206 protein-coding genes and 3 riboswitches are annotated in these 230686 nt (G+C 35.6%); of the genes, 167 read left to right on the top strand and 39 right to left on the bottom strand.

All coding sequences use genetic code 11. The annotated features are described in order from the left end of the window. The first annotated feature begins 179 nt into the window (after positions 1–179). From CRO45_RS08305 to CRO45_RS08290, 4 genes are all read left to right on the top strand, one after another. Positions 180–1259 (top strand): BMP family lipoprotein, encoded by a 1080-nt coding sequence (locus CRO45_RS08305; protein ID WP_097149200.1) that lies wholly within the window; start codon positions 180–182, stop codon positions 1257–1259. 547 nt (positions 1260–1806) lie between these two features. Then, positions 1807–3345, top strand: a complete 1539-nt coding sequence (locus CRO45_RS08300; RefSeq protein ID WP_097149199.1) for an ABC transporter ATP-binding protein — start codon at positions 1807–1809, stop codon at positions 3343–3345. Further along, positions 3345–4394 carry an ABC transporter permease gene (locus CRO45_RS08295; RefSeq protein ID WP_097149198.1) on the top strand — a complete coding sequence of 350 codons (1050 nt, stop codon included), beginning with the start codon at positions 3345–3347 and terminating at the stop codon, positions 4392–4394. The genes CRO45_RS08300 and CRO45_RS08295 overlap by 1 nt, the downstream gene beginning before the upstream one ends. A 1-nt stretch (position 4395) precedes the next feature. Further along, positions 4396–5355, top strand: coding sequence for an ABC transporter permease (locus tag CRO45_RS08290; protein ID WP_097149197.1), 960 nt, complete (start codon positions 4396–4398; stop codon positions 5353–5355). Positions 5356–6140: 785 nt separating this feature from the next. Here CRO45_RS08290 and CRO45_RS08280 read toward each other — a convergent pair. Then, positions 6141–6725: an NADPH-dependent FMN reductase gene (locus CRO45_RS08280; RefSeq protein ID WP_097149195.1), complete on the bottom strand. Its 585-nt coding sequence runs from the start codon at positions 6723–6725 to the stop codon at positions 6141–6143. A gap of 164 nt (positions 6726–6889) precedes the next feature. On the opposite strand from CRO45_RS08280, the gene CRO45_RS08275 reads away from it, so the two are divergent. After that, positions 6890–7444 (top strand): TetR/AcrR family transcriptional regulator, encoded by a 555-nt coding sequence (locus CRO45_RS08275; RefSeq protein WP_097149194.1) that lies wholly within the window; start codon positions 6890–6892, stop codon positions 7442–7444. 25 nt (positions 7445–7469) lie between these two features. Next, positions 7470–8114 (top strand): SDR family oxidoreductase, encoded by a 645-nt coding sequence (locus CRO45_RS08270; protein ID WP_097149193.1) that lies wholly within the window; start codon positions 7470–7472, stop codon positions 8112–8114. A 257-nt stretch (positions 8115–8371) separates the two neighbouring features. Here the strand turns inward: CRO45_RS08270 and CRO45_RS08265 are convergent, their stop codons facing one another. Then, a complete protein-coding gene (locus CRO45_RS08265; RefSeq protein ID WP_097149192.1) occupies positions 8372–8791 on the bottom strand; it encodes a PepSY domain-containing protein in 420 nt (139 codons plus the stop codon). 398 nt (positions 8792–9189) lie between these two features. Here CRO45_RS08265 and yfmF point away from each other — a divergent pair, with 398 nt between their 5' ends. The 8 genes from yfmF (at position 9190) to CRO45_RS08225 (ending at position 18175) form a co-directional block, all read left to right on the top strand. Next, entirely contained in the window at positions 9190–10467 is a 1278-nt protein-coding gene (gene yfmF / locus CRO45_RS08260) for an EF-P 5-aminopentanol modification-associated protein YfmF (RefSeq protein ID WP_097149191.1), read from the top strand. After that, a complete protein-coding gene (gene yfmH / locus CRO45_RS08255) occupies positions 10454–11752 on the top strand; it encodes an EF-P 5-aminopentanol modification-associated protein YfmH (RefSeq protein ID WP_097149190.1) in 1299 nt (432 codons plus the stop codon). Before yfmF ends, yfmH begins: the two co-directional genes overlap by 14 nt. A gap of 78 nt (positions 11753–11830) precedes the next feature. Beyond that, positions 11831–12559: an elongation factor P 5-aminopentanone reductase gene (ymfI, locus tag CRO45_RS08250; protein ID WP_097149189.1), complete on the top strand. Its 729-nt coding sequence runs from the start codon at positions 11831–11833 to the stop codon at positions 12557–12559. Positions 12560–12683: 124 nt separating this feature from the next. Then, positions 12684–12941, top strand: coding sequence for a DUF3243 domain-containing protein (locus CRO45_RS08245; protein WP_097149188.1), 258 nt, complete (start codon positions 12684–12686; stop codon positions 12939–12941). Between the two features lie 343 nt (positions 12942–13284). Then, the gene (locus CRO45_RS08240) at positions 13285–14073 is read left to right on the top strand and encodes a DUF3388 domain-containing protein (RefSeq protein ID WP_097149187.1); all 789 of its coding nucleotides are present in this window, start codon (positions 13285–13287) and stop codon (positions 14071–14073) included. A 125-nt stretch (positions 14074–14198) separates the two neighbouring features. Continuing rightward, positions 14199–15128 carry a helix-turn-helix domain-containing protein gene (locus tag CRO45_RS08235; protein WP_097149186.1) on the top strand — a complete coding sequence of 310 codons (930 nt, stop codon included), beginning with the start codon at positions 14199–14201 and terminating at the stop codon, positions 15126–15128. Between the two features lie 1088 nt (positions 15129–16216). After that, complete coding sequence (pgsA, locus tag CRO45_RS08230; protein WP_097149185.1) at positions 16217–16798, top strand: CDP-diacylglycerol--glycerol-3-phosphate 3-phosphatidyltransferase; 582 nt, start codon at positions 16217–16219, stop codon at positions 16796–16798. 120 nt (positions 16799–16918) lie between these two features. Next, positions 16919–18175 carry a competence/damage-inducible protein A gene (locus tag CRO45_RS08225; protein ID WP_097149184.1) on the top strand — a complete coding sequence of 419 codons (1257 nt, stop codon included), beginning with the start codon at positions 16919–16921 and terminating at the stop codon, positions 18173–18175. A 116-nt stretch (positions 18176–18291) separates the two neighbouring features. On the opposite strand, the gene CRO45_RS08220 is transcribed toward CRO45_RS08225, so the two are convergent. Both CRO45_RS08220 and CRO45_RS08215 read right to left on the bottom strand, forming a co-directional pair. After that, positions 18292–19605: a hypothetical protein gene (locus tag CRO45_RS08220; RefSeq protein WP_097149183.1), complete on the bottom strand. Its 1314-nt coding sequence runs from the start codon at positions 19603–19605 to the stop codon at positions 18292–18294. Between the two features lie 245 nt (positions 19606–19850). Further along, a complete protein-coding gene (locus CRO45_RS08215; RefSeq protein ID WP_097149182.1) occupies positions 19851–20198 on the bottom strand; it encodes a hypothetical protein in 348 nt (115 codons plus the stop codon). A 203-nt stretch (positions 20199–20401) separates the two neighbouring features. Here CRO45_RS08215 and recA point away from each other — a divergent pair, with 203 nt between their 5' ends. The 4 genes from recA (at position 20402) to CRO45_RS08195 (ending at position 27624) form a co-directional block, all read left to right on the top strand. Further along, positions 20402–21472: a recombinase RecA gene (gene recA, locus CRO45_RS08210; RefSeq protein WP_097149181.1), complete on the top strand. Its 1071-nt coding sequence runs from the start codon at positions 20402–20404 to the stop codon at positions 21470–21472. Positions 21473–21638: 166 nt separating this feature from the next. Then, positions 21639–22463, top strand: coding sequence for a TIM barrel protein (locus CRO45_RS08205; protein WP_170949440.1), 825 nt, complete (start codon positions 21639–21641; stop codon positions 22461–22463). Positions 22464–24146: 1683 nt separating this feature from the next. After that, positions 24147–25703, top strand: a complete 1557-nt coding sequence (gene rny, locus CRO45_RS08200; protein WP_097149179.1) for a ribonuclease Y — start codon at positions 24147–24149, stop codon at positions 25701–25703. A gap of 217 nt (positions 25704–25920) precedes the next feature. Beyond that, positions 25921–27624 (top strand): asparagine synthase-related protein, encoded by a 1704-nt coding sequence (locus CRO45_RS08195; protein ID WP_097149178.1) that lies wholly within the window; start codon positions 25921–25923, stop codon positions 27622–27624. A 206-nt stretch (positions 27625–27830) separates the two neighbouring features. Here CRO45_RS08195 and CRO45_RS08190 read toward each other — a convergent pair whose 3' ends face one another. Further along, positions 27831–28292 (bottom strand): MarR family winged helix-turn-helix transcriptional regulator, encoded by a 462-nt coding sequence (locus CRO45_RS08190; protein ID WP_097149177.1) that lies wholly within the window; start codon positions 28290–28292, stop codon positions 27831–27833. Positions 28293–28474: 182 nt separating this feature from the next. On the opposite strand from CRO45_RS08190, the gene CRO45_RS08185 reads away from it, so the two are divergent. From CRO45_RS08185 to CRO45_RS08175, 3 genes are all read left to right on the top strand, one after another. Continuing rightward, on the top strand, positions 28475–29686 hold the full coding sequence (locus tag CRO45_RS08185) for a MalY/PatB family protein (RefSeq protein ID WP_097149176.1): 1212 nt from the start codon (positions 28475–28477) through the stop codon (positions 29684–29686). 47 nt (positions 29687–29733) lie between these two features. Beyond that, positions 29734–31113, top strand: a complete 1380-nt coding sequence (locus CRO45_RS08180; RefSeq protein ID WP_097149175.1) for an APC family permease — start codon at positions 29734–29736, stop codon at positions 31111–31113. Positions 31114–31186: 73 nt separating this feature from the next. Next, the gene (locus tag CRO45_RS08175; RefSeq protein ID WP_097149174.1) at positions 31187–31843 is read left to right on the top strand and encodes a carboxymuconolactone decarboxylase family protein; all 657 of its coding nucleotides are present in this window, start codon (positions 31187–31189) and stop codon (positions 31841–31843) included. Positions 31844–31886: 43 nt separating this feature from the next. On the opposite strand, the gene CRO45_RS08170 is transcribed toward CRO45_RS08175, so the two are convergent. Further along, positions 31887–32426: a VUT family protein gene (locus CRO45_RS08170; protein ID WP_097149173.1), complete on the bottom strand. Its 540-nt coding sequence runs from the start codon at positions 32424–32426 to the stop codon at positions 31887–31889. A gap of 45 nt (positions 32427–32471) precedes the next feature. Next, positions 32472–32972, bottom strand: a complete 501-nt coding sequence (queF, locus tag CRO45_RS08165) for a preQ(1) synthase (protein ID WP_097149172.1) — start codon at positions 32970–32972, stop codon at positions 32472–32474. Between the two features lie 125 nt (positions 32973–33097). Next, a riboswitch (PreQ1 riboswitch) is annotated at positions 33098–33144 on the bottom strand. Positions 33145–34248: 1104 nt separating this feature from the next. On the opposite strand from queF, the gene CRO45_RS08160 reads away from it, so the two are divergent. The 10 genes from CRO45_RS08160 to CRO45_RS08115 all read left to right on the top strand — a co-directional run bounded on the left by CRO45_RS08160 (position 34249) and on the right by CRO45_RS08115 (position 49287). After that, on the top strand, positions 34249–35454 hold the full coding sequence (locus tag CRO45_RS08160) for an amidohydrolase (RefSeq protein ID WP_097149171.1): 1206 nt from the start codon (positions 34249–34251) through the stop codon (positions 35452–35454). Then, on the top strand, positions 35444–36973 hold the full coding sequence (locus CRO45_RS08155; protein ID WP_097149170.1) for an AbgT family transporter: 1530 nt from the start codon (positions 35444–35446) through the stop codon (positions 36971–36973). Before CRO45_RS08160 ends, CRO45_RS08155 begins: the two co-directional genes overlap by 11 nt. 380 nt (positions 36974–37353) lie before the next feature. Further along, the gene (locus CRO45_RS08150) at positions 37354–37632 is read left to right on the top strand and encodes a hypothetical protein (RefSeq protein ID WP_097149169.1); all 279 of its coding nucleotides are present in this window, start codon (positions 37354–37356) and stop codon (positions 37630–37632) included. 945 nt (positions 37633–38577) lie between these two features. Further along, complete coding sequence (locus CRO45_RS08145) at positions 38578–39624, top strand: hypothetical protein (protein WP_097149168.1); 1047 nt, start codon at positions 38578–38580, stop codon at positions 39622–39624. Positions 39625–39715: 91 nt separating this feature from the next. Continuing rightward, positions 39716–41251: a glycerol kinase GlpK gene (gene glpK, locus CRO45_RS08140; protein ID WP_097149167.1), complete on the top strand. Its 1536-nt coding sequence runs from the start codon at positions 39716–39718 to the stop codon at positions 41249–41251. A gap of 25 nt (positions 41252–41276) precedes the next feature. After that, positions 41277–41867 carry a glycerol-3-phosphate responsive antiterminator gene (locus CRO45_RS08135; protein WP_097149166.1) on the top strand — a complete coding sequence of 197 codons (591 nt, stop codon included), beginning with the start codon at positions 41277–41279 and terminating at the stop codon, positions 41865–41867. Between the two features lie 135 nt (positions 41868–42002). After that, positions 42003–43694: a glycerol-3-phosphate dehydrogenase/oxidase gene (locus CRO45_RS08130; protein WP_097149165.1), complete on the top strand. Its 1692-nt coding sequence runs from the start codon at positions 42003–42005 to the stop codon at positions 43692–43694. 177 nt (positions 43695–43871) lie between these two features. After that, the gene (locus CRO45_RS08125; protein ID WP_170949439.1) at positions 43872–45656 is read left to right on the top strand and encodes a thiamine pyrophosphate-binding protein; all 1785 of its coding nucleotides are present in this window, start codon (positions 43872–43874) and stop codon (positions 45654–45656) included. A gap of 280 nt (positions 45657–45936) precedes the next feature. Further along, the gene (locus CRO45_RS08120) at positions 45937–47574 is read left to right on the top strand and encodes an AMP-binding protein (protein ID WP_097149163.1); all 1638 of its coding nucleotides are present in this window, start codon (positions 45937–45939) and stop codon (positions 47572–47574) included. A gap of 327 nt (positions 47575–47901) precedes the next feature. Next, on the top strand, positions 47902–49287 hold the full coding sequence (locus tag CRO45_RS08115; protein WP_097149162.1) for an amino acid permease: 1386 nt from the start codon (positions 47902–47904) through the stop codon (positions 49285–49287). Between the two features lie 573 nt (positions 49288–49860). Here CRO45_RS08115 and CRO45_RS08110 read toward each other — a convergent pair. Continuing rightward, complete coding sequence (locus CRO45_RS08110; protein ID WP_097149161.1) at positions 49861–50580, bottom strand: LuxR C-terminal-related transcriptional regulator; 720 nt, start codon at positions 50578–50580, stop codon at positions 49861–49863. A gap of 142 nt (positions 50581–50722) precedes the next feature. On the opposite strand from CRO45_RS08110, the gene CRO45_RS20380 reads away from it, so the two are divergent. The 3 genes from CRO45_RS20380 to CRO45_RS08100 all read left to right on the top strand — a co-directional run bounded on the left by CRO45_RS20380 (position 50723) and on the right by CRO45_RS08100 (position 55463). Continuing rightward, entirely contained in the window at positions 50723–50929 is a 207-nt protein-coding gene (locus tag CRO45_RS20380; protein WP_328588614.1) for a hypothetical protein, read from the top strand. 4 nt (positions 50930–50933) lie between these two features. Further along, positions 50934–51845 (top strand): class II histone deacetylase, encoded by a 912-nt coding sequence (locus CRO45_RS08105; RefSeq protein ID WP_328588616.1) that lies wholly within the window; start codon positions 50934–50936, stop codon positions 51843–51845. Positions 51846–52544: 699 nt separating this feature from the next. After that, entirely contained in the window at positions 52545–55463 is a 2919-nt protein-coding gene (locus CRO45_RS08100; protein ID WP_097149160.1) for an EAL domain-containing protein, read from the top strand. 85 nt (positions 55464–55548) lie between these two features. On the opposite strand, the gene CRO45_RS08095 is transcribed toward CRO45_RS08100, so the two are convergent. The 5 genes from CRO45_RS08095 to CRO45_RS08075 form a co-directional block, all read right to left on the bottom strand. Beyond that, complete coding sequence (locus CRO45_RS08095; RefSeq protein ID WP_097149159.1) at positions 55549–56256, bottom strand: hypothetical protein; 708 nt, start codon at positions 56254–56256, stop codon at positions 55549–55551. 471 nt (positions 56257–56727) lie between these two features. After that, positions 56728–58182 carry a Na+/H+ antiporter NhaC family protein gene (locus CRO45_RS08090; RefSeq protein ID WP_097149158.1) on the bottom strand — a complete coding sequence of 485 codons (1455 nt, stop codon included), beginning with the start codon at positions 58180–58182 and terminating at the stop codon, positions 56728–56730. A 25-nt stretch (positions 58183–58207) separates the two neighbouring features. Further along, positions 58208–59377, bottom strand: coding sequence for an MFS transporter (locus CRO45_RS08085; protein WP_097149157.1), 1170 nt, complete (start codon positions 59375–59377; stop codon positions 58208–58210). A 72-nt stretch (positions 59378–59449) separates the two neighbouring features. Next, positions 59450–60724 (bottom strand): amidohydrolase, encoded by a 1275-nt coding sequence (locus CRO45_RS08080; RefSeq protein WP_097149156.1) that lies wholly within the window; start codon positions 60722–60724, stop codon positions 59450–59452. A gap of 17 nt (positions 60725–60741) precedes the next feature. Beyond that, positions 60742–61917 (bottom strand): MalY/PatB family protein, encoded by a 1176-nt coding sequence (locus CRO45_RS08075; RefSeq protein WP_328588613.1) that lies wholly within the window; start codon positions 61915–61917, stop codon positions 60742–60744. A gap of 127 nt (positions 61918–62044) precedes the next feature. Between CRO45_RS08075 and CRO45_RS08070 the strand changes: the two genes are divergently transcribed. From CRO45_RS08070 to CRO45_RS20275, 4 genes are all read left to right on the top strand, one after another. After that, positions 62045–62512: a MarR family winged helix-turn-helix transcriptional regulator gene (locus CRO45_RS08070; protein WP_097149154.1), complete on the top strand. Its 468-nt coding sequence runs from the start codon at positions 62045–62047 to the stop codon at positions 62510–62512. A gap of 693 nt (positions 62513–63205) precedes the next feature. Then, positions 63206–63871, top strand: coding sequence for a hypothetical protein (locus tag CRO45_RS08065; protein ID WP_097149153.1), 666 nt, complete (start codon positions 63206–63208; stop codon positions 63869–63871). Between the two features lie 397 nt (positions 63872–64268). Further along, complete coding sequence (locus CRO45_RS20280) at positions 64269–64448, top strand: serine hydrolase (protein WP_408057119.1); 180 nt, start codon at positions 64269–64271, stop codon at positions 64446–64448. A gap of 170 nt (positions 64449–64618) precedes the next feature. Beyond that, on the top strand, positions 64619–64780 hold the full coding sequence (locus tag CRO45_RS20275; RefSeq protein WP_235864550.1) for a hypothetical protein: 162 nt from the start codon (positions 64619–64621) through the stop codon (positions 64778–64780). Positions 64781–64936: 156 nt separating this feature from the next. On the opposite strand, the gene CRO45_RS08055 is transcribed toward CRO45_RS20275, so the two are convergent. Then, on the bottom strand, positions 64937–65755 hold the full coding sequence (locus CRO45_RS08055) for a M55 family metallopeptidase (RefSeq protein WP_097149152.1): 819 nt from the start codon (positions 65753–65755) through the stop codon (positions 64937–64939). Between the two features lie 169 nt (positions 65756–65924). Between CRO45_RS08055 and CRO45_RS08050 the strand changes: the two genes are divergently transcribed. The 8 genes from CRO45_RS08050 (at position 65925) to CRO45_RS08015 (ending at position 75797) form a co-directional block, all read left to right on the top strand. Continuing rightward, complete coding sequence (locus CRO45_RS08050) at positions 65925–66956, top strand: asparaginase (RefSeq protein WP_097149151.1); 1032 nt, start codon at positions 65925–65927, stop codon at positions 66954–66956. 15 nt (positions 66957–66971) lie between these two features. After that, positions 66972–68585 carry a glutathione ABC transporter substrate-binding protein gene (locus CRO45_RS08045; protein WP_097149150.1) on the top strand — a complete coding sequence of 538 codons (1614 nt, stop codon included), beginning with the start codon at positions 66972–66974 and terminating at the stop codon, positions 68583–68585. Positions 68586–68662: 77 nt separating this feature from the next. After that, positions 68663–69580, top strand: a complete 918-nt coding sequence (gene gsiC / locus CRO45_RS08040; protein ID WP_097149149.1) for a glutathione ABC transporter permease GsiC — start codon at positions 68663–68665, stop codon at positions 69578–69580. Positions 69581–69603: 23 nt separating this feature from the next. Beyond that, positions 69604–70506 carry a nickel transporter permease gene (gene nikC, locus CRO45_RS08035; protein WP_097149148.1) on the top strand — a complete coding sequence of 301 codons (903 nt, stop codon included), beginning with the start codon at positions 69604–69606 and terminating at the stop codon, positions 70504–70506. Between the two features lie 18 nt (positions 70507–70524). Next, a complete protein-coding gene (locus CRO45_RS08030; protein ID WP_097149147.1) occupies positions 70525–71517 on the top strand; it encodes an ABC transporter ATP-binding protein in 993 nt (330 codons plus the stop codon). Positions 71518–71519: 2 nt separating this feature from the next. Further along, positions 71520–72488, top strand: coding sequence for an ABC transporter ATP-binding protein (locus CRO45_RS08025; RefSeq protein ID WP_097149146.1), 969 nt, complete (start codon positions 71520–71522; stop codon positions 72486–72488). A gap of 43 nt (positions 72489–72531) precedes the next feature. Next, a complete protein-coding gene (locus tag CRO45_RS08020) occupies positions 72532–74268 on the top strand; it encodes a sigma 54-interacting transcriptional regulator (protein ID WP_097149145.1) in 1737 nt (578 codons plus the stop codon). 611 nt (positions 74269–74879) lie between these two features. Next, entirely contained in the window at positions 74880–75797 is a 918-nt protein-coding gene (locus CRO45_RS08015) for an LCP family glycopolymer transferase (RefSeq protein WP_097149144.1), read from the top strand. Here CRO45_RS08015 and CRO45_RS19910 read toward each other — a convergent pair. Next, a complete protein-coding gene (locus CRO45_RS19910) occupies positions 75786–76541 on the bottom strand; it encodes a hypothetical protein (RefSeq protein ID WP_141400322.1) in 756 nt (251 codons plus the stop codon). The genes CRO45_RS08015 and CRO45_RS19910 overlap by 12 nt on opposite strands. Positions 76542–76756: 215 nt before the next feature. On the opposite strand from CRO45_RS19910, the gene CRO45_RS08005 reads away from it, so the two are divergent. From CRO45_RS08005 to CRO45_RS07820, 39 genes are all read left to right on the top strand, one after another. Further along, a complete protein-coding gene (locus tag CRO45_RS08005; protein WP_235864548.1) occupies positions 76757–77203 on the top strand; it encodes a VanZ family protein in 447 nt (148 codons plus the stop codon). Between the two features lie 965 nt (positions 77204–78168). After that, on the top strand, positions 78169–78888 hold the full coding sequence (locus CRO45_RS08000) for a CpsD/CapB family tyrosine-protein kinase (RefSeq protein WP_097149141.1): 720 nt from the start codon (positions 78169–78171) through the stop codon (positions 78886–78888). A gap of 121 nt (positions 78889–79009) precedes the next feature. Next, positions 79010–79162 carry a hypothetical protein gene (locus CRO45_RS20025; protein ID WP_170949438.1) on the top strand — a complete coding sequence of 51 codons (153 nt, stop codon included), beginning with the start codon at positions 79010–79012 and terminating at the stop codon, positions 79160–79162. Between the two features lie 699 nt (positions 79163–79861). Then, positions 79862–80602, top strand: coding sequence for a YveK family protein (locus tag CRO45_RS07995; protein WP_097149140.1), 741 nt, complete (start codon positions 79862–79864; stop codon positions 80600–80602). Further along, a complete protein-coding gene (locus tag CRO45_RS07990; RefSeq protein ID WP_097149139.1) occupies positions 80571–81197 on the top strand; it encodes a CpsD/CapB family tyrosine-protein kinase in 627 nt (208 codons plus the stop codon). The genes CRO45_RS07995 and CRO45_RS07990 overlap by 32 nt, the downstream gene beginning before the upstream one ends. 45 nt (positions 81198–81242) lie before the next feature. Beyond that, the gene (locus CRO45_RS07985; protein WP_408057118.1) at positions 81243–81845 is read left to right on the top strand and encodes a sugar transferase; all 603 of its coding nucleotides are present in this window, start codon (positions 81243–81245) and stop codon (positions 81843–81845) included. A gap of 15 nt (positions 81846–81860) precedes the next feature. Continuing rightward, positions 81861–82802 (top strand): NAD-dependent epimerase/dehydratase family protein, encoded by a 942-nt coding sequence (locus tag CRO45_RS07980; protein ID WP_097149137.1) that lies wholly within the window; start codon positions 81861–81863, stop codon positions 82800–82802. Positions 82803–82851: 49 nt separating this feature from the next. Beyond that, on the top strand, positions 82852–84312 hold the full coding sequence (locus tag CRO45_RS07975; RefSeq protein WP_097149136.1) for an oligosaccharide flippase family protein: 1461 nt from the start codon (positions 82852–82854) through the stop codon (positions 84310–84312). Beyond that, the gene (locus tag CRO45_RS07970; protein WP_141400324.1) at positions 84302–85498 is read left to right on the top strand and encodes an O-antigen ligase family protein; all 1197 of its coding nucleotides are present in this window, start codon (positions 84302–84304) and stop codon (positions 85496–85498) included. Before CRO45_RS07975 ends, CRO45_RS07970 begins: the two co-directional genes overlap by 11 nt. A 45-nt stretch (positions 85499–85543) precedes the next feature. Further along, positions 85544–86557, top strand: a complete 1014-nt coding sequence (locus tag CRO45_RS07965; protein WP_141400323.1) for a glycosyltransferase family 4 protein — start codon at positions 85544–85546, stop codon at positions 86555–86557. Positions 86558–86592: 35 nt separating this feature from the next. Further along, positions 86593–87774 (top strand): glycosyltransferase, encoded by a 1182-nt coding sequence (locus CRO45_RS07960; RefSeq protein WP_097149133.1) that lies wholly within the window; start codon positions 86593–86595, stop codon positions 87772–87774. Positions 87775–87799: 25 nt separating this feature from the next. Continuing rightward, a complete protein-coding gene (locus tag CRO45_RS07955) occupies positions 87800–89194 on the top strand; it encodes a sugar phosphate nucleotidyltransferase (RefSeq protein ID WP_097149132.1) in 1395 nt (464 codons plus the stop codon). Between the two features lie 619 nt (positions 89195–89813). Then, positions 89814–90956, top strand: a complete 1143-nt coding sequence (locus CRO45_RS07950; protein WP_097149131.1) for a polysaccharide deacetylase family protein — start codon at positions 89814–89816, stop codon at positions 90954–90956. A 425-nt stretch (positions 90957–91381) separates the two neighbouring features. After that, positions 91382–91999, top strand: a complete 618-nt coding sequence (locus CRO45_RS07945; protein WP_097149130.1) for a sugar transferase — start codon at positions 91382–91384, stop codon at positions 91997–91999. A 4-nt stretch (positions 92000–92003) separates the two neighbouring features. Next, positions 92004–93224: a type III PLP-dependent enzyme domain-containing protein gene (locus CRO45_RS07940; RefSeq protein WP_097149129.1), complete on the top strand. Its 1221-nt coding sequence runs from the start codon at positions 92004–92006 to the stop codon at positions 93222–93224. 42 nt (positions 93225–93266) lie between these two features. Continuing rightward, on the top strand, positions 93267–94328 hold the full coding sequence (locus tag CRO45_RS07935) for an ATP-grasp domain-containing protein (protein ID WP_097149128.1): 1062 nt from the start codon (positions 93267–93269) through the stop codon (positions 94326–94328). Between the two features lie 134 nt (positions 94329–94462). Beyond that, a complete protein-coding gene (locus CRO45_RS07930) occupies positions 94463–95332 on the top strand; it encodes an NAD-dependent epimerase/dehydratase family protein (RefSeq protein WP_097149127.1) in 870 nt (289 codons plus the stop codon). Positions 95333–95419: 87 nt separating this feature from the next. Next, positions 95420–96679 carry a glycosyltransferase family 4 protein gene (locus CRO45_RS07925; RefSeq protein WP_097149126.1) on the top strand — a complete coding sequence of 420 codons (1260 nt, stop codon included), beginning with the start codon at positions 95420–95422 and terminating at the stop codon, positions 96677–96679. A 72-nt stretch (positions 96680–96751) separates the two neighbouring features. Next, positions 96752–97822, top strand: coding sequence for a non-hydrolyzing UDP-N-acetylglucosamine 2-epimerase (gene wecB, locus CRO45_RS07920; protein ID WP_097149125.1), 1071 nt, complete (start codon positions 96752–96754; stop codon positions 97820–97822). 401 nt (positions 97823–98223) lie between these two features. Further along, positions 98224–98904, top strand: a complete 681-nt coding sequence (locus CRO45_RS07915) for a PIG-L deacetylase family protein (protein WP_097149124.1) — start codon at positions 98224–98226, stop codon at positions 98902–98904. An 81-nt stretch (positions 98905–98985) separates the two neighbouring features. Continuing rightward, positions 98986–100104, top strand: a complete 1119-nt coding sequence (locus tag CRO45_RS07910) for a glycosyltransferase family 4 protein (RefSeq protein ID WP_170949437.1) — start codon at positions 98986–98988, stop codon at positions 100102–100104. Positions 100105–100511: 407 nt separating this feature from the next. Next, complete coding sequence (locus CRO45_RS07905) at positions 100512–101243, top strand: polysaccharide deacetylase family protein (protein WP_097149122.1); 732 nt, start codon at positions 100512–100514, stop codon at positions 101241–101243. A 123-nt stretch (positions 101244–101366) separates the two neighbouring features. Next, complete coding sequence (locus tag CRO45_RS07900; RefSeq protein ID WP_097149121.1) at positions 101367–102446, top strand: Gfo/Idh/MocA family protein; 1080 nt, start codon at positions 101367–101369, stop codon at positions 102444–102446. 34 nt (positions 102447–102480) lie between these two features. Then, complete coding sequence (locus CRO45_RS07895) at positions 102481–103392, top strand: GNAT family N-acetyltransferase (RefSeq protein WP_097149120.1); 912 nt, start codon at positions 102481–102483, stop codon at positions 103390–103392. An 85-nt stretch (positions 103393–103477) separates the two neighbouring features. After that, positions 103478–104179, top strand: coding sequence for a WbqC family protein (locus tag CRO45_RS07890; RefSeq protein WP_170949436.1), 702 nt, complete (start codon positions 103478–103480; stop codon positions 104177–104179). 48 nt (positions 104180–104227) lie between these two features. Next, positions 104228–105361, top strand: a complete 1134-nt coding sequence (locus CRO45_RS07885) for a DegT/DnrJ/EryC1/StrS family aminotransferase (protein WP_235864553.1) — start codon at positions 104228–104230, stop codon at positions 105359–105361. A gap of 86 nt (positions 105362–105447) precedes the next feature. Further along, on the top strand, positions 105448–106680 hold the full coding sequence (locus tag CRO45_RS07880; protein ID WP_097149117.1) for an O-antigen ligase family protein: 1233 nt from the start codon (positions 105448–105450) through the stop codon (positions 106678–106680). 87 nt (positions 106681–106767) lie between these two features. Continuing rightward, a complete protein-coding gene (locus CRO45_RS07875) occupies positions 106768–107961 on the top strand; it encodes a lipopolysaccharide biosynthesis protein (RefSeq protein WP_097149116.1) in 1194 nt (397 codons plus the stop codon). 147 nt (positions 107962–108108) lie between these two features. Beyond that, positions 108109–108813, top strand: coding sequence for a YveK family protein (locus CRO45_RS07870; RefSeq protein WP_097149115.1), 705 nt, complete (start codon positions 108109–108111; stop codon positions 108811–108813). Continuing rightward, the gene (locus tag CRO45_RS07865; protein WP_097149114.1) at positions 108810–109526 is read left to right on the top strand and encodes a CpsD/CapB family tyrosine-protein kinase; all 717 of its coding nucleotides are present in this window, start codon (positions 108810–108812) and stop codon (positions 109524–109526) included. Before CRO45_RS07870 ends, CRO45_RS07865 begins: the two co-directional genes overlap by 4 nt. Positions 109527–109641: 115 nt before the next feature. Next, positions 109642–110403 carry a tyrosine-protein phosphatase gene (locus CRO45_RS07860; RefSeq protein WP_097149113.1) on the top strand — a complete coding sequence of 254 codons (762 nt, stop codon included), beginning with the start codon at positions 109642–109644 and terminating at the stop codon, positions 110401–110403. A 393-nt stretch (positions 110404–110796) separates the two neighbouring features. Beyond that, positions 110797–112602 carry a polysaccharide biosynthesis protein gene (locus tag CRO45_RS07855; protein WP_097149112.1) on the top strand — a complete coding sequence of 602 codons (1806 nt, stop codon included), beginning with the start codon at positions 110797–110799 and terminating at the stop codon, positions 112600–112602. A gap of 143 nt (positions 112603–112745) precedes the next feature. Then, on the top strand, positions 112746–114053 hold the full coding sequence (locus CRO45_RS07850) for a nucleotide sugar dehydrogenase (RefSeq protein ID WP_097149111.1): 1308 nt from the start codon (positions 112746–112748) through the stop codon (positions 114051–114053). 281 nt (positions 114054–114334) lie between these two features. After that, complete coding sequence (locus CRO45_RS07845; RefSeq protein ID WP_097149110.1) at positions 114335–115090, top strand: YveK family protein; 756 nt, start codon at positions 114335–114337, stop codon at positions 115088–115090. Further along, complete coding sequence (locus CRO45_RS07840; protein WP_097149109.1) at positions 115071–115775, top strand: CpsD/CapB family tyrosine-protein kinase; 705 nt, start codon at positions 115071–115073, stop codon at positions 115773–115775. Before CRO45_RS07845 ends, CRO45_RS07840 begins: the two co-directional genes overlap by 20 nt. Positions 115776–115971: 196 nt before the next feature. Next, on the top strand, positions 115972–116235 hold the full coding sequence (locus CRO45_RS07835; protein ID WP_097149108.1) for a hypothetical protein: 264 nt from the start codon (positions 115972–115974) through the stop codon (positions 116233–116235). Between the two features lie 163 nt (positions 116236–116398). After that, on the top strand, positions 116399–117196 hold the full coding sequence (locus tag CRO45_RS07830; protein WP_097149107.1) for a TIGR00282 family metallophosphoesterase: 798 nt from the start codon (positions 116399–116401) through the stop codon (positions 117194–117196). Between the two features lie 250 nt (positions 117197–117446). Next, entirely contained in the window at positions 117447–117713 is a 267-nt protein-coding gene (locus tag CRO45_RS07825) for a stage V sporulation protein S (protein ID WP_036174445.1), read from the top strand. A 198-nt stretch (positions 117714–117911) separates the two neighbouring features. Beyond that, complete coding sequence (locus tag CRO45_RS07820) at positions 117912–118583, top strand: LptM family lipoprotein (RefSeq protein WP_097149106.1); 672 nt, start codon at positions 117912–117914, stop codon at positions 118581–118583. A gap of 886 nt (positions 118584–119469) precedes the next feature. Here the strand turns inward: CRO45_RS07820 and CRO45_RS07815 are convergent. From CRO45_RS07815 to CRO45_RS19830, 3 genes are all read right to left on the bottom strand, one after another. Then, positions 119470–120594, bottom strand: a complete 1125-nt coding sequence (locus CRO45_RS07815; protein WP_097149210.1) for an NADH-dependent flavin oxidoreductase — start codon at positions 120592–120594, stop codon at positions 119470–119472. 323 nt (positions 120595–120917) lie between these two features. Then, entirely contained in the window at positions 120918–122702 is a 1785-nt protein-coding gene (locus CRO45_RS07810) for a TcaA NTF2-like domain-containing protein (protein ID WP_097149105.1), read from the bottom strand. 57 nt (positions 122703–122759) lie between these two features. Continuing rightward, a complete protein-coding gene (locus CRO45_RS19830; RefSeq protein WP_101956402.1) occupies positions 122760–123794 on the bottom strand; it encodes a Yip1 family protein in 1035 nt (344 codons plus the stop codon). A 385-nt stretch (positions 123795–124179) separates the two neighbouring features. On the opposite strand from CRO45_RS19830, the gene CRO45_RS07800 reads away from it, so the two are divergent. Further along, entirely contained in the window at positions 124180–125919 is a 1740-nt protein-coding gene (locus tag CRO45_RS07800; protein ID WP_097149104.1) for a 2-oxoacid:acceptor oxidoreductase subunit alpha, read from the top strand. Beyond that, positions 125919–126785 (top strand): 2-oxoacid:ferredoxin oxidoreductase subunit beta, encoded by an 867-nt coding sequence (locus tag CRO45_RS07795; RefSeq protein WP_097149103.1) that lies wholly within the window; start codon positions 125919–125921, stop codon positions 126783–126785. Before CRO45_RS07800 ends, CRO45_RS07795 begins: the two co-directional genes overlap by 1 nt. Before the next feature lie 770 nt (positions 126786–127555). Here the strand turns inward: CRO45_RS07795 and CRO45_RS20375 are convergent. After that, positions 127556–127972: a nuclease-related domain-containing protein gene (locus CRO45_RS20375; RefSeq protein WP_328588615.1), complete on the bottom strand. Its 417-nt coding sequence runs from the start codon at positions 127970–127972 to the stop codon at positions 127556–127558. Between the two features lie 247 nt (positions 127973–128219). On the opposite strand from CRO45_RS20375, the gene CRO45_RS07785 reads away from it, so the two are divergent. The 15 genes from CRO45_RS07785 to CRO45_RS07715 all read left to right on the top strand — a co-directional run bounded on the left by CRO45_RS07785 (position 128220) and on the right by CRO45_RS07715 (position 144441). Beyond that, entirely contained in the window at positions 128220–129776 is a 1557-nt protein-coding gene (locus tag CRO45_RS07785; protein ID WP_097149102.1) for a methyl-accepting chemotaxis protein, read from the top strand. 93 nt (positions 129777–129869) lie between these two features. After that, a complete protein-coding gene (locus CRO45_RS07780; RefSeq protein ID WP_097149101.1) occupies positions 129870–130487 on the top strand; it encodes a pyroglutamyl-peptidase I in 618 nt (205 codons plus the stop codon). Between the two features lie 155 nt (positions 130488–130642). Next, positions 130643–131005 (top strand): hypothetical protein, encoded by a 363-nt coding sequence (locus CRO45_RS07775; RefSeq protein WP_097149100.1) that lies wholly within the window; start codon positions 130643–130645, stop codon positions 131003–131005. Positions 131006–131212: 207 nt separating this feature from the next. Continuing rightward, the gene (miaB, locus tag CRO45_RS07770) at positions 131213–132760 is read left to right on the top strand and encodes a tRNA (N6-isopentenyl adenosine(37)-C2)-methylthiotransferase MiaB (protein ID WP_097149099.1); all 1548 of its coding nucleotides are present in this window, start codon (positions 131213–131215) and stop codon (positions 132758–132760) included. After that, positions 132760–133197: a RicAFT regulatory complex protein RicA family protein gene (locus tag CRO45_RS07765; RefSeq protein WP_097149098.1), complete on the top strand. Its 438-nt coding sequence runs from the start codon at positions 132760–132762 to the stop codon at positions 133195–133197. The genes miaB and CRO45_RS07765 overlap by 1 nt, the downstream gene beginning before the upstream one ends. A 127-nt stretch (positions 133198–133324) precedes the next feature. Continuing rightward, positions 133325–133444, top strand: coding sequence for a YjcZ family sporulation protein (locus tag CRO45_RS07760; protein ID WP_097149097.1), 120 nt, complete (start codon positions 133325–133327; stop codon positions 133442–133444). Between the two features lie 196 nt (positions 133445–133640). Continuing rightward, positions 133641–133847: a hypothetical protein gene (locus CRO45_RS07755; RefSeq protein WP_097149096.1), complete on the top strand. Its 207-nt coding sequence runs from the start codon at positions 133641–133643 to the stop codon at positions 133845–133847. A 357-nt stretch (positions 133848–134204) separates the two neighbouring features. Further along, on the top strand, positions 134205–134789 hold the full coding sequence (gene cotE / locus CRO45_RS07750; RefSeq protein WP_097149095.1) for an outer spore coat protein CotE: 585 nt from the start codon (positions 134205–134207) through the stop codon (positions 134787–134789). A gap of 207 nt (positions 134790–134996) precedes the next feature. Continuing rightward, positions 134997–137597, top strand: a complete 2601-nt coding sequence (gene mutS / locus CRO45_RS07745; RefSeq protein WP_097149094.1) for a DNA mismatch repair protein MutS — start codon at positions 134997–134999, stop codon at positions 137595–137597. A gap of 367 nt (positions 137598–137964) precedes the next feature. Continuing rightward, positions 137965–139866, top strand: coding sequence for a DNA mismatch repair endonuclease MutL (gene mutL / locus CRO45_RS07740; RefSeq protein ID WP_097149093.1), 1902 nt, complete (start codon positions 137965–137967; stop codon positions 139864–139866). 140 nt (positions 139867–140006) lie between these two features. Next, positions 140007–141638: a glycerol-3-phosphate dehydrogenase/oxidase gene (locus CRO45_RS07735; RefSeq protein WP_097149092.1), complete on the top strand. Its 1632-nt coding sequence runs from the start codon at positions 140007–140009 to the stop codon at positions 141636–141638. A 132-nt stretch (positions 141639–141770) separates the two neighbouring features. After that, positions 141771–142706 carry an alpha/beta fold hydrolase gene (locus tag CRO45_RS07730; protein WP_235864546.1) on the top strand — a complete coding sequence of 312 codons (936 nt, stop codon included), beginning with the start codon at positions 141771–141773 and terminating at the stop codon, positions 142704–142706. Beyond that, the gene (gene miaA / locus CRO45_RS07725; protein ID WP_097149091.1) at positions 142684–143604 is read left to right on the top strand and encodes a tRNA (adenosine(37)-N6)-dimethylallyltransferase MiaA; all 921 of its coding nucleotides are present in this window, start codon (positions 142684–142686) and stop codon (positions 143602–143604) included. The genes CRO45_RS07730 and miaA overlap by 23 nt, the downstream gene beginning before the upstream one ends. Before the next feature lie 83 nt (positions 143605–143687). Continuing rightward, positions 143688–143924 (top strand): RNA chaperone Hfq, encoded by a 237-nt coding sequence (gene hfq / locus CRO45_RS07720; RefSeq protein WP_097149090.1) that lies wholly within the window; start codon positions 143688–143690, stop codon positions 143922–143924. 214 nt (positions 143925–144138) lie between these two features. Beyond that, positions 144139–144441: a rhodanese-like domain-containing protein gene (locus tag CRO45_RS07715; RefSeq protein ID WP_097149089.1), complete on the top strand. Its 303-nt coding sequence runs from the start codon at positions 144139–144141 to the stop codon at positions 144439–144441. A 127-nt stretch (positions 144442–144568) separates the two neighbouring features. Here the strand turns inward: CRO45_RS07715 and CRO45_RS07710 are convergent, their stop codons facing one another. Beyond that, entirely contained in the window at positions 144569–145417 is an 849-nt protein-coding gene (locus CRO45_RS07710; protein WP_097149088.1) for a dimethylarginine dimethylaminohydrolase family protein, read from the bottom strand. Between the two features lie 412 nt (positions 145418–145829). Between CRO45_RS07710 and CRO45_RS07705 the strand changes: the two genes are divergently transcribed. The 4 genes from CRO45_RS07705 (at position 145830) to glnA (CRO45_RS07690) (ending at position 149877) form a co-directional block, all read left to right on the top strand. Further along, positions 145830–147077, top strand: coding sequence for a methionine gamma-lyase family protein (locus CRO45_RS07705; protein WP_097149087.1), 1248 nt, complete (start codon positions 145830–145832; stop codon positions 147075–147077). A gap of 214 nt (positions 147078–147291) precedes the next feature. Continuing rightward, complete coding sequence (locus tag CRO45_RS07700; protein WP_097149086.1) at positions 147292–147909, top strand: Bax inhibitor-1 family protein; 618 nt, start codon at positions 147292–147294, stop codon at positions 147907–147909. A gap of 226 nt (positions 147910–148135) precedes the next feature. Next, on the top strand, positions 148136–148498 hold the full coding sequence (locus tag CRO45_RS07695) for a MerR family transcriptional regulator (RefSeq protein ID WP_097149208.1): 363 nt from the start codon (positions 148136–148138) through the stop codon (positions 148496–148498). A 44-nt stretch (positions 148499–148542) separates the two neighbouring features. Then, the gene (gene glnA, locus CRO45_RS07690) at positions 148543–149877 is read left to right on the top strand and encodes a type I glutamate--ammonia ligase (protein ID WP_097149085.1); all 1335 of its coding nucleotides are present in this window, start codon (positions 148543–148545) and stop codon (positions 149875–149877) included. Between the two features lie 85 nt (positions 149878–149962). Here the strand turns inward: glnA (CRO45_RS07690) and CRO45_RS07685 are convergent, their stop codons facing one another. From CRO45_RS07685 to CRO45_RS07670, 4 genes are all read right to left on the bottom strand, one after another. Then, complete coding sequence (locus CRO45_RS07685) at positions 149963–150415, bottom strand: hypothetical protein (protein WP_097149084.1); 453 nt, start codon at positions 150413–150415, stop codon at positions 149963–149965. 279 nt (positions 150416–150694) lie between these two features. Continuing rightward, complete coding sequence (locus CRO45_RS07680; RefSeq protein ID WP_097149083.1) at positions 150695–151813, bottom strand: hypothetical protein; 1119 nt, start codon at positions 151811–151813, stop codon at positions 150695–150697. A 4-nt stretch (positions 151814–151817) separates the two neighbouring features. Beyond that, positions 151818–152243, bottom strand: a complete 426-nt coding sequence (locus tag CRO45_RS07675; RefSeq protein ID WP_097149082.1) for a hypothetical protein — start codon at positions 152241–152243, stop codon at positions 151818–151820. A 12-nt stretch (positions 152244–152255) separates the two neighbouring features. Then, positions 152256–152777, bottom strand: coding sequence for a hypothetical protein (locus tag CRO45_RS07670; protein ID WP_097149081.1), 522 nt, complete (start codon positions 152775–152777; stop codon positions 152256–152258). 523 nt (positions 152778–153300) lie between these two features. On the opposite strand from CRO45_RS07670, the gene CRO45_RS07665 reads away from it, so the two are divergent. The 10 genes from CRO45_RS07665 to CRO45_RS07620 all read left to right on the top strand — a co-directional run bounded on the left by CRO45_RS07665 (position 153301) and on the right by CRO45_RS07620 (position 163365). Then, positions 153301–154629: a VanW family protein gene (locus tag CRO45_RS07665; RefSeq protein WP_170949435.1), complete on the top strand. Its 1329-nt coding sequence runs from the start codon at positions 153301–153303 to the stop codon at positions 154627–154629. A 226-nt stretch (positions 154630–154855) separates the two neighbouring features. Then, entirely contained in the window at positions 154856–156520 is a 1665-nt protein-coding gene (locus tag CRO45_RS07660) for a GspE/PulE family protein (RefSeq protein WP_097149079.1), read from the top strand. Positions 156521–156531: 11 nt separating this feature from the next. After that, complete coding sequence (locus CRO45_RS07655; RefSeq protein ID WP_097149078.1) at positions 156532–157578, top strand: type IV pilus twitching motility protein PilT; 1047 nt, start codon at positions 156532–156534, stop codon at positions 157576–157578. Beyond that, a complete protein-coding gene (locus tag CRO45_RS07650; protein WP_097149077.1) occupies positions 157575–158783 on the top strand; it encodes a type II secretion system F family protein in 1209 nt (402 codons plus the stop codon). Before CRO45_RS07655 ends, CRO45_RS07650 begins: the two co-directional genes overlap by 4 nt. A gap of 38 nt (positions 158784–158821) precedes the next feature. Next, positions 158822–159334, top strand: a complete 513-nt coding sequence (locus CRO45_RS07645; RefSeq protein WP_328588607.1) for a type II secretion system protein — start codon at positions 158822–158824, stop codon at positions 159332–159334. Between the two features lie 130 nt (positions 159335–159464). Then, positions 159465–160439 (top strand): type IV pilus biogenesis protein PilM, encoded by a 975-nt coding sequence (pilM, locus tag CRO45_RS07640; RefSeq protein WP_097149076.1) that lies wholly within the window; start codon positions 159465–159467, stop codon positions 160437–160439. Between the two features lie 3 nt (positions 160440–160442). Then, positions 160443–161036 carry a PilN domain-containing protein gene (locus CRO45_RS07635; protein ID WP_097149075.1) on the top strand — a complete coding sequence of 198 codons (594 nt, stop codon included), beginning with the start codon at positions 160443–160445 and terminating at the stop codon, positions 161034–161036. Beyond that, a complete protein-coding gene (locus tag CRO45_RS07630) occupies positions 161036–161725 on the top strand; it encodes a potassium transporter (protein WP_097149074.1) in 690 nt (229 codons plus the stop codon). The genes CRO45_RS07635 and CRO45_RS07630 overlap by 1 nt, the downstream gene beginning before the upstream one ends. Before the next feature lie 34 nt (positions 161726–161759). Then, positions 161760–162512 (top strand): prepilin peptidase, encoded by a 753-nt coding sequence (locus CRO45_RS07625; RefSeq protein WP_097149073.1) that lies wholly within the window; start codon positions 161760–161762, stop codon positions 162510–162512. Positions 162513–162648: 136 nt separating this feature from the next. After that, positions 162649–163365 carry a gamma-glutamyl-gamma-aminobutyrate hydrolase family protein gene (locus CRO45_RS07620; protein ID WP_097149072.1) on the top strand — a complete coding sequence of 239 codons (717 nt, stop codon included), beginning with the start codon at positions 162649–162651 and terminating at the stop codon, positions 163363–163365. A gap of 791 nt (positions 163366–164156) precedes the next feature. Here the strand turns inward: CRO45_RS07620 and lexA are convergent. Further along, positions 164157–164780, bottom strand: coding sequence for a transcriptional repressor LexA (gene lexA / locus CRO45_RS07615; RefSeq protein ID WP_097149071.1), 624 nt, complete (start codon positions 164778–164780; stop codon positions 164157–164159). 168 nt (positions 164781–164948) lie between these two features. On the opposite strand from lexA, the gene yneA reads away from it, so the two are divergent. The 7 genes from yneA (at position 164949) to CRO45_RS07580 (ending at position 172692) form a co-directional block, all read left to right on the top strand. Continuing rightward, the gene (gene yneA, locus CRO45_RS07610; protein ID WP_170949434.1) at positions 164949–165284 is read left to right on the top strand and encodes a cell division suppressor protein YneA; all 336 of its coding nucleotides are present in this window, start codon (positions 164949–164951) and stop codon (positions 165282–165284) included. Further along, the gene (locus CRO45_RS07605) at positions 165284–165943 is read left to right on the top strand and encodes a YneB family resolvase-like protein (RefSeq protein WP_097149206.1); all 660 of its coding nucleotides are present in this window, start codon (positions 165284–165286) and stop codon (positions 165941–165943) included. Before yneA ends, CRO45_RS07605 begins: the two co-directional genes overlap by 1 nt. Positions 165944–166121: 178 nt before the next feature. Beyond that, positions 166122–166442 (top strand): GNAT family N-acetyltransferase, encoded by a 321-nt coding sequence (locus tag CRO45_RS07600; RefSeq protein WP_141400320.1) that lies wholly within the window; start codon positions 166122–166124, stop codon positions 166440–166442. A gap of 186 nt (positions 166443–166628) precedes the next feature. Continuing rightward, positions 166629–166862, top strand: coding sequence for a DUF896 domain-containing protein (locus CRO45_RS07595; RefSeq protein WP_097149069.1), 234 nt, complete (start codon positions 166629–166631; stop codon positions 166860–166862). Positions 166863–166992: 130 nt separating this feature from the next. Further along, complete coding sequence (gene tkt, locus CRO45_RS07590) at positions 166993–168987, top strand: transketolase (protein ID WP_097149068.1); 1995 nt, start codon at positions 166993–166995, stop codon at positions 168985–168987. Positions 168988–169202: 215 nt separating this feature from the next. After that, positions 169203–170885 carry a methyl-accepting chemotaxis protein gene (locus CRO45_RS07585; RefSeq protein WP_097149067.1) on the top strand — a complete coding sequence of 561 codons (1683 nt, stop codon included), beginning with the start codon at positions 169203–169205 and terminating at the stop codon, positions 170883–170885. A 124-nt stretch (positions 170886–171009) separates the two neighbouring features. Next, positions 171010–172692 carry a methyl-accepting chemotaxis protein gene (locus CRO45_RS07580; RefSeq protein ID WP_170949433.1) on the top strand — a complete coding sequence of 561 codons (1683 nt, stop codon included), beginning with the start codon at positions 171010–171012 and terminating at the stop codon, positions 172690–172692. Between the two features lie 51 nt (positions 172693–172743). Here CRO45_RS07580 and CRO45_RS07575 read toward each other — a convergent pair whose 3' ends face one another. The 5 genes from CRO45_RS07575 to CRO45_RS07555 all read right to left on the bottom strand — a co-directional run bounded on the left by CRO45_RS07575 (position 172744) and on the right by CRO45_RS07555 (position 176315). Next, positions 172744–173382: a response regulator transcription factor gene (locus CRO45_RS07575; RefSeq protein ID WP_097149065.1), complete on the bottom strand. Its 639-nt coding sequence runs from the start codon at positions 173380–173382 to the stop codon at positions 172744–172746. A 29-nt stretch (positions 173383–173411) separates the two neighbouring features. Beyond that, complete coding sequence (locus tag CRO45_RS07570; RefSeq protein WP_097149064.1) at positions 173412–174485, bottom strand: sensor histidine kinase; 1074 nt, start codon at positions 174483–174485, stop codon at positions 173412–173414. After that, the gene (liaF, locus tag CRO45_RS07565; RefSeq protein ID WP_235864545.1) at positions 174482–175168 is read right to left on the bottom strand and encodes a cell wall-active antibiotics response protein LiaF; all 687 of its coding nucleotides are present in this window, start codon (positions 175166–175168) and stop codon (positions 174482–174484) included. The genes CRO45_RS07570 and liaF overlap by 4 nt, the downstream gene beginning before the upstream one ends. 89 nt (positions 175169–175257) lie before the next feature. Continuing rightward, positions 175258–175899, bottom strand: a complete 642-nt coding sequence (locus tag CRO45_RS07560) for a PspA/IM30 family protein (RefSeq protein ID WP_097149062.1) — start codon at positions 175897–175899, stop codon at positions 175258–175260. A 59-nt stretch (positions 175900–175958) separates the two neighbouring features. Then, a complete protein-coding gene (locus CRO45_RS07555; protein ID WP_097149061.1) occupies positions 175959–176315 on the bottom strand; it encodes a lmo0954 family membrane protein in 357 nt (118 codons plus the stop codon). A 303-nt stretch (positions 176316–176618) separates the two neighbouring features. Here CRO45_RS07555 and sirA point away from each other — a divergent pair, with 303 nt between their 5' ends. After that, on the top strand, positions 176619–177047 hold the full coding sequence (gene sirA, locus CRO45_RS07550; RefSeq protein WP_170949432.1) for a sporulation inhibitor of replication protein SirA: 429 nt from the start codon (positions 176619–176621) through the stop codon (positions 177045–177047). 137 nt (positions 177048–177184) lie between these two features. Further along, on the top strand, positions 177185–177406 hold the full coding sequence (locus tag CRO45_RS07545) for a YneF family protein (protein WP_097149059.1): 222 nt from the start codon (positions 177185–177187) through the stop codon (positions 177404–177406). A 239-nt stretch (positions 177407–177645) separates the two neighbouring features. Here the strand turns inward: CRO45_RS07545 and CRO45_RS07540 are convergent, their stop codons facing one another. Beyond that, the gene (locus tag CRO45_RS07540) at positions 177646–178599 is read right to left on the bottom strand and encodes an alpha/beta hydrolase (RefSeq protein WP_097149058.1); all 954 of its coding nucleotides are present in this window, start codon (positions 178597–178599) and stop codon (positions 177646–177648) included. 255 nt (positions 178600–178854) lie between these two features. Here CRO45_RS07540 and CRO45_RS07535 point away from each other — a divergent pair, with 255 nt between their 5' ends. Beyond that, positions 178855–179115 (top strand): YqkE family protein, encoded by a 261-nt coding sequence (locus CRO45_RS07535; protein ID WP_097149057.1) that lies wholly within the window; start codon positions 178855–178857, stop codon positions 179113–179115. 434 nt (positions 179116–179549) lie between these two features. Here CRO45_RS07535 and CRO45_RS07530 read toward each other — a convergent pair whose 3' ends face one another. The 3 genes from CRO45_RS07530 to CRO45_RS07520 form a co-directional block, all read right to left on the bottom strand. After that, on the bottom strand, positions 179550–180893 hold the full coding sequence (locus CRO45_RS07530) for an amino acid permease (RefSeq protein ID WP_097149056.1): 1344 nt from the start codon (positions 180891–180893) through the stop codon (positions 179550–179552). Positions 180894–181068: 175 nt separating this feature from the next. Continuing rightward, a riboswitch (glycine riboswitch) is annotated at positions 181069–181144 on the bottom strand. 266 nt (positions 181145–181410) lie between these two features. Continuing rightward, positions 181411–181911 carry a VanZ family protein gene (locus CRO45_RS07525; RefSeq protein WP_097149055.1) on the bottom strand — a complete coding sequence of 167 codons (501 nt, stop codon included), beginning with the start codon at positions 181909–181911 and terminating at the stop codon, positions 181411–181413. Then, positions 181908–182807, bottom strand: a complete 900-nt coding sequence (locus CRO45_RS07520) for an aldo/keto reductase (protein WP_097149054.1) — start codon at positions 182805–182807, stop codon at positions 181908–181910. The genes CRO45_RS07525 and CRO45_RS07520 overlap by 4 nt, the downstream gene beginning before the upstream one ends. An 87-nt stretch (positions 182808–182894) precedes the next feature. Between CRO45_RS07520 and CRO45_RS07515 the strand changes: the two genes are divergently transcribed. The 3 genes from CRO45_RS07515 (at position 182895) to fur (ending at position 184735) form a co-directional block, all read left to right on the top strand. After that, a complete protein-coding gene (locus CRO45_RS07515; protein WP_097149053.1) occupies positions 182895–183440 on the top strand; it encodes an NUDIX domain-containing protein in 546 nt (181 codons plus the stop codon). A gap of 240 nt (positions 183441–183680) precedes the next feature. Continuing rightward, on the top strand, positions 183681–184190 hold the full coding sequence (locus tag CRO45_RS07510) for a hypothetical protein (RefSeq protein WP_097149052.1): 510 nt from the start codon (positions 183681–183683) through the stop codon (positions 184188–184190). Between the two features lie 95 nt (positions 184191–184285). After that, complete coding sequence (gene fur, locus CRO45_RS07505; RefSeq protein ID WP_097149051.1) at positions 184286–184735, top strand: ferric iron uptake transcriptional regulator; 450 nt, start codon at positions 184286–184288, stop codon at positions 184733–184735. 119 nt (positions 184736–184854) lie between these two features. On the opposite strand, the gene CRO45_RS07500 is transcribed toward fur, so the two are convergent. After that, on the bottom strand, positions 184855–186507 hold the full coding sequence (locus CRO45_RS07500; RefSeq protein ID WP_097149050.1) for a zinc ribbon domain-containing protein: 1653 nt from the start codon (positions 186505–186507) through the stop codon (positions 184855–184857). A 141-nt stretch (positions 186508–186648) separates the two neighbouring features. Here CRO45_RS07500 and CRO45_RS07495 point away from each other — a divergent pair, with 141 nt between their 5' ends. From CRO45_RS07495 to CRO45_RS07440, 12 genes are all read left to right on the top strand, one after another. Next, positions 186649–187071: a zinc ribbon domain-containing protein gene (locus CRO45_RS07495; protein WP_097149049.1), complete on the top strand. Its 423-nt coding sequence runs from the start codon at positions 186649–186651 to the stop codon at positions 187069–187071. Beyond that, positions 187071–188633, top strand: a complete 1563-nt coding sequence (locus tag CRO45_RS07490) for a zinc ribbon domain-containing protein (RefSeq protein ID WP_097149048.1) — start codon at positions 187071–187073, stop codon at positions 188631–188633. The genes CRO45_RS07495 and CRO45_RS07490 overlap by 1 nt, the downstream gene beginning before the upstream one ends. Before the next feature lie 143 nt (positions 188634–188776). Next, positions 188777–189679, top strand: a complete 903-nt coding sequence (xerD, locus tag CRO45_RS07485) for a site-specific tyrosine recombinase XerD (RefSeq protein ID WP_097149047.1) — start codon at positions 188777–188779, stop codon at positions 189677–189679. A 116-nt stretch (positions 189680–189795) separates the two neighbouring features. Next, a complete protein-coding gene (deoB, locus tag CRO45_RS07480; protein WP_097149046.1) occupies positions 189796–190974 on the top strand; it encodes a phosphopentomutase in 1179 nt (392 codons plus the stop codon). Positions 190975–191031: 57 nt separating this feature from the next. Continuing rightward, positions 191032–192336 carry a pyrimidine-nucleoside phosphorylase gene (locus tag CRO45_RS07475; protein ID WP_097149045.1) on the top strand — a complete coding sequence of 435 codons (1305 nt, stop codon included), beginning with the start codon at positions 191032–191034 and terminating at the stop codon, positions 192334–192336. Positions 192337–192793: 457 nt separating this feature from the next. Next, entirely contained in the window at positions 192794–194518 is a 1725-nt protein-coding gene (locus CRO45_RS07470; protein ID WP_097149044.1) for a SulP family inorganic anion transporter, read from the top strand. A gap of 326 nt (positions 194519–194844) precedes the next feature. Further along, complete coding sequence (locus CRO45_RS07465; RefSeq protein WP_097149043.1) at positions 194845–195198, top strand: STAS domain-containing protein; 354 nt, start codon at positions 194845–194847, stop codon at positions 195196–195198. Further along, positions 195191–195634 (top strand): anti-sigma F factor, encoded by a 444-nt coding sequence (gene spoIIAB, locus CRO45_RS07460; RefSeq protein WP_097149042.1) that lies wholly within the window; start codon positions 195191–195193, stop codon positions 195632–195634. Before CRO45_RS07465 ends, spoIIAB begins: the two co-directional genes overlap by 8 nt. A gap of 45 nt (positions 195635–195679) precedes the next feature. After that, entirely contained in the window at positions 195680–196474 is a 795-nt protein-coding gene (locus tag CRO45_RS07455; protein ID WP_097149041.1) for a SigF/SigG family RNA polymerase sporulation sigma factor, read from the top strand. After that, positions 196471–197937, top strand: a complete 1467-nt coding sequence (locus tag CRO45_RS07450; protein ID WP_097149040.1) for a spore germination protein — start codon at positions 196471–196473, stop codon at positions 197935–197937. The genes CRO45_RS07455 and CRO45_RS07450 overlap by 4 nt, the downstream gene beginning before the upstream one ends. A 99-nt stretch (positions 197938–198036) precedes the next feature. Continuing rightward, the gene (lysA, locus tag CRO45_RS07445; RefSeq protein ID WP_097149039.1) at positions 198037–199362 is read left to right on the top strand and encodes a diaminopimelate decarboxylase; all 1326 of its coding nucleotides are present in this window, start codon (positions 198037–198039) and stop codon (positions 199360–199362) included. A gap of 222 nt (positions 199363–199584) precedes the next feature. Beyond that, complete coding sequence (locus CRO45_RS07440; RefSeq protein WP_097149038.1) at positions 199585–199947, top strand: GNAT family N-acetyltransferase; 363 nt, start codon at positions 199585–199587, stop codon at positions 199945–199947. Positions 199948–199987: 40 nt separating this feature from the next. Here the strand turns inward: CRO45_RS07440 and CRO45_RS07435 are convergent, their stop codons facing one another. Next, positions 199988–200494, bottom strand: coding sequence for a DUF309 domain-containing protein (locus CRO45_RS07435; protein ID WP_097149037.1), 507 nt, complete (start codon positions 200492–200494; stop codon positions 199988–199990). A gap of 143 nt (positions 200495–200637) precedes the next feature. Here CRO45_RS07435 and CRO45_RS07430 point away from each other — a divergent pair, with 143 nt between their 5' ends. The 12 genes from CRO45_RS07430 (at position 200638) to CRO45_RS07375 (ending at position 213586) form a co-directional block, all read left to right on the top strand. Further along, the gene (locus CRO45_RS07430; protein ID WP_097149036.1) at positions 200638–201414 is read left to right on the top strand and encodes a segregation/condensation protein A; all 777 of its coding nucleotides are present in this window, start codon (positions 200638–200640) and stop codon (positions 201412–201414) included. Then, the gene (gene scpB, locus CRO45_RS07425) at positions 201389–201982 is read left to right on the top strand and encodes an SMC-Scp complex subunit ScpB (RefSeq protein WP_097149035.1); all 594 of its coding nucleotides are present in this window, start codon (positions 201389–201391) and stop codon (positions 201980–201982) included. Before CRO45_RS07430 ends, scpB begins: the two co-directional genes overlap by 26 nt. Before the next feature lie 115 nt (positions 201983–202097). Next, positions 202098–203105: a D-alanyl-D-alanine carboxypeptidase family protein gene (locus CRO45_RS07420; protein WP_235864543.1), complete on the top strand. Its 1008-nt coding sequence runs from the start codon at positions 202098–202100 to the stop codon at positions 203103–203105. Positions 203106–203447: 342 nt separating this feature from the next. Further along, positions 203448–204179: a pseudouridine synthase gene (locus CRO45_RS07415; protein WP_097149033.1), complete on the top strand. Its 732-nt coding sequence runs from the start codon at positions 203448–203450 to the stop codon at positions 204177–204179. Between the two features lie 110 nt (positions 204180–204289). Then, positions 204290–204823: a thiol-disulfide oxidoreductase ResA gene (gene resA, locus CRO45_RS07410; RefSeq protein WP_097149032.1), complete on the top strand. Its 534-nt coding sequence runs from the start codon at positions 204290–204292 to the stop codon at positions 204821–204823. A gap of 12 nt (positions 204824–204835) precedes the next feature. After that, positions 204836–206497, top strand: a complete 1662-nt coding sequence (gene resB, locus CRO45_RS07405; protein WP_097149031.1) for a cytochrome c biogenesis protein ResB — start codon at positions 204836–204838, stop codon at positions 206495–206497. A 36-nt stretch (positions 206498–206533) separates the two neighbouring features. After that, positions 206534–207721, top strand: coding sequence for a c-type cytochrome biogenesis protein CcsB (gene ccsB / locus CRO45_RS07400; RefSeq protein WP_097149030.1), 1188 nt, complete (start codon positions 206534–206536; stop codon positions 207719–207721). Positions 207722–207933: 212 nt separating this feature from the next. Then, complete coding sequence (locus CRO45_RS07395; protein ID WP_097149029.1) at positions 207934–208650, top strand: response regulator transcription factor; 717 nt, start codon at positions 207934–207936, stop codon at positions 208648–208650. Further along, the gene (locus CRO45_RS07390) at positions 208643–210418 is read left to right on the top strand and encodes an ATP-binding protein (protein ID WP_097149028.1); all 1776 of its coding nucleotides are present in this window, start codon (positions 208643–208645) and stop codon (positions 210416–210418) included. The genes CRO45_RS07395 and CRO45_RS07390 overlap by 8 nt, the downstream gene beginning before the upstream one ends. A gap of 111 nt (positions 210419–210529) precedes the next feature. Continuing rightward, positions 210530–211072, top strand: coding sequence for an RNA polymerase sigma factor SigX (gene sigX, locus CRO45_RS07385; RefSeq protein WP_097149027.1), 543 nt, complete (start codon positions 210530–210532; stop codon positions 211070–211072). Further along, complete coding sequence (locus tag CRO45_RS07380) at positions 211059–212288, top strand: hypothetical protein (RefSeq protein WP_097149026.1); 1230 nt, start codon at positions 211059–211061, stop codon at positions 212286–212288. The genes sigX and CRO45_RS07380 overlap by 14 nt, the downstream gene beginning before the upstream one ends. 282 nt (positions 212289–212570) lie before the next feature. Beyond that, positions 212571–212743, top strand: a riboswitch (FMN riboswitch). 267 nt (positions 212744–213010) lie between these two features. Beyond that, positions 213011–213586, top strand: a complete 576-nt coding sequence (locus CRO45_RS07375; RefSeq protein ID WP_097149025.1) for an ECF transporter S component — start codon at positions 213011–213013, stop codon at positions 213584–213586. A 62-nt stretch (positions 213587–213648) separates the two neighbouring features. Here the strand turns inward: CRO45_RS07375 and CRO45_RS07370 are convergent, their stop codons facing one another. Beyond that, positions 213649–214260 (bottom strand): TetR/AcrR family transcriptional regulator, encoded by a 612-nt coding sequence (locus tag CRO45_RS07370; protein ID WP_097149024.1) that lies wholly within the window; start codon positions 214258–214260, stop codon positions 213649–213651. 272 nt (positions 214261–214532) lie between these two features. On the opposite strand from CRO45_RS07370, the gene kynU reads away from it, so the two are divergent. The 7 genes from kynU to CRO45_RS07335 all read left to right on the top strand — a co-directional run bounded on the left by kynU (position 214533) and on the right by CRO45_RS07335 (position 221691). After that, a complete protein-coding gene (kynU, locus tag CRO45_RS07365) occupies positions 214533–215813 on the top strand; it encodes a kynureninase (protein WP_097149023.1) in 1281 nt (426 codons plus the stop codon). Positions 215814–215858: 45 nt separating this feature from the next. Beyond that, positions 215859–216695 (top strand): tryptophan 2,3-dioxygenase, encoded by an 837-nt coding sequence (kynA, locus tag CRO45_RS07360; protein WP_235864552.1) that lies wholly within the window; start codon positions 215859–215861, stop codon positions 216693–216695. A 118-nt stretch (positions 216696–216813) separates the two neighbouring features. Next, positions 216814–218154: a sodium-dependent transporter gene (locus tag CRO45_RS07355; protein ID WP_408057115.1), complete on the top strand. Its 1341-nt coding sequence runs from the start codon at positions 216814–216816 to the stop codon at positions 218152–218154. 12 nt (positions 218155–218166) lie between these two features. After that, the gene (gene kynB / locus CRO45_RS07350) at positions 218167–218799 is read left to right on the top strand and encodes an arylformamidase (protein WP_097149020.1); all 633 of its coding nucleotides are present in this window, start codon (positions 218167–218169) and stop codon (positions 218797–218799) included. A gap of 243 nt (positions 218800–219042) precedes the next feature. Next, positions 219043–219414: a MerR family transcriptional regulator gene (locus CRO45_RS07345; RefSeq protein WP_097149019.1), complete on the top strand. Its 372-nt coding sequence runs from the start codon at positions 219043–219045 to the stop codon at positions 219412–219414. Positions 219415–219474: 60 nt separating this feature from the next. Beyond that, on the top strand, positions 219475–220809 hold the full coding sequence (gene glnA / locus CRO45_RS07340; protein ID WP_097149018.1) for a type I glutamate--ammonia ligase: 1335 nt from the start codon (positions 219475–219477) through the stop codon (positions 220807–220809). Positions 220810–220962: 153 nt separating this feature from the next. Next, the gene (locus CRO45_RS07335) at positions 220963–221691 is read left to right on the top strand and encodes a peroxiredoxin family protein (RefSeq protein ID WP_097149017.1); all 729 of its coding nucleotides are present in this window, start codon (positions 220963–220965) and stop codon (positions 221689–221691) included. Positions 221692–221748: 57 nt separating this feature from the next. Here CRO45_RS07335 and CRO45_RS07330 read toward each other — a convergent pair whose 3' ends face one another. Then, the gene (locus tag CRO45_RS07330) at positions 221749–222525 is read right to left on the bottom strand and encodes an enoyl-ACP reductase FabI (RefSeq protein ID WP_097149016.1); all 777 of its coding nucleotides are present in this window, start codon (positions 222523–222525) and stop codon (positions 221749–221751) included. Positions 222526–222648: 123 nt separating this feature from the next. On the opposite strand from CRO45_RS07330, the gene CRO45_RS07325 reads away from it, so the two are divergent. Beyond that, on the top strand, positions 222649–223323 hold the full coding sequence (locus tag CRO45_RS07325) for a DUF1129 family protein (RefSeq protein WP_097149015.1): 675 nt from the start codon (positions 222649–222651) through the stop codon (positions 223321–223323). A gap of 111 nt (positions 223324–223434) precedes the next feature. Here CRO45_RS07325 and CRO45_RS07320 read toward each other — a convergent pair whose 3' ends face one another. Beyond that, positions 223435–223683 carry a ferredoxin gene (locus tag CRO45_RS07320; RefSeq protein ID WP_036176992.1) on the bottom strand — a complete coding sequence of 83 codons (249 nt, stop codon included), beginning with the start codon at positions 223681–223683 and terminating at the stop codon, positions 223435–223437. A 105-nt stretch (positions 223684–223788) separates the two neighbouring features. On the opposite strand from CRO45_RS07320, the gene CRO45_RS07315 reads away from it, so the two are divergent. The 6 genes from CRO45_RS07315 (at position 223789) to CRO45_RS07290 (ending at position 230560) form a co-directional block, all read left to right on the top strand. Further along, positions 223789–224835, top strand: a complete 1047-nt coding sequence (locus tag CRO45_RS07315; protein ID WP_097149014.1) for a helix-turn-helix domain-containing protein — start codon at positions 223789–223791, stop codon at positions 224833–224835. Then, positions 224826–226268, top strand: coding sequence for a RecQ family ATP-dependent DNA helicase (locus tag CRO45_RS07310; protein WP_097149013.1), 1443 nt, complete (start codon positions 224826–224828; stop codon positions 226266–226268). The genes CRO45_RS07315 and CRO45_RS07310 overlap by 10 nt, the downstream gene beginning before the upstream one ends. A 634-nt stretch (positions 226269–226902) precedes the next feature. Then, a complete protein-coding gene (locus tag CRO45_RS07305) occupies positions 226903–227760 on the top strand; it encodes an alpha/beta fold hydrolase (protein ID WP_097149012.1) in 858 nt (285 codons plus the stop codon). Between the two features lie 35 nt (positions 227761–227795). Continuing rightward, positions 227796–228995, top strand: coding sequence for an acyl-CoA dehydrogenase family protein (locus CRO45_RS07300; RefSeq protein WP_097149011.1), 1200 nt, complete (start codon positions 227796–227798; stop codon positions 228993–228995). 53 nt (positions 228996–229048) lie between these two features. Continuing rightward, positions 229049–230041 (top strand): VOC family protein, encoded by a 993-nt coding sequence (locus CRO45_RS07295; protein ID WP_097149010.1) that lies wholly within the window; start codon positions 229049–229051, stop codon positions 230039–230041. Positions 230042–230080: 39 nt separating this feature from the next. After that, complete coding sequence (locus tag CRO45_RS07290; RefSeq protein WP_097149009.1) at positions 230081–230560, top strand: flavin reductase family protein; 480 nt, start codon at positions 230081–230083, stop codon at positions 230558–230560. Positions 230561–230686: the final 126 nt, after the last annotated feature.

The following is a 230686-nucleotide window of genomic DNA, read 5'->3' as shown; positions in this document are numbered from 1 at the left end:
TAATTTAACAGATTTAAGTAAAAACTATTTTAATAGTTTGTAAAAAATGATATATTAATGAACGATTAGGAGGAAAGTTCATCACAATAGGTTAATTGAGCTTAACGAATCAACAAGAGTGTAGAACTTAATCACTGCTAATTTAATATCATTAAAATCCTTTGGGGGGACCAAAAATCATGAAAAAACGTAAGTTTGGTTTTGCAATGGCTTCTTTACTAGCTGTTGGGACACTTCTTGGTGCTTGTGGTGCTAAAGAAGAAGGCGGAGAAAGTACAACAACGACAGGCGATACTACTAGCAATGAAAGCGCATTCTCAGTTGCAATGGTAACTGACGTTGGTGGAGTAGATGACCGTTCTTTCAACCAATCTACTTGGGAAGGTCTAGAGCAATTTGGTAAAGATAACGGCTTATCAAAAGGTAACGGTGGTTACGACTACTTACAATCTGAATCAGAAGCTGACTATGTACAAAACTTAAATAACCTTATTCAACGTGATTTCGATTTAGTATTCGCAGTAGGATATAAATTACATGACGCTGTAGTAGAAGTTGCTGAACAACGTGAAGATGCGCAAATCGCAATCATCGACGAAGTTGTTCCAGATCTTCCAAACGTAGCATCAATTATGTTTAAAGCAAACGAAGCATCATTCTTAGCTGGTGTAGCTGCTGCTCTTGAAACTGAAACTGGTAAAGTTGGTTTCATCGGTGGTATGGAAGGTGCGATTATCGGTGGATTCCAAGCTGGATTCGAAGCAGGTGTTAAAGCTGCTAACCCAGATGTAGAAGTATTAGTACAATATGCAGATAGCTTTGACGATGCTGAAAAAGGTCGTTCAATCGCAGCATTAATGTATGACCAAGGTGCTGACATCATCTTCCACGCTGCTGGTGGTGTAGGTAACGGTTTATTCACAGAAGCAAAAGAACGTAAACAAAAAGATGCAGATGCAAACGTATGGGTAATCGGTGTTGACCGTGACCAATACGATGAAGGTCAAGTAAATGCAGATACAAACGTAACATTAACTTCAGTTTTAAAACGTGTTGACGTTGCTGCTCAAGAAGTATCTAAATTAGCTCAAGAAGGTAACTTCCCTGGTGGAGAGTTAATTACTTACGGTTTAGCTGATAACGGTGTTGGTTTAGCTGACGATCGTGGAGCAATTTCTGAAGAAACAAAAGCTGCTATTGAAGATTTCAAAAATCAAATTATCGACGGTTCTCTAGTTGTACCTAACGAGCCTAAATAATAATTTGTAATAATACAGATTCATGAAGACTGGCAAGCGCTAGTCTTCATGTTTTTATGTAAGGCGGTAATTTTCGAAAAAGAATAACATTAGGAAATTTTCTGATGAATGAGTTAGTAATATAAGCTAGAAAATGCCAATAATTATCAGATGAAAAGTTTCAAAATTAGCAATATACTAATTTAGAAGCTTTGAAACTTTACATGTGTTAATTAATCTTTGTTTAGTAAAGCACACTAATTTAAAAAGTTTTAGGATATAATCTTAATTATATTGAAAACGCTTAATATATCGCTTAATATTAAAAGGCTGTTGTATAACAAAGATTGAAGGATTTTATGAAAAGAGGCTCATGTATCTTTTATAAGAGGATGTTAACTCTAGTTTGTTGAATGTAAATATTACCAAATTGAGCAAAAGAGTAAACACTAAGCGTGATACCCTCATTATTAACACAAACCAAAAAATATCTAACAAAATTATGCAAAATGTGTAATTAGATTGTAATTAAATCTCTTCAAAACATAATGAGTAAGGAGTGAACAGGTTGGAATACGTAATAGAGATGCTTGGTATTCGAAAGCAATTTGGAGATTTTGTAGCTAATAACAACATTACGTTACAGCTCAAAAAAGGTGAAATCCACGCATTACTAGGTGAAAACGGTGCAGGAAAATCTACTTTAATGAACGTTCTTTTCGGCTTATATCAACCTGAAGCTGGAATTATTAAAGTAAATGGAAAAGAAGTTAAAATTACCGACCCGAACGTAGCAAACAGACTAGGGATTGGTATGGTGCATCAACACTTTATGCTTGTTGAAAACTTTACAGTGACAGAAAACATTATATTAGGAAATGAACCAACTAAAGGTGGCACGATCAACATCAAAGATGCTGCTAAAAAAGTTCAAGAACTATCAGAACGTTATGGATTAAACGTAGATCCATATGCGAAAATCGAAGATATTTCTGTCGGTATGCAACAACGTGTTGAAATTATTAAAACATTATATCGCGGTGCGGAAATTTTAATTTTTGACGAACCAACAGCATCTCTGACACCTCAAGAAATAACAGAGCTAATTCAAATTATGAAACTTCTTATTAAAGAAGGAAAATCAATTATTTTAATTACACACAAATTACAAGAAATTATGGATGTATCAGATCGTGTAACAATTATTCGTAAAGGTGAAGGTATTGGAACAGTTGATACATCTGAAACAAACCCGATCCAATTAGCAGAAATGATGGTTGGAAGACAAGTTACATTTAAGACGGAGAAAATTGATCCAAATCCAACGAATGTCGTTTTAAAAGTGGAAAACTTATTCGTAACTGACAATCGTGGCGTTGAAAAGGTTAAAGGATTGAACTTAGAAGTTCGCGCTGGGGAGATTGTTGGTATTGCAGGGATTGACGGAAATGGTCAAGCAGAGTTAATCGAAGCGATTACGGGTTTAAGAAAAGTTAAAAGTGGTAAGATCACACTTAATGACAAGGATATAACTGGTAATAAACCACGTAAAATTACAGAAGCAGGACTAGGTCATATTCCTCAAGATAGACATAAACATGGACTTGTTTTAGACTTCCCAATTAGTCATAATATCGCATTACAAACGTACTACAAAGAGCCAATTTCAAAAGGCGGTATTATTGACTATAAAAAAGTTAGAACGATCGCTGGCACTATAATTGATGAATTTGACGTTCGTACAGCAAGTGATATGACGCCTGCACGTGCCTTATCTGGTGGTAACCAACAAAAGGCGATTATTGGACGTGAAATTACACGTAATCCAGATTTATTAATCGCAGCACTACCAACTCGTGGACTTGACGTTGGTGCGATTGAGTATATTCATAAACGTTTAATTGAACAACGTGATAATGGAAAAGCGGTTTTATTAATTTCATTTGAATTAGATGAAGTAATGAACGTATCGGATCGAATTGCGGTTATTTATGACGGGATCATCATCGATACAGTATTACCGAAAGAAACGAATGAACAAGAATTAGGCTTATTGATGGCTGGACAAGAGTTATCATCTAAGCAATCAAAGGGTGGTGACGCATAATGAGTAGCCGCACTCAGAATTTTTTAGTTCCAATTATTTCAATTATTCTAGGACTAATCTTCGGGGCTATCGTAATGGCAGTATCAGGTTACAGTCCTGTTGATGGATATATCGCATTATGGAATGGTATTTTTGGTAGTAGTTATAACTTTGGTGAAACTGTGCGTACAATTATTCCTTATGTATTCGCAGGTTTAGCGGTTGCCTTTGCATTCCGTACTGGACTATTCAACATCGGGGTTGAAGGTCAGTTAATTATGGGTTGGTTCGCAGCTGCTTATGTAGGTTTTGCATTTGAATTACCAATGATTATCCACTTACCGCTTGCGATTTTAGCAGCAGCATTAGTGGGTGCTTTATGGGCATTTATTCCTGGTATTTTAAAAGCGCGTCTTGGTGTGCATGAAGTTATCGTAACAATTATGATGAACTATATTGCATTACGTTCTATCAATCCATTGATCGCAGCAGTAACGGATGGAGCAGAACGTACACCTAAAGTTCATGAATCAGCTTCATTACGTTCAGACTTTTTACAATCAATCACGGATTACTCACGTATGCACTGGGGATTCATCATTGCAATTATCGGTGTAATTGTTATGTGGTTCATTTTAGAGAAAACAACTCGTGGTTATGAGTTAAAAGCAGTAGGATTTAACAAAAATGCCTCAGAATACGCAGGTATGAATGTTAAGAAAAATATTGTGTTATCTATGGTTATTTCAGGTGCGTTTGCAGGGTTAGCTGGGGCTATGGAAGCTTTAGGAACATTCAATAATATTGCAGCAATGTCATCATTACCGGGTATCGGTTTTGACGGGATCGCCGTTGCCTTATTAGGAGCAAACCAACCAGTTGGTGTATTCTTTGCCGCAATTTTATTTGGTTCATTGAAAAACGGTGGTATTAACATGCCAAACGAAGCTGGTGTGCCAAATGAAATCGTGTCAATCGTAATCGCCCTAATTATTCTTTTCGCTGCATCAGGCTATGTCATCCGACTAGTGCTTGATCGTATGGGCAAATCGAAAAAGGAGGTAAAATAAGATGAGCTTTTTAGACGTACTTTATTTTATCATTCCTTCAGCTATATTTTATGCAGCTCCAATCATCATGACGGCAATTGGTGGCGTATTTACAGAACGTTCAGGTGTAGTAAATATTGGTCTGGAAGGAATTATGATTGTCGGAGCAGCAAGTAGTATTATCTTTAACTTAACGTTTGTCGATATGTTTGGAACATTAACGCCTTGGGTCGGCTTAATTGTCGCTATGGCTTTTGGTATGTTAATGGCTTCGATTTTAGCGGTAGCTGCTGTATCATTCCGTGCAGACCAAACTGTATCCGGGGTAGCCATCAACATGTTAGGTCTAGCGGCTGCAGTATTTATCGTTAAATTAATTTATGATAAAGGTCAAACAGATTCAATTTCACAACGTTTCTCACGTTTTGACGTTCCGTTCTTATCGGATATTCCGTTTATCGGGCCGTTATTCTTTGAAGATGCTTACGCAACAACATTCGTTGCCTTTGCAGTAGTATTTATCGCATGGTTCGTTTTATATAAAACGCCATTCGGTTTACGTATTCGTGCAGTAGGGGAACACCCAATGGCTGCTGATACGATGGGTATTAATGTAGCGAAAACTCGTTACATCGCTGTATTAATTTCAGGTGCTCTAGGTGGTATTGGTGGAGCAATCTTCGCTCAAGCAATCGCAGGGAACTTCTCAGCTTCTACAATTAGTGGTCAAGGGTTCATGGCACTTGCAGCGATGATCTTCGGTAAATGGCATCCACTAGGTGCATTCGGTGCCGCGTTATTCTTCGGTTTAGCGCAGTCATTGAGTGTAGTAGGGAACGCGATTCCATATGTAAGAGATATCCCTCCGGTAATTTTAGCGATTCTACCGTACGCATTAACAATCATCGCGTTAGCTGGATTTATCGGAAAAGCAAACGCGCCAAAAGCGAGTGGTGTGCCTTATATTAAGGGGAAACGATGATTTAAAGATTTAGTATGGTGATTAAAATAGGCCGCAACCCAATGGTGAATTGGGTTGTGGCTTTTTTTGTGTTTGTGGGACTCGGGTTTCGTGACAGGATTTTGTGGAATTTGGAGAAAGTGTCACTCAAAGTGGATTTGCGTGACAAAATTTTGTGGAACTCGGGTGAAGTGTCACGCAAAGTGGATTTGCGTGACAAAATTTTGTGGAACTCGGGTGAAGTGTCACGCAAAGTGGATTTGCGTGACAAAATTTTGTAGAATTTGGGTAAAGTGTCACGGAAAATGGATTTGCGTGACAAGATTTTGTGAAACTCGGGTGAAGTGTCACGCAAAGTGGATTTACGTGACAAAATTTCGTAGAACTTGGGTAAAGTGTCACGCAAAGTGGATTTACGTGACAAAATTTCGTAGAACTTGGGTAAAGTGTCACGCAAAGTGAATTAGCGTGACAAAATTTGGTGGAATTCGGGTAAAGTGTCACGCAAATAGGATTTACGAGACAAAATTTTGAAGAACACGGGAAAAGTGTAGAGTAATATGGATTTACGGGACAAATTATGGAGGAACTCAGAAAAAGCGTCTCGTAAAATGGATTTACGGGACAAAATTCCAAGGAATTCAGAAAAAGTGTCTCGTAAAATGGATTTACGTGACAGAATTCTAAGGAATTCAGGAAAAGTGTATCGTAAAATGATGTTGCGATATAAAATCTGGAGGAACTTGGGAAAAGTGTCTCATAGAAGCACTAAAAAACTCCCTTCAAATGAAGGGAGTTCATCACGATTAACCAATCTGTACTAATTTTTCATTTTCTCTAACTGTCTTCAACGCTGTTGACCAAGCAACAACATCATCCAACACTTTATTTAAAGTTTCTTCATGGAATGGTGCTGGAGCGAACTCTCGCATATCTTTGAAATCTGTGAATAAGCTCATTGCCACACTAGGTCCTACTACTGCTACTTTTGGAACACTTAAGATTAAACGTAAGTCATTTGTAGCTGTTACCCCTAATGTAGAACCGTAACTTACAACACCCGCTGCTTTATTGTTCCATTCAACATATAAATAATCGATTGCATCTTTCAGTCCGGATGTAACGCCTTTGTTGTATTCTGGTGTTACGAAGATGAATCCATCAAGTTCGTTAATTTTCTTCGACCAAACATGAGCTTCTGGTGCAGTGTAATCTTGAGACATGATTGCTGGAATTGGCTCATTAAATTTTGGTAAGTTGTAATCTTTAATATCGATTAATTCATATTCTGCATCGCTACGTTTGTCAGCGATAGACTTTACCCACTCTGCAACCTGAATATTTACTCGAGAATCACGAGTACTTCCTGTAAGAATACCGATTTTAACCATTATAAATTCCTCCCAATTGTTTACTATTTTGTAAAAAAGCATCTTTAATTTGCTTTATACTTGAAGTTTAATAGATAATAAAACATAGCAAAACCAATAGAATGATGGAAATGTTGGATATCCAACACTTCCATAAAATTGTTGAAGAAGTAGGAGGATCGATGATGGATCAAGTAAAAACGGACCCCCGCATTATTCGTACAAGAAAATTAATTATGGACACATTTATTGACCTATCGAGCAAAAAGGAATTTAAAGATATTACGGTCAAAGACATTACAACAGAAGCGATGATTAATCGGGCTACATTTTATTATCATTTTGAAGATATTTACGATTTACTCGATAAGGCACTTTCTGAAGTGTTATTGGTCAACCTGAAAAGTGAAGAATACGAGCAAGAGGAACTAAATGAAGGATCTCTAATAAGCATTTTTAAAGCAATTACGAATTTCCAAATGTCATTATCAAACCGATGCCATCGAGGATATGAAGATACAATTGCAAGAATTATCCGCGATCAGCTGGAGGTTTTATTCTATAAAATGCTGTCAAAAGAACATGATGCAAAGGAAAATGAAACATTAAAGATTGCAGCGGTCATGTTAAGTTGGGGGCTGTATGGCGCCTCCGTTGAATGGAGAAGAAACAGTCAAAATGTAACGCCTGAAGAATATATTAAATCAGTCATTCCTTTTATAACAAAAGGGATTCAGTGATAGATTTTCGAAAGGGGTTTAGGAAATGAAAGTTTTAATTGTTGGTGCAAATGGGCAAATCGGAAAAGAAGTGGTCAAGTTACTACATGAAAGTAGTGAGTATTCTGTACGTGCATTTGTGCGCAGTGAAGATCAGCTGAAGGCTTATGAAAATCAAGGTGTTGAAGCTATTTTAGGAAACCTAGAGGGCACGGTGGAGCAAATTGCTGAAGCGGTAAAGGGGTGCGATGCGGTTGTTTTCACAGCCGGTTCAGGTGGCCATACAGGTTACGATAAAACTTTGCTAATTGACCTAGATGGTGCGGTAAAGGTAATGGAAGCTGCTGAAAAGGTTGGGGCGAATCGTTTTATCATGGTAAGTGCCCTTCAAGCCCACAATCGTGAAAATTGGAATCAAAAAATTATCCCGTATTATGTTGCGAAACATTATGCAGACCGCATGCTCGTTCAAAGTAATTTAAATTACACAATTATCCGCCCAGGTGGATTGCTCAACGAACCTGGTACTGGAAAGGTACAAATTGCCGAAAACCTTGAAAGAAGTACAGTTCCGCGAGAAGACGTAGCGAAAACAATCGTTGAAGTAATAAAGGCGGAGAATACGTTCAGAAAGTCGTTTGATTTAGTGTCTGGTGATACGGTGATTGAGAAAGCGGTAAAGAATATATAGTAAATTTCACAAGTGAAGAATGGATATCTAGACAAATTCCAGATAAGTGGGATAGATTGTCAAGAAAGAGCCGTTATCAAGACAAAATTTCAGAAAAGTGAGTTAAGTTGTCAAGATAGAGACTGTTTCTAGACAATATTCCAAAAAAGTAATGAAAGTTGTATTGAATTGACGCAGTTCCACAATAAAAAATAAACCGAACTATAACAATCAACTGTTATAGTTCGGTTTTCTAATGGAGTATCTTGTTTTATCAATTAATCATCATAACGATCATCATAAAGCTCTTCGTAGTAATCATCTTCGTCGTCGTGGAAATCAATTTCTTTTTCTAATAGTTCACCTGTGAAAGCATCTAGTTTCAACTCGTATTCAGCTTCTTTTGTTAAAACTTCTACTTCAAAATAGCTCCATTTTCCTTCTCTTTCAAATTCTAGTTCCTTAATAATGCCGTCTTTTACAATTTCTAAAGCTTTCTTTTCAATTGCTTCAGCAGAAAGTCGCTCTTGTTTTGATGTTTGCTCCGTTGTTTTTACCACCTGATTATCGTCATCCATAACATATGATTTATTCACAGACTCAGCTTCCGCATTAATAGTATTGTTCCCTGTAACTGCAATTAGACCTCCGATTCCCATAACTCCGATTAACGCTGGTACTAAAATAATTTTTTTCATTTGTAATTCCTCCAATTTCTTTTGTTTGGCTTACTAACTACATACTATCCAACCAAAATGAGGAAAGAGGGAGAGAAACATTAGAAAATGGTTAGAATTAATTAGAAAAGAATTAAGACTCCATCGTGAAGTTTAACTTTGCTCAAATTGAATAAAATAAACAGAATGAAGTGCGAATACATATTAATTTTTGCATAAACCATAATAAGACATGTATAGTAGTGATATGAATTGTTATTTTTTAGTGATGTTGGAAAATTATTTACCAGCAGAAGAAAACATCTACAATTTATTCATATTTCGCAATTTCGATGTTAGGCCAGGAAGCCATTGGCGACTGAGTGCGAAAGTCATTCAAATTTAATTATTCCAATATATAAGTAGAAAGGGGTATTTTTTTGTTTTCAACTATTGAGATTGCAAAGGGCGTTTCCCTACATATCCGACAATCTACACAATTCAAAACAGTGAATTTATCAATAAAGTGGAGAAAACCTTTAACTGTTAAGGATGCTGCGGAACGTTCAGTATTATCGAACGTGATGCAACATAGTAATGGAAAGTTTAAAAAATCTGCTGAATTTCGTAGTTATTTAGATGATTTGTATGGAACGGTGATGTATTTTGATGCATCCAAACGTGCCAACGATCACACGGTTGTTTTAAACGTTGAAACGGTGAACGACCAATATTTAGCGGAAAATAAAGTGCTGGATGATGTGATTGATTTAATTCAAACAGCGATTTTCAACCCGAATTTTGAAAATGATCAATTCATTTCAACGATTGTGGAACGTGAAAAAGAAATGGTCATTCAACGTATCCAATCGATTTTTGATGATAAAACACGCTATGCGCACCAACGCTTAACGCAATTGATTCGACCAAATCATCCAGCGTCAATTTCGGCAAACGGTACGATTGAAGAAGTGAAAAATATCACGCCTGAAAGCTTAACAAAAGCGTATCATTCGATGATTAATGACGACAAAATCGACATTTATGTCCTAGGTGATGTGGATGTGGACGCTATTCAACAAAAACTTGTAAACGCTTTAACATTCAAGGATCGTGAATCAATTCCATATCCTGAATATGAAGAATCAAAACCAGAAAAAGATTATTTCAATGAAAAGCAAGATATGAACCAAGGGAAATTGCATATCGGTTATAGTACGCCAATTAAATTTGGTGATGAAGACTATCCAAAAATGCAAATTTTCAATGGGGTGTTTGGTGGTTATGCCCACTCAAAACTGTTCATGAATGTGCGCGAACGTGAGAGCTTAGCTTATTACGCTTCAAGTTCTTATTCATCTCATTACGGTCTTGTGTACGTTGTTTCAGGTATCGAGCCTTCAAATGAAAAGAAAGCAATCGATGTTATCAATGAACAACTTGAAGAAATGAAAAATGGCAATATCTCAGACTTAGAGCTAAATCAAACAAAGGCGATGCTAGGAAGTCAGTTAAGAGAAGCTTTAGATTCAGCGCGAGGTCAAATTGATATTTATGATCAATACAAAGACCTTGGCGAAGAATTTTCTATCGATAAATGGAGAGAGCGTTGGAAGAAAGTGACGAAAGAAGACCTTCAAGAAATGGCGTCACAGTTAAAACTTGAAGCAGTGTACTTCTTAAGTGGGAAGGAGGGCGCTCAAGATGCAAACAATTGAGTTTAAGCAGCTTGATGAAACATTATATTACGTAAAACTTTCGAACGGTTTAGAAGTGTACATCTTACCGAAAAAAGGTTTTTCAAAAACATATGTAACGTTTACGACGAAATACGGTTCAGTGGATCGCACATTTAAGCCGCTTGATGAAGATGAAGTAATCACTGTTCCAGACGGGATTGCGCACTTCTTAGAGCACAAAATGTTTGAAAAAGAACACGGTGATGTATTCCAAGAGTTTAGTGAATATGGTGCATCTGCTAACGCGTTCACTACTTTTGCGCGTACGGCGTATTTATTCTCTTCAACTGAAAATGTGTTAAAAAACACTGAAACGTTGTTGAATTTCGTGCAAGAGCCGTACTTTACTGAAAAAACGGTTAATAAAGAAAAAGGGATTATTGGTCAGGAAATAAATATGTACAATGACCAACCTGATTACCGTGTGTATTTTGGAACGATTGAAAACATGTACCACAACCATCCAGTGAAAATCGATATTGCTGGTACTGAGGAATCAATTGACAAAATTACAGCTGAGCATTTATACACTTGCTACAATACGTTCTACCATCCATCAAATATGGTGTTATTTGTGGTCGGTGCAGTAAATCCTGACGAGATGATTGGGTTCATTAAAGAAAATCAAGATAAAAAAGAATTCAAAGATGCGCAAGAAATTGAACGTCATTTTGAAGATGAGCCAACAGAAGTTGCACATAAATCTCGCGAAATGAAAATGGATGTTCAAAAACCAAAAGTGTATATTGGGTTAAAAGCAAAAGAAACAAATTTAAGTGGAGAAGAAATGCTAAAGCATGAAATGTGCGTTCAAATTGGATTAGAATGTTTATTCGGCCGTGCATCAGACTTCTACACAAATGTTTATGAGAATGGCTTAATCGATGAATCTTACGTTTACGACTTTTCACTTGAACAAGGATTTGGATTTGCGTTAATCGGAACAGATACTGCTGATCCGGATAAGTTTGCGGAATTAGTGTTTGAACAAATTAATAAAGTCGAGAAAGAAGAAGTGTTTGCTGCTGAGGCAATCGAGCGAATCAAACGTAAAAAAATCGGTTTCTTCTTAAGAGCGTTAAACTCAATCGAATTTATTGCCAACCAATTCACTCGTTATAAATTCAATGACATGAACTTGTTTGATGCAGTGCCTGTAATTGAACAGTTAACGGTGGATGATATTAAAGAAGCGTTCAAAACAATTTTAGGTGAGTCACAACAAACAATGTTTAAAGTGTTACCTCTAAATGAGCGAAAATAGTTTTTAACTGCGAAAGCGATGGTGGAAGTGGATCTCGTCGCTTTCGCAAATTTATTTCATTAAGTGAGCGATTTAGAAATGAAAAAATATGCACTTGTTCTCGGAGCATCAGGTGCAATTGGAAGTGCCATCTGTCATCGGCTAGCAAAAGACGGATGGTCCCTCTATTTGCATTACAATAAAGGAAAAGAAAAAATTCAACATTTAATGAAGGAACTGACTCTTGATTATGTGGATCAAGAGTTTATTCCTGTTCAGTCGGATTTTACGGATGTGAACGGGGCAGAGAGTTTAGCGCCCCAAATTTATAGTTTGAACGCGATTGTATTTGCAAGTGGTCATGCATATTATGGACTAATAGAAGATACACCTGTAGAAGAAATGAACAGATTATGGCATGTTCATGTGCAAAATCCAATTAGGTTGCTGGCGCTGCTTTCCGGAAAGTTGCGGAGTAATGACGTGAGCTACTGCTTATTTATAGGTTCAATTTGGGGCGAAGCCGGTTCTGCTGGTGAAGCGGTGTATTCGGCAGTAAAAGGTGCCCAACATGCATTCGTTAAGTCCTACGCAAAGGAAGTCGCATTTAATCGCATACGTGTGAACGCGATTGCGCCAGGGTTTATTGAAACGGAAATGAATAACCATTTATCGGATGAGGAACGTTCTCTGTTGTTCGAAGAAATTCCACTAGCGCGAGCAGGCGAAGCGCGGGACGTAGCCAACATGGTCGCATTTTATTTGAGTGGTCAGGCGGATTATGTGACAGGGCAGATCATTCGGGTGAATGGTGGATGGTATATTTAAGTGCAGGTTCAATGCCTGAAAGGAACCATATTCATTCACCTTTCAAAATTCTTTTTCAAAATGAAGTTAGTACATATAAACCTCCAAATTTGTTCATACTAATTGTGCAAAGGAGGAGAGAAAAATGGGTTTATTAGAAAACTGGGATCGTTGGACATCGTTTTTAGGCCAACAAGTAGATAATGCAGAAAACACAGGTATGTCTAAAAAAGTGATTGAAGCAACAGCTGTTCAAATTGGTGACTACCTGCAAAAAAACGTTGATCCTAAAAACGAACAAGAACGCGTACTTTCTGATTTATGGGGAGTCGCTAACAACGATGAAAAGCATGCCATGGCAAGCTGTATCATTAAACTCGTAAATAACCGTCGAGTTCAATAAAATCAAACATTTTCTTCAATTTATATTGATAAAAATTAGTATAAGTTGTAGACATCTGTTTGCAGCATAGCCACAATTTATTATTCAAACCTTACTCACAATCATGTGAGGCCTCATATGTTTCAATATTAAAAAGGAGGCTCGTCCTCCTTTTCTTTTTCCATAAGATGTGGTATTTCTATACCTTTAACATTATGAATCTTTCATTTTCCATGAAAAATAACTTATTTCATAAATTTACAGAAATTATGTCGGTTTGTAACTTTTCAATACATAGAAAATCCGCTATGATGAAACTATTAATATAATTATTCGTTTCAATAGTAAGGGGACGATTGCGTATATGAGTGAGTGGTATTTTGAATATGAGATTCAAGTGAATCGTCCAGGATTATTAGGTGATATTGCATCACTTCTTGGAATGCTTAGAGTCAATATTGTATCCATTAATGGTGTCGATGAAGGTCGTCGTGGAATGCTTTTAAATTCTGAAAATGAAGATTCCATTGAACGATTTATTTCTATTGTTTCAACAATGGAGCATATCAATGTTACGAAATTCCGCGAACCTAAAATTCGAGATAGGCTAGCTGTAAGGCATGGGCGTTATATTCCAAGGGATGTCGATGAAAAAAGTACTTTCAGATTTATTCGTACCGAGCTTGGACTTTTAGTGGATTTTATGGCTGAACTATTCAAAAAGAAAGGTAATACACTGATTGGAATCCGGGGTATGCCTAGGGTTGGGAAAACAGAATCCGTTGTTGCAGCAAGTGTCTGTGCGAACAAAAAGTGGATTTTCTTATCTTCAACAATGATTAAGCAAACTGTTAGGAATAAATTAATCGGCGACGAATTTAGTGACAACAATATTTTTATTCTAGACGGCGCAGTTACAAGACGTAGTAATGACGAAGGTCACATGAGACTTGTTCGAGAAATTATGAGTATGCCAACAGTTAAAGTCGTCGAACATCCAGATTTATTTGTCCAATTATCAGAATATAGTATTGAGGATTTTGACTATATCATTGAGTTACGACATGACCCGAACGAAGAAATTACGTATGACATTCTTGAAAAAAATCAAATGATGTCGCAATCGGACCATTTTGGTGGATTTAATTTTTAACTTTGTACGACAAAAGAATCGCACTTCCTGCCTGTATAAAGTTAAGTCTCCAGCGGATGCCACAGGTTTCGAAAAAGTTGGATGGCAAATACGCAAAGTGAATTTTAAAAAAGTAGGTGTTTAAAGTGACTGAGCTTGGTACTCGGCTAAAAGAAGCGAGGTTATCTAAAGGATACAGTTTAGATGATTTGCAAGAAATAACAAAAATTCAAAAAAGATATTTAGTAGGAATCGAAGAAGGCAATTATTCCATTATGCCCGGTACTTTTTACGTGCGCGCATTTATTAAACAATATGCAGAAGCAGTAGGTTTAAAGTCAGAAGAACTTCTAGAACAATATAAAACGGAAGTCCCGAAAACAAATCCGGATGAGGTAACGCAAGCTGTACCTTATACTCCATCTCGTAGAACTTCAAGAAATTCAGGAAAAGTAATGGAAACAGCTCCAAAATTTATAGTGGCATTATTTATTATTGTGATTATCGCAGTGATTTGGTTCCTTTACTCTCAAAAAGTTCAAAATACTCCTGAACAAGAAAAAATTGAACAATCGCAATTTGAATACGATCAAAAACCAACTCCGCCAGTTAATCAAGATGACGAAGAAGGCGAAGGCGGTTCTGCAGGCGGCGCTAACGGAGAAACTACTGATGAAGAGGGAACGGGAACGGACGAACAAGTGGATGAAGAAGAAGAGCCTGAAGTGAAGCAAACAATCTCTGCTGGTGAAGTTCAAGCAGATGGTGTGACAACGAATTACACACTGACAGGTTCAGAAACGATGAATCTTCGAATTGTTATTTCCGGTGACACTTGGGTAGGTATCAGAAATGCAACTGGTGCGGAGCAAATTCCAGATCGCGTTTACAAATCTGGTGAAGAAGTAATATTCGATGCAACGACAAATGCTTATGCACGTATCCGCCTTGGTGACGCGAGAAATGCAAAAGTATTTGTGAACGACGAAGAACTTGTTTACGTACAAAATCCTCAAGACCGAGGAAAAAGCACGCAGAACATTGTGATTCAGTTTGGTGAGGAAGCAGCACAGTAGTAGGATTGTGTGATTAATGGACAGTTTGGTCAGGAAAACTGGCTGAACTGTCCATTAACTGGGTTATAATGGACAATAGGTGCTAGAAAAGCGGGTGATTTGTCCATTATGTGAGTGATAATGGACAAAATGGGTTGGAAAACGGTCTGTAATGTCCATAAAGAGGGTTATAATGGACAAAACGGGTTGGAAAAGCGGTTGATTTGTCCATTATGTGAGTGATAATGGACAAAATGGATTGAAAAGTAGACTGAACTGTCCATTAAGAGGGTTATAATGGACAAAACGGGTTGGAAAACGGTCTGAACTGTCCATTAAGAGGGTTATAATGGACAAAACGAGTTCGAAAACGGTCTGAACTGTCCATTAAGACGGTTATAATGGACAAAACGGATTGGAAAACAGTCTGAAATGTCCATAAAGCGGGTTATAACGGACAAAACAGGTGGAAAAACAGTCTAAACTGTCCAATAGCAGGGCTCTATGGGACAAAACAGGTGGAAAACCGGTTTTAAATGTCTTATAGAAGGGCTCTACGGGACAAAACGAGAGAAAATCTCGTACGGAATGTCTCATAGAAGGGCTCTATGGGACAAAACGAGTGAAAATCGTGTACGAAATGTCTTATAGAAGGGCTCTATGGGACAAAACGAGTGAAAATCGTGTACGAAGTGTCTTATAGAAGGGCTCTATGGGACAAAACCGGTGAAAATTGTGTGCGAAATGTCTCATAGACGGGCTCTACGGGACAAAACGAGTGGAAATTGCGTACGAAGTGTCTCATAGAAGGGCTCTACGGGACAAAACGAGTGAAAATCGTGTACGAAGTGTCTCATAGAAAGGCTCTATGGGACAAAACGAATGAAAATCTCGTACGGAATGTCTCATAGAAGTGCTATACTTGTCTATAGAGTAAAATATATCCATTCACAATCGCTGTTCATTACCACTTGCCGATACTAAAAAATACTCACGTGTCAGCATTGCTTATTCATCAACAACTACTTAAAGTAAGGAAGTTAGAAAAGGCTGTGCAGAAAATTTTCTGGACAGCCGCTTTTCTTTCAATTGGAAAGGTGTTTTTATGTATGAATTTACCAAATAAAATAACAATTTCACGGATTATCTTAATCCCAATCTTTGTCATTGTTATGATTAATGACTTTGGCTGGGGCACGATGACACTATTTGGTGCTGAAATGCCCGTGGAACATTTTGTAGGGGCGTTAATTTTTATTATTGCGTCTTGTACAGATTGGATCGACGGCCACTTCGCGAGAAAATACAACCTCGTAACCAACTTAGGGAAATTCCTTGATCCTCTAGCTGATAAATTATTAGTGTCCGCTGCATTCATTGTATTAGTTGAACTTGGATACGCTCCGAGCTGGATTATCATTGTTATTCTAAGCCGTGAATTTGCGGTTACAGGTTTACGTGCAATTCTTGCTGCTGAAGGTGGAGAAGTTGTTGCTGCAAGTAACCTAGGGAAAATTAAAACTTGGGCACAAATTGTAGCCATCTCTTTACTGCTTTTACACAACACAATCTTCGTGCAATTCGGCATTCCATTAGACATGATTATGTTATATATCGCACTTATCTTCACAATCTGGTCAGGTTGGAATTACTTCTGGGTGAACCGAAAAATATTTGTGAATTCGAAATAACAGTAGCGGGATTTCCTAGGAAATCCCGTATTTTTTTTAAGAATGAAACCTTCCATACCTCAGTAATATATACAATCAGTTATAATGAAAATAAATTCCAATAAAAGCGAGGTTACATAGATGAATGCGGAAATCATTGCAGTGGGGTCTGAATTGTTGCTTGGGCAAATTGCCAATACAAATGCGAAATTTATTTCTAGCCAACTTTCTGAGTTAGGCATTAATGTTTATTTCCATACAGTAGTTGGGGATAACGGAAGTCGTTTGCAAGATGCAATCAAAATTGCTGAAGAGCGAGCGGATTTAATTATATTCTCTGGTGGTCTGGGCCCTACAAAAGACGACCTGACAAAAGAAACGATTGCCAATCATTTAGGTTTGCCACTCGTTTTTGACCACGAAGCGCTTACATATATCGAGGAGTTTTTCGCGAAGTACGGGCGCACGATGACTGAGAATAATAAAAAACAAGCCCTTGTCCTAGAAGGTTGCAAAGTCCTTGCGAATCATAACGGTATGGCACCAGGAATGTTTTTGGAGCATAATGATCGCATTTATATGTTGCTACCTGGACCGCCAAAAGAAATCGAGCCAATGTTCCAGTTTGAAGCAAAACCTCTGCTTGCGAAAAAAGTTAGCGACGACGGCATGATCGTGTCGCATGTACTAAGATTCTACGGCATTGGGGAAGCTGAACTTGAAGTGCAAGTTCAAGATATATTGGACAATCAAACAAACCCAACTGTAGCGCCTCTTGCTTCCGACGGGGAAGTGACGCTAAGAATCACCGCCAAAGCGCAAACAGAAGAAGAAGCATGGAAATTAATCCACGCGAAAAAAACAGAAATTCAAGCTATCGTAGGAAAATATCAATACGGTGTGGATGATGATTCATTAACCTCAAAAACGGTAGAAATGCTGTTGCACAATGGACTGACGATATCTGCTGCGGAAAGCTTAACTGCAGGCCTTTTCCAATCGGAGTTGGCGGAAATCTCAGGTGTTAGCGGAACGTTAGTTGGTGGCGTTGTTACTTATACAGAGGAAGCAAAGGTTAACCAACTTGGTATTGATCAAGTGCTATTGGATCAATTCGGGGTAGTGAGTAGCGAATGCGCGGGAGCGATGGCAGCGAACGTGCGCAAGAAGTTCTGCACTGATATCGGCATCGGCCTAACAGGTGCTGCGGGTCCTGATCCGCACGATGAACAACCAGCTGGAACAATTTGGATTGGCTTTGCCATTGGTGACGACGAGCCAGTTACACGTAAACTCGAGCTTTCTGGTATGCGTAACACGAATCGATTACGCGCGGTGAAGTATGCGTGTAGTTATTTAATGAGGCTTTTGGAAGAGAAGGGTTATAAGAGAGTTTAGATATTCTAGAAAGACATTACATCAAATCTTTGTAATGTCTTTTCTTTTGCATCAAATTGAATAATTAAAAACCACTCTGAAAGTTTTTTCAGAGTAGTTTATATCGTTAATAAATGTTAGATTCCGTCAGACGAAACATCGCTAGGTACGAAGTAGTCAATTCCTTTTCGAATCTTTACAAATTGAAGGGATGATTTACCTTGGTAACGTATTTTATTCCAAATGGTAAACTCTGTATCGTTAGAAGTGAACCAAAATTCAGGTCTTATACTTCCAGTACGTATATCGAAGGGAATATCAATTTCTTCCCCTTTTATCGCTAGATTAGTATCGTGAATGGTAATCGTATCTGTCTTTTCATTTACGAATAAAAAGCGGTCTTCTGTGATAAAATCAATAAGGTTTTTTCGAACATTAAAGTCATACTCATATTCTTGACCAAACGAATCCCATACTGGTTGTCCATTGTTAGTATCTAATATGTATAGACTTGAATCACCTGTATACATTAATCCACTATCTTCAACATAATAAACATTGTCCACTGTATTTGTAGAAAGTGCTAAACGACTTGAAAAATCATGTGTTGGCGTAAAGGTCTTAATTGGTGTTGTTAGATCTTCCACATAAAAAATGCCAACTTCCTCACCATGACCTTTAAGCAATGCTAGTTTCCCTTTGTTCGTTATTAAGAATGTAGGATCATATGCCACTCCCTGCGTTATACCGTTTTCTACAACTCCAGATTCACTCATCACAAAGTCTATAAGTATATTATTTTTATCCATATAGGCTTTGTCACGTACTAATGTATAAATATGATTATTATGGTAAACTACTTTCACTTTGAAAAAATCATAGGATTCAGGGTTTAATCCTGCATTTCTAATAGCATTTGGAAGGATATCGTTAGCAAATAATGGAACATCCCTTTCTTCCCAATACCCATCTTTCGCAACTGAATAGAATAAACTTCTAAAATCGTTGAATCCATGAATAACATATACATTCTCGTTATCTTCTATTACATGTTTAATATGGTGTTCATCATCTTCTGCAAAGTAGTCATCTCCGTATTGTTGTCCCCAACTAACCATTTTCATTTCTTTAAACTCATAATCTATAATACTTGCAAAAGTATCAGGGAAATGAAAGTCTAGATCCGGACCACTTTCGTATCTTTCATCTAATTTTTCAATAATCTCTTCAACAGGGTAACCCCCATAACCAATTGTCTCTAATTCTTCTTCAACGATTTTAATCTTTTCTTCGTCAGACAAACCTAACCAATCCAAGCGTTCTTCTTGTACTTCTTCCACTTCCTCTTCGATTGTCGGAGAAACATTAGTAATACTCTCTTCAGGTTGTTCACTTGAACAGGCAGCTAAAAAGAGAATAATAATAGTTGGAAAAATAAATGCCTTTTTCATTTTACTTGCTCCTTATCTTTTCAATATAGAATATTATTCCTAGAATAATAATACTTTATATTCAACCCAGTTATATTACAATACTAATTTACTATATGGTGTGATAAAATTGTCCTACTAACTATGAAATGTCGGGTTTATATACGCTTTTCGGACATAGCATCGATTTATGTAGTTATTATTCACTTAATAATAAAAAAGACATTCAACGTTCTTATCCCGTTGAATGTCTTGATTTTTTAATTTTATTCACCAAGTAAATAACCTACCACTTGACCAGTGTCAGGGGCGATAAGAATTACGGGTGTACTAACCAACGCATCAGCCCGATCGATAAAAGTTACTTTTAAAACTGTTCTTCCGTTGTATGAAAGATCCAAGATTTCGAAATGATCTTTCATTATTATTTCTTGTACTTCCGCACTTTGCCATTCTCCATCAGAAGTAGTGCCCCATCCTTGTTCTTTAACAAAATCCCAAGCGATTTTTCTAATTTCATCAAAAGAATCTTCAGTTTCAATGTTTTCATTCATTGAACAGCCAGTTAAAATAGACAACGTGGCAACTACAAGTAATAAAAATAAATTCCGCATAAAGCATCCCCCAATAGCATTAATCTAGGAAACTTCCAAACATCCCCTGAAAAGTTAAATTTAATGGCCAGTTCAGCATTCAAAAAATTAACTTGGCTCAAAATCGAAAATATGTTCGGTTTTTTCTTGAAAGTTTCTCAAAAAAGAAGTATAGTAGAGACATAAGAAAAACAGAGTGATTTTCATTTAGAGGAGGAAATTTTTTGAGCGATCGTAAAGCGGCCTTAGATATGGCGTTAAAACAAATTGAAAAACAATTCGGTAAAGGTTCCATCATGAAACTTGGCGAAAGAGCGGATCTTCAAGTTGAAACAATTTCAAGTGGATCTTTAGCCCTTGATGCTGCACTTGGTGTTGGTGGATATCCAAAAGGAAGAATTATTGAAATTTACGGACCTGAATCTTCTGGTAAAACGACTGTTGCGTTACATGCAATTGCTGAAGCACAGAAAAAAGGTGGACAAGCAGCTTTCATCGATGCAGAGCATGCTCTTGACCCTGTATACGCACAAAAACTTGGTGTAAATATTGATGAACTTATTTTATCTCAACCAGACACTGGAGAACAAGCACTTGAAATCGCAGAAGCATTAGTACGTAGTGGTGCAATCGACGTAATCGTAGTTGACTCAGTTGCTGCTTTAGTTCCGAAAGCTGAAATTGAAGGCGAAATGGGTGACTCTCACATGGGTCTACAAGCTCGTTTAATGTCTCAAGCATTACGTAAACTTGGCGGTGTTATTAACAAGTCTAATACATTAGCAATCTTCATCAACCAAGTTCGTGAAAAAATCGGAGTTATGTTCGGTAACCCTGAAACAACACCTGGTGGACGCGCACTAAAATTCTACTCTTCTGTTCGTTTAGAAGTTCGTCGTGCTGAAACAATTAAGCAAGGCAGCGACATGGTTGGTAACAAAACAAAAATTAAAGTTGTTAAAAACAAAGTGGCTCCTCCATTCCGTACAGCTGAAGTTGATATTATGTACGGTGAAGGGATTTCAAAAGTTGGGGAAATCGTTGATATTGGTGCAGAATATGACATCATTCAAAAGAGCGGTTCTTGGTATTCATACGGTGAAGAACGTATCGGTCAAGGCCGTGAGAACGTAAAACAATTCTTAAAAGAAAACCCTGCAATTCAACATGAAATCGAAGGCAAAATCCGTGAATCTCTAGGTATGGTAGCTGGTTCGTATACAATCGCTGGCCATGATGAGGAAGAAGAGGAAATGCCAGAAGAATTAGCATTATTATTAGAGGACGAAAAATAATATCGAAGTGCAACCCATTCTCGTTTAGAGGATGGGTTTTCTTTTATTTACATGAATTTTACATATGAATACGGAGTTCCTCACGTACAATGACTATGGTAAGAAAACATTTGCGGCTGTCATTCAAAAGATAGAGAGAATCAAGAAAACTCGGAGGAGTGGGAAATTGAGGTCGCTCAAATTAGGTTTGAAAGGTTCTACCGATCCGAAGCAAATTGAAAATCGCTTATCTCAAAAGGGAATTGGTATATATGAGTTTCATTTAGTGGAAGATGATTTGTTTGGTGAGGGCTTGAAAAACTTGGAATCCGCCATTTTGAAATTACGTGAGCGTGAGATTCGGGTATATTTACATCACCCAATGGCTATTCAAGGAAAACTTTTGCATATCAATGATAGCCTTTCTGTTGCTGGGGATTTTTTAAAGTTGTCCACCCGTATCCTCGTCGATATTTGCGAGCGCTATGATTGTTACGCGGTTGTACATTGGAATTATGGTAGATTGGAAAATCAAATGATTGTTGAACATGAAGTGGCCGATAAGAAAAGTCTAATCCATACGATTTCTAGGACGATTGACTTCGATGAGAAATACGGGAAAGGTCGCATCCTTTGGGAAAATGGCATAAGAGGTGTCGGGGCTTTCCGAAATGATTTTACTTTAGCAAATTTAATAGTAGATACTCCTCTAAAATTATGCTTCGACGTCAGCCATGCGTTTATTAGTTTGGGTGGAGACAATGATGCCCTTTACAAAACTGTGGAGCTATTACAAAATCACGTGCGATATTACCATGTTGTCGATAGCCTGGGTGAAAGACATGATTCGTTAACGGTCGGCCATGGCCGAATCGATTTCCCTCGTATTTTACCTTTTATATTAGAAAAAGATTATATTTACGAAATTATGTTGGCAGATCAAGAGGACTGCAGGGAGATGGTGGAAAGCCATCGGGTGGTGGAGGAAATGGCGAGGGAAAGATTTGAGTAAGAATTACTTCGGAAATATCATTAAATAAATGATTGGAAGTCCGTTAAGTTAATGGCCGAAAAGGATTGAAAAGTAGATTGAGTCGACCATTATAGATAGGTTAATGGACAAAAAGAACTGAAAAATCGAATGAACTGTCCATTAATAAAGGTTTAATGGACAAAAGGAGCTAATAAATCGAATGAACTGTCCATTAATGAAGGATAATGGACAAAAGGGGCTGAGAAAACGGATGTATTGTCCATTAATGATAGGATAATGGACAAAAGGGGCTGAAAAATCGGATGAATTGTCCATTAATGATAGGATAATGGACAAAAGGGGCTGAAAAATCGGATGAATTGTCCATTAATGATAGGATAATGGACAAAAGGATCCTAAAAATCGGGTGAACTGTCCATTAATGATAGGATAATGGACAAAAGGGGCTGAAAAATTGAGTGAACTGTCTATTAATGATAGGATAATGGACAAAAGAGAATGAAAAATCGGGTGAACTGTCCATTAATGATAGGATAATGGACAAAAGGGGCTGAGAAAGCGGATGAATTGTCCATTAATGATAGGATAATGGACAAAAGGATCCTAAAAATTGGGTGAACTGTCCATTAATGATAGGATAATGGACAAAAGGGGCTGAAAAATTGAGTGAACTGTCTATTAATGATTGGATAATGGACAAAAGAGAATGAAAAATCGGGTGAACTGTCCATTAATGATAGGATAATGGACAAAAGGGGCTGAGAAAGCGGATGGACTGTCCATTAATGATAGGATAATGGACAAAAGAGAATGAAAAAGTAGATGAACTGTCCAAAAAGGTGATCTTATATGCCCCGAAGACTCCAACCTAACCCAAAAAAGTAACATAGAACGCCTCTATGTGCCCGAAAGCATTCAATGAAACTGAAAAAAGTAACATAGAGAACACCTATGTGCCCAAATCCACTCAAACGAATCCTCAAAGGTAACACAGAGAGTACCCATATGCATAAATCCCCCCAAAACTAACAATAATACTACTGAATAGGAATATTTTAGTGGTTCCTCGTCCATAATTTTTTGCAAGGATGCTATTTTACACCTGAAATTACTGAAGCTAGTAATAAACGCTAGCTGTCCCGAAAATAACAAAATTTACGGGAACTGCTAGCCGTAATTCCGTAGTTTTCTGCAAGGATGCTATTTTTCACCCGAAATCACGAAAGTTAGTAGGAAATGCTGGTTCCAGGTCACCCAAATTATTGTAAGGACCTAATTCACTTCCGAAATCATAAAATTTACCAGCCCCATCACCATATTTTTTCCAACGGTGCTACAATTCTCGAAAAATTAACGAAATTAGTAGGAACCGCTAGCTGTAGCAATCCTTGACAGACGAAAAGTGGAACTATACAATTAAAGTTGTATAATTTCTTAATTTTTGAAATGAAATAGGCAGTATGTTGATTTGCAGTAGGATTGTTTACTCCGATTAGACATTGCATCGCACACAAGCGTTGCTCGCGTCACCGCGTCTATCGCACAGCACATGCGACGCGCCCTAATCTACCCGGAGATTGATATCTATCAAATTCGATCCAACCGTTTCAATCCGGACTATTCCGATTCGATTCGAACGTAGAAGTACATCAATATATAGCCGACTGAAAATGAAATGAAATAAGCAATGGAGGTGTTCAAATGTTTGAACTAATTATCTCCGCTTTGCTTGGATTCGCTGTCGGTGCCGCTGTTATCTATTTCTATATGAAAAAAGTGAATGAATCAAACGTGAATGGTGCTAAACACACGGCTAGTCTCATCATTGATGAAGCTAAACGAGATGCGGAAACGCTGAAAAAAGAAGCACTACTAGAAGCAAAAGATGAAACTCACAGACTTCGTACTGAAGCAGAAAAGGACATCCGTGAACGCCGGAATGAGCTTCAGAAACAAGAAAACCGGTTATTGCAAAGAGAAGAAAATCTTGATCGCAAGGATGATGCTCTTAACAAGAGGGAATCGAGCTTAGAGCGGAAAGAAGAAACTCTAGCCGAAAGACAACAGCATATTGAACAGATGGAGAGTAAAGTGGAGGAGCTCGTGAACGCGCAAAAATCAGAGCTTGAGCGTATTGCAGCTTTAACACGTGAAGAAGCGAAAAACATCATTATCAAAGAAGTTGAAAAAGAAATTTCAACGGACATTGCCTTAATGACAAAAGAAGCAGAAACACGTGCCAAAGAAGAATCTGACAAGAAAGCACGAGAAATTTTATCACTTGCCCTACAACGATTTGCAGCTGATCACGTTGCTGAAACAACTGTATCCGTTGTAAACCTACCGAATGACGAAATGAAAGGCCGTATCATCGGTCGTGAAGGTCGTAACATTCGTACACTTGAAACCCTTACTGGTATCGATCTAATCATCGATGATACGCCAGAAGCGGTGATCTTATCTGGATTTGACCCAATCCGTCGTGAAACAGCCCGTCTTGCACTTGAAAAACTAGTATCAGATGGCCGTATCCACCCAGCTCGTATCGAGGAAATGGTGGAAAAATCACGTCGCGAAATGGACGAGCAGATCCGTGAAACAGGTGAACAAACGACATTCGAAGTGGGCATTCACAACTTACATCCTGATTTAATGAAGATCTTAGGACGTATGAAATATCGTACAAGCTATGGCCAAAACGTGTTAAAACACTCCATTGAAGTGGCGCACTTAGCAGGTTTACTTGCTGCAGAGCTAGGTGAAGATGTAACGTTAGCAAAACGTGCGGGATTACTACACGATATTGGGAAAGCCATTGACCACGAAGTAGAAGGAAGTCACGTAGAAATTGGTGTCGAACTTGCTACGAAGTACAAAGAGCACCCAGTCGTTATTAACTCGATCGCATCTCACCACGGTGATTCAGAACCAACTTCGGTTATCTCTGTCATCGTTGCTGCAGCCGATGCACTTTCAGCTGCAAGACCTGGTGCACGTAGTGAAACGCTAGAAAACTACATTCGCCGTCTTCAAAAACTTGAAGAGATTTCAGAGTCCTATGAAGGTGTAGAAAAATCCTACGCTATCCAAGCAGGACGCGAAATCCGAATTATCGTTCAACCTGAAAAAATCGACGACTTAGCATCACATCGCTTAGCACGTGACATCAGAAAACGAATTGAAGAAGAACTGGATTATCCAGGTCACATTAAAGTGACAGTCATTCGTGAAACGCGTGCAGTGGAATATGCAAAATAATAAATAAATCTTTCTAACCCCTTTCGATGGAAAATCGAGAGGGGTTTTTTGTCGGAAAAATTCCTTGTCCCAAAATCAATTAACAAAATATTACATAAAAGTAACGAACATGACATATATTGGGTTTTAATGAAAAATATCATATATTCACTTCTTTTCTCGGGGTTGCAACTTTTACATTCATGGTAAAGGAAAATCTTAAAAAGGAGATCAATTTATGCTTATTTCTTACGAAGAAGGAATTATTAATATTAATAATTTTGAATGTATTGAGATCAATGGATATAAATATTATTACTCAGGTATTATTTGGATGCGTGGAAAAAAGGCTGGGAAGGAAACTGTAGAACATCTTTCAAAAATATATGAAGTCCAAAATAAAATACCATTCATTGAGATTTTTGGTTCCTTCTGTCTCGTCATCTTACATCCAAATGGAAGAATTGTTTTATTTACTGATAATAGTAATATGCGTACCTTTTATATAGGAAAAAAGTTGATAGGAACAAATTACCTTGAAGTGATTAAAGAAAAAACGAAAGTAGACTTTAATTTAGATGCTTTATGTGAATTTTTCACATTAGGTGATACATATTTTGGGAAAACACTACTAAATGATATTAGACTTACAGAGTCCACAAAATATTATATATGTGACGACGGGGGATTACTTATTAAAGATAAAGGCATCGGTGATATTGACGAAGATACTTCCATTAAGGATGTCAATGAATTTTTTAAAGAAATGGCATACTCTTTATCGGATTTAAAAGTAACAATGTCCTTAACAGGTGGATATGATAGTAGGCTTATATTTGCGTGCATAAATGACTATCTAACAGTAAAACCGTTTATAAGTGGAGATAATGAAAAGCATAAAGATATTATCTATTCACAAAAGGTTGCTGAAGCAGTTGGACGCAAGATTGAAATTTTAAGAATAAAAAAACCTGAAATTAGTGATGATTTTATTCTATCTTTATTTTACTTCTCACAAGGTATTGTTCCTTTTTTAAAAGATGGATTTGTTCGAATGAATTCATTTATCATTGACCGTAGTAATAAGGGGTATGAATGTTATATCACAGGTGATGGAGGAGATGTGCATAAAGATTGGGATTGGACGCTGGACTTACCATTCTATAATAGGAAATCGACCAATATCCCTAGATACTATGATCATCGAATACAAAATACGAGTAACGTTATTCCCTTCGGTGACTCATTAGAATCTTTGCATAAACAATTGAGAGAAAAAATGATTAACGAGTTTAGTAAGTTTTCGAAAGCAATAAATACACAATCCTATGACTCTTTTGGATTTAATATTTATGGAGATGAAAATAAAATAGATTATGGTACGTTATCGGATATTATTCCCTCGTACGCCCCTCTTTGGGAACTTGAACTAGTAAGATATTCATATCATCTTCCACGCAGGAAAAGATTCTTTAATTTTTCAATGCGTGAAATTACAACAAAGGCATCTAAAAAAATTGCTCGTGTGCCAACTTTTTATGGGACAACAGCGTCTTCAGAAACACCTTATTTAATAAGAGATACCTTTATGCAAATAGTTGAGTATTTTAAAAGAGCATGTAGAATGTTAGGTAGAAAATTTTTAAATAAAAATCTTTTTGTAGAGAACAAAGAAACATGGTCAATAGAAAATGACTTACGAAAGTTATCCATTACGACTGAAGCGATAGAATATTGTATCGAAAAGGGATTTATTAAAAAAGGGACCTTACAAGAGGATCTTTCATTTGAATTATTAGGAAGAATTATTCACGTTTATTTATTGGCTATATATATTGAGGATAATTTACTATTCAAGGGACCGAAGAGAAAATACAAATTAAGTAGAATGAACAAACTGAATGAAAACTCCAAACCTTATGAAATATCATACAAAAAATGAATCCAACCTCTTTCAACTATTGAAAGGGGTTTTTAGTTTGCCGAAACTTTAAATCTATGACAAATCTACTAACCAACTAGGATATTTTAATTATTCTAATAGTTTTTTTGGAGTGAATATGTTAACATAAAACTACTTAGGGAATATTTAACAGTTGCGTTAGTAGGAGGAATTGGAAAAGTATGAAGAAGCAAACGAAGAAGAATTTATTCAACTAACGATTTCTTAGTACTATTACTAATTATGGAAGAAATCTTTATAAATTTACTTAAATCCTCTGTTGTAAATTCGTCTAGTTGATTTAATATTTTTGTATATTCTATTTTATCTAGCTCTTTATGATATTCAAAAACTTGTTTGCCTTTTTCGGATAATTCTATAATGATTTCACGACTATCAGTAGGGTTTTTATATTTTATTACTAAATCTTTCTTTTTAAGTTTATTGACCATTTGGGAAATAGCGCCTTTTGTTTTTTTAGTAAGTTCGGCAAGCTCTGAGGTATTTGTTTTTACCCTTTCTCCAATTAAATTAATGGTATGCGCCTCAACCATGTACAGTTCATCATCCGTACCATACTTCCTTGGTACACTTTCATATAAACTAGTAACACGAGAAACTTCGTAAATAGAGTCCATCAGCTGAAAAATAATTTCATCTCTTTTCAATAATTTTCACCTTCAATCATCTTTTACTATTTGGTTACTAATATTATAACATAACTAATTACAAGATTTGCCATCAGTATCTTACGTCTTTTTTAAATTTTCTGAATTTTCTGTTGACCGATAATAGTTAAGGTGCTAAACTATTTTTCATAAAGATTATTACCTAAAGGGGGAGGAAGAAAGTGAAATATAATTTTGATGAAATTGTCAATCGCCGTAATACCTATTCGTTGAAGTGGGATGGTGGGGAATTAATTAAAGCGATCGGCTTTACAGAAAGATATGATAGTGAGACCATTCCTTTATTTACTGCTGATATGGATTTGCCTGTACCTCAGCCTATTATCGATGCATTGCATAAAACAGTGGACCATCGGATCTTTGGATATTCTGTTTTCCCAGATGAATACTATGAATCTATTCAACATTGGTTTAAAAAAAGACATGATTGGAAAATCAGTAGGGAAGAAATTGTCTACAGTCCTGGCACAGTCCATGCCTTAAATGTAGCGGTAAAGGCTTTGACAAAACCTGGTGATGGAGTTATTATTCAACGCCCGGTCTATCCACCGTTCACAGCGGCCGTAGAAGGAAATGGAAGAGTTGTTCAAAATAATGCACTAAAATGTGATTCAGAAGGAAATTACACGATTGACTTTGAAGATTTTGAGTCAAAAGCTAAAGAAGAAACGACTACAATGTTCATACTATGTAATCCACATAATCCAGCAGGAAGAATTTTCACTCAAGAAGAATTGAAAAGGCTTTCAGATATTTGTGAAGAACATAATGTCCTTATTGTTGCAGACGAAATTCATGGAGATTTGATTCGCAAAAACCAAACTTTTTATCCAATTGCAAAAGTGGCAAACAATACAGACCATATTCTCACTTGCACCGCAATCAACAAAACTTTTAATGTTGCTGGTCTACATTGTACAAATGTAGTTATTTCCAACCCGGATATAAGGAAAATCTTCAGTGAAGCAATGGGAATGCATTTACCATCACCGTTTACAGTTTCTGCATTAATAGCTGCTTACAATGAAGGAGCAGATTGGTTAGAACAGTTAAAAGAATATCTAGATGAAACAATGGAATATGTAAAAAACTTCTTTGCCAAAAATCTGCCGACAGTTAAAGTATCTATTCCTGAAGGAACCTACGTAATGTGGTTGGACTTTAGAGGATATGGACTTTCATCTAAAGAGGTACATGATCGGATTTATAATAAAGCAAATGTTGTACTTGAAGATGGCGAATTGTTTGGAGAAGAAGGAGAAGGTTTTCAAAGAATTTGTATTCCGTCACCTAGACCTATCATAAAAGAAGCACTTGAAAGGATTTCCTTACAATTCCAAGATGTTGAATCTGAAATTCTATTAAAATCTTAAAAGTTGTATATCCAATAAATAAAAGGGTCATTCGAGGGGGAATGTGTATGGTAGAAAAAATTAAGACAGTAACTACTCCAGTGATAGAACAAAAAAATACTTCAACTAAAGATTTAAAAAGAGTACTTGGCAGAGGAGACTTAATGTCCATTGCCGTTGGACAAATTATCGGGGCTGGGATCTTTGCATTAACTGGGGCTGCAATTGCCATGACTGGTAAGTCTGTAAACATTGCGTTTATGGTTGCAGCTCTATTGGTAGTTTTGATGTCTATAACTCAGATTATTGTTAGTGGAACGATTCGGATGAGGGGTGGATTTTATACAGCAGGAGCATTACTAGTTGGAAAGCGTTTTGCTGGGTTCTATACAATTATATTTATAATCACTAACATTGCCATAGCGATGTATGCATTATCTTTTGCTGATTATTTCTTAGCACTTGTTCCTGGACTAAATTCAACCTTAGTTTCTGTAGCAGTTCTAACCATATTTTATTTAGCCAATTTATTTGGGGTAAAAGAAGCAGCCAAAATACAAAATTTCATGGTAATAACAATGGCGATTGCATTAACCGTATTCATTGTATATGGTATGCCTCAAATTCAGCCTGGCTATTTTTCCGGCGCAGATTTTATGCCTTCAGGAATGATGGGAATATTTACAGCTGCTGCTTTGTTAACATTTGCGACAGGTGGAGCCAATGTTATCGTGAATTTGGGAGCTGAAGCGAAAAATCCAACAAAAGATATACCATTTGTACTAATAGTATCTACTGTCTCAGTGGCACTAATCTATGCCTTTATGGCGACTGTTGCTGCGGGTGTATTACCTATTAGTCAAGTTGCCAATCAACCTTTAACTCATGTCGCCCTTGAAGTTTTACCTTATCCATTATTTGTATTCTTTATCGTTGGTGGGGCAATGTTTGCCTTAGCAACTACATTAAATGCAACATTAGGTTGGGTAACGAAGCCAGTACTACAAGCTAGTATTGATGGATGGCTTCCTAAACAACTTGGAGCTATTAATGACAGGTTTAAAACTCCACATGTATTGTTAACAATCTTTTACTTCGTTGGCCTAATACCCATTATTACAGGTTGGAATATAAGTGGAATTGCTAGTTTTGCATTAATCCTTAATAACGTATTATGGCTAATCATAGCAATAGCAACGGTAAGATTGCCAAAGGTCGTTCCAGACTTATGGAATAAGTCAAAATTTAAAACTTCAAAAACAAACCTCTGGATTCTAAGTATTGTGGCAACTGGATCAAATGCTCTTCAGGTTTACTTATTATTTAGGGAACTAAACACAACGTTGATTATTGGAAACATTGTCATTTTCATTTTAGCTACCTTATATGCGATTTGGAGAGATAAATCAGGCAAAGTTAATATGGAAATAAGCTATGAAGAAGTTTAAGAAAATTACGATTTTAAAATACAATTATAATCGTTTTCATTACTATTAAAAATAATAATTTGGAGGAAATGTAATGACACAAGATAGTTTATACCAAAAATCCAATATAAGTAGATTATCAGAACTAAGCAAGCTTGCACCCGACACATTTAAAGCATTCGCAGAATTTGATAAGTTGGCTCTTTCTGAGGGGCTTATTTCTAAAAAAGTTAAAGAGTTAATTGCTGTGGCAGTTGCTCATGTTACTGGTTGTCCGTATTGTATAGAGGCACACGTGAATGCTTACAAAAGATTAGAAGCTTCAAAGGAAGAAATGGCAGAAGCAATTATGGTTGCTACTGCATTAAAGGCGGGGTCTGCAATGGCTCACGGCCTGAATGCATTACAAGCATTTGATGGAGAAAATAATGAGGAACTTTACAAAAAGTCCAATATGACAAGATTTAAAGAATTTGCTGAAATTAGTCCAGACGGATTCCGTTCCTTTAATCAATTTGATAGGGAAGCAATGAAGCCTGGACTGATCAGTGGAAAAGATAAAGAGTTAATTGCAATTGCTGTTGCCCATGTAACAGGCTGTCCGTATTGTATTGAAATCCATACGAAAAATGCAAAGAAATTAGGGATTTCACGGGAAGAATTAGTAGAAGCCATTTTTGTGTCCACCGCATTGAAGGCAGGTTCAGCTCTTGCACATAGTGTTAATGCGTTAAATGCTTATGACTTTTAATAATGAAGAGGGGACGAGGAGACAGGCACCGTCCCCTCTTCTTTTATGCAAACGTAGAACGCTTTTCTTCATTACTAAATACTTGTTTCAACACTAAAGCACCAAGCAGCTGGATAATTGTTTTTACAATTACTTGCCCAGTAATAGCCGCTGGGATTGCTTCCCAAGGTAGAATATTTGCACCTAGAGGGCTTAAACCAATCACAACAAATATTACAGAATCCAAGAGTCCTCCAACGATACCACTGTAGAAAACTCTCCAAGCCATCGGAAGTTTTAAGCGTGAGTAAATTTCTGTATCGGCTGTTTCTGAAACTACAAATGAAATTGCAGATGCAGCTACCACCAATAATGTATCTCCTAACATAAACGAAACTAATGCGGATAATATTAACGCTGAAAAAATAAATAAATATGTCTTTTTACGCCCGTATTTATTTTGTACAAGATCCCTTAAGATGAAGGTTGCTCCGATTAACAACGTTCCCATTGGGACAATGAATATGCCAAGGTTTAACGGGGCAAATTTAGCCGTTACGACATTTGCAATGACGATGGATAGTAAGTAAAACAAAATTCTCATATGAAGACTCCTTTAATTGGGAGGACTAGCGAATCCCCTAAATTATTAACGATTATCGATTTTTTCTGGGTTTAAATCATGATTCATTAAACGGTAATTCGCCATTTCCTCATATTTCGTTCCAGGTTTTCCGTAGTTGCACCAAGGGTCGATTGAAATTCCTCCGCGTGGCGTAAATTTCCCCCAAACTTCAATGTATCTTGGGTCTAATAATTGAATTAGATCGTTCATGATGATGTTTACACAGTCTTCATGGAAATCCCCGTGATTTCTAAAACTAAATAAGTAGAGCTTTAGCGATTTACTTTCCACAATTTTTTTATCCGGGATGTAGGAAATATACATCGTTGCGAAATCCGGTTGGTTCGTTAATGGACATAAACTCGTAAATTCTGGACAATTGAATTTGACGAAATAATCACGATTCGAATGAAGATTATCTACGGATTCTAATACCTCAGGTGCATAGTTAAATGCATATTTTGTACCTTGATTTCCTAGTAATGTTAAATCTTTTAAACCTTCTTCATGGCTTCTGCCAGACATAAAAAAACCTCCTAAAAATGTGTTTCCCAACACTTTTCAAGAAGAGGTTCTGTTCATTGATCTATAAAATAATGATAAAAACATAAAATGCCACGTCCAATTATGGACATGGCATGGATCGTCATGTTTCCATAGTTTTTTATAGAGGGTATCCGCTATGAACCTCTTCCATTCTCGATGGGTATATGCGTTTCTGTATAATCTTATAGATTCGTAGGGGGAAAGTCAAGGGTGATTGGAAGATGAGGGAGGGCATGGGAGACAAGGTAGATACTTCGTGGCCACAAGTTACAAAAGGAGGACGAGGGATAGGCACTGAATATGAGGAAAATTGAGACTGTCGATTAACTCATTACCACTTTAGAGAACGAACATAAAATACACTATATTGCTTATACTGAGTGGTATTTCGGTCTACCTTTAGCCGCAGAATCTCACTCATCGAATAAATAAGAGGAGAATTTCCCTCTATTTAGTGAAAAGTCCGAAAAATTGCTTGAATAGAAGGAGAAATTACCCTTATTTGCTTAAAAGAAGCGAAAATGAGGTGGTTTTCTTAAAATAAGAGGAAAACTTACTCTTATTTTCCTTAAAAATGTCCTAATTCCATAGATAACGGTAAATTCTCCCGTTATTTTACTAATACACATTTCTCAAATTCGATCCGCTACCAGTTTCAAACATTGTGCATTGATACTCCATTCAATAGACTAAGTTATACCGGGCTACAAAGACTCTTATCCGGTACTAGTTAATCGACAGCCTCAAATCTCCTCTTATATTACCTAGAATAGTACTAATTCTTTAGATAACGGAAAATTTTCCGTCTATTTTACTATTGCAATCCAAGTATGGGACGAGGGGACCGGTATCTCGCCCCATCATAATGGACATGGATAATCGTTTCCTTCGAACATTTTCACCCTAGGATCGAGTAGCTACCTAAGGATATTTTAAAGATGGAGTAAAATTTAATGATTTTATCCATATGTTTTACTATTAAATTCGACAGGAATCGACGCAAAATCTTAAAAAAGTATTCCTTATATCTCACCTTGTTACATTTCTTAGTATTGCGTTGTATTTATCCATATAATGTTGTAATGAATAAGGTGACAAGACTGTTTCTGTTATAAGATGTGTTTTAGTGATACAGTATAGTGTTTTACTGTCCCGTCTGTTAAAAAAATTATAATTGAATAATTTGTCGAATTTTCATATTATAAATTAATAGATTACTTTAGTTTACTAAATCGTTAAAGGGTGTGGTTAGGAAATGGAATTCAATCATGTTTTGCAAAAAATCGACGAGGTTAATCAGAACGTCATAGAATGGAGACGTTATTTACATCAGCATCCAGAGCTTTCGTTTGAAGAAGTGAATACAGCTCAATATGTGTACGATCTTTTAACTAGTTTTGGAGGTTTTGAATTATCAAAACCTACTAAAACGAGTGTAATGGCACGTTTAAAAGGGACGAAGCCAGGGAAGGTCATTGCGCTTCGTGCGGATATGGATGCCCTTCCTATTCATGAAGAAACAGCGCTTCCGTTTGCATCAGCAAATGACGGTATTATGCATGCTTGTGGTCATGATGGTCATACGTCCATGCTATTAGGTGCAGCAAAGATTTTAAGTGAATTCAAAGATTCTTTAAGTGGTGAAATCGTTTTTCTATTCCAACATGCGGAAGAATTACCGCCAGGGGGAGCAAGAGAAATGGTTGCAGCAGGTGTTCTTGATGGGGTGGATTATGTATTAGGTGTACATCTATTCTCTACCATTCCATACGGAACAATCGGTGTTCGCCATGGCTCTTTAACGGCTGCTAGTGATGTATTTGAAATTACGGTTCAAGGTAAGGGAGGCCATGCGTCCACACCTGAACTTACGGTGGATCCTTTAGCTACGGGTGCTCAAATTGTAACAGGTCTAAATCACATTGTTTCAAGAACAGTCGCTCCATTACAGTCTGCGGTTGTATCCGTTACGAATTTCCATGGGGGAAATGCGATCAATGTTATTCCGGACACTGTAAAAATTGCTGGATCGGTTCGAACACTAGATGCGCAGGTGCGTGAAACCGTACGTACGCGTATTACTGAACTAGCAGAAGGTATTGCGAAATCGAACGGTGCACAAGCGAAAGTGGATTACCTATATGGCTATAATTCAGTGGTCAATGACGTAGCTTTAACAGACAAAGTAGCGGCCATTATTGAAGAGAATTTCACGGACAAAACGTTAGATTGGGTAGATCCCATGCTAGGTGGAGAAGATTTCTCTGCATTTAGCGACGAAAAACCAGGCTGTTTTGTGTTAATTGGTGCTGGTTTTACTGATGGAAAAGGAGCGGTTTATCCCCACCACCATCCGAAATTTGATATTGATGAATTAGCGTTAAAAGACGGTGTGAAGTTCCATGTTCTGATGGCACTTACACTAACTAAGGACAAGGTGGAAAGTGAAAATGACAATTGATAACGGAAAAAAGAAAAAGTCATTTTTTAACCGAATGCTTGATTCGATTGAGTATGCTGGGAATAAATTGCCAGATCCAATTGTACTATTTTTTATTTTGTGTGGAATAGTTCTAGTCGTCTCTGCAATTACAAGCTTCTTTAATGTTTCTGCAGTTCACCCTGTAACTGGTGAAAAAATAGAAGCGCAAAACCTATTAACTGGTACAAGCTTTGCAGATTTTTTAACGACGATGGTGAAAAACTTTACTGATTTCCCGCCACTTGGCATGGTGTTAGTAATGATGCTTGGGGTAGGACTTGCTGAGCAAAGTGGGTTTTTCTCTACCTTAATGAAGAAAGCTGTTACTTCAACACCGAAGAAAGTGCTGATTCCGAGTATTATTTTAATTGCGATTATTGGTAATGCTGCAGGTGACGCAGGTCCGATTGTGTTACCTCCGTTAGCAGCAACCGTTTTAATGGCGTTTGGTTATCACCCGATGGTTGGATTAGTGGTGGCTTATGCATCGACACTTGGTGCCTTTGCTGCGAACCTTATTATCGGTATGTCAGATACGCTTGCAACCGGTTTTACAGAAATCGCTGCACAAACTGTCAACCCTGACTATACAGCCAATCCAGCTATGAATTATTATTTCTTAGCAGTTTCAGCAATCTTTTTATTATTTGTTTCCGTTTGGGTAACACACAAATTTACGATTCCACGTTTCGGTGTGTATACTGGAGAAATTCAACAATTAGATGAAATTACAGCTGACGAGAAACGAGGTTTAAGATGGGCTGGTATTTCAACTGTTGTGTTCCTTGGTATCATTTTAGCATTGGTTATTCCTGAGAATGGTATTCTACGCAATCCTGAAACAGGTTCTATTCTTGAAGGTTCTCCTTTAATTACTGGAATTGTACCTTTATTAACTATCTTTTTCTTTATTCCAGGGTTATTTTATGGATTAGGTGCAAAAACGATTAAAACGTCAAAAGACTTCGGCGACATGCTTGGAAAAGCAATGAGTACGATGGGTTCTTATATTGTATTAGTATTTGCCGCTGCACAAATGCTTGCTTTCTTTGCAGCGAGTAATCTAGGTCCAATTATTGCGATCAAAGGCGCGGATTTCCTAAATAGTGTTGGCTTTACGGGAATTCCTTTATTTATCGCCTTTATTCTTTTCGTAGCTCTTGTGAACCTTTTAATTGGAAGTGCCTCTGCCAAATGGGCAATTCTTGCGCCGATTTTCGTACCGATGTTCATGTTCCTTGACTATCACCCAGCGTTCACACAAATTCTTTACCGCATCGGGGATTCCATTACGAACCCAATTACACCGATGCTTCCATACTTAGTATTATTGTTATCGTTTGCGAAAAAGTACGACAAAAATGTCGGTTTGGGTACATTAATCTCGGCCTTGTTCCCATATACGTTGTTCTTCGGAATCTTCTGGATTATAATCGTCGTTATTTGGTTCTTACTTGGAATACCAGTTGGACCAGCAGGACCGATTTATTTAAATTAATTGTTTGGTGGATGCGGGGAGATGTTCCTCGCACATACCAAATTTTCACAAATGCTAAATTGAGAGAATAAGATTTTTTTACTGTCTCAGGCAGACATCCTGTCAAATTTCCTATCACGAAATTTTAGCTCTAGTAAAAATAGCCAATTGATTGTGATTCAAAAATTTTTATCGCAGTTATATTAATTGGAAGAATTTTGCTACGACATATTTAAAGTTAAGTGCAAATTGCACATAACTTTAGATATGTCGTATTTGTATTTCGTCAGCTGTGATGACGGTTTTTCAGCAAGGTGAGTCCAATATCCATTTTTTTGAAAATATTAGGGAAAAGTGTATCTGTTATTTTTGGCTTGATATTTTAGATGAGGTGATATCAAATGAATCCATTATGTGAACACGCTAAACAAGAATTATTTAATGCTCTAAATGGGAAACAATCTGGAGTTTTTGTTGTGGATGGTAAGCTAGTCTCCATTGAAATTGAAAATAATGATGTAAATTCACAAAATGATTCCGCAGAAGAGGATCTATCACTAGAAATTGAGGAATACACCGAGCTAAAAGAATCTTTATCCAGATATTTAAATAACCCAAGTATGAAACGATACTCTGCTACAGAGTTGAAAGATAAACGTCATGCAAAAAGGAAAAAATAATCAATTTAAAATTCACTTTACCGAGGAATTTGAATTATGCCTAGATAAAATTCAGCATTTTTTCTCAGACTAGTAATCCTTTTATAAGTAAACCAGTGGAACGTGGAAGCTTTAAAGGTTTTAGAAGGATTACCTATGGGAAAAGCAGCCATGTAATGCTGAATTCCATTATTTATTATTCAGTTCATGAAAGAGATGGTTATATTGATGTTATTAACATACTACCTTCTAGAACAAAGCGAAAGTGTGTTACAAGATGAGCGTTCTGTGGGGCGGGATGACAAGTCCCTCGTCCCAGATTTCATGGGATAGACCTGTCCCCATGACCCACTTTCTCCGTAAATTCATCTGAGGTCATAACGTGGGCAGTAGAACCTCCAAGAATCGTCAAGCAAACACGGTGAACTTCCTCTGCTGGAACACCTCCAAAGCCGATATCAGCATAGTCGTACGTTCCAGGGGAAAAAAATATTCCGTTTTAGATCATAATCGTTTTATATTGGATTGTAATTGTTCAAAAGATTTGTGCATTGACTGTAGTAAGCAGTTAACCTTAACACAATACTAGAAAATTCATGGGGGACACAGGGATGTTTCTGTACACTTTAAATTTTTTGAATTTTTAGAAAAAATATATTTACAACTATTTTGGAAACTGATATTATGGATATAACAAGAAAAGAATTTAAAAGGGTTAGAGATTAAGAGAAACCCGTCCAACATTAATTACATGCAGATCATAAGAAAGATCTGTCATGGAGTGGTGTTTGGGCGGGTTTTTTGTTTTAAAAAGGGGAGATAAACTTTTTGTTTGTTTTTTCTATTAGTTGCCATTTATGTAAAACTAGAAGTGACACTTAAGATCAACCATTACCTGTTCACTAAAAATGTAAGCGCTTTAAGGAGTAGAGAAAAAAATAACTAGTTCATAGGGGGAGAAATGTAATGGATGTACTGTTGATGCTTTTTTTAACATTCTGCGGTGGAGCATTTGGAGCCATGATAGGTGGTTTAGCTTCATTTGTCTTATGTGGCGTCACTTTGCTGCTTGGGATGATGTTGGCAATGGCAGGAGGACAGTTCGATTTTATTGGTTCTGTTGCGTTTGGCGTCGTATTTGGACCCAATATTTCATTTGTAGGTGGTGTTGCTGCTGCAGCATTTGCAAAAAAGATGGGTTACTTAGAATCGGGCAAAGATATTTCCACAGGCTTACTTAGTCTAAAAAATCTAAATATCATTACTGTTGGGGGACTATTCGGGACTCTTGGATACCTTGTTAACTTAGGTATATCGAGTTTTGCAGGAAATGCACTTGATACAGTAGCTTTAACAGTTTTCATCATGGCTTTATTAACTAAATTTTTATTTGATGCAGATTTAAATTTAAAAGGATTAATAGGGACTGTGTCGAAAGAAATAGAAAATGTAGGCGGTCGATTTAGCCATCATTCTGAGGAAGTATGGTTACCTTATATGAAAACGCCAGCCGAAAAAGTATTTGTAGCGATTGTAGCAGGTGGCTTATCGGCATATGTTACGCAACTATTACTCCAAAATCCAGCTACAGAATCAGTAGCAGTGTTATTTGGATTTGGGATATCTGCAACCTCATTACTATTTTTACAATTTGGAATTAATATCCCTGTCACTCATCATATTACACTTGTTTCAGCCTATGCAGTTGCTGCTAGTGGCGGAAATATATATTGGGGGATTGTAGGGGCAATTATTGCAGCTTTCTTATCTGATGTATTAGCTAAAGTCTTCCACGTATATGGAGATAGTCACGTAGATCCTCCAGCGATGGGAATTATGATAGGTTCATTTCTTTTTATAACCGTCTTCCCATTAACAGGGGTATCAGGAGAAACAAATCTTATACCAATCTTGATTATTGTAATTGCAATTACTTATAGTGTTGCTCAAAGTTTAAGAAATAAAGTTAAATATCTCATGAAGGTACCTGAAAAACATAAATCTTTAAATTAGACGTGAGGATATTTATATCATTAGGTTCAGTAGATGTCTGTTAAGTAGAATTATTCTATAAAATTCAACATTTTATAAAGGAGGAATATTAATGGGTAAAGGGTTTGTTATGGCGTTAGATGCAGGTACTACAGGAGTTCGCACAATTATATTTAACAAAAATAGTGAAATTGTTGGAGTAAGTTCAAAGGAGTTTAAACAGATTTATCCTAATCCAGGTTGGATTGAACATAATCCAATGGAAATTTTGAAATGTCAACTTGAAACTATTCAAGATGCAATTAATAATAGCGGAGTTTCAATAAACGAAATTGTTTCAATCGGGATTACAAACCAGAGGGAAACAACAGTAATTTGGGATAAACATACTGGAAAGCCTGTTTACAATGCTATTGTTTGGTCGTCTCGTCAAACAGCCTCCTATATAGAAAAATGGACGGAAATGGGACTAAATGATGTCATCCGTCAAAAAACGGGTCTAATCAATGATCCCTATTTTTCCGCATCGAAAATAGCATGGATCTTAGACAATGTTCCTAATGCTAGAGATCAAGCAAATAAAGGTGATCTTTTGTTTGGTACAATTGATACATGGTTGATTTGGAATTTAACGAAGGGAAAATCCCATACTACCGATTATTCGAATGCTGCCAGAACCATGATTTTTAATATTTTAACTTTAGAATGGGATGTTGAGTTATGTAATGAATTTACTGTTCCAATGAGTCTACTGCCGGAAGTGAAACCTTCAAATGGTGATTTTGGAGTTACTGATAGTTCAATATTAGGTGCAAGTATACCAATTCGTGGGAATGCAGGCGATCAACAAGCCGCGTTATTCGGTCAGGCTTGTTTTAAACCAGGGATGGCCAAAAAGACATTTGGAACAGCTGGAGTATTTGTCATGAATACTGGGCAAACACCATATTATCTAGATGGATTAACTACAACCATTGCCTGGGGATTGGATAACAAAATAACATATGCTTTGGAAGGCGTTGTGTTTTCATGCGGTTCTACTATACAGTGGCTACGTGATGGAGCGAAAATGATCCATGGTTCAAGTGATAGTGAATGGTATGCAGATCAGATTGAAGATACAGGGGGAGTTTATCTAGTACCAGCATTTTCAGGACTCTCTGCCCCTGATTGGGATATGTACGCTAGAGGAATTATTGTAGGAATTACAGGGGGAACCACTTATCAGCACATAATTCGAGCAGGTGTTGAAGCAATGGCCTTCCAAACAAAGGATATATTGAATTGTGTCTTAGAGAATAAGGAAATAGCTATAACGGAGCTTAGAATTGATGGAGGAGCTGTGAAGAATAATTTATTGTGTCAATTCCAGACTGATATACTAGGAATCCCTGTTGTGCGTCCTACAGTTACAGAAATGACGGCATTAGGAGCAGCGTATTTGGCTGGACTTGGAGTTGGCTATTGGAGCGATACTAATGAAATTGAGAAAAATTGGAGTATAGAAAAGGTTTTCCATCCTTTAATGTCGAAAGAAAAGCAAAGAAAACATTATCAAGGCTGGAAGGCAGCTGTTAATTTAACCAGAGGATGGACGAAAAAGCTAGAGATTGAAGAAGAGGAGACAGAAGTAAACATAGTTGGATAATGAGTTCAATCTAGGAGGTTAAAAGTTGAAGGAAAAAATATTACGTACATTAAGTGAATGTTGTATTGTAAAATCAATAAGAGATCTAGATGATTTGCCACTTGCCTTGAATACTTCAAACGAATTTATTTTTTTACAAACAGGAAGTTTGTCAACCGTTGTAGAAGTAACGAATGCTGCTAAAAAACATGGAAAGTATGTAATCCTTCATTTTGACTTAATAGATGGGATAAGCAAAGATGTCCATGGATTACAATGGTTGGTTGAAAATGCCAAGATGGATGCAATTTCAACGACTAGGACCTCCTTAATCCGTAACATTAAATCTTATGGAATATTAGCGGCACAACAAATGTTTCTTCTTGATAATCACTCGATTACAACCGGATTAAATCTTGTAGAAAAGTGTAAGCCTGATTTTATGGTGGTTATGCCAGGACTTATGCCAACAGTGATTGAAAAGATTACATCAAGTCTCAAATGTCCTTTAATAGTAGGGGGACTAATAAATGAATACTCACAGGCAATAAGTGCCCTTGATGCCGGGGCTACAGCAGTTGCAACAAGTGAGAAAAAGTTATGGGAATATGATTTTAAACAGCAATATGCATATTAACCACAACTTTTAAAAATAAAAAATAATAGATGTAAATTGCGTGTCAGAGATGAAGAGAGACCGCAACAAATCGTGGATTAAGCTATTTAATCTCTATTTGTTGCGGTCTTTTCTATATTACAAGGAGTGAAAGAATTGAGTCATCCATTTTCAGCATTTTTCAGAGAAGAAATTTTACAAGAGATTAGTAATGAGAGATTTGACCTTATTGTAATAGGAGGTGGGATTACTGGATGTGGGATCTCACTTGACGCGGCAACACGTGGTCTTAAAACAGTTGTATTTGAAATGCAGGACTTTGCTTCAGGCACTTCCAGTAGGTCTTCGAAACTGATTCACGGAGGATTACGATATTTAAAACAGTTTGAAGTGAAAATGGTATCTGAAGTAGGCAAAGAACGTAAAATTGTCTATGAGAATGGTCCACATGTTACGATTCCCGAAAGAATGATTCTGCCAATTTATAAGGGTGCTACTTATGGGAAATTTATGACTTCACTAGGGTTGCGATTATATGATTTTCTAGCAGGAGTCGTTGGAAGTGAAAAGAAGAAAATGCTGGACAGAAAAGAGACTTTAGAAAGAGAACCACTTCTAAAGGATAAAGGGTTAGTTGGGGCTGGTGACTATGTTGAGTATAGAACGGACGATGCTAGGTTAACGATGGAAGTTATCAAACAAGCAAATTATTATGGGGCAAAGGCCATAAATTATACCAAAGTGGATAGTTATATATATGAGAATAATAATATAGCGGGTGTTCATGTCACCGACCAAATTACCGGAAAGAAATATCAAGTTTTTGGAAGTGTGGTTGTGAATGCGAGCGGACCTTGGGTTGACCTTTTGCGGGAAAAAGATCAATCGAAAAAAGGGAAAAAAATACAACATACAAAAGGTGTTCATCTTGTTATTGACCAGAAACATTTCCCATTAAAGCAATCTATTTATTTTGACACTCCTGATGGAAGGATGTTATTAGCAATTCCAAGGGAGGGTAAAACCTATATTGGTACGACAGATACAAAATATGAAGCAGCTTTAGAGAACCCTAAAATGACCAAAGCCGATATAGATTATATTATAAATGCAATGAACGAAATGTTTCCAAGTATTAATCTATCAAACGAACATATTGAGTCGAGTTGGGTAGGAATTCGTCCATTAATCTATGAAGATGAAAAAGGGATGTCTGAAATTTCTAGGAAGGATGAGATTTGGCATTCTGATTCTGGTTTAATTACCATTGCGGGAGGGAAGTTAACCGGATATCGTAAAATGGCAGAAATGGCTGTAAATGATGTAATCAGTAGATTAAAAGAAATTAATAAGGACGTTACTTATCAATCTTGTCAAACAAAGAAACTTCCTATTTCTGGTGGTGATGTAGGCGGGTCAAAAGGGTTTTTTGAATATAAAATCGAAATGATAAAGAAAGGGATAGAACTAGGACTTACTGAAAAACAGGCAGCTATGCTTGTAAATCGGTATGGCTCCAATGTTAATAAGCTATTTAGCAAAGTGAAAGATATTGATAATCGTTCAAGTGAGTATAATTTACCAATCGTTTTGTTTGCAATGCTTCAATATAGCATAGAAGAGGAAATGGTTGTTAAACCGACAGACTTTTTTATTAGGCGAACGGGTTATTTGTTGTTTGATATTGAGTTTGTCAGGAAATATAAGGATGCCGTGATCGCTTACATGGGGGATGAATTTAATTGGAATTATCAAACTAAAAAAGATTACGAAAGTGAGTTAAATGAGTTGATTAATGATTCCGTTTATCCAATTGTTGAGAATAATAAAAATTCATTGACAATTTGATTGTTGAGGTATACTATTAAGTTATACAATAATACAGAAATTTCTGAATACTATTAAGAGTCGGTTAGAGACTAAGAGAGACCAATCTTAATGCAATTAAACTCATAATTAGTTATGTGTTTAATTTGTATTAAGGTTGGTCTTTTCGTATTCAGAAAAGGAAAGGAGATTTTTTGTATGAGACACACAGGTCATGCAGTTGCAAAAATGTTGAAGGATTTTGGAGTAGAATATATTTTCGGAATGCCAGGTTTACAAAATTACTCATTATATGATGGAATTCAAGCCTTTGGACAAGAACTTCGTCATATTCTTGTAAGAGATGAACGAAGTGCTGGTTTTGCAGCAGATGCTTATGCAAGACTTACTGGTAAAGTAGGAGTTTGTGATGCATTTGCAGGGCCAGGATCGACCAAGTTTCTAGACGCATTAGGCGAAGCTTTGAATAATAGTATTCCTCTTGTGGCCATTGTTGGGGATGCGCCAAGGGACTTAGAATCATTAAAAGAATTAGGAGTAGTCTCTCAAGGGATTGACCAAGCAGGTTATTTAAAACCTGTCACAAAAGCAGTTTACACCGTTCCTACACAAGTGGCCTTACCACATTTACTAAGATCTGCTTTCCGTACAGCTACATCCAATCGGCCTGGACCGGTTGCCATTATTATTCCACAAGATATTATAGATTCTCCTTGGGAAGGTAGGGACGAAGCTTTGGCGGTTGACTCTAACTATCAGTCCGTGCCACCTCATCGAATACGACCTGCTAGCCAAGATTTGCAGGAGGCCGTTGAGTTAATTACAGAGAGCGAGAGACCAGTTATTATTGCGGGAGGAGGAGTTATGTTATCAAAGGCCGAAGTTGCCCTCGCTGAGTTTGCTCATAAAATAAATGCCTCAGTCGTAACTAGTTTAACTGGAAAAGGAGCTTTTTCAGACGAAGATCCATTAAGTGGAGGTGTTCTTTGTCCATTAGGTCCTGCTTCAGCGGAAGATATTACTAGGAGTGCAGACTGTGTAATTTTGGTTGGAACAAAATGTTCTCAAAATACAACATTAAATTGGTCCATTCCAAGTAAAGAGCAAGTTACGATTCATATCGATATTGATTCATGTCAGCTAGGAAGGACATTCCGTCCTTCAAAAAGTCTTCAAGGAGATGCATCTGCAACACTTGAAGCATTAACTGAATTTCTTCCAACTCAACCCAATCGAAATCCGTGGCTAACACAAATTAAGGAAAAGAAAGAAAAGGAAAAAGAAACGAAACAGAATGTGTTGACTAATGAAGATAGTGCGATTAAACCGCAAGCTGTTATGACAGAATTAGCTAAATTAATTCAGCCTAATGATATAGTCATATCTGATGCTTCTTTTTCAGCAGGATGGATTTCTACGTATCTTCCATGTAAAGAACCAGGTAGGAAATTTTTATTTGCCCGTGGACTTGGTAGTATGGGATACGCACTTCCAGCATCAATTGGAGCATCAAGCATTATGGAACCTGGTTCACGGGTAATAACAGTAAATGGTGATGCAAGTTTTTGTTTTGGTATTAGTGAATTAGCAACTTTAAGTCAATATAACCTAAAGGCGACACATATTATCTTAAATAATGGTTCCTTAGGTTGGGTAAAGTATATTCAAAAAATGCATTACGGAAGCCGTTTTATGTCATCTGATGTTCCGAATATTGACTTTGCGACTGTTGCGAAGGGATTTGGTTGTCTTGGAATAACAGTAGAGAACATAGAAGAATTGCCTGAAGCACTTGAGAGAGCGTTGGACTCTGAGGTTCCAGCTGTAATAGATATTCGTTGCGCTCTTTGGGAGACTCCTATTCGTAGTTATGAAAATAAGGTTAAGAAAGAAGACTTTAAGGATGAACCACCCGGTGCGAAATATACAATGAAACCTTGGTTTGAAAGTCCGAATAAATATCTTAAATATACGAATAATTAAAGTTCATGTATTATTAAAAAGAAAGTAATTAGAATAATCCTTTAATCAACAGGAATAATTCAAAGCCCTCGGTGTATGTAAACGAGGGCTTTTGGTGATTGGCAACACATTTCTATATAGGCTGTAAGTCCAAGTCCCTAACAAGGGACACATCATTCCCGTGTCCTTACGACATTAGCAACTTATGGCACAATGTAAATAGTTTCTTAGTTTCATATAATTGCGATATACTATATTTATATTTCTGAATATTTTGAAATACGAAGGGGTGGGTGTTTTTATGAGCAATAATGTAATTAATCAAGTAGATGTTAGTCAATTGATTCAGCAGTATGATGAGCCGATTTCTTCGGTGACAGATTTACTTTGTGACCGCCATGATGGGGAGCGGGTTGCGTTTCATTATGAGAATGCGAATGGGGTAAAGAAGAGTTTCACATATGGGGAGCTGAAACATGATTCATTACTATTTGCGAATGCTTTAAAATCTTTAGGGGTGAAAAAGGGGAGCCGTGTGGCGGTTTTATTGCCTAAAGGGCCTGAATTAATTATTTCGGTATTGGCGATTTGGCGCTTAGGTGGGGTTCATGTGCCACTTTTCACTGCCTTTGGACCACAAGCCATCTATTATCGTGTCGAAAATAGTGGAGCTGATGTGATTATCACGGATGCAGCGAATCGATCAAAGTTAAATGGAACTACTGCTGGAACGGATGCGATTGATCCATCAAAGGTGAAAATTATTACAGTCGATGCGAGTGAAGCAGATGGCGATTTGGATTATTGGACTTCATTCAAAAATGTGCAACCATTAGAACGAAATGAAGTTGTGACGAAGGATGATTTGTTCGTGATCCTTTATACTTCCGGAACGACTGGGCATCCAAAAGGTGTACAAGTACCGGTTTATGCACTTGCGGCTTTTGAGGGATATATGCGATTTGGGTTGGATGTTCGTGAAGGAGATGTCTTTTGGAACATGGCTGATCCGGGTTGGGCGTATGGATTGTATTATGCATTGATAGGACCACTACTACTAGGTGAAACGTTTATCGTCTACAATGCACCTTTCAGTGTAGCGAATACGATTCGGGTGTTCCAGGATTACAAAGTAACGAATTTTGCTGCGGCTCCGACAGCTTATCGATCAATGCGCGCGGAGTGGGACGAAGTGGCAGGTTCTGTGACTGAGCCTTTGAGTTTACGAGTTTTATCGAGTGCGGGAGAACCTTTAAATCATGATGTCATTCGATGGGCTGAGAAGAATTTAGAATTGCCGATTTATGATCATTATGGGCAAACGGAACAAGGCATGGTGATTAATAACCACCATCATCCTAGCTTACAACATACTTGTAAACCTGGTTCCATGGGCCAAGCATTACCAGGATTTAAGGCAACCATTTTAAATGAACAGGGTGAAGAAGTAGGTCCAAATGTGGAAGGTCAGATTGCGATTGATACGGAGCAATCTCCACTGTTTTGGTTTAGAGGATACTATCAAAATGAAGAGAAGACTGCGGAACGCTTTTTATATGGAAACCGCTATTATCTGACTGGCGATGATTCAAGCTATGACGAGGATGGTTTTTTCTATTTCTCAGGTCGTAACGACGATATTATCTCCAGTGCCGGCTATCGAATTGGGCCGTTCGAAGTGGAGAGTGCCATCATGGAGCATGTGGCTGTGTCTGAAACAGCCGTTGTCGGGGTTCCTGACGAACGCCGGGGCGAAGTCGTAAAAGCTTACATTGTTCTAAAGTCGAAATATTCTCCAAGTGATGAACTAGCTAAGGAAATTCAGCTGCATGTAAAAGGGAACTTATCTGCACACGAGTATCCTAGAATCATAGAGTTTGTTGACGCTCTCCCTAAGACGCCGAGTGGTAAGATTCAGAGGTTTCTATTGAGGGGATAGGGGAGTGAGTGGACGAGGGTTAGGCACCTCGTCCGCTTTTTTTTATATTATGGAAGCCGCAACACCTAAACGAAATTCCAATATTGTGCAAAAAGTGACAAATTTTTTGATTTAATTTCACTATATGAAATTATTACGATTGTAGTATTCCGAATATTTAGTAATATGATGTTGCTTTGCTTAGTACCTTATTTGTAAGTTTAATAACTTTAAAGAAAGGATGATATTTGGAAATGTAAACGGATACATTTCTGCAAACAAACAAACCATTGTAGTTGCTTAATTTCCAAATCAAGGTATCGATAAAAAATTTAAAGGAGATTGCGGATGAAACAAAACGGTAGTTTTCAACAAATTGTAGACCGTGAAAAAGGACTCACTAAAGGATTAACGACTGGGCAAATGTCGATGATTGCAATTGGTGGAGCCATTGGAACAGGGCTTTTTCTAGGGAGTGGCTTTGCAATTGGCCAAGCTGGCCCGAGTGTCATTATTAGTTATGGAATTGGTGCACTCATCGCTTTATTACTAATGGGCTGTCTTGCTGAAATGACGGTAGCCCATCCGACATCGGGATCTTTCGGGGCATATGCCGAACATTATATCAATCCATGGGCAGGCTATCTTGTACGTTATTCTTATTGGGCTTGTATTGTTGCTGCAGTCGGTGTTGAAGTTACTGCTGTTGCGGTTTACATGTCCTACTGGTTCCCAGCTGTTCCTGGAACTGTATGGATTCTCATTTTTTCTGGTATTTTAATTTATGTTAATGCAACGAGTGTAAATTTATTTGGTTCTGTTGAATATTGGTTCTCTATGATTAAAATTGTAGCCATTGTTGCATTTATCTTATTGGGGAGTTATGTCGTTTTTGGAGGGAATAATCCAGAAATCGGCTTCCAGAACTACGTGAATGATGGCGGATTTCTTCCAAATGGATGGTCCGGTATGTGGGTTGCGGTCGTTATTGCCCTGTTTAGTTATCTAAGTATAGAAATGATTGCTGTCACAGCGGGTGAGGCAAAAGATCCACAAGTGGCGGTACCTAGAGCATTAAAAGCAACTGTCTTCCGTTTAGTGTTATTCTATCTACTTACTTTAACGCTGATGCTTGCGATTGTACCATGGGCTTTAGCAGGAGTTGAAACAAGCCCGTTTGTTAAAGTAATGGAAATGGTGCACGTTCCAGGCGCTGCAGGTATTATGAACTTTGTCGTATTAGTGGCTGCCCTTTCAGCGATGAATAGCCAATTATATATTACAACGCGCATGATGTTTTCATTATCAAGGGCAGGCTACGCACCAGCACGGTTTGGTAAATTAAATAAGAAAAATGTCCCAGTCTACTCATTAGTGTTATCAACAATAGGAATTGGGATAGCGGCAGTAATCCACGCGATTGCGCCTGATCAAGCGTATCTAGTGATGATGGGTATCTCTATGTTTGGTGCTATGTTTACATGGTTCATGATTTTCGTCACTCATTATTTCTTCCGTAAAAAATACAGTGGCGAGAAGCTTCCGGTAAGAATGTGGGGCTATCCTTATTTAACCTTATTAGGAGCACTCCTCATGGTAAGCTTACTATTCACTACATGGTTCGTCTCCTTCTTTAAGGGAACGTTAATGGTGGGAATCCCGTGGTTAATAATTTTATCTGTTGCTTATTATTTGCATCAGAAGAAGAATAGAAATACGGGAGGTCAGCTTTAATTGGAAGAAGGAAGCAGTGCGGCTGAAGAAACTAGGAGTAAAGTTGAATCTAAATGAAGAAGGGGGGCGGGGGGACATTGAGTCTGTGTCCCTCATTCCCTAGAGTTTTGATAGAAATTAGACTGTCGAGTAACTCATTACCGATATATTTATACTGAGTGGTATTTTGTCTAGCTTTGGTACCAGAATTCCACTCATCAAATTAATAAGGGGAGAATTTCCCCCTAATTAGTAAAAAGTCCGAAAAATCGCCTAAATAGAGGGAGAAATTACCCTTATTTGCTTAAAAGAAGCGAAAATAAGGTGGTTTTCTTAAAATAAGAGGAAAATTTACTCTTATTTTCCTTAAAAATGTCCTAATTCTATAGATAACGGTAAATTCTCCCCTTATTTTATTATCATACGTTTCTCAAATTCGAATCCGCTCAAAGTTTTAACCATTTGTGCATTGATTCCCCAATCATTAAAATAAAAGTTCCCTCTCAAACTACTAATTTATAAAAAGGAAACGAAAAAAAGTGAATTCGCAATGCCGATTTCACTTTTTATTCTTTATCTAAGGTTTTTTCTTGTTTACAGTTTTTGCACTAATTGCGTTCGGTTTTTTACGCTATATTTATCATAGATATTTTGTAAATGTTTCTTTACGGTGTTTACTGATATGTGCAACTTATCTGCTATTACTTGGTTGGTCCATCCTCTTTTCACCAGCTCCACGACCTCTTGTTCTCTTTCAGTTAATAGACTACATTCATTTTTTCCTTTTAATTGATGTAACAGTACGGATGCGATCACGTCTGATAATAGATGTAATGTATTCCGATCGTTTGTTGTAAATTTATTTTGTTCTTCTTTTTGAGCCATTCCAATTGCTCCTACGAATTCTCCTTGGTGAACTAGTGTAACTACCATTTCATCGTGGTATCCATATTCCTTCCAAAAGGATTGAAAAAATGGAGAATTATCATACTGATCCGTTAAAGAAAGGTCGGCTAATCGAATTGCCTTCTTTTCACGAAATAACTCTACGTTTTTCGTTGGATATAGTAGGTCATAAGGGCGATATTCCGTTAAATAATCCGTTAGTGCCCTATCACATAATCCATAGTTAATAGGGTCACTTAAATTGCCGTGATGATCCGAATACCAGAAAATGGTTTGATTAAATCCGAAGTATTCCTCTAATTTGTGTTGTATGTGACAACGAATATTATCCACTGGATAACTAATTTGAGCTGAAAAATGAATAATCCTTTCATATTCTATAGGTGTCAAACTATAACGATTCATCATAGATTTCCTCCTTCAATTCGCTACGAACTATTCAATATTAAGAATATTCTATCAAAATCACCCGGTTGGGTAATAGAAAAACACTCAAAATTATTATTTAATAGATTTAGCAATAGTGAAAACAATACTTGGAGGGATCACTTTGAAGAAAACGGCTTTTATTTGTGATGAAAAGTATTTCTGGCATGATACAGGAAATGGTGCTTTATTTATGCCCCCTGGTGGTTATATCGAATCTGATGTGCATGGTGAAAATCCCGCAACAAAAAGACGTTTTAAAAATCTACTCGAAGTCAGTGGGTTAATGGACAACTTAACACAACTTAAAACCTCGACCAGCAACGCTTGAAGAAATTCGTTACTATCATACTGAGTCTTATATCGATAAAGTAAAAGAATTGAGTGAAGCTGGTTTTGGTGATGCAGGTGAACTCGCTCTTGTAGGGAAAGGTTCTTACGAAATCGCATTACTGTCAGCTGGTGGAGCGATTAAGGCAGTTGAATCTGTTGTTAATGGTGAGGTTGATAATGCTTATGCTTTAACACGTCCTCCAGGTCACCACGCTGAAGCTGATAAAGGAATGGGATTCTGTTTATTCAATAACGTTGCCATCGCAGCAAAATATGCTCGCAATGTCCTTGGATTAGAGCGTGTTATGATTCTCGATTGGGATGTGCATCATGGAAACGGAACAGAATCTGCTTTCTATGACGATCCAAATGTGTTATTCATTTCGCTACATCAAGAACGTTTATATCCTGCTGGACGAGGAAAGGTAGAGGATGTAGGGAAGGGAGATGGCATTGGGCGAAATGTCAATATTCCACTTCCTGCAGGTACAGGAAACGCTGGTTACTTGCACGCGTTAAAAGAAATTGTACAGCCAATTGCTGATCAATTTAAACCTGAACTAATCATTATCTCCGCTGGACAAGATGCAAGTCTGTTTGATCCACTTGCACGTATGATGGTCAATGCGGAAGGTTACAGACAAATGACTAAGTTCGCGGTGGAATTAGCTGAGAAACACTGTAACGGTAAATTAGTAGCTTGCCACGAAGGTGGATATAGTGCAGCATACGTACCATTCTGCTCTTTAGCGATTGTCGAGGAATTGAGTGGAATTCGTACGGATGTAGAAGATCCTTTCGTAGAAGGATTCAAAGAACTTCCATATGATGAATTGTACGATATTCAAAAAGATTATGTAGCAAAGGTTAAAGAGGTACAATCGGCGTATTGGGATTTAGCTGTGAAGGCATAAGATTTAGAAGAAACCCTTGGGAGAGGGTTTCTTCTTTTTTAAATATGGCCTTTTAAGCAATTTACCATTAATTAAACTCACGAAAGTAGAATTTTTCACCTTTGTTATTTCCACTTTTCCCTATTTTCTATTTTGTTTAACTAATCAAGCTTATTAAACCGTTCATAAGGGACCACTTTTTAAATAGATAAAAAATTTTTAAAATATCCCCAAAAAACTTAACCCCTAGCATGGAACCTAATTAAAATTATTTTAAAATAAAATTAAATTTCATACTAAATTTAAAACATCCAAATCCTTCTATTAAACCTTCTAATAATTGTACATATTCTACTAATTAAAAACGCTTTAATCAAATCTATCTAAATTTTATAATTATACAGAAAAGTCAGATAGTAAAAACTACTTATACTTATATAACTATTTTTAGAACATTTTACCTAACGAGAATACTTCGAAATATTGTAAACATCAAAAAAATGACATTTAGGGCAAAAAAGTACAATTGAATTATATTGTGTTGTTGATATGATGATAATATTATCTTGAATGAAAATTATATTTCACATATCTCTTTGGTACCGAAATTGACATCTTAGACAAACAAGAGGGGAAGGACTTTACAGTAAGTAACTACATCCCGGTAAAGACATCCTTTAAACCATACAATTCAATTATAGAATAAGGGAGTTATAGTATATGAGAGGGCTGTTTAAAAAGACAAAGGAACTAAAGTCGTTTGAACTATTAACTGAATGGGATTTAAAACCAGAAGTTTATGAACATCTAAACGCTGTGATTAAATTAGACATTAATGGAAAAATCATTTCTTATAACCAAGCATTTATGAAACAATTTGGATACGATAAACAAGATTTTATTGAATCGTTCTTTGATGTTTTCATTAAGTATAATTCACTTGATATAGTTCAATATTTTGAAAAAGCTTTACTTGGAAATGCTCAAAAATTTAATACAATAGGTGTCACAAAAGATGGCAAGAACGTAGAAATCAACATCACAATGGTACCAATTAAAAACAAAGCTGTAAAAGAAGTCTTTGTTATTATAGATGATACAACTAAATTCCAAAATCAAAAAAAAGAGTTAGATCAATTCAAAATAATGCAGAATGCTTTTGACCAATTAGATTACATTTGTAGTTTCTATTATGACGCTATTAATGACTTTCTTTATTTCTCTAATCAAATAAACAATATGCTTCAAATTGAATCTGAAAAGCAATTTACCCCATCGATGAAACATTTTTTACGTTTTATACACCCTGAAGATAGAGAACGAGTTAAAAGTGCCTTCGAAACTGCATTAAAAGAAAGAAGAGCGTTTCAACTCCAATATCGACTTGTTCGAAAAGACCAAACGACCATTCTTGTTCAAGAACAATTCGGAATTTTACTTGATGGTAAAGGGAATCTTGATGGTGTAGTTGGATTTGTCCAAGATATTATAAATCACAAACTTCTAGACAATATATTGGAAAAAGAAAAACAAATCAAAGAAATATACGATAACCTTGATGTAGGAATATGGTCTTTAGATCTGAAAAGTGGTCGTACGGTTAGTTATTCTAAAGGGATTGAATATATATCTGGCTATACGAAGGACGAATTTAATATGGGACTAGACTGGGGTTCCGTTGTACATAAAGCAGATCATCAGCAGTATTTGGGTGTCCAGTTTAAATTAGGAGAAGGCAAAATTATTCACCATCAATACCGGATTATAACTAAAAATGGTGATATTAGATGGATATTGGACTATACAATTCCTACTTTAGATGAAAAAGGAAATCTTATAAGGCTTGATGGAGTGATTACTGATATTACCGAAAAAATATTATTAGAAGATAAAATTAAATACTTAGCTAATTATGATTCACTAACAAACTTACCTAATAGAAATAAGTTTATAGAGGAATTAGAACAATTAATATATGAGTATTCGAATACTAATCATCACTTTGCAGTTGTGAAATTGAACATTAATGGTTTTAAATATATTAACAATACACTTGGAAATGAAGTTGGAGATGAACTGTTAAAACGATTTCCAAATCGGATAAAAAGTTATTTATCGCCAACCGATATTGTTGCTCGCCGTGGTGGCGATGAATTTATGCTATTAATTAAAAAAGTTGAGTCGATTGACAGTTTGAAGGAAAAAATTAAGCAGATCACAGAATGTCTTAAAGAGCCATTTAGTATAGATAAATATAAATTATACGTCACAGCAAGTATTGGAGTGTGTACTTATCCTGAGGATGGTTCAACTAGCTTGGAGTTAATGAGAAATGCTAGTCTTGCATTGCAAAATGCAGAAAAGGAAGGGTATGGAACTTACCATATACTCTCTCATTCAAGTAGTATACAGTCCTTTAAAAATTATAGTATTGGTCGCGACTTGATGAATGCAATAGAAAATAAGGAACTCGTCTTATATTTTCAACCCCGAGTGGATTCCAATTCAAATAGAATCATCGGTGCAGAAGCTCTCATTCGATGGAATCATCCCGAGTGGGGACTTATTTCTCCAGATGAATTCTTAACAATTGCCGAAGAAAATGGCTTAATCACTGAAATTGATGATTGGGTTTTAGATAAAGTCTGCTATCAAATAAAAAAATGGAAAGATGCTGGCGTAAATATCGTACCAATTTCAGTCAACATATCAGCAGTTCACTTTATGCAACCAGATTTGCCTAGTAAGGTTGAATCGACTATTCGAGATGCAGGCATTCAGCCGAATAATATTGAATTTGAAATTACGGAAAGTATGATTTTAAATAACTCTGAAATGGTGAAAAAATCAATATCAAAGTTAAAAGAATTAGGCATTAAAATTGTACTAGATGACTTTGGAAAAGGGTACTCGTCCCTTTCTTACCTAACCCAATATCCATTTGATGTAGTAAAAATTGATAAGTCGTTTATAAGAAACATGCACGACGGTGAACGAAATATGCATCTGGTAAAATCAATTATTTATATGTCTAAAGGGTTAAATTTAAGAGTTGTCGCAGAAGGTGTAGAAACAATTCAGCAACTAAAGACGCTACAACAAGAACAATGTACCGAAGTACAAGGATATTTATTTAGTCATCCTGTTTCAGTTAATGAGTTTGAAGCACTTTTACAGAAGGAAATACTGTCACCTGTGGATCCTAATGAAAAATTAAAACATGACAGAAGAAAACATTACCGCCTCAACTTCCCAGTACCACTTGAGGCTGATATGAGGCTAACTTCAATTGCAGGGCGAATTGTCAAACTAGGTGTGTCAAATGTATTAGTCATGGACATCAGTGCTGGTGGTCTACGATTTGTATCTAACCTTAAGTTGCCTATAAGGGGTGATGTCATTTACCAGTTTAAAACAGAACTTCTTGGGGAATCCATTAATTTGAAGGGTAGCATCGTCTGGAAAGAAGAAATGAATGAAGATATAACGGAATATGGTATTAAGTTTAGTCTGGGAAGTGAGGAGCAAACTTCTGTTTCTGCTCTTCTGAATTCATTTATTATTTTATCGAAAAGTAGTGACAGTTTACCATCCTATAGGAAAGCAAGTGTTTTTGGTATAAATGAATATTTTAAGTAGGTTTTTGATTTTCATTCGGTAAGTAAAGGGGCAGTATTTAGCCATAAACTTCAATAGTTGACGGCTAATCTGCCCCTATATTATTTTAACGGTTTCTAAAATTCAGCTGTATATGCTTTTTTATTGCCGTTAGTAACCCCTTTAACCACGAGTAGAAATCCTCTAGTTTGTCTACTAAACAGTTTAGAATCTCGATTTCTTGTTTTTCTTTATACTGCTGGATCGCTTTATGTAAGGTATCGAAGTTCTCTTTCATTTGTTGTTGTGTTTGTACCGAGATGGCGTAATTTATGACGGAGTCTTCGGTCATTTTTTGTTCAATGAGTTCATAGAGTTTTTGAATTGAGAGTGTGTTGCTTGCTAGGTAGTGTAATTGTTTTTTTGGGATGTTTTTGTTTTCGAAGATGGCGTCGTCTAGTTCAGCGATGTGTTGGGTACGTGTTGCGGGGTCCATCCAAAGTTCTAGGCGTGGTGTGTGTACATCATCCATTAGTTCATCTAATTGCGCGGTTATGTTGTATGAATCTTTTGTTGCGAGCTCTAAACGTAATGCATTGTAATCATGTTGAAGGGATAGCTGCTCGTAAACAGGTTTCCAGTCCCGTATAAATTGTTGTAGGAATTCCGGGTTGGTTTCATTTTTATTGATTTCAAAATAGTACAGTTCGTGAACTCTACCATGATGTATTTGTTCATCCCACTGATTTTTCATTGTTAGTCCTAGGCTATCACGAAGACTGTTGGATAAAAGTTCTGATAAGCTGACATTTGATAATTGAGCTAAGATTTCCAAAGTGATTTCCTCCATTCTTATAAAAATTGGTATTAAATATAATGTAATAGATTTGGAAGGGGAATTGTAGATTAATTTTGGAAAATTTATTACACATTTAAATGCAAATGGCACCATGCTTAATAGGAGTGGCGAGACTTCGGTCTCGTCACTCCTTATTTAATTACTCTGCGTTCGCTAAGGGGTGTAATTAGCTTTAGAAGTTTAATTTTTCGGTAAAAAAGATTGCGCACAAAACTAGCTTAGAGAAAAGAGTAAAATTATTAAGCGGAAATTTTCGGGTTAAGGGTGAAAAGATGCTCGCTTTCGGGGCAAAGAAGGGAGAAATTCCGCCAATTTAATTCCTCCGACTAGAAATTGCCCTGAAGGATCATATAATCAACCAAACCAGAAAGCCGATAGCATCCTTGTAAGATGCTACCGGCTTTATCAATTCAGAGGAAGTTTGTGTCCTAGCCTCCTCATCTTATATTAATACCCAACCCATCCAATTGATGAAATATAATAGAGAATGATTGAACCGACAACCATCCATATAATGAATAAAGGTATCATAAATTTAATCCAGGAACCGAAGTTTGCTCTTGCAATGGCGATCGCTCCCATTGTAGCACCTAGCGTAGGAATGATTAAATTTCCTAAACCTCCTCCAAATTGAATTGAAGTTACTAATACCTGATCAGTCATTCCAAGCATCTCTGCAACGGGTTGTAATATAGGCATCATTACGCCACTCATTCCAGATCCAGATGGTACTAAGAAGTTAAATATAAGTGCAACAAGGAAGATGAAAATAGATGTAATACCAAGTGAGAAATCCCCTAATGAACTTGTCATGAAGTTAATAACTGTACTTAAAATATTACCTTTTTCTAAAACAACACTTACAGTTCTAGCTAAACCAATGACAACAGCAACTACAACCATATCATTTAATCCTTTAGTAAAAGCTCCTACCATATCATCTAATGATTTTCTTTTCACAACATAAGCAACTATAAATGCCAACATGAATACTGTAATTATTGGACCATTACCATAAAGTGCCGCCCAGCCCAGAACAAGATTTCCATAAGCTAATATAATTGGAGAAATAATAACAATTCCGATAACCACTATGTCTTGCCAAGTAACTTTCTGTGCTTTATCAACTTTAATTTCATTTTCTTCTTGAGCATTCATTGTAATCCATTCCGTATTGCCCATTGCACTTTTTGTAGGGTCCTTTAAAACCTTACGAGCATATAGGACGACATACAATGCAGTAATTGGCATGAAAATTAAAAACATAATTGTTCGTCCAATGTATCCTGAATATAGTGGGATACCAGCAAATAGTTGCCCAATATATGCTTCACCACTTGGAGCAATTGAAAACGCTAGAAAAAGAGGTAAAAATGTAACTGCTAACGCTGTTATCGGATCTAACTTTAACTTACGGGTTAGTATGACTCCTAATGTGACAAATACAATCATCATGTCGCCGCCAAGGAAAAATCCTATGAAGGACATTAATAAAAACATACCTAATACAAGAATGTTAGGCCCAGCATTTTCGAATCTCATAATTAAAGCACTGATAATTTTATTTATTGAATCTAACTGGAATATCCCACCTAGTAAACCACCCATGAAAAGAATGGTAATGATTACGCTACTAGCTGCAACTCCACCTTGTACTATTAGTGTTAATGCATAGATTGGATTGACAGGAGTACCTTCAACACTATGATAAGTACCAGGAATCAATTTACCATCTTCAGAATACTCAAAATTTCCTGCTGGAATAATATAAGTTAATATACAAGCTACTAAGATCATTAGAAACATCATAATAATGACATTCGGTAATCTTAATTTGAATTTTTTCTTTTGAGTTTTCACTACATTTTTTGATTCTGTTTTAGATTTTATTTGTGTAACCATAAATTTCCCCCTTGTGTATAAATCATTACAATTCTTTTTGTATCCCCTTAGCTAAAACAATCGATAGAATGAGTAGTAAAACGATAAAAATCCATAAAACATTAAAATGAGGTATTGTTTCTAATAATCCACCCCCAATGATAGGGCCGAGTATGCTACCAAAACTGAACACAATTCCTGATAAAACTGTCCCCATTGGAATGAGTTGTTTTGGTATTAAATCGATCATGTAAGCAATTCCTAAAGAGTATATAGATCCAACAAACATACCTGCAATACATAACATAGAGATTAATAGAATGATATTGTGAAAGAAAATTACACCAACACCAAATGAGAAAGTCCCAATCGCGGTTGAAATCGCGAGAATTTTTCTTCTTCCATAACGGTCACTCATGATCCCTAAAGGTATTTGAAATATAATACTTCCTAATGCAAATACTGAAACGAGCACCGCAATTAAATTCAAATCCAGATTAGATCGTAATACTTGAGTAGGTAAATTCACATTAATGACAGATTCTAATACGCCATAGGTAAAAGGGAATAATAAGGCAACCCAAGCGTAATTTAATACGAGTTTAAACCGATTAAAAAAATCTAATAAACGAAAATTAACTTGCTCTTCATACGAAATGGAATGTCTATTTTCTAAAAACAAGACAATAGTAAAAATTGTCATACTTAAACAAGCTAATAGGAGAAATGGTAGATTTTCGTTGTATTCTATTAAACTTGTCGCATAAGGGCCAATAGCAAAACCTAACCCGAAACATAATCCGTAAATGGAGATAATTACACCTCTTGATTTTTGCCCAACGGTGGAAGTGATCCATGTTTGAGATGCTAGTGCGCACATATTCGCTCCAATACCGATTAGTAGTCTTAACAAGAACCAAATAAAGATAGACTCAAAGACTAGAAATAGAAGGTTAGAGACAATTGTTATAGTTAAACCTATTAAGATGACGTTTTTAAACCCAAATTTACGAATAAACATTTCCATAAAAGGTGAGGCTATTAATATCCCAATATAAAAGGCTGCTGAGTGTAACCCAGAAATAGTTGGTGAAATACCTTGTTGTTCAAAAATTATTGAGATTACTGGCATGAGCAACCCTTGAGAAATACCGGAAACTAAAACGGTTATTAATAGAACAAACAGGACAGATTTTTTTAGTGTTTGATTCTCCACTGTTGGTTCTCCTTACCCAATAAAATGATTTAAGATAAAGATTATGAAAAGAATAGAGTGTCTCTTAACGCCTTAAATTTGAAAACCATTATCTATAAATAATTCTTTTACAGTTCTCTTATCAGGTGTAAACTTAATATCTTCATGAACATTTAAGAAATCAATGGCATATTGAACGGTTGAAGCAACACCTATCTTTAAAGCGCTTTCATCCACATCGAATTTTTCATTGTGATGTTCTGCACCTGAACCTAGTTCTTCATTGGCAATACCTAGGAATGCAAAAACCCCGGGGAAATATTTTTGATACATAGAAAAGGACTCAGATGCCATCCAAGCTGGATATTTAAAATTTACTTCGCTACCTAAAGCATTTGAGACGGATTCAGTTGCAATTTGAGAACATTGTTCGTTGTTGTAAACGATAAGGTCCATAGCTTTTGGTTCTGATAAATATTTGAATTGACAATTATGAAGATCGCAAATTTTACTTAATAGCTCTTTAAACTTGATTTCAGCTTGTTTCCCTTGAGAATAGTGTAAAAATCTACAGGTTCCCGAAAACGTTAATGTTTGTGGAATAATATTTGCAGCATTTCCATATTCAATTGTTCCAATGGATAGAGCAATTGGATCGAAAGGGTTAAGTCCAGTCAATCGCAATGACTTTATATTTTGATAGAAGTCTGTGAAACAATCGAGTGGAGCGATTGATAAATCTGGTCTTGATCCGTGACCGCTTTTTCCTTCGATCATCACTTTAAATGAAAATGCACTAGCCATTCGAGGTCCTGCTTCAACTGAAATTTTTCCTGCAGGCATATCCGATTTTAAATGGATACCCCAAATTCCATCTGCACCTATTTCTTTTAAACGTGTTAATAGATTATAGATTCCACCACCCATTTCTTCACCTTGTTCGAATGCTAGAATAATCGTTCCATTTATCAAATCTTTGTGTGCTGTTAAAATTTTTGCAGCACCTAGAAGCATTGCAGTATGAGCATCATGACCACAAGTGTGTGCAGCAGCATCGTTTTTGGAAACAACTTCTTTCTTTTGTTTTAAGTTGAATTCAGATTCCTTCATTGGCAATGCATCTAAATCCGCACGTAAAATCAGTTTTTTACCTGGTTTTTTGCCTTGGATATAACCTATAATGCCTCCGTTGTCGATGATCTCGAAAGGAATAGACATTTTAGTTAGTTCGTTTGTGACATGTTGAATGGTGTTTGTTTCTTGAAGTCCAATTTCCGGGTTTTCATGTAAATAACGGCGAGTACTAATTACATAATCTTCTATATCCAGCGCCTCTTTTAAAACATTCAAGGAAATATTATTTACCATAGTAAAGACCTCCTCATTTAATTGAACTCTTTTGCAATTCTTTCAAAAGCTTCTTTAACGATGCTTCTTGGTGAAGGGAGACAAATTCTTTGGAAATCATCATACTCTTTTCCAAACATTTTACCATCCTCTAAAACTACATTTGCCTTGTTATAAATTCTGTCATGTACTTCATGCGGCGTGAGGTTATAGCCGCTAAAATCCATCCATAAGACATAGGTACCTTCAGAAATGCTGTATTTTACTTGAGGCATCTTCTCACTTAAAAATCGATCCACCCATTCAAATGTTCCATCTAAATACTCTTTTAGTTGGTCAAGCCATTCATCACATTCGTTGTAAGCTGCAATGAGTGCAGCAATTGCAAAAGGAGTAGGGGATTGCATGCCTTGGACACTTTCATATTTTTTTCTTAATTCTTCATTTTGAATAATCGTGTTTGAGCAATGTAAACCTGCTACATTAAATGTTTTGTTAATGGCTGTAAGGGTAATTAAATTTTCATAATTTGTGACTGTTGCTAACGGATGAAAGACTGCATTTTGTCTTATTAAATCTCCATGAATTTCGTCGCTAATAATAATTAGATTATTTCTATCACTAATTTCTGCTATTCTACGAAGTTCTTCTGTTGTAAAGATGCGGCCAGTAGGATTATGTGGGTTACAAAGGATGAGTAATTTATTTTTAGGGTCTTGCGCTTTTATTTCTAAATCTTCAAAATCGAAATGATATTGATAGTTTTCATCACGTACTAAATGATTATCGACTATTGTACGTCCATTATTTTCAATAGCAGTCGCAAAAGGTGGGTAAGAAGGGCGTTGAATGATAATTCCATCTCCAGGATCAGTAAATGCTTTTACACAAGTATTAATCGCATTAACGGTACCCGGGCTATAGACGATATGATCTTTTTCGATATGCAAATTATATTTTCTGCTAAACCAGTTTTTAATCGCTTGATAGTATTCAGTTGGAATGATTGAATAGCCAAATATTTTATTATCAATTACTTTTTGCATAGCTTGGACTATTGGTTCTGCCACTGGAAAATCCATATCTGCGATAAATAACGGTAATGTATCGTCGTCAAATCGTTCTGTAAAACCAAATGATTTGATCAGTTCGCCACCATCCCACTTTACAGAGTTGCTATTTCGTCTGTTTAATACAGTGTCAAAATGTTGCATAATTTCTCCCTCCCTAGTAAATTAAAATTAGTTTAGCACCTGAACCAATCGAAATCAATACTGAATTTTCAGAAAATTAAATTATTTCAAAATAAGAATATTAAAATAACGAAGGGTTGGATTAAAAATGATGGATAAAAATAAATTGGTTTATTCAATCATGGATACGCTTTACGAACTATCCAGAGAAATTAGTGAATATGAGTCGATTCCAAGGCAATATGGGACGGATGATGAGATTTTTATGGTAGAGGCCCACACGATTAATTTAATTGGCGAAAATTCCAATATTACAATCTCTGAAATTGCTAAAATAACAAATAGAACAAAAGGCGCAATTTCTCAGATGGTTGAGAAATTAATTAATAAGGATATTGTATGTAAGGAAAAAGATTTAAAAGATCAACGAAGAGTTTTCTTACATTTAACGGATAAAGGGAAACAGATATATGACTACCATAAAAAACTCGATGAAAAGGAATACTCAAAGATTATTAAAAAACTTGATCACTATAGTTACGATGAATTTGAAAAGTTCTATCAAATTGCCCGAGATATGTTGGGAATTGTAAGGGGAGGTAATAAAGGGGAGTAGAAATTATAAATGAGTGTCTAAGGACGAGAAGACAATCTCGTCTTTCTTTATTTGAAGGAAGTGATCAAGATGATTTCCAGTATGCCAGATTGTGAGAGAATTCATTTATCAGTTGTATTTGTCGTGAAGTAGCCACCGAGTTCTATAAGTTTTATCCAGGATTAGTAGTGCTACTCCTATTGTATTGAAATGAGGTTAATTTCTAGTCTGAATAGATAGTCGGAAAAATTCCGCTTAATTGGAAAATAAAATAAAAAATAGCCAAAATAGGCGGAGAGATTCCGGTTAATACCTAAAAAAGAGCAATAATGGGGTGTTTTATTTTACATAGCCGGAAAAATTCCCCTTATTTGCACTTAAATCGACTATCGTTTCACTTATAACCGGAAAAATTCCGCTTATTTTATTAACAATTCAGTTTCCTCCTGCTCAAAATAATAAGTATTGACAAATTTAGGGATTCTAATAAACTAAAAATAGGTTCTATCCTCAGATTTTCTCTCTATTCTTAGCCTCTTCACTGTTTTAATTTCCTATTAATTTTCCGTTTAGTACTAGACTAAAGCTCTTTTTTATTCATGAATTTAATAGCATTTTTTTGTAATACCAATGAATAATTGGTGTGAAACAATATTTAATAATAGTTTCAAGAATCCCGTAAATACATGACCATTGAATAGGAGGGAATACTCTATGGGATTTGAAAAAGAATACCAGGCATTTATGAATGCACATTTACAGGCAAGAACCGGCGAACGACTTAGACGATTACAAGAAGGTCATAATCATGCAGAGATTTTGTTTTTAAGACAGGTCTGGTGGCCATTATTTAATCATTTTCGTTATTTACATCCAGAATATGAAGTTGATGATTTCAAAGATGGAATAAGATATTTGGATTTTGCCTATATTCGTCCAGCTATCAGAATTTGCTTTGAGATTGATGGTTACGGCCCTCACTTAAGGAACATAAGCAGATGGCAATTTTCTGACAGCTTGGAGCGCCAAAATCAGTTAGTTATTGATGGATGGACGGTGATTCGCTTTTCTTACGACCAGGTAAAAGAGCACCCTCGTCGATGTCAACAAATTGTTCAGCAAGTGATTGGCAGATGGTTGGGGAATGAACTGGATCAGACAGCACTAACCATATTGGAGAAGGAAGTGCTTCGGCTAGCGATTCAAAAAGGAGAAAGCATAACACCTATAGAAGTAGAAAAGTATTTGAAGTTAAGTGACAAAACAGTAAAGAAAATACTCTCTCATCTTGTAGATAAAAAGATGCTTATCCCTGCGTCTGGGACTGTGCGAATTCGGTCTTATCGCCTGGGGGAGCAAATTAAGCGTCCAATCTATTAAATAACCGGAAGATTTCCGCCTAATTAATAAATGGAGATAAAAATAAGGGAAGATAGACGGATTAATTCCGGCTATAAACTTGAAAAGCGTTAAAATGGGGCGATTTATTTCACATAGTCGGAAATTTTCCCTTATTTGCCCCAATAGCGAGCATCATTTCAGCTTTAACCGGAAAATATCCGCTTAATTAGAATTTAATATAAAAATAGAGGAAAATAGCCGGAGAAATTCCGGATACTAACTTGAAAAGCGTTAAAATAGAACGATTTATTTCATATAGTCGGAATTCTTACTCTTATTAGTCCTAAAAACAACAACAATTAACCTTTAACCGGAAAAACTCCGTTTATTTTAATATCTAATTATTCATTTCAATTTGTTAATTTATCTATGCTAAATTGGTGGTGCGCCTGGTGTAGTGGCGATGGTTAAGGATCGTGTTGGGAATATTTATGAAGGATTTGCAGCTGTTAGAGATCTAAATACAAAGACACAAATGACCACAGAAAGTGTATTTTCGTTATTCTCTACAACAAAGGCTATTACTGGTGCGGCATTAATGAAACTTCATGACTGAAAAACTTATAGCCAAAACCAGCCCGGTGAATTAAAAAGTGGAGGGTGGATCAAATCGGATACAACGTTATCAAATGATGGTGAATTCTTCCCAGGTGTTACAAAATCATGGTCTTATACATTCCAAGTCAATGAAGAAGACTTCCAACAGGCCGTCCTGCAGGTCAACTAATGTGGGCAGGCTTAGCAAATCTTTACTACTGGATTGACCGCGAAAATGGAATTGGCGGTTTCTGGGCTACACAAATGTTCCCATATCAAGACCCTGCATCCTACCTCGGATATCTTGAATTTGAATCAGCTGTTTATCAATCGCTGAAAAGACAAAGATAATGTGATGAGCCCACCTGAAAGTGAAAAATAGGTGGGCTTTACTGATGGGACGAATGATACATACTTCTTCCCGGCGTTTATTTGAAATTGTTATAATGATTAAAAGCGTAATCTACATTACCAAATGTTTCTAATTTACTACCTGAATCTCGTTTTCTAAACTAATGCACCAGCAATTGCTATTAAACTGCGAATATAACGAAATGCTTTGATAAAATCGTCAGTTTCAAAACGGTGGGTCATTGGATTTACTTTCTCCACAATTGGTAAGATGGATGCTGCATCTGCTAACCCTGGATGTAAATAAGTAATTTCTACTACAAAGGGTCCTTCAAATGATACTGGTTTTATTGTATCTATTTTAGATAGGGCTGTAATAGTTTTGTCCTTTATAAGATTTCTTGCACTTTGCGGACTTAAATTCCTTGCAGCTTGTCGATTAATCGTCTGTTTGACAATTGCAGTTTCAATCCCCGGAACAATTTCTTGAGCTTCGATAGCTGTATACTGACAGCCAGTAACTAAAGCAACTGGAACACCAAAATATCCGGCAATTGCAGCATTTATAGCGAATTCTCCCATTTCAATATTGTTAATTTTAATCTTTTGAACAACTCCACCGTGGAACGTATGATTCAAAACTCCATTGTTTCCCATTCTTGAGTGATATCCTAAAAAAATTGATGCATCAAATTCAGAATTTATCCCTTCCATCATTGCAAGTACTTTTGGTGATCCGGTTATATATTCTGCTTTTGGATGAATCAATTCTGGAATTAGATTTCGCATTGTTCCATGCGAGTCATTGACGACTATTTCATTAGCACCACTAAGTAACGCTCCTTCAATACACGCATTTACCTCTTCAGTCATTAACATTCTTGCACGATCATGTTCTCTTCCATTTCTAGCAGTGTGTTCTTGGTGAACGATACCAGCAACCCCTTCAATATCAGCTGATATAAAAATTTTCATATTTCATCCTCCTATTTCAACCTATTTCCATCAGATACGTTATCTAACTTAATTCTATATTGTTAAATTAAAATCCTTTTTTGAAAAAAATAGGTTGTATTAGGTTTTTTTGTATAATATAATATGACAAAAGATTCTGAATAATTGAAATACGGAAGGGGTGTGGTTCATGGTTTTAACTAAAGTAGTAGATGTATATCGTGGGGGAAGGGTTGAAAGTTCGCATTGTGGCCATGTAGCTGTCGTTAATTCAAAAGGAGAATTATTATACTCAATTGGGGATCCTAATAGAATCACTTATGCGCGCTCTGCCATTAAACCTATTCAAACGATACCAGTTTTAGAGACTGGAGCAGCAGATTCTTTCGGGTTAACTAATCCGGATATTTCATTACTTTGTGCATCACATAGTGGTGAAGCACAACATACAGACAGAGTTCTAGCAATCTTAAAAAGAGCAGGGATTGAGGAAGGGGCATTACAGTGTGGAACACATATTCCTCACGCACAAGATACTTATAAAGCATTACTTGCAGCTGGCAAAGACTTAACCCCTCTATATAATAATTGTTCTGGAAAACATACAGGAATGTTAATAACAGCTAAGTATATGAATGAGAAACTTGAAGATTACTATAAACCCCTTCATCCGGTACAGCAAAGAATTCTGAAAACTTTATCTGAAGTAACAGACTATCCAATCGAACAAATTGAAATTGGAACAGATGGTTGTGGAGTACCAGTGCATGCATTACCGCTTGAAAGATTAGCGTATGGATTTGCTAGAATGGCAGATTATAGCACATTAGGAGAAAAAAGAGCTAAGGTTGTTGATCGAATTACAACCGCCATGATGGCACATCCAGAAATGGTTGGAGGTACAGGAAGATTTTGTACAGACTTTATGGGTTCTTGTGATGGACGACTTTTCGGGAAAGCGGGAGCAGAAGGCGTCTATTTAATTGGTGATAGACAGACAGGATTAGGTATTGCTATCAAGATAGAAGATGGGAATGGACGAGCAGTATATCCAGCAGCATTGGAAACGCTAAAGCAACTTGGAATAATTGATGAACAACAGATTAATCGTCTAATGCATCATTACCGTCCAGTTTTAAAAAATGCCCGTCAAGAAAATATTGGAGAATTAGTTCCATCATTTACGTTACAAAAGTGCGAAAGCGCTACTGTAAATAAATAATAAGGGGGAAATAAAATGTTGAAAAGAAAGTATTTAATACCTTTGTTAACTAGTTTGTTTGCTGTAATACTTGTACTTTCCGCATGTTCTGGTCAGTCAAACCAAGATTCGAAACAAAGTGAAGAAACAACTGACGCTAAGGATCAACCTATTGCAGAAAAAGATGGTAACTCTATAACTATTGCAGTCAGTAGCAACCTCGTAAGTATGGATCCACACGATACAAATGACACTTTATCAGGCGCTGTTCAGTCAACAATGTTAGAGGGCTTATTTGGTTTTGATAAAGATATGAATATGATTCCTGTTTTAGCTGAAAGCTACGAAGCTAGTGAAGATGCGAAAGAATTTATCTTCAAATTAAGAGAAGGGATTAAGTTCCACGACGGTACACCGTTCAATGCTGAGGCAGTAAAAGTGAATATTGACCGTGTTAGTAATCCAGAAAATAGATTAAAACGTTATAGTATGTTTGAAAACGTCGAAACAACTGAAGTAGTAGATGAATATACAGTTAAAGTTACGTTAAAAGAACCATTTGGAGCTATGTTAAATAACTTTGCACACCCTGCAGCAAGAATGGTAAGTCCAAAAGCAATTGAAGAATATGGAAAGGATATTGCGATGCATCCAGTTGGTACAGGTGCATTTAAATTTGTTGAGTGGGAACACAGTGATCACCTAATAGTAGAAAAAAATACTGATTACTGGCAAGAAGGTTTACCAAAGGTAGATCGTATTACGATTAAGCCAGTACCTGAAAATGGCTCTCGTATCGCTATGTTACAAACTGGTGAAGCTGATTTCATCTACCCAGTCCCAACAGATCAAGCTGAACTAATTAATGGGAAAGACGGAATTGTTGTAGAAAACAGACCTTCTATCGTAGCACGTTATATCACGATGAATACAACAAAAAAACCATTTGATGATGTTAAAGTTCGTCAAGCCATTAACTATGCTATTAATAACGAAGCATTTTTAAAAGTTGTTTATAGTGGATACGGTAGTGACTTGGATTCAATTATCCCTGAAGGACTTCAATTTTATTCGAAACAAACACCATATTCTTATGATCCAGAAAAAGCAAAACAGTTATTAGCAGAAGCTGGATATGAAAATGGTTTTGAAACAACAATTTGGGGAGCAAATAATTCTGATGCGATTAAAGCAATGGAATTTATACAGCAACAATTATCTTTAGTTGGCATTAAAGTTAATGTTGTTCCAATGGAGTCAGGTACACTTTCGGATAGAATTTGGTCAGTTCAAACTGCAGAAGATGCAGATGTAGAACTTTACTTTGGAGGTTGGTCTTCATCAACTGGAGATGCGGATTGGGGAATTCGTCCATTATTAGCTGGAGATTCCATTCCACCTAAGTCTTATAATGTTGCCTATTATCAAAATGAAGCCGCAGATGAATTAATCTACGCTGCTTTACAAACTGCTGATCCAGAGAAGCGTGCAGATGCATATGCAGAAGTACAAAAAATCATTTGGGAAGATGCCCCTTGGGTATTTTTAGGTGTGGAAGATACTATGGCTGGAATGAAAAATTATCTAAAAGGTGTGTATTTGCTTCCTGATGGCGCTATGAATGCTACTCAAGCTGAAATTGTTCAATAAAGAATTATGATAAGCGCTAATCTTTCTAATTAGCGCTTATTACTTCTCAAATCAAAAAATAGAGAAGGAGGCGGGTTATGTTTCGATTTATTGTAAAACGGTTATTTGGAATTATTCCTACTTTATTAATCGTTTCTATACTAGTATTTTTGTTTGTTCATATGATCCCAGGAGATCCAGCGAGGCTCGTAGCGGGGCCAGATGCGAGTTATGAAGATGTAGAGTTAGTGCGACAAGATCTAGGCTTGGATAAACCTCTTGTCACACAATACTTTACATATATGAGCGGTTTGTTTCAGGGGGATCTTGGTACCTCTATGAAAACTAAGCGACCTGTTTTTGACGAAATTGCCGATCGATTTATGCCTACGTTTTGGTTAACAATTTGGAGTATGGTTTGGGCAATAATATTTGGATTATTAATAGGGGTTATATCAGCTACAAAACGGAACAAGTGGCAAGATTATACGGGTATGTTTACTGCTGTATCTGGTATTTCATTGCCATCGTTTTGGCTTGGTTTAATGCTTATTCAACTGTTTTCAGTCCAGCTAGGGTGGTTTCCAACTGGAGGGAATGATTCATGGACAAGCTATATTTTACCATCTATTACTCTAGGAGCTGGGGTAGCTGCTGTTATTGCTAGATTTACACGTTCCTCACTTATGGATATTTTAAGAGAAGATTATATTCGTACTGGACGTGCAAAAGGTTTAAAGGAAAATATTGTCGTATGGAAGCACGCTTTAAAAAATGCGATGATTCCGGTTGTTACGATGACTGGACTACAATTTGGATTTTTACTAGGTGGATCCATCGTTGTAGAAACTGTTTTTAGTTGGCCAGGATTAGGAAGACTATTAATTGATTCTGTTTCATACCGTGATTACCCAGTAATACAAGCAGAATTATTGCTGTTTGCTTTTGAATTTATATTAATCAATTTAATTGTTGATGTCTTATATGGAATCATGAATCCGCAGATTCGATATTAGTAATGAAAAAGGGGGGAACGAATATGGAGAACGGTACTGTTATTACCCAATCAGATGAACTGATTCAGTCTAAGCCAGAGAAGGTAAAGACACCACTTTCCGAGTTTTGGAGGAAGTTTAAAAAACAAAAAATGGCCATGGTAGCGGCAACCTTTGTTTTATTACTTATTATAGTAGCTCTTATTGGACCATTTATTGCCCCTTATTCTGCAACTGAGCCTGATTATGATAATATACTAAGCCCTCCATCGTTAGAACATTTAGCGGGTACAGATGCTTTTGGTAGAGATATTTTTAGTCGAATAATCGAAGGTACAAGCATCTCCTTATATGTTGGATTAACTTCTGTATTTATAGGTGCTGTCATCGGGACGGTTTTAGGCTTATTAAGCGGTTATTATGGTGGCAGGTTGGATAGTATAATTATGCGTATTTGTGATGTTCTATTTGCTTTCCCTGGTATTTTACTAGCGATAGGTATTATTGCGATTTTAGGACCAGGCTTAGAAAACGTTATTATCGCTGTTGCAGTTTTTGGTATTCCAACATTTGCGAGAATTGTTCGAAGTAGCACTCTTTCTATTAAAGAGTCAGTTTATGTTGAGTCAGCAATATCCATTGGGGCACCTGCCAGAAGAATTATTTGGAAACATATTTTTCCTGGGACTCTTTCTAGTATCATTGTATATTTTACAATGCGAATCGGAACTTCCATTTTAACCGCGGCTAGTCTTAGCTTCTTAGGTTTAGGTGCACAACCTCCGTCACCTGAGTGGGGTGCTATGCTTAGCTCCGGAAGAGATTTTTTAAATTCAGCACCACATGTAACGTTTTTCCCGGGACTAGCAATTTTCTTAACAGTGCTTGCGTTTAATCTATTGGGTGATGGATTACGAGATGCTCTTGATCCTAAGATGAAAGATTAGTAGACAAGGAGCGATAAAATGAAGGAAAAACTATTGGAGATTACAAATTTAAAAACTTACTTCTTTACGGATACAGGTCAGGTACCCGCAGTTAATGGAGTAGATTTTTATATTCATGAGGGTGAAACGCTTGGAGTTGTAGGGGAATCTGGATGCGGAAAAAGTGTGACATCTCTTTCTGTTATGCGTTTATTGACAGATACACCAGGAAAAGTAGTGGATGGTTCAATACGCTTCAAGGGCAAGGACTTGTTGTCACTGTCTGAGAAGGAAATGAGGAAAATTCGTGGAAATGAAATTGCGATGATTTTCCAAGAGCCAATGACGTCATTAAACCCCGTATATACAATAGGTGAGCAAATTGGCGAGGCAGTGAAGCTTCATTTGAAATATAACAAAAAAGAAGCGAAAAATCATGTGATCAATATGTTAAAGCTAGTAGGTATTCCACGTGCTGAGGAAATCATCAATGAATATCCACATCAGTTATCTGGTGGTATGAGACAAAGAATTATGATTGCCATGGCGATGGCATGTAATCCAACGCTTTTAATAGCGGACGAGCCAACAACCGCTTTGGATGTAACGATTCAAGCGCAAATTTTAGAATTAATGAAGAAACTAAAAAAAGAAAAAGCAACTTCTATTATGCTAATCACTCACGATCTTGGTGTTGTAGCGGAAATGTGTGATCGAGTAATAGTAATGTATGCTGGGAAAGTAGTAGAAGAGGCAGAGGTTACCGAAATTTTTGACAATCCAAAACACCCTTATACTAAAGGTCTGCTCAATTCAATTCCTAAGTTAGGTCAAAAAATGGATAGGCTTGATTCCATTCCTGGTAATGTACCAACACCTGCAAATATGCCTAAAGGCTGTAAGTTTGCCCCTCGCTGTTCACAAGTAATGGATATTTGTAAAGAAAATGAACCAGATTTGATACAAGTTGAAGATGGTCATAAATGTCGCTGTTTCCTTTATCAAAATGAAATGGCAAGGGTGGTGAACTGAAAATGGGAGAATTGTTGATAGAAGCGAAAGGTTTAAAGAAATACTTTCCAGTTCAAAAAGGATTATTTAGTAAAAATAATTCATTCGTCCGGGCTGTAGATGGAATCTCATTAGCGATTAAAAAGGGTGAGACGTTAGGATTAGTAGGAGAAAGTGGCTGTGGAAAATCGACAACGGGACGTATGATCATGCGTTTACTTGCTCCTACAGACGGTGAAATTTGGTTTAATGGTAAAGATATTAGCAAGTTAAATAATAAGCAATTACGTGAAACAAGAAAAGAATTCCAAATGATTTTTCAAGATCCATACGCATCTTTAAATCCAAGGATGACAATTAGAGAACTAATCTCTGAGCCGTTAATCGTTCATAAAATGTTAACTAAAAAAGAAAGAGAGAAAAGAGTGCATGAATTACTTGAGTATGTTGGTTTGACTTCCTATCATGCTAATCGCTATGCGCATGAATTTAGTGGAGGACAAAGGCAACGTATAGGTATTGCGCGGGCTCTTGCGGTTAATCCAAAGCTTATTGTAGCTGATGAACCTGTTTCTGCTTTAGATGTATCTATTCAATCTCAAGTATTGAATTTAATGCAAGATCTACAAAAGGAATTTGGTTTGACCTACCTCTTTATTTCACATGATTTGAGTGTAGTAGAACACATAAGTGATCGTGTAGGTGTAATGTACCTAGGGAAAATTGTAGAGATTACTGATAAGGAGTCTTTATATGGTAATCCATTGCATCCTTATACTAAGGCGCTAATGTCTGCAGTTCCTGTGGCAGATCCTAGGATGAAAAGGGAAAGAATTATTTTGCAAGGGGATATTCCGAGCCCTTCCAATCCCCCATCAGGTTGTACTTTCCATCCACGTTGTCAATCTTGTATGGAAATTTGTAAAACAGTAGTTCCCGAACTAAAAGAAGTAGAACCTGGTCACTTTACAGCTTGCCACTTATATGATTAGTAGTTATGCTTTTTATTAGGTATAAAGTGGGAGTGAAAAGACTTTGGGAGAAAAGATTGTAACGATTATTTCAATACAGGATGACTACTTGTCACAAGTAACAAAACAAATGAAAATTATAATTGGCGATATGGTGCGTATTCGCCCTATTACCATAAAAGATCTTGCACGTGAAAAGATTGCAAAAGATGAAATTATCGTACTAGGTGGAAATATTATTTATCCGCTAGTACAACCCTTTGTACCTGAAGGCGCAAAATGTATCTCAGGCAAGAGAAGCCTTAATTATGTAAATATGTCCAAACTACTCTCTTCACCTAAAGGAAAAAGGATTTTAGTGGTTAATGATAGTGAACTAACTACCGAAGAGACTATTCAAGCTCTAAAGGAAGTAGTTTCGGAACATAAATATTATGCTTATCATCCAGGTGAGACAATTCCAGAACAAATTGATTTCGTTATTACACCTGGAGAAATGAAACTTGTCCCAGATGGTATAGCTGAGGTCATTAATATTGGATTTCGTCTCTTATCTATAGAAACTGTGTTTGAGATTTGCGATGTATTTGAATTGCAATATTCACGAACTTTATTAATTGAGCGTTATATGAAATCCTTAGTAGTTTTGTCCAGTCTAACTGGAAATTATAAACTTGATTCTATAAGTAATCAAAGGGCTGAAACTATATCAGATAGTAAGGCAAAATACTGTTTTGATGATGTTGTTGCGTTTAGTCAAGCTATGAAAGATACATTATATATGTTAAAAATTTTTGCAGGATTAAATAATCCTGTACATATTTATGGTGAAACTGGTACTGGAAAGCGAATGTTAGCACAATCAATTCATAATGAATCTCTTGTTAAAGAAGGACCTTATATTAATATTAATTGTGCCGCAAGACCTTTAGATATTTTAGAAAGAGATTTATTTGGTTCTGAAATAGATGGGAAAATTACACCTGGTCTATTTGAATTGGCAAATGGGGGAACCTTGTGTATTGAAGAGATAGATGAAATGCCTTTATCAGTTCAAGGTAGAATCTTACATGTGCTTGAAGAAGGCAAAATCATTCGGATTGGCGGTCATTTACCTATACCTATTCAAGTTAGAATAATTACTACAAGTAAATCGGATCTTTCATTATTAGTAGAAGACAATAAATTTCGAAAAGATCTATTCTATCATTTAACTATTTTCACTTGTAAAGTTCCTTCTTTATCAGAAAGAAAAGAAGATTTTGAAGCACTAATCGATATGTATTTAAAATCTTATTTACAAAGAAACGATTTGGAAATACCTCAAGAAATAATACATGTTTTAATGCAATATACTTGGCCGGGGAATGTTAAAGAATTATTTAACGCCATTTCCTATATTGCTTGTTTAAAAGGAAAGAAGTTATCTTTTGATTTATTACCATATTATATTAAAGGTCGACTAGAAAAAAATATGGAAAAAACATTACTTCCCCAAATGATGTTAGAGTCTGAATGGAATAGCCTTGTCTTACGTATCGAGGAACATGGGTTTCTAGAAGAAAGCATAGCGATTTTGGAAGTGTTCGAACAGGGGAAGAAACTACATGAATCTTACGGACGCAATGTAGTTAAAGAAAGACTTCAAAGTAAAGGGATTGAACTAAGCGTACAGCAAATCCGTTTACGTCTTGAGGTTCTTAATGATTTAGAGTTATTAAATGTTAGACAAGGTCGGTCTGGAACAACAATTTCTAGAAAAGGTGAATTGTTTTTAGAAAAGTATCGAGAGACATTGTGAGAAGTGAAAATAACAATGGGAACGGGTTATATTGAAAATACCTTCTAGGTTGTTTATTGTGCAAACAATATTCAAATTTGGAAGGTTTTTTTATGTTTATTTAACGTGGAAATTTAGAAAGTTATTACCATTTAGGTTACGAAGCAAATACCGAGAAAGTTCGTTTATTATTTCGAATTTTGCCAATCCTTAAAATAAGGAGTGGTAACATTGGAAGATAATCGATTTTTTTTCGGATTATTCAATGGTTTCATTTTAAGTGCGATTCTTTGGGTTTCCATTTTTGGGTGGATAAAGATTATTATGAGTATATTTTGAAATTACGGGCAGGGCGAACCTGTCTTTTTTTTGTTGTATGTACTACTTCGTGTAAAACGGGTTGCATATTTTATTATGATAGAAGTATGTTGGTCATTTTTCCATACAATAACCATTGTTTAGTTTTGTTATGTGAATTAAAATAAACTTTGTTTGTAATTAGAATTTATTATTTTGAATAGTTATGTTGTGAAAGTTTTTAGAATACTTTATTTAGTTTATTACAGCAATATAAAATAAAAGCTATGTTTATATAATAATTGACTGTACGAATAATTGAAGAGGAGTACGTTATGAAAAAAGTTTGGAAATGGGTCGGGATAGTTGCACTCGTTGTGGTAGCGATTGCTGTGATTGTTGCTGTAAAAGTGTATAACGATGTAAAACAGACTGTTGATGAGATTTATACACCAATTTCTGAAGAGAAGGAAGATTGGGTAAGTGACAAGCGGAATGAAGCGATTGATGTCGCTGATAAACATCCGTTTTCTGCATTGATATTAGGAGTGGATGAGCGAACTGGTGATGTTGGGCGTTCGGATACGATGATACTTTTGACGGTGAATCCGGAAGAAGGAACGACGAAAATGTTAAGTATTCCGCGGGATACTTATACTGAAATAATTGGCATGGGGACGAAGGATAAAATCAACCATGCGTATGCTTTTGGTGGAATGGAGATGTCTGTTCTGACGGTGGAAGCATTGCTTGATATTCCGATTGACTATGTGGCGAAGGTGAATATGGAAGGGTTTATGGAGATTGTGGACTTTGTTGGCGGCATAACGGTTCAAAATTCATTCGCCTTTACAGCGGGAAGTGCGACATTTGAAGAAGGACCGATTTCGTTGGATGGCGAGCAGGCGTTAGCTTACGTTCGTATGCGTTATGATGATCCATCTGGAGATTTTGGACGCCAAGATCGACAAAAACAAGTGATCCAAGAAGTGTTGAAGAAGGGTGTTTCATTAAACAGCGTTTTCAATTATCAATCTGCTCTGGACATTTTGAAAAACAATGTGGCTATGAACATTACCTTTGAAGAAATCCAAAACATTCAAAAGAACTATGGTGGAAGTTTCAGCAACATCGATCAACTTTACTTCAAAAACGGCGAAGGCACGAGAATCGACGGGATCTATTATTACATCCCGAACGAAAGTGAATTAGCCGAGATACAGGCAACATTGCAGCATCATTTAGGAATATAAAAATGAGGGAAAATCTTTTGACAGTACTTGCGTTGTGTGGGAAGCACGATGCAGGGCTGTTGGGAGGTTTTTTTGTTTATTAAATTGGAATAAGTTGTTGGGAGGATCAAGTAAGGTAAATATCGCAAATAAGTTGCAGCTAAAAATCTCAAGTAAAGTGACTGAATTCGCAAGTAAATTAAATATCGCAAATAGGATACCGAAACTCGCAAATAAACTCATAAAAACCGCAAGTAAGCAGCTGAAATTCGCAAGTAAAGTGACGGGATACGCAAGTAAATTAAATATCGCAAATAGGTTGCGGGAACTCGCAAATAAACTCATAAAAACCGCAAGTAAGCAGTTGAAAATCGCAAGTAAAGTGACGGGATACGCAAGTAATTTAAATATCGCAAATAGGTTGCGGGAACTCGCAAATAAACACATAGAGACCGCAAGTAAGCAGCTGAAATTCGCAAGTAAAGTAGTGGGATTCGCAAGTAAATCCGATATCGCAAGTAAGTCACCGTAAATCGCAAATAAACATGTGAAACCCGCAAGTAAGTAACTGATAATCGCAAATAAAATGACGGAATTCGCAAGTAAAGTGAATATCGCAAATAGGATTTCGAAACTCGCAAATAAACTCATAGAAACCGCAAGTAAGCATCCCAAAATCGCAAGTAAAGTGGTGGGATTCGCAAGTAAATCAAATATCGCAAATAAGTCACCGAAAATCGCAAGTAAAACTAATATAAACTGCAACTAACTAGCAAGATTCGCAAATAAGCAAAACTCTCAGTGTTACAAAATTTCAATTCGAACTATGAATATCTAAATATTTGATTGATTTCCGTGAAACTTGGTTAGTTTGATATTGGGTAATTTGTTAATTACTTGCAGAATCAATTTCCGATGGTATTATGTAAAAATATAGTAAATCGTATTAAAAGTACCTTAGTAAGGGGTTATTTTAGATCATGAAAAAAGTCGCATGGATCGCAGTTGTTTTATGGATGGCATTTATTTTTTATATGTCTCATCAACCGGCTCATGTATCCAATGAGTTAAGTAAAGAAGTTGCGAAAGTGATTGCTGTAAATTTCGATATGGTAGCGAATGAAGAATTCCAACTAGGCAGTTTTAACGGCATGATCCGAAAATATGCCCATTTTTTCCTTTATTTAGTACTAGGGTTGGTTGTCATTTTTAGCTTAAATAAGACCGGGATGCGCGGAACGAAAGCAGTTTTGTTATCCATTGCTATTTGCGTTGTCTTTGCAATCACCGACGAATGGCATCAGCTTTTTGTACCTGGTAGAGGTGCGCAAATTAGTGATGTTTTGATTGATAGTTGTGGGGCTATTGTTGGGGTTATGAGTTATGTAGGGATAAAATTAATGGTGAGAAAGGCTATCTGGGCCTGATTATAGTCACGGTAACCTATAAAGTGGTCTTCATGATGTTGATGAGGACCTTTTTAATTTGGAAAGTTCACCAAAGTGGTCATGAAAAGGGTGTTGAGGACCTTTTTAATTTGAAAAGTTCACCAAAATGGTCCTGATACGGTAGATAATGCGCCAGTTAGATAGACTTATTCGCCAAATTGAATGAGTTATTCGCCAGGAAAACTTCTCGGAACTGCAAATGGAGGAATATTCGCCAAAATCGCGATAGTATTCGCCAGTTAGATAGACTTATTCGCCAAATTGAAGGAGTTATTCGCCAGGATGACTTTTTGGATCTGCAAATGGAGGGATATTCGCCAAAATCGCGATAGTATTCGCCAGTTAGATAGACATATTCGCCAAATTGAAGGAGTTATTCGCCAGGATGACTTTTTGGACCTGCTAATGGAGGGATATTCGCCAAAATCGCGATAGTATTCGCCAGTTTGGTAGACTTATTTGCCAAATTGAAGGAGTTATTCTCCAGATAAAGACCATTTTCATCCGAAAAGTTCCTCATAGTGATCCTGATAAGGTAGATGAAGACCATTTTATACAGAAAACCTAACTAAAGTGGTCTTCAAAATGACTATTAAGACCATTTAAGCCGCAACAACCTCCAGAACCGTGTTCATAAACTCCATTCAAGACGAAACTTCATACTAACTAACCTCCACCTAAGAGTGACAGAATATATATCTGTTACTCTTTTATTCTTACCCTAAAACCCTTAATAGCTAAGACTTAATATCTAACGCGGGACACGAATATCGAAAAAATTTAACAATAACAATTACTAAAGTTAGAGATTGTCGAACAATGAAGGTATTTGTATTAGGAAAATAGTTTTATTTACTTACAATATTTACTAAAATAGTAAATATAATATTGTGTAAATATTTCGACTATATACATCGGTTATGAGTTTGGGTAGGAGGGGAATTATGAAAAGTAAAAGCAAGAATTACAGTTCAAATAGTGGAAGAAAGTTGATCACGGCAAAGAGACCGCAACATATTATTTCAGAGCAATTCCGAACAATCCGTACCAATCTACAATTTTCCATGCCAGATAAGGATTTGAAAACGTTGTTAATTACCTCTTCTATTCCGGGGGAAGGGAAGTCTACGAACGCAGCGAATATAGCTATCGTGTTTGCGCAGGAAGGGAAGCGTGTTTTACTTGTTGACGCAGATATGCGCAAACCAACACTTCATTATACATTTCCCATGTCCAATTCTCAGGGACTCTCGACAATTCTTACAAGACAACATGAGTTCATTGAGGCGATTGAAGTTACGGATGTCAATGGATTATTTTTAATTCCAAGTGGACCGATTCCACCAAATCCTAGTGAATTATTATCATCAAAAAATATGGAACTTTTTCTTGAAACGGTCGTTCAAGAGTTTGATATCGTCATTTTTGATGCACCGCCTGTGTTATCTGTTTCGGATGCGCTTATCTTATCGAACAAATGCGATGGTACTTTACTCATAGTGAATTCAGGAGCAGTAGATAAGTCGGATGTTGTGAAAGCAAAAGCTTCTTTGCAAGCTTCACAAGCAACAATTTTAGGTGCCGTCTTGAATAACTTTAAACTTCCAAATAGCAAATATTACTATGACATGTATGGGTATGGCGATAAAAAGGGTAAAAGATAAAAGTATCACAATTATGTTAGGTTTATTAAAAAGGGATTACATTTTGTAAAATATAACCATTTTACAAATCCTATGGTAAAATATTATAAGAGAAAATTAACATTTTAGGGGTAAGTGAACAATGTCTGAGATTCAGGATGAGTTTAAGAAAATATTAGAATACGGGATCCGTCGTGGCAATGAGGATTCTGTGACTGTACATGAATTTGTCAATGACTTGGCTGAACAACTCCGGGAATTGATGGAGAAGATGCAAGGCATTGATCATGTTTGATTGAATAAGAAAAAATTTAATAAATATAATTTTATTCCCCCTTTGTGCAACCGTTGCACGAAGGGGGTTTTTTATCTCTTAAGTTACGATATTACACATTTACGTTAAAAATATATTACAAAGCGTGTCATAAAAGTAGGACCACGTTGCTATTATAAAACTAGGGATATTGGTTACTCGTTGATATTATATGGATGTTTAGTCTAAGAGATTGGTAACAAATTAGTGTAAATACTTCCATTTTTTACAATTTTATTATACTGAACGTAACAAAAAAACTTTCGAGCAAAAGAATATAGTCAACTTTGCCTACATAAAATACTGAGTACTAAATACAGTAAATACTACAAAATTCGGGACTTTTAACAATGTAATGGAATTGTTATTTAAGGTGTCATCACTAGATCTAAAATGGTCAATTAAAATCCCAACTTTTGTAAGGACAAGTGTAATAGTTTACAAATTAAGTTAAGTAGGGCTAGACATATCACATTTCGAGAATTTATAAGTTTAAGAGATTAGGATTTATCATCGAAATGGATAAAAATTTATATCTTTAGTGTTCAAAGTAGTTTTTGAACAATATAAGATCTTGAAAGAGAGTATAGTCCATAGAAAGGAAACTACCAAAATTTGGGGGAATAATAGGTTGTAAAAATTATTTAATAAAAAAAGAAGTGGTGAAGAGATGGAAGAAAAATGGGTATAATCGAGCTTATTTGTGTTTTTAAAAGACGGTTTTGGTTTATGTTCTTTATTTCTATTTGTTTTTCAGGATTAATCATATTTATAGCCATGTATCTTGTAAAACCGACATATGAGTATACTGTACAGGTGATGGTTGGAATATCGAATAATGTAGAAAAGGGTGAAATCAGCAGTAAAGTGGATGAAAATAGGCAATTGGCCACTTCAATTACGGATATTATCCAAAGTCCCCATATAGCAGAAGAAGTTAGCGAACAACTGAATTTGAATCAGTCGGGATACGAATTGCTTAAATTGCTATCTGTTAAGAATAGGGAAAATTCGCAAGTCATTTCAATCACTGTCAAAAATTCTGATGCCCACTTAACTAAAGCTATTGCATTTGCGATTGCTAAACAGTCGATTAATAACTTTAGAGAATATGCAAATGATCAATTAATCTATATTCTTAATGATTCGAATTCAAATCGAGAGGCAAATCTTATTTTTCCAAAACCGGTATTTGTGATCATTATCTCACTGATATTAGGGATATTTGCAGGCATTGGAATGACATTATTCCGAGAATCTATTGATGACAGAATTTACAACATCGATGAAATTGAACAGCTTGGAATTCCTATATTGGGTAGAGTGAGATTAAAGATGAAAAATAATAAAAAATGGAAATACTATAAGCTTTTATCTTTGGAGGAAATAGATGAAGAAATTGGGATTGTCAAAAAAAAATGAGTTTAACCAAGATGACATCTACATTAAAGAACAATTCTATACCGCATATCAAGAAATTGAAATGAGATTGCAGGGTCGCAGTGCAATCTTGATGGTTACCTCCTTTAAACAACTACCAAGCATAGTTCTCTCCACTGCCAATCTTGCTCTCGTAATAGCCGAACAGCAGAAACGAGTACTGCTAATTGATGCAAATTTGCATCAACCTTCTTTGCATCGAGTCTTTCATAAAAAGAATTCATCAGGCTTTGGCACATTGCTATTAGGGGGAGAGAATAAACATAATGTTAAACCCATAAAGGTAGCGAATAATCTATATTGTTTACCTGCTGAGACAACAAGCTATTATCCTGCTTCATTGTTAAGATTTAGAAGTCTTCAAGAAATGATACAAGCATGGAAGGAACAGTATGATGTAATTTTATTTCACACATCTAACTATCTGAATGAGCAGGATGCAAGAATCATCGCAAGACATTGTTCCGCAATAATCTTAATACTGAAAGAGGGTCATGATAAATTGTCTAAGTTACTAGAGGTAAAAAAAGATTTAAAAACTGGCAACGAAATAATTGGTTCTATCGTTATTTCCTAAAGGATTATGACAATGGATAATAATTTGTATATTCAACCTGTGGAAATGGAGTGTCAACCTAAGCTATCCAAAATGTATTCTTTTTATAAGATTTCTACTGACTTTCTTTTTTCATTAATATTTCTTTTCCTGTTATCACCAATATTATTGTTTTTTTGCATACTTATTCCGATTGAATCTGCTGGATCTCCTTTTTATACGCAACATCGCCTTGGAAAAGGTGGAAAAAGCTTTAAATTACTTAAATTGCGCTCTATGTATACAGATGCAGAAATGGATGGACCTCAATGGGCTGGAGTAAATGACACGAGAATCACAAGGGTAGGAAAATTCATCCGATATACAAGGATTGATGAGATTCCTCAATTATTCAATGTTTTAAAAGGGGATATGTCACTCATAGGACCGAGACCTGAAAGATATTATTTTTATCAGAAATTTAATCAGACCGTCCCTGAATTTCAACAACGATTGCTTGTAAAACCAGGTATAACTGGATGGGCACAAGTAAACGGAGGTTATGATTTGACTCCAAAAGAAAAGTTGGCATTTGATCTATATTATATCAAACATCGTTCGATTTCATTTGAGATTAAAATATTTTTTCGGACAGTGTTAATAATATTAACGGGAAACGGTGCTAGATAAATTGGGGGGAGAGAAGTGAAGAAAGTCTTAGTTACAGGTGGATTGGGATTTATAGGGTCATCAGTTGTTGATGTATTGATTCGAAATAATTATGATGTGGCTATCTATGATGATTTATCCACTGGTTCAATAATTGATGCCTATCCAGGTTGTATAGTATTTACTAATCGGGTGGAGGATGCCAATTCACTAGATTTGGCAATGTCCATATTTAAGCCTGAATTTATTATTCATTTAGCTGCACAAATCAGTGTGGAGAAGTCAGTTAATAATATTGTGGATGATGCTTTAACAAATATTATAGGAACAGTTAATATTATTAAACTCGCGAGGATACATGGGGTTAAGAAAATTGTATTTGCATCATCTGCAGCCGTATACGGTAAATCGGATATCCTCCCAATTCCAGTCTCATATGAAGGTCAGCCATTATCACCTTATGGAGCTTCTAAAAAAACAGCTGAGAACTATTTAAAGGTTGCAAAAGAATTGTATGGCATTGATTATGTCATTCTTCGTTATAGCAATGTATATGGACCAAGGCAAACATCGAATGGCGAAGGTGGAGTGGTTTCAATTTTTATGGATCGGTTGATAAGAAATAAACAGGTTACGATTTATGGAGATGGATTCCAAACGAGGGATTTTATCTATGTGGAAGATGTGGCGAAGGCTAATTTAAAAGCTTTACAGTATGGGAAAAGCGGTGTTTTTAATATATCCTCCACAACGAGCACAAGTATTTTAGAATTAATGGGTCTCATTCAGGAGATTTGTATGGACACTCTACCACCTGTGTTCGGACACGAAAGAAACGGTGATATAAAGAATAGTGTACTATGTAATCAATCAAGTATCGATAGTTTAAGTTGGACACCTGAACATTCATTAAAACAAGGTTTGCTGAAGACATATCATTTTTATTTAAGCGAAAAAATGGCGTCTGTAAATGTTTAAAGGATTTAGAAATGTATTCTAGTATTCTAGTTAGAATTGAGTGGAAGACTTGAAAGCAAATTCTATTCAGAAAAATATCATTCATTTATTTTACAGTACAATCTTTGCGAATCTGTTGAATGCAGGAACACTTATTTTATTGGCAAATTATTTTAATGCAAAGAACTATGGGATATTTAGTATATCTCTGGCAATCAGCATGATCATGCACTATTTTACAGATATGGGAGTCAGTAACACGTATCTAAGGGAAGGATCTAAACAGGCGCATGTTGAAGACAAATTTCAATCTTATTTAAAGATAAGGTTAATATGTTTGTTTTTTACACTTGTAATTGTGGGAGTAGGTATACAGATACTTTATGAGGAGCAGCAACTTATTTCTATGATTTATAGTTTAACCTTACCGATGGTCATTGGCTTAACCTTACAAAGTATTGGAATTACTTACTTTCAGCTGACAAAAACAATGCAGTTTATTGCATTCATCAGAATTTTTTCATCAATTGTGCTCATTGTATTCATTTTTTTTAGTATGTATTTCAATTTGGATGTATATTTCTCCGCAACAGCATACGGGTTAGCATATTTATGTGGGGGAATCTTCAGTTTGTATTTATTGAGTAGGAAAGTTTCGGTCAGATGGAAGATACCATTCCAAAGTGAGTTACTGAAAAATTTAGGACCATTCTTCATTAGCGGTTTATTTATTATGCTCATTCCCCAATTAGGTCCATTAATATTAGGGAATACACTATCCCTATCACTTGTCGGTTTGTTTGCCGTGGCATACCGAATTCCTTCTGCCATATATCAGATACCCGGAGTAATAGCAGGTGCATTTTATCCGTTATTATTTCAATATTATAACCAGGGAGAAAAGGAAGAACATACAAGACTGCACATTCTCCAACTTAAATTGATGGGCTTTACAGGAATGTGTTTATCAATTTCATTGTTTTATATGGCGGGATACTTGGTGGATATGTTATTCGGGGAAGCTTGGCTAGATGCTATTCAGCCTTTACAAATATTATCTTTCATTATTGTATTACAGGGATTTAATATTGCTGCAGCTGATAATCTTACTACGAGTGGGCTTCAAGGTTCTCGTGTGTTTGTCCAGTTCATGACCGCCCTAGTTGGAATCTTTTCTATATATTACTTGAGTATCCTATATGGAGTCATTGGTGCGACTGCCGCAATTCTCATTATTGAAATGACGTCATTCATCGGATTTACGCTGGCAAATCCGGAAAGAAAAAAAGTAATATTGCAAGTTATAATTCCATACGGAACTAATTTTTTGGTAAGCAGTATTTCAGTATACTATTTTCTCCAGTCATACCCATTTATTGCGGTAATCGTTACCAATATTGTTGTAATTGTATTAATCTTGCTGTTTGATTGGTCAGTGAGAGATAAGATTATAGAATATATCTGGAAAAATAAATTAATGAGCCGTGATATAAATGGGGGACAAAGGAAAAATGGAAAGATTGCAAAATAATTTACGTATTCCTAATTTTACTGTCTTTTTATTACTATTTGTCATTACACTTAGTCGCTATCATTTATATCTTGGCTTTTCATTAAAAATATATATGATTTTTCTAGTTGTCTTGTTTTGTATCTATTTAAAGTATTTTTTCTTTCGTCCCCTATTTGGTTACGAAGTGGTATTGCTAATATTCTATTTTTTCTATTGCCTTAGTGGAGTTTTTTCTGAGTACCCCAGTTCAAGTATACGTATTTTGCTAGGAGTCGTCATCGTCCTTGGATCGTATTTCATTATGAAGTTTCTATTTGAACGAATCTCAATCACTTCACTGGAAATAACTATTGCAAATGCAGGATTAATTTTCAATGGAATGAGTCTAGTTTGGTATATAGCTGGAATTTTAATAACAGATGGATCAGTTGATACTATTTCCTTTGGATTATTAATAGATAGAGATTATCCAAGATTAATTGGTTTATTGGATGACCCGAACATTTACGTTTTTTTTAATACTTTATTTTTCTGTTTTTATGTGACGAATCTAAAGGGAGTGAAACATTACTCTGGTTTCTTGTTATGTTTGATTACTAGTCTACTCACATTTTCTAGAGGCGGCTTAGTTTCACTACTCTTAGTTTCTGTTTTATATCTGGTACTGTCTAGTTCAGCAAAAAGGATAAAGTGGATTGGGCTATTTCTACCAGTAATCGGTGTCATCTATGCTGTGAGTTATTTCACACCAATCAACATCAATCGAATTATTATAAATCGTATAAACGATTTTACCAATGATCAAGGAAGCGGTAGGTTTGAACTGTGGGAACAGGCATTAGATTATTTTATGAGTAAACCTTTATTGGGAATAGGTGCTTTTAATTTCTCAGATTACTATGCCTTCCACCATCATAAAACACTGTACGTACACAATACCTACCTCGAAATCTTAGCAGAATCAGGAATTCTAGGGTTTACACTATTCCTCTTATTTTTAATCGTATTAATGAAAAAGTTTTATGAGATAAAATTGCACAAAACAAAACCTTATATCGTCCTTACTTTTTTTGGTTTTTTATTTCAGATGATTTCTCTGTCTCTCATCATTAATGAGGCATTTTTTCTATTTCTTGCAATTTCCGCAAGATATTTCGAAGTATATGAAGAAAAGATTTGGCGGAACAAAGAGCAAAGGTGGTGAATCGATAAAGTGAAGAATGTCCTACTATTGACAGATAAGCTCACAATGGGTGGAGCCGAAAGGTATTTCTGTATACTTGAAAACCATCTAAGAGATCTTGATATAGAAATCTATGCAGCAGCTGGGCCAGGTGAGCTGTATAGTCAAATACAAGACAAGCAATATTTCATTCCATTATCTATGAAAAATCATGCTAAGAATATATTGAGATTGCAACGTTACGTCCAGCGATTAAAAATTGATGTTATTCATGCTAATAGTTTAAGAATGTTCCTCTATACGGTGATGATGAAGAAGTTAATGAGAATGCAATTTAGGGTTATTTATACAAAGCATAATGTGACTATCCTGGAGAAAAAGGTGCCATCGGAATTTACAAAAATATTGAATAAGTATGCAGATCAAATTATTACTGTATGCGAATTTGAAAAAGATAAACTACTTCGTTTAGGTATACGTGAAGACCTTATTAGCACCGTGTATAACGGTGTAGATCTTAAGCATTTTTCTTTTAAACCAAAGAAGGAACGAGAAAAATTTCATATCGGAATTTTAGCCCGCCTATCAGAAGAAAAAAACCATGTTCTTTTTTTACGTGTTGCAAATGAATTTGAGAATGATGAAAAAGTTATGTTTCACATTGCGGGAGATGGCCCCGAGAGAGCCTCTATTGTAAAGATGATTCACGATTTTAAGCTTCAAGATAAGGTATTAATGCATGGAAACCTGAAGAATCCGTATGAGTTTATACTTTCTTTAGATGCATTAATCCTAACCTCTTATCGCGAAGTTTTTCCAATGGTAATTATTGAAGCAATGGCTGTAGGTACTCCTGTATTATCAGTCGATGTAGGCGGCATTAAAGAGGCGATAAGTCATCGTGAAACAGGGCTTTTGGTAAAGGAATATTCGGAAAAAGAAATCTCGGAGCAAATTCGTCTACTTATTGAAAATAAAACGCTTAGGAAGGAATTATCAATAAGGGGCAGAAGTAAAGCTGAAAAACAATTCTCACTAAGCCAAATGATTCAAAATACTGCTGAACAATATATTGAATGACAAATTGTAATGCCGTAAATGTAAGGAGAAACAAAATGAAAGTAGTTTATCTGACAGCTAGACCGCCTTACCCTCCACATAAGGGGGATCAATTAATCGCCTGGGAACAATTAAAACAACTAAAAAAAAGTGATATTAGTATCTATTTAATTAGCATTATCTCCAGTACAGAAGAGGAAGAATTAATTCGTGAAAAACTTGCCCCCTATTGTAAACAAATCTATTTATTCAAATTAGGAAAAGTTACGAAGTTATTAAATTTAACCAAGTCGGTTATCAATTTAAAGCCATTACAAGTGAATTTATTTACTAATCGAAAATTGAAACGGAATGTCTCTGAAATATTGGAAGATATTCAACCTGATCTAATTCATACACAAACGGTTCGGGTTGCAGAATACGCTTTGGAAAAAGATATACCGAAGACGTTAGATATGATTGATGCGTTATCCCTCAATATGAGACGTCGTGCTAAAAAGGAAAAATTCTATAAAAAAATAATTCTATCTTTTGAAAATATACTATTAAAACGATATGAATCTAAAGTTTTAAATGTTTTTGAACAAACTTTTATTGTTTCAGAAAACGACAAAAAATATTTAGATAATAACACCATTGTTGTTAATCCAAATGGTACGTATATGACCCCACAGTATCTATCAAATTATCCTACCTTAAAAAGAGAGAAAATTATTTTGTTTCACGGAAATATGCAATATTACCCAAATGTTGAAGCAGCCTATACATTTGCAACTCAAATATGGCCAATTTTTCATAAAGTATACCGTGAATACCAATTTTATATTGTCGGTAAGGATCCTGTTAAAAAAATTAAACAGTTACATGGTATGAATAACGTATTTGTCACTGGTTTTGTAGAAGATATATGTGAGTTACTATGTAGAGCTGAAATTGCAGTTTACCCATTGAAGTCAGGTACTGGGTTACAGAATAAAGTAGTTGAAGCTTTATCCTGTGGACTTCCAGTTATTGCTTCTCCCCTTGCTTTACAAGGGATTGCAAATATTAGTAATCAGGAGGTAGTGACATATACAACAGTCACAGAATTAATATCTTCTCTTCATAATTTGATAAATAACCAAGAATTAAGAAATAGACTTTCGATCAATGGAAAAATCTTTGCGAATAATAACTTTTCTTGGGAAGTGAATTGCTCTAGGTTAGTCTCGGCATGGAAACGTATTGTAAAAGTCTGACAAAATATAAGGAAGGGGTGTTTTCATGCATTTGGTACTTTTATCTGGAGGTTCAGGACAACGACTTTGGCCATTATCAAGTGAGGTGCGACCGAAACAATTCTTGAAATTACTAAAGGATGAAAATGGTCGACCAATGTCTATGGTTCAGCGCGTATGGGCGCAATTATCCAATACTAATTTAAAAGATCAATCCATCATTGCCACAAATCATTCACAAATAGAACTAATGTCAAATCAATTGGGGAAGAATATCCCGATTATTATTGAGCCAGAAAAGAGAGGTACATTTCCTGCTATTGTTTTAGCAACGGTTTATCTACATTCTGTTCAAGAATGCAGTGAGCAAGAGGTAGTAGGAGTACTACCTGTAGATCCATTTGTGGAATACCAATTTTTCCAATATGTGAAAGACTTAGAATCGACACTTATTAATTCCAGTTCTGAATTAGCGTTAATAGGTGTGAAACCAACTTCTCCATCTACTAAATACGGTTACATTGTACCAAAGACAAAAAATGTTGACCAGGAATGGTTAAATGTGGATTATTTTAGGGAGAAGCCGGATGAAATAGAAGCGAAAAAATTGATTGATAAAGGAGCTCTATGGAATTGTGGAGTTTTTGCCTTTCAAGTGAAATATATTTTGGATATGTTGAAAGCAAAAGGGTTACCGACAGAATATGAAAAATTAATATGTTGCTACGATGAACTACCTAATAATAGCTTTGATTATGAAGTTGTAGAGAAAGGAAAAAAAATAGTAGTTCTACCTTACGAAAGATATTGGAAGGATCTTGGAACTTGGAATACATTAACTGAAGAGATGGATGGAAATGTTTTTGGTAAAGGAAAGATTAGTGAAGATTCAATAAATTGTCACATTATTAATGAGTTGGACATCCCTATTACATTGCTGGGTGGAAATAACATAATTGTAGCAGCTAGTTCTGAAGGGATTCTAGTAACTGACAGGGATGCAAGCACCCGTTTGAAAAATTATATTGATGGAAATTTTGATAGACCTATGTATGAAGAACGCCGGTGGGGTTGGTATCGTGTATTAGATCATACAAAATACAAGGAAGGAAATGAGGTTTTAACAAAACGGATTGGTATTAAAGCAGGAAAAAACCTAAGCTATCAACTCCATTATCAACGAAGCGAGTTTTGGACCATTATAAAGGGAGAAGGAATCTTTGTTTTAAACGATAATATGATTCATGTAAGGGCGGGAAATGTCCTGCAGATTCCTCTAGCCTCAAAGCATGCTATAAAAGCTATCACTGACATGGAAATCATCGAAGTCCAATCAGGAGGTAGTTTAATTGAAGAAGACATTGTACGAATTACGTTGGATTGGGAAGAAACGGTGGAATTTTGTAGGAGTCCCCAATTACAACTAAATGATGTTCGGTAAGTGAATGATGTCCTTTGATTTTTTGTTAATATTGACATTGAAAATATTACATTAGAGATAATATAGTCACAGTTATCTCATGACTATGGGTAATTTTAATATGGCTTAATTAAGTATTCTAAATTTTATCTATTTATCTAGAACTAATATGTCTTTTATATGTTGTAATAATAAAATATCGCTTTGAGGTAGGAAGCTTATATAGCTAACTACCTTTTTTATTTATTCATCGGTCATGAATAATGGATAACTTTCCAGATATTAATGTGCATAATTTTTCCATCATAACCCATGTACTACCCACATAGTACTTTCACCCATTGAAATTACTTAAAACATCATAAACTACTAATTAATAACGATATTACTTTCTGCATAACTCCCATAGCAAACAATGCGCACATTTTCAACTCGATAGTTACAAAGACATAACCCTTCAAGTGGATTCTAATTTACGGTTTGCAAAATATTTCCCCTTATGCAGCGCGCGGATGTAAGTGGGCTATTTCGATGGTTTGTTGGATTATGTGTTGTCGTGATATTTTCTATGATTTATGATTTTTATTTGTTTATTAAGTTTAAAAAGAATTATTAAAATAGTAGAAATTGAGGGATGGTATTGTCTTTTCGAAAATCTTTAATTAATAAGATTCCTTTACAGTTAAAGAAAAGTAAATTCTTCAAACGCTATAGGTTAAAGAGAATTATTAAGCATATGAGGGAAAGAAGTGCTCAATATAATGTTCAACCCAATCCGACGATCCCCTATATCAACAAACCTGGAATTGTTTTATCCTTTGATGACAGTTACAGAGTAGATCATTGGACAAAATACGGAAAAGAACTTTTTGGATATTATGATGTCCGAGCAACATTTAATATAAATGGAGTTCATCTTTTTGAAGATAATAGGAATCACACGCAGGAAGAAATTGACGCACTATTAGACTTGCAAAGAAATGGACATGAAATCGTACACCAGGGTTTTCTTCATATAAATTCTGTTGAGCATTCAGAAAAACACGGTATTGATAATTGGGTTAATACAGAAATCATTCCTCTTATCGAATGGATGGAAAAACAATGTCATTCTAAGACAGGTGAGAAATTTAAAATCCCTGTTTCGTTTGCATTTCCTTATAGTTATTATAATGACGATCTTATTTCAGCAATAGTGCCAAAGTATTTTAAAAATGCACGGGGCAACATACAAGGTAATAATCTAACTCCGTTCAACCATACCGGGTTTATTCCTTCTATAGGTATTGACCGTAATTCTGGTATTGCTATGGAACACATTAAAGAAGTGATTAGTATTGCTAAACAAAATGGACTAAATATCGTGTTTATGTGTCATTCTATTTTACCTGATGAGTTGGAATGGAGTGATGTTGGTTGGGGGAAAGAGTCAGAGCAAGCAGGTGAATACAGAATTTCGCCGGATATGCTAAAAGAAATAATTCATGAAGCAAGAAAAATGGATATGGAGTTTTATACTCTTGCAGAACTTTCAGGAGTTGCAACTTTTATAGATAGAGAGTTTGAAAAATACATTAGAGAGTTACTTTCTTGTGATGACAGATGGATCATGATAAAAGATTTAATCTCCATAAAGGAATTAGATTTGAGAAATAAAAATATAAAAAACCTTGATGGAATTCAATATTTTTTAAATTTAGAGAAGATTGATTTAAAAAATACTAAAATTAAAGATTTTCGGTTGCTTAAAAAGCTCCCTCATTTAAAAAATATTGAAATATGAAATTAAAGTATGGCAGAGAAATTTTTCCCTTAAGCCTTCTAAATCAGAATCAAGCAGAAAACAACACTAAACTTCGTTACAGTGTTGTTTTTTGTGACCCGGCATGGCATATAACTTTGTGGTAGTGGTTCACTACTAATGGCTTAAAGTGTGTCCACCAAGATGGAATTTGTAGGAGTCCAGACTGAAATAAAATTGAATTCTCTGGAACAGTTTCTTATGAAGAAATGTAGGAAGGAATTTTTAACACCAGAGGAAATTTGAGCATATTATAGATGAGATTAGACTTATATCGTACGTAATCGTTTTAGCACGTCAGGATCATGATGCTCTAGAAGCAGGAGCTAAATATAGGACATTAAGTAAGTGCTTCAGTCCTACAACAGAAGAGCTTTTTTTGATTGTTTTAAGGGGGGCATAAATCAATGTATAAAAAATTTATAAAGAGGATACTTGATTTCATGTTATCGCTTGTAGCAGTGATTATTTTATCTCCTGTATTTCTGATTATATCAATTTTAGTGCGTGTTAAAATGGGTAGTCCTATTTTGTATTCACAAGAAAGAATTGGTAAACATAAAAAAATCTTTAAAATGAGAAAATTTCGTTCAATGACTAATGAATGTGATGAAAATGGAAACTTACTTCCGAATGAAAAAAGGTTAACAAAATTCGGTAAATTTATTCGATCTACTTCAATAGACGAATTACCGGAATTATTTTCAATTATTAAAGGAGATATGTCTATTATTGGACCGCGTCCGTTGAGAGCGTGTGATCTCCCCTACTTTAGAGAAGAAGAGGCGGTTATTCATAGTGTTAGAGGTGGCCTTATACCTCCTGATGTTTTATCTGGTCAGCCTATTATTACATATGAAGAACAATTCAAATATGAAATGGACTATGCAAATAATGTCTCTTTTCGATTAGATGTGAAAATATTGATTGTTTCAATTAGTATTCTATTTAAAAGAGCAAACGAAGATTATGGTGCTGCTGAAAGACCACATTTAAAAGATTATAGAAGCAATAAAGGAGGTTAAATTCATGAAACTAGATCAACATATCTTAACTCAATTATTAAATAAATATGGGTCTCCTTTATATATTTTTCATAAAAGTGAGTTTGTAAAAAATTATATAGAATTACTAGATTCAGTAAGGAAGATCTATCCAAAATATAATATTGCATATTCATATAAAACAAACTATACCCCTGAAATTTGTAAGATAGTAAAGGATTTAGGCGGTTTTGCTGAGGTTGTATCCGAAATGGAATATGAACTTGCTAAAAAGATAGGTTACATGAATGATGCTATTATTTACAACGGTCCAGTTAAAGGTAGTGGTCTGTTTGAACACTTAGAAAATGGTGGGGTTATTAATGTTGATAACACTGAAGAATTAGCAATAATTGTAGCCCACGCTAATGAAAATAAAGAGAAAACTTATAAAATAGCTTTCAGAGTTAATATAAACGTAGGTCAGAACTATATATCTAGATTTGGAATCGACGCAGATGGAAGTGTATTGGATGAAGCTGTAAGTCAGGTTAAATCAATAAATAATATTCAATTAGTTGGATTACACTGTCACATTGGGCGTTCCCGTGAAATACAATCTTGGGAGAAACGAGTAAAAATAATGCTCTCTTTGGTAGAGAAATATTTTGACAGTCCCCCTGAATTTATCAATTTAGGTAGTGGTATGTATTCAAAAATGGAGCCTACATTGGCAGAGCAGTTTGGAGATTACATCCCAGATTATAGTGAATATAGTAATGTTATTGGAAAAGAAATGATAGAGAAATTTGGGCATTTGTCCTATGAGCAACAACCACTTTTAATTACTGAACCTGGAACTACGGTTGTTTCTAGTTATATAACTTTTATAAGTAAGGTATTAAGTATAAAGAATATTAAAAATAAAAATTTTGCTGTTTTGGATAGTTCGTATGGAAACATCGGTGATATTTGCCGTTTAAAGCAATTGCCAATTACAGTATTTTCAGAAGGTGCCTATCATAAAAATGTAGATTTTGTAGGATATACCTGTCTAGAACATGATGTTATGTATAGAGATTTTTGCGGAAAATTGGCTGCGGGGGATATGATCGAGTTTAGAAATGTAGGTAGTTATTCCAATGTATTTAAACCGCCATTCATTGCTCCTAATTGCGCAATGATTGAAATAGATGAACAACAAAACACTAAATTAATAAAACGTAAAGAAACGTTTGATGACATATTCCAAACGTACCAATTTTAAATTCCTTTTTTATTTATTTCTGTAACTGATGGAGGAAAATCATTGAGAGATATAACTGTATTGATAACTGCATGCGGTGTTCAGTTTTTCCCAGGACTTGTAAGTTGCTTTAGAAATAATGGAGAACGAAATATTAGAATTATCGGTGTGGATATGAATGAGGACTTTTGTATAAATCAAATTGTAGATAAGTTTTATATAGTCCCGTCAGTTTCAGATGAATTGTATGTAGATGAAATAATTAATATATGTAAAAAAGAAAAAGTGGACGTAGTTATTCCTTTTATGTCACAAGAATTGCCTCGATTGTTGGAAAGAAAGTTTGAATTCGAACAAATAGGTACAAAGTTATCTATCTCTGATAATTCTATTTTGATAGCAAACAACAAACTTAAACTGTACCAATTCATGAAAGATCATCATTTACCAGTACCCAAATTCTATCCGGTAAAACATGTTTCAGAACTTGAAAGAGTATGTGAAATGCTCGGTTATCCAGATAAAGCAGTATGTTTAAAGGCAACTGAGGGTAGTGGTAGCAGAGGTATTAGGATTATAGATCCAAAGAAATCTAGATTTGACATCCTTTTCAATGAGAAACCTAATTCATTCTACATTTCACTACAAGAAATGATTCAAATTCTTAGCGAAAAGGAAGAAATGCCAGAAATGTTAGCAATGGAATATCTTCCGGGAGATGAGTATTCGGTAGATCTTTTGGCAGATAAGGGTAATGTCCTATATATTGCTGGAAGAGAGAGTAACTCAATAACGGCAAGTATTCCACAAGAAGCTACTTTAAGAGAAGACCCACGGGCATATTCAATTTCTTGCGATATTGTTAAAAAACTTAAGCTTGATGGTAACGTAGATTTAGATTTCAAATATGATGAAAACGGCAACCCCATATTGATGGAAATCAACCCACGTATTGCAGCAACACTTGCTGTTTTTGCTGCAGGTGGAATGAACTTGCCTTATTTAAGAGTAAAACAACTTTTAGGGGAAAAACTTCCAAAAGTTAATATAAATTATGGAATCAAGATGAAAAGAAAATATTTAGAGATATTTGTAGATGAAGAGGGTAACGAAGTTGTGTTTTAGAGATAGTATTAATGATTACTAAGTTTGTGCATATTTATCACTTAATAATCTAGTTTGTAGAAAAATCAGTATAAGGTAATTAAATTTACAATATGTATTGGGAAGTAGTAAGTGCAAAAGAGGAGTAATTTTACGTGAAAAAAATACTTATTACCGGTTCTAATGGTTATATAGGAACTTCATTTAAGAAATGGCTTTCCCAGTATACAGATAAGTATTCTGTAGACACTATTAGTTTAAGAGCTGAGGATTGGAGAGAGGAGTCGTTCGAAGGTTACGATGTAGTCTTGCATACGGTTGGAATTGCACACGTAGACTCTAATCCCAGCCCTAAATTTGAATCAATTTATTATAAAGTAAATCGGGATTTAACGATAGAAACAGCGGATAAGGCAAAACAAGAAGGTGTTAAACAGTTCATTTTTATGAGTAGCATGATTGTTTATGGAGATAGTAGTCGTATTAATGAGTTTAAAGTGATTGACGAAAATACAGAACCGATACCTGCTAACTTTTATGGAAACAGTAAGCTACAAGCAGAGGAAGGGATAATCCCCTTAGAAAGTAATGATTTTAAGGTTGCCATTATTAGATCACCTATGGTTTATGGAAGAGAATGTAAAGGAAATTATACGAAGCTTGCAAGGGCTGCACGGAAATTACCTTTTTTCCCCGATATTAACAATATGCGTAGCATGATTCATATCGATAATCTATGTGAATTTATTCGATTAATAATAGAAAATAAAGAAAGTGGAATATTCTTCCCGCAAAATGAGGAATATGTTAAAACTAGTGAAATGGTTAGATTAATCGCTGAAGTACATGGAAATAAAATTAGATTAACAAAGATATTTAATCCAATATTATTTGCCCTTGGTAGAAAATTTGGGCTTGTGAATAAGGTATTCGGTAATTCTATATATGATCAGAGCCTGAGCTATTATAAAGAAGATTATAGAGTTAGAAACTTTATAGATTCAATTAGAATAACAGAAAAATAGACTAGTTTATTAAGAGTGTGAAAATTCCATGATGTTGGTGTAGGTTCATTATGTTAGAAAAGGTAGTAATCTGGAGAGGATTTTTAAATGAAAACTTTGTGGATATTAGATGCTCACACATCGGAACCGAAATATGGAGGTATTTCAAGACAATATGATTTTGCAACAGAATTATCGAAAAGGGGATACAATGTCATAGTTATCGCCTCATCTTATTCACATTTTACAAAAAATTATTTTACCGATGACGAGTTTAAAATTAGTGAAATAAACAGTAGGGTTCATTTTGTTTATTTACGAACGAAACCTGAGTATAAAGGAAATGGGTTCGACCGTTTATTAAATATGTTATCGTTTGTCAGTTTAGTTAAAAAACATAGAGCTAAAATAGTTAAGAAATTTGGAAAGCCAGATGTCGTAACTGGATGTTCAATTCATCCATTTGCATGGGTTGCAGCATTCCAAACAGCAAAAAAATATAAAGCAAGGTTTTGTATTGAAGTAAGGGATCTATGGCCACAGATTTTGGTACAAAATAATGAGTTATCTCGGTTTCATCCTTTTGTTATATTTTTAGGATCTTTAGAAAAATGGGCTTATAAAAGAGCTGAAAAAATAATCTACTCCATGACATATGGAGATAAGTATATATGTGACAAATTGGGCTTTAGTAAAGAAAAAACATATTGGATTGGCCAGCCAATGGACTGTGAACGGTATGATAATTACGCGGAAAGTAAAAAGGAATTAATCCCAATTGAAATCAGAAATTTTATGAAAGATTCATTTGTATGCGTTTTTGCAGGTTATTATATAAAGTATGAAGGTGTATATATCATGCTAGAAGCTGCAAAAAAACTTCAAGATAACGGCATTCCCATTAAAATGTTGTTTGTTGGTAGTGGCTTTGAATATGAAGGAATGCTAGATTATGTGAAAGAAAACAAACTTGATAATGTATTTGTTGGTCCACGTATTAATAGAGAATGTATTCCAAGTCTTTTAAAAGCGAGTCAAATCTGTATGGCCCATCTTGCTCATGAGGGAAATCAGGTTTTTGAGTATGGATTATCAAAGAATAAAATAAATGATTATTTATATTCTGGTACATGTACAATTTTTGGCTACGGACAAAAAAATGATCCCGTGGCAACTTCAAATGCTGGGTATGTTATTGAACCAAATAATGTAGAAGCACTATTTAATAAAATAGTAGAAGTTTATAATATGCCAGAAATAGAGAGGGAAAAACTTGGCGAAAATGGTAGAACCTATATTCAAAATAATCATAAGGTACAAATTTTAGGTGACAAACTTGAAAAGATTTTATTTGAATCTATTAATTAATGTTGATCTGTGTTAATAGGGAACAAGAAGGTAGGAAACTAGTGCAACTATATAAAATGAGGAGTTGTTCAATTGAAAAAAATCGTCACCATCGCGGGAACGAGACCACAACTTGTTAAAATTGCAGCTGTTTCACATATACTCCGTCAATCATTCCATGAAGTGTTAGTAAATACTGGGCAACATTATGATTATAATTTGGCTGGCGTGTTTTTTGACGAGTTAAACATACCAAAACCTGATTATGATTTGGGGATTGGTTCTGATACACATGGGCGTCAAACTGGCAAAATGTTAATAGCTGCGGAGGAAGTCGTTGAAAAGGAACAACCAGATGCCATCTTAGTATATGGTGATACAAATTCTACATTAGCAGGTGCACTTGTTGCTAGTAAGTTACACATTCCATTAATTCATATTGAAGCTGGTTTAAGAAGTTATAATAAGTTGATGCCCGAAGAGATTAATCGTATTATGACCGATCATGTTTCCGATTTGTTATTTACGCCAACGGAAGTTGCTGTCCGTAATTTACAAAATGAGGGTATAACAAAAGGTGTATTTACAGTTGGTGATGTGATGTATGATGCTGTGCTAAATAATATGGAACGGGCTGAACAAAAATACAATTTAGCGGATTTAGGTTTAACTCCTAAAGAATACTATCTTGGTACAATTCATAGACCTGACAACACAGATTCTAAGGAAGTCTTGACTGCAATTTTGACATCTTTTTCAAAATTAAAAGAAGCCATTTATTTGCCATTACATCCACGTACTAAAAAGAAAGTGGAACAATTTGGATTAGGACACATTTTAGAACAAGCTAAAAATATAAAAATTGTTGAACCTGTATCATATTTGGAGATGTTACTCTTAGAAAAGAATGCAAAGGGTATTATTACAGATTCTGGTGGAATACAAAAAGAAGCGTATTTTATGAAAGTTCCTTGCATAACGCTTAGAACTCAAACTGAATGGGTTGAAACAGTTGAAACGGGCTGGAATCAGTTAGTTGACCCACTTGTGACAGATTTGGCAAATATTCTTCAGAAAACTCAAAATGGGCAACCGATTGATAATATATATGGTGATGGTAACGCAGCTACTAGAATTACTAAAATACTTGAACAAGAAATTTAGAGAGCCGGTCCTATTTATTAAACAATATGAATAGGACAGTGTTCTAAACTTTACCCCAAAAGTTAGAGTGAAATCTGACCTTTGGGGTGTTTAATTTAGGTATCTATTTTCAGGTGTGACCTTAGCCATAAATTTAGCGTCGACAACTATTGCGAAAATCCCCACAAATAATTGAAAAATCCCGTCATTTACCTAATAATATGCAAATTCTGACAAATTTTATAACATATGTGCAACACCCTTAACATATATTAAACCATTGGATGTAAAGGAATCAAAGGGGAAAGATGTAGATACCTTTCCTACCTTTAAAATCATCCAATTTTTTCATTACAAACTAGATATTCAAACTACTCCGTTAAGATAGGTATAAATTATCAAACTGAAAGGTGGTTATAAGAATGTCGTATTTAGTCGTTGTTGCACATCCAGATGACGAGGTGTTAGGAGCAGGAGCTACAATGCATAAGCTTTCCCAAGCAGGTCATTCTGTAAATGTCTGTATTTTATCAGGAGAAGTAAATGTTCGAAACTTCCGTCCTACTCTCGATGAGCTTTATGAAGATGTAAACAACTCAATGAATATTTTAGGTGTTGATCAAGTTATTACAGGCAACTTTCCAAATATCAAGTTTAATAATGTTGCCCATTTAAAACTTGTTCAGTTTATAGAAGCAGCCATTAAAAAAACTAATGCAACTGTTGTGTTTACTCATCATCCTGCAGACTTAAATAACGACCATTTCCACACTTCTATCGCTTGCCAGGCAGCAGCTAGGCTGTTCCAAAGAAGAAGCGATGTACCTTCACTTAAAGAACTATTATTTATGGAAGTGCCATCTTCGACTGACTGGGCATTAAATAAAGGAATGAACCCATTTTCACCGAACACATTTATAGAAGTTGGAGAAAATAGTCTTGATAAAAAAATAGAGGCTCTTGCACAATACCGTGGAGTTATGAGAGATTTTCCTCACCCAAGAAGTAAGGAAGCCATAAAGGGTCTTGCTGCGTATCGTGGTGGACAATCAGGAATGATCTATGCTGAGGCCTTTGAGAGTGTATTTAAACGTATTAAATAGTTAGGATAGTGAAAATTTGTTATCGGAACTGACAAAATGTTGATTCCTATAAACCTCATTAATAAGGTGGTTTTGAAGAAGATGAAGATATTACATATCAATTCATATTATAGCAATGGCATTTTTTACAAAAATCTATATGAGAAACAAAAGAAATATGGTTTAGATATCGATGTATATGTTCCTATTTCAAATGCTGAAAAAATTACAGATTTAAATTTCGGTGAGTACACTACTGTAAGTGTAAACCATCAAAAGTATGATAGATTACTATTTTATGTGAAGCATAAAAAAATACTTAGAGATGCTATTGCAAAATATAACATTAGTAATTATTCAATTATTCATGCACATTCACTATTTTCAAATGGTTATATTAGTATGAAGTTAAATGAAAAATATGGAATTCCGTATATTGTAGCAGTTAGAAATACAGATGTGAATGTTTTTTTTAAGAAAATGGTTCATTTAAGAAAACTTGGAGTAGATATTCTAAAACATGCTAATAGAATTATTTTTTTATCTGAATCCTATCGTGACCAAGTCATACAAAACTATGTCCCTAATTATTTAAAAGATGAATTCACTAAAAAAATTGTCATTATTCCTAACGGTATTGATGATTTTTGGATAAATAATCGAAGCAACCCTAAAACACTTTCTTCAAAAAAGAAAATTAACTTATTATATGTTGGAGAAATAAGCAAAAATAAAAATATTATTACTACACTAAAAGCAATCAAGTTACTGAATCAGAAACATTTTAATATACAATTTACAGCTGTTGGGAAAATATTAGACAAGAACGTATATTACCAAATTAAAAGCTCACCCTTTGCCAATTATTTAGATCCAGTTGGAAAAGAAGAGCTAATTCATATTTTTCGGGATAATGATATATTTGTTATGCCCTCGATACTGGAAACTTTCGGGTTAGTGTATGCTGAAGCCATGAGTCAAGGATTACCTGTCATCTATTCAAGAGGACAGGGGTTTGATCGGCAATTTAGTGAGGGCGAAGTTGGGTATTCAGTTGAAGCTAAATCAGTAGGAGAAATTGCAGATAAGATACAAAAAGTTATCGAAAGATACGATGACCTATCAAAGAATTGTATTATACAAGTTGACAAATTTAATTGGAATCGTATTAATAATGAATATTTAGATTTATACGAGGAAATTGTCAAAAGAAATGTATAGTTTTTAATAATTAATAATTAACACCTAATCTAATTCAATATTAAACAAACAATTGTTAGAAATGTTTTTGAAATTACATTAAAAACAAAAGGTCATGAAGGTCATTGATAGCATATTATATATGTGATGCCAATAATGAAAACTTAAGTGAACTTGTGTCTTTCGGAATATAAAAACAGCAACAACCGATTTACACAGAAAGCGTATGCAGACTATGTTAGAAGCACCCCTCCACCGCGTATCCCCACCAGCAGTTGCAGAAAAAGTAACACTTATCAATTATCAAAATGTTATCTTGGAATCGTCAATGAGGTTCAAAGCCATACAAAAGAGGTGCTTGATATAAGGATGCCATTGCAAATGTAAAAGACCGAGGAAAAATTCATTTATTGTAAAGGAGCCCCAAATTGCAATTTACAATTGACGCCTATGTAAAATTAATCGAATTGCTTAAATCATCTGATTATAAGTTTTGTTTATATGACAATTGGGACGAAGTTGAAAAATCCGTTATTCTGCGCCATGATATCGATTTATCTCTCGATAAAGCAGTTGAAATCGCGAAAGTAGAAAAAGAGCTGGGTGTGAAGTCAACGTATTTTATCCTTTTAACAACGAATTTTTATAATATTTTTTCAAAAGAATCTTATAACAAAATTATGCAGATCAAAAATCTTGGGCATGTCATTGGTCTACATTTCGATGAAAAAAGATATGCAATAACAACGATTGACGAAATGGAGAATTATATTTTAGAGGAATTAAAAATTCTACGACAATTACTGAATGAAGAAGTCAATGTCATATCGATGCATAGACCTTCAAAATTAATATTAGAAAATGACATCCAAATTAAAGATGTGATTAACTCTTACAGTAAAAAATATTTCAAAGAGATGAAATACGTCTCTGATTCAAGGATGAATTGGAGAGAAAATGTTATAGAAATTATTCAATCGAATCAGTATAAAAAACTCCATATATTAACTCATCCATTCTGGTATTCAACGAATGATGAACCAATCGAAGAGAAGTTAAAAAGGTTTTTACAAAATGCAATTGTTGAACGATACCATCATTTAAATGATAATCTTACTGATTTACATCAACTGATAGAAAAGAAAGAAATCCTTCACTAAAATAATTATTCCCTCCTAAAAATCTACAAAAACTTTGGTTCTCGCCGTGAAGATATTTCGAATTGAAGATCCTCGTTGTTGCTTGTGTACTGCGAAATCTATTAGGAAACTCGAGGTAGTGTCATGACTAATTTGAAATATGCCTTAATAGGTTGTGGTAGAATTTCACCGAATCATATTTCTGCTGCACTCAGTAATAACTTAAAAATTGTCGCCCTTTGTGATATTGACCAAGAAAAGATGGACCAAATTGTAATGGATTTTCATTTACCTCAAGACGTAAAAAAGTATGTAAATTATGGGGAAATGTTAACAATCGAAAAACCAGATTTAGTTGCAATTTGTACGGAAAGTGGGAACCATGGTCAAATTGCACTTGATTCCATAGATGCGGGATGTCACTTAATAATAGAAAAGCCGATTTCACTCTCGTTAGAAGAGGCAGACCAAATTATTAAAAAGTCGAAAGAGAAAAATGTAAAGGTCAGTGCTTGTCATCAAAACCGCTTTAATAAATCTGTACAGAAATTAAGAGAAGCTGTTGAAGGTGGACGATTTGGTCGACTTCTTCATGGAACGGCTCACATTCGTTGGAATCGTGGACGTGATTATTACAACCAAGCGCCTTGGCGCGGTACATGGTCACAAGATGGTGGCGCTCTTATGAATCAATGCATTCATAATATAGACCTGCTCAGATGGATGATGGGAGAAGAAATTGAAGAGGTTGTCGGGTTAACTGATAATTTAATGCACGGTTATATTGAGGCAGAAGATTTTGGTGTTGCTCTCGTAAAATTTAAAAATGGAAGCTATGGGCTAATTGAAGGAACGACGAATATTTACCCAAGAAATTTAGAAGAGACTTTATATATTTTTGGAGAAAAAGGGACTGCCAAACTTGGTGGGAAATCAGTCAACCTTATAGAAGAATGGATGTTTGCTGATAAGTTAGATGATCCACAACAGATTAAGTCTACCTATTACGAAAACCCACCAAATGTCTACGGTTTTGGTCATACGCCACTTTACGAAGATGTAATTGATGCCATTGTAAGTGATCGGGAGCCATATGTAACTGCATTGGATGGTAGAAGGGCATTAGAACTAGTCCTTGCAATCTATCATTCTTCTTTTAAAAAGGAAATCGTCAAATTACCACTACACAAAGGAAGTACAGTTGATTTTAAAGGGATGTTTTGACGTTTTCATCACAAATGGTTGATAGGAGATGACCATGTCTGATCTAGAAAAATACCGATTATTTAGTGAACATGAAAAAACAATTCCACTATTTTCAAAAGGCTGGTGGATGGATGCCGTCTGTCCAGATGAATGGAATGTCATATTAATAGAAGAAAACGAACGAATTAACGCAGCATTACCCTATTATTTGAAACAAGAAATCGGACTAAAAGCAATTCAAAAAGCCCCATTAACCCAAAATCAAAAAGTTTGGATACGATTTCCAGAAGAGCAAAAGTATGAAAAAAAGCTAAGTTATGAAATGAAAATGTTGAATGCTGTAATTGAAAAAATAGAGCAAATGAATTTAACGAAATACCAGCAATATTTGCATTATTCGCTGACGAATTGGCTTCCTTTTTTCTGGAAGGGGTACTCCCAAACAACCCGGTATACGTATGTCATATATGATACATCGAATATGGAGCAGCTCTATAATAATCTTAATTCAAATGTTAGAAAGCTCATTCGCAAAGCTAAAAAACTCGTTCAAGTGAAAGAAAATTTAAGTATAGGTGAATTCTTTGATTTAAATAGAATGACCTTTGAACGACATAACATGGCGATTCCCTATTCATTCGAAATTGTTTCAAGAATCGACCAACAGTGTAAAGAACGAAATGCAAGGAAAATTCTTTATTGTGTTGACGAGAATGACAAAATCCATGCTGCTGCATATTTTGTTTGGGACGAAGAATCTGTCTATTATTTAATGTCTGGTTCCGTTCCAGAATTTCGACATTCCCAATCACTTACTTTGCTTTTATACGAAGGGATTAAACTTGCCCACAAGTTAGGGAAAAAGTTTGATTTTGAAGGAAGTATGAAAAAAAATATTGAACATCATTTTAGACAGTTTGGAGCTATGCAAGTCCCGTATCATAACATTTTTAAAGAGTTTTAAAATTGATTTAAACCGTATGTATTGGCTACTTGGAAAATCGCAAATAAACATCTGGAAATCGCAAATTGAAAGTAGGTTTATGACATTGAAAATATCGGTTCACCAACCAAATTATTTACCATGGATTGGTTATTTCGATAAATTAGATCAATCAGATAGTTTCGTCATACTGGATAAAGTAAACCGAGCTAACAGAGGTTTCCTAAACAGGAATTCTATTTTAACATCTAATGGAAAATTGTTACTGACTGTACCCCTTCAAAAAGGCGAACTTCAAATAAATAAAATTAAAATTGATAACAGTAGTAATTGGAAGGAAAAACATTGGGGTGCGATTGAGGCAAACTATAAAAAGACACCCTTTTGGACATTGTATAAAGAACGTTTTAAGAGTATATATGCTGAGGATATGGATTATCTATGTGATTTGAATATTCAATTTCTTAAACTAAATTGTGAAATTTTGAATATCGATGTGAAAATCTACCGTGAGTCAGAGTTTCATGAGGATTTTGGAACGAGTAGTGAGCGTATAGCAAATATCGTTCAAAAACTGAAAGGGGATATTTATATTTCCGGTAGTGGTGCAAGAGCTTATAATAATCCAGATGATTTCAACAGTAGAGGGATAAAACTTCTTTATCAAAATTTCCAACATCCTCTTTATAGCCAAAAGTGGGGGAATGAGTTCACACCAAATCTATCGATTATTGATTTAATATTTAATCATGGTCCACATTCGATTGACATTATTCGTTCTAAAAGGAAAGAGTTACTAGAAGAGTAGATAGATTACTTTTGGAATTTAAAATCGATGCATCAATTAACATTGGGGATGATCATTTTGCAATTTCGAGATTTACAAGCTCAATATGTTCAATATAAAACGCAAATAGATGCAGCAATTCAACAAGTATTATTAGGTACGAATTTTATCGAAGGGAAAGAAGTAAAGGAACTTGAAGTGCGGTTAGCAGATTATGTTGGAGTCAAACATTGCATTACATGTGCAAATGGAACGGATGCCCTGTCACTCGTTTTAATGGCATGGGGTATTAAAGAAGGGGATGCCGTATTTGTTCCGGACTTTACGTTTTTTGCGACGGGAGAAGTAGTTTCCTACTGTGGTGCTACGCCAATCTTTGTTGATGTATGTCAGGATACTTTTAATATCGATCCAACAAAACTTGAGCATGCAATTATTAACACTCAAAATGAAACGAACTTAACACCAAAAGTTGTTATCCCCGTCGATTTATTTGGTTTACCTGCGAACTACCCTGAGATTGAAGCGATTGCTAAAAAGTATAATTTATTAGTTTTAGAAGATGGAGCTCAAGGATTTGGTGGCCATTTAAACGGAAAAAAAGCATGTAGTTTTGGTCACGCTGCTACAACGTCCTTCTTTCCGGCTAAACCTTTAGGTTGTTATGGGGATGGTGGCGCAATTTTTACTAATGATGACCAGTTAGCTGAACTACTTCGTTCTATTAAAATCCACGGCAAAGGGGCCGACAAATACGATAATGTCCGGATTGGAGTTAACTCAAGATTAGACACAATCCAAGCTGCTATTTTAAATGTCAAACTGGATGCCTTTCTTCAACACGAATTAAATGACGTGAACCGTGTAGCACAACAATATAATCACAGTTTGAAGGATTCAGTAATAATACCTGTCATTCCGAACGGTTACTATTCTAGTTACGCACAATATACAATTCAACTGAAAACTAAAAAAGAAAGAGACTATTTACAATCTCAACTGAAGCAACATTGTATCCCAAGTATGATTTATTATCCAATTCCAATGCATAAGCAACTAGCTTTCTCCCAATTACAATTCAACAATCGTGATTTTAAAGTGACGAACCAACTTTGTAATACTGTCCTCTCATTACCAATCCATCCATATTTGACGAATGAAGATATTCAAAAAGTAATTAAGATTGTTCAGCAAAATACTTAAATTTTTATGTATACCCTTTTCAATAGATATTTCAATTATTTAAAGTATCCATGGACTATTAAATATTTAACAGTGGGGGGCTTCCTTTGCAAAAAGTAATTAATCCAACAATTAGATATAAAGAAGATTTAGATGACAAAAAAATTAGTATTGCGATAATGTCCTCCACAGTTATTCTAACTGTTCAATATTTCATTTTAGTTGTTTTTAATTTTCTTGATACATCAACTGGTACCATTGTTCAACTTGGCTCTAAAGTAGTTGTAGGCATTATTTTTGCATACACGTTTCCCATTGTGTTTAAGGAACAAAAATGGAACCTATTTATCGTTTACTTTATTTCCATTTTCATATTTTTAAGCCACTATTTATTTTTCCCAGATAATCAAAAATATATGGTAGAACTCATCTTTCCTTTGTTTTTTACTTGTTTACCAATGTTTGTATATGCGATGAGTTTGAAAAATTGGAACGTATTAAAAGATGTTATGAAGAAAGCTAGTTTCATAGTGTTTGTGTGTGGCTTACTTTTAAGTTTGATGATTTTGCTTGGAATTGCAAAGATCGATGTATATAGTATGACTTTTTCATACTACATGCTTTTACCAGCCATCATGTACTTAGATGAATTCATCGATCGACTGTCCTTAAAGGCGTTCTTCATATCTTCTGCAACGTTAATCAGCATTTTAGCCATTGGTTCTAGAGGTGCTGTATTATGTGCTGCTGTATTTATTGTATTAAAACTTATTAAACCTGCCGCACAATTTAGATTATCTAGAGTAAGAATGTATCTTATTTTTGCAGTTACGACTATATCTATTTTTATATTTATTAATTTACAAAGTTTGTTATTACTTCTTTATAATTGGCTACTACAATTTGGACTGAACAGTAGGAGTCTTACTCTTTTTCTTTCTGGGGAAGTTTATTTAAGTGGTCGGGATGACTTATATGAAAAAGTAATTTCGGCAATTTACGATCATCCACTTGTGGGAATTGGTATTGCTGGGGATCGACGTGTTTTAGATGGTTTGGGTGTGTATGCTCATAATATATTTTTAGAGTTGCTGGCAAATTTCGGGGTATTTATTGGATTATTTATTATCTTCTTTTTACTCTTCCTGATTATTCGGATGTTTTTTATAAAGGAAGATTTAAGTTACAATCTGTTAATTATTTGGTTTAGCTTAGGTTTTGTTAGTTTGTTTGTGAGCGGATCCTATTTAACAGATTTAAGTTTCTGGACATTTTTGGGCTTGATGATCAGTTATTTTTTTCAGAAGAAAAGAATGAACGAACCAATTGTTAGAAAGTAATTTCCGAATTTCAATCTATTACAAACATCATAGGATCTTGATGAAACGATTCAGTCATTCCTTCAACAGCAAGAGGGTGCACTCAAATTGAATAAGTTTAAATTTTTGCAAGATTCATTGTATAACATCCTTGCGATGGCCATCCCCATTGCAATACTTCAGTTTCTCTCTCTCCCTTTTATAGGTATACAATTAGGAGATGAGGAGTATGGACGGATCGTTACAATCATCAGTCTATATACACTTCTAAGTTTTCCATTTGGAAATGTGTTGAACAATATCCGACTACTTTATAATGAGGAATACAAAAGAGAGAGAACTTCTGGGGATTTTAACTTTTTGTTATCAACGAGTTTGTTTATTTCTACTTTAATGATGATTGTCGGGATTGTTTACTATGTAGAAAACTTTTCTCTTTTACATCTCATCTCTATTTTGCTCATTTCAGGCTTAAATCTAGTAAGAGAATATTTAATTGTCAGTTTTCGATTAGATTTAGATTTTAAAGCGATTTTGTATAATAACTATTTTTTAGGGATCGGCTATATTTATGGCACTTTTTTATTTTATTTAACTGGGAAATGGCAGTTTATTTTTCTATTAGGTTATAGTATTAGTTTGCTTTACATAGTACGAAAATCAGATTTAATCCTCGAACCATTAGTCATTACAAAATTATATAAAAAGACAACCTACAAAAGTGTCATACTTCTATTTTCTTCTCTATTAAAAGATATATTAAATTACGCAGATAAATTACTGATCTTTCCGTTACTAGGTCCAGCAGCAGTTTCTATCTATTATACATCTACTTTAATAGGAAAAATTATGTCCATGATTATTACTCCAATTAATGGAGTTATTTTAAGTTATATAGCAAAGTATGAAAGTTTTAGTACAAGGCGATTTTTATCGATTTTGTTAGTTACAGGAATTGTTGGAGTTGTTGGTTATATATTTTCCATTCTGATCAGTCCATTTGTTTTACACCTTCTTTATCCGAGTTGGGCAACTGAATCGTTGTACTATATTTTTATTACGACTGCAACCGCGATTGTTGGTTTAATGGGTTCTGTTGTTCATCCATTCGTTTTGAAATTTATGCATATACATTGGCAGCTAGTGATTAATGGCTCTAATGTCGTTGTTTATGTAATTTCCTCAATCCTTTTATTCCAGCAATATGGTCTAATGGGGTTCTGTATTGGAATCCTTATCTCCAATGTGTATCAACTTATATTATTGGTTGGGATTTTTGTATTTAAGAACAAAAAGAAATGATTCGATTGCAAAGAGTTTAATAGTTTATTACACTTCAAAATTTGACGTAATTTTCTTCTATTCGAATAATTCCAACAAAACGAAAGTATGTTGACTTAAGGACGTAATAAATAATGTATTGAATCCTAGTATTAAAGGGGGGTTGTAATGGCCAATGCATTAGATCTAAAACATTTCATGAAATTTCTACTGAGGCGTTTTTATTTAATCATGAGTTTTGTATTGGTCGCAGCTGGGATCGCAGCAGTGTTTAGCTTTTTTATTCTTAAACCTGTCTATGAAGCTCAAACACAAATTTTAGTAAATCAAAACAATAAAGGCATCGAAAACATGAGCTGGAGTTATCTCGAAAGTGAATTACAGCTCATCAACACATACAACGTCATCATTAAAAGTCCGGCAATCTTAACTAAGGTAATTGATGAACTTAAATTACCTCTAACAACAGAAGAGTTGTCAAAACAAATCACGATTACAAATGAAAACAAATCAAAAGTGATAAATATCAAAGTAGAAGATGACAATCCAGAACAAGCGGTTATTATGGCAAATAAAATCGCAGAAGTTTTTCAAAAGGAAATCCCTAGTCTCATGAGTATTAATAATATTAATATTTTATCTAAAGCTAAATTGAGTGACGATCCAAAACCCATTAAACCAAATAAATTGCTAAACATATCGATTGCTGCTGTGCTTGGTTTTATGATGGGAATTGGTATTGCGTTACTGATTGAAATGTTTGACTCCACGATTAAGTCCGAAAAAGATGTAGAAGAGATTCTTGATTTACCTATTATTGGAATTATTAGTACGATTGAATCGCCTAAAGAGGTGGGTGACAACAAGAGATGAAAAGGGGCTTGTTTAAAAAGAAGCATACAATTAGTAAGAATCCGCAACGCAATCTTGTAACGTTCACTGACTCCAATTCGATTATTTCAGAGCAATTTAGAACAGTACGTACAAATATTAATTTTTCTTTACCAGATAAAGAATTAAAGTCAATTGTCATTACATCTTCAACTCCAGGTGAAGGAAAGTCAACCAATGCTGCCAATATCGCAGTTGTGTTTGCCCAAGAGGGAAAAAAAGTACTATTAGTAGATGCAGATATGCGTAAACCAACCATACACTACACCTTTCAACTACAAAATTCACTCGGATTGTCGAATGTATTAGCGAATCGAAATAACCTCGTAAAAGTAATTCAAGAATCATTTATTTATAAACTTCATATCATTACCAGTGGTCCTATTCCTCCAAATCCTACGGAACTTCTACTTTCAAAAAATATGGATTTTTTCATAGAAGAAATGAAGAAAAAATACGATGTTATTATTTTTGATGCACCCCCTGTACTGTCCGTTTCTGATCCACAGATTTTAGCTCATAAATGTGATGGTACACTATTAATCATTAATACGGGAGTGACAGAAAAGGAAAATGTCATGAAAGCGAAAGAAATTCTCCTTTCCACTCATGCGAAGCTGTTAGGTGTGATTTTAAATAACTATAAATTGACTGAAAGTCATTATCATTATCAAACTAATTATAAATATGAATAATTGATAGGATATTAAGGCTGTGAAATGAAAAAGTCGATTTGTCACGAAGCGTGTGAATCAAATCGATTTTTTTATTATCCAAAATTAGAGAATTTTGTAAAAAGGAGTGGGGAACGTGATTGATATCCATTCACATATTTTATTTAACGTGGATGATGGACCAGGAACGATTGAACAGTCCATTGAAATGTTGGAAACAGCCGCCAATGAAGGAATCAGAAATATCATTTCAACTTCACATCTTTACCATCCACAATATTCTGTTCCTGCTAAAGTAGTAAAAAATCAAGTAAAACAGTTGCAAAATGAAATGGACCAACGAGGGATCCCTCTGTCCATTCACCTTGGTCATGAAGTTCGATTGAATGAAAAATTGGTGGGTTTATATGAATCAAAGGAAATTTATACCCTTGCAAACTCACGCTATTTGTTGATAGAACTTCCATCGAATACTGTTCCGCATTATACAAAATACATTATTCGTGACTTATTAAGTGTCGGTACTACTCCGATTATTGCACATCCTGAAAGGAATAGGGGGATTGCAGAAAACCCGAAGCGGTTAGAGAGTTTAATTCGCGATGGTGCATTTGCTCAAATTACCGCAAGTAGTCTAGCTGGACACTTTGGGAAGAAGGTTCAGAAACTTTCACTTGAATTAGTCACTAATAATTTAGTACATACGTATGGTTCGGACGCGCATAATTTATCGACGCGACCTTTTTTATTCCGTAAGGGATTAGATTATTTGGAGAAACAAAAAGAGTTGGATTCGATTCAGTTGTTTCTAGAAAACAATCGACGAGTACTTTTAAATCAACAACTGGTTCAATATGAACCTCGATATGAAAAGAAAAAATGGTGGAAATTATTTTAAGATAGAATATGTGTGAAGTAAAAACCATGAGTGTTTCTCATGGTTTTTTCTTTTTGGCTTTTTAGTATCCTAATCCCCACGAATGTGAACTTATTTTTTGAGGCTGAAGCATTAGCGATTAGACCCATTGATAGAATTACATGACATTTGCAATCTAGTTTCTCTCAATAAAGTCCTAATATTCGAGACCATCCTTAATTTCTCCATTTTCTAGAAACAAATACACCTCTTTTGCCTAGGAAACTTTTATTAAAAATAATAGGCATCTATACAGTTCGTTGTTACTAATTTTTATATACTAATCCTAGAATAATGGAAATTTATTTCCTTTTTCCTACCAATCAAATCATGTTTTGAATGTGGGAGTCGCCAAATTAAAAGAGGTGCAAAAAGTTGAATTATCAGATCAGGTATTTCATTTTTTTCGTATTGGACTCACTTAGTGCACTTTCGGCTGTTTTTATTGGATATTGGTTAGTTAATCCTTCACTGAATTTCAATAATTCTTTTATCATTAGCGCTACTTCCCTAATTCTAACTTATCAAATTTTAGCTTATTTCCTTCACTTATTTACAAGAATATGGAGTGCCGCATCCGTTCGAGATTTATGGTCAGTTAGTTTTGTGACTACCTCTTCAGTCATCGTTGCAAGCTTTTGTCAACTGATCCTTCAAGGTACTGTCGATTTCCGTGAAAACTTAATAATATGGTTGCTTCTTCAAGTGTTAATCGGTACTCCTCGCGTTATTTTGCGAATATTCCACGAGATGAAAAGCACAAAACCACGAGGGAATTTAAAGAGAGTATTAGTGGTAGGTGCAGGGGGAGCGGGAACAATGCTCATTCGTAGTATCCAGAGAAATCAGTTAAAAGAGTATGAAGTGGTGGCTATCGTCGATGACAATAAAAATAAGCAACATCTTAGTCTATGGGGAATTGAAGTGTGTGGAACAACAGATGATATACCCCGAATTGTTCAAGAAAAAGATATTCATATTATCATCTTAGCGATACCATCCCTTGATAAAATGCAGTTGAAGAGAATTTATGAACTGTGCAAAAAAACAAAAGCAAAAATTAAGACGATGCCAAAAATTGAAGACATTATGACTGGAAAAGTACAGTTTCATGACATGAATGAAGTTAAGATTGAAGATCTTCTTGGTAGAGAAGAAGTTAAACTTGATATGGAAGCAATTTCGAACAAAATAATGAATAAAAAAATTCTCGTGACAGGTGCTGGAGGTTCAATAGGCTCTGAAATTTGTCGACAAGTAGCCTGTTTTAAACCAAAACAGTTAATTTTATTGGGTCATGGGGAGTTTTCTATTTTCTCCATCCATCTTGAGTTAATGGAGAACCCACAATTTAGCGAAATTGATTTTGTACCTGTTATTGCAGACGTGAAAGATCGAGAAACAATTTTTGAAGTGGTTCAACAATATCAACCAGATGTTATCTATCATGCGGCAGCATATAAACATGTGCCTTTAATGGAATATAACCCGAGGGAAGCTGTGAGGAATAATATTTTCGGGACTCAAAACATAGCAGATGCAGCTCATCATTTTAAAGTTTCAAATTTTGTGATGATTTCTACCGATAAAGCTGTTAATCCGACAAACGTGATGGGTGCTACAAAACGGATTGCTGAAATGATTATTCAAAACTTAGCTAGAGAAAGTGATACAAACTTTGCAGCAGTTCGGTTTGGAAATGTACTTGGATCCCGTGGTAGTGTCGTACCTAGATTTCGGGCACAAATCGCAAAAGGTGGCCCTGTTAAAGTGACACATCCGGAGATGACACGGTATTTCATGACTATACCAGAGGCATCGAAGTTAGTATTACAGGCCGGTGTTTTAGCAAAGGGTGGCGAAGTATTCGTATTGGATATGGGTGAACCCATTAAAATACTTGATTTGGCTAAAAACTTAATCCGGTTGTCAGGATTTTCCGAAGAAGAGATTGGAATTGAATTTACTGGTATACGCCCTGGCGAGAAGATGTATGAGGAATTATTAAACTCGGAAGAAATTCAAGATGAATTCATTTTCCCAAAAATTTATATTGGGAAAGCACATTGTCCCGATGAAAAAAGGTTAATGTCGTTGCTGTCAGAACTAGAAACTCTTGAAAGTCAAGAACTAAAGAGGCACGTCATTGATGTAGCAAATGGTAAAGGATGGAAAGGTTGAAAATGCAATTTGAGTATTTTGTTCGAGTGGGTTTGAGTGAAAATCGGGCATTATTATAATGAATGCGTGACTTTATCACTTAAATCCACCAGTTAATTTTTACCCAAAACTACAATTACTATGAAAACTAGATAGGTGGTAAAATGAGCACTTTAAAAGAAAAGTTATTAAATAAAACCGCCGTACTCGGAGTGATTGGACTTGGTTATGTTGGTCTTCCACTTGCAGTAGAGAAAGCGAAAGCAGGCTATAAAACGATTGGATTTGACATTCAAGAATGGAAAGTGAGTAAAGTGAATACGGGTATTAATTATATAGGGGATGTGGTAAATGAAGATTTACAGGAAATTGTAAATTCTGGCTATTTACGTGCGACATCAGATTTTGCAGAAGTAGCAAAAGCTGATTGTGTTTGTATTTGCGTCCCAACCCCACTCGATCAACATAAACAACCCGACATTAGTTATGTAAAAACTTCTGCTCAAAATATTGTCCCCTATATGCATAAAGAAATGTTAATTGTGCTAGAATCTACAACTTACCCCGGAACAACAGAAGAATTACTAAAACCAATTTTAGAATTATCAGGTTTAAAGTGTGGTGTAGATTTCTATCTTGCATTTTCACCAGAACGTGTAGACCCAGGGAATATATTCTTCAAAACAAAAAATACTCCTAAAGTTGTTGGTGGCGTTACTGAAAAATGTACGGATATTGCGGCCACTTTATATGAAAGCATTTTAGAAGCACCAATTCATCGAGTATCATCTCCAGCCATCGCCGAAATGGAAAAAATTTTAGAAAACACTTACCGAAACATTAATATAGGGCTTGTCAATGAATTATCCATTTTATGTAACAAGATGGGTATTAATTTTTGGGAAGTCGTTGACGCAGCGAAATCAAAACCTTATGGATTTCAGGCGTTTTATCCTGGACCGGGTATCGGTGGACATTGTATTCCACTAGATCCTTATTATTTATCGTGGAAGGCAAGGGAATATGGTTTTCATACGTCTATGATTGAAGCTTCTATGATGATTAATGATCGAATGCCAGAATACTGTGTAGAACGCGCAAGCCGAATACTAAATCAATCAAAAAAAGCGTTAAATGGTTCTAACATACTCGTACTCGGCATAGCTTACAAGCAAGATATTGATGATTACCGAGAAAGTCCTGCGATTCGAATCATTGAGGAATTAGAAAATGAGGGGGCAAATGTAAGATTTTTTGATCCCTTTATCTCTGAGTATAAGTTCCTTGAAGTATTGAAAAAAGGGGAACCTGAATTAACAGAAGAGTTAATTCGTAGCGCGGATTTGGTCATGATTACAACGAATCATTCAAGTGTCGATTATTCTTTTGTGGAAAAACATGCAAAGATTATCTTTGATACTAAAAATGCAATGAAAGAGATTATTAGTAGAGGAAAAATAGAGTTGTTATAAAAACAGGGTCAGTGTAGGGTTCACAAAGAATTTCGTGAATCACACTGATTCTTTATTTTAACAGTATTACAGGTACATAGATAAGTTACTCGGCCAAATGGTCCCCTTCGAACTTAACTATTTCAAATCATACAAAAGTTGATTATAAGCACAGTCATTTGCTACTTCTTATGCATATTTTATGGAGTGAGGTAGGTCTCTAATAAGCTCTAAATAATCCTATAATACCTATGAATCTATAGCTCTTTCGCAACTAAATAGTTCAAGGGGGACCGTGCATTGTGTGGGGTACTATTGATTTCCAACAAATTTATAGAGCGTTAGTAAAACGTATTTTGATAATATTAAGCATTGTAATTGTATCAGTTGGATTAACAGGATTTATCACTCTATTTTTTATGAAACCAGTCTATGAAGCGGAAACGCAAATATTAATTAATAGTAAAAGTAATTCGGAAGTCAATGCTTCTGACCTTTTAGAAAGAGATTTAAAGTTAATTAATACTTATAACGTTATTATAAAAAGTCCTGCCATATTAGATCTGGTAATCAAAGAATTAGAATTAGAGTCGGATTACGAAACATTAACGAAACAAATTTCAGTATCGCACGCGGAAAATTCTAAAGTCGTTAATATAAAAGTGCAACATAAAAATTACGAATTAGCTGTTGAACTAGCAAATACTATCTCCAAAATTTTTAGTTCACAAATACCGACGATTATGAGTGTCGATAATGTCAATATTTTAACAGAAGCAGATATAAGTGCTAATCCTCATCCTGTTAAACCAAATATACTATTAAATCTTGTTATTGGATTAGTAGTTGGTATTTTAGTAGGGATTGGCATAGCGTATTTATTAGAGTTTTTAGATACAACGATTAAAAGAGAAAAAGATATTGAGGATTATTTAGAGCTACCAATTATAGGTGTTATTAGTACTTACCGAAAAGAAATAGATAATAAAATTCCTGATACTTTGAGAAAAAAACGGAGGAGGAGAGGGGGAACTAAGTATGGAAAATACTCGAAGTGATGATAAGCAAAAAACCTCTTTAGGACCAAACAGCTTAATCACTTTTTTAGAACCTAAATCAGTTATTGCGGAACAATTCAATACGATTCGTTCGAACATTAATTTTACATTACCTGATCATGATGTGAAAAAAATCTTGGTTACTTCGTCTACTGCTGGAGAAGGAAAATCAACCATAGCTTCAAATTTAGCTGTAGTGTTTGCAAAGGAAGGAAAGAGAGTATTAATTATAGACGCAGATATGCGTAGACCAACATTACATTCTACATTTGATATAGAGAATAGATACGGTTTATCAAACACATTGTCAAAAAAGGTTACGTATATGGAATCTGTACAAGAGACTTTTATTTTTGAATTATATATCTTGCCTAGTGGTCCAGTGCCTATGAACCCTTCTGAACTACTAGCTTCAAAAACTTTGAACAAACTTATGGAAATATTTGAACAGTATTTTGATGTCATTATTTTCGATGCCCCACCATTACTGCCAGTAACTGATGCCCAAATTATTTCTAATATTTGTGACGGGACAATTCTTGTTGTCAATTCAGGTAAAGTTAACCGTGCTGATGTATTAAAAGCTAAATCCCTTCTAGAAGCTTCTCATGCTAAAATCCTCGGAGTAGTTTTAAATAATTTCAAATTACCGAATAACCATTATTATTATAGTGAGTATAAATGATGATCAATTTAATAAATTCTGTTGAACGCGATTTCAAATGGGATTGCGTTTTTTTTTGTGTTTTTGTTTCCCTTTGCGATCTTTTATCTAACCTAGCGAAAAAATATTATATGGAAATTAATATCAGTTGATTAGTTGAGCTAAAACTGGTGAAAAATAGTGGTAATATTAATTTTCGTGGAAAAGGGTTGGTTGAATGAATGATAAAGGGGTTGTCATGAATAAGCAAACGCAAACGAATGCTGCTGCCACGGTTTCTTTTTGGATTGCCGTTTTAGGTTTTTTCTTAAGTTTGCTTCCTTTTGTCGGTTGGGTGTTTGCACCAATCTGGATGATAGCGATTTTGTTTGGAATGGTCGGATTGGCAAAGGGTCATAATCGCCGGCTTGCAATGTATGGGATTTTGATTGGACTATTTACGTTTGCTTTTAAGATTGTTCTGCTACAAGTTTTTGTTTGAAGTTTTGATTCTGGGAAAGCGCAAGCAGTTCGGGTTTGTGCTTTCCATAAAATCCTCATCAACTCTCACCACGCGGGCCTCAATTTACAATCAAACAACCAAAAATCAATCACTTATGTTAAGATTGTACAAGATTGTTTAATTAGAAAGAGTGATTATATAAATGAAAGTAATTTTTATTGGAGATATTGTAGGATCGATTGGACGAGATGCAGTAGAAAAATATTTGCCACGTCTAAAGAAAAAATATCAGCCTGATGTTGTTATTGCCAATGGGGAAAACGCAGCGGCAGGGCGCGGGATTACGTACAATATTTATCAACAACTGTTGCAAGCTGGCGTTGATGTTATTACGATGGGTAACCATACATGGGATAATAAAGATATTTTTGAGTTTATTGACGATGCAGATTATCTGGTAAGACCTGCAAACTTTTCAAAAGACGCACCAGGTAAAGGGGTTGTGCAAATTGAAAAGGGTGGAGTAACATTATCGGTAATTAATCTCCATGGTCGTGTATTTTTACCACCCCATGACGATCCATTTGCGGTGGCTGATGAACTTGTTGAAGAAGCACGCAAAATATCTCCATTAATTTTTGTCGATTTCCACGCTGAAGTGACAAGCGAAAAAATCGCTCTTGGTTGGCATTTAGACGGCCGAGTGTCTGCGTTAGTTGGAACTCATACGCATGTGCAAACAGCGGATGCTCGCATTTATCCGGAAGGGACAGCATACATTACAGATGTAGGAATGACCGGTCCTTACGATGAAGTTCTTGGAATGACAAAAGAAAGTGTAATTTATAAATTCCAAACGAACATGCCTTCCCGCTTTGAAGTTCCGAAAAAGGGTAGAGAAGTGTTAAGCGGATTTTTTGTTGATATTGACAATAAAACAGGTAAAGCTAAATCGTGTGAGCGAATTTATATAAATGCGGATTATCCGTTTGAGGCGTAGAATATTGCGGTAGACCACCCTACATATTAGGGTGGTCTTTATTTTTTTGCGGCTAGCGGTTTCGGAATTCATTTTTTATAAAAATAAATTTCCTAATAATACAAATTACATTTTCTTTTGATTCTATTTGACTAATGAGCAGCATAAAATGTGATACGGACACAAACTTAAACGTCCTTTGAATGAACGAAACCACAAATACCGTTTCATTCAACAAACACATAATAAAGCTCTATGGGGAGGAATAGTTGTGGATTCATTAAAAGTATCGTCTCGCTCTAATCCAAATTCTGTTGCAGGTGCGCTTGTTGCTGTTATTCGTGAGCAAGGTTACGCAGAAATGCAAGCAGTAGGTGCAGGTGCATTAAACCAAGCAGTGAAAGCAGTAGCGATTGCGCGCGGCTTTGTTGCACCTAGTGGAACAGATTTAATTTGCGCTCCAGCATTTGCAGATATTACGATTGCTGGTGAAGATCGAACAGCATTGAAACTTGTTGTTGAAAAACGTACAAGATAATCGTTCAAAGGTTCAAGGGGTGGCCCAAAAGCAGAATGTGCTTTTGAGGTCATCTTTTTCTTTTGGGACTGAAAGATGAAGGTTGTTCGGGATAAAGATTTAGAAATATTGGAATATAGAAGTGTTGAATGTTATTAGGTATTAATATTTATTTTCATGCTATAGTTTCCTAAGAAAATAGTTATTTTGGAGGAAATTATGAAGAAATTATTTTGCCTATTATCATTGTTCATGAGTATCTTTTGGCTTTCTGCTTGTGGTGATGAAATGACGACTGAAGATATCGATCGACTTACAATCAATCTAACTTCACCTAAAATAGAGAAATATATTGCCGAACCATTTAGTAGTGTGATCGGCGGCGGTGATGATAATAAATACATAACGATTAAAACGGATGCTAGTGATGAATTTATTAATTTAACGGATCAAGAAAAGTTCATCGTATTTTCGAACATTATTCGGAAATTAAATGAACTACAATTAACATTATTACATTCACAGCCAGTTCGTGGTTATATTCAAACCGATCTTTGGTGTGGGGAGAATATTAGTTGTACGATTAGCCTAATTGAGTTACATTTCGGTGATGATGTGTATACCTACGATCCAAGTTTCCCATCTAGCTTGTATCTGAATGGGGATGAAATCTATGATTCTAGTCGTGATATGTTTGATTTTATGATGGAAAAGTACGAAGAGCTTACTAATGATGGACAAGTGTACGATCCTCTACTACATGACATCATTGTCGCGAAGTTAGTTAGTGTCAAATATAACATGGATGAAGAAGAAGCTTTGAAATGGGCTAAGGATACTGCAAATGAAATTTTAGAATATCAAGCAACTGATCAACTTATTGAATTATAGTATAGTTTTATAAAAGACGGTTCGCTCAAATTTAGGCTAGGTTTTGTCTTTTATAAGGGGTCTAAATGACATTTGGAGCGGGATTTCCCTGAGAAATGTCTTTTATAAGGACTCTAAAAGACATTTGGAGCAGGATTTCCCTGAGAAATGTCTTTTATAAGGTCTCTAAAAGACATTTGGAGCAGGATTACTCTGAGAAATGTCTTTTATAAGGTCTCTAAAAGACATTTGGAGTAGGATTACCCTGAGAAATGTCTTTTATAAGGACTCTAAAAGACATTTGGAGCAGGATTACTCTGAGAAATGTCTTTTATAAGGTCTCTAAAAGACATTTGGAGCAGGATTTCCCTGAGAAATGTCTTTTATAAGGTCTCTAAAAGACATTTGGAGTAGGATTTCCCTGAGAAATGTCTTTTATAAGGACTCTAAAAGACATTTGGAGCAGGATTACTCTGAGAAATGTCTTTTAAAGGGTCTCTATCAGACATATGGAGCAGGATTACTCTGAGAAATGTCTTTTATAGGGTCTCTAAAAGACAATTCGCCTAGGTTTTCCCTTAGTAATGTCTTTTATAGGGTGTCTAAAAGACATTTGGAGCAGGATTACTCTGAGAAATGTCTTTTATAAAGGCTCTAAAAGGCAATTCGCCTAGGTTTTCCCTTAGTAATGTCTTTTATAAGGTCTCTAAAAGACATTTGGAGCAGGATTACCATTAGATTTGTACTTTATAAGGTTTATAAAAGACATTTGGCGAAGGTATTCTTTAGATTTGTCTTTTATAATTTATCTGGTTACGCCTTACCCAGAATCATTTATCGAAACACCAACATTTAGAAATAAAAGCCTATGAAATTTTTATAGAGTGAATTTCATAGGCTTTGTTATTTATTCCACCGGGAACCATCCAGGCACGTTCATAATTTTATGCCATAAACCATCTGGAATGACTAATTCCTTTTGATTGTTTCGGTTAATTTTTGTGATGATTTCATTTTCTCTACCTTCTTGGATTTTTTGAACCCAGTCAGGATCTACGATAATTCCTCGCCCGATTGCCAAAAGAGCAACGCCAGTATCCAATGCTTTCCGCGCATCATCCGCAGTTTGAATGGACCCAACACCAATAAGCGGAACTCGGTTATCAATCGTTTCTAGCAAATATTCGACTCGCGTTTTCGTTAAATCATCTACACCGACTCTTGGCGTTGAGAAAAAGTCTCCTAAAGAAACGTGAAGGTAATCTAATCCTTGATCAGCGAGGACATCAACGAATTTTAGCGTATCAACCATTGTGATTCCTGGTGTTTCAGCTTCTTCAGGTGAAAAACGGTAGCCGACAATGAAAGGGGATTTCGCATGAGCTGCTACGACACTATTAATTTTATCAATAATAGCTAATGGGAAAGCCATTCTTCTTTCTAAGCTGCCACCAAATCGGTCTTCTCTACGATTGGAATGTGGTGAGAAAAATTGTTGAACGAGGTAGCCGTTTGCACCATGTACCTCCACACCATCATAGCCCGCTTCGATTGCACGTCGCGTCGCTTCTCCAAAGGCATCAATGATTTCTTCAATTTCTGTTTCAGTAAGTGCACGAGGTGTTTTAGCACCGGGTCTTTCAGCTGGGATTGCGCTTGCGCTGACAATATCACCATTCGGTACTAAATCCGGAGGGCTCTGTCTACCACCATGGTAAATCTGTAGAATCGCTTTTGCCCCTTGCTCTTTTATGGCTGTAGCAACCTTCCGTAAACTTGGAATCAATTCATCGCGGTCCGCACCAAAATGATAGAAAAAGCCTTTACCATTCTGAATAACATAGGTACAAGCAGTAATCACTGCACTCACACCACCGGAACGACGGGCATAGTATCTTAACTCATCTTCAGTAACCGTCCCATCTGGATTCGATGAATAGTGAGTCATTGGTGCAATTACTAATCGGTTTTTCAATTCCACACCATTCGGTAATGTTAAAGGTGAAAATAAATCCTTATATTTCTCATTCATAACTTTCTCCCCCAATCTAGTCAAATCTCCTATTTAACGATACGCTTAGTCGTTTTAATTTTCAAATAGGTTGCTTTGTTTCGTGGAAATGGAAATAAGGGGGAGATATTCCATATAAGATTGAGAAATATCTGTATTTGCCTACAAATAAGAGGAGTTTTTTCATTTAATTTTTCAAAATTCCTGAATTTCGACTAAATATGAACAGTTAAGCAGAAAATCTCCCTCTATTTCAAACTTTTTTGCCCCTACCAAATACAATAAGTGGAATTTTTCCCGTTAATATAAAAACGCATGGCAAATTCCTTTACCATGCGTTCCAATCATATTCCCTTCGTCGAAACTAACTTATGCACTTTCCACGAGCCGTTTTCTTTCTTCACTTCCACAACCGTTTCGTATCGGTTTTGAGATTCTCTTGTAGGATAGAAGATGATGAATTCTTCGTGTGTCGTCACTAAGTACGAGCCATCTCCGTGATCTACCACATCCACAACCTCAGTTGAAACGTATTCTTCCGTTATTCCCGCATTTTCTAAGTAAGCGATATAATCTAACGCTTCCTCATAGCGAGGGCCGTCAGAAGTGAGATAAGGGCTCATATGCGAAATGTCACGGAAGTTAATTGCATCCACACTTGCAATTGTATAAGCTTCCATAAACTCTTGCATTTCCGCTCGAAGATCAGTTCCCGAAACTGTTATTGCTTCATCACTTGGTGCGTAAACCACTTCAGAACCTTTCAAAGTATCCGTTGGGTCTACACCTTCGTGATTGTCAGCTTCAATATAGCTTACCTTCCATTCTTGCGTTGATTCGTCGTAAGCTAGTCCAACAAATGAATGAAGTTCGTAATCTTCTAAAGCAGGTGGTTCTTCACCAGCTTCGAAGAATGCGTAAGAATAATCAAACATGGAATGAACTACAACTAGTCCATTATGTGGCCACATGTTATCGGCATTTAATTCAACTTTATTTAATTTACCTGTGTAATAAATATTTTCACGAAGGAGTGGGTCAATTTCAAAGTATAAGAAATCATCCCTCAATATATCTGTAACACTTGTGAAAACGTCTGTTGATAATTGAGCTTTTGCATCTTGCATTTCTTCACCAAATGTAAGAAGAACCTCTTTTATTTTTTCTAGTTGGTCACCAGAAACTAACGATGCATCCACTTCGATGTAATTTGAATCGATAGAATAGGATTTTGATTCCACTTCACCCCAAGGATAGTTCGCAACGACTTTTACTTCCTGCGAACCATCTAAGAAGAGGGGACCGAAGTTGCCGGATTCTCCGTTTTCATCAATTTCGACTTTATTCCCATTCACCAGTAAATGGCTTTTGGACATTAATTCGCCATCGTAATTTACTACATTGACACTTGCTACACCAATTGGAAGCTCGTCCATCGAAACTTTTTCAGAAGTTGAATTCGCTAATGTGACTTCAATTTCCGTAGTGGATTTACCGAATTCATTATCTAAGCTGACATTCACTGTGTAAATACCCGGTAGAAGGGGACCGTATGTGATGCCATCACTATCTTTTTGATCTTTTATTTTCGAATTATTGAATTGCATTTCAAGACCTTCAGTTGGTCCACTATAGTACGCAAATTGGTCGATAGCTTGTACTTTATGCTTTTGGAATATACCAAGGAATTTGCCATCAGGTACAACATTTACTAAACTCTTAAGTTCGTTTTCTTTTAGATCATCCGCTAGTTTTATGAATGCATCCAGTTCATTTTTCGTAGCGGTAGAACCGTTTTCGTAAATTAGAAGTTGCTCTAATTGTTCGGAATCTTTATTTTCAATCGCTTTGTAAAATCGATTTTCTGTAGAATCTTTTGAGAAGTATAGGTTTGCCCAAACTGAAAAGCCTATTATTAGGACAGCCAATGCCCCAACAACACTGATGAGAATCTTTTGCTGTTTTGACATTGGCTGTTTTCCTTTTTGAGGCTTCATTTCTGTATTTAATTTTGTTTGAGATGCAGATTGTTGCTTATCATTAATATCAATAATTTCTGTACCACAATTAGTACACATAATATCAGTGGCTTTTGCTTCATGGCCGCACTCTTGACAGAATTTTTTCATAGTTGAAACCTCTTCAATTTTTATTTTAGAAACTTCCAGGACACTACTACGTCTTATTTACATAAAGAAATCCATATATTTTCCTACTGTGTTGTTCCAAACGATTGTATTTAGTAAGTAAAACAGGATTGAGAAAATAACAATATACACTAAATATGAGTAAAATGAATCTAAACTTTTTGAGCGAATTGTTAAAAGTTTTGTGATAATGAATAACGGTATTGCAGAAATGATTAAAACTAATGAAATTAAAAATAACCAATAGCCAAACTCATACGATTTCACTAAGAAGAAGAACAGTGAAAGAATTGCTAAAAGGATTGATGGAATACTAAGTGTACCTAGTAAACTGACGATTTCTTTCCATGACGAGTCTGGACCAAATAATTTTGCTACGATGAGTAATGAAATGACGATTATCGCAAAAATTGCAAGGGTAAAGATTAACCCTCCACCAAATGCGTTAAAGAAAATCGCACCTGTGTCTACAAAGAATCCAGCAAGCGCATTTGCAAAAACAAATAAAGAAAGACCAATAATCAATGAATAAATAATTATTGAAATAAGTCCGTTTGTAAATTGACGTTCACCTGTACCAAAGATGGATGAAGGTTGTTTTAAATAAGTTAGAAAATAGTTAAAGTACATTTTTGATTGGTCTTTTACCTTTTCAATGTGCACATTTGGTTGTGCTGGCCCAGCTTGTTGGAATTGTTGATGTTGCTGGTGTTGCTGATATTGTTGGCCAGGTTGCTGAAACGGTTGTTGTTGGAATGGTTGGCCTTGTTGTTGGAATGGCGGTTGTTGAAAGTTTGGTTGCCCCGGTTGCCCTGGCTGACCCGGTTGACCTAGGTGTCCTGGCTGACCCGGCTGTCCTGGTTGACCAGATTGAGCTGGTTGCCCCTGCTGTTGGAAGTTCGGCGTTGGTTGACTAGGTTGAACCGGATATCCTTGTTGCCCCAACGGTGGATTTGGATTTTGATTCGGTGCACCACCGGTATTTGTCGTAGCGGCTTCGGTTAATGTACCACCACATTTAGCGCAGAAATTCCCAGTTTCCTGGACGTTCCCACATGCGAAACAATTCTTCATTTTAGTTCTTCTCTCACTTTCTAAAGTATTTATTCAATTATATGAAACTAAAGATAGAGATATATGAATAAAAGTTCAAAATTACTATTTACCTAGAACTTTTTGGTAATATCTCCTATTTATCTATGATATATTGCCAATCATGAACAAACAATGCTTTTTCAATTAAAAATTAAAGTGAATTTTTTCAGAATAATGAAGTGGGATTTATTTTATTTTCATTTGTTTGAAGGAAATTGTTCATACTATTTACAAATTCGTGAACACACCATTCGGTCAAAGGTCTGAATTTGTTTTTAATAGAAGATTTTCGATTACTTACCGAACATTGACATGTTATATTTATGTAGGAAATATTAAAGATGGATTTTAAGGAGTTGTTATCATGTTACATCAGCTTTCGTGGAAAGTCGGTGGGCAACAGGGGGAAGGTATTGAGAGTACGGGTGAAATTTTCTCAATGGCAATGAATCGTTTAGGCTATCACCTATACGGTTACCGTCATTTCTCTTCTCGCATTAAAGGTGGCCATACGAACAATAAAATTACAGTACGACCTACTCAAGTCCGTGCAATTGCGGATGATTTAGATATATTAGTTGCTTTCGATCAAGAAACAATCGACGTTAACTATAAAGAATTAACTGAAAAAAGTATTATTTTAGCGGATGCAAAATTTGAACCGGTAAAACCTGAAGATTCAAAAGCACCGTTATTTGCTGTACCATTTACGGAAATTGCTTCAGAACTAGGTACTTCATTGATGAAAAACATGGTAGCAATTGGTGCTACTAGTGCTTTATTAAACTTGGACAATAAAGTATTCCAAAGTGTAGTAGACGAAATCTTCGGCCGTAAAGGCGAAGAAGTGGTTAAAAAGAACATGGAAGCGATTCAGCGCGGTCACGATGTGATGAGTGAACTGCTTGGAGAGCGTGTAGGTGAGTGGGAATTAGAGCCTGCTGACGGAAAACGTCGTATGTTCGTCATCGGGAATGATGCGGTTGCCCTTGGAGCTTTAGCTGCAGGTTCTCGCTTCATGGCAGCTTACCCAATTACACCAGCTTCAGAAATTATGGAGTATATGATTAAAAAGCTTCCTCAATTTGGTGGAGCAGTTATTCAAACAGAAGACGAAATCGCTGCTGCTACAATGGCAATCGGTGCAAACTACGGTGGTGTTCGTGCATTTACTGCATCAGCTGGACCTGGTTTATCGTTAATGATGGAATCCATCGGTCTTTCTGGTATGACAGAACAACCATTGGTAATCTTTGACACGCAACGTGGAGGTCCATCAACGGGTCTTCCTACGAAACAAGAACAATCTGACTTAATGGCGATGTTCTATGGTACGCACGGAGAAATTCCAAAAGTAGTAATTGCACCGTCAACTATAGAAGAAGCGTTCTTTGATACAATTCAGGCATTTAACATTGCAGAGGAATTGCAATTACCAGTTATCGTGTTGACTGACTTACAATTGGCACTTGGTAAACAAACTGCTGATCCATTTGATTATTCTAAAATTGAAATCCGCCGCGGTAAAATCGTTGAAAGCGAACTACCTGAGCCGGAAAATAAAGATTACTTTAAACGTTTTGAAAATACGGATGACGGCATTTCACCACGTGTATTCCCAGGTACGCCAAACGGAATTCACCATGTAACAGGTGTTGAGCACGATGAAACAGGTAAACCAAATGAAGCACCAGGTAACCGTCATATCCAAATGGACAAACGTTTCCGAAAATTAGATTTCTTAAACTTTGATACACCTGTGTATGTGAACGCTCCTCATGAGGAAGCGGATGTTTTATTAGTTGGATTTAACTCAACTCGCGGGGCAATCGAAGAAGTTCAAGAACGTTTGGGTGCTGAAGGCGTGAAAGTGAACCACGCACACATTCGTTTATTATTCCCATTCCCTGCAGCTGAGGTTGCTCCTTTAGTAGCTGGAGCGAAAAAGATTGTTGTTGTGGAAAATAATAAAACAGGCCAACTAGCAAACATTTTGAAAATGAATGTTGGCGGTCACGATAAAGTGGCAAGCATCACAAAGTATGACGGTACGCCGTTCTTACCACGTGAACTAGAAACTAAAGTAAAGGAGCTGCTTGACTAATGGCTACATTTAAAGATTTTCGTAACTCAGTGAAACCTAACTGGTGTCCTGGCTGTGGCGACTTCTCAGTGCAAGCAGCGATCCAACGCGCTGCAGCAAATGTTGGAATTGAACCACATGAATTAGCAGTCGTTGCTGGGATCGGTTGTTCAGGTCGTATCGCAGGATACATTAATTCATACGGATTCCACGGAATTCACGGCCGCGCATTGCCGTTAGCGCAAGGGTTGAAAATGGCAAACCGCGATTTAAACGTTATCGCATCAGGTGGTGACGGTGACGGTTTCGCAATCGGTATGGGTCATACAGTACATGCGATCCGTCGTAATTTAGACATTACTTATGTTGTAATGGATAACCAAATTTATGGTTTAACGAAAGGGCAAACGTCACCGCGTTCGGCACAAGGTTTCATTACGAAGTCAACACCAGGTGGAGCAATCGAGCCTTCATTGAAACCTCTTGAAGTGGCGTTATCTTCTGGCGCAACATTTGTTGCACAAGGTTTCTCAACAGACATTAAAGAGTTAACGGCTTTAATCGAAGCAGGAATTCAGCACAAAGGATTCTCATTCATCAACGTATTTAGCCCATGTGTTACATACAACAAAGTAAATACGTATGATTGGTTCAAAGAACACTTAACGAAATTAAGTGACGTAGAAGATTACGACTCTTCTGATAGAGATTTGGCAATGCGCACAGTCATGGAAAAAGAAGGTCTAGTAACAGGCATCATCTACCAAGACAAAGAAACTCCATCTTATCAAGAAAAACTTTCTGGCTACGCTGCAGAACCGCTAGTTGAAGCGGATCTATCTTTAAGCGAGTCTGATTTTGAGGCGTTGGTTAAGGAATTTATGTAATGGATTGGGCACGCTCCTTTGATGGGGGCGTGTTTTTTATTGTTATACAAGGAATAATGGACAATACAGATGAAAAAATGTAGGAGAATTGTCCATTAAATAGGTGATAATGGACAAAACCCATGGAGAAAGTAAGGGAATTGTCCATTAACTAGGTGATAATGGACAAAACAGGTGAAAAAAGCAAGGGAAATGTCAATTAACTAGGTGATAATGGACAAAACAGGTGAAAAAAGCAAGAGAATTGTCCATTAACTAGGTGATACTGGACAAAACCCATGAAAAAAGCAGGTGAACTGTCCATTAACTAAGTAATAATGGAGCAATAGCACCTGCATAAAATAGAAAACATTTTAATTATACATTTTCCCACGTTTTCTTCCTTCTGCACTTAAGTTACTTTCCAAAATCCTTTGAATCCTCTTCCTCGATTCCACCACACCCCCACACCAATCATACACTCGACTCGTCGTAACCTTCTCACTCGGAAACAGTAGCCTAAACTCCCTCACACAGCGCAGCACTGCTGAAGTAACCGACTCCCGATGACTGCACCCTATGCAAACGCAACTGCGACCTTCAACAGTAACTATAAACGAACCGCACGCCTCACACGGAATCCCTTTCTTCAACTGATCGTACTCAAATTTAGGAATCTGTTGAAAAGGCTTTTCCGATAAGTGAAGAGACATTAATTTTTCCGCAATCGCCCTATGTTTATTCGTAATCGTAGATGATTTTGCACTTAATTGATTAATAAATCTTTCTATTTATGTTGGTAAAATAAAAGGTTTGTCCATAGGGGCTTGATATAATGTAAACTGTGGATTAACAAAAACAACTGTGGATTTGATGGGGAATCTCAATCCAAAACTTTCTAGTAATTGGCGTAACAACGTATCAGAGCGCATCAACTGCACGAGGGGGTTCACGATGTCAACGTTTCTCGTTTTGGGGAAGAGTTGATCCGACGCCGAATCGTAATAATAATCGCCTTCAAAATTTTTAACCTCAAAAACATGAATACAATCTGATGTAATTAACAAAGAATCAAGTTGAAAAGTCTTTTGGTTCATTTGCAGAAGCAAGTCGTTCAAGATTAAACAATCGCACCTAACCTGTTCCAAGTAACGATCAAACAGCACCTCACCCTCGAATCCCTTTCGTAGATTGTAAAAATTTAGCATGTCCTTTTCCGCTAATTTCATCCGATTATTTAGAGATTCGAAGATCAATAATTCAGTAGACTTCTTCCTATTTTTTATAATCAATAAAATTTCACATCCTTTATCATCCTTTACTCACTATTCTATTAAAATATCCATATATTTCAAGCGCGATAAGTTTAACAAATTCTTAACCAACTATTTACATCTACTCTAAAATATTCCGCTAAACTCTATCTATCCGAGTTTGTAGAGGGGAAGTCATCTAGTGAAATTATCTCGATATATTAAGGTTAAAGACCGGTTAATTATGCTAATGATTGTTTGTATCATATCAAACGTTATTTTAGTTGTGTTTAGCATGGATTATTTGAGGAAGATGGAAAACAATTCGGTCCTCATGTACGAGCAGCGCCTTCTTGCGATGAATGCTTTTACTGATTTTGATCTCGCTATCGACCAAGAGGATTATGAAAAGGCAAATGAAATACATAAAAGTTTAGGCGATTACCAATTTGATGCCAAAATGGAGTTATACATAAAAAATATAAAAAGCGAGCTGGACAATCAAAATAAAGAAGATATTCTAGCAATCTCCGAGGAAACCCAACTTTATATTGTCGATCGCGCAAAAAGTCAAATCGAAGCATATAAGGAAGATATCTCATTTGGTTACGGACTGCTTATAGCAGTGTCGCTTATCATGATTGCCATCGTGGTTTATTTCGCTGTAGTTGGGACAAGGGCTGTGAACAGGCCGACCCGCGAATTAAAGAAACTGCTAATCTCTGCTGGACAGGGGGACTTTACGAAGTCAGCTACATATGATTCGAAGGATGAGCTCGGCGAAGTAATGCGCAGCTACAATCAGATGGCGGCCGAAGTGAAAGAGCTTTTGAAAACTGTTCAAAAAAGTGCAAAATCCGTTGACGAATCAAACCTACAATTACAAAACGCGTCTGAAAAAACAACGCAGGCTGCAAACCATATTTCCAATGACGCGACTGATTTAACGAGAGCAACAGAGCGTTCTGCTGAACAATTAATGATGAATACAGCAGCCATTCAGGAAATTTTTACGGGGATTGAATACATTGCAGAAAAAATGCAATTGATTGATACTAGCATGAAAAAGACCGAAGATGAGGCCAATGAAGGGGTTCAATTCGTTTTAGAACATAAGGAAAAAATGAATGAAATTGAGCTTGCCGTTCAAAAAACGAATAGTAAAATGCTAGATTTAGCGAACAATTCAAAAGAGATTGGCCAAGTGATTCAAATTATTAATTCTATAGCGGAACAAACTAGTTTGCTAGCTTTGAATGCAGCGATAGAAGCTGCTCGCGCTGGAGAATACGGGAAAGGCTTTAGCGTAGTTGCCGCGGAAGTGAGAAAACTAGCCGACCAATCTGTACAATCGACAAAAGTCATTGAAGGTATTGTGCAAAAAATCCAGCATGATTCAACAGAATCGATACATTACATGGATCATGCAATTCAATCAGTACACGTAGGCTTTGAAACAACTGTACAAAGTGCAACGAAATTTGAGCAAATCGTTTCTGGGGTCAATGAAATTGGTCCACAAATTGAAGAGGTTTCTTCAACGATTAATCAAATCAAACAAAATACAAAAGAAGTGGCTGACAACTCATCCGAATTAAGTCATTTATTCGACCATAATACCGCGAGTATAAAGCAAGTTTCTGATTCAACGGTTGATCAATTAAATTCTACCCGGGACATGCACGAAGAAATCCAAAAAATTACAAGAAACATTCAATCTCTGAAACATGCAATTCAAAGATTTAAGGTGAATAGTTGATAGTAATTTAATAGTTTGCTAAAATTTTAGAAAATTCAGGGTTCCTATTTGTTTTAGGAACCCTATTTTATTAGCAAAAGAGGCGGAAATTAAATGAAAAAAATTTTATTAACTGGTTTCGAACCATTCCTAAATTTTAAAATGAATCCAACAATGCAAGTAGTAGAAGCACTAACTGGAAAAGTGATAGAAGATTACGAGATTTGCGGTCGTATATTAAAAGTAGATTTTAAAGAAGCCGCAACGCAATTGAAAGAACACATCAACGAGATTCAGCCGGACATCATTATTTCATTGGGCTTGGCTGGTGGCCGCTATAAAATTACCCCTGAGCGAATCGCCATTAACATTCAAGACGGAGAGCCTGACAACAACGGATACGCCCCGGTTGATGCGAAGATTAGTGAAGAAGGCGCCGATGCGTATTTAACGAATTTACCGATCCGTCGCATGATTGATAGATTAATTAAAGTTGGCTACCCATCCGAAATCTCTAATACTGCTGGAACTTATCTTTGCAATAATATTATGTATGAAGGACTCGCGTACGCAAAACAGAGGGGAGATGTGTTGGCTGGTTTTATTCACATACCTGCGTCATTCGAGTTAGCAATCCAACACGGCAAAATCCCAGGTTGGAATCTTCGGGATTTAATTGATAGTATTGAGCTTTGTATAGAAGAAGCAGTGCACGAGCACAAAGACCGTTAATCAATCCATTCATCGTTCTACTTTATAATTAATGTAGAGCGATGTTTTTTTAGTGCTTTTTAATTGAAAAACCAAATATAGAGAATAAACTTGAAGTTAGGATGAATCCCCCAAAAGTCGCGAGCTGGGAATCTAACGTAGAAGTAGGTATAAATATGAATAATATTATCGATTTTCTTCAATTAAAACAGAAAAAACAAACGGCCAAGCTAGAAAAAGTATTTTTGAAAGCAAACTCACTTCAACAACCAGAGCTCATTAATCAATTAGTGGAGGATAAAGAGCTAGCTGTACAAGATCATAAAATGTTTTTGGCATTTCTTACTTATCTAGAAGAAAAACAAATTGAGCCCGCAACTATTTTCAATGCAGTTTTAACCTTGCCGAAACATCAATTCGAAGCCCAGTACGGTATGAATTGGCATTCGGTTGTGCAACTATGTTTTACTTTTCTAACAATCTTAAAAGAGAGCGATCCAATCCAGTACGAACAGTTTATTTCACAAGAACAAATTTAATTTCTACCTTTCCAGATGCAATCCAATGTAAATTATGTCAAATCCGCATCTTTTCAAGTAATCATATTGTTCTTTTCCGTTGTTTGTCGGTATAATAATATAATGGAATTCGAATGTGCAAATCGCAAATTTTAACTCAATTCGCAAACTGCATATGTAAATAAAAATAAATAGTTCGAACCCCATTTGAAAGGAGTAAAATGTTCGATGAATGAAGAACAACGTGTAGCAAGTCAGCAAGTGAATCAACCAAAACCTTCAAATACAAAAACTGAAAAAGACTATAGCAAATATTTCGAGCGCGTTATTACAGCGCCTTCCTTAAAAGATGCAAAAAAACGTGGGAAAGAAGAAGTAAAATATCATAAAGATTTCGCTATCCCGGAAGAATTCAGAGGTATGGGCGAGGGGCGTAAGTTTTTCATTCGTACATACGGTTGTCAAATGAATGAGCATGACTCAGAAGTAATGGCTGGGATTTTCATGGAGCTTGGCTATGAACCAACTGACAATATAGAAGAAACAGATATCGTTCTATTAAATACATGTGCGATTCGTGAAAATGCGGAAAACAAAGTATTTGGTGAACTAGGATACTTACTAAAATATAAACGTGAAAATCCAGAAATGCTCATCGGTGTTTGTGGCTGTATGTCCCAAGAAGAATCTGTTGTGAATAAAATCCTTACTCAATACCAACACGTTGATATGGTATTCGGTACGCATAACATTCACCGTCTACCGAACATTTTAAAAGAAGCGTACATGTCAAAAGAGATGGTTGTGGAAGTTTGGTCAAAAGAAGGGGACGTACTTGAGAACCTTCCGAAAAAACGTAATGGTGCCATTAAAGCTTGGGTAAACATCATGTACGGATGTGACAAATTCTGTACATACTGTATCGTTCCTTACACTCGTGGGAAAGAGCGTAGCCGTCGTCCAGATGAAATCATTCAAGAAGTTCGTGAACTTGCGGCTCACGGTTACCAAGAAATTATGTTACTTGGCCAAAACGTAAACGCATACGGAAAAGATTTCACAGATATTGATTACCGTCTTGGTGATTTAATGGATGAGTTACGCAAAATTGATATTCCGCGTATTCGTTTCACAACGAGTCATCCACGCGACTTCGATGATCATTTAATTGAAGTGTTAGCAAAAGGTGGCAACTTAGTTGAACATATTCATTTACCAGTTCAATCTGGATCAAATGATGTTTTAAAAATTATGGCACGAAAATATACGCGCGAACATTTCTTAGATTTAGTTCGCAAAATTAAAGAAGCTATGCCAAATGTTGCATTAACAACTGACATTATCGTTGGTTATCCAAATGAAACAGAAGAACAATTCCAAGAAACGATCGATTTATATCGTGAAGTTGGGTTTGAGATGGCGTTCACTTACATTTATTCACCACGTGAAGGTACGCCAGCTGCTAAAATGGTAGATAATGTACCAATGGAAGTGAAAAAAGAGCGTCTTCAACGATTAAATGCAGTGGTGGAAGAATTCTCTTCAGCTGCACTGAAAAAATATGAAGACCTTGAAGTGGAAGTATTAGTTGAAGGAACAAGTAAAAAACGTGATGACATGCTAGCTGGTTATACACGTCGCAATAAATTAGTAAACTTTGCTGGGCCAAAAGAGCTTATTGGTCACATTGTAAAAGTAAAAATTACGGATACAAGAGCGTATTCATTGCGCGGAGAATTTGTTGAAGTAGTAAAACGACATGAGGTGGAAGTATAATGACGACAAAACTATACACAAAAGAAGAAATCGTAGAAAAAGCAAAAGAAATCGCACACATGATCGCGAATACTGAGCAAGTTGATTTTTTCAAAAAAGCAGAAGCGCAAATTAATGAAAACCAATTCGTTCGTGAAAAAATTGCTTCACTAAAGACTTTACAAAAGCAAGCGGTTAATTTCCAACATTTAGGTAAAGAAAGAGCGTTAAAACTAGTTGAAGGAAAAATTGAAGCAATCGAAAAAGAGATTGATGAACTACCAATCGTTCAAGAATTCAAACAATCTCAATTCGAAGTGAACAATTTATTACAATTAGTATCGAACGCAATTGCAAACAGTGTGACTGATGAAGTGATTGAATCTACTGGCGGCGACGTTTTAAAAGGTGAAACAGGTTCAAAAGTGCGTAACAGCCAACCTGGAAGCTGTAATTAATTCAATGAACATAGGGCTATCTTGAAATTTTAATTTCAAGGTAGCTTTTTTTATTTTTCTCCATTAATGTCCCAGAACAATTTGAAACTTCAACATACATTAAATATTGTTACGGGAGGTGAGAATTATGTCATCAAACTTCGTTGGTGGAGCGTATAATAACAATGGGAACGGATTCGCTTTATTGGTTGTATTATTCATTCTTTTAATTATTGTTGGTACAGCTTTTGCTAAAAATTACTACTAATTAATTAAAAAAAACCGTCGCTATACAACTAATAAATGAACACCTTCAAAGACTAGGGCAAATTGCTCTGGTCTTTTTATGTTCGATTTCCTTGTACATATATTCAAATCTCTTCATCAATCTCTGAAACGAAGTATAAATCCATCAAACATTAACAAACTATCTTTGAAAGTAAATTGGATAGGAGGTTTTTTGAATGAAGCAAAATCCACAACGAAAAGTTCAAAAAACGAATAAAGATTTTATTCCGAAAGAGGAAATGATCAGAAATATTGAAAAAAATATGGAGACTGCTGAAATCAATATGGATTATGCAGGTAAAGAAGAACTGGAACACTTGCAAGAAAAAAATGAACGTCGCAGGCATGAAATTCAAAAGTTAAAAAATGAACCTTTAGACTAGAATCCCACCTGGTTTATCTAAATATGTAACAATAAAATTTTTGCACCATCATTGCTTATCAAAGCCAATGATGGTGCTTTTTTAATTGTCTAAATTGTTTGTGCACCTGGTACTTAAATTTATTTATTTTTCTCGAATAATTTTGCAAAAAAGAAAAACCATCTTCCACCTAGCTGCATACAATACATCATGTGAAGTGCCCAAAGCAATGCTTCGACATCTACTATTAAAAATCGCACTCCCTCTATGGCGTTTGATTTTCAATAGAGATGGTGCCTAAATTAATTTCTCCTATCATTTCACCAATTAGGCACATGTCGCATACTATAGGTCGACTAGTACAAAGGAGGAAAGAATTTGAAACGTTTGCGTCAAATCGTGACAAAAGCGGTTGTTGCTAAAGGGAAAAAGAGAATTGAATCGAGTGAAGTTTTACGTCCACCACATACACCAACAAGTATTCTAGGATGCTGGGTGATCAACCACCATTACCATGCTAAAAAACATGGGAAATATGTAGAAATCACTGGTAAATTCGATGTGAACGTATGGTATGCATTCAATAACCATACAAAAACAGCAGTTTACACAGAAACAATTAACTACAAAGATCGTGTGAAATTACACTATCGTGATGAAGATGTAATTGATTCGGATGATGTAAAAGTACGCGTATTACAACAACCAAACTGTATCGAAGCGATTATTACTCAAAACGGTGACTGCTTCAATATCGTCATCGAACGCGAATACTTAGTAGAAGTAATCGGAGAAACAAAAGTAGTTGTTTCTGTACATCCAATCGAATACGAAGAAGAGTGGAAATTCAACAATGACGACGATGATGAATCATCTTCAAGCTCATCTTCTTCAAGTTCTTCATCTAGCTCATCATCAAGCAGTAGCAGTAACGACGAATCATCATCATTTCGCAAAAGATAACTTTTGAGAGCGCCTTTCTACGCCAATGTGTAGATTATAGGCGCTCTTTTTTCTACTTTTGTTATAATAAAGTAAGGTTATTTTAAAGAATACGACATCACTTTTATATACAATAAAATAGTTGTAAAATGTACCTTTACTAGATTTGAAATTACGAGAAGTTACCTTAACTATAAAGTTTAAGGTTAGGTAAGAGAGGAATACAGTATGACAACATATACACCAATGATGCAACAATATTTATCCATAAAATCAGAATATGAGGATGCTTTTTTATTTTATAGACTTGGGGATTTTTATGAATTGTTCTTTGATGATGCCTTAAAAGCATCTCAAATTTTAGAAATTACGTTAACTGGGCGGGATGCAGGTATTTCTGAACGTATCCCAATGTGTGGCGTACCGTATCATTCTGCTCAAGGGTATATCGAAACCCTTGTTTCAAAGGGCTACAAGGTTGCTGTATGTGAGCAAACAGAAGATCCGAAGCAAGCAAAAGGTGTTGTAAGACGTGAAGTGGTTCAGCTTATTACACCAGGGACAATCACAGAAGGTAAAACAATCGATGGCAAATCAAATCATTACATTGCAAGCGCTGAGCAGTTCACTGAGAATTCATTTGCCTTTGTTTATCTTGACATTTCTACGGGGGAAGCGAATAGTTCGATTATCGAAGGGGGCGTTAAAGCTCTTCTTCAACAATTGCAAACTTATAATATTCGTGAACTTGTTGTGACAGAACAGTTGCAGATTTTATTAGCCGAGCAAGCGAGCCAATTAGGAATTGTTTTGTCGGTGGAAAAAGAAGAAATGGATACAGAAAAGGCGAGTCCTTATTTAATTCATTTACCAGATGCGTTGAAGGGTGTAGCAAAGAGTTTATTGCAATATATTGAAAGAACACAAATGCGCTCGTTATCCCACATTCAACCTTTCACTTATACGGAATTAAAGCAGTATTTACGAATCGATTCGAACTCTAAGCGAAATTTGGAGCTTTTGCAATCCATCCGTGGCGGTGACCAAAAAGGAACGCTTTTATGGTTGTTAGACGAAACCGTTACGGCGATGGGTGGACGTAAACTAAAACAATGGTTGCACCAGCCGTTAGCTAGTGAGGATGCGATTAATAAACGATTAAACATTGTGACGGATTTACTGGATGAATTTTTTGTTCGAAATGAACTTCGTGAGCTTCTAAAAAGCGTATATGATTTAGAGCGCTTAGCAGGGCGTGTAGCTTTTGGAAGTGTCGGAGGACGTGATCTTGCGCAACTTCGTGAGTCCTTGCGTCAAGTACCCATGATTCGTGAACAGTTAGAGGAGAGCGGGAAAGAGACGTTAGCCGCCCTCGGAGGGAGTCTAGATGATTGCACAGAATTGGAGCAACTATTATCTCGAGCGATTACTGATCAACCGCCAATCTCTGTAAAGGAAGGGGACGTAATCCGCGAAGGCTATGATGCAAAACTTGATGAACTACGTTTTGCATCCCGAAACGGTAAGGATTGGATTGCTTCATTAGAGCAAAAAGAACGTGAAATTACTGGCATTAAAAACTTGAAAATCGGATATAATCGTATTTTTGGTTATTTTATTGAAATAACAAAATCTCAACTTGGGAACGTAGATTTATCTCGTTATACAAGAAAACAAACGTTAGCGAATGCTGAGCGATTTATTACAGAGGAATTAAAAGAAAAAGAAGCGATTATTTTAAATGCGGAAGAGCAAAGTTTGGCGTTGGAATATGATTTGTTCGTCACGTTACGTGAAGAAATAAAAGCGTTCATTCCACGATTACATGCTCTAGCATCGGCGATTAGCGAACTAGATGTGTATATTAGTTTTGCGGTCGTTTCCGAAAAATATCGATTTGTAAGACCCGTATTCCACGGTAGGCGCGCTCTGAAAATTGTGAATGGTCGTCATCCAGTAGTAGAGAAAATGTTACATAAGCAAACTTATGTGCCAAATGACTGTATTTTGACGGAAGATAAAAACATGATGTTAATTACTGGACCGAACATGTCCGGTAAAAGTACATACATGCGTCAAGTAGCATTGATTGTAGTGATGGCACAAATGGGTTGTTATGTACCGGCTGATGAAGTGGCGCTTCCTATCACCGATCAAATCTTTACACGCATCGGTGCAGCGGATGACCTTGCAGCTGGCCAATCGACGTTTATGGTTGAGATGTTGGAGTCACAACATGCGATTACAAATGCAACGGAGCGAAGTTTGCTGTTGTTCGATGAAATCGGGCGCGGGACATCAACTTATGATGGGATGGCATTGGCACAATCAATGATGGAGTATATTCATAACGAAATTGGTGCAAATACTTTATTCTCAACTCACTATCATGAATTAACCGCACTAGAGAACGAGCTCGCTCGCTTGCAAAACGTTCACGTAAGTGCAACGGAAAAAGACGGTCGAGTAGTTTTCCTTCATAAAGTGAAAAAAGGCGCAGCTGATAAAAGTTACGGTGTCCATGTGGCGCAGCTTGCTGAAATGCCAGCGGAGATTATTGAGCGGGCACAGGTTTTATTAGACGAGTTCGAGTCAACTAGTCGAGGTAATGTAGGTGAAATTAAGGCTAGGGAAACCGAGTCTGAACTACAATTGTCTCTATTTGAAGAAGTGAGTACTACGAAATCAAAAACGCCTGTCTTGGAGCTTTCAGATGCAGAACAAAATGTCTTACAACAACTTGAAAAACTAAACATTATGGGGACAAGTCCAATTCAAGCTATGAACATTTTATATGAATTGCAGCAAGAGTTGTTGAGTAAGAAGTGATGAGGCGTTAATTTGAACTAAAGACAAAAATCTTTTATTTCTTTGGAAAAAGTTAAGAAGAAGCGACTATCTAGACAAAATTTTTTGATTTTCTGAAAAAGTGTCAAGAAGAAGCTGCTATTTAGACAAAATCTTTTAATAATCTGAAAAAGTGTCAAGAAGATGCTGCTATTTAGACAAAATCTTTTGATAATCCGAAAATATGTCAAGAAGACGGGTCTATTTAGACAAAATTTTCTAATACTCCGGAAAAATGTCAAGAACACGTGACTATCTAGACAAAATTTCTTGATTTTCCGAAAAAGTGTCATAAAAAAGCAAAACCCGAAACGCAAATAGATAATAAAACAAAAGGAGGCGATCACCCATGGGCAAGATTCAAGTAATGGATGAATGGTTGTCGAATAAAATTGCTGCTGGGGAAGTGGTGGAGCGTCCTTCTTCAGTGGTGAAAGAATTAGTGGAAAACGCAATTGATGCGGGGAGTACATCCATCGAAGTTTTTCTTGAAGAAGCTGGACTAACATCCATTCAAGTAACAGATAATGGAAGTGGGATGGATGAAGAAGATGCTCTTTTATCCTTTGGACGTCATGCGACTTCCAAAATTTCGACTGAACGGGATCTTTTCCGCATCAGAACGCTCGGGTTCCGGGGTGAAGCACTCGCCTCCATCGCATCAGTTTCCAAAATCACATTGAAAACATCCGATGGGGAGACGAGTGGTTTGGAAGTGCAGTTGGAAGGTGGCCATGTCATCTCCAACACGCCCACTGCATTTAGAAAAGGAACCGACATTACCGTGTCCCAATTGTTTTTCAACACACCGGCGCGGTTAAAATATTTAAAAACAATCCAAACAGAACTTGGGCACACAATTGATTTAATGAATCGTCTAGCACTTGCCTATCCCGAGATTGCGTTCAAACTTGTACATAATGGAGGAATTCTTCTTCAAACGAATGGTAGAGGGAATGTGCAGCAAGTGTTAGCCGCGATTTACGGTATGCAAAATGCGAAAAAGATGATTTCATTCCAGACTGCATCAAATGACTATAAAGTGCATGGATTTATTTCATTGCCGGAAGTGACAAGGGCTTCGAAAAATTATATGTCGATTTTTGTAAATGGCCGATGGGTAAAACATTACTTAATACAAAAAGCCATTGTTGATGCATATCATACGTATTTACCGATTGAGCGTTATCCGATCGCTGTCATCTATGTAGAAGGTGATCCACAATTAACGGACGTCAATGTGCATCCAGCGAAACTTCAAATTCGATTAAGTAAGGAACAAGAGTTATTGCCTTTAATTGAGAAAGCGGTTCGCGAATCCATACGTAGTGCGATTCATGTTCCTTTAGCACAGAAAAAGGAAAAACCTACTCGTGTGCCTAGTGAACAACTGAACATTTGGAAAAATAATACGTCATCATTTAATGAGAACAAATTAAATGAAATCGTGCAAAAATTAAATGCGGATAAACCTGTAGTGAAAGAAGTTCCTGATACGGATTTTATTACGAAACCTTATGAACCGAGTACACCAGAGTTAGATCTTGGTGAAGCGGTTATTGAAAATAAAGTAGAAAGTCCCGTTGAAAAAGATACTACTTTCGAAATTTTCGATGACCATCAAAACAGTGAACCTGAAATCAGCTCTATTGAAGAGAAAAAAGAACCATTCCCGGATTTAGAAATCGTTGGGCAAATACATGGAACGTACATTGTTGCCCAAATGGAAGACGGATTTTATTTAATTGATCAACATGCCGCTCAAGAACGAATAAAATACGAATATTTCCGTGATAAAGTAGGGGAAGTCAATCCAAATGAACGACAATCTTTATTATTGCCGTTAACGTTTCATTACTCAGCTGACGAAGCATTGATCCTAAAAGAGAATCGTGAAGCACTAGAAAATGTCGGTGTTTACTTGGATGATTTTGGCCATTCTTCATTTGTAGTGCGTGAACATCCAACTTGGTTTCCACAAGGTTTTGAGCAAGAAATCATTGAGGAACTGATCGAACAAGTATTACAAACAAAACGCGCGGACGTGAAAAAACTGCGTGAAGAAGCAGCCATCATGATGAGCTGTAAAAAATCGATAAAAGCAAACTACTTCTTAACAAAGGATCAGATGGTTGCATTACTTGCCGATTTAAAAAAGGCCGACAATCCATTTACTTGCCCCCACGGCAGACCTGTCATGATCCACTTCTCTACCTATGAAGTGGAGAAAATGTTCAAGCGCGTCATGTAAATTGTTTGTGTACCAATTGTTTGTGTACCAGGTACACAAACAATTGCGAATATTCAGAATTGTTTGAGTGACAGGTACCCAAACAAATTCACCAATTTTAAAAACGAAGCTTAACATAATTAATAAAGGAGGTAAGATTCATGTATTCATATAAAGATCGAGCAGATATATTTAACACCCTCAATAGTTACTCGTTTGATGTTCTTGTCATCGGTGGGGGGATTACTGGGGCAGGAATTGCACTAGACGCAGCTTCACGTGGACTGTCGGTTGCCCTAGTTGAAATGCAAGATTTTTCAGCTGGAACATCGAGCCGTTCGACGAAATTAGTACACGGGGGTTTACGTTACCTAAAACAATTCGAAGTCGGATTAGTTGCCGATGTTGGCCGTGAGCGGGAAATCGTCTATGAAAATGCTGTTCATGTTACAACACCTGAGTGGATGCTACTACCTATCTATAAAGAAGGGTCCCTTGGTTCAGTCACAACCTCAGTTGCTTTAAAACTTTACGATCGACTAGCGAATGTGCGAAAAGATGAACGTAGAAAAATGCTCTCCAAAAAAGAAACGTTGGAAAAAGTGCCTTTCCTGAAAGAAAAGGATTTAAAAGGCGCGGGCTACTATGTTGAATACAAAACAGACGATGCTCGCTTAACTATGGAAGTTATCAAAAAAGCGATTGAATACAAGGCGATCTGTATCAATTATTCGCGGGTAACCGATTTTATTTACAATAAGAAAAAGTTAGTAGCAGCAAATGTGAAAGATGAAATTACAGGTAATAAAATTACGATCCACGCTCACCAAATTATCAATGCAACTGGTGCTTGGATTGATGAATTACAAGCACTTGATCAAAAACAAAAGAAAAAACAACTTCGCCTGACAAAAGGAATTCACATCGTTGTTGACCAATCTGTACTCCCGCTAGAACAGGCATTGTATTTTGATAACGAAGATCGACGGATGGTATTTGCGATTCCAAGAGATGGGAAGACGTATGTTGGTACGACAGATACGTTCTATGAAGAGGACCCGATTAATCCGGTAGCAACAAGTTATGATGTTACTTATTTAATCAACGCACTTAATCATATTTTCCCAGAACAATATGTAACTGTAGAACACGTGGAGTCCACATGGGCTGGGGTTCGTCCGCTCATCTATGAAGATGGAAAAAATCCATCAGAAATCTCAAGAAAAGATGAGATTTGGACTTCGAAAAGTGGATTAATGACAATTGCAGGAGGGAAATTAACAGGCTACCGCAAAATGGCAGAAGAAATCATTGATAAAATTGTGAAGAAACACCGATTCAAACATGCAACACAATGTATAACGAAGGCATTAGCGTTATCCGGTGCGAAGGGGTTAAACTCTAAAAACTTCGAAAGTTATATTAAAAACAAAGCTAAAACTGGAGAATCGTTTGGCTTTACTTATGAAGAAGCGAAACAATTAACTGCGAGATATGGTACGAATGTAGATGACGTGTTTATTCATGGTAAAACATATAATACTGATATGGAATTACCTTTAACTTTATATGCAGAATTAAACTACGCCATTGAAAAGGAAATGGTATATACTCCTTCAGATTTCTTTATTCGCAGAACTGGAATGCTTTATTTTGATATTGCTAAAGTTGAAAAGTATAAAGATGCGGTTGTGAAACTTATGAATGAAATAATCGGTTATTCTGAGACGGAAAAATTAATTTATCAAACTCAGCTTGAGCTATTTATTGACGATGCAAAAAATCCGAAATAACCCTCAGGATTCCATTTTTTGAATTTCCAACCATTAATTAGTACAATAAAGGCAAATACAACGGTGAGTGCAAAGCTAGGAAACATCAGAACAACAAAAGCTGCAAGTAAAAACGTACTAGGGGGAACTAGATTGACTAAGCGTTCAATGGAGTTATTGATTAGTGATGGCCATCGTATCTTTGTTCGTATTTATGAACCAGCTGGCGAAGTAATTGGGCGTTTTCACATTTTACATGGGATGGGGGAGCATAGCGGGCGTTATGATGCCTTTGCAACTTTGCTAAGTGAACTTGGATATTTCGTAACACTTCACGATCATCGAGGTCACGGAAAAACTGCAGAAATAAATGGTAAATTAGGCTACTTTGCAGATGAAAATGGATTCAATCGAGTTGTAGAAGATGTTTATGAAGTCATACAAAATGTTCGATATGATTACAAACCTGTGCCAATCTACATTTTTGGCCATAGTATGGGTTCATTTATTGCACGAAGATTTATCCAGCTTTACAGCGATATTGTTGATGGTTGTATTTTATGTGGTACTGGAGCGACTACATCTTTGCACAAACTTGGAAATGTAGTAGCGAAAACAATGGCTAGAACAAAAGGGAAAGATGCAAAAGGTACGCTCATGAATGAGTTATCTTTGGGTGGGTTTAATAAGCAGTTTAAAAATACAAAAACTGGCTATGACTGGCTAACGTCAGATCAAGATGAAATTCAAAAGTACATTGATGATCCTCTTTGTGGTTTCATTGCAACAAATCAGTTTTTTGTTGATTTAACAGATGGCTTATTACTCATTAACCAAAAAGAAGAAAATGAGCGAATCGGAAAGGATTTACCGATTTTATTGATTAGTGGTAGTGTAGACCCTGTAGGGCTTAACGGAAAGGGCGTCTATAAAGTTGCCAATCAATTAAAAAATGCAGGGCTACAAAATGTTGTCATCTATCTGTTTGAAGGCATGCGCCATGAAATATTAAACGAAGTAAATCGAGAGCAAGTATATAATGTAGTTACACGGTGGTTAAAAACAAATGACAAATCAAAAGCAATTTGAGGTAGTAGCCATCGTTGGCCCCACTGCTTCAGGAAAAACAGCATTAAGTATAAAAATGGCCAAAGAATTTAATGGAGAAATCATTAACGGCGACTCTATGCAAATTTATAGAGGTTTAGATATCGGAACGGCGAAAATTACTGAAGAAGAAATGGAAGGCGTTCCGCATCATTTATTGGACATAAAAGAGCCTACAGAAAGTTTTTCCGTCGCTGAATATCAAAAGTTAGTGCGCGAAAAGATAGCTGAAATTCAGGGGCGTGGGAGGCTTCCTATTATTGTGGGAGGAACGGGTTTGTATGTGCAAGCGGTTCTCTTTGATTTCCAATTTACTGAAGAAAAAGTGGATGAAGAGACGCGACAGGCGTACTACGAGGAACTTGAGCAGATCGGTCCTCAAGCAATGCATGAACGGCTTGTGAAACTTGATCCGGAAACGGCGAAAACGATTCATCCGAATAATACAAGACGTGTCATTCGTGCCCTTGAAATGATAGAGCTTACTGGTGTATCGAAGGCTAGAGAGGAATTTAACCGCGGGTCGATCCCGTTATACAATCATTTGATCATCGGGCTTGATATGGACCGTGAAAAGCTATATGAGCGTATTAATTTACGTGTGGACATCATGATGGAAAAGGGTCTACTGGAAGAAGTGAAGTCGTTATATGACCGCGGCATTCGCGATGTACAGTCGGTTCAGGCGATTGGCTACAAGGAATTGTATGCGTATTTCGATGGGAAGTTAACCTTAGACGAAGCGATTGAGGATTTAAAGCAAAACTCTCGGAGATATGCGAAAAGACAGTTAACGTATTTTCGAAATAAGATGGATGTTCAATGGATTGGAAATAACTGGAGTGAAATAATAAAATTTTCCAAATTATTTGGATATTAAGAAGGAATTTCGTCTATAATTGTAGAATGTAAACGAACAGGTAAAATCTGTACAATACTATAAGGAATTAATGAGGTGTATGTATGAAATCAATTAATCTACAGGATACGTTCTTAAATACTTTGCGTAAAAGTGGCACTTATGTAACCGTGTTTCTATTAAATGGATTCCAACTAAAGGGCCAAGTAAAATCATATGACAATTTTACAGTTTTATTAGAAACAGAAGGCAAACAACAACTGATCTACAAACATGCCATCTCAACATTTGTACCAGCTAAGAATATCTCCATGAATGATAATGTTGAAGAAAATGCATAACCTCTAAATCGGCAGTTTTATAACTAGCCGATTTTTTTTATGGGGAAGGGATATGGGATGTTGGTGTGGGGATGGTACCAGGTACACAAACAATTTAGAAAATTCAGAATAGTTTGTGTACCTGGTACCGAAACAATTTGAAGTTAACTTTCTAGCCGATTTACGTACTTTTCATTATAATGTCTATAGAATGTGAAAGAGGGGTTTTTATATCATGAAAACAATGACAACTGAAGAAATTATTAATTTACTTGATGCAAACGAAGATCTAAATATTATTGATGTTCGTGAAGATTTTGAAGTCGAGAACGGAATGATTCCTGGAGCGATTAATATTCCATTAGGTTCGATTCCTGAGAAAGTAAATGAGCTGGACAAATCTAAAGAATACATCCTTGTTTGTAAAGGTGGCGTTCGTAGCGCAAACGCTTGTGAATATCTTGAATCACAAGGTTTTAACGTAGTAAACCTTGAAGGCGGCATGATGAGCTACGATGGAGAATTAGAATTTAAATAATTCAATTGATTGGGCACACAGGAGAGGTAATCTCTTCTGTGTGCATTTTTTGAAATTGTTTGTGTACCAGGTACACAAACAATTCTGAATATTTGGAATTGTGTGGGTACCTGGCACCCACACAATTTTAGGGTTCACGTAAAATCGGAAGTGTACAACAGCGGAAGGAGCCGCCTGATTTTATGATTTCCGTTATATCTACTTCTATGACTTGGAAGCCCCGGTCGCGAAGTTGTTTATTAACATTTTCGTTAATTGGGAGGCTTAAAACCCGTTTGTTTCCGATGTTTAATACATTTGTACCTAATTGAAATTGTTCTTCTTCAGATACTTCGATAAGTTCATAACGACTTGCGAAATAGTCAATGTCTTTTTGCGTCAGGGCATTTGGGTAAATTAGTGCCACTTCTGGTGAGACAACATTAAATACACAATCTAAATGCAGATACTTTTCTTTAAAATCGATTGGAATAACTTCGTATTGAACTAATAGCCGCTTTAATTGTGCTGCAGCTTCTTCATTTGTTCGATCACTTAGTCCAACATAAATGGTATTTTGATCGATCATGACGTCTCCGCCTTCGATCCGTTCCCCAATCAAATTATAGTAAGAGATTTCCTCATCTTCGAGCCATTGTTTTAACACGTTTTGCTCTCCAAAACGAACGTCGGTTGCCATTTCAGCAACGAAAATCGTTTGACCAAGAGTAAAACCGATATCCCTTGTGAAAACTTGTTCAGGATATTTTTTATGGTATGGCAATAAAATAACTTCCACATCATTTTCTTTAAGAGTTCTTACCAATACGTCATGTTGTTCAAGTGCACGCTCAATGTGAATACCTTCATTTTCAAAATGTTTTTGTGTTTCATTAATCACATCGCGGATATTCATATATTGCGGCTGACAAAGAATGACTCGTTTTAAAACATCATATTCACTTTTACAAAATGTCTTATAAGGATTTTCTCCCATGTAATATCCTCCAAAATCTCTTTATTCTCACTTTCATTATTTTCTCCGAAAGAGGTGTGATTATTACTCTGAATAAAAATAGGTTTTTAAAAGTTTTTAGGTAAATATAATAAAGGAAAAATTTCGCTTATTGTATAAAGTGGGGTTAAAAAGGGATGAAATAAGGAGAGAAATTACCCTTAACTCGTTTAAAAATGGCAAAATCCAATGATTTGGGGAAAATAAGTGGAAAAGCTCCACTTATTTTCAGGTAATTTACACAATTTCTAAATATAAAGGGAAATTCTCCGCTTACGTTCATTCCTTTTACTACATGCGGAGCTCCCACTCGAAAATCAATCAACTTCTATTTAAAAAAACGCAAACTACTGATATGATGTTATAGGAATTCATTTAGAACGGAGTAATACATATGGCATTTTTATCAACATTAACACCAGATACACTCGCATTAGCGAAAAAAATAGAAGAGAAAGTTCGTCCTTACCACGAAAAGGTCGACCAAACGGCTTTCTTTAATCAGCAAAAAGTTTTAACAGCATTTAAAGACAATCAAGTGAGCGATTATCATCTCCACCCATCAAGTGGTTACGGCTACGACGATGAAGGTCGAGATAATTTAGAGCGAGTTTATGCGCAAACATTCGGGGCAGAGGCAGCCATCGTGCGCGCGCAAATTATTTCGGGAACACATGCAATTACTTTAAGTCTTTTCGGCGTTCTTCGCCCTGGGGATGAGCTTGTATACATAACAGGAAAACCTTACGACACATTGCAATCGATCGTTGATGGCGGGGAGAAGGATACGGGTTCACTAAAGGATTTTGGAATTGGTTACTCTCATGTTGACTTAATCGACAATCGTGACATTGATTGGGATGGCGTTTGCGAGGCAATTAACGAAAATACAAAAATGGTTGCAATTCAACGTTCAAAAGGTTACGCTACTCGACCATCATTTACCATTGAACAGATCCGAGAAATGTGCGAGAAAATCAGAGAACTCAAATCGGATGTTGTCATTTTTGTTGATAACTGTTACGGGGAGTTTGTTGAGGGGCAAGAACCAACGGAAGTTGGGGCAGATTTAATGGCCGGTTCCTTAATTAAAAACCCTGGTGGCGGCTTAGCGAAAATAGGTGGCTACATTGCAGGGCGAGCAGATTTAGTGGAGAAGTGCGCATACCGCATGACTTCGCCAGGAATTGGTGCAGAAGCTGGTGCTTCATTGAACACATTGGCAGATTTCTACCAAGGCTTCTTCCTTGCGCCACACGTCGTAGCGCAAAGCTTGAAAGGTGCAATTTTCACCTCAGCTATGTTAGAAGAGGTTGGAATGACGACTTCGCCACACTATACAGATGTTCGTACGGATTTAATTCAATCAGTTTCTTTTCAAACTGCTGAACAAATGGTCGCATTCTGTCAAGAAATCCAAGCAGCTTCGCCAATAAATGCCCACTACGCGCCAATCCCTGCATATATGCCGGGCTACGAAGATGACGTAATCATGGCAGCGGGAACGTTCATACAAGGTTCAAGTATTGAGTTAACAGCGGATGGCCCAATTAGACCACCGTATACAGCGTTTATCCAAGGTGGGTTAACGTATGAGCACGTGAAGTACGCGATCTGCAGTGCGGTGCAGAAGTTGGTATAGATAAATGAAATTGGAACACTCCTCCGTTACTGGGGAGTGTTTTTCGATTTAATCCCGAAGATGTATTAAATATCCCGATCTTAAACGATTTATTTAAAATGTCACATCCGTAATGTAATTGATAATCTCACAACTACATTGTTCGGTAAATTTTACTAATATCCCCCAAACTTTTGAAATATAGTAAGTAATAAAGAGAAGATTGGGGTTGAATATGGTTTACGCTGGACGCAACAGAAACGTTAATACGATTTTGCAACATTACGCGGTGATGTGGGGGTTAACGCTCATTGGTGTGCTGTTTGGGACGTGGTTACCATCTTCAATCGTGACCCCGTTGTCCTTAGTGTGCTTTGTATTGATTGTCGTTTCTTGCTTTATTAAACACATCAAGCTACCGGATCCGATTTTGTATATCATTCCATTTTTAACCGGCATTATGTATCTTTGGATATACCTGTTCCTAGTTGATTTTCTGGGAGAAGATTTGTTAATCACAGTTTTTATTAGTACTGCAATTATTTTTATTTTACTTACAGTAGCTGGTTTGAAAATTCCTGGAGATGTTACGGAAACCGGGAGCATCATTTTTACGGCGCTTGTCGTTATTTTTGTCTTCTCAATTGTATTTATGTTCTTTCCGGTAGAAAATACATTTTTACTTTTTCTGGCTGCAATGTTCGTTCTCTTAACCGCTATTTACACGGTTTATGAATTTACAATTATCTGTTCCAATTATGTAAGAGATGTTGAAGTTATTGGCGTCGCTGTATATTTATATTTGAGTTTCTTTAATCTACTGGCAAATATAATTGCGGTTGTGAGGCGATGAGGGCTAAATGAATATCGTAAATTTTTTAATATACACCACATAAACTACAGATTATCCGTAAATTTTAGCGGATCTGTAGTTTTTTATTTAGAATAAAATAAATTACTCATGTCAGTTTTCCTAACATGTAATTGACAACGAAGCTACCGAAGCGTATATTTATTTTAAAGGGGAGGTGGATGTAGTGAGTAGTGAAAGCAAAAGATCTAGTGAACTGCGCCGTTCAATGCCGCTTTTACCGATTGGTACGGTGATGCAATTAACAGAATTAACAGCAAGACAAATTCGCTATTACGAAGAACACGAGCTAATTCAACCGCACCGTACAGAAGGAAATCGACGTATGTTTTCCTTAAATGACGTTGATACTTTACTTGAAATTAAAGATATGCTTGAACAAGGGGTAAACATGGCTGGAATTAAAAAAGTCTTCGATATGAAGAAAAATTCTAGCATGTTAAAAGCTCAAGCGAATGAAGAAATTTCTAATAGTGAACTTCGTCAAATTTTACGTGAAGAAATGAAATTAGCGCAGCGATCACAAAAACCATCCTTAAGACACGGGGATATGTCACGTTTCTATCAATAAAAATCTAATCTAGAGAAGCAAGAGAATTTAGGAGAGTGCAATCTGTGGGTAAATACACAAAAGAAGACATTAAACAAATCGTAAAAGATGAAAATGTACGATATATCCGTCTTCAATTTACGGATATTCTCGGTACAATTAAAAACGTTGAAATTCCAGTTAGCCAATTAGACAAAGCATTAGACAACAAAATGATGTTTGACGGATCATCCATTGAAGGTTTCGTACGTATTGAAGAATCTGACATGTATTTACATCCAGATCTTGATACTTTCGTTATTTTCCCTTGGACTCATGAAAAAGGTAGAGTGGCACGTTTAATCTGTGATATTGCAAATACTGATGGTCAACCGTTTGCAGGGGACCCTCGTTCGAATTTAAAACGTATTTTAAAGAAAATGGAAGAGCTTGGATTTACAAGCTTTAACTTAGGGCCAGAGCCAGAATTCTTCTTATTTAAGTTAGATGAAAAAGGCGAGCCAACATTAGAAGTAAATGACCATGGTGGTTATTTCGACTTAGCACCGACAGATCTTGGTGAAAACTGCCGTCGTGATATCGTTTTAGAGCTTGAAGAAATGGGCTTTGAAATCGAAGCATCACACCACGAAGTAGCACCAGGACAACATGAAATCGACTTTAAATATGCAGACGCTATTACTGCATGTGATAATATACAAACATTTAAATTAGTAGTAAAAACGATTGCACGTAAACACGGTTTACATGCAACGTTCATGCCAAAACCATTATTTGGTGAGGCAGGTTCAGGTATGCACTTTAACGTTTCTTTATTCCGTGGAAGTGAAAATGCATTCTTCGATCCTAACACAGAAATCGGTCTTTCTGACACAGCAATGCAATTTATGGCGGGTGTGTTAAATCACGTACAAGGATTTACGGCGATTACAAACCCAACAGTAAACTCATACAAACGTTTAGTTCCTGGTTACGAAGCGCCGTGCTACGTTGCATGGTCAGCTCAAAACCGTTCACCTTTAATCCGCGTACCGTCTGCTCGTGGTGCATCAACACGTATTGAAGTACGTTCTGTTGATCCATCAGCAAACCCATACTTAGCGATGGCAGTTATTTTAGAAGCAGGATTAGAAGGAATTCGTCAAGGATTAGTTCCACCAGCTCCAGTTAACCGTAACATTTACGTAATGACTGAAGCTGAGCGTAAAGCTAATGGTATCGACAATTTACCACCTTCATTAGACGACGCACTTCGTTTACTTGAGCAAGATGAAGTCGTAAAAGAAGCGCTTGGTGGCCACATTTACGAAAACTTCATGGAAGCAAAAGAAATCGAATTCGAAATGTTCCGCTCCCACGTACACCCTTGGGAACGTGAGCAGTATATGAAGATGTACTAAAAGGGTACCAGGTACACACACAATTCAGAAACAATTCTGACAATTTTAAAAGCATTGGGAGAATTTACTTCCCCAATGCTTTTTTCTATTTTTGCCATGTAAGTATATTTGTAAGTTGCGTAATCTCAGCGCGGTGTTCTTTATCAAATATTTGAATTAATACGCGTGTTAAATGATCTTCAGTCTCGTGAGGTTGTACGCTTAATAATATGTAAAAATCCGATTCATTATTTACTTTCTTCTCGTAGATCGTAGTAGCCTGATCCTTTTTATTTTCCTCGTATCCTAAACTTAAAAGTGCCTCTTGTTGTTGACTCAAACTATATTCAGGAGAAATGGTAGAAAGCTCATTAAACTCATTTTGTGCTATTGCTGAAGCTGCGTCCTTTTCTTCTTGTGTGAATTCAGCTTTATTGAAATATTGATAATAAACCCCTAAACCGCCACCAAGCAATAAAAGGAAAATCAGAACATACGCGATAATCTTAACGGAAGAACCGCCTTTTTCATTGCGAGCGTTTTGCATAAAAGGTCTCATTGAATGCACCTACTTTATAAAGTTAGTATCTTGCACCTCTTAATACTTATAATTTACACTAAAACGCTTACAAATACTGTGACGAAAAAGGGAAATCAGTTAGGGGGTGGAAATAGTAGAGCGACCATTACTAGTGAGGGGGAAATATTAACATCACATAAGATGAACAGGGGGGTTAGGCTGTATAAAACGAAAGAATTGAAAAAAGAGATTGCACACAATATGTGTACAATCTCAATAAAATCCATCTCAATTCATATTTATTAATTCTATGAATTTCTAGTTATATCTATATTCTTCTTTACTAATAATTGGCAGTCCCCACTTCCACTGTGGAATTACTCCCGGATTATTTGAATCCCCCTCACAAGCCTTATTATTTCTGTCGTAAAAACTTACATCTGTACCGTTTGCATTTCCACTTCCAATTTCACCGTAACTTTTTGCGCATATTTTACCAGTAGACTTATTATAATTTTTAATCGTTGCCTCTCCCAAAACCTCCAAAGTTATATTCTGGGATCCGTTAAAGTTTCCTATCGTTGCATCTTTTTTTACATGAATTTTCATATTGTCATAACTAGAATTACCATTATAATCAACTAAGTTTTTAGTAACATATAATAAATTGATATTACTTTTTAACTTATCATAATAAATATCACCTATTATTTTAAAAATTGTTTTATCCGAATTACATTTAATTTTACCATCTACGTAACCTTTATCACCATTACTTTTATCGACTAAATCATCGTAGCTACATTCGTATAACAATTTATCATCTGGATCAGGGTCAAGAATTAAAGGTGGAACAGCATAATTTTCTTCACCTGGTTGATATAATATCATTTTAGAGAAATCTATTTCTACTTTTCCAGTAATAATTGTTTCAATATTTTTCGTATTCCCATTTTCCATTCCAATGCTATCGAATGTTATTGTAACTATATCGTTTTGTAAGGGAGATATGATTACATTGTCTATTAAGAACTTTGGTTTAGAAATCAAATTACTTATTATTTTTTCGCGAGGAATACCAGTTGGTTTTGTTATTCCTGTTAAATATTGATATGCTTCATTAATACCAATTTCTCTTGCTTTCATGATTATTTCTTCGGTAATTTTATCTGGGAGAAATGGATTTATATAATTACTCTGAGCTCTTTGTGCTTTTTCTGACATTACAAAGAATTCATTTTCGATAGCGGTCATATAATACTGGCTACCCATTTCAGCTAAAGCAGCAGATTGAAAATTATCTTGCACCACATCATTCTGTTTCTTACTATTAGCAGTTTGCACTGTGAAAGATAAAGCAAGAATAGAGAAAACTGCAATACATAGTACGACTATGAAAAGAGAGTATCCATGATTATTTGAAAGAATTTTTTTCATATAATTAACCCCCATTTTTCAATCTGTGTAACTGAATATTTACTTCTATTGTATTATTTTTGGTACTATTATCAGATATTGAAAGTGGTAACCTGATATTAGTGTGACTTTTAATTACAGTGGTTGTTGGAATTGTATAGCACATTTGACTATTTTTTGTTTCAAATATCTTATTATGTCCAGAGTTTAAAACTTCAATTGTACAATCACTTGAAGAAATAGTGTATTCTTGGTTTTTTTGATGAATCTTTGTTAATGTAGATATAATAACATTTGCTTCCTGATACATTTGATTTTTTGTCATTGCATTTTTTGAATAATTTGTTCCCTGAAAAAAAATATTCCAAGCTAGTAAACCAACAATAGAAACTAATATAAAAGTAGCCAATATTTCAACAAGGCTAACCCCATTTTGATTTTTAATAATCACTCAAATCACCCTCTAAAAAAATACATATCCGTAATTAGTACTTAAAGGCATAGAACCACTTACAATAGAACCGTTTTCTATAGAATTTTGTTTATAAATATTTATTTGAATTAAATGCGCTTCTTTTGGTAATTGACTCATTCCAGGTTCAATTTTGATATGGTTAATATTTAAATCTGATACAGTATTTATTATTATTTCTACATCGAATTCATTAGACATTGTATTCATTGAATTTGTACTACTAGTTAATATTTTAATAGAATTCTCATCCTTTTGAACTATATCATCGGATCCTAGTGTCGGGTTGTTCATAAACTTTTTATTGATTATATTTTGCCAGTATATTAACTCTGAACGTGCTAAATTTATTGCTTGTTGCTTCTCGCCGGTTTGATTATTGGATTTCCCCATAATTGGAAAGAAGTTCATAAATGAAATTAAGATAATTGTTAGTATTAATAATGAAGCAATAACTTCAATAAGCGTAATACCTGATTCATTTAAGTATTTCTTATTTTTTACGTGGTTCACATTCGTTCACCTACTATTATATTCTAGTTTTTATGTACTACTAAAAATTGAATTATATGTAATTATAAATCATTCAAACTAAGCATGCTATAAAAGTCACAGTTAATATTATATTAAATTTGTATAGTTTATGAAATTAGTAAAAATAGGCTATACATTTTATTTGAAATTTAATATTTTTATATTGAGGATTAAATTACAAATTATAGAAGTAAAAGGTTTGAGTAATTAGTAATAACTAATATAATTCCATTTTTACGTGAAATACATAGTTTTAATACAATTACTTAAGAATACTCTGATAATCTAATTATTTATATTGATAAAAAGGTCACTTTTCATATAAAAATAACCTTAAAAATTTTCATCCAACTTAGTAATAAAATCATATACTTTGTTTTCTTTTTTGTGTATTCTATGCTTAATGATACATTAGTATTATATAAGTCGTTTAAACACTATTATTTTTAATAAATTATATAATAGATATAGAGCTTTATATATAGAAATTGGAGTGATGTTTTTGAAAATTCAGTATAATAGGTTCACTCTTGCAATTTTATGTATTCTACTAATTTACTTAGTGTTCTCAGTGAGTAATTTAACAACCGTTTTTGCAGATGACAAAAGTAATGGGTCTTCCATCGCAGGTGTTAATGTGAATGGATTAGATTCAAAAGAAATTGAAAAAGTATTAAATGAAGCTGTTAATGAGTGGATTTCTGAAGATTTAATAGTAAGTGGCGGGGGAGTGGAACTCCTGGTAGACCCTTCAAAACTTGAATTTGACATTCCTGCCACAATTGCTGAATATCGAACTCTAACAGATAAATCTTGGTATGCTTTTTGGGAATCAGAGCGAGTGGTACATATACCATTAAAGGTTGCGGATCGTGGGGATATTCAAAGCGAAATCTCAGCAGTTGCAACTTGGGAGACAGATGAAACCTACAATCAAGTAATGTCACAAGCTTCCTTTTTAATGGGTCACGAAATTGAGGCAACGGTTAGTAATTTAGACATTTATAACAATGAACGTATTGCGTTATCAATTAGAGAAATTCCTACTAATGCCTTTGGACTAGATAACCTAGTAACTCTCTTAGATGGAACAATGGTGAATCCAGGTGAGGAGTTTTCATTCATCAACACAGTTAACGAAAGCGCAACAAAAGCTAATAGTGATGCGATTAACTTTGTCTCTTCCTTATTATATGACGCAATTTTACAAACTGAATTTGAAATTACTGAACGCCATCAGGGGAATGTGATTCCAACGAACCTTGAACTAGGGAAAGAAGTTGCAATTAATATCCACTTAAATGAAGACTTAAAGTTCCGAAACAATACAGATACAGTTGGAAAAATCCATGCAACTGTTGAAAACAATTCACTGAAAGTAGAAATTACCTCTAGTAAAAAAGAGACGGAAGTTTATGTTTCGGTAGATAAAGAGATTCTTTCACCTCGAATCGTTTATCGTTATTCAAAAGATCTACCAATTGGATATGAACAGGTAATTCAAGAGGGTAGTGAGGGGTATCGAGTGCTTGTGTCCCGAACGATTTCTGGTAATGGTCGAACAGAAGAACAACTGGTTAGTCGTGATTACTATCCACCGGTGAATCAGATTGTTTTAAAATCTTCTAAATCACCAGAACAAACTGGTACTAACTCAGATCCAACAAATACGACTGATCCAAACTTAGAAATTGATATGGACGGGGACGGTTTACCTGATATTGAAGTGCCAAACGATAATTACGATGTAGAGTCAGCACCTGAATACGACAAAGGTGGTAATATAACTTCATTCAGCAAAGGTATTCCACTTTTATACATTGTGTCATAATTGCTTCGAGATTATTATTCTTATTTACATTCGATAGAATGAAGTTATAGCCTCTGGCGGATGCCACAAATTTTTAAAGGTTTAATAAATGAACTTAGACTAAGAGCGCCACTTCCTGTGGCAACGTCTAAGTGACCAACATCCTGTTGGCCTAAGCTCGATAAAATCTGGGCGCAAATACGCCAAGGCGTATTTGATTTATACTCCATAGAAAGGAGAGATAGTGATGCGTGGGACAATACGTAAACGACTTGGGGACTTGCTTACAGAAGCAGGGGTAATCTCAAACGAACAGTTAGATTATGCTTTAAAAAATAAAAGTTATGATGAAAAACTAGGGGATTTCCTCATTCGAGAAAACTTTATCACTGAACAACAACTGATTGAAGTACTTGAGTTCCAATTGGGAATTCCTCATATAAATCTAAATCAATACGCAATTGATCCGGAATTACTGCAATTAGTTCCAGCCGAATTGGCAAAACGTACGAAAATCATGCCAATAAGACGCGATAAAAATAAATTATTTATCGCTATGGCAGACCCAATGGACTATTTCGCTATTGAAGAAGTTCGAATGGCAACGGGTTGTCAAATTGAGACAAGTATTGCTGCAAAAGATGATTTATATCGAACAATTACAAAATATTACGATTTGCAAGAATCAATGGAAGCTGCGCTTTCAGATTTAGGTGTAACACCAACAGAAACACAACCAGAAATTACTGACGAAGACTCACCTATCGTACGCTTGGTGAATCAGATTATTGCAAATGGTGTAGCTCAAAGGGCGAGTGATATTCACTTTGACCCACAAGAAACAGATTTTCGTGTTCGATACCGTGTGGACGGAATTTTAAAAACTGAACGTTCTCTACCAAAACATATGCAAAGTATGATTACGGCCCGTATAAAAATTATGGGGAATTTAAACATTACGGAAAACCGTATACCTCAAGATGGCCGTATTAAATCAACTGTTAACTTCAAACCAGTTGATATTCGTTTATCTACTTTACCAACTGTTTATGGTGAGAAAATCGTAATGCGTATTCTTGACTTAAGTAATGCATTAAACGATATTTCAAAAGTTGGATTTACAAAAAGAAATGAAGAACTGTTCCGTAAGATGATTTCTAGACCAAATGGAATTGTATTAATTACAGGTCCAACAGGTTCTGGTAAATCTTCAACACTGTACGCAGCTCTCAATAATTTAAACGAAGAGGGCGTTAATATTATCACTGTAGAAGACCCGGTGGAATATCAACTTGAAGGCATTAACCAAATTCAAGTGAAAGAAGAAGTTGGACTCACATTTGCTGCTGGTTTGAGATCGATATTACGTCAAGACCCAGACATTGTGATGATCGGGGAAATTCGAGATTTAGAAACAGCAGAAATTGCAGTACGTGCTTCATTAACGGGACACTTAGTATTAAGTACGTTACATACGAACAGTGCTGTTGAATCCATTTCAAGATTAAAAGATATGGGCGTGGAGCCATTCTTAATTTCTTCTTCTTTAAATGGTGTAATGGCGCAACGTTTAGTAAGACGAGTTTGTCGAGACTGTGGTAGACCGTCTCCGGCAACAGAACGTGAGAAAGAAATCTTCGCAGAAGCTGGTTTCAAGGTTGAAACGGTTCACCGTGGCCTTGGTTGTCCAGCTTGTAGTCATACAGGATATAGAGGTCGACTTGCAATTCATGAGATATTACCTGTTGACCGTGAAATAAAAGATCTGATTTTACAACGCGGAAGTATATCTGAGATTCGCGACTATATGAAACAACAAGGATATCCTTCTTTATTACAAGATGGACTTCAAAAAGTACTAGACGGCGTCACGACAACAGAAGAAGTTTTACGTGTAGCAACCTTTGATTAGGAAGTGAAATCATGAGTAAATTTTCAATATCAGCATTACTTCAAAAAGCGTATGAGGAAAATGCTTCTGACCTTCATATTACTGTAGGAATTCCGCCCGTTTATCGTATTAATGGTCGTCTGCAACAATATGGACAAGCCACCGTGGAACCAGATGATGTGAGTGAAATGGTGAATGAGATTTTACCGCACCATAAGACAGAGGAATATGAAGTAAAAGGGGAAACGGATTTTAATTATTCATTAGCAGATTTATGTCGTTTCCGTGTGAACGCTTATCACCAAAGGAATGCTGGAGCGATTGCGTTTCGTTTAATTCCATCAAAGATTCCAACGATTGAAACTTTAGGAATGCCAAAGGTCTTATATGATTTGGCGGATAAACCACAAGGGCTCATTTTAGTAACAGGGCCAACCGGTTCAGGGAAATCAACGACGCTTGCAGCAATGCTGAATTATATAAATGAAACAAAATCAAAACACATTATTACGTTAGAAGACCCGATTGAGTATTTGCACCATCATAAAAAATCGGTTATTAACCAACGTGAAATCGGAATTGATACACAAGATTTCGCGAGTGGCTTACGTGCATCTTTACGACAAGATCCGGATGTAATTCTAGTAGGTGAGATGCGAGACTTAGAGACTATTTCGACGGCAATAACTGCAGCTGAAACTGGGCACTTAGTTTTTGCGACACTTCATACATCGAGTGCACCGACGACGATTGATCGTATTATTGACGTGTTCCCACCGCATCAACAAGGACAAGTTCGTATTCAATTAGCGAACGTTATACAGGGGATTATTTCTCAACGACTGTTTGCTAGAAGAGATATAGAGTCACGAATTGCTGCAACGGAAATAATGGTTGCTGTTCCTTCGGTGACGAATTTAATTCGAAATGAAAAAGTTCATCAAATTCCAAGTGTCATGCAAACGAGTAGAGCCCTAGGTATGCATACTTTACAAACATCTTTACAGGAACTTGTTTCTAGAGGGAAAGTTGCTTTGGAAGATGCAAAACCGTACTTGAACGCAGGTGAGTACATTTGACGGTTTATAAATACGTCGGTCGAACAAAAACTGGTGCCCCTTCCAAAGGAACGATTGATGCTGCGAATAAAAATGCTGCTATTGCAAAGTTAAGGGAGCGCGGAATTAACCCTCGGGAAATAAATGAATCCAAAAGCTTGCTGCATATGGAAATCAATCTAGGTGAAAACAAAGTAAAAAACCAAGATTTCGTTATTTACTGTCGCCAATTCGCTACGTTAATACGTGCCGGAGTTTCCATTGTTGAGTCAACAAACATTTTAGCGCAACAATCAAAAAGTAAGCCTTTGAAAAAAGCGTTACAACAAGTAGAAGAGGATATCCGATCGGGGATTCCATTTTCTGAAGCAACTGTAAAGCATCCTAAGGTTTTCCCTGCTTTATTTACGAATATGATGCGTTCGGGGGAAGCGACAGGGAACATTGATGATACTTTGGAAAGATTAGCCAATACCTTTGAGAAACAATATAACTTAAAGAAAAAAATACAATCAACCTTAACTTATCCAGCGGTGTTGCTTGTAATAACGATTATCGTTGTATTTTTCTTATTGATTTTCATCGTGCCGACTTTCGTTTCAACGTTTGAAGAGATGGATGCGGAGTTGCCTTGGATTACTGTGTTTACTGTGGGAGTAAGTGAATGGTTGCAACAGTTTTGGTGGTTAGTTATAGGATTTACACTAATTGCAATCGTTGTCTTCCGGATTCTTTATAAAGGTAACAAAGAATTTAATTATTGGGTTCACTACGCTGTTTTAAGAGTGCCTGTTTTTGGTCCTCTACTACAAAAGTCTGTGATTGCTAGATTAATGAGAACACTATCTTCATTATTTAGTAGCGCAGTACCTATTTTAAATGCTTTGACAATATCTGAGAGAGTAGTAGGAAATCCAGTTGTGGGGAAAGTAGTTTTAGAGGCTCGGACAAGCCTTGAAAAAGGGAGCTCACTAACAGAACCATTAAAACAAAGCTGGTTATTTCCGCCACTCGTAACTTCAATGACGGCAATTGGGGAATCTACAGGTTCACTCGATTACATGCTAGAGAAAATTGCTGATTTCTATGAAGCTGAAGTTGATCGAGCAGTGGATACATTAAAGTCGTTAATTGAACCATTGATGATTCTTATTTTAGCTGTGATTGTTGGATTTATCGTCGCAGCAATTATGATGCCTATGTTTAGTCTATATGAACAAATCTAATAGAATCTTTAAGGACGTTTTGCAAGGAGGTGGAGAAAGTGCAACAGACGTCCGTGCAAAAACAAAACAAATTTAAAAATATTAATCTGGGAGGATTTCAAATGAAAAAGTTTTTAAAACAACTTTTAAACAAACGTCTTAACAATGAAAAAGGTTTAACTTTGATTGAATTATTAGCTGTTATAGTTATATTAGCGATTGTTGCAGCAATTGCTGTGCCTGCTATTGGAAACATAATAGAGAATTCTAGAATTAAAGCATTAAAATCAGACGCAGTAACTATTATTAATGCGGCACAAATTTACTATACCGATGGAAAAACTGATGCTTTCACATTAGGTGGAGATTCAGCTACTGGGACAGAATATGTACAGTTATCAAGCACTCCAACTGATATTGAGGTTACTAAAACGGGTGAAATTTCAGGTTCTCTTGCAAAAGATGGATATACACTTACATTTACAAGTGCAACAGTAGCAGAAATCAATGTTGAAAGTCCTGACCCTGAAGAGGGGATAGTGGTTATTTCTAAGCCATCTGACGAAAGCTAAATTTTCAATAAATTAACTTTTATACCTTAATTCTCTAAAAGACAACTAACAAATTTAAATTGTTAGTTGTCTCATTAGGCAATTAAATGTATTCAAATTCTAATATAATTTCATTAAGGAGCCCACCCACATGTTCAAACCAAAAAACAAACAATCACACGTCTCCATAGAAATCAATGATTACGTTCTTCGCGCGCTTGTGATGAAGGGCTCGTCATTGGAGCAAGCGACTATTTTTGAAATGGAGCTTCCAAAGGGAATTGTTGATGAAGCTACTGTTAAAGATGAGATGGAGCTTTTTAATTTATTAAAATTGAACTTACCTAAACTTGGTGGGAAAAAGCAAAGTGCTCGATTCTTTGTGCCTGATCCAACGATTCTTTTAAAATCATTTCCACATCCAAGTGATGTGGAGTCTACAAAATTAAAAGAATATGTTGAAATGGAGCTTGGCCAATCAATTCACTTGCCATTCCAAGAACCGTTAATCGATGTCTATGATCCTATTGAAGGCGATGGTCAGGCGATGATGTTTGCAGCCGCTCCTGAGGAAGTACATAAAATTAAGAATCTACTTTTAGATATCGATTTAAAACCTGATGCTGCAGATATCCGTGCCCTATGTAATTTACGACTACTTGATCATATGCAATTGTTACAATCCGACAAGACCTATTTAATTGCAAATTGGTTAATTAATGAATTATCCATTTGTATTTATTCCAATGGGCATGTCGATTTTCTACGCTATCAGCCAATAGAAACGGATTTATCCTTATGGAAAGCTACTAATATTTCAGAATCGGAAGTTGATTTCTCTTACACGGGTGAAAATGAAGATTACCGAATGCTATTAGCAGACCAGGTTTTAGAACTGGATCGTATTATGAATTTCTTTAAGTTTTCATTACATAAAGGGGAAAAATCCGTAGACGAAATTGTCGTTATGGGAGATAATCCATTTTTAGCACAAATTCAAACCGTTTTACAAGAGAATTTACCATTACCTATTAGGATTGTGAATAGTGGGTTAATCGAACACCATTTCCCTGGTTTCAGAGCAAAACATGCCAGCCTGTTAGGTCTTGCATTAAAGGTGGTTTAACGAATGATTCCTGATATAAACCTTATACCGAAATTAGAAAAAGAACAGACTGCACCCACCTTGCTATATTGGATACTTGGAGGTGTTGCCATTTTAGCACTAGCTTTTTTTGTATGGCAATATATTGGTGCAACGAACTCTATTACTTCTTTAAAAGCAGCAGAGTCATCATTACAACAAGAACGGGATCAGTTGTTCGCTAAGTTAGAAGAATTGAATTCTAACGCGAACCAAGGCTCAATTGAGGAATTGGTTGATTATATTGATTTAATTTCTTATCCTGTACTACCGTTAATTAATGAGATTGAAGGCTTGCAACCAAATAATGCATATTTAAGAGAATACTATTTTGGTGTTGAAGAAATTAATATTTCGGTAGACTTTGAAACATTAAGCGAAGTTTCTAAATATGTGACTCGCTTAAACAATAGTGACTATTTCGTCGATGTTTTAGTCAATGATATCTCACAATACGATTTAGAATCTCTTATTGCTGAAGAAGGGGATTTGACAACCTTTAATGTCATTCCTAGACATACTGCGAATATGACCTTGTTTATTGATTCTGTTTATTTAGCTACGGGAGGTGTTCGATAATGAAGCTTTCTAGTAGTAAAAATACTCAAGTGATTTTGCTTGTATTGCTAGTGGTAGCATTACTCTTTGCTGTATATTATTATTTAGTGTTGCCAAAACAATCGGAAGTAGATTCTTTAAATCGATCTGTTTCAAGTTTGGAAAATGAAGTTTCAACTTTAGAGACTTCGATAAAAGAAAAAGGTACAATAACAGCTAATGCATCTGAGAACTTATTTGCTCTTGGTAAAAAAGTGCCTCAATCTCGAGAAATTGATAAGTTGTTGTTAAATATTGAGGAAATCCAATATGTAACAGATTCTATCGTGATGTCTATGAATTTTAGTGACTATGATTCTTCTGCAGAGGATGCTAATATTGGAATCCATATTCCAAATGAAGATGGAGAAACGACTACAGAAGACCCGAACGTAAGTAAGGAAACTGTTAATGAATCACCTCTTGCTAGTTTAGGCGGTACTTTACCACCCGAATTGAAGTTAATCACTTTTAATCTTGAAGTGTTATCACCAGATTACAATAAACTGTTACAATTCATAGATGAACTTGAAAGTTTAGAACGTATTATGCATGTAGATGCGATTAGCTACTCACTTCCTGGTGAAGAAGCAGAATTTGATGAAGAAGCTTTAAATAATGTTACTGCAATGATTCAAGTAACGACTTTCTATTATGAAGGACAAAAATAAATTTTTTGTAGAGTTAGGTTAGGAGTTGGATTTTGTGGAAGTAGTGTATACGATATTTGCGTTTTTATTTGGGATGGTTTTTGGATCGTTCTTCAACGTAGTTGGATTGCGAGTTCCTCTGAAAATGTCAATTTCATATCCGTCATCGCATTGCACGAATTGTATGCACCGCTTATCGGCTCTTGACCTGATCCCGATTTTTTCGTATATCTTCCTTAAAGGAAAATGTCGCTATTGTGGGCAAAAGGTTTCTCCTATTTATATGGTCACAGAAATTTTGACCGGGATTTTATTTGCCTTTGCTTACTGGCAATTAGGTTTTACACCAGAATTAATCGTTGCGTTGTTATTTATTTCATTGCTTGCAATTATCGTAGTTTCAGATATTGCTTATATGATTATCCCAGACAAAGTATTATTGTTCTTTTTACCATTACTTGCATTGGGTCGAATAATTGCCCCATCAGATCCGTGGTGGGATAGTTTGCTTGGGCCTGTTGTAGGGTTCACTGTTCTATTTTTAGTGGCGTTATTATCTAAAGGTGGAATGGGTGGGGGAGACATTAAGTTATTCTTCCTTATCGGTCTTGCCCTTGGAACGATTGGTACATTGGTGACATTATTCTTTGCGTCAGTAATTGGTATGATCGTTGGAATTGTTATTTTAAAGGTTCGCGGACAAGATCGAAAGCAGCCAATTCCATTCGGACCTTCAATTGCTTTAGCTGCGATCATTGTTTACTTTTATGGGGATCGAATTATTGATTGGTACATAAATATTTTATAAGAGTTATCGAGCTTAACGAATTGTCGTTAGGCTTTTTATTTTGTACTGTTTCGTCATTATTAAAATAATTCTAGCAATTTAAAATAGTATGAAATATAATTTGATATATTATGATTTTTACTTTGGGGGTGTTCGTTTGAAACCGGTTATTGGATTAACTTTAAGTGTTGAAAATGATACGAGTTTTATTAATTGGCGATATACGAAATCGATTATTGAAGCAGGGGGCTTACCAGTAGGGATTCCACTATGGGTGGAGGAAGACGCAGAGCAGCTTGTTCAAATGTTTGATGGTCTTGTTCTATCAGGCGGTGGGGATATACATCCACATATATTTGGGGAAGAGCCGCATCAGAAATTAGGTCCTGTTAACAGTGATCGCGACCGTATGGAGTTGGCTTTAGCTAAGGCGGCTATTAAGCAGGGGATTCCAATCTTTGCAATTTGTCGCGGACATCAAGTGCTGAATGTGGCATTAGGTGGGACGATTTACCAAGATATATATTCACAAAGGAAAGACATTTACTTACATAGTCAAACCGCTCCAAGACATGAAGGAACGCACTTTATCTCTGTGAGTGAAAATAGTTTACTCTATAAATTATTAGGAAAAGACAAAATCGTCGTGAACTCATTCCATCATCAAGCCATCAAAGATGTGGCTCCAGGTGTGAAGGTAACAGGGAAAGCGAATGATGGCATAATTGAAGCCGTAGAGATTAAGGACTATCCGTTTTGCTTAAGTGTACAGTGGCATCCAGAGGAAATGGGAATGGGTGGAGATGAAGATTCTAAAAAGTTGTTTGCGGCATTTATTGAAGCTAGTAAGAAAGTAGAAGTGGGAAGTAAATAAGTGTGTGAACAGTCACTGGGGAAACTCGGTGGCTTTTTTTGTTAGGAGGAAGTGGAAGAGGGGAACTCTTAACGAGACACTTTTTTGGAAAACTGAAAAATTCTGTCCAGAAAACCGCATTTACAAGATACTTTATCGGAGTATCGCAAAATCTTGTCCAGAAACTTGCATTAATTAGACAATATTTCATAGAACCGTAAAATCTTGTCTAGAAACTTGCGTTTATTAGACATTATTTCATAGAATCGCAAAATCTTGTCCAGAAACTTGCATTAATTAGAAATTATTTCATAGAACCGTAAAATCTTGTCTAGAAACTTGCGTTTATTAGACATTATTTCATAGAATCGCAAAATCTTGTCCAGAAACTTGCATTAATTAGACATTATTTCAGGGAATCGCAAAATCTTGTCCAGAAACTTACATTAATTAGACACTATCTTATAGAATCACAAAATCTTGTCCAGAAACTTGCATTAATTAGACATTATTTCATAGAATCACAAAATCTTGTCCAGAAACATGCATTAATTAGACATTATTTCATAGAATCGCAAAATCTTGTCCAGAAACTTGCATTAATTAGACATTATCTCATAGAATCGCAAAATCATGTCTAGAAACTAGCATTCTTCTTAGAACCACTCAATCGTGTCTAAAACTCTAACCCCAAATCCTCAACATCATGTAACTTTTTCAGTCCATCCAATCACTTTCCCAAACCAAAAAAGCCGACTCAGAAACACCTCTGTTCCCAAACCGACTTTCCATATAATTCTATTATGTTAATTTTAATGAATACGACGGTACAACCCAACGACTTTACCTAAGATCGTTACTTGGTTTACATAGATAGGATCCATTGATGAGTTTTCTGGTTGTAAACGGAAATGTGTTTTTTCCTTATAGAAGCGTTTTACAGTTGCTTCATCTTCTTCCGTCATTGCTACGACAATTTCCCCGTTATTAGCTGTTGACGTTTTCTTTACGATCACATAATCTCCATCTAAAATGCCGGCTTCAATCATCGATTCTCCCATAACTTCTAACATAAACAATTGGTCCTCGCTAGTGCCATAAGAATCTGGTAGAGGGAAATAATCTTCAACGTTTTCAATCGCTGTTATTGGAAGACCTGCCGTAACCTTACCGATTAAGGGTACATTTACAACATTTTGCTTTGGAACAGGAACCTCTTCTTCCATATCTAAAATCTCTATCGCACGAGGTTTCGTAGGATCTCGGCGAATTAACCCTTTACTTTCTAATCGAGCTAAATGTCCGTGCACAGTAGAACTTGAAGCAAGGCCAACTGCTTCACCAATTTCACGAACAGATGGCGGATATCCTTTTGTACGAACTTCTTCTTTTATGAAGGCTAATATATCTTCCTGCCTCTTAGAAACTTTTTTCAATCTATCTCACCTCTGGAATGAATATCTATCAATACTAGTTACATATAGTATAGCAACAGGAATTGGAAAATGCAAACATAAGTTCGAATAAAACTATTGACAAAACGTATGTTCGATTTTATAGTAAAATTATACATACGAACAAACATTCGGAAAGAGGTAATTGAAATGAATTGGTTACAAAAAAATAGTTATGTGAAAGTTCTATTAACAGCATTTTTATTTATTGCAGGATACGTATTAATTACAGATAATGGTGAGACAACATATAAACAAATTGAAGTACAACACGGTGATAACTTATGGTCATTAGCGGAAAAATATCGAGGCAACATGCCAACACATGAATGGATTAAAACAGTTCAAATTGAAAACAACTTAGACGGGGAAGTTATTGTAGCTGGACGAGCGTTAACAATTCCTTTATCAGCGGATGCTGTTATAATTGCACAAGATGTAGAGATAGAGGAATCCGAAGTAAAGGTAGCGACATATAATCAATGATGAAGAAAACACAAAACGCAGTAATATACGCAAGAGTAAGTACTGAAAAAAACTCACAAGAAACATCCCTGGCTCGTCAACAGGAAGAACTTCAAAAATATGCACAACAGATGGGTTATCATGTAATAGCTACATTCCAAGACCAACATAGTGGATATGAAGTAGATCGTGAAGGTCTTCTTGAAATGATGGACTTCATTAAAGAAAACAATGTACAAGCTTTGTTTATACAAGATGAAACACGTTTAGGCCGTGGACATGCTCGGATGGCGGTGATCCATTTGCTTCAAAAATATGAAACTACCATCTACTCATTAAGTGATAAAGGTCCCATTGCATTAAACGAAATGGATACAATGTTGCTAGAAATCTTAGCAATCGTAGAAGAGTATCAACGAAAAATTCACAATGCAAAAATCCGTCGTGGTATGCGTCGTGCGGTTGAAAATGGTTATAAGCCACAACTAAACTTAAAAGACCGTGGAAATCATGAGGGAAGAGAACGGATTGACGTTCCAATAGAAGAAATCGTCAACTTACGAAACAAAGGTCTCACGTTTAATGAAATTGCCTCCACTTTACGAGGTCTCGGCTTCCAAGTTAGTAAAGCCACAGTACATCGAAGATACCAAGAATATACTGAAAGACTTGAGGGCTAAAAACTTACATCTCAAGTCTTTTTCATTTTTTTTAAACTTACTTACGGATCAAAATATAATAGCAACCCTCTAGTAAAATATCTATTTATGAATTATTTCTATTGCCAAAATTATCATCTCCAATATTATAGTAATATGGGGGGCGATTGTTATTCTAAAATTAAATAAAGTGTCTGAATTGAATTACATAAATTATGATTTTATTAATGGAGATAAAAAGATAGGATACGCGGATGGGAAAATAGAAGGTAATACTTTTACATTTGATTACATCTATATCTATAGCGAAAACAGAAAATTAGGTTATGGATCAACTGCATTAAAATTAATTGAAGAAGATTTGAAATCCTTGAATATACAAAAAGTCTCTGGTGATTTTATTGCCCAGGACGGAATAACTCAACAAGAACTATACGATTTTTATGAAAAAAATGGGTACAACATTACCGATGGCGTTATAGTGAAACAGTTGCACTATGTGAATGCATCATTTGGATAACCTTAGATCAGCACTCCTGCAACAGGGTGCTTTTTATTTTTAAACTTTATTTACGAAGGAGAATCATTGCTATTAATCGCTATCCTCCTAAGCAATTGCCTTTACTTTTTTAAGCACTTTTACTTGCATCTCAACTCTTTTTTCCTTACCTTTTAAGTATTGGTATTTAGAAAGGTTGGAACAATCATGTTATCAAAGGAAAAAATTGCACGTATTAACGAATTATCAAAAAAGAAAAAACAAGGCACTCTAACAGAAGCTGAGGCAAAAGAACAAACAGCTCTTCGTAAAGAATATCTAGATTCATTCCGTAATTCATTCCGTGATACGATTACGAATGTTAAAATCATGGATGCTGCCGGGAATGATGTTACCCCTGAAAAAGTAAAACAATTAAAGCGTAATAAACCGTTAAATTAACTAGAATGATATAACACATTTGTAAAATGTATGTCATATTTCCGAAATTGTCATTAGATAGGATTGTTTTATTAGACAATTTTGTCTAAACTGAATAAGAAGAAAAAGACACGAGAAAGGAAGTCTACCAATGACAGTAAATGCGGATCTACAAGCAATTAATGCAATCCGAACTTTATCAATTGATGCAATTGAAAAAGCAAATTCAGGACACCCTGGGTTACCTATGGGTGCCGCACCAATGGCATACACTTTATGGACGAAACAATTAAAACATAACCCTCAAAATCCAAAATGGTACAATCGTGATCGTTTTGTACTATCAGCTGGACACGGGTCGATGTTATTATATAGCCTTCTTCATTTAGGTGGATATGGCCTTGATATGGAAGAAATTAAAAACTTCCGTCAGTGGGGGTCAAAAACGCCAGGTCATCCTGAGTATGGTCATACAGTTGGTGTAGAAGCAACAACTGGACCACTTGGACAAGGGATTGCCATGTCTGTTGGTATGGCAATGGCTGAACGCCATTTAGCTGCAACTTACAACAAACCAGGTCATGAAATTGTAGACCATTACACATATGCATTATGTGGTGACGGTGATTTAATGGAAGGTGTTGCAGCAGAAGCCATTTCTCTTGCGGGTCACTTAAAATTAGAAAAACTAATCGTTCTTTATGATTCAAATGACATTTCATTAGACGGTGATTTAGCAAAATCATTCTCAGAAAATGTTCAAAAACGTTTTGAATCTTACGGTTGGAACTATCTACATGTGGCAGATGGTACTGACATCAACGAAATTAACTCAGCTATTGAAAAAGCAAAACAATCAAATGACAAACCTACATTAATCGAAATTAAAACAGTCATTGGCTTTGGTTCACCAAACAAATCAGGTAAAGCTGATGCACACGGAGCTCCACTTGGTACAGATGAAGTTACATTAACTAAAACTGCATACGGATGGGGACATGAGCCATTCCAAATTCCACAAGAAGTATATGATACTTTTAATGCGGCAGCTGAACAACAAGGTGCAAAACCTGAAGCTGAGTGGAATGCAAAGTTCGAAAGCTACAAAGCAGAATACCCTGAGTTAGCAGAGCAATTCGTAAAAGCTATGGATAATGAACTACCTGCTGATTTCGATGCAGAAGTTCCTGTTTATGAAGCAGGAAAATCAGTTGCGACACGTTCTTCATCAGGTGACGTAATTAACGCGTTAGCGAAAAAAGTACCTTCATTTTTTGGCGGTAGTGCGGATCTTGCTGGTTCAAACAAAACTACTATTAAAGGTGGCGGCGACTTCTTCGCTGAAACTCCAGAAGGCCGTAACATTTGGTTCGGTGTTCGTGAATTCGCAATGGGTGCAGCACTTAACGGTATGGCGTTACATGGTGGTTTAAATGTATTCGGTGGTACATTCTTCGTATTCTCTGACTATGTTCGTCCTGCAGTTCGTTTATCTGCATTAATGGGATTACCTGTAACTTACGTATTCACTCATGATTCTATCGCGGTAGGGGAAGACGGCCCTACACATGAACCAGTTGAACATTTAGCTGCATTCCGTGCAATGCCAAACTTATCGGTTATTCGCCCTGCGGATGCAAACGAAAGTGCGGAAGCTTGGAAATTAGCAGTTTCATCAAAATCAACGCCAACATTACTCGTTCTTTCTCGTCAAAACTTACCAGTGTTAGCGAACTCAGCAGAACTTGCTAAAGATGGCGTAGCAAAAGGTGCATATGTTGTATCACCTGCAACAAAAGAAACTCCTGATGCAATTTTAATCGCAACAGGTTCAGAAGTTTCATTAGCTGTTGAAGCACAAAAAGCTTTACTTTCTGATGGAATTGATGCTTCAGTAGTTTCAATGCCTTCAATGGATCGTTTCGAACAACAATCTGCTGAATACAAAGAATCTGTATTACCAAAAGCAGTAACAAAACGTTTAGCGATTGAAATGGGTGCATCTTTCGGCTGGCATAAATATGTTGGTTTCGAAGGCGATGTTCTTGCAATTGATCAATTCGGTGCAAGTGCTCCAGGGGAAATCGTAATCGAAAAATACGGTTTCACAGTTGAAAATGTAGTAGCGAAAGTGAAAGCCCTATAAAATTCATATACTAATACTTAAAGTCGATTTGTTCACAAGTAAATTTGTGACAAATCGACTTTTTCATTGTTCTAAAGTGTAGTTATAAATATCTATTTGTGAAAGTATTAAAAACTTTCAAAAGAATTAAATTTTGTGTTAAAATATTCCTAATATACTAAAATATCTAATTATTAAATATCAGAATAGTTTACTAACGGGGACGGGGACGCTACATGAAATTAACAATTGCAAAAAAGTTATGGTTAGGATTTAGTACAATAAATGTATTACTATTAATTGCTGGAGCAATCACTGTTTTTTCTTTCTATACTCTAACAGGAAAATATCAATCCATTGTTGATGTGAATATTGAAAAAATAAATTTAGCAACAGAGATTGAAAAGTCTCAAGTTGAAGCAGAAGCTAATTTATTAGCATATATATCCTTCAGTAATGCCGATGTTGTAAATGAAATTCGAGCATCTCTACAAAGTGCCACAACGGCTTTTGAAAAACTTTCTAGTTTTGAAAATGATGCAAAAACAAACGAACTAATAGAAAAAGTGAATACGAATTTTAAAGTTTATTTAGAAACGAACAATAAAGTAATTGAAATGAAGGAAAAGGGGAAGCCGTATACAAGTTCATTAGCCCAATTGAAGACGCATAATGATCATATTGTTTCGTATTTAACTCAATTAGTTGAAATTCAACATGAAAATGTTGAAATTGCAAAAGCTGAAATTAATACATATCAATCTTTCATCTTAACAATTATCGTGATCATCATCATTGCAAGTATTGTTTTAGGATTAGGTATTACGGTACTAATTAGTAGAAATATTTCAAATCCTATTAAAAAAGTAACGAATGGATTAGAACAAATCGCAAATGGGAATTTATTAGCCGAATCGATTCATATTAAAAATAAAGATGAAGTGGGCCTTATGGCTGAAACCTATAATAAGATGTTGGCAGATTTAAAGAGCATTGTAGATAAAGTGAGAGACTCTTCATCACAACTAGCAGCAAGTGCAGAACAATTATCTGCTAGCTCTGAGCAAAGCCTTGCATCTTCACAAATGGTTGCTAGTTCCACAGAACAGCAACTTTCAACAAGTGATCGACAAGTTAAGTTAATGACATCTTCGGTTGACTCGATGCGTGAGTTAAATAACGGAATGAACCAAATATCACTGAGCAATGAAGAAATGCTAAATGCATCTGATAATGTTCATAAACTTGTTTCCAAAGGTTCAATGGTAATTACAGAGGTTGTCGAACAAATGGAAACGATCCATCAAACGTTTAATGAAACAAACGAGATTATGACTGAAATGGAAAAGCATTCTAACGAAATTCAAAACATCACTTCACTCATTACTGCAATTTCGGAACAAACAAACTTACTAGCTCTAAACGCTGCAATTGAGGCAGCACGTGCTGGTGAAGCTGGAAAGGGATTTGCAGTAGTAGCCGATGAAGTAAGAAAACTTGCGGAGCAATCGAAAAATTCTGCAGACGAAATTCAAAAAATGGTTAACCAAATTCAAAAGGCAAGTGGCGCTGCTGTCCATGCAATTACTGATGGTGGAACAAAAGTGAATGAGGGAATTACGAAAACCAATGAATCATTGCACGTGTTTAAAGAAATTGAAACGAGTGTAGAAGATGTAATTGGTAAAGTAGAAACTGTTTCATCTGCGATTGAGGAAATTCATGCCATTGCAGACTCAGTAACAGAAAGTGTTATACAAGTAGAGTCACTAGCAAAAGATGCAGCTGCATATTCTAACGATTCTAGTGCAGCAACAGAAGAGCAGTTAGCAGTAAACCAAGAAATTTCATCAAGTGCGAATGCGTTAGCGGACCTTGCTGAAAAACTTCAACAGGAAGTTCGTAAGTTTCAACTATAACCCTATCAATTAAGGCCTACAACTTTTGTTGTAGGTCTTTTATTATTCTAGTACAAATGTACTTGCTATTTTTACTGAAAATTTCTAAAATTATAATAACTGTTACGCGAGGGGTGTGGGGGAATTGAAGTTTTCAATTCGTAAAAAACTATGGTTCGGTTTTGGATTTGTACTTTTTTTACTAGTAACAATAAGTGTAGTTTCGTTGTTTACTATTAATGATCTTTCAAATCGATATCAAAATATACTTGATATAGAAGTGGAAAAGATCAATCTCGCAAAAGAAATTGAAGTCTATCAAAATGAAGCAGAAGTATCCGTATTTGAATATATCGTGTTAAATACCCCTAGGTCTATTGTAGAAATAAAAGATTCACAGAATAATGGATTTGTAGCAATTGCTACTTTAAAAGCATTAACGAAAGATAAAAACATATATGATCTAATAATATCTCTCGAGTCTTCTACTAGTAAATTTTATAAATCTGCAGATCAAATAATCTCACTGCATTCTAGTGGTCGTAATTTAGACGAGGCTTTAAATACGATGAAAGATAATAATAACATTGTAACAGAGCAAATTAATCAAATAATTGAGCTAGAAAGTCAAAATATCGCTCAAGTTAAAAGTGATATTGAATCACACCAATTAAGATCATTCTTCATTGTACAAATCATTACAATTACTAACATCATACTAGGTCTAGCAATTGCAACTGTTATGGGCTTCTACATAACGAACCCTATAAGAAAAGTAACATCAGGCCTTGATGAAATCGCCAATGGGAACTTATCCATCGAACCACTTCATATTAAAAATAGCGATGAGATTGGTTTAATGGCACAAACGTACAATAAAATGCTTACTGATTTACGGAACATCGTCCAAAAAGTACGTGATTCTTCTGTTCAACTTGCATCAAGTGCGGAACAATTGTCGGCTACCTCAGAAGAAACACTTGCTTCCTCACAAATGGTCGCAACATCAACTGAAAAACAGCTACTAACGAGTGAACAACAAGTACAATTAATGGAAACATCTGTAGAACAATTGAAAATGCTTGATTCAAGTGTCCATCAAATCGAAACGAGTAATGAAAAGATGATTCATTCAACTCAATCAGTTCATCAATACGTGGAAAAAGGTTCGGAAGTTGTTTCTGAAGTGGTCACTCAAATGGATTTAATCCATGAAACGTTTAATGAAACGACAGAAATGATAAAAAATATGGAAAGTAAAACAAATGTCATCCACAATATTACGTCACTAATTACGGACATTTCAGAACAAACGAATTTACTCGCATTAAATGCTGCAATTGAGGCGGCGCGTGCTGGGGAATATGGAAAGGGCTTTGCCGTAGTGGCGAATGAAGTGAAAAAACTAGCGGAGCAGTCGAAAAATTCTGCAAGTCGAATTAATGAAATGGTAAAGGAAATTCAATTAGCAAGTAAAGAAGCAGCCAATTCAATTACGAATGGTGGTTCTAAAGTGAATGATGGAATCGTTAAGACACAGGAATCATTACAAGTATTTACTAAAATTAAAGATAGTGTCCAGGATGTCATCACAAAAGCTGAAACGGTGACAAATGCAATTAAAGAAATCCAGGAACTTACAACTTCCGTAAGTGGAAGTATTGTACAGGTACAAACCTACGCAAAAGATGTGGCTTCGCTTTCGAATGAGGCGAGTTTTGCTACGGATCAACATTTAGCAGCAAATGAAGAAATCGCATCAAGTTCTCAATCTTTAACGAAATTAGCGGATACGCTACAAACAGAAGTAGGGCACTTTAAAATTTAACCCCACCAAAAAACGGATGCATAAATATGTGCATCCGTTTTTGTCGTTTAACTATTTATTTTTCACTAGTCCATTATGAAACGCATAAACCACTGCCTGTGTACGGTCTTGCACTTCAAGCTTTGCTAAAATATTGCTAACATGTGTTTTAACTGTCTTTAGTGCAATAAATAATTCATCTGCTATTTCTTGATTGGTTTTTCCTTGGGCTACAAGAAGGAGAACTTCCGTTTCACGATCAGTTAATTGATCGTGTAAAGCAGCGGTTGTATTGGAACGCATTTTTTGCATCATTTTCGTCGTTACTTCAGGCTCTAAAACAGATTCACCTTTCATCGTTTTTCGGATTGCATCGGCAATTTGTTTCGCATTGGATGTTTTCAATATATAACTTACAGCACCTGCTTCTAAAGCAGGGTATACTTTATCATCATCTAAGAAACTCGTCACCATCATAATTTTTGCTTCAGGCCACTGTTTTAAAATTTCAGCTGTCGCTTCAGCTCCAGTCATTACTGGCATAACGTTATCCATTAAAATTAAATCTGGACGAAGCTTTAAAGCAAGTTCCACCGCTTCTTTGCCATTTTCTGCTTCTCCGACAACAGTCATATCAGCTTGTGCGGAAAGGTAAGCGGAAACGCCAATGCGAACCATTTCATGATCATCCGCTATTAATACATTTATCATTTTGTCACCCCAATCATGTAAGTGATTATTTAACTATCTTCGGAAGCATTTAAATCCGCTGCCTCTGAAAGTTCATCAGTATTCTGTCTCATCTTTAGAGGTACCTTCACTTCAACAATTGTTCCTTCCCCAGGAACAGAAACAATTTTATAAATACATCCGATTTCGACTGCACGTTCTGCAATGTTTTTTAATCCGTAAGATGTTGTTTGATTGTCTTCTTCTACATTAAACCCACGTCCATTGTCCTGAATCCGTAAGATTGCCACATTGTCAGGGGCAATTAACGTTAACTCGACTTCGGTCGCCTTTGAATGGCGTAAAGTATTTGATAATGCTTCTTGTGCTATACGGAATAAATGATCTTCTTCCGCTTTTGAAAGTTCAATTTCTTCAATCTTATAATCTATATCGAAATTTACTTTCTGCTTTAATTCGAGAACGAGTCCTGTCAATCCTTCTGCTAACGTATTATTCCGCAGTGCAATTGGACGTAAATGTAATAGTAAAGCTCTCATTTCTAACTGTGCTTGTTGAACGATTTTCTCAACTTGTTGTAAAGTTTTTTGAGATTTTTCATCACCTTGTGCCTGTTCGGTCAGAGCAGACAATAACATTGAAGCCGCAAATAATTGTTGTGAAACAGAATCATGTAATTCCCGTGCTAATCGTTGTCTTTCTTGTACAATTCGTTCTTGAATGATGGCATCGTTCGAATCGACGCGTTCATTCGTTAACTTTTGTAAGCTTTTACGCTGGGTTTCAATTAATTCATTTGTTTGAAGTAATGCTTTTTTTAAGGATCTTGGAATATTCTTTTTCTTTTCCAGCGAAAATTCTGGGTCTACTAATTGTTTCACATATCGAATGGCAACGGATTCTCTCGTTTTTGAGGCAATCGCCATCCAAATACTAATAAAACAACTAATAACAAACATTGCTATAACGAAATAGGCAACAAGTGGAACGTTCTCATGACGCACTTCCCAGAGTGGTTCAAAGGTTTCTTCAACAGGCTCGCCAAGAAGGAAATAAAAGAACATAAACACCATCGTACTGAGTAACATAAACATTGTAAAAGTTCGGACGATAAATGCAATCATTGGCGGACCACCTCCACATCACCAAGCCAAGTTGCGACGTGGATGACTAATTTACGTTTCGCACCCTCAGTTTCACCATCGTCAACGAGTATATTTTCATTCATTAAACGCTTTGAAGGTGTTTGTGGAAGTTTTATCTCACCTAAGATTGTTGAGTATTGTATTCGGAACGGAATATCATAGGGAACTACGACCGTCACTTTTCCGATAGATTGGCGAATTGTAATAACGGATGTACCTACAGGTAGAATCGTTTGGGTTGTATCAATCGTTATATCTCCTAGAAACCTCTGAATGTGAACATCTTGCCATTTGTATGCTTCAAGAGGAGTAGAAGTTGTTCCAATCAAATCATTTTTATGTATTGATCCTTTTTCAAATGCTTCTCCATCCACAACGATATCATCTTGTGGCTTTTTATATTGTTTATAAAGCATGTAAATAAGAATGGCTATAACAAATAGTCTTAAAGTAAAAACGTTTAAAACCGCTAAAAAGGCGAAAAAGCAACCAATCCAAAACATGGTTTTATTGCGCTTTTTAAAACTATAATAAAATAAAAATCCTGTAATGATGAGTAAGAAGGCACCGCCATTATTAAAAACAGTAAGCTCAGCGAATACAATTAAAAGCAAAATAATTAGTGCAGTAGTTAGTTGATCGGTTGTAAATTTGTTCATCATTAGGTACCTCCTTTGCATCGAGTTTGATGATTAACGTAAGAAGAGAGAAAGCGATAGATTGCTTTCTCTAATTCTTACCTATTATACCATTACATAGTTTCTACGTCGTTTGATATAGAATTTGATTTTTTATTCTTTTCAAGGTGTGCTAGACGTGTTTCAAGCATCGTTACTTCATATTTATTATCAATTTTCGTTGATAAGTGGTCAATATAAGAAGATAGGTCTTCAAAGCTCGTCTCGTTTTTCGATTCAATAATGTGATCCATTTTATGGTGTGCGCGGACTACATTTTCTTTGCCCATCAATTGTAATTGGCGAACTTTCATATCTTTAATTTTATGTTTCATCGTTTCATATTTAGTCTCAAGTTCAAAGATTTGAACTTTTGCAGTTTCCAAGCTAGTTTGAATTGTCGATTGACGTACTGTATAAACTTCCACTTCTTGTTGTGCGAAGGCAATTAAATCTGCTTCATTTGCTTCCGTTGCTAATGATAGCTGTGCTGTACGTTTTTCTAACATTGCAGTTGCTTCTTTTAATTCGCGATCTAATTTTTCTTTTAATTCCACTTGTCTTTGAAGTAGTTTTCCTGTTTGTTCTGTTTGTTTTTCTGCCTCACGAATGTATTGGTTAAGCATAGCGATTGGGTTTTTGTTTTCCTTTTTGTCGAAAAATTCGTGTAAGTCCGCTTGAATTTGGTATTTAAATCTTGTTAATAAACTTGTCATTTTTATTCTCTCCTTTAAATTTGAATATTTGTAGAGGGAGGGGATTCCTCCCTCGGGGTTTATTTTGTTATGTTTGACCATTCTCTTTCAAAGTTTGTGAATGGGTCATCTGTTTTACTTGATGTTGGAATACTCAGTTTTACATCTTCGTCTTTCCATTTTTTATAAAGTACATAAAGGATGACGATTGCAACAATACCGATAATTGCTGGAATGTTTGAGATGGCTGATAAGATACCGACAATCCCAAGAATAATCCACATGACTTTTGAAAATGTTGTCTTACTTTTCACATAGAAGTGCATTGCTAGGAAGACTAATAACGCCGAGAACGCTAGACCAATGATTGGACCGACCATGGCAAGAGCGATGATAAACGTAATCCCACCAGCAATTAATAGTAAAAGTTTTTTCATTTTGTTTAGCTCCTTTCGAATAGCAGATTAGATCTGCATAAGTGCAACTAGGCTAATCACCAATTGGATTGGCGCTCAGCCAAGTTTTACTAATACCCTAATGTTACCTTTCATCTATTTTTTCTAAAACGGACTGGAAATTGATTTTCAACTAGGTCTAGAGGCTGAGGTGGGGTAGGAGTAGAGTGCTATTTATGCGTATTTACTCTTTTTTGACAAAAATAGAACTGGTATGATGACAGTATGTGACAAAATATTCAGAAAGTTTTAGGTATAATTGCAAATATGGAGAGGAGGACGAATATGAGAATATATTCAATATTTAATATTAGAAAAGAATATCAATCATTTATATTTGGTAGAGAACGCATGCTATTAGAAATGGTCCGAACGCAAGACAAAGCACAAGAGTCCTCTGTAAGCAAGCAACTTAGTTTTATATGTGAACCTTTAGAGGCGTCAAATGTAAGAGGGCAAATCTTTGAGCATTTACAAAAACGTTTTCCAGATTCAACATTTGCGGAAGATACATTGAAAATCGAACATCAAATTAAAGGTGAAATAAAAATTAAATTGCGTAAATACTATATAGAAGCAATTTGTGAAGGATCACGCATGCTGGATTTAGACTTGTTCCAAACGCTTGGCAAAATTAATGATTCATTCCTAGCCTTTAATAAAGAAGAGGCTGAATGCGGTTGGTTAAAGCCAATTAAGCACCTTACGTACTAAAGCACTATTACTTTTTCCTGTTGAATATTAGAAAAAACTTTTGAAATGCTAGAAACGATAGAAGTTATAGTGTATAATCCTTCATGGAGAGTTTTTCTCGAAGACAAGCGTTATTGTGGAGGAGGTTGGCACAGCATATGCCTTTATGGTTAGGAATTTTACTTATCGTAGTAGCGTTAATAGGGGGCACTTTCTTAGGTTTCTTTATGGCCCGTCAATATATGATGAAATATTTAAAAGAAAACCCACCAATTAATGAACAAATGATCCGTGTAATGATGTCTCAAATGGGACGTAAACCATCAGAAAAGCAAGTTCGTCAAATGATGTCTCAAATGAACAAATTACAAGACAAATAACAACCAACCTAACAACAGTTTTGACAGGAAGCTGTTGTTTTTTATTTTGCTTTTTTTAATTGTGTGTGTACCAGGTACACACACAACTCAGGAACAATTCAGAATTGTTCGGGTGACAGGTACACAAACGATTCTGAATGTTCAGAATAGAACTTGTACCAGGTACACACACAATTCAGGAACAATTCTGAAAATTTAAAGGTGCTCCAGGATAGATGGAGCACCTTTTGTTTATCGTATTAAGATTCGGAAGTGGACTGTTGATTTTTGTTATAAACATATTGCTCTAAAAAATCTCTTACCGTCTTTTCATACTCTCCTGGGTTCTCATTGAAAGATTGAGCATGGGCACCTTTTTCAAAGAGCTTTATCATTTTTGGCTCTTTTTTCACTTCGTACATTTCTTCTGACATTTCTGGTAAGATGAATTCGTCTTGTAAGCTATGGACAAAGAGGACTGGTGTTTCGATATTTGCCACAGCTTCTTTAGGTGAGACGTCCCATATTGAATAACCATCGCGGATTCGAAGGAAAAGATTCGCTAAATGAACAGGTAATTTCGTACGGAGAGCAGTTTGCTTCTTAATAACGTGTGTAACTTGCTTTGAAAAATCTGAAAACGCACAATCAGCAATATAAAAATCTGCATTGTCCTCAAGTGACCCCGCATATAGTAAAGTTGTTGCAGCCCCCATGGATTCTCCGTGAACTCCTAGAATGGCATCATCGCCAATAATCGAACGAACCGTATTCACAACTGCCTGTAAATCAAATTTTTCATAATGGCCATAACTTGTCGTTTTTCCACCTGATTCACCATGTCTTCGGTGGTCGAAAACAAATGTATTAAAGCCAAGACGCTCATACATTCTTGCATATTTCATTGAATTTAATTTATTTTCAGTTACACCATGACTAATAATCACAGTATTTTTTGTATCCAGTGGTTGTAAAAATACACCTTTTACTTGGTAACCATTTGGAGAATCAATAAGCATTTCTTCTTTTCGACATTTGTTGTACCAAACTTCATCAAAACGTTGTGCTTTTATTTCACGGTCGTAGATGAATTGATCGTCCTTCTTTTTAATATACATTAATTTATTCGTTACAAAAATGCCGAACACAGTGGTTGCTGCGGATATCGCGGTTGTAAAAATACTTGATAATATAAGAACTTTCCGTCGTTTCATAAAAACACCTCGATTTCCTATAATTTAAATAGACTTCATGCACCACAAACAATAACTTATTTTAGCACGGGATTGTAAATAAGGTATTAAATCAAATTCGACTCGAAATAAAATGGAAAATTTGTTAAAATCGCATTACGAGACGAGAAAAATTACGCACAGTCTTCTTACTACTATTTTACGCAAAAAGCCCGTAAGAAGTTCTCGATGACTCGTCTAAAAGTAGCTGATATTTATGAAAAGTAGGTGTTTATCATGGCAAAAAAGAAAAAAATGAACCAAAAAAATGTAAATCAAAATTCGAATACAAAACAAGAATCTCTTACATTACAAGATCAGCTAAATAGCGATGTTTTAACAAAATTAAAACTTGCGAAAAAAGGCTTAGTGGATGAAGCGGAAGCAAAAGAAGCGGAACGCCAAGCCCAACTCGCTTTTGAACGTAAACAACGTGAAAAAAATATGAGCTTTGAAGAATTACTTGAAAAGTACGGAGATCAAGGATCGAAGTTTTAGGTGGATTGTATAATAAAAGTAAAGTAAAGGCGCTCTTATTGACAAATTCGGACAGAGTTTTGTCGATAGGAGCGCTATTTTACTTAAAAGAATAGAAATTCATTTATAAGGTCACAAATAATAGCGATATGTGCCCGAACAGTATAGAAATTTAAGTAAAAGGTAACATAGAACGGCCCTATGTTACCAATTAGGATAAAACTCCAAGTAAAAGGTAGCATAGAAAGGCGCTATGTGTCCAAACAGGATAGAACTCCAAGTAAATGGTTACATAGAACGGCCCTATGTGCCCCATCAGGATAAATATCCAATTAAAAAGTAACATAGAACCACTCTATGTGCCCTAACAGGATACAACTACAAGTAAAAGGTCACATAGAAAAGCACTATGTGACCTTACTATTATACAAAGATTTAATCCCGACGACCTAATACTACCTTCTCGTTTTCCGCATCCCATACATAAAGAACAACAAAATAAACCAAATCGGCGTAAGCAATAACGCTGGGCGCGTATCATCAGAAACAAACATAATCCCTAAAATCGTCACAAAGATTACTAAAACCACATAGTTAATAAATGGCGTAAGTGGTGCTTTGAATTTTGACTTCCTATGTAAATCAGGACGTTTTTTCATATAAACGATGTGCGAAATTAAAATAATACTCCAAACCCATATGAAACAAATTGCACTGATCGTTGTCACGATACCAAAAGCTGAATCAGGTATTGCGTAACTCAATAATGCACCTACTGAAACAACAACTGCAGAAGTGAAAAGTGCGTTACCAGGGACATGGTTTTTATTTAACTTACCAAACGATTTTGGTGCTTGGTTATGTTTACTTAAGTTAAACATCATACGACTTGTGGAGAACAATCCACTGTTCCCAGCAGAGGCTGCTGACGTTAAAACAACAAAGTTAATAATACCAGCAGCTACTGGAATCCCAACCAAAGTAAATACTTGTACAAATGGACTACTTGCTGCATTTAATTCTGTCCAAGGATTAATACATAAAATAACGAACACCGCTCCAACGTAGAACAACAAAATACGAACAGGGATTTTGTTAATCGCAGAAGGGATATTTTTAGCCGGGTTTGACGTCTCCGCAGCAGAAACCCCAACTAATTCAACCCCAACAAATGAGAACACAACCATTTGGAAAGCGAATAAAAACCCAGCCACACCATTAGGGAAGAATCCACCGTGTTCCCATAGATTAGATACCGATACATAACCTGTATCTGTTTGGAAACCAATAACGATCATTACAATCCCGATAATGATTAATGCAACAATCGTGATCACCTTAATAATCGCAAACCAAAACTCTAATTCTCCGAATAGTTTTACAGTTAATAAATTTAACCCTAGTAAAATTACTAAACAAATTAAAGCTGGTACCCACTGAGGGATATCAAACCAGTAACGAGCGTAAACACCGACAGCAATTATGTCTGCCATAGCTGTCATAATCCAGCAGAACCAATAAGTCCAACCTGTTATATAACCTGCCCAATCCCCAAGATAATCTGACGCAAATTCAGTAAAAGATTGGTAGCCTTTGTTCGATAATAATAATTCACCTAAAGCCCGCATTACAAAAAACACTGCAACTCCAATGATTAAATAGACGAGTAGAACAGAGGGACCGGCTTTTTCAATTGCAGCTCCAGAACCTAGAAATAACCCAGTTCCAATGGTTCCGCCAATTGCAATTAATTGAACATGCCGGTTTTTTAAATCGCGTTTTAACTCTTGATGTGCCATACATAAAGCCCCCAATAATAGAATATATAGTTAAAACCTCAGACTCATCTTGGAATAGAATACATGATCTATTTCCAACATCCTTTTTATAAAACAAAAAAGAGATGGCCCGGGAGCCATCTCTAAAAGTAAAGGGAAAGAGAAAAAAATAATAGCAATAGTAAACTATTTTTCCTTAACTGTTCCTGTCCTTTTGCCTGAGATTGTGAACCCTTCGGCGCCGCTTATGCGGACTCTCCAGAAATTGCTCCAGCTATAGTTGACCCATAGCCTTCATTGCAAGATATGTAGTTTTTTATAAGATTACAACAAAAACTTTCAATTAAAAGTTTATAAGAATAGTAACAGTTCTTCTCTTAACTGACAAGAGTGGGGAAGAAGTATAGAATTAAAATTAATAGAAAAACAATGTATGTTTTAGAATGGTTTTTATATAGAACAGTAAATATTGTAATAAATAAGAATAATAAAAATAGTTTAACAAGTCAGAACAAAACAAAAAAACTGACATCAAATGTCAGTTTGTATAGGATTTTATTTTTCTATTATTAATTATTTCTCTAAAGATAATCATAAGTTTACACAAAATCACAAAAGTGATTGCGCCTGCCGTATCGATCATTACATCGTGAAAATCTCCTGTACGACCAGCTAGAAAAGTTTGTCGATACTCATCAATGCAAGCAAGAGCAAATGTCGTTAAAATCGCATAAATTACTGCTAACTTCATCTTGAATTTTCTAAATACGATATAAAATAAGCTAGCTAACAAACCAAAACCGATAAAATGGAAACTCTTTCTTATTAAAAATTCAACAAAATGATAATAACCGCGTGTTTCAACGGAAATAGTCGTATCCCAGTATCTCAGTTCAATGCGGCTTAACAAATCGTAAAATGGCTTGTCCGCTAAAAGTGTTCTTAACGATGGAATAAGCGTTTGCTGTTGATAAGTCGTATTTGAAAATATGATTAAAATTGCCAAGCCAACACCTAAAAGGATTAAATATTTTTTCATCGATGCTCAGCGTAAACGTCCAATTTAACGAAATTTTTTATGGACTCAATATTGCTAATTTGTTGTGCTTTTTCATATGACGACAGATTTTCGAGGAGCTGTTTTTCATTTCTTGCTCCAATAACAGTAGACGCGATTACCGGATGACTTAAATTAAATGCTAATGAAGCTGCATGAACGTCACCGAATTCCTCTTCAATACGTCGTAGTACTTCAACTAATTCCTCTTTCGAATAACTCATATATCCATTAGAGTTTTCACTACGTGTTTTCCATTCATTTGTTAACAAACCTTTGGCAATGGAACCACGTGTCACAACAGATGCACCAGAGTTTTGAATTGATTCAAACCACTCTTCTGCACGACGATCTAAAATACTATATTGCATCATGTTCGAAATGGCAGCGCTATTTTTAAAGAACGGGTTAAAAACATTCGGACGAATAGAAGAAATTCCGTACTCTCGAATCAATCCTTCTTTTTTCAATTTCTCAAAAGCATAAATAATTTCATGCCATGAATCATCAATTGTTCCACCGTGGAGCTGGTAAATGTCAATGTAATCAGTTTTCAAACGAAGCAAACTTTCTTTCAAACCTTCCTCGATGTGCGCGGGTGACGCATCCCAATGCCAACCATTTCCGTCCGGGTTCCACACATTGCCAACTTTTGTCGCAAGGACAATGTTATGGCGATAAGCCTTCAAACATTCTCCGACGATTTCTTCATTTCTTCCTTTGTCGTATAAATCCGCAGTATCAAAGTAATTCATTCCACGATCAATCGCAAGCTCGATGACTGGTTTTGCTTCATTCACATTTGTTGGGAGGGACATGCATCCCAAACTTAGTTCTGAAATTTCAATCGTACTATTTCCAACTTTTCTATTCCTCACAGCATGAACCTCTTTTCTATTTCTAATTATTATCCATAATAATGGTACAATGAAACAAAACATAACGACAAGTGAGGGCACTTTTATATGAAAAAGTTTGAAGAAAAAACGATTCATTCTGAACCAATTTTTAAAGGGAAAGTAATTTCGGTAAAAGTAGATGATGTTATTCTTCCAAATGGCAACGAGTCGAAGAGGGAGATTGTAAATCACCCTGGAGCTGTAGCCATTATTCCTATCACTGATGACGGTAAAATTATTTTGGTGGAACAATATAGAAAAGCTCTTGAAAGATCCATTATTGAAATTCCTGCAGGTAAGTTAGAAAAAGGGGAGGCACCTGAAACGACAGCTAGAAGAGAATTAGAAGAGGAAACAGGTTATGGGTGTCATGAACTTACCTATATTCAATCTTTTGCTACTTCACCAGGCTTTGCAGATGAAGTGATTCATCTCTATGCTGCAAAACAACTTTTCACAATTGAAGATAAAGCAGATCTAGATGAAGACGAGTTTGTCTCACTCATGGAAGTAACCCTTGAAGAAGCTGAAAAAATGGTTCAAGAACAAAAAATCTACGACGCAAAAACCGCATTCGCCATCCTTTGGCTAAAACTCGAACAATCTAAATAATTTCAGAATATTTCGAATTGTTTGTGCACCTGGTACACAAACTTTTTAAATTTTCAGAATAGTTTGCGTACCTGGTACACAAACTCTTTCGAATTTTAAGAATTGTTCCGGTGCCAGGTACTTTTATAAAAAGAGGAAATAATCCAAAAAGTGCTAGTTTTTCTGGTGAAAATTTAAACTATTAAAATATCATATTGATAGAGAACGAGCATAAGATGTATCAACGAAAGGAGAATGCTTATGTTTCGTTCTACTATACTTATACAATATGCGGTTATTTTAGCGATTAGTTTTGTGAGCGGTGTAATTATATTTCAGGCGTTTGCCTTGGACAAGTCCATCCAACTAATCGAATTGATCGATGCTAGAGTAATTGACCCTTATAATGTATCATTTTGGCAAACAATTCTTCCTCTAGGAGTATCTATTCTTTTAGTTCTTCTTTTTGCAACACATCCGTACATTCCTTTTGTTGCCCAATTTGTTGTGGCAGTTAGAGCAACATTCTTTGGGTTTAGTTCGGTATTTTTACTAACACAACAAGAGTCAATGGCAGTATATAGTCTTTGGTGGTTTCCGTTTCAGTTAATATACTGCATACTACTACTCATATTATGTTCGGTTTATACATCGAAAAAAGTAGGGCCAAATCGGAGGCATTTTTTCGCCCAAAATCTATTTGTCATGCTATTAGTAGGTTTTGTAGGGTTATGTATACTAGAAGTTATCGTTATATCATATGTCTTTTAACGAAATCGTCACTATATAAGCATTTTTGAATAAAACCTCCCTTGTAATCACTTTTACTCATTTGGTATAATGAGATGAGTTTAGGAGGGCGTCGTATGGAAAGCCGTATCGATCGTATAAAAAAGCAATTACATAGTGCTGGCTATAAACTGACGCCACAGCGAGAAGCGACAGTGGCAGTGCTATTAGAACATGAAGAAGATCATTTAAGCGCTGAAGATGTATATTTACTAGTAAAAGATAAAGCACCAGAAATCGGGTTAGCAACAGTTTATCGTACATTAGAGTTACTGACAGAATTGAAAATTGTCGATAAAATTAACTTTGGTGATGGGGTTTCCCGTTATGATTTGAGACAAGAAGGTGCCAAACATTTCCACCATCACTTAGTATGTATTGAGTGTGGATCTGTTGATGAAATTCAAGAAGACTTATTAGACGATGTGGAAGCTGTAGTAGAACGACGATGGAACTTTATTATTAAAGATCATCGACTAACATTCCACGGAATTTGTTGGCGCTGTACTGAAAGTAAAGGTAAATAATCGTAAATTGGTAGAGTACTGTATTGAAAAAAGAATACAGTACTTTTTAATTGTCGAATTTCCTCGAAAACAACAAAACGATCCTTCATAAATTCTACAGAAGGATCGTTTTTAACTACTTATAATCCTATTTTTGTTTTATTTACCTCTTTAATATCTTCAATATTTGCAATTCGTAACATCCCATCAACGTATTCAAGCGTATAACGTTTTTCACGTTCGTAATACCATGTTCCATCTTCTTCAGAAGTAAACTCAAATGTTTCCAGTGAATCTAATGTTAAACTATTCGCTGATAGTGGCTGTACATCAACTACATCATTTGAAATGAAATAATAATAGTAGAAGCCCAAATCTTCATGCTCGACTACAAATTTTTCATAATCCTTTTTAAGTTGACTACCCTCGATGAAATAATCCTCAACATAGCTAAAGTCTGCTGAATTTACGGCGTATTCATAATCCCATCTGAAATTATAAAATAATTGTTCAGCATCCCAACTGTAATAATCATAGAAATCTTGAATAGCATACTGTTCTTGAACTTCAGCAAAATAAATATGCGTATCATATTCAGATAAATATAAAGTATCGGACTGAATCGTTTCACCATTACCATTCGTTGCTTCAGCATAAATTTCTACAGAACCATCCAGTGGTGCCGCGATTAATTCGATTTCACTTGCAGTTTTGCCCGTGCTTTTACCATTAATGTAAATCGTTGCTTCCTCAATATCAGAAGTTAAATAAACTAATTGATCACTTAGATCGAAGGTTAAATTATATTCATCACCTTCTAAATAGATTTCTTCTGTTAATTCATCCTCAAAATACTCATCTTTATAGTGAAGGGTATATTTATAGTTTCCAGGGGCAAATAATCCCACTTTCACTTCTTCATCATTTAGTTTTACTTTGTCGTGTCCACCAATTTTTAGCTCCATTTGATAGTCAGGGTTGTAATTATTAGCTATTACTTCAACCGGAACTATTTCAAAAGCCATTTTTTTATAAAGTAGTAGGAACGGTTCTGAAGTTACCTTAATAATTTTTCTACCGTCTGAATTTTTAACAGATGTTTTTCCTTCTATTACGGCATCTTCTAGGTCATCTAAAATCCATTCATTATCATCAACAAATTGATAAAAACTTTTTGCATCTACATATGTATTTTCAGGGAAGATGAAGGAATCCATAAATTCTTTTTCATTTTTTTCTTCAAAATGCTTCGTAATCTGATCAACCTGCCCTTTTGGATCAAACATACTTTGTAAAACGAAATGCGTCCCAATAATAAGCCCAATTAATACAATGGCAGAAATAATACCGATTTTTTTGCCACGACTTAACGGTTTTTTCTCTTTCTGTGGTGGTTCATTTTGCGAACGTTTTTGTTGTAGTTCGTCATTTACAGGGCCGTAGCCAGCAAATTGATTATGACTTTGTGGGATTTCTTGTAATGGCGTTCCACATTCTAAACAGAAATTACTAGGTTTGATAGGAACCCTTCCGCAGTTACTACATATTTGTTGTGGTTGATATTGCTCGTTATAATGTGTTGGTTGAGTCTCTTGTTGTTGATACGAATTGTTTTGATCACTAGGATCAACGTTTGGTTGGTCATTACTGTTTAACGAAGAGTTTGAAACTACTTCTTGATCTGTAGAGGGATCTAGTAAATTTTCACCGAGTTCTGGCAGTAGCTCTCCACAGTTAATACAAAACTTTTCATTTTCCGTCGATTCATGACCGCAATTTGTACATGTTCTCATTTTTAACTCCTTTTTCCAATTAGTAAACTAAAACTATAGTACCATGTTATTTGGAAAAAATTAATCCCTGATATTAGGTTGCTAGAATCATAGATGAACCATTAGAATTAATATAGAAAAATAAAATCGGAGGATATTTTAATGGTAGAAATGACTGAACAAAGAAGTCTTGATATAAGAGAACTAAAGCAGCAACTTACAACTGCAAAAGAACAAAGAATGGATCTAGTCATTAAATTAGGTGAATTGACGCATGTTCAACTAAGAAATAATGATGCGAATCTATCTATATTAAATGATTTATCGAATGAAATTATACATAGAGATGTGATCATCTATCAAACTCAAAATGCAATCTCGAAATTATCTGCCAATCAACTTCATTGTACAAATTGTCAACATTCAATAGAAGAAAGTGCGAAATTTTGTGGGAATTGCGGAACATTAAATGCGAATTTTAAAGATTTTAATGGGGTACAAGTTATTTGTAATACTTGTGAACAGCTAATAGAGGAACAGCACATGTATTGTCCTTGCTGTGGTGTGAAACAGGAGGGGAAATAATGCAGTGTAATTATTGTGGGCAACAACATCCCAGTTATTTTGTTTATTGTCCAAATACTTCAAACTTAATAGATTCAAGTAATGCCAATTCATACACCTATAATACAAATGAGTTTTGTGCGAATTGTGGTAAAAGAAATGAATTAGGAAATTCTTATTGTGTCAATTGCGGACAATCTTACCTAGCGAAAAGTACAAAGAAAAACTCATTCAATCGAATTGTTGAGGATACCATTTCAACGATCAAAATACCATCAAAGATAAATATTAATACTGAAAAAATAAAAACCAGTTCCGCTGAGAGCTTTAATTATATTAAACGGAATAAACTAATTTTGGTTCCGATTTTACTATCGATGATCATCATGATCCTTGGCGCATTTTGGATTAAATCATCAGCACTTTCATCATTAAGCGATGAAATTGGTTATTACGATGAAGAAACAATCGTTTTTGCTGCATTGCTTAAACCGGAAGTGCTTGAAGAGATGATTTCCGACGAATTTGGAGTAAATGTAGATGTACCAAACTTTACGTCCTACCCAATGATGATGGCGTTAATTCATAACGCAGATTTAGATTTTAATATGACAGTAGGAGCCATGGGCGAACAAGAAGGGATAAAAGTTTCCCTGAAAAATTTATTTACCGGACTATTACTGATCCCAATTATTGCGTTAATGATTGGCGGAATCGTGTACGGCCGAATGGCAATAAAAAATAATTGGCCAATTTATAAGGGGATTGTTTATTCCGTATTAGGATACACGATTGTTATGGTCATCTTTTCAATTTTTGCACGTGTTTCATTTAGTAAAACTGTTGATGCATACTTTACAGCAGCATCTTTAAAAATTAATTTATCGGCATCTTTTATTGATATTTTCCTAACTTCTATTATTCTTTCTACGTTAGTCTTTGGAAGTGCTGCAATGGTTTCTTATTTTGGGAAGTCAGTTTTTACAAATGCAATTCCACAATCGAAAATTGTAATCTATGCTTTTTCAGCATTTGTGGCAACTTTCGTTGGATTAGTGATTAATTATCTCTATTCACTAGTATTTATAATGGAAGATTTTATGAGATATGGACCGGACATCCCGCATTTTATTATGGCAATGTATACAAGTATTGCTACTTGGCTTATGTCCATTCTTGGGCAATTCCAGGTAGGTAATGGTTATGAAACATATTCTTATCGTGCGCTGTTTAATGGCCGTGGAAATAAAGAGATGATAGATATGTTCGGAACGGATATTTTATTCCATAATATGTTATTCCTATTTTTAATTTCTATTATCATCATAGCAGTAGTAGGATACTTTACGTATCAATTGCATCAATTAAACATAAAAGACGTTGCGATTTTTGGCGTGCTATTTACAGTAATCCAATTTTCCATTGTAAATGGCTTTAGTATTACGATTGGTATTGATTATATTTTTGACAAAAACTCTATAACTTTAGGATTTGAATTTGTTAGTACGTTAATTTTTGCCTTTATCATATCCTTTGCTAGTTTCTATGGCGGAGGCTATTTAAAAAAAGTATTAATTAAATAATTATTAGTAGACGGTCAAATGTTGGCCGTCTTTTCATTTTTGTGTTAGTTTTTTACTGTTAATGAACATCTTTGAAGGATAAATCTTGTACACCTGCCAGAAAAAAACTATGATAAATGTAAGAAGAAGGTTAGGTGATAACTGTGAAACGTTCAGTAGATGCATTGTTAGATTATATTCACTTTCTACGAGTGGAAAGACAACTTTCCGATAATACTTTAGCCTCTTATCGAAGAGATTTAGAAAGTTATATCGAACATTTACATAAAGTACAAGGGATTGAAAATTTATCAGAGGTTATGCGTTCGAATATTCTGCTTCATCTAGATGACCTAAGAACAAAAGGGATTTCAGCAAGGTCTATTGCGCGGCATATATCGGCAATTCGATCATTTCACCAGTTTTTATTGCGAGAAAAGGTTACGGATTCTGATCCTACCATACATTTAGATATGCCACAAATCGATCAGAAGCTTCCTAGAGTACTAACAATAGAGGAAGTAGATGCTTTAATTGCTACACCAGATCGAAGTAAACCACAGGGTGTTCGTGATGTTGCGATGTTAGAATTGCTTTATGCCTCAGGAATGCGTATTAGTGAATGTATAGGTTTAGACGTAAATGATGTCCATATTACGATGGGATTTGTTCGTGTATTCGGTAAGGGAGGAAAAGAGCGTATTGTTCCTCTTGGCAAAAGTGCACTAAAAGCGTGTGAACTTTATTTGCAAACGGCACGAGATCAGCTGCAAGGAAAATATCCGAAAACAGATGCGTTTTTTATTAATCAAAGAGGGAAACGCTTAACAAGACAAGGTTGTTGGAAACTTTTAAAAGCACATGCGGAAAAAGCGAATATAAAAAAGGAAATTACACCCCATACTTTAAGACATAGCTTTGCAACACATTTAATTGAAAATGGTGCAGATTTACGTGCAGTTCAAGAAATGTTAGGTCATGCAGATATTTCAACAACACAGATTTATACACATATTAGTAAAACGCGACTATCGGAAGTATACAAACAATTCCATCCAAGAGCATAATTTTATATACTTATTCTTGCGCTTTACTAATGCTCTTAAGAGAATTACCGGTTTTTCTATTTCAAGTCAAAGATTATCGACTTCAAAGTAAAGTAAACATCATAGGAGGAAACAGAATGAACCCTTTTAAAAAAATACACTTAGTTGTTATGGATTCAGTAGGTATTGGAGAGGCACCGGATGCTCGTGATTTTGGAGATGAAGGGTCTGATACGTTAGGACATATTGCAGAGGAAATGAATGGACTAACAATGCCTAATATGGAAATGTTAGGGCTATCAAATATTCGTGAAATTAAAGGAATAAATAAAGTCGACACACCAAAAGCCTTTTACGGAAAAATGCAAGAAGCTTCAGTTGGTAAAGATACAATGACAGGTCATTGGGAAATTATGGGGTTGAATATTGATAAACCGTTTAAAGTTTACCCTGAAGGTTTTCCACTTGAACTTATCCGACAATTAGAAGATAAAACAGGTCGAAAAGTAATTGGAAACAAACCGGCTAGTGGTACGGCAATTATTGATGAATTAGGTAAAGAACATATGGAAACTGGAGCAATTATTGTTTATACATCTGCCGATCCTGTATTACAAATTGCTGCTCATGAAGAAATTGTTCCATTAGATGAGCTTTACAAAATTTGTGAAATTGCACGTGAAATTACGTTACAGCCTGAATTTTTAGTAGGTCGAGTTATTGCTAGACCATTTATCGGAGCTCCAGGCAACTTCACACGAACTTCTAATAGACATGACTATGCTTTAAAACCATTCGGTCGTACAACGATGAATGAATTAAAAGATGCAGGACGTGACGTCATCGCTATTGGTAAAATTTCTGACATTTACAATAATGAAGGGGTAACAGAAGCCATTCGTACGAAAAATAATACAGACGGAATGGATCGTTTAGTGGAAGTTGCAAAACGTGATTTCCATGGTATAAGCTTTTTAAACTTGGTAGATTTTGATGCAAATTATGGTCATCGTCGTGATCCAATTGGATATGGTAAAGCGTTAGAAGAATTTGATCGTCGTTTACCAGAAGTGTTAACTGAATTAGATTCTGATGATTTATTAATTATTACAGCAGACCATGGTAATGATCCAACATTCCCAGGAACTGACCATACACGTGAGTATGTACCATTACTTGTGTACTCACCAAGATTTACAGAAGGAAAAGAACTTCCGCTTCGTAATACATTCGCTGATATCGCAGCAACGATTGCGGAGAACTTTAACGTTTCTGCACCTCCTTTTGGCACGAGTTTCTTGTCAGATCTAAAATAATGAAGTTGAAGATAAAACTATCTTTATAAACTGAAGCGAGTAAGGAGGCCACTCAAAATGAGAATGGTAGATATTATTGAAAAAAAGCGAAACGGTGAAGAACTAACGACAGAAGAAATTCGCTTTTTTGTTCAAGGTTATACAAAAGGTGAAATTCCTGATTATCAAGTAAGTGCATTAATGATGGCGATTTATTTCCGTGACATGTCGGAAAGGGAAAGAGCTGATTTAACAATGGCTATGGTTGAATCAGGTGATCAAATTGACTTATCTAAAATTGAAGGCATTAAAGTAGATAAACACTCTACAGGCGGTGTAGGAGATACAACGACATTATCACTTGCTGCAATGGTAGCTGCATGTGGTGTTCCAGTTGCGAAAATGAGTGGTCGTGGACTTGGTCATACTGGTGGAACAATTGATAAACTTGAAGCAATTGAAGGTTTTCATGTAGAGCTATCTAGTGACCAATTTGCAAAACAAGTGAATGAAATGAAAATGGCGGTAATAGGTCAAAGTGGGAACTTAACGCCAGCTGATAAAAAGTTATATGCTCTTCGTGATGTGACTGGAACAGTTCCAAGCATTCCGTTAATCGCAAGTTCTATTATGTCTAAGAAAATTGCTGCTGGTGCAGATGCGATTGTCCTTGATGTTAAAACTGGTGACGGGGCATTTATGAAAACGCTTGAAGAATCAGAAGCTCTTGCCCATGCCATGGTGAAAATCGGTAACAATGTTGGCCGTAAAACGATGGCGATTATTTCTGATATGAGCCAACCATTAGGATACGCTATTGGTAATGCATTGGAAGTTAAAGAAGCAATTGATACATTAAAGGGTGAGGGTCCAAAAGATTTAGAAGAGCTATGCTACACACTTGGTGCCCAAATGGTTGTTTTAGGTGGAAAAGCAAAAACAATCGAAGAAGCTAGAACAATGCTTGAAAAGGTTATTCAAAATGGTGAAGCTCTTGAAGTGTTTAAGAAGTTTGTTGCTGCTCAAGGTGGCGATCCATCTGTAGTGGATGATCCAACGAAACTACCTCAAGCGAAATACACAATTGATGTAGCTGCAAAAGAAACAGGGTACATTCAAAAAATGGAAGCAGACGACATTGGAATTGCTGCAATGTTACTAGGTGCAGGCCGAGCAACGAAAGAATCTACCATCGATTTGTCGGTAGGTCTTGTCCTACAGAAAAAAGTAGGCGATACTGTTGCAATCGGAGACACACTCGTAACGATTCATACAAATCAACTCGATATTGAAAATGTCATTCAAAAACTTTATACGCATATAGTTATTTCTGCGGAAAAGGTTGAAGCACCAGAGTTGATTAAAAAGGTAATTACAGAGTAAATAGTAGGGAGGTTATCTAATGCACATTGGATAACCTCCTTTCTGTTGTGGAGCCATCTTGGACGCATTTTCTTTCCAACTTCCTAAAAGTGGAAAGGATAGGTATCAATATTATTAGTTTAATAATAACCTTCCAATATGACTCTATAAAAATATATTACTGGGACTATTGTTATATAACAGGGATAGTGTTAAAATTAAGGTATAAATCACACTCAGGTCAAGTGGGAATAGCTATAACTTAAATGAATATCGCCTACAGATTCTCTCCCTTTATGGATCGATTAAGACGACTTTTGAAGTTAGTAGCGTATAACAATTATTATATGCGACTAACTTTTTATGTTATTTTTGGGAAAATATGCTAGAATAAGGTTAATTTCAGAATTTCAGCGTTTACGAGTAAAACCGTAACGTAAAAGAGAGAAAACGAAATATTATTAAAAGAAGGGATAAAATGGATAAATTTTGGTCGGGGAGATTTGAAGGGTATTCATTTAATTTATTTAAGAAGGATTTGCTATCCGGAACGATTGTTGGTATTGTAGCAATCCCACTTGCCATGTCTTTTGCCATAGCGTCAGGTGTAAAGCCAGAATACGGAATTTACACAGCTATTATTGCGGGTATATTAATTTCCTTACTTGGCGGGTCTAAGTATCAAATTGGTGGACCAACTGGCGCATTTGTTCCTATTTTACTAGGGATAGTTATTGCCTACGGTTATGAGAATCTATTAATAGCTGGGTTAATGGCTGGTGTCATGCTAGTCCTTATGGGGATCTTTAAACTAGGAGCACTTATTAAATATATTCCTAGACCAGTAACAATAGGTTTTACAGCGGGAATTGCAGTAATTATCTTTACAGGGCAAATTGGAAACTTCTTCGGACTAACGGGTATGGAATCACATGAATATTTCATCGATAATTTACGTGAAATTGCGACACATTTCAACACGATTAGTTTCTATAGTGTGATCATTGCACTGATCTGTTTAACTGTACAATTGTTAACACCTAAAATCTTACCTAAAGTTCCTGGTGCGCTCGTAGGTATTGTTGTTTCTTCTATATTTGCTGCTATATTTTTTAGTGGTGAAGTTGCAACAATTGGTTCAACCTATGGTGCAATACCAAGTACACTACCAGAATTCCAAATTCCTGAAATCACTTTAGAAAAAATCTATGTATTACTTGGACCTGCTTTTGTTATTGCGATGCTAGGGGGAATTGAGTCCCTTTTATCCGCAGTAGTTGCAGATGGAATGACAAATAGTAAACATAATAGTAATAAGGAGTTAATTGGACAAGGGGTTGCAAATATTGTGACACCTTTATTTGGTGGGATTCCAGCAACTGGTGCAATTGCACGAACTGCAACAAACATTAAATCTGGTGCGGTTTCCCCAATGTCTGGTGTAATTCATGGACTAGTAGTTCTTTTAACTTTGTTAGTCTTTGCACCATTTGCTGTTCATATTCCACTTGCGAGTTTGGCTCCAGTTTTAATGATTGTCGCTTGGAATATGAGTGAACGAAAACATTTCGCACATATTATAAAATTAAAATCAGGTGATTCTCTCGTTCTAGCAATCACATTTTTACTTACTATATTTACTAGTTTGACAAATGCCGTTGTCGTTGGTTTATTGCTTGCGGTTGTTTTATTTGCAAAACGAATGAGTGAAATGCTAGTAGTAACAAAAGTGCTTCCAGATCACGAGGATCGTAATGGAAAAGTTCTCCCTCATGTTGTAAATCCAAAACATGACTGTCCACAAGTAAGTATTTATACAATTGAAGGACCATTATTCTTCGGAGCTGCACAAACCTTTGAGCAAAGAATTCTTTCTAGCATCAATTATCAACCGAATGTGTTAATCCTACGTATGGGGAAAGTTCCGTTTATGGATACGACGGGGGAAGAATATTTCCGTAATATTGTTAGAGATTTTAAGAGTAAAGGTGGAACTCTCCTTGTAACAGGAGTAAATCCTGAGTTGAAAAAAGTTTTAGACCAAAATGGATTAACTAAAAAGATTGGCGAGAATAATTTTTATGACCGTACTGGGGATGCAATTAATCGAGCAATTGGTAGTTTAAATCGAAATGCTTGTATTGGTTGTAAACATTTTGCATTCCGAGAATGTACAGAATTGTCGTCTCAAAAAATAAGTTAATCAAAATTTATATAAATGACAATAACTATCTTTCGAAATGGGAAATCATTTTGAAAGATAGTTTTTTTATTTTGATTAAAATTTGACCTATTTAACCATACTAAATGATGGTAATGTTTTTTTCTATTGTCCATTTACATTTGAAACTTCGGGCAAAAACAAAATAGAAAAACCTGGAGTTTTGACAGTCAATAATTAACAAGTAGAAGAGATTAAAATGTCGTATTCACACTACTTTTAACGAATTTTTTCTACTATTGTCAGACAGAAAGGAAAATAGAGTGCGATGTGGAATAGCCAATTGTAAGAGGAGGCGAATACCATACATGAATTATGAAATTAATATGCACTTGGATACAATCGCAGTGATTCGTTTATACGGCGAGCTAGATCACCATGCAACAGAAAAAATCCGCGATCAAATTTCTAGAACCATTTTACAAGGAAGTCTCAAAACGATTATTTGGAATTTAGAGAAATTAAACTTTATGGATAGTTCTGGAGTAGGTTTAATTCTAGGACGTATGAGAGAACTGCGTGCAGTAAATGGACAAACTATTATATTAAATCCATCAAATACGATGAAGAAAATCTTTCAATTTTCAGGAATGTCATCGTTAATGATGGATGGAAAAGAAAAAGACGCAATAATGCATGCAAGGGGGATTGTGAATGGATAACGAAATGACGCTTTCATTCTTAGCTGTAAGTGAAAATGAAAGTTTAGCGAGGATGGCTGTAACAAGTTTTGTGTCTCAACTTGATCCAACCATTGATGAACTTTCCGAATTCAAAACGATTGTATCAGAGGCAGTTTCGAATGCAATCATTCACGGCTATGACGAAGATGGCAAAGGAATTGTTACGGTACGGGCTGTGCGCGAAGGCGATATCATTTCGGTCGCTGTTAAAGATGAAGGAAAAGGCATTCCTGATTTGAAAAAGGCAATGGAGCCATTGTACACGTCAAAGGCTGAAATGGAGCGTTCTGGAATGGGCTTTACAATTATGGAAAGCTTTGCAGACAACTTACAAGTTGAATCTGAGCCAGGTGTAGGGACAGTGGTGACGTTCTCTAAAAAATTTCTCTCTGTAAAAATGCCACAAATTTCATAATTTTGGACGCGAATACGTTAAGCGTATTTGATAGAAGTAAGGGGGATGAGGACAATCGAACAGCCGTCCAATGTTTTGTTGACACAGGAGGAAATGCGTGAGCTCATTGCTCAAGCGCAAGCTGGTGATATTGACGCGAGAAAGCAAATGATTGAAGGCAACACCCGGCTCGTTTGGTCCATTGTTCAACGGTTTGCTTCTCGTGGAGTAGAGCTTGAGGATTTGTTCCAAATTGGTTGTATCGGACTCATGAAATCTGTTGATAAGTTTGATTTATCTTATGATGTAAAATTTTCGACGTATGCTGTTCCAATGATTATCGGGGAAATTCAACGATTTCTTCGTGATGATGGAATGGTGAAAGTGAGTCGTTCGATACGAGAATTGAATTATAAAATCCGTCACGCAACCGATGAATTTTTAAAGACCAATGAAAAACCGCCATCTATCTCGGAACTAGCAGATATGCTAGGTGTAACTAAGGATGAAGTGCTTGTTGCCACGGATGCAATGAGAGATCCAGCTTCGTTACATGAACAATTGTTTGAAAGTGAAGGCGATTCCATCACATTAATGGATCAAATGAAAGATGAAAAGTCAGAACTACCTTTTCAATACGTTCCTTTAAAAGAAGTGCTAGCAAAGCTTGATAAACGCGAACAGGCAATTATTTACTTGCGTTATTACTTAGATTTAACCCAAACCGATATTGCAGAACGGCTTGGCATATCTCAAGTACAAGTATCAAGGTTAGAAAAGAAGATTTTAGCACAACTTAAGCAATGGATGGATACAAATAATTCTACATCACGATCTACTAAAAAGACGGTGAATAAATGACAAACAAGATTTTTACATCTATAGACGAGGCAAAAAAATATTTAGAAGGTCAATTTGGTAAAGACGAATCATTTGATTTTCTTATGAAAGAAGCATTTGTAAGGGACTTACCGGTGCTTCTTGTCTACGTTAGTGGGCTTATTGACTCAAATACATTAACAATTCAACTAACTCCACTTTTCTACGAACGTGAAGAAAGTGAAATGATTACGTTAGACAATCGGATTGAAGACGAACCTGATTATTTTGATGAGCATTTTAACTTCTTCGGAAAGTCAGAGCCAAAGGACAAAGAAGAATTTGTTCTATCCGTTTTAAGTGGCACTGTCGGGATAATTACTTTATCTGGTTATGCGTATACGCTAGAATTACGTAATTATCCTGGCCGTTCCCCTGAAGAGCCGGATAATGAGAAAGTAATTAGAGGATCTCGTGACGGCTTTGCAGAAAATATCATTATTAATGCCGGGTTAATCCGCCGCCGCATTAGGAGTCCTCAATTACGATTTAACCTCCATAAACTTTCGGATATTGGACAAACCGATGTTGCAATTGTCTATATGAACGACATCGTAAACGATAAGCATTTGGAGTGGATCAAGAAAAGGTTTGAGCAAATTAAACACGATGGTCTTACGATGACCGATAAATCGCTCGAAGAATGGTTATTTAAACAAAGGTTCCATCCAATGCCTTTTGTTAGATATTCGGAAAGGCCCGACATAATTGCTGCGCATTTACTTGAGGGGCATATCGCAATCGTGGTGGATACGTCGCCATCGGTCATTATTGTACCTGTGACGATGTTCCATTTATTACAACATGCAGAGGAGTACCGTCAAGCACCGTTTATAGGTACATCCGTCAGACTACTTAGGTATATAGCAGCATTTTTAAGTCTAACATTGTTACCGATTTGGTATTTACTAGCCACCAACGAATATCATGTTCCTGAGGCATTGTCCTTTATTGGAGCTAAAGAGGATAACCATATTCCTTTATTCCTTCAAATTATTATTGCGAGTTTAGGGTTAGAATATTTACGACTCGCTGCAATACACACCCCTACGCCACTATCCACCGCAATGGGGTTAGTGGCTGGTGTTATCATAGGTCAAATCGCGATTGAAGTTGGATTATTCTCTTCAGAAGTAGTACTTTATACAGCGGTCGTGGCCATTTTTTCATTTGCGATTCCTACCTATGAATTGAGTACAGCGTTAAAATACTTCCAATTTTTCATTATTATTTTAACAGCGCTCTGGGGAGCAAATGGATTCTTTATCTCATTATTTATAACCTTGTCTTATTTCTGCCACTTAAGGCCAATGAATGTACCATATATGTGGCCATTAATACCATTTTTCCCGACAGCATTTGCACGCGTCTTTATCCGATTCCCAATGGCTGATGATGCAATTAGACCATATATTGTCGGAGCAAAATCTCGAAAACGTGCATGATTGTACCGTTGCGAAACGATGGTTCCTATGTTAAAGTTCACATATAAGTTTTTGTTAAACGAAAGGAATTTTTCCTTTGAACATAAGGAGTGATCGTTGATGCATTTATATGGTACACAAACAATAACAAAAGACGGTCATTTAATGATTGGTGGGGTAGATACAGTCAATTTAGCAAAAACGTACGGTACCCCACTTTTCATCTATGACCTTGAACTAATTAGAAAACGTGCAAGAGGATTTATTGATACTTTTAACAAAATGGGCGTTAAAGCTGAAGTGGCTTATGCATCAAAAGCATTTTCGTGTGTAGCTATTTATCAATTAGCAAATGAAGAGAATCTATCGCTTGATGTTGTATCCGGTGGGGAGCTTTATACAGCGATTAAGTCAGGATTCCCAGCTGAAAGAATTCATTTCCATGGGAATAACAAATCTTATTCAGAACTTGAAATGGCATTTGATACGAAAATTGGTTGTATCGTAGTAGATAATTTCTATGAAATTGAATTACTAAAAGAGATTTCAGAAACTAAAAAACAACCAATGCGAATATTACTTCGTGTTACTCCTGGGGTAGAAGCACATACTCATGACTTTATTACAACAGGTCAAGCAGATTCAAAATTCGGTTTTGATTTAAATAATGGTCAAGCAGATGAAGCGTTCCAAAAAGTTGCTAACCATCCTTACTTACAATTATTAGGTTTACATTGTCATATTGGATCTCAAATTTTTGAAACTGATGGCTTTAGTTTAGCAGCTGGAAAGTTAATGAAGAAAATTAGTGATTGGAAAGAACAACATCAATTCGAATGTACAGTGTTAAACTTAGGCGGTGGATTTGGTATTCGTTATACAGAAGAAGATCATCCATTAGAGCCGAAAGTGTATGTTGAAGAAATGATTAAAACAGTTCAAGATCACGTGAAAGAATATAAGTTATCTATGCCAGAAATTTGGATTGAGCCAGGTCGTTCTTTAGTTGGAGATGCTGGTACATCCCTTTATACGATAGGGTCACAAAAAACAGTACCTATGATTCGTGATTATATAGCGGTTGATGGAGGAATGAGTGACAATATTCGTCCTGCTTTATATGATGCAAAATATGAAGCAACAATTGCTAACAAAGCAAACGAAAATAGAAACTTTACATATACTGTTGCAGGTAAACTGTGTGAATCAGGCGATAAGTTAATCGTTGATGCAGAATTACAAAAAGCAGAGTCTGGTGACTTATTAGCAGTATTTTGTACTGGTGCCTACGGATACTCAATGGCGTCAAACTATAACCGTGTTCCACGTCCTGCAGTTGTCTTTGTTGAATCAGGTGAACACCAACTAGCTATTCAAAGAGAAAGTTATGAGGATCTTGTTCAAAACGACCTTCCATTTTCTTTGAATAAGGTGAGTGTAAAATGAGAGAAAGTTCAAAATGGTGGTTGCTAGGTGTTATAGTAGCAGCTTGCATTATATGGGGATTAATCTATTTATTTATTATCATTCCAAACTCATCTTTACAATAATATGACAAGTTTTAGGTAAAAGGAAAATTTAAGATCTGTTTGCTTACTTAAGTTATTTTGTTTAGGGAAATTTAGTTTATGTAAAGATGACATGTAAATAAAAGAGGGAATGTTATAGATGTTAGTTCGCTATAAAAAATCATTTGAAAAAATAGCAATGGGCCTGCTTTCATTCATGCCTTATGAAAAAGAAGTTAAACATTTGATGGAAACGATGGAGAAGTATGAGCAGGACGATTGTTGGCATTTGTTTTTATGGAAAAAGGGTGAAGAATATATTGGAATTGTAGGGGTTGCTGTTGATGGAAATATAGCCACTGTACAACATATTTCTGTCATCCCTTCTCATAGAGGTGAGGGTGTTGCACTAGCAATGCTCCAAGAGCTTTCAAAACAATATAAGGTTGTTGCAAACGAAATAACAAAATTATTTGTAGATAAATGTTTAACAATTTTAAGCGAAGCAGAAGGTACTAATTAAAGTACCTTTTGCTTTTTTCTTTCAACTTGAATATTGTTAACTATGGTAATCTTTTTGAATTTCTTTTTAATTCTCTTGCAATTAGAATATCTGAGCGATCACGAAGCATATGTTTATTAAGTAGAAAGTGATATGAATCTTTTGGTAGTTCAACAATACGTTTTTCTACCAAACTATTTAGTTCTTTATTAACAATTTGTAGTTGAAATGCTTCAAATGGACAATTTTGCTTTATCTTCTCAATAGATTTAATGCAATAATCACATAAATGGTTGAAATTTACATATTCAAAAAACTCGGAGTTTTTATTTTCTTGAAAAATACTATAAGCTTTCGTTAAAATTCGTAGTGCGCCTTTTTTGTTCTGTCGTCTCCAATGATACAAGCCTGTAGCCAACTGAATATATCCTACTAGTGGATGTTTTTTATCGTTTGGTGAATGTTTTTTCCAATATTCTTCTAAAACTTCATGACATTCAAAATAATCTTGAGTGCCATTAAAATGTGAACAATAATCTACAAACAATGGGTGAAACAGCGGGTGCATTGATATCCTCTTTCCTATATACTATTTAATGTTATAAATTTTGAAATTCTCAAATGGTCATTACAAATGGTACTATTGTAGAATGCAATAATTTTATACAAAATCGGATTATTGATCGAATAAATTTATCAGGTGGTACAGTTATGTCTTATGAAGTAAAATTAGATGCCTTCTCAGGGCCTCTTGATTTATTATTGCATTTAATTCATCGTTTGGAAATTGATATCTATGATATCCCAATGGCTGAATTAACTGCACAATATATTGACCATATTCATGCAATGAAAGTGTTAGAACTTAATGAAGCGAGTGAATATCTAGTAATGGCAGCAACACTTCTTGCCATTAAGAGCAGAATGCTATTACCAATCCATGAAGGCGAAATGGAAGAAGCCGAGTTTGAAGTGGAAATGGAAGACCCACGAGAGGAATTAGTAAACAAGCTTATTGAATATAAAAAATATAAAGAAGCAGCAATTGAATTAAAAGAATTAGAATCGGATCGATCATTAGTATTTACTCGACCGCCTAGTGACTTATCTTCAATGGTTCCTGATACACAACTTGCTTTATTTGATGCAAGTGTAAATGTATTCGATATGATTGGAGCCCTACAGAAAATTTTACGCCGTAAAAATTTAAGAAAACCATTGTCGACTCGAGTTGCAAGGCAAGAAATATCAGTTAAAGACCAAATGTTTGCGGTTGTAGATTCTTTAAAGGTTAATGGAGGAAAAACCGCCTTTTCAAAGCTTTTCCCTTATGAAGATAAGACAACGATTATTGTTACATTTTTATCCATTTTAGAACTTATGAAAAGACAAGTTGTATCAGTAGAACAACAAAATAACTTCGAAGAATTATACGTAATTTTAGACAAGGAGGCTCCCGAAGATGAACTCAGAACTATTGATGAGTAAAATTGAAGCTCTTCTGTTCGTTATGGGGGACGAAGGAATTACTGCGAAACAATTAACTCAACTGCTAGATGCAGAACTAATGGAAGTTGAAGCTGCTTTAAGTGAGCTGAAAACAAATTATGAACAATCAAATATTCGAGGAATTACATTAAAAAACCTTGCTGGTACATACCAATTAACAACAAAACCAACAATGGCTGAGACAATTAAAAAGTTAGTTGAAAATCCAACTAGCAATGTATTATCAGCAGCTTCACTTGAGGTTCTCGCAATCATAGCTTATAAACAGCCAATTACTAGAGTTGAAATTGAAGATTTAAGAGGTGTAAAGAGTGATCGTCCAATACAAACTCTCGTTTCTCGTGGCCTCATTCAAGAAGTGGGCCGTGCGGAAGGGACAGGCCGTGCAATTCTATATGGCACAACAAAAGAGTTTTTAAATTATTTTGGATTACAAACTATCGAAGAGCTTCCACCTCTTCCAGAAGAAGCACTAAAAGATGATGAACAAGAAACAGATTTATTTATGACAAAATTCCAAGAAGCATTTTCAAGTGATGAAAATTAAATTAAATCTAAGTATGTTGAATTGTCAACAACATGAATACACATACTAACTAAGTCGGATCAATTTTCTTTGAAAGGTCACAATTAAATAATTATTGGATTAATTTTACAAAGGAGTGCCTAGACTGAAAAAACTTGTTAAAGTGATTTTTGTTTTAGCATTTTCACTCACAGCCTATTTTGGAGTAGCAAAAGCTGCAAGTGCTTCTTATGCAGTAATTGATGCTGATTCTGGAAGGCTATTATTTGGAAGTAGTCCTCATGTGAAAATGCCCATTGCCAGTCTAACAAAAATGTGGACTGCCCTTGTAGCTGTTGAAAATGCTGACTTAGATATGGAAGTTACCATTTCACATGAAGCAGTACTTGCTGAAGGGTCATCTATTTATTTAGAACCAGGTGAAAAGGTAAAATTGGAAACCTTACTTTACGGGTTAATGCTGCGTTCTGGTAACGATGCAGCCCATGCTATTGCCGAAAGTGTAGGAGGATCTTTAGAAGGTTTTGTAGATTTAATGAATGAAAAAGCGTTATTATACGGTTTGCAAAATACTTATTTTACAAATCCATCTGGCTTACATCATGAGTATCATATATCAACTGCATACGATACGGCACTGATGCTTAAATATGCAATGGATAATGAGAATTTCCGTGAGATTGCAACTACTATAACGTATAATTCAACAGATAAATTAACACATGGTACAAACTGGTTAAACAAACATCGTTTACTAAGAGAAAAAGTAGGAGCGATTGCTGGTAAAACTGGATTTACGAAGGTTGCGGGTAGAACTTTAGCTACTTATTTTGAACAAGATGGAAAAAGGGTTATTGTAGTAACTTTAAATGAATCAAATGATTGGCAAGTACATAAATACCTTGCACAAAAAGCGTTTGATGAATATAAAGCTGTAACGGTTGCTGAAAAAGGAACTTATAATGTAAATAAAAAGATATCTGTTAAATTAGAAGAGCCCATTAGACTATTATTAACTCCTAAAGAAGAAGAACAGTTAAAAAATGTAGTCTATTTATCTAGGAAACAAAGTGAATTTGGTATTTGGCATGTCTTCTTAAATGATCGAAGTGTATTTACAAAAAAAGTAGATTTAGAGACGTGAAATATAATTTTAGATATTTGATTTAAAGGCTTATTTAGAAGGTAAACTTTCTAAGTAAGTCTTTTTTTATGTGGAATTTGGTATTTAAATGAAATACTTGCAAACTTTTGAACAAATAATGGCACATTGTGATAATGCTTTATTACTATAAGCAATTTTCCTTTAATATTGGGTTAAAATATGACATAATTTTCAACAGACTTAAGAATAATTAGTATGTAGTTATTTCGTAGTTCTATTATTAAAAATGGGATATTGAAAGGACTTATTTGGACAAATTAAAATTCTCAAAAGCCTCGTTTCGAAGTTAAAAAGATTTAAATAATGGAGTGAACATTAAAGATGGAAAGATTACAAAAAGTAATAGCTTATGCTGGAGTAGCCTCAAGGCGAAAGGCAGAACAACTAATTTTAGAAGGTAAAGTAAAAGTTAATGGGAAAACTGTCAAAGAATTGGGAACCAAAGTATCTAACTCTGACGTTATAGAAGTGAATGGCGTCAAACTTGAAAAAGAAGACAAAGTGTATTATTTGCTTTATAAACCGAGAGGCGTTATTTCAGCAGTAACAGACGATAAAGGGCGCAAAACTGTAACAGATCTATTTAATAATGTACCTGAACGAATTTTTCCTGTTGGACGACTAGATTATGATACAACTGGACTTCTCTTATTAACGAATGATGGCGAATTTGCATACCAAATGACTCATCCAAAATTTAAAATTGATAAAACTTATGTTGCGCGGGTTAAAGGTGTACCTACAATTGATGGATTAAAAAAACTTCAAAGAGGAATCAAGTTAGAGGATGGTAAAACTGCACCTGCAAAAGTTAGTATGACTTCATTTGATGAAAAGGCTGGAAAAGCGATTTGTGAGATTACTATCCATGAGGGGCGCAATCGTCAAGTGAGACGTATGTTCGAGGCAATTGGAACACCTGTCGTTAAACTTAAACGAGAAAGATTTGCATTTTTAGATTTAACGGGGCTAAATCCTGGAGAATATCGTCAGTTAACAAAACATGAAGTGAAACTTCTAAGAGTACTAGCTGAGACAGGTAAAATAGATTAACGCTAAACAAATAGTGAAAAGTTCGAAAATCCTTCAAAATCGTTAAAAGTACTAAAATAGATATTTGTTATAATAGAGAAGACTGTTAAAATTGGGGAGGTAATGCTCAAATGGATAAAAAAAGAAAGCGCTCTATTATTCGTGGTGTAATTTTAGCTGTATTAGTAATTGCTATAGGATTTACTGTTTACAGTTCATTCACGAAAGATAAAGTGGAATTATTAACAGAAGGAGACACTGCACCCGATTTCGAACTTGTTGGCTTAGACGGTAAAAAGCATCGTCTTTCAGATTATAGAGGTGAAGGCGTCATGTTAAATTTTTGGGGAACATGGTGCGAACCTTGTAAAAGAGAAATGCCTGCAATGGACCGACAATATGATGTATTCAAAGATCAAGGTGTAAATCTACTTACAATTAATATTGCACAATCCGAGTTTGAAGTTCAAAACTTTTTAAATAATCTGGGTGTCGATTTTCCTACCGTTATTGATAAAACAAGAGATGTAATGACTGCTTATAATGTCATAGATTTACCAGCATCTATTTTTATCGATCCTAATGGTAAAGTAGTAAAAATTAAAACAGGTGAAATGAAAGAAGCAGACATCATTTCTCATATGGAAATGATTAAACCAGAATAGGAGTTCTGAATTATGAAAAACGTTGTTTGCGTTTGTGGTCATGAAAACCCTGTTGGAACGAAAATCTGTGCAAACTGTGGTAGACCACTAACGGAAGAAGCTAAATCTCAAAAGGTTTTAGATATGAAGTACGACGGTTCTGCTATTCGATCTAAAACATATAACAAATCGATAATTGACAAAGTATGGAATTTCTTTTCTAGTGTAAAAGTTGGTGTCGCTTTAATAATCATTACATTAGTTGTATCTTCCATTGGGACAATTCTTAAACAAGAAGCGTTCGTTGAAGCAGGAAACGAAGCAGGTAGAGCTGCATTCTACGAAGAATCTTATGGTAGTTTTGGTAAGCTTTATTATAATTTAGGTTTCTCGGATTTATACAACCAAATTTGGTATCTCGTTCTTGTCGCAATGTTAGGTATTTCAATTATTGTTGCTAGTATCGACCGTGGAATTCCTCTACATAAATCATTAAAAAATCAACGTGTCCGTCGTCATGAAAGTTTTATGAAGCGTCAACGTGTCATTGCTGAAGGTACTGTAACAACAGGTGATTCTTCAAATACAATTGATGCAGTAGAAGAAAAAATGAAAAAATTAAATTATAAAGTTCGTCGTGAAGGAAAGGCACTTCTAGCTGAAAAAGGAAGATTTTCCCGATACGGTCCTTATATTAACCATCTTGGTTTAATTATTTTCTTAGTTGGTGTGTTATTGCACAAGTTTCCAGGAATCTATGTGGATGAGTCAATGTGGATACGTGAAGGTGAGACTCGCGCGATCCCTGGTATGGACGGTTACTTTTTAGAAAATAAAGAGTTTATATTCGAAACGCATGATAATGACCCGACAACTGCACAGATTCAGCAAGGTGTGAATGCGGTTGCAAAAAACTATCAAACGGATATTGTGTTATATAAGCAAGCTGATGATGCGGTACCAGGTCAAACGGATCAGTTAGAAGTGGTGAAAGAATATTCAATTCGAGTAAACCACCCTTTAGAGCATGATGGTTATGCATTATACCAAATGGATTTTAGACTAAATGAATTAAAAGAAATGTCGTTCCAGTTAACAAATAAGGATACTGGTGTTTCATTAGGAGAAGTAGCTATTGATTTAAGAAATCCTAAGAAAGAATATATCATTGATGAAAATATAAAAGTGGAGTTAATGGAATATTATCCTGATTTTTCTGGATTTAATAATGAAGGTGCTCCACAAACATTATCACCGAACCCTAATAACCCGGCATTTATTTTTAATATGATAACACCTGAACATCCTGATGGTGAAATAAGTTTTGTAGCTATTCAACAAACAGTAGAGCCAACTGGGGATAATACTTATAAAATGGCGTTTTCTGGTATAGATACAGTTAATATGTCAGGTTTAACAATCCGAATGGATAAAACAATTCCAATATTATTTGTTGGTGGATTTATCTTCTTATTAGGTCTAGCTATTGGATCTTATTGGAATCATCGTCGAATTTGGATCGAACAATTTGAAAATGGACGCATTCGTCTTGCAGCACATACTAACAAAAACTGGTTTAGTATAAAGAAAGATCTTGATGCAATTACAGAATATGCACATTTACCACAATATATTGACCAGTTAGATGACGAAAAAGAAACTGAAAACGATGAAGATAAAAAAGAAGAATCGTAATAGTTTTAATATAAAAAGGGAAGGTGACTACACCTTATGAGTTTAATTGATTTAAGTGGCACTTTGTTAGAGGTCGCGTTTATAGCATATTTAGTTGCTACACTTTTAATTGGGGGATCTATTAAGAGCAAAAAACCAGATGGTGCACAAAATAGAGCGAACAAATGGGGACGTATTGCGATTCTAGTAACAATCATTGGTTTCCTTGCACATTTAGGATACTTTATTACACGTTGGATTTATTCTGGCCATGCGCCTGTAAGTAATATGTTCGAATTTACTACAGCATTTGGGATGTTCCTAGTTGGTGCATTTATTTTAATTTATTTTATGTACCGTGTTACAGCTCTTGGACTAGCTGCTTTACCAATCGCTTTATTAATCATAGGTTGGGCTGCAATGTTCCCACAAGAAGTTACACCATTAGTACCATCATTACAAAGTCACTGGTTAACAATTCACGTTATTACAGCTGCTCTTGGTCAATCGATCTTGGCAATTAGTGCAGTTGCAGGGTTAATCTATTTATTAAAAGATGTAGATACAAAGAAAAAAGGAAAACAACGTTTCTGGCTTGAAGCTATTCTATACTTCTTAGTTCTTATAGTAGGTAATATTGTCGTTTCAACTGTGTTTAATGTTGCAGGATATGAAGCACAATATTCTTATGTTGATAAAAACGGTATTGAACAACAAATTATTTATAATGTTCCTGCGATTTTCGGTATGAATGAGTCAACTACTTTAACTGAAGGCGCAATGGATCCATTAATTGAAGTACCAGCATTTATCCATGGATTAAAATTAACGACAGTTGTTTGGTCGATCATTGCTGGTACGATTATCTATATTTTAATTCGTTTAATTACTAGAAGACGAATTGCTGATATGCTTCAACCGTTAGTTAAGAAAGTAAATTTACAACTATTCGACGAAATCGGTTATCGTTCAGTTTTAATTGGATTCCCAGTATTTTCACTTGGAGCGCTAGTATTTGCAATGATTTGGGCGCAAGAAGCTTGGGGCCGATTCTGGGGCTGGGATCCAAAAGAAGTATGGGCTCTAATTACGTGGTTATTCTATGCGGCATTCCTTCACTTACGTTTATCTAAAGGTTGGGAAGGAAACAAAAGTGCATGGCTTGCATTAATTGGTTTTGCAATTATTATCTTTAACTTAGTTGTAGTTAACTTAGTAATAGCAGGTTTACACTCTTACGCTTAATATCCTATTAATAGATTGAATAGAAAGTTCTTCTTATTTTAGGAGAGCTTTCTTTCTATTTAACATTTACATAGATATTATTAATTAAGTAATATGGCACTATTGAAATAGCATTTAAATACTGACAAAATGACTGTTTCGCTTTATAATCTTTTCATTTTTTTGCATAAATAGTACAATAATAGTAGAGAAGAATGAGAGGGGTAAAACCTATGTCTGAAAATATTTCTATATTAGTCGTAGACGATGAGGATAGAATTCGTCGTTTGTTAAAAATGTATCTAGAGCGAGAAGGATATGAGGTAGATGAAGCTGAAAATGGCGAAGTTGCTCTCTCAAAAGCATTTGAGAAAGAATACAGCTGTATTTTATTAGATATTATGATGCCAGAGAAAGATGGACTTCAAGTCTGTCAGGAACTGCGTGAAAAGAAAGTAACACCAATCATTTTACTAACTGCAAAAGGTGAAGAAGCAAACCGAGTACAAGGATTTGAGTTAGGGGCTGACGATTATATCGTTAAACCATTCAGTCCTCGTGAAGTTGTATTACGTGTTAAAGCGATTCTACGTCGCTCAGCAGCATTCTCACCTGTCTCAAATACATCTGCTTCAAAGGATTTAGTAGTTTTTCCACATTTAACAATTGATCACGATGCACACCGTGTAACTGCAGATGGAACAGAAGTGAACCTTACACCGAAAGAATATGAATTATTATACTTTTTAGCAAAATCGCCAGATAAAGTATTTGACCGTGAGCAATTACTAAAAGAAGTTTGGCACTATGATTTCTTCGGAGATTTACGTACGGTAGATACTCATGTAAAACGTTTACGTGAAAAACTAAATCGTGTCTCTGAAAATGCTGCAAAAATGATTGTCACTGTATGGGGCGTTGGCTACAAATTTGAGGTAGTCAATGACTAGAATATGGAATAGTATCGTCGGGAAGCTATGGGCAACCATATTGCTTCTCGTTTCATTTGTATTGTTCATTTTCACGGTTTTAATCTTAGAGTTTTTCGATAATTACCATAAAGAACAAGCTAAATCTTCAATTAGTCATACAGCAGCAACAATCGCAAATATTGTCGATGAATACGAAGTAGATCGGTATTTAGACGAAATTATTGCTGACTTAATAAGTGATGATATGAATGCTTTTATTGCGAAAAATCGAACTGAAGTATCATCATCATTTCAAACGGGATTGAATCAAGAAAAAATCCAGCAACAAATCTTATCAAATGAAGCATTTGATAAAGTTTTTGAAACAGACGAACAAATCATTAATGAAATCATTCTTCCGTCACAAAAGGAAGAAGGTACCCTTGAATCCTACGTCGTGTTAGGTTATCCGCTTAAGAGTGAGACAGAGACTCACGGAGCAATTTTCATCTTCCAAAACCCGGATGCGATTCATAAGACAACTAGTCAAACAACAAAAATTGTTTTCTTGTCCGCAGCAATCGCTTTCTTGTTAACGACGTTCTTTGCGTTTTTCCTATCGAGTAAAATTACATTACCGTTAAGAAAAATGCGTGAACATGCCTTTGAGTTAGCAAAAGGAAGATTCGATAGTCAATTGCCTTCAACACAAAATGATGAGATTGGTCAATTGGCAGTTGCGTTTAACCAAATGGGCCGTCAATTGAAACATCATTTAGAAGTGATTAACCAGGAAAAAGAACAATTATCAAGTATTTTAACGTCCATGACAGACGCGGTTATTACGTTTAATCGTGATCGGACTATTTTATTGAGCAACCCACCGGCTGAAAAATTACTTCAACAGTGGTACTTAAAACAAGATGCTAATAATAATAGTCCAATACCTGCAGAAATATATCATATGCTTGATCATGTTCTTGAATTTGAAGATAAGATCGAGGAAGAACTAGATATAAATAGATCTAGTTATAACATTTCAATTAGCCCCTTGAAAAATAATGGCCAATCAATCCGTGGAGCCGTTGCTGTCATTCGAGATATGACGGAACAAAAGAAATTAGAAAAATTACGTTCTGATTTTATCGCAAACGTTTCACATGAGCTTAGAACACCGATTGCAATGTTACAAGGTTACTCTGAAGCAATTATTGATGATGTTGTTTCTAGTGAAGAAGAACGTAATGAAATGATTCGTATTATTTACGATGAATCCCAACGTATGGGAAGACTTGTTTCTGAATTGTTAGATTTAGCAAGAATGGAATCGGGTAATGTTACATTATTTAAGGAAAATATGCCAATTGTACACGTTTTGGAACGAATCACTCAAAAGTTTGCACAAATTGCAAAAGAAAAGCACGTTCATCTTGAATTTGAAACAGATCTTTCAGATGATCTTCATGTTGAGTTTGACGAAGACCGGATTGAACAAGTATTAACAAACTTAATTGATAATGCTATACGACATACACCACAAGAAGGCAGCGTTACTGTTTCATTAGAAATAGAACTCTCCTATGCAAAAATTCAAGTTTCTGATACTGGTGAAGGTATTCCTCAAGAAGATTTGCATTTCGTATTTGAACGATTTTATAAAGCGGACAAAGCAAGAACGCGCTCAAAAAGTGGTACTGGTTTAGGATTAGCCATTGCAAAAAATATTGTAGAGGCGCATAAGGGAAATATTAAAGTGGATAGTGTAGTAGGTAAGGGCACAACATTTACTTTTTATTTACCGTTATAATGGAATAGTTTACAATAGCAGGGAATGCATTTTCCCTGCTTTTTTAAAAGGTTTAGGAGAAACTTTTCAGTTTTTAAAACGACAAATTTAGTAGAGTGGGAGTTGTTATGGATGAATGAATCCATTTTCCATCGATTATATGATACTTACCATCAGGACGTCTTTCAGTTTCTAATTTATTTAGTAAAAAATCGATCAGTAGCTGAAGACTTGTCACATGAAGTTTATGTAAGAGTGTTAAAATCTTACGATCGCTTTGAGGGCAAGAGTTCTGAAAAAACGTGGCTTTTTGCTATAGCGAAAAATGTAGCTATTGATTACTTTCGAAAAAATTCTGTTAGATCATCTCGTACGTTCGATGCATTTGACTGGGAAACGAATCAACTCGTATCTAATACAAAATCACCTGATGCATTAGCTGAATTAAATGATGATATGAGGGAATTACTAGAAGCGTTAGAAAAATGTACCGGTGACCAGAAGATGGTCGTAGTGATGCGCTATTTTCAAGAACTATCTATTGCAGAAACAGCAGAAATATTAAATTGGACTGAAGGAAAAGTGAAAACAACGCAACATCGAGCGATTAAACATCTACGAGAATTACTGACAAAAGAAACAGCAAAGGAGGCGAAGTCACATGAGTCAAAATAAGTGGGATGATGACAAAATAGAAAATCTGCTTTCTTCTGTTCCGAAAATAAAAGATACCCGCACAAAAGATGAGATCCTACAACGACTTAAAGACGATGGTGTGTTTGATGATAAGCCTTCACAAAAACCTGTAACCATTAAGAAAAAACGTAACTGGATACCTCCTCTAATCGCTGTAGCTGCAATCGCTTTATTTGCACTGATGATTCCTTCATTATTGAATCAAATGGATAGTGAAAATATGGAGTTTTCAACTACATCAATGGATTTAAAAGAAGAGTCTAATGATTTGAATACATTTAGTTCAGAGTCTGCAGAAAGTGAAATAAGCCAAGATTCTAGGGAAATGAGCATTATGGCCGATGATTCTGGGGCACATTTAAGAACTTCTGTTTATCCTGAGGATTTGGAAGGATTTACGGTTTTCCATATAGGTTTAATAAGTGACCAAGTGGATAGTATTCCAATTACAGTTTTAATACCAAACGAACAAGTAATGGAGGATTTGGGGAAAGCTGAACCGACTAGTGTGGAACTATATAATTATTATGCTCCATTGTTTGACGAAGGGGCAATTGGTTTTGTTGATTATCACCCGTATAAAGGGGTTATATCAGAAAATGGGAACCAAGTAATTCACACGTTACCAGCTGGTCATGGTTATGATACTGCCTCAGCTACAATTGCTAGTTATACTGGATCCTTAATTGATACCTTTAAAGATTATGGTGAAGTTGTATTTTTAAACGAAGATGGTACTCGTGTTGTGTTTGACCAAGTTGGGGAAGAAAGTGAGCCATTACCGTTGCACTCTGAATATACTCAATTTAATTATTTTAAAACTACTCAAAATGATGGATCAGTATATTTATCAACGAATGGCAGAAGGTCTTATGAAACTGTTGAAGAAGCCCTTGAAGACATGAAGATTGAGGATAATGATATATACCAATCAGTTATATTACCTGGAGTAGACTATACAGTTTCTGTTGATGGAAGCACTGTAACGGTAGAATTTACATCTCAGCTAGATTTAGAAAACTTTAATCCAATGGAAGCAATGCAAATGGTTGAGGGGATTTTATTAACTGCTGCAAGCTTTGACATGGATGTGAAGTTTGAAAATGTAGTTCAAACGGATTGGGGAGGATTTGACTTTACAAATCCTTTACCAATACCAGTCGGGCCGAATAAAATTCCGCTGGTTATTCAATAGTAGTGTACAAATTAAGAGAACTCGCGCGCTTGCGCGGGTTTTTTATTTTTGTAATGAAGCATAAATTTTATTCAAGAAAACCGTTTACGATAACAGAAACTTGCTACTAATAGTTGAGCGAAGGATAAATTCTAGTGAAAAGTAAAAGAAAAGCATGAAATTCTATATCAAATTACCAATATGAATTGTTATTACTATTCTGAAAGTCTCGAATTCGAACAAATATCTTTACAGAAACAAAGTTACAATATATAATGAAATCATAATAAAAAATTAAATATGATTCATCTTCGGGGCAGGGTGAAATTCCCGATCGGCGGTAATAGAAGTTTGCAATTCTGACCATTCACTTGGAGGAATATGCTACCTAACTTTTTCAGCCCGCGAGCTCGTTTAGAGCAGGATTTGGTGCGATTCCAAAGCCGACAGTATAGTCTGGATGGGAGAAGGTGAAGGTACGGTCGTCTTTCGTGAACTTTAATGAAAGGTAACTGTATGTTTAAGTATTGTTGTGTAATTTTTACATAACTGTGCTTATTTAAGTATATCTAAATTCCGATTTAGATTGCTTTTAACATACATTTAACCCGGATAGACGTTTATTTAACTATACCTATTCTCCCTTATGCTCTTTTTTGCATAAGGGTTTTTCATTTTAGGAAACGAAAATTAGACTGTCCTTTCTTCTTGCGAGTTGAATCAGCAAAGAGGAGAGATTCGTTATGCGTAGTCAAAACATGAAATTACGATCTTACGTAACAATCGGGATGTTAAGTAGTATTGCATTTTTATTAATGCTCATTAAATTCCCACTACCTTGGTTCCCTGTATTTTTACAAATTGACTTTAGTGACGTACCGCCATTAATCGCAGCGATTACTATGGGACCAATTGCTGGTATTTTAGTTGAATTCTTTAAAAACTTACTAGACTGGATTTTCTCAGGTGCACCTACAGGAATTCCTGTTGGTCATATGGCTAACTTTGCAACAGGCATTTTATTTATCCTACCAGTCTATTATATCTATAAAAAATTTACTTCCATAAAAGGGTTAACAGTTGGTTTAATCGTTGGTACATTAACGATGTCACTTGGTATGAGTGTGTTAAACTATTTCGCATTCCTTCCAATGTATGCGGCATTACTTGGTTGGGAATTCAATATGTACGAAACTGTTGTACTAGGAATTTTACCTTTCAATGTAATTAAAGGGATTCTCCTAATGTTTGTAGCAATTGTATTATTCCGTACAATGAACAAATGGATTGCAAACCAAAGAGCTCAATATTTATTATAAAATTAATATGTTAATATAAATAAGGTCGACCTAAATTGGTCGACCTTTTCATTTGGAGTAAATTAATAATACAGTCCTTTAGTATAGAGCGTAGTAATATTTCTAGCAATTTCGCTGACGTCAAAATCCTCATTTTTTATTAACTCCCAAAGCATTTGTTCATTCATATGAAACCAGCTTTTCGCAATTATTGCTGGTATTATTTCTTTCTTTGCTAATCCCTGCTCTTGAACAAATCGAATATCTCTTTCAATACTTTGGGTAAATTCATCCCGGACATTTTGCCATTTTTGATGAACAATTGGAGATAAACCGATTGCTTCTTCAATAACTAGAAATACTTTTTTCTTACTTAAGCCTGCAGTTAAAAAATTTAATGTTTGGTGATAGATTTGATCGATTGCTTCATCAGTCGAAGTAGGTTGAAAAGGAATATTGGCTACCTCTTTCATTTCTACTACTATATGATCAATTAGTTCAGCAAAGAGTGTGTCTTTATTTGGAAAATAGACATAGGCAGTACCGTAGCCAACTTGAGCCTTTTTTATGATTTGAGTCATTGTACACTTTTGAAAACCATGTATTAAGAACATTTCTGAGCCTGCATCTAAAAGTTTTTTTCGTGTTTGGTAAGCTTGTTGTTGTTTTTTTGTTAAGTCACCAGTACGTTCCATCGATATCCTCCTATGTTAAGTAAAAGCGTCCTTTTTAGCCCTTTAAATTCTATTTTAAAATATTAAATTCAAAAGCACCATTCCAACTTTTGAACCGCACCTTATGCTACAAACCAAAATTAGATTTTGTTTTATATTTTCCACATATATACAAAAATACATGAAATAACCGAGAAAATATATACATAGTATTCCAATAATATGTTGACACGATGTCAACATATGATATATAAATAAATTACAGAATATTCTAAAAAGGGAAGGTGTTTAAAATGACATTAAATCTATTAACTCGTAATTACGCTGAACAGCTTGATCAACAAGACCAACTGAACAGCTTTAAAAATGAGTTTTACATTAGAGACGGTGTTTACTATATGGACGGGAATTCATTAGGATTACTATCGAAACGATCGGAACAAACGTTATTATCTCTATTAAACTCTTGGAAGGAACATGGAATTGACGGTTGGACTAAGGGGGAGTATCCTTGGTTTTACCTTTCAGAAAAGCTAGGAGAAATGTGTGCACCATTAGTAGGTGCTAAAGCTGAGGAAGTGATTATGACAGGATCTACAACAAGTAACTTACATCAGTTGTTAGCGACTTTTTATAGCCCGAAAGAAGGAAAAACAAAAATATTAGCGGATGAATTAAACTTCCCTTCAGATCTTTACGCAATTCAAAGCCAGATTCGTTTGCATGGTTTTGAAACAGATGAACACCTAATTCTCGTAAAAAGTGAGGATGGTCATACTTTAGCCGAAGATCGAATTATTGAAGCGATGAACGACGAAGTAGCAGTAATTGTTTTACCGTCTATTTTATATCGTAGCGGTCAAATATTAGATATGAAAAAGTTAACAGAAGCTGCACATCAAAAAGGAATCATTATTGGATTTGACCTATGTCATTCAGTAGGTGCCATTCCACATTCGTTGCACGATATTGGTGTAGACTTTGCATTTTGGTGTAACTACAAACATTTAAATGGTGGGCCAGGGGCGGTAGCAGGTCTATTTGTACATGAAAAACATTTAGGGAAAACTCCAGGATTATTAGGTTGGTTTGGCTCTGATAAAACAAAGCAGTTTGATCTTGATATTGAAATGACCCCAGCTACTACTGCTGGTGCATATCAATTAGGTACTCCGCATGTTTTAAGTTTGGCACCATTATATGGCTCACTTGAATTGTTTAATGAAGCGGGGATTGATGCGATCCGTGAGAAATCTATTAAATTAACAAATTATATGATGGAGTTAATAGAAACTGAGGTTTCTGATTATGGATTTACATTTGGTAATCCATCAGATGATGTATCACGTGGGGGACATATTTTTTTAGTTCATGAAGAAGCTGCACGAATTTGTAAGGCGTTGAAAGAAGAAGGGGTTATACCAGATTTCCGTGCACCAAACGGTATAAGATTAGCACCGGTTGCTTTATATACTTCTTATACTGACGTTTGGGAAACTGTACAAATCTTGAAATCTATTATGGTAGAAAACAAGTATAAACGTTTTGAAAACCAAAGGGATGTTATTGCTTAGGATAATAAAAACGGGGGTGGTATTATGGATAATCAATCCATTTCTATGTTACATGAAAAGTTGAAACAGGAAAAAGGAATTCATACAGACTTTAAAAATGATATGACTTATGGTGAATATTTAGGGTTAGACCAATTGCTATCAAGTCAGAAATTACTTTCAAATCATCATGATGAAATGCTCTTTATCATCATTCACCAAGTAAGTGAATTATGGATGAAACTCATTTTACATGAATTGAAGAGTGCCATTACGGCAATTCAACAAAATAAAATGCAACCCGCATTTAAAATGCTTTCCCGTGTAACGAAAATTCAAACGCAAATTATTCAAGCATGGGATGTACTATCAACGATGACACCTTCAGAATATTTAGAGTTCCGCGATAAGTTAGGGAAAGCCTCTGGTTTTCAATCTTATCAATATCGTCTAATAGAGTTTGCTTTAGGGTATAAAACAAAGCATATTTTAAAAATTTACGAAAAAGATAAAGCGCTTTCACAAGTGTTAGATGAAGCATTCAAAGCTCCAAGCATTTATGATGTATCAATTCAAGCATTAGCAAGGGAAGGTCTTCCGATTAATAAAGAATTACTAACTAGAGATTTTAGTATAACGTATGGAGGAGAAGAATCCGTTGCGGCAGCTTGGAAAGAGGTATATTTGAATGTAGATAAATATTGGGATTTATATCAACTTGGTGAGAAACTAGTAGATATTGAAGATTGGTTACAGCAATGGCGATTCCGACATATGAAAACGGTAGAACGAATTATTGGATTTAAAATTGGAACTGGTGGATCTTCCGGCGTGAATTATTTGAAGAAAGTATTAGATCACCGTTTCTTCCCTGAACTATGGGATCTTCGAACAAATTTATAATTAAAAATGTACTTCCAAGTAGTCCGTGTGTGTGTTTTAATGAATTCTAGTAAGAATTTAGTAATTTGTAAGAAATGTTATAATCTACTAAATTATGATCGAAAGAGAGGTTAAAGTTTTGAATTCAGGTCAATGGACGGGTAAGGTTGGTTTTATATTAGCTTCTGCGGGTGCTGCAATTGGACTCGGGGCTATTTGGAAGATGCCATATGTTACAGGTCAAAGTGGTGGTGGTGCGTTCTTCTTAATTTTCGTACTTCTAACTCTACTAATTGGTCTTCCAATGTTATTATCAGAATACATTATTGGACGTAATACTCAAAAGGAAGCCGTTACAGCTTATAAAATATTATCACCAGATAAACCGGTTTGGTCTTGGATAGGGAAATTAGGAGTTATTGGCTGTTTCTTATTATTATCATTTTATAGTGTTGTAGGCGGTTGGATCTTTGTGTATAGTGGCGCTTCACTTACAGGAAGCATTATTGATCCAAACGTCAATCCAGGAGATTTCTTCAATTATGTCATTGGTACGCCGTGGGTTACATTAGTTGGTTTGGCGTTATTTACACTTGTTAATGTTATCATTATCTCTTTAGGTGTCCAAAACGGTATTGAAAAAGCGAATAAGTTTATGATGCCGCTATTATTCATTTTATTTATTATTCTAGTTGTTCGTGCATTAACATTAGAAGGTGCTGCAGAGGGGCTGAAGTTCTTCTTGTGGCCAGACTTTTCAAATACAACAGGCGAATCGATTCTATATGCATTGGGGCAATCTTTCTTCGCTTTAGCTGTCGGATTCTCGTGTCTTGTAACATATAGTTCTTATTTAAAGAAGGACGTAAGTTTACCACAGTCAGCTGGTTCAGTAGTTATTTTAAATATTTTCGTATCTTTACTTGCAGGTTTAGCTATTTTTCCAGTCGTATTTACATTTGGGATGGAGCCTGCAGAAGGTCCGGGATTATTATTTATCGTATTACCTGCTGCATTTAGTCAATTGGGGTTCGGTGAAGTATTCTTAGCGATGTTTTTAATACTATTCTTATTTGCTACTTTAACGTCATCATTCAGTATGTATGAAATTATTGTAGCAGCACTTATTGAAAAATTAAAAATTTCACGTGTTAAACTAACGGCCATTTTAGGCGTGATTGTTTTTATCGCTTCCATACCTTCCGCATTAACTTATAGTGTATTAAGCGATGTATCTATATTTGGTAGAAATATATTTGATACAACAGACTTCTTTGTTTCAAACATGATTTTACCAATAGGAAACTTATTAATAGCAATATTTATCATCCATGTGATGAAGAAAGAATTAGTACGAGATGAGTTATTGCAAGGAAGTGCGATGGGTATTGGATACTACAAATTATATAGAACTTTAATGACATACGTTGTGCCAGTAGTCATTGTAATTGTTTTAGCATTCTCATTAATGAGTTATTAGAAGGTGACGAAATTGAAACAACATTGGATCGATATAACACAACCATTTCGAAATACGATTGCAACATGGCCTGGGGATACTGCGTTCCACTTTGAATTGGCTTATTTGAAAGAAGATACAGGTTCTGTTAATATAGGACGGTTTACAACTAGTACCCATACTGGGACGCATGCTGATGCACCGTACCACTTTGACGTAAATGCACCTACCATTGAACAAATGGATGTGAACATTTATATTGGAGAAGCTCTTGTTATTAATTTAACGGAATATAAAGAAATAAGAGTTGAACATTTAAAATCGATTGATTTTCGAGAAGTAAAGCGTGTGTTATTTAAACTAAAAAAGGAAGTTGAAATTGACCGATTTCCGGAAAGTGTGCCAATACTCCATCCTGAAATAGCATCATTTTTAAAAGAAAAGGGAATCGTATTACTAGGCGTTGATATTCCGTCAGTCGATCCTCTGGATAGTAAAGTATTAGATACCCACCACGCGCTTTATCGAAATGGCATCCAAATTATAGAGAATTTGATGCTCCAACATGTAACACCTGGATTGTATGATTTTATCGGATTACCATTACACATCGAAGGTGCAGATGGTGCACCGGTCCGTGCTGTTATTAGAAAAATTGAAGATTAATAGTTAAACACGAAATTCGCGTAAAGTGAATTTCGTGTTTTTTTATTGTATACACGTCGATTTTGTTAGATATTCTTACATATTTCGTTTGAATAAATCTTTAATTTCATTGAAAATAGGAGGATTTTTATCTAATAATGCGATTAAATGTATCTAAATTTTATATGTTATATTTTATAACATCAAATTGAAATTATACATAACATAAAGTAAAATAAAAAACATAAAAGGGAGGAGTTGTTAATGAGTCCAGAAGATCGAAGAACAATGCCGTTACTCCCATTAAGTATGGTTATGCAATTAACCGAGTTAACAGCAAGGCAAATTCGGTATTATGAAGAGCATAATCTGATTGAACCCGTACGATCAGAAGGGAATCGTAGGATGTTTACATTAGATGATGTTGATTCATTATTAGAAATCCGAGAACTTCTTGACGAAGGAATTAATATGGCAGGAATTAAGAAGGTATTTGCTATGAAAAGTAATTGTGTAACTAATTCTAACATCGCAACAATATCCTATGCGAAATTTCGGTCAATACTCCGTGATGAAATACAACAAGTGATAACCGTGCAAAAAACATCGTTGCGACAAGGGGATCTATCCGGCTGAATGTGTAAAGTAAAATGACTAGATTCATAGTTTGTAAAATTTTAAAAGGGAGTGAATGGAATGAGTAAGTACACAAAAGAAGACATTAAACAAATCGTAATGGAAAAAGGGGTTAAATTTATTCGTTTGCAATTTACAGATATTCTTGGGACGATTAAAAATGTTGAAATCCCGTTAAGTCAATTAGATAAAGCGTTAGATAATAAAATGATGTTTGACGGATCTTCAATTGAAGGGTTTGTACGTATTGAAGAGTCAGATATGTATTTGAAACCAGATTTAGATACATTTGTGATTTTTCCTTGGACAGCTGAAAAAGGAAAAGTAGCCCGTCTAATATGTGATGTTACAAATCCAGATGGTACTCCTTTTGCTGGTGATCCACGATCTAATTTAAAACGATTATTAAAAAATATGGAAGAATTAGGTTTTACAAGTTTCAATCTCGGACCAGAACCAGAGTTTTTCTTATTTAAATTGGATGAAAAAGGCGACCCAACGATGGAATTAAATGATTCAGGTGGATACTTTGATTTAGCTCCAACCGATCTAGGTGAAAATTGTCGACGTGATATTGTGTTAGAACTTGAGGAAATGGGCTTTGAAATTGAAGCATCTCACCATGAGGTTGCACCAGGTCAGCACGAAATTGACTTTAAGTATGCGAACGCAATTGAAGCATGTGACAATATTCAAACTTTTAAATTAGTTGTTAAAACAATTGCTCGTAAACATGGACTACACGCAACATTTATGCCGAAACCGTTATTTGGAGTAAATGGTTCAGGTATGCACGCCAACCTTTCGTTATTTAGTGGAGACAAAAATGCGTTTTGGGATGAAAGCGCGGATTTACAATTATCTGAAACAGCCCGTCAATTTATGGCAGGAGTTATGAAACATGCCCGTGGCTTTACAGCTGTGACAAATCCACTAGTAAACTCATACAAACGATTAGTCCCAGGTTATGAAGCACCATGTTACATCGCTTGGTCGGCACGTAACCGATCTCCGTTAATCCGTATTCCTGCATCTCGAGGGTTATCTACTCGAATTGAATTACGTTCTGTAGACCCTTCAGCAAATCCTTACTTAGCTATGGCTGTTATTTTAGAAGCAGGCTTAGATGGTATCCGTAACGGCTTAACTCCTCCAGCAGCAGTCGATCGTAATATCTATGTTATGAGTCCTGCTGAATTAAAAGAAAATGGAATCGATAACTTGCCTGGATCATTAGCAGAAGCATTAACAGAATTAGAGAAAGATAATGTGATTAAAGAAGCTTTAGGTGAACACATCTATTCCAATTTTAAAGCAGCTAAAGAGTTAGAGTTTGATATGTTCCGAGTTGCGGTACACCCTTGGGAACGTGAGCAATACATTCAAGTCTATTAATCTTAAAAGATGATGCTAGTGTTTATGCTAGCATCTTTTTTTCGTTCCTCACACCCTCTACTGCATCTACTAAAAGTTTTCATGATGTCAGATTGAAGACATATATTGAAAAAAGGGATAACTTTAGGATTTAGGTTGAAAGGGGAGGGAATCTTGCAAAAGAAGTGGATGAATTACATTCTAGTTACAGTTCTTATAGGTGCTTTTATATGGACGATTTATTCTAATTTATTTCAACAAAAATCTTCTAGTCATCAACCAATTGCGATTGGAAGTCATGGAATTGAAATAGCTGAGGAGGATCATTCTGAAACGACTGTTCTTCCAGAACTAAACGAGATAGAAATTGATACCCATGAGGAAGAAAGCGTACATGATCATCATCAAGAGAGTCCAATAGATAGCCATTCAGATTACGGTCACGAAGGGCATACACATGAATTAAATACGACAGAAGTGATTGATGTAAGTAACCAAGCGCCACAATTTATTACGAAAACATTAGATGGTGAAACAGTCCAACTTTCCGACTTTTTAGGTAAAAAAGTCATTCTTAACTTTTGGACAACTTGGTGTCCGCCATGCCAAGAAGAAGTACCCGAATTGCAAAAATTCTATGAGGAATCAATGAATGACGAAGAAGTAGTATTACTTGGTTTAAATATAACAAATGATGACCTTGGTATAGATGTCATTCGTGAATTTAGAGAATACTATGGAATTACCTATCCAATTTTGTTAGATGAGAAACGAGAAATTACTAATAGTTACGAAATTTTAACAATCCCAACTACTTATATTATTGATGAAAACGGAAATCTCGATAAACAGGTCATTGGACCACTTACGAACGAAATGTTACATGAACTCATCGACAATTAAGTGAACATAAATCAATAAAAGCACCTTCCACATTTTACTGTGTAAGGTGCTCGTATTTTATCCCATAATGTTGTATCCAGAGTCTACATAAATAATTTCTCCAGTAACACCGCTTGATAGGTTACTTAACATAACCATTGTCATATTCGCAACTTCATCAGAAGTTACGTTTCGTTTTAATGGAGATTTTTCTTCAATTTGATGAAGGATTGTATTGAAGCTTGGAACACCTTTCGCCGCTAACGTTCGGATTGCTCCAGCTGAAATTGCATTTACACGAATCCCTTCAGCACCTAGGTCGTAAGCTAAATAGCGAGTTGATGCTTCAAGGGCTGCTTTAGCAACACCCATTACGTTGTAACCATCTAACACACGTTCTGCTCCTAAATAAGTCATCGTTACAATCGATGCACCTTCGGACATATAAGGGCGAGCTGCTTTAGCAACAGCAACTAATGAATAAGCACTCGTATCTTGTGCAAATGCGTAGCCATCACGAGTTGTTTCAACAAAACGATTGTGTAAGTCTTCAGCGTTTGCAAAGGCAACAGAGTGTACTAAGCCGTGAATAACTCCGTATTTTTCTCCAATTTCATTAAATGCGTTTGCAATGCTTTCATCACTGTTTACATCACACTGTACTACGTCAGTGTTATATTCTGTGTAATCTGCTAAAACTTTTTCAATTTTTCCTTTTGAACGTTCTTTACGATATGTAAAAATAACGTTTGCCCCAACTTCTAATAGTTTTTTGGCAACTCCCCAAGCAATGCTTCGTTCGTTTGCAACGCCCATTACGACGATGTTTTTATCTTTTAATTGTAATAAGTCCATTTAAATTCGGCCCCTTTATGATCAAATAATATCAGTTATTAGTACCAACTACTAATATAAATATTAACAGTAAATCCTGTAAATATCAATAGAATTGTAGTACCTTTAATTCGGAGGGATACAATGAAGTTAACTATAAAACAATTAATAGAGCAGAATAACGAAAAACGAAAATTATTAACACCAGACAATGAATCGTATTTTAGTGATTTGCTTATTTATATTAGAATGAAACCATTTAAAAATGAGAGAGCAACCGAAGAATTATTACTAGATTTGTTAAATCAATTATTAGATGCACAACAAGAAGGAAAGTCAGCTAAAGAATTGTTCGGTTCCTCACCGAAACAATTGGCAAATGAAATGATTCAATCACTTCCACAGGAAAATACGAAAAGTATTGTAGAATTCGGTCTTGAAATTATTTTCACGTTATTTGGATGGTTCTTAATAATATGGGGGATTTGGCCAGTTGTGAAAAAAGAAGATCCTATTATTCATATAGGTTCTGCTGCTATATCCGCTATATTACTCATCGCGAGTATGATTTTATTAGTTTATTTAATAATTAAAGTATTGAGAAATAGTGCATTCACAGATGAAAAGAAGAAGAAAGTCGCTACATGGACTCTTAGTATTTTAGTGGGTCTTCTTTTTGCAGTAGGGTTCTTAATTAATTTCCTCGTAGAACCATTTGGCCCTGAAATGACAATTACCTATTACACTCCCTTTGGATTGGGATGCTTTTTCTTACTAGCAAGTTATATATTGAAAAAGTATAGAGAAGCATTAGTATAACATCAGTTTGACCCAATATAGGTCAAGCTGATGTTATCCTTATGCGGATTACCAACAAAGATATTAATCCTATCCGCAAATAAAAAGGACATGGGCAACCATGTCCTTTTATTATTCATATTTTAATGGATCTCCATCAAATGACTCGTCTGCAACTTTAATAGAATCAGTTGGACAGCCTTCAAATGCGTCTTGCATATCTTCTAGTAGATCTTCTGGAACTTCTGTTGTTCCCGTGTTATCATCTAAAATAACGAAGGCAATACCTTCATCATCATAATCATAAATATCTGGGGCTGCAGCACCGCAAGCGCCACAAGCAATACATGTATCTTTATCTACAATTGTAAATTTTGGCATTTCTTTCTCTCCTTTTTTCCGTCAGCTACATAAGAGCACACTCTTCATTCTAAATCGGATTAGTCGACTTTTCAACATAATACTATAATTTTGGAGGGTTTGAATTTGATATTTCAAACTTTAGTCTTAAATTTACTTGGTCAATTCAACGGTGAAAGAACCGTTTCGGCAGTATTCCATCTGTTGAGAGGCAAGCGCTCAGGCCAAACAATTCAAGATGTAGGGATATTCAATTTACATGATTATTTTGGTATATTACCAAAATTAAATAGAAAGCAATTTGATGAGCAAATAGAGCGTTTATCAGATCAACAATACATAACTATTTTACCTGAAAATCGGTATGTCATATCTGAATTAGGACAAACATTTTTAAATCAACCTATGAAACTCTCTTTCGATGGTTGGCATTACAGAGGAAATGAACATATCTTTTTTGCCCGCTTGTCACTAATTGTTCAAACATTATCTTATCATACTATTGGAAACATGAAATTTGCTCCCATACAACAGAATGATCAAATTCAACTGTGGGTCAAAAATTTTTTAGTTCGGCACCAATATCAAAATGGGGAATTACAATCTAAATTATTGGAAGAAATTATTTCAAGTTTGGAAAAAATCGAAGTAGATGACCGAGAAAAATCAATTGTTGTCAATAGATTAAGTGGTGTAAACCAACCAGGATTTACGTGGCAACAACTAAGTAACCATGAAAACTTAAGTGAAATGGACGTTCAATTATTGTACATTTCATGTTTACAAAGTTGGATCAATGAAGTTTCATTCAACGAAACAAAGTTTCCTCTTCTTTCAGAAGTTGCTACACAAGTCCGTATTGAACTGACGTTAACTGAATCAGCAAATACGACAGCAAAATTATTCAAAAAGGGATATTCAATAGATGAAATTAGTGCGATACGAAATTTAAAATCGAGTACAATTGAAGATCATATTGTTGAACTTGCAATGAATGAGCGGAAATTTCCGTATGACCGATTTTTAAGTAAAGAGGATATTGAAAAAGTATTGCAAGCAATTGAGGACTATCAAACGAAGAAACTGAAAGTATTACATGAAGTAGTACCGAATTTATCGTATTTTCAATTACGACTTGTTTTAGCAAGAGGTGATAATGACACATGGAATTAGAAGATATTTTATTTCGACATTTTGGTTATCGTTCCTTTCGGCCAGGTCAAAAAGAAGTAATTGAGCAAGTAATTAATGGACGTGATGTAATTGCATTGTTACCAACAGGAATGGGGAAATCCTTATGTTATCAATTACCAGGTTATTTTTTTAATGGTTCTGTATTAATCGTTTCTCCATTATTATCTTTAATGCAAGATCAAGTTACCCAAATGAAGCAATTTGGGGAAAAACGTGTCGTAGCCTTAAATTCATTTTTAACTGTGCAACAAAAACAAGCGGCTTTAAATTTGTTACATCATTATCGTTTTATCTTCATTTCACCTGAAATGCTTTTGCAAAAGCAAGTAAGTGAAAGATTGAAGCAAGTAAACCTTTCTTTAATTGTTGTGGATGAGGCTCACTGTATTTCCCAATGGGGGTTTGACTTTAGACCAGACTATTTGCGAATGGGAGAACTCTTCCATTATGAAAATAGACCACCAATTTTAGCATTATCGGCAACTGCGACAAACAAAGTTCTTGGAGACATTCAAACTTATTTAAAAATGGACGAGCCCTATCAATATATACATTCAGTTGACCGAAAAAATATTCATCTATCTAGGAGAGAATTTCAGACACAAGAGGATAAGGTAGATTGGATTGTTCAGCACGTTTTAGAGACTGATGGACCTGGCGTTATTTATACACAATCACGTTCTAAAGCAGAAGGTATAAGTAATCGACTAATTCAATCTGGAATTCAAGCGGCGAGTTATCATGCGGGGAAAGAAGCGCTAGACCGTCAATTTATTCAACAACAGTTTATAGAAGGATCAATTAAGTGGATCGTTGCAACCAATGCTTTTGGTATGGGGGTACACAAAGATAATGTGCGCCAAATTATTCACCATACCCTTCCTTCAAATATAGCAAATTATATGCAGGAAATAGGTAGAGCAGGTAGAGACGGGCAAGATGCTTTAGCAATTTTGTTATTTGTTGAGGGTGATGCAAATTTTGCGAAGGTACTAGCTACTGATGATTTACCTACAGATCATCATATTGGACTTTATGAAATTTATCGCTCGCGAGGGGAAAATCCTTTAACAATGTTTCACAACGGTGAAATCTCAGAAACTGCTTTTCGTGTACTAGATTACTGGATGAATGAGCACTCAAGTGAAAAAGTCGGTCAGTTATTACATAAAATGCGAATTGAAAAAATCCAAGCTGTCGATGAGATGACGAAAATTGTTCAAACGGAAGATTGTATGAGAAAAGTGCTTGTTCACTATTTTGGACAAGAGTTAACAGATCGCCCGAACAACTGTTGTGAATGCTGTGGTGTTCATTACGAAGAGATAATTGAACCGAGAAAAATAGATGAAATTCCTGCCCAACTTGATTCGTGGCAGAGTCGTATTAAGAGCATATTAATTGGAAATTAAAACACGCTAGTCTTTATTGATAACTTCAAATGTGGAGTTATCTTTTTTTATCTAATTTAGATACTTAGTTTCTTTAACTGAATTAATATACCGAAATTCACTTACTTTATGCTTATTTAAAAATTTTCCAATAAAAACTTACAGAAAATCGTTATTGATTAGGAAACATTTTACCGACTTTTCGAAAAATATTGATTATTTAAAATATTGACTATACAATTTCAATAACAGTTGTAAGCGCTTATTTAAGTTCAATCAAGTAGATTTTAATAATTATTTGCAGTAAAGCAAAATAATACGGGGTGATAGTAAGGATGGGGTTGAGTTTTGTTCGTTTTAAGATATATGATGAACAATTTTTTGGTGTTTTAAAGGAGAAGAAATTTATAAATTGCACTCTAATCCAACAAATTTTGAAGAATTTTTAAGATAGACAACATGCATTAGGAAACTATTTAAATGATGGTGATGTGATTGAAGCAACAATTGCATCTGTTGATGGCTCGATTGACTTAGGTAAGCAACGAAATGTCGTGAAAAGTTTACAATCAAGCAATATATAACTAAATTCGGTGTCCGGTAGTTGTTGAACTGCGACTTCAATGTTCAATTCATATATAAGGGGTGTTTTATTATGACGATTTTAACGCGCAAAGTAAAAACAGGTAACTATGAAACGTTACTCCATGAAGGCGGTACACAAAACGAAGAAGTAATTATCTTTTTACATGGTAGTGGTCCTGGAGCGAGTGCAAATTCGAACTGGAAAGACGTATTACCACAATATGTTGATAGATATCATGTGTTAGCCATTGATTTAGTAGGATTTGGAGAAACAGATCATCCTACTAATTATCCAGCCAATGGTGTGGAGTGGATGAATTGGCGAGTCCAGCAAGTGATCGATTTAATGGATACTTTGGAAATTAAAAGAGCGAATTTAGTCGGTAATTCACTTGGAGGGGTTATTGCTTTAAATCTTGTTATGGTCAGTCCTGAACGATTTAACCGTATCGTACTTATGGGTGCAGGTGGCGGTTTAACTGAGCCAACTCCGGAATTAGCTAAATTAGCAAACTTCCATAAAGATCCTACACCTAAAGCACTTAAAAATCTACTAAGTTGGTTCTTATATGACATGTCAGGAATGGAAGATAAGTTAGATTCGATTGTAGAAGAACGTATGGAATTGTTTAACCGACCTGAAGTAAGAAAATCTTATGAAGAAAACTTTACGAAATCGCATCTGTCAGATATGTTAGTTCCTCCATCGGCATTAAAACGTATGAACAACGAATTTTTACTAATCCATGGTCACCAAGACCGTTTTGTACCGCTAGCGAGCAGTTTATACGTTCTTGATTATTTGGAAAATGCAGAATTACATGTGTTTAAACGTTGTGGACATTGGGCACAAATCGAACAAAAAGAACAATTTATTAAATTAACAAAAGACTTCTTTGATAGAACAAAAGTTGCTAGTCCGGTTTAATCGAATATTAAAAATCGAATAAGGGGTGTGGGGATATGGAACAAACATTGACGGATACGAGAAAGATGCTAGTCGAACGGGCAAACAGTTTAATTCCACTACTTAGAGAACAAGGGTTAACGATCGATCAAAAAAGCGAATTATCAAAAGAGATAATTGAACAGCTACGATCAAATGGCTTGTTAAAAGTGTTACGTCCACAAATGTTCGGCGGATATCAAACAGATATGCGGACGTATATCGAAGTTGTTACGGCAATTTCAAGGGGAAATGGCTCGGCAGGATGGTTTGTGGCGTTAAGTAATATTCGTGATTATATGATTTCATATGCTTTTGGTCGTGAAGCGTTAAACGATATTTTCGGTCCAAATCATAATAATGACGTAATTTTAGCGGGAAATTTTAAACCTATCAAAATTGAAATGAAAAAAGTAGAGGGCGGTTATTTTATAGAAGAGGCGCAATGGCCTTTTGTTTCAGGTAGCCCGCATGCTGATTGGCTATACTTTGGATTCCCTGTGGATGATGGTAACGGTGGGATAGAGATGGCAATCATGGTAGTCCCAATTCAAGACGCAATCGTATTAGACGATTGGAATGTTATGGGGCTTAAAGGTTCAGGAAGTAACAGTGTACGTTTAGAAAATGTATTTGTACCTGAACATCGTGTATCCCTTGATCGTTTAGCAACGAAAGGTCATTACATGATCGAAGAGTTACGAGATGTTCCGTTATATCAAACACCATTTGTACCCTCTCTTACGTTGTCCATTGTAGCACCTGCATTAGGAATTACTAAAGGTGCAATGGATTTACACATGGAACGGGTTAAAAAAGCAGGTATTGGTAATACATTCTATACGAAAATGAATGAGGCACCTGTAACACATTTACAAGTTGGAGAAACGCAGATGAAAATTGATCTTGCAGAACTGTTATTACATCGAGCGGTAGATATTTTAGATAACTATTCTTCGAATGGTCAAAAGTTAACGGTTGAAGAAAACATTAAAATAAAGGCAGATTTTGGATATGTAAATCAACTTTGTAAAGAAGCTATTGACTTAATGACTGCTGGAGCAGGTTCTGTATTTTCATACAATAATAATTTATTCCAATTATTCTATCGAGATTTCTTATCAATGCATTTGCACGGGTTTATTACACCTTCGAGTTTAGTAGAAACATATGGTCGCGTTATGTGCGGTTTAGAACCAAATACGTATTTCGTCTAATGTACAATTAATAAGGGGATATATTTTCAATTCATATTTAAGGGGGATGTAATATGAGTAACGAAGTTAGAACACCTGAAATTGCAAAATTAGGACACTTTGGATTAGTATCGAAAGATTTAGAGAAGTCTCTATGGTTTTTCAAAGAGGTTGTCGGTTTAGAAGAAACAGAAGTGAAAGATGGGGTTCATTATTTACGCGCATGGGGAGATTTTGAACACCACACAATGACACTTCGTCAAGGGGAAGAATCACACGTAGACCATATTGCATGGCGTACGAAAAGAGAAGAAGATGTTGATGCTTTTGCGAAAAAGTTAGAGCAAGCAGGTATTGAAATTCGTTGGGTCGATGAAGGAACAGAAGCAGGGCAAGGCAAAGCATTTCGTTTTGAATTGCCAAGTGGACATACTTTCGAAATTTACTTCAAGATGGAAAAAACTTTAGCTTCTCCAGAGTCACGTTCTGTATTAAAAAACCAATCTCATAAATCGTGGGCTCGTGGTGTATCACCAAGAAGAATTGACCATGTAAATATTTTAACTTCGTTACTTGCAAATGATTTATCGGACTTTTTACAAGACCAATTAGGGTTTAACCTAAGGGAATGCGTTCAAACTCCGGATGGTAATTTAGTAGGAGCATGGTTAAGTGTAACACCTTTGGTTCATGATATTGCAATTAGTCACGATCCATTTGCTGCATCCACTCAAGAAATTCACCATGTATCATACTGGTTAGACAACTCACAGGATTTATTACGTGCTGCAGACATCTTAAAAGAAAATGGTATTTTCTTTAAAGGTCCTGGTAAGCACGGTATTTCTCAAGCGATGTATATTTACGCGATTGACCCTGGAAGTGGTGTACGATTAGAACTATTTACAAACGGTTATTTAATTTTTGAGCCAGATTGGGAGCCAATCGTTTGGAGTATTGATGAAATGGATATTGGTTTCACATATTGGGGAGACCAAATGGATACGAAACCTGAAAACAATCCGACAATTAAAGTGTATGACGATAAGAAACCAATACGGAGCTAAGCATTTAGCTCCGTTCATTTACTAAAAGGAGGGTTTACCATGGACGATCGTCTATTCCGCGATGCGATGGGGAAATTTGCAACTGGGGTAACTGTTGTGACAACTCAAGACGAAAATGAGATTCATGGAATGACAGCTAATGCCTTTATGTCTGTTTCTTTGGACCCTAAATTAGTTGTCGTTTCAATTGGGCATAAAGCTCGTTTTTTACCAAAAGTACAAAAAAGTAAGAAGTTTGCTGTTAACATTTTAGCAGCAGACCAGAAAAAATATTCAATGGCCTTTGCTGGACAACTTAAAGAAGAAATTGAAATTGTATTTGATCAACTAGCTGGTTTACCTGTTCTTCCTGGTAGTCTTGCACAAGTGAGTTGCGAAGTCGTAGCTGAACATGTAGAAGGTGATCATACGCTATTTATCGGTAAAGTTTTAGATATTAACGTAACTGATGGGGATCCGTTAATCTTCTATAGTGGCAAATATCGAGAATTAGTAGAATGCGAGATAAAAACAGTTTAATTCATACAAAAAATATAAAAGTACTTGAAATAAGCACAGTGGTGAAATGTCAACCTAGAAAAACATCAAAATTGGAAATTCATTAAGCATTCAACATCTCAATTTCCTTTTTTAAGCGCACTTAAA

The organism is Ureibacillus acetophenoni (genome assembly GCF_900220965.1).
Taxonomy (GTDB): domain Bacteria; phylum Bacillota; class Bacilli; order Bacillales_A; family Planococcaceae; genus Ureibacillus; species Ureibacillus acetophenoni.
The sequence above is the reverse complement of the archived record's forward strand: the minus strand, read 5'-3'. Positions and strand labels throughout refer to the sequence as shown.

Bases quoted from the DNA above. Each gene is read 5' to 3' on its own strand.
- CRO45_RS07345 (WP_097149019.1), top strand. From the start codon at position 219,043: ATGAGTCCAGAAGATCGAAGAACAATGCCGTTACTCCCATTAAGTATG.
- CRO45_RS07320 (WP_036176992.1), bottom strand. From the start codon at position 223,683: ATGCCAAAATTTACAATTGTAGATAAAGATACATGTATTGCTTGTGGC.
- CRO45_RS08170 (WP_097149173.1), bottom strand. From the start codon at position 32,426: ATGAGAATTTTGTTTTACTTACTATCCATCGTCATTGCAAATGTCGTA.
- CRO45_RS07510 (WP_097149052.1), top strand. From the start codon at position 183,681: ATGTTTCGTTCTACTATACTTATACAATATGCGGTTATTTTAGCGATT.
- fur (WP_097149051.1), top strand. From the start codon at position 184,286: ATGGAAAGCCGTATCGATCGTATAAAAAAGCAATTACATAGTGCTGGC.
- resB (WP_097149031.1), top strand. From the start codon at position 204,836: ATGAAAAACGTTGTTTGCGTTTGTGGTCATGAAAACCCTGTTGGAACG.
- CRO45_RS07490 (WP_097149048.1), top strand. From the start codon at position 187,071: ATGCAGTGTAATTATTGTGGGCAACAACATCCCAGTTATTTTGTTTAT.
- CRO45_RS07840 (WP_097149109.1), top strand. From the start codon at position 115,071: ATGGAAAATACTCGAAGTGATGATAAGCAAAAAACCTCTTTAGGACCA.
- liaF (WP_235864545.1), bottom strand. From the start codon at position 175,168: ATGATGAACAAATTTACAACCGATCAACTAACTACTGCACTAATTATT.
- CRO45_RS07780 (WP_097149101.1), top strand. From the start codon at position 129,870: ATGAAAAAAATTTTATTAACTGGTTTCGAACCATTCCTAAATTTTAAA.
- CRO45_RS08030 (WP_097149147.1), top strand. From the start codon at position 70,525: ATGAAGGAAAAACTATTGGAGATTACAAATTTAAAAACTTACTTCTTT.
- CRO45_RS07515 (WP_097149053.1), top strand. From the start codon at position 182,895: ATGAAAAAGTTTGAAGAAAAAACGATTCATTCTGAACCAATTTTTAAA.
- CRO45_RS07585 (WP_097149067.1), top strand. From the start codon at position 169,203: ATGAAATTAACAATTGCAAAAAAGTTATGGTTAGGATTTAGTACAATA.
- CRO45_RS08180 (WP_097149175.1), top strand. From the start codon at position 29,734: ATGGTAGAAAAAATTAAGACAGTAACTACTCCAGTGATAGAACAAAAA.
- CRO45_RS07475 (WP_097149045.1), top strand. From the start codon at position 191,032: ATGAGAATGGTAGATATTATTGAAAAAAAGCGAAACGGTGAAGAACTA.
- CRO45_RS07540 (WP_097149058.1), bottom strand. From the start codon at position 178,599: ATGAAACGACGGAAAGTTCTTATATTATCAAGTATTTTTACAACCGCG.
- miaA (WP_097149091.1), top strand. From the start codon at position 142,684: ATGACAAATCAAAAGCAATTTGAGGTAGTAGCCATCGTTGGCCCCACT.
- CRO45_RS07695 (WP_097149208.1), top strand. From the start codon at position 148,136: ATGCCGCTTTTACCGATTGGTACGGTGATGCAATTAACAGAATTAACA.
- CRO45_RS08110 (WP_097149161.1), bottom strand. From the start codon at position 50,580: ATGATGAATCGTTATAGTTTGACACCTATAGAATATGAAAGGATTATT.
- CRO45_RS07985 (WP_408057118.1), top strand. From the start codon at position 81,243: ATGGAGTGTCAACCTAAGCTATCCAAAATGTATTCTTTTTATAAGATT.
- CRO45_RS07775 (WP_097149100.1), top strand. From the start codon at position 130,643: ATGAATAATATTATCGATTTTCTTCAATTAAAACAGAAAAAACAAACG.
- CRO45_RS07570 (WP_097149064.1), bottom strand. From the start codon at position 174,485: ATGATTGCATTTATCGTCCGAACTTTTACAATGTTTATGTTACTCAGT.
- CRO45_RS07715 (WP_097149089.1), top strand. From the start codon at position 144,139: ATGAAAACAATGACAACTGAAGAAATTATTAATTTACTTGATGCAAAC.
- CRO45_RS08015 (WP_097149144.1), top strand. From the start codon at position 74,880: ATGAAAAAAGTTTGGAAATGGGTCGGGATAGTTGCACTCGTTGTGGTA.
- CRO45_RS08275 (WP_097149194.1), top strand. From the start codon at position 6,890: ATGGATCAAGTAAAAACGGACCCCCGCATTATTCGTACAAGAAAATTA.
- CRO45_RS07435 (WP_097149037.1), bottom strand. From the start codon at position 200,494: ATGCACCCGCTGTTTCACCCATTGTTTGTAGATTATTGTTCACATTTT.
- CRO45_RS07330 (WP_097149016.1), bottom strand. From the start codon at position 222,525: ATGGACTTATTACAATTAAAAGATAAAAACATCGTCGTAATGGGCGTT.
- CRO45_RS08125 (WP_170949439.1), top strand. From the start codon at position 43,872: ATGAGACACACAGGTCATGCAGTTGCAAAAATGTTGAAGGATTTTGGA.
- CRO45_RS08160 (WP_097149171.1), top strand. From the start codon at position 34,249: ATGGAATTCAATCATGTTTTGCAAAAAATCGACGAGGTTAATCAGAAC.
- queF (WP_097149172.1), bottom strand. From the start codon at position 32,972: ATGTCTGGCAGAAGCCATGAAGAAGGTTTAAAAGATTTAACATTACTA.
- CRO45_RS08000 (WP_097149141.1), top strand. From the start codon at position 78,169: ATGAAAAGTAAAAGCAAGAATTACAGTTCAAATAGTGGAAGAAAGTTG.
- glpK (WP_097149167.1), top strand. From the start codon at position 39,716: ATGGGTAAAGGGTTTGTTATGGCGTTAGATGCAGGTACTACAGGAGTT.
- CRO45_RS07495 (WP_097149049.1), top strand. From the start codon at position 186,649: ATGGTAGAAATGACTGAACAAAGAAGTCTTGATATAAGAGAACTAAAG.
- CRO45_RS07465 (WP_097149043.1), top strand. From the start codon at position 194,845: ATGAATTATGAAATTAATATGCACTTGGATACAATCGCAGTGATTCGT.
- CRO45_RS08065 (WP_097149153.1), top strand. From the start codon at position 63,206: ATGGGATTTGAAAAAGAATACCAGGCATTTATGAATGCACATTTACAG.
- CRO45_RS07735 (WP_097149092.1), top strand. From the start codon at position 140,007: ATGTATTCATATAAAGATCGAGCAGATATATTTAACACCCTCAATAGT.
- CRO45_RS07575 (WP_097149065.1), bottom strand. From the start codon at position 173,382: ATGATAAATGTATTAATAGCGGATGATCATGAAATGGTTCGCATTGGC.
- CRO45_RS08050 (WP_097149151.1), top strand. From the start codon at position 65,925: ATGGTTTTAACTAAAGTAGTAGATGTATATCGTGGGGGAAGGGTTGAA.
- CRO45_RS08245 (WP_097149188.1), top strand. From the start codon at position 12,684: ATGGGTTTATTAGAAAACTGGGATCGTTGGACATCGTTTTTAGGCCAA.
- CRO45_RS08215 (WP_097149182.1), bottom strand. From the start codon at position 20,198: ATGCGGAATTTATTTTTATTACTTGTAGTTGCCACGTTGTCTATTTTA.
- CRO45_RS07370 (WP_097149024.1), bottom strand. From the start codon at position 214,260: ATGGAACGTACTGGTGACTTAACAAAAAAACAACAACAAGCTTACCAA.
- CRO45_RS07530 (WP_097149056.1), bottom strand. From the start codon at position 180,893: ATGGCACATCAAGAGTTAAAACGCGATTTAAAAAACCGGCATGTTCAA.
- CRO45_RS19830 (WP_101956402.1), bottom strand. From the start codon at position 123,794: ATGAAGAATTGTTTCGCATGTGGGAACGTCCAGGAAACTGGGAATTTC.
- kynU (WP_097149023.1), top strand. From the start codon at position 214,533: ATGACATTAAATCTATTAACTCGTAATTACGCTGAACAGCTTGATCAA.
- CRO45_RS07440 (WP_097149038.1), top strand. From the start codon at position 199,585: ATGTTAGTTCGCTATAAAAAATCATTTGAAAAAATAGCAATGGGCCTG.
- CRO45_RS07395 (WP_097149029.1), top strand. From the start codon at position 207,934: ATGTCTGAAAATATTTCTATATTAGTCGTAGACGATGAGGATAGAATT.
- CRO45_RS07555 (WP_097149061.1), bottom strand. From the start codon at position 176,315: ATGAAAAAACTTTTACTATTAATTGCTGGTGGGATTACGTTTATCATC.
- CRO45_RS08280 (WP_097149195.1), bottom strand. From the start codon at position 6,725: ATGGTTAAAATCGGTATTCTTACAGGAAGTACTCGTGATTCTCGAGTA.
- CRO45_RS07965 (WP_141400323.1), top strand. From the start codon at position 85,544: ATGGGTGGAGCCGAAAGGTATTTCTGTATACTTGAAAACCATCTAAGA.
- CRO45_RS08290 (WP_097149197.1), top strand. From the start codon at position 4,396: ATGAGCTTTTTAGACGTACTTTATTTTATCATTCCTTCAGCTATATTT.
- CRO45_RS07305 (WP_097149012.1), top strand. From the start codon at position 226,903: ATGACGATTTTAACGCGCAAAGTAAAAACAGGTAACTATGAAACGTTA.
- CRO45_RS07655 (WP_097149078.1), top strand. From the start codon at position 156,532: ATGAGTAAATTTTCAATATCAGCATTACTTCAAAAAGCGTATGAGGAA.
- CRO45_RS07430 (WP_097149036.1), top strand. From the start codon at position 200,638: ATGTCTTATGAAGTAAAATTAGATGCCTTCTCAGGGCCTCTTGATTTA.
- scpB (WP_097149035.1), top strand. From the start codon at position 201,389: ATGAACTCAGAACTATTGATGAGTAAAATTGAAGCTCTTCTGTTCGTT.
- CRO45_RS08005 (WP_235864548.1), top strand. From the start codon at position 76,757: ATGAAAAAAGTCGCATGGATCGCAGTTGTTTTATGGATGGCATTTATT.
- CRO45_RS07535 (WP_097149057.1), top strand. From the start codon at position 178,855: ATGGCAAAAAAGAAAAAAATGAACCAAAAAAATGTAAATCAAAATTCG.
- CRO45_RS07310 (WP_097149013.1), top strand. From the start codon at position 224,826: ATGGAATTAGAAGATATTTTATTTCGACATTTTGGTTATCGTTCCTTT.
- CRO45_RS08115 (WP_097149162.1), top strand. From the start codon at position 47,902: ATGAAACAAAACGGTAGTTTTCAACAAATTGTAGACCGTGAAAAAGGA.
- yneA (WP_170949434.1), top strand. From the start codon at position 164,949: ATGAATTGGTTACAAAAAAATAGTTATGTGAAAGTTCTATTAACAGCA.
- CRO45_RS08055 (WP_097149152.1), bottom strand. From the start codon at position 65,755: ATGAAAATTTTTATATCAGCTGATATTGAAGGGGTTGCTGGTATCGTT.
- CRO45_RS07295 (WP_097149010.1), top strand. From the start codon at position 229,049: ATGAGTAACGAAGTTAGAACACCTGAAATTGCAAAATTAGGACACTTT.
- CRO45_RS08150 (WP_097149169.1), top strand. From the start codon at position 37,354: ATGAATCCATTATGTGAACACGCTAAACAAGAATTATTTAATGCTCTA.
- CRO45_RS07450 (WP_097149040.1), top strand. From the start codon at position 196,471: ATGACAAACAAGATTTTTACATCTATAGACGAGGCAAAAAAATATTTA.
- CRO45_RS07300 (WP_097149011.1), top strand. From the start codon at position 227,796: ATGGAACAAACATTGACGGATACGAGAAAGATGCTAGTCGAACGGGCA.
- miaB (WP_097149099.1), top strand. From the start codon at position 131,213: ATGAATGAAGAACAACGTGTAGCAAGTCAGCAAGTGAATCAACCAAAA.
- mutS (WP_097149094.1), top strand. From the start codon at position 134,997: ATGACAACATATACACCAATGATGCAACAATATTTATCCATAAAATCA.
- CRO45_RS07680 (WP_097149083.1), bottom strand. From the start codon at position 151,813: ATGAAAAAAATTCTTTCAAATAATCATGGATACTCTCTTTTCATAGTC.
- CRO45_RS07700 (WP_097149086.1), top strand. From the start codon at position 147,292: ATGGTTTACGCTGGACGCAACAGAAACGTTAATACGATTTTGCAACAT.
- pgsA (WP_097149185.1), top strand. From the start codon at position 16,217: ATGAATTTACCAAATAAAATAACAATTTCACGGATTATCTTAATCCCA.
- CRO45_RS07865 (WP_097149114.1), top strand. From the start codon at position 108,810: ATGAAAAGGGGCTTGTTTAAAAAGAAGCATACAATTAGTAAGAATCCG.
- CRO45_RS07755 (WP_097149096.1), top strand. From the start codon at position 133,641: ATGAAGCAAAATCCACAACGAAAAGTTCAAAAAACGAATAAAGATTTT.
- CRO45_RS07830 (WP_097149107.1), top strand. From the start codon at position 116,399: ATGAAAGTAATTTTTATTGGAGATATTGTAGGATCGATTGGACGAGAT.
- nikC (WP_097149148.1), top strand. From the start codon at position 69,604: ATGGAGAACGGTACTGTTATTACCCAATCAGATGAACTGATTCAGTCT.
- CRO45_RS07685 (WP_097149084.1), bottom strand. From the start codon at position 150,415: ATGAGACCTTTTATGCAAAACGCTCGCAATGAAAAAGGCGGTTCTTCC.
- sirA (WP_170949432.1), top strand. From the start codon at position 176,619: ATGAGAATATATTCAATATTTAATATTAGAAAAGAATATCAATCATTT.
- CRO45_RS08075 (WP_328588613.1), bottom strand. From the start codon at position 61,917: ATGCAACATTTTGACACTGTATTAAACAGACGAAATAGCAACTCTGTA.
- CRO45_RS08025 (WP_097149146.1), top strand. From the start codon at position 71,520: ATGGGAGAATTGTTGATAGAAGCGAAAGGTTTAAAGAAATACTTTCCA.
- rny (WP_097149179.1), top strand. From the start codon at position 24,147: ATGTTTGAACTAATTATCTCCGCTTTGCTTGGATTCGCTGTCGGTGCC.
- CRO45_RS07910 (WP_170949437.1), top strand. From the start codon at position 98,986: ATGAAGATATTACATATCAATTCATATTATAGCAATGGCATTTTTTAC.
- CRO45_RS07455 (WP_097149041.1), top strand. From the start codon at position 195,680: ATGAGGACAATCGAACAGCCGTCCAATGTTTTGTTGACACAGGAGGAA.
- CRO45_RS07940 (WP_097149129.1), top strand. From the start codon at position 92,004: ATGAAACTAGATCAACATATCTTAACTCAATTATTAAATAAATATGGG.
- CRO45_RS08225 (WP_097149184.1), top strand. From the start codon at position 16,919: ATGAATGCGGAAATCATTGCAGTGGGGTCTGAATTGTTGCTTGGGCAA.
- CRO45_RS07660 (WP_097149079.1), top strand. From the start codon at position 154,856: ATGCGTGGGACAATACGTAAACGACTTGGGGACTTGCTTACAGAAGCA.
- CRO45_RS07500 (WP_097149050.1), bottom strand. From the start codon at position 186,507: ATGAGAACATGTACAAATTGCGGTCATGAATCGACGGAAAATGAAAAG.
- CRO45_RS07325 (WP_097149015.1), top strand. From the start codon at position 222,649: ATGAAGTTAACTATAAAACAATTAATAGAGCAGAATAACGAAAAACGA.
- CRO45_RS20025 (WP_170949438.1), top strand. From the start codon at position 79,010: ATGTCTGAGATTCAGGATGAGTTTAAGAAAATATTAGAATACGGGATC.
- pilM (WP_097149076.1), top strand. From the start codon at position 159,465: ATGTTCAAACCAAAAAACAAACAATCACACGTCTCCATAGAAATCAAT.
- CRO45_RS07870 (WP_097149115.1), top strand. From the start codon at position 108,109: ATGGCCAATGCATTAGATCTAAAACATTTCATGAAATTTCTACTGAGG.
- CRO45_RS07990 (WP_097149139.1), top strand. From the start codon at position 80,571: ATGAAGAAATTGGGATTGTCAAAAAAAAATGAGTTTAACCAAGATGAC.
- CRO45_RS07390 (WP_097149028.1), top strand. From the start codon at position 208,643: ATGACTAGAATATGGAATAGTATCGTCGGGAAGCTATGGGCAACCATA.
- CRO45_RS07955 (WP_097149132.1), top strand. From the start codon at position 87,800: ATGCATTTGGTACTTTTATCTGGAGGTTCAGGACAACGACTTTGGCCA.
- CRO45_RS07885 (WP_235864553.1), top strand. From the start codon at position 104,228: ATGATCATTTTGCAATTTCGAGATTTACAAGCTCAATATGTTCAATAT.
- CRO45_RS07900 (WP_097149121.1), top strand. From the start codon at position 101,367: ATGACTAATTTGAAATATGCCTTAATAGGTTGTGGTAGAATTTCACCG.
- CRO45_RS08045 (WP_097149150.1), top strand. From the start codon at position 66,972: ATGTTGAAAAGAAAGTATTTAATACCTTTGTTAACTAGTTTGTTTGCT.
- mutL (WP_097149093.1), top strand. From the start codon at position 137,965: ATGGGCAAGATTCAAGTAATGGATGAATGGTTGTCGAATAAAATTGCT.
- CRO45_RS20275 (WP_235864550.1), top strand. From the start codon at position 64,619: ATGTGGGCAGGCTTAGCAAATCTTTACTACTGGATTGACCGCGAAAAT.
- CRO45_RS07380 (WP_097149026.1), top strand. From the start codon at position 211,059: ATGAGTCAAAATAAGTGGGATGATGACAAAATAGAAAATCTGCTTTCT.
- gsiC (WP_097149149.1), top strand. From the start codon at position 68,663: ATGTTTCGATTTATTGTAAAACGGTTATTTGGAATTATTCCTACTTTA.
- deoB (WP_097149046.1), top strand. From the start codon at position 189,796: ATGAACCCTTTTAAAAAAATACACTTAGTTGTTATGGATTCAGTAGGT.
- ymfI (WP_097149189.1), top strand. From the start codon at position 11,831: ATGAAAAAATATGCACTTGTTCTCGGAGCATCAGGTGCAATTGGAAGT.
- CRO45_RS07995 (WP_097149140.1), top strand. From the start codon at position 79,862: ATGGGTATAATCGAGCTTATTTGTGTTTTTAAAAGACGGTTTTGGTTT.
- tkt (WP_097149068.1), top strand. From the start codon at position 166,993: ATGACAGTAAATGCGGATCTACAAGCAATTAATGCAATCCGAACTTTA.
- CRO45_RS08155 (WP_097149170.1), top strand. From the start codon at position 35,444: ATGACAATTGATAACGGAAAAAAGAAAAAGTCATTTTTTAACCGAATG.
- CRO45_RS07605 (WP_097149206.1), top strand. From the start codon at position 165,284: ATGAAGAAAACACAAAACGCAGTAATATACGCAAGAGTAAGTACTGAA.
- CRO45_RS07760 (WP_097149097.1), top strand. From the start codon at position 133,325: ATGTCATCAAACTTCGTTGGTGGAGCGTATAATAACAATGGGAACGGA.
- sigX (WP_097149027.1), top strand. From the start codon at position 210,530: ATGAATGAATCCATTTTCCATCGATTATATGATACTTACCATCAGGAC.
- CRO45_RS07470 (WP_097149044.1), top strand. From the start codon at position 192,794: ATGGATAAATTTTGGTCGGGGAGATTTGAAGGGTATTCATTTAATTTA.
- CRO45_RS08305 (WP_097149200.1), top strand. From the start codon at position 180: ATGAAAAAACGTAAGTTTGGTTTTGCAATGGCTTCTTTACTAGCTGTT.
- kynA (WP_235864552.1), top strand. From the start codon at position 215,859: ATGTTACATGAAAAGTTGAAACAGGAAAAAGGAATTCATACAGACTTT.
- CRO45_RS07895 (WP_097149120.1), top strand. From the start codon at position 102,481: ATGTCTGATCTAGAAAAATACCGATTATTTAGTGAACATGAAAAAACA.
- hfq (WP_097149090.1), top strand. From the start codon at position 143,688: ATGAAATCAATTAATCTACAGGATACGTTCTTAAATACTTTGCGTAAA.
- CRO45_RS07290 (WP_097149009.1), top strand. From the start codon at position 230,081: ATGGACGATCGTCTATTCCGCGATGCGATGGGGAAATTTGCAACTGGG.
- CRO45_RS07635 (WP_097149075.1), top strand. From the start codon at position 160,443: ATGATTCCTGATATAAACCTTATACCGAAATTAGAAAAAGAACAGACT.
- CRO45_RS07820 (WP_097149106.1), top strand. From the start codon at position 117,912: ATGAAGAAATTATTTTGCCTATTATCATTGTTCATGAGTATCTTTTGG.
- spoIIAB (WP_097149042.1), top strand. From the start codon at position 195,191: ATGGATAACGAAATGACGCTTTCATTCTTAGCTGTAAGTGAAAATGAA.
- CRO45_RS07710 (WP_097149088.1), bottom strand. From the start codon at position 145,417: ATGGGAGAAAATCCTTATAAGACATTTTGTAAAAGTGAATATGATGTT.
- CRO45_RS07925 (WP_097149126.1), top strand. From the start codon at position 95,420: ATGAAAACTTTGTGGATATTAGATGCTCACACATCGGAACCGAAATAT.
- CRO45_RS08145 (WP_097149168.1), top strand. From the start codon at position 38,578: ATGGATGTACTGTTGATGCTTTTTTTAACATTCTGCGGTGGAGCATTT.
- CRO45_RS07815 (WP_097149210.1), bottom strand. From the start codon at position 120,594: ATGAATGAGAAATATAAGGATTTATTTTCACCTTTAACATTACCGAAT.
- CRO45_RS08265 (WP_097149192.1), bottom strand. From the start codon at position 8,791: ATGAAAAAAATTATTTTAGTACCAGCGTTAATCGGAGTTATGGGAATC.
- CRO45_RS20375 (WP_328588615.1), bottom strand. From the start codon at position 127,972: ATGCTAAATTTTTACAATCTACGAAAGGGATTCGAGGGTGAGGTGCTG.
- CRO45_RS08070 (WP_097149154.1), top strand. From the start codon at position 62,045: ATGATGGATAAAAATAAATTGGTTTATTCAATCATGGATACGCTTTAC.
- CRO45_RS08220 (WP_097149183.1), bottom strand. From the start codon at position 19,605: ATGAAAAAGGCATTTATTTTTCCAACTATTATTATTCTCTTTTTAGCT.
- CRO45_RS07810 (WP_097149105.1), bottom strand. From the start codon at position 122,702: ATGAAAAAATTCTGTCAAGAGTGCGGCCATGAAGCAAAAGCCACTGAT.
- CRO45_RS07915 (WP_097149124.1), top strand. From the start codon at position 98,224: ATGTCGTATTTAGTCGTTGTTGCACATCCAGATGACGAGGTGTTAGGA.
- CRO45_RS07800 (WP_097149104.1), top strand. From the start codon at position 124,180: ATGTTACATCAGCTTTCGTGGAAAGTCGGTGGGCAACAGGGGGAAGGT.
- lysA (WP_097149039.1), top strand. From the start codon at position 198,037: ATGCATTTATATGGTACACAAACAATAACAAAAGACGGTCATTTAATG.
- CRO45_RS08270 (WP_097149193.1), top strand. From the start codon at position 7,470: ATGAAAGTTTTAATTGTTGGTGCAAATGGGCAAATCGGAAAAGAAGTG.
- CRO45_RS07415 (WP_097149033.1), top strand. From the start codon at position 203,448: ATGGAAAGATTACAAAAAGTAATAGCTTATGCTGGAGTAGCCTCAAGG.
- CRO45_RS07545 (WP_097149059.1), top strand. From the start codon at position 177,185: ATGCCTTTATGGTTAGGAATTTTACTTATCGTAGTAGCGTTAATAGGG.
- CRO45_RS08090 (WP_097149158.1), bottom strand. From the start codon at position 58,182: ATGGTTACACAAATAAAATCTAAAACAGAATCAAAAAATGTAGTGAAA.
- CRO45_RS07850 (WP_097149111.1), top strand. From the start codon at position 112,746: ATGAGCACTTTAAAAGAAAAGTTATTAAATAAAACCGCCGTACTCGGA.
- CRO45_RS07835 (WP_097149108.1), top strand. From the start codon at position 115,972: ATGAATGATAAAGGGGTTGTCATGAATAAGCAAACGCAAACGAATGCT.
- yfmH (WP_097149190.1), top strand. From the start codon at position 10,454: ATGCAAACAATTGAGTTTAAGCAGCTTGATGAAACATTATATTACGTA.
- CRO45_RS07945 (WP_097149130.1), top strand. From the start codon at position 91,382: ATGTATAAAAAATTTATAAAGAGGATACTTGATTTCATGTTATCGCTT.
- ccsB (WP_097149030.1), top strand. From the start codon at position 206,534: ATGAGTTTAATTGATTTAAGTGGCACTTTGTTAGAGGTCGCGTTTATA.
- CRO45_RS07595 (WP_097149069.1), top strand. From the start codon at position 166,629: ATGTTATCAAAGGAAAAAATTGCACGTATTAACGAATTATCAAAAAAG.
- CRO45_RS08240 (WP_097149187.1), top strand. From the start codon at position 13,285: ATGAGTGAGTGGTATTTTGAATATGAGATTCAAGTGAATCGTCCAGGA.
- CRO45_RS07795 (WP_097149103.1), top strand. From the start codon at position 125,919: ATGGCTACATTTAAAGATTTTCGTAACTCAGTGAAACCTAACTGGTGT.
- CRO45_RS07525 (WP_097149055.1), bottom strand. From the start codon at position 181,911: ATGAAAAAATATTTAATCCTTTTAGGTGTTGGCTTGGCAATTTTAATC.
- CRO45_RS07560 (WP_097149062.1), bottom strand. From the start codon at position 175,899: ATGACAAGTTTATTAACAAGATTTAAATACCAAATTCAAGCGGACTTA.
- CRO45_RS08080 (WP_097149156.1), bottom strand. From the start codon at position 60,724: ATGGTAAATAATATTTCCTTGAATGTTTTAAAAGAGGCGCTGGATATA.
- CRO45_RS07375 (WP_097149025.1), top strand. From the start codon at position 213,011: ATGCGTAGTCAAAACATGAAATTACGATCTTACGTAACAATCGGGATG.
- CRO45_RS07705 (WP_097149087.1), top strand. From the start codon at position 145,830: ATGGCATTTTTATCAACATTAACACCAGATACACTCGCATTAGCGAAA.
- CRO45_RS08120 (WP_097149163.1), top strand. From the start codon at position 45,937: ATGAGCAATAATGTAATTAATCAAGTAGATGTTAGTCAATTGATTCAG.
- CRO45_RS08100 (WP_097149160.1), top strand. From the start codon at position 52,545: ATGAGAGGGCTGTTTAAAAAGACAAAGGAACTAAAGTCGTTTGAACTA.
- CRO45_RS08295 (WP_097149198.1), top strand. From the start codon at position 3,345: ATGAGTAGCCGCACTCAGAATTTTTTAGTTCCAATTATTTCAATTATT.
- resA (WP_097149032.1), top strand. From the start codon at position 204,290: ATGGATAAAAAAAGAAAGCGCTCTATTATTCGTGGTGTAATTTTAGCT.
- CRO45_RS07765 (WP_097149098.1), top strand. From the start codon at position 132,760: ATGACGACAAAACTATACACAAAAGAAGAAATCGTAGAAAAAGCAAAA.
- CRO45_RS08195 (WP_097149178.1), top strand. From the start codon at position 25,921: ATGCTTATTTCTTACGAAGAAGGAATTATTAATATTAATAATTTTGAA.
- CRO45_RS08175 (WP_097149174.1), top strand. From the start codon at position 31,187: ATGACACAAGATAGTTTATACCAAAAATCCAATATAAGTAGATTATCA.
- glnA (WP_097149018.1), top strand. From the start codon at position 219,475: ATGAGTAAGTACACAAAAGAAGACATTAAACAAATCGTAATGGAAAAA.
- CRO45_RS07960 (WP_097149133.1), top strand. From the start codon at position 86,593: ATGAAAGTAGTTTATCTGACAGCTAGACCGCCTTACCCTCCACATAAG.
- CRO45_RS07630 (WP_097149074.1), top strand. From the start codon at position 161,036: ATGAAGCTTTCTAGTAGTAAAAATACTCAAGTGATTTTGCTTGTATTG.